This is a genomic window from Paenibacillus sp. T2-29, from assembly GCF_052921365.1.
The window spans coordinates 57,672-288,357 of record NZ_JBREVE010000002.1 but is presented as its reverse complement, the minus strand read 5'-3'; the positions used below and the strand labels follow the sequence as shown (position 1 = coordinate 288,357).

General features: G+C 45.3%; 215 protein-coding genes, 2 tRNA genes, 5 pseudogenes and 3 riboswitches (1 of these 225 running past the window's edge). Of the genes and pseudogenes, 168 read left to right on the top strand and 54 right to left on the bottom strand.

Annotated features, from left to right (window positions below; translation table 11 throughout):
* Window positions 1-5: 5 nt before the first annotated feature.
* Window positions 6-179: riboswitch (cyclic di-AMP (ydaO/yuaA leader) on the top strand.
* A gap of 113 nt (window positions 180-292) precedes the next feature.
* The 5 genes from ACU1JV_RS07035 (at window position 293) to kdpC (ending at window position 5,603) form a co-directional block, all read left to right on the top strand.
* On the top strand, window positions 293-688 hold the full coding sequence (locus ACU1JV_RS07035; protein WP_016820703.1) for a hypothetical protein: 396 nt from the start codon (window positions 293-295) through the stop codon (window positions 686-688).
* Between the two features lie 184 nt (window positions 689-872).
* On the top strand, window positions 873-950 hold the full coding sequence (gene kdpF / locus ACU1JV_RS07030) for a K(+)-transporting ATPase subunit F (protein ID WP_080561203.1): 78 nt from the start codon (window positions 873-875) through the stop codon (window positions 948-950).
* 145 nt (window positions 951-1,095) lie between these two features.
* Window positions 1,096-2,772, top strand: coding sequence for a potassium-transporting ATPase subunit KdpA (kdpA, locus tag ACU1JV_RS07025; protein WP_413985759.1), 1,677 nt, complete (start codon window positions 1,096-1,098; stop codon window positions 2,770-2,772).
* Window positions 2,773-2,824: 52 nt separating this feature from the next.
* Window positions 2,825-4,855 carry a potassium-transporting ATPase subunit KdpB gene (gene kdpB / locus ACU1JV_RS07020; RefSeq protein WP_031463114.1) on the top strand — a complete coding sequence of 677 codons (2,031 nt, stop codon included), beginning with the start codon at window positions 2,825-2,827 and terminating at the stop codon, window positions 4,853-4,855.
* Window positions 4,856-4,874: 19 nt separating this feature from the next.
* Window positions 4,875-5,603, top strand: a complete 729-nt coding sequence (gene kdpC / locus ACU1JV_RS07015; protein WP_277507445.1) for a potassium-transporting ATPase subunit KdpC — start codon at window positions 4,875-4,877, stop codon at window positions 5,601-5,603.
* A 134-nt stretch (window positions 5,604-5,737) separates the two neighbouring features.
* Here kdpC and ACU1JV_RS07010 read toward each other — a convergent pair.
* The 3 genes and pseudogenes from ACU1JV_RS07010 to ACU1JV_RS07000 form a co-directional block, all read right to left on the bottom strand.
* Window positions 5,738-6,851, bottom strand: a pseudogene (locus tag ACU1JV_RS07010) (MFS transporter); the annotation flags it as partial.
* Between the two features lie 103 nt (window positions 6,852-6,954).
* On the bottom strand, window positions 6,955-7,497 hold the full coding sequence (locus ACU1JV_RS07005; RefSeq protein ID WP_016820697.1) for a PadR family transcriptional regulator: 543 nt from the start codon (window positions 7,495-7,497) through the stop codon (window positions 6,955-6,957).
* A 283-nt stretch (window positions 7,498-7,780) separates the two neighbouring features.
* Window positions 7,781-9,100, bottom strand: a complete 1,320-nt coding sequence (locus tag ACU1JV_RS07000) for an Nramp family divalent metal transporter (RefSeq protein ID WP_413985760.1) — start codon at window positions 9,098-9,100, stop codon at window positions 7,781-7,783.
* A gap of 435 nt (window positions 9,101-9,535) precedes the next feature.
* On the opposite strand from ACU1JV_RS07000, the pseudogene ACU1JV_RS06995 reads away from it, so the two are divergent.
* The 3 genes and pseudogenes from ACU1JV_RS06995 (at window position 9,536) to ACU1JV_RS06985 (ending at window position 10,955) form a co-directional block, all read left to right on the top strand.
* Window positions 9,536-9,954, top strand: a pseudogene (locus ACU1JV_RS06995) (organic hydroperoxide resistance protein).
* 123 nt (window positions 9,955-10,077) lie between these two features.
* On the top strand, window positions 10,078-10,404 hold the full coding sequence (locus ACU1JV_RS06990) for a hypothetical protein (RefSeq protein WP_017426537.1): 327 nt from the start codon (window positions 10,078-10,080) through the stop codon (window positions 10,402-10,404).
* A gap of 125 nt (window positions 10,405-10,529) precedes the next feature.
* Window positions 10,530-10,955, top strand: a complete 426-nt coding sequence (locus ACU1JV_RS06985; protein ID WP_045244032.1) for a thiol-disulfide oxidoreductase DCC family protein — start codon at window positions 10,530-10,532, stop codon at window positions 10,953-10,955.
* On the opposite strand, the gene ACU1JV_RS06980 is transcribed toward ACU1JV_RS06985, so the two are convergent.
* Window positions 10,952-11,740 (bottom strand): DUF3153 domain-containing protein, encoded by a 789-nt coding sequence (locus ACU1JV_RS06980; RefSeq protein ID WP_413985762.1) that lies wholly within the window; start codon window positions 11,738-11,740, stop codon window positions 10,952-10,954. The two genes, ACU1JV_RS06985 and ACU1JV_RS06980, sit on opposite strands and share 4 nt — an antisense overlap.
* A gap of 236 nt (window positions 11,741-11,976) precedes the next feature.
* On the opposite strand from ACU1JV_RS06980, the gene ACU1JV_RS06975 reads away from it, so the two are divergent.
* The 15 genes from ACU1JV_RS06975 (at window position 11,977) to ACU1JV_RS06905 (ending at window position 29,268) form a co-directional block, all read left to right on the top strand.
* Window positions 11,977-12,948: a metal ABC transporter solute-binding protein, Zn/Mn family gene (locus ACU1JV_RS06975; protein ID WP_016820692.1), complete on the top strand. Its 972-nt coding sequence runs from the start codon at window positions 11,977-11,979 to the stop codon at window positions 12,946-12,948.
* Window positions 12,949-12,962: 14 nt separating this feature from the next.
* Window positions 12,963-13,727, top strand: a complete 765-nt coding sequence (locus tag ACU1JV_RS06970) for a metal ABC transporter ATP-binding protein (protein ID WP_413985763.1) — start codon at window positions 12,963-12,965, stop codon at window positions 13,725-13,727.
* A gap of 5 nt (window positions 13,728-13,732) precedes the next feature.
* The gene (locus ACU1JV_RS06965) at window positions 13,733-14,662 is read left to right on the top strand and encodes a metal ABC transporter permease (RefSeq protein WP_025677760.1); all 930 of its coding nucleotides are present in this window, start codon (window positions 13,733-13,735) and stop codon (window positions 14,660-14,662) included.
* Entirely contained in the window at window positions 14,659-15,546 is an 888-nt protein-coding gene (locus ACU1JV_RS06960; RefSeq protein ID WP_090736221.1) for a metal ABC transporter permease, read from the top strand. Before ACU1JV_RS06965 ends, ACU1JV_RS06960 begins: the two co-directional genes overlap by 4 nt.
* A gap of 219 nt (window positions 15,547-15,765) precedes the next feature.
* Window positions 15,766-18,093, top strand: coding sequence for a histidine kinase (locus ACU1JV_RS06955; protein WP_413985764.1), 2,328 nt, complete (start codon window positions 15,766-15,768; stop codon window positions 18,091-18,093).
* Between the two features lie 521 nt (window positions 18,094-18,614).
* Complete coding sequence (locus ACU1JV_RS06950; RefSeq protein ID WP_413985765.1) at window positions 18,615-19,787, top strand: ParA family protein; 1,173 nt, start codon at window positions 18,615-18,617, stop codon at window positions 19,785-19,787.
* A 13-nt stretch (window positions 19,788-19,800) separates the two neighbouring features.
* Window positions 19,801-21,048 carry a CpaF family protein gene (locus ACU1JV_RS06945; RefSeq protein WP_330720222.1) on the top strand — a complete coding sequence of 416 codons (1,248 nt, stop codon included), beginning with the start codon at window positions 19,801-19,803 and terminating at the stop codon, window positions 21,046-21,048.
* A complete protein-coding gene (locus ACU1JV_RS06940; RefSeq protein ID WP_016820684.1) occupies window positions 21,045-21,836 on the top strand; it encodes a type II secretion system F family protein in 792 nt (263 codons plus the stop codon). The genes ACU1JV_RS06945 and ACU1JV_RS06940 overlap by 4 nt, the downstream gene beginning before the upstream one ends.
* Before the next feature lie 6 nt (window positions 21,837-21,842).
* Window positions 21,843-22,727, top strand: a complete 885-nt coding sequence (locus ACU1JV_RS06935; RefSeq protein ID WP_016820683.1) for a type II secretion system F family protein — start codon at window positions 21,843-21,845, stop codon at window positions 22,725-22,727.
* Window positions 22,728-22,737: 10 nt separating this feature from the next.
* Window positions 22,738-22,932 carry a Flp1 family type IVb pilin gene (locus tag ACU1JV_RS06930; RefSeq protein WP_016820682.1) on the top strand — a complete coding sequence of 65 codons (195 nt, stop codon included), beginning with the start codon at window positions 22,738-22,740 and terminating at the stop codon, window positions 22,930-22,932.
* Window positions 22,932-23,600, top strand: a complete 669-nt coding sequence (locus ACU1JV_RS06925; RefSeq protein ID WP_330720220.1) for a TadE/TadG family type IV pilus assembly protein — start codon at window positions 22,932-22,934, stop codon at window positions 23,598-23,600. The genes ACU1JV_RS06930 and ACU1JV_RS06925 overlap by 1 nt, the downstream gene beginning before the upstream one ends.
* A gap of 40 nt (window positions 23,601-23,640) precedes the next feature.
* On the top strand, window positions 23,641-25,857 hold the full coding sequence (locus ACU1JV_RS06920; protein ID WP_413985766.1) for a hypothetical protein: 2,217 nt from the start codon (window positions 23,641-23,643) through the stop codon (window positions 25,855-25,857).
* A complete protein-coding gene (locus ACU1JV_RS06915) occupies window positions 25,826-26,821 on the top strand; it encodes a pilus assembly protein (RefSeq protein WP_058829181.1) in 996 nt (331 codons plus the stop codon). Before ACU1JV_RS06920 ends, ACU1JV_RS06915 begins: the two co-directional genes overlap by 32 nt.
* 88 nt (window positions 26,822-26,909) lie before the next feature.
* Window positions 26,910-27,422, top strand: a complete 513-nt coding sequence (locus tag ACU1JV_RS06910) for an A24 family peptidase (protein WP_013369967.1) — start codon at window positions 26,910-26,912, stop codon at window positions 27,420-27,422.
* 61 nt (window positions 27,423-27,483) lie between these two features.
* Entirely contained in the window at window positions 27,484-29,268 is a 1,785-nt protein-coding gene (locus tag ACU1JV_RS06905; protein ID WP_413985767.1) for a DUF6382 domain-containing protein, read from the top strand.
* Between the two features lie 212 nt (window positions 29,269-29,480).
* Here the strand turns inward: ACU1JV_RS06905 and ACU1JV_RS06900 are convergent, their stop codons facing one another.
* Window positions 29,481-30,389, bottom strand: coding sequence for a TIGR01777 family oxidoreductase (locus ACU1JV_RS06900; protein ID WP_413985768.1), 909 nt, complete (start codon window positions 30,387-30,389; stop codon window positions 29,481-29,483).
* A gap of 295 nt (window positions 30,390-30,684) precedes the next feature.
* On the opposite strand from ACU1JV_RS06900, the gene ACU1JV_RS06895 reads away from it, so the two are divergent.
* The 4 genes from ACU1JV_RS06895 (at window position 30,685) to ppnP (ending at window position 35,788) form a co-directional block, all read left to right on the top strand.
* Window positions 30,685-31,812 (top strand): deoxyribonuclease IV, encoded by a 1,128-nt coding sequence (locus ACU1JV_RS06895; protein ID WP_025677780.1) that lies wholly within the window; start codon window positions 30,685-30,687, stop codon window positions 31,810-31,812.
* Window positions 31,813-31,834: 22 nt separating this feature from the next.
* Entirely contained in the window at window positions 31,835-32,734 is a 900-nt protein-coding gene (gene purU, locus ACU1JV_RS06890) for a formyltetrahydrofolate deformylase (RefSeq protein WP_413985769.1), read from the top strand.
* 403 nt (window positions 32,735-33,137) lie between these two features.
* Window positions 33,138-35,183 carry a transketolase gene (gene tkt, locus ACU1JV_RS06885; protein WP_013369972.1) on the top strand — a complete coding sequence of 682 codons (2,046 nt, stop codon included), beginning with the start codon at window positions 33,138-33,140 and terminating at the stop codon, window positions 35,181-35,183.
* 290 nt (window positions 35,184-35,473) lie between these two features.
* On the top strand, window positions 35,474-35,788 hold the full coding sequence (gene ppnP, locus ACU1JV_RS06880; RefSeq protein WP_413985771.1) for a pyrimidine/purine nucleoside phosphorylase: 315 nt from the start codon (window positions 35,474-35,476) through the stop codon (window positions 35,786-35,788).
* Between the two features lie 108 nt (window positions 35,789-35,896).
* On the opposite strand, the gene ACU1JV_RS06875 is transcribed toward ppnP, so the two are convergent.
* The gene (locus tag ACU1JV_RS06875) at window positions 35,897-36,796 is read right to left on the bottom strand and encodes an NAD(P)-dependent oxidoreductase (protein ID WP_413985772.1); all 900 of its coding nucleotides are present in this window, start codon (window positions 36,794-36,796) and stop codon (window positions 35,897-35,899) included.
* 251 nt (window positions 36,797-37,047) lie between these two features.
* Between ACU1JV_RS06875 and ACU1JV_RS06870 the strand changes: the two genes are divergently transcribed.
* The 3 genes from ACU1JV_RS06870 (at window position 37,048) to ACU1JV_RS06860 (ending at window position 39,771) form a co-directional block, all read left to right on the top strand.
* Entirely contained in the window at window positions 37,048-38,403 is a 1,356-nt protein-coding gene (locus tag ACU1JV_RS06870) for a glucose-6-phosphate isomerase (RefSeq protein WP_013369975.1), read from the top strand.
* 148 nt (window positions 38,404-38,551) lie between these two features.
* On the top strand, window positions 38,552-39,184 hold the full coding sequence (locus ACU1JV_RS06865; protein ID WP_446724534.1) for a YigZ family protein: 633 nt from the start codon (window positions 38,552-38,554) through the stop codon (window positions 39,182-39,184).
* Between the two features lie 5 nt (window positions 39,185-39,189).
* The gene (locus tag ACU1JV_RS06860; RefSeq protein WP_413985773.1) at window positions 39,190-39,771 is read left to right on the top strand and encodes a TetR/AcrR family transcriptional regulator; all 582 of its coding nucleotides are present in this window, start codon (window positions 39,190-39,192) and stop codon (window positions 39,769-39,771) included.
* A gap of 173 nt (window positions 39,772-39,944) precedes the next feature.
* On the opposite strand, the gene ACU1JV_RS06855 is transcribed toward ACU1JV_RS06860, so the two are convergent.
* Complete coding sequence (locus ACU1JV_RS06855) at window positions 39,945-40,346, bottom strand: secondary thiamine-phosphate synthase enzyme YjbQ (RefSeq protein ID WP_013369978.1); 402 nt, start codon at window positions 40,344-40,346, stop codon at window positions 39,945-39,947.
* Between the two features lie 219 nt (window positions 40,347-40,565).
* Between ACU1JV_RS06855 and ACU1JV_RS06850 the strand changes: the two genes are divergently transcribed.
* Window positions 40,566-41,627 (top strand): sulfate/molybdate ABC transporter ATP-binding protein, encoded by a 1,062-nt coding sequence (locus ACU1JV_RS06850; RefSeq protein ID WP_013369979.1) that lies wholly within the window; start codon window positions 40,566-40,568, stop codon window positions 41,625-41,627.
* Between the two features lie 150 nt (window positions 41,628-41,777).
* Window positions 41,778-42,548 carry an MBL fold metallo-hydrolase gene (locus tag ACU1JV_RS06845; RefSeq protein WP_013369980.1) on the top strand — a complete coding sequence of 257 codons (771 nt, stop codon included), beginning with the start codon at window positions 41,778-41,780 and terminating at the stop codon, window positions 42,546-42,548.
* Window positions 42,549-42,552: 4 nt separating this feature from the next.
* On the opposite strand, the gene ACU1JV_RS06840 is transcribed toward ACU1JV_RS06845, so the two are convergent.
* Window positions 42,553-44,061, bottom strand: coding sequence for an aminotransferase-like domain-containing protein (locus ACU1JV_RS06840; RefSeq protein ID WP_413985774.1), 1,509 nt, complete (start codon window positions 44,059-44,061; stop codon window positions 42,553-42,555).
* A gap of 132 nt (window positions 44,062-44,193) precedes the next feature.
* Between ACU1JV_RS06840 and ACU1JV_RS06835 the strand changes: the two genes are divergently transcribed.
* Window positions 44,194-45,105, top strand: coding sequence for a DMT family transporter (locus tag ACU1JV_RS06835; protein WP_413985775.1), 912 nt, complete (start codon window positions 44,194-44,196; stop codon window positions 45,103-45,105).
* Between the two features lie 137 nt (window positions 45,106-45,242).
* Here the strand turns inward: ACU1JV_RS06835 and ACU1JV_RS06830 are convergent, their stop codons facing one another.
* Window positions 45,243-46,043, bottom strand: coding sequence for a Cof-type HAD-IIB family hydrolase (locus ACU1JV_RS06830; protein ID WP_064963974.1), 801 nt, complete (start codon window positions 46,041-46,043; stop codon window positions 45,243-45,245).
* Between the two features lie 162 nt (window positions 46,044-46,205).
* Entirely contained in the window at window positions 46,206-47,207 is a 1,002-nt protein-coding gene (locus ACU1JV_RS06825) for a lipoate--protein ligase (protein WP_413985776.1), read from the bottom strand.
* A 159-nt stretch (window positions 47,208-47,366) separates the two neighbouring features.
* Here ACU1JV_RS06825 and cobD point away from each other — a divergent pair, with 159 nt between their 5' ends.
* The 10 genes from cobD (at window position 47,367) to ACU1JV_RS06775 (ending at window position 57,792) form a co-directional block, all read left to right on the top strand.
* A complete protein-coding gene (gene cobD / locus ACU1JV_RS06820) occupies window positions 47,367-48,467 on the top strand; it encodes a threonine-phosphate decarboxylase CobD (protein ID WP_165081345.1) in 1,101 nt (366 codons plus the stop codon).
* Complete coding sequence (cbiB, locus tag ACU1JV_RS06815; protein ID WP_413985777.1) at window positions 48,457-49,428, top strand: adenosylcobinamide-phosphate synthase CbiB; 972 nt, start codon at window positions 48,457-48,459, stop codon at window positions 49,426-49,428. Before cobD ends, cbiB begins: the two co-directional genes overlap by 11 nt.
* A gap of 14 nt (window positions 49,429-49,442) precedes the next feature.
* Window positions 49,443-50,195: a histidine phosphatase family protein gene (locus ACU1JV_RS06810; RefSeq protein WP_413985778.1), complete on the top strand. Its 753-nt coding sequence runs from the start codon at window positions 49,443-49,445 to the stop codon at window positions 50,193-50,195.
* Window positions 50,196-50,291: 96 nt separating this feature from the next.
* Window positions 50,292-50,506: riboswitch (cobalamin riboswitch) on the top strand.
* Window positions 50,507-50,714: 208 nt separating this feature from the next.
* Window positions 50,715-51,722, top strand: a complete 1,008-nt coding sequence (locus ACU1JV_RS06805) for an ABC transporter substrate-binding protein (protein WP_040101844.1) — start codon at window positions 50,715-50,717, stop codon at window positions 51,720-51,722.
* The gene (locus tag ACU1JV_RS06800; RefSeq protein ID WP_025677807.1) at window positions 51,719-52,765 is read left to right on the top strand and encodes a FecCD family ABC transporter permease; all 1,047 of its coding nucleotides are present in this window, start codon (window positions 51,719-51,721) and stop codon (window positions 52,763-52,765) included. The genes ACU1JV_RS06805 and ACU1JV_RS06800 overlap by 4 nt, the downstream gene beginning before the upstream one ends.
* The gene (locus ACU1JV_RS06795) at window positions 52,762-53,598 is read left to right on the top strand and encodes an ABC transporter ATP-binding protein (protein WP_413985779.1); all 837 of its coding nucleotides are present in this window, start codon (window positions 52,762-52,764) and stop codon (window positions 53,596-53,598) included. Before ACU1JV_RS06800 ends, ACU1JV_RS06795 begins: the two co-directional genes overlap by 4 nt.
* A 42-nt stretch (window positions 53,599-53,640) precedes the next feature.
* The gene (gene cobT, locus ACU1JV_RS06790) at window positions 53,641-54,711 is read left to right on the top strand and encodes a nicotinate-nucleotide--dimethylbenzimidazole phosphoribosyltransferase (RefSeq protein WP_413985780.1); all 1,071 of its coding nucleotides are present in this window, start codon (window positions 53,641-53,643) and stop codon (window positions 54,709-54,711) included.
* The gene (gene cobU, locus ACU1JV_RS06785; protein WP_413985781.1) at window positions 54,708-55,268 is read left to right on the top strand and encodes a bifunctional adenosylcobinamide kinase/adenosylcobinamide-phosphate guanylyltransferase; all 561 of its coding nucleotides are present in this window, start codon (window positions 54,708-54,710) and stop codon (window positions 55,266-55,268) included. Before cobT ends, cobU begins: the two co-directional genes overlap by 4 nt.
* On the top strand, window positions 55,265-56,134 hold the full coding sequence (gene cobS / locus ACU1JV_RS06780; RefSeq protein WP_137078105.1) for an adenosylcobinamide-GDP ribazoletransferase: 870 nt from the start codon (window positions 55,265-55,267) through the stop codon (window positions 56,132-56,134). The genes cobU and cobS overlap by 4 nt, the downstream gene beginning before the upstream one ends.
* A gap of 38 nt (window positions 56,135-56,172) precedes the next feature.
* Window positions 56,173-57,792, top strand: a complete 1,620-nt coding sequence (locus tag ACU1JV_RS06775) for a cobyric acid synthase (protein WP_413985782.1) — start codon at window positions 56,173-56,175, stop codon at window positions 57,790-57,792.
* 100 nt (window positions 57,793-57,892) lie between these two features.
* Here ACU1JV_RS06775 and ACU1JV_RS06770 read toward each other — a convergent pair whose 3' ends face one another.
* The gene (locus ACU1JV_RS06770) at window positions 57,893-59,596 is read right to left on the bottom strand and encodes a methyl-accepting chemotaxis protein (RefSeq protein ID WP_413985783.1); all 1,704 of its coding nucleotides are present in this window, start codon (window positions 59,594-59,596) and stop codon (window positions 57,893-57,895) included.
* Between the two features lie 498 nt (window positions 59,597-60,094).
* Here ACU1JV_RS06770 and ACU1JV_RS06765 point away from each other — a divergent pair, with 498 nt between their 5' ends.
* From ACU1JV_RS06765 to ACU1JV_RS06745, 5 genes are all read left to right on the top strand, one after another.
* Entirely contained in the window at window positions 60,095-61,327 is a 1,233-nt protein-coding gene (locus ACU1JV_RS06765) for a PTS transporter subunit EIIC (RefSeq protein WP_413985784.1), read from the top strand.
* Window positions 61,328-61,538: 211 nt separating this feature from the next.
* On the top strand, window positions 61,539-62,372 hold the full coding sequence (gene licT / locus ACU1JV_RS06760; protein WP_013369998.1) for a BglG family transcription antiterminator LicT: 834 nt from the start codon (window positions 61,539-61,541) through the stop codon (window positions 62,370-62,372).
* Window positions 62,373-62,538: 166 nt separating this feature from the next.
* A complete protein-coding gene (locus tag ACU1JV_RS06755; RefSeq protein WP_413985785.1) occupies window positions 62,539-64,440 on the top strand; it encodes a beta-glucoside-specific PTS transporter subunit IIABC in 1,902 nt (633 codons plus the stop codon).
* A 244-nt stretch (window positions 64,441-64,684) separates the two neighbouring features.
* Window positions 64,685-66,082, top strand: coding sequence for an L-cystine transporter (locus tag ACU1JV_RS06750; protein ID WP_013370000.1), 1,398 nt, complete (start codon window positions 64,685-64,687; stop codon window positions 66,080-66,082).
* A gap of 247 nt (window positions 66,083-66,329) precedes the next feature.
* Window positions 66,330-67,028: a queuosine precursor transporter gene (locus tag ACU1JV_RS06745; RefSeq protein WP_016820648.1), complete on the top strand. Its 699-nt coding sequence runs from the start codon at window positions 66,330-66,332 to the stop codon at window positions 67,026-67,028.
* Window positions 67,029-67,054: 26 nt separating this feature from the next.
* Here the strand turns inward: ACU1JV_RS06745 and ACU1JV_RS06740 are convergent, their stop codons facing one another.
* Both ACU1JV_RS06740 and ACU1JV_RS06735 read right to left on the bottom strand, forming a co-directional pair.
* On the bottom strand, window positions 67,055-68,143 hold the full coding sequence (locus ACU1JV_RS06740; protein WP_413985786.1) for a M24 family metallopeptidase: 1,089 nt from the start codon (window positions 68,141-68,143) through the stop codon (window positions 67,055-67,057).
* Window positions 68,144-68,215: 72 nt separating this feature from the next.
* A complete protein-coding gene (locus ACU1JV_RS06735; RefSeq protein ID WP_413985787.1) occupies window positions 68,216-68,980 on the bottom strand; it encodes an MBL fold metallo-hydrolase in 765 nt (254 codons plus the stop codon).
* A 164-nt stretch (window positions 68,981-69,144) separates the two neighbouring features.
* Here ACU1JV_RS06735 and ACU1JV_RS06730 point away from each other — a divergent pair, with 164 nt between their 5' ends.
* Window positions 69,145-69,654, top strand: a complete 510-nt coding sequence (locus tag ACU1JV_RS06730) for an N-acetyltransferase family protein (RefSeq protein ID WP_446724533.1) — start codon at window positions 69,145-69,147, stop codon at window positions 69,652-69,654.
* Between the two features lie 100 nt (window positions 69,655-69,754).
* Here ACU1JV_RS06730 and ACU1JV_RS06725 read toward each other — a convergent pair whose 3' ends face one another.
* From ACU1JV_RS06725 to ACU1JV_RS06715, 3 genes are all read right to left on the bottom strand, one after another.
* Entirely contained in the window at window positions 69,755-70,189 is a 435-nt protein-coding gene (locus ACU1JV_RS06725; RefSeq protein ID WP_013370005.1) for a threonine/serine exporter family protein, read from the bottom strand.
* Window positions 70,190-70,209: 20 nt separating this feature from the next.
* Window positions 70,210-70,965: a threonine/serine exporter family protein gene (locus tag ACU1JV_RS06720; RefSeq protein ID WP_013370006.1), complete on the bottom strand. Its 756-nt coding sequence runs from the start codon at window positions 70,963-70,965 to the stop codon at window positions 70,210-70,212.
* 109 nt (window positions 70,966-71,074) lie between these two features.
* On the bottom strand, window positions 71,075-71,932 hold the full coding sequence (locus ACU1JV_RS06715) for a hypothetical protein (RefSeq protein WP_413985789.1): 858 nt from the start codon (window positions 71,930-71,932) through the stop codon (window positions 71,075-71,077).
* A gap of 359 nt (window positions 71,933-72,291) precedes the next feature.
* Between ACU1JV_RS06715 and ACU1JV_RS06710 the strand changes: the two genes are divergently transcribed.
* Together ACU1JV_RS06710 and ACU1JV_RS06705 are read left to right on the top strand one after the other, a co-directional pair.
* Complete coding sequence (locus ACU1JV_RS06710; RefSeq protein WP_413985790.1) at window positions 72,292-73,023, top strand: HAD family hydrolase; 732 nt, start codon at window positions 72,292-72,294, stop codon at window positions 73,021-73,023.
* A 136-nt stretch (window positions 73,024-73,159) separates the two neighbouring features.
* Complete coding sequence (locus tag ACU1JV_RS06705; protein WP_165081375.1) at window positions 73,160-73,840, top strand: serine/threonine protein kinase; 681 nt, start codon at window positions 73,160-73,162, stop codon at window positions 73,838-73,840.
* An 82-nt stretch (window positions 73,841-73,922) separates the two neighbouring features.
* On the opposite strand, the gene ACU1JV_RS06700 is transcribed toward ACU1JV_RS06705, so the two are convergent.
* Together ACU1JV_RS06700 and speD are read right to left on the bottom strand one after the other, a co-directional pair.
* Window positions 73,923-75,341: an NAD-dependent malic enzyme gene (locus ACU1JV_RS06700; RefSeq protein WP_413985791.1), complete on the bottom strand. Its 1,419-nt coding sequence runs from the start codon at window positions 75,339-75,341 to the stop codon at window positions 73,923-73,925.
* A 251-nt stretch (window positions 75,342-75,592) separates the two neighbouring features.
* The gene (speD, locus tag ACU1JV_RS06695; protein WP_058711818.1) at window positions 75,593-76,399 is read right to left on the bottom strand and encodes an adenosylmethionine decarboxylase; all 807 of its coding nucleotides are present in this window, start codon (window positions 76,397-76,399) and stop codon (window positions 75,593-75,595) included.
* A 567-nt stretch (window positions 76,400-76,966) separates the two neighbouring features.
* On the opposite strand from speD, the gene ACU1JV_RS06690 reads away from it, so the two are divergent.
* Complete coding sequence (locus tag ACU1JV_RS06690) at window positions 76,967-77,815, top strand: hypothetical protein (RefSeq protein WP_064963957.1); 849 nt, start codon at window positions 76,967-76,969, stop codon at window positions 77,813-77,815.
* An 84-nt stretch (window positions 77,816-77,899) separates the two neighbouring features.
* Here ACU1JV_RS06690 and ACU1JV_RS06685 read toward each other — a convergent pair whose 3' ends face one another.
* Window positions 77,900-78,913 carry an RluA family pseudouridine synthase gene (locus ACU1JV_RS06685; protein ID WP_064963956.1) on the bottom strand — a complete coding sequence of 338 codons (1,014 nt, stop codon included), beginning with the start codon at window positions 78,911-78,913 and terminating at the stop codon, window positions 77,900-77,902.
* A gap of 223 nt (window positions 78,914-79,136) precedes the next feature.
* Here ACU1JV_RS06685 and recQ point away from each other — a divergent pair, with 223 nt between their 5' ends.
* The 3 genes from recQ to ACU1JV_RS06670 all read left to right on the top strand — a co-directional run bounded on the left by recQ (window position 79,137) and on the right by ACU1JV_RS06670 (window position 84,439).
* Complete coding sequence (gene recQ / locus ACU1JV_RS06680; protein ID WP_413985792.1) at window positions 79,137-81,035, top strand: DNA helicase RecQ; 1,899 nt, start codon at window positions 79,137-79,139, stop codon at window positions 81,033-81,035.
* Between the two features lie 50 nt (window positions 81,036-81,085).
* Complete coding sequence (locus tag ACU1JV_RS06675; protein WP_413985793.1) at window positions 81,086-82,942, top strand: B12-binding domain-containing radical SAM protein; 1,857 nt, start codon at window positions 81,086-81,088, stop codon at window positions 82,940-82,942.
* 186 nt (window positions 82,943-83,128) lie between these two features.
* Entirely contained in the window at window positions 83,129-84,439 is a 1,311-nt protein-coding gene (locus tag ACU1JV_RS06670; RefSeq protein ID WP_413985794.1) for an alkaline phosphatase, read from the top strand.
* A 202-nt stretch (window positions 84,440-84,641) separates the two neighbouring features.
* On the opposite strand, the gene ACU1JV_RS06665 is transcribed toward ACU1JV_RS06670, so the two are convergent.
* The 3 genes from ACU1JV_RS06665 to ACU1JV_RS06655 all read right to left on the bottom strand — a co-directional run bounded on the left by ACU1JV_RS06665 (window position 84,642) and on the right by ACU1JV_RS06655 (window position 86,301).
* Window positions 84,642-84,731 carry a putative holin-like toxin gene (locus ACU1JV_RS06665; RefSeq protein WP_007429455.1) on the bottom strand — a complete coding sequence of 30 codons (90 nt, stop codon included), beginning with the start codon at window positions 84,729-84,731 and terminating at the stop codon, window positions 84,642-84,644.
* A 373-nt stretch (window positions 84,732-85,104) separates the two neighbouring features.
* On the bottom strand, window positions 85,105-85,710 hold the full coding sequence (locus ACU1JV_RS06660) for a DedA family protein (protein ID WP_013370019.1): 606 nt from the start codon (window positions 85,708-85,710) through the stop codon (window positions 85,105-85,107).
* A 15-nt stretch (window positions 85,711-85,725) separates the two neighbouring features.
* A complete protein-coding gene (locus tag ACU1JV_RS06655) occupies window positions 85,726-86,301 on the bottom strand; it encodes a class I SAM-dependent methyltransferase (protein WP_413985795.1) in 576 nt (191 codons plus the stop codon).
* A gap of 286 nt (window positions 86,302-86,587) precedes the next feature.
* Here ACU1JV_RS06655 and ACU1JV_RS06650 point away from each other — a divergent pair, with 286 nt between their 5' ends.
* From ACU1JV_RS06650 to ACU1JV_RS06570, 17 genes are all read left to right on the top strand, one after another.
* Window positions 86,588-87,355 carry a hypothetical protein gene (locus ACU1JV_RS06650; protein ID WP_413985796.1) on the top strand — a complete coding sequence of 256 codons (768 nt, stop codon included), beginning with the start codon at window positions 86,588-86,590 and terminating at the stop codon, window positions 87,353-87,355.
* A gap of 84 nt (window positions 87,356-87,439) precedes the next feature.
* Window positions 87,440-87,793, top strand: a complete 354-nt coding sequence (locus ACU1JV_RS06645) for a FlxA-like family protein (protein ID WP_025676323.1) — start codon at window positions 87,440-87,442, stop codon at window positions 87,791-87,793.
* A gap of 233 nt (window positions 87,794-88,026) precedes the next feature.
* Entirely contained in the window at window positions 88,027-88,455 is a 429-nt protein-coding gene (locus ACU1JV_RS06640) for a GNAT family N-acetyltransferase (RefSeq protein ID WP_413985797.1), read from the top strand.
* A gap of 11 nt (window positions 88,456-88,466) precedes the next feature.
* The gene (locus ACU1JV_RS06635; protein ID WP_058829215.1) at window positions 88,467-88,928 is read left to right on the top strand and encodes a hypothetical protein; all 462 of its coding nucleotides are present in this window, start codon (window positions 88,467-88,469) and stop codon (window positions 88,926-88,928) included.
* A 93-nt stretch (window positions 88,929-89,021) separates the two neighbouring features.
* Complete coding sequence (locus ACU1JV_RS06630) at window positions 89,022-89,513, top strand: 8-oxo-dGTP diphosphatase (protein ID WP_025676326.1); 492 nt, start codon at window positions 89,022-89,024, stop codon at window positions 89,511-89,513.
* A 54-nt stretch (window positions 89,514-89,567) separates the two neighbouring features.
* A complete protein-coding gene (locus ACU1JV_RS06625; protein WP_040101823.1) occupies window positions 89,568-90,089 on the top strand; it encodes a GNAT family N-acetyltransferase in 522 nt (173 codons plus the stop codon).
* 25 nt (window positions 90,090-90,114) lie between these two features.
* Window positions 90,115-90,564: a hypothetical protein gene (locus ACU1JV_RS06620; protein ID WP_040101822.1), complete on the top strand. Its 450-nt coding sequence runs from the start codon at window positions 90,115-90,117 to the stop codon at window positions 90,562-90,564.
* 257 nt (window positions 90,565-90,821) lie between these two features.
* Window positions 90,822-91,856, top strand: a complete 1,035-nt coding sequence (locus tag ACU1JV_RS06615) for an NAD(P)/FAD-dependent oxidoreductase (protein ID WP_129548918.1) — start codon at window positions 90,822-90,824, stop codon at window positions 91,854-91,856.
* Window positions 91,857-92,054: 198 nt separating this feature from the next.
* A complete protein-coding gene (locus tag ACU1JV_RS06610; protein ID WP_413985798.1) occupies window positions 92,055-92,825 on the top strand; it encodes a HEAT repeat domain-containing protein in 771 nt (256 codons plus the stop codon).
* Window positions 92,826-92,828: 3 nt separating this feature from the next.
* Complete coding sequence (locus ACU1JV_RS06605) at window positions 92,829-93,512, top strand: HD domain-containing protein (RefSeq protein ID WP_013370031.1); 684 nt, start codon at window positions 92,829-92,831, stop codon at window positions 93,510-93,512.
* Between the two features lie 167 nt (window positions 93,513-93,679).
* Window positions 93,680-94,660 (top strand): ABC transporter substrate-binding protein, encoded by a 981-nt coding sequence (locus tag ACU1JV_RS06600; RefSeq protein WP_413985799.1) that lies wholly within the window; start codon window positions 93,680-93,682, stop codon window positions 94,658-94,660.
* Between the two features lie 10 nt (window positions 94,661-94,670).
* Window positions 94,671-95,678, top strand: coding sequence for a FecCD family ABC transporter permease (locus ACU1JV_RS06595; protein WP_058829220.1), 1,008 nt, complete (start codon window positions 94,671-94,673; stop codon window positions 95,676-95,678).
* Window positions 95,671-96,693, top strand: a complete 1,023-nt coding sequence (locus ACU1JV_RS06590) for a FecCD family ABC transporter permease (RefSeq protein WP_013370034.1) — start codon at window positions 95,671-95,673, stop codon at window positions 96,691-96,693. Before ACU1JV_RS06595 ends, ACU1JV_RS06590 begins: the two co-directional genes overlap by 8 nt.
* Window positions 96,694-96,811: 118 nt before the next feature.
* Entirely contained in the window at window positions 96,812-97,582 is a 771-nt protein-coding gene (locus tag ACU1JV_RS06585; protein WP_264216771.1) for an alpha/beta hydrolase, read from the top strand.
* Window positions 97,583-97,832: 250 nt separating this feature from the next.
* Entirely contained in the window at window positions 97,833-98,894 is a 1,062-nt protein-coding gene (locus tag ACU1JV_RS06580) for an SPFH domain-containing protein (protein ID WP_025364371.1), read from the top strand.
* Window positions 98,891-99,892: a sugar kinase gene (locus ACU1JV_RS06575; RefSeq protein ID WP_413985800.1), complete on the top strand. Its 1,002-nt coding sequence runs from the start codon at window positions 98,891-98,893 to the stop codon at window positions 99,890-99,892. The genes ACU1JV_RS06580 and ACU1JV_RS06575 overlap by 4 nt, the downstream gene beginning before the upstream one ends.
* A gap of 76 nt (window positions 99,893-99,968) precedes the next feature.
* Entirely contained in the window at window positions 99,969-100,148 is a 180-nt protein-coding gene (locus tag ACU1JV_RS06570) for a hypothetical protein (protein ID WP_013370039.1), read from the top strand.
* Between the two features lie 77 nt (window positions 100,149-100,225).
* On the opposite strand, the pseudogene ACU1JV_RS06565 reads toward ACU1JV_RS06570, so the two are convergent.
* A pseudogene (locus ACU1JV_RS06565) lies at window positions 100,226-101,316 on the bottom strand (LuxR C-terminal-related transcriptional regulator).
* Window positions 101,317-101,489: 173 nt separating this feature from the next.
* Between ACU1JV_RS06565 and ACU1JV_RS06560 the strand changes: the two are divergent.
* From ACU1JV_RS06560 to ACU1JV_RS06505, 12 genes are all read left to right on the top strand, one after another.
* Window positions 101,490-102,305, top strand: a complete 816-nt coding sequence (locus ACU1JV_RS06560) for a class I SAM-dependent methyltransferase (RefSeq protein ID WP_413985801.1) — start codon at window positions 101,490-101,492, stop codon at window positions 102,303-102,305.
* Window positions 102,292-103,377 (top strand): saccharopine dehydrogenase family protein, encoded by a 1,086-nt coding sequence (locus ACU1JV_RS06555; protein WP_165081403.1) that lies wholly within the window; start codon window positions 102,292-102,294, stop codon window positions 103,375-103,377. The genes ACU1JV_RS06560 and ACU1JV_RS06555 overlap by 14 nt, the downstream gene beginning before the upstream one ends.
* 145 nt (window positions 103,378-103,522) lie before the next feature.
* Window positions 103,523-103,918 (top strand): hypothetical protein, encoded by a 396-nt coding sequence (locus ACU1JV_RS06550; RefSeq protein ID WP_045243994.1) that lies wholly within the window; start codon window positions 103,523-103,525, stop codon window positions 103,916-103,918.
* A gap of 59 nt (window positions 103,919-103,977) precedes the next feature.
* Window positions 103,978-104,535, top strand: coding sequence for an SMI1/KNR4 family protein (locus tag ACU1JV_RS06545; RefSeq protein WP_413985802.1), 558 nt, complete (start codon window positions 103,978-103,980; stop codon window positions 104,533-104,535).
* A 54-nt stretch (window positions 104,536-104,589) separates the two neighbouring features.
* On the top strand, window positions 104,590-104,760 hold the full coding sequence (locus tag ACU1JV_RS06540; protein WP_013370046.1) for a hypothetical protein: 171 nt from the start codon (window positions 104,590-104,592) through the stop codon (window positions 104,758-104,760).
* Window positions 104,761-104,794: 34 nt separating this feature from the next.
* Window positions 104,795-105,508 carry an HAD family hydrolase gene (locus tag ACU1JV_RS06535; protein ID WP_264216384.1) on the top strand — a complete coding sequence of 238 codons (714 nt, stop codon included), beginning with the start codon at window positions 104,795-104,797 and terminating at the stop codon, window positions 105,506-105,508.
* Complete coding sequence (locus ACU1JV_RS06530; protein WP_413985803.1) at window positions 105,505-106,092, top strand: GNAT family N-acetyltransferase; 588 nt, start codon at window positions 105,505-105,507, stop codon at window positions 106,090-106,092. Before ACU1JV_RS06535 ends, ACU1JV_RS06530 begins: the two co-directional genes overlap by 4 nt.
* Window positions 106,093-106,286: 194 nt before the next feature.
* Window positions 106,287-106,769, top strand: coding sequence for a ribosomal maturation YjgA family protein (locus ACU1JV_RS06525; RefSeq protein ID WP_058829229.1), 483 nt, complete (start codon window positions 106,287-106,289; stop codon window positions 106,767-106,769).
* Window positions 106,770-106,829: 60 nt separating this feature from the next.
* Complete coding sequence (locus ACU1JV_RS06520) at window positions 106,830-108,041, top strand: rhamnogalacturonan acetylesterase (protein ID WP_090739125.1); 1,212 nt, start codon at window positions 106,830-106,832, stop codon at window positions 108,039-108,041.
* A gap of 114 nt (window positions 108,042-108,155) precedes the next feature.
* Entirely contained in the window at window positions 108,156-109,100 is a 945-nt protein-coding gene (locus ACU1JV_RS06515; RefSeq protein WP_165081413.1) for a class I SAM-dependent methyltransferase, read from the top strand.
* Between the two features lie 278 nt (window positions 109,101-109,378).
* Entirely contained in the window at window positions 109,379-109,936 is a 558-nt protein-coding gene (locus ACU1JV_RS06510; protein WP_025676346.1) for a hypothetical protein, read from the top strand.
* A gap of 28 nt (window positions 109,937-109,964) precedes the next feature.
* Window positions 109,965-110,525 (top strand): GNAT family N-acetyltransferase, encoded by a 561-nt coding sequence (locus ACU1JV_RS06505; RefSeq protein WP_413985804.1) that lies wholly within the window; start codon window positions 109,965-109,967, stop codon window positions 110,523-110,525.
* Window positions 110,526-110,527: 2 nt separating this feature from the next.
* On the opposite strand, the gene ACU1JV_RS06500 is transcribed toward ACU1JV_RS06505, so the two are convergent.
* Both ACU1JV_RS06500 and ACU1JV_RS06495 read right to left on the bottom strand, forming a co-directional pair.
* Window positions 110,528-110,869, bottom strand: a complete 342-nt coding sequence (locus ACU1JV_RS06500) for a GIY-YIG nuclease family protein (RefSeq protein WP_413985805.1) — start codon at window positions 110,867-110,869, stop codon at window positions 110,528-110,530.
* A gap of 33 nt (window positions 110,870-110,902) precedes the next feature.
* Entirely contained in the window at window positions 110,903-111,661 is a 759-nt protein-coding gene (locus ACU1JV_RS06495) for a DUF2087 domain-containing protein (protein ID WP_413985806.1), read from the bottom strand.
* A 205-nt stretch (window positions 111,662-111,866) separates the two neighbouring features.
* Between ACU1JV_RS06495 and ACU1JV_RS06490 the strand changes: the two genes are divergently transcribed.
* From ACU1JV_RS06490 to ACU1JV_RS06480, 3 genes are all read left to right on the top strand, one after another.
* Window positions 111,867-112,355, top strand: a complete 489-nt coding sequence (locus ACU1JV_RS06490) for a HEAT repeat domain-containing protein (RefSeq protein ID WP_264216379.1) — start codon at window positions 111,867-111,869, stop codon at window positions 112,353-112,355.
* A gap of 49 nt (window positions 112,356-112,404) precedes the next feature.
* Window positions 112,405-113,211 (top strand): barstar family protein, encoded by an 807-nt coding sequence (locus tag ACU1JV_RS06485; protein WP_413985807.1) that lies wholly within the window; start codon window positions 112,405-112,407, stop codon window positions 113,209-113,211.
* Between the two features lie 528 nt (window positions 113,212-113,739).
* Window positions 113,740-113,813: transfer RNA gene (locus tag ACU1JV_RS06480), tRNA-Pro, on the top strand.
* A 246-nt stretch (window positions 113,814-114,059) separates the two neighbouring features.
* Here the strand turns inward: ACU1JV_RS06480 and ACU1JV_RS06475 are convergent.
* Window positions 114,060-115,331, bottom strand: a complete 1,272-nt coding sequence (locus ACU1JV_RS06475) for an MFS transporter (protein ID WP_413985809.1) — start codon at window positions 115,329-115,331, stop codon at window positions 114,060-114,062.
* Between the two features lie 589 nt (window positions 115,332-115,920).
* On the opposite strand from ACU1JV_RS06475, the gene ACU1JV_RS06470 reads away from it, so the two are divergent.
* From ACU1JV_RS06470 to ACU1JV_RS06460, 3 genes are all read left to right on the top strand, one after another.
* Window positions 115,921-118,818, top strand: coding sequence for a 2-oxoglutarate dehydrogenase E1 component (locus ACU1JV_RS06470; RefSeq protein WP_064963929.1), 2,898 nt, complete (start codon window positions 115,921-115,923; stop codon window positions 118,816-118,818).
* 5 nt (window positions 118,819-118,823) lie between these two features.
* A complete protein-coding gene (gene odhB, locus ACU1JV_RS06465; RefSeq protein ID WP_413985810.1) occupies window positions 118,824-120,119 on the top strand; it encodes a 2-oxoglutarate dehydrogenase complex dihydrolipoyllysine-residue succinyltransferase in 1,296 nt (431 codons plus the stop codon).
* 141 nt (window positions 120,120-120,260) lie between these two features.
* Complete coding sequence (locus ACU1JV_RS06460; protein ID WP_064963927.1) at window positions 120,261-120,791, top strand: YfiT family bacillithiol transferase; 531 nt, start codon at window positions 120,261-120,263, stop codon at window positions 120,789-120,791.
* A 101-nt stretch (window positions 120,792-120,892) separates the two neighbouring features.
* Here the strand turns inward: ACU1JV_RS06460 and ACU1JV_RS06455 are convergent, their stop codons facing one another.
* From ACU1JV_RS06455 to ACU1JV_RS06440, 4 genes are all read right to left on the bottom strand, one after another.
* Complete coding sequence (locus ACU1JV_RS06455) at window positions 120,893-121,897, bottom strand: alpha/beta fold hydrolase (protein WP_413985811.1); 1,005 nt, start codon at window positions 121,895-121,897, stop codon at window positions 120,893-120,895.
* Window positions 121,898-121,922: 25 nt separating this feature from the next.
* Window positions 121,923-122,897, bottom strand: coding sequence for a type I phosphomannose isomerase catalytic subunit (locus ACU1JV_RS06450; RefSeq protein WP_013370063.1), 975 nt, complete (start codon window positions 122,895-122,897; stop codon window positions 121,923-121,925).
* A gap of 180 nt (window positions 122,898-123,077) precedes the next feature.
* Window positions 123,078-123,659 (bottom strand): class I SAM-dependent methyltransferase, encoded by a 582-nt coding sequence (locus ACU1JV_RS06445; protein WP_013370064.1) that lies wholly within the window; start codon window positions 123,657-123,659, stop codon window positions 123,078-123,080.
* Window positions 123,660-124,613 carry a TIGR01212 family radical SAM protein gene (locus tag ACU1JV_RS06440; RefSeq protein ID WP_013370065.1) on the bottom strand — a complete coding sequence of 318 codons (954 nt, stop codon included), beginning with the start codon at window positions 124,611-124,613 and terminating at the stop codon, window positions 123,660-123,662.
* 307 nt (window positions 124,614-124,920) lie between these two features.
* Here ACU1JV_RS06440 and ACU1JV_RS06435 point away from each other — a divergent pair, with 307 nt between their 5' ends.
* Together ACU1JV_RS06435 and trmB are read left to right on the top strand one after the other, a co-directional pair.
* Window positions 124,921-125,118 carry a hypothetical protein gene (locus ACU1JV_RS06435; protein ID WP_013370066.1) on the top strand — a complete coding sequence of 66 codons (198 nt, stop codon included), beginning with the start codon at window positions 124,921-124,923 and terminating at the stop codon, window positions 125,116-125,118.
* Between the two features lie 104 nt (window positions 125,119-125,222).
* Window positions 125,223-125,936: a tRNA (guanosine(46)-N7)-methyltransferase TrmB gene (gene trmB, locus ACU1JV_RS06430; RefSeq protein ID WP_013370067.1), complete on the top strand. Its 714-nt coding sequence runs from the start codon at window positions 125,223-125,225 to the stop codon at window positions 125,934-125,936.
* A 44-nt stretch (window positions 125,937-125,980) separates the two neighbouring features.
* On the opposite strand, the gene ACU1JV_RS06425 is transcribed toward trmB, so the two are convergent.
* A complete protein-coding gene (locus ACU1JV_RS06425) occupies window positions 125,981-127,114 on the bottom strand; it encodes an MGDG synthase family glycosyltransferase (RefSeq protein WP_413985812.1) in 1,134 nt (377 codons plus the stop codon).
* A 51-nt stretch (window positions 127,115-127,165) separates the two neighbouring features.
* The gene (locus ACU1JV_RS06420) at window positions 127,166-127,693 is read right to left on the bottom strand and encodes a phosphatase PAP2 family protein (RefSeq protein WP_013370069.1); all 528 of its coding nucleotides are present in this window, start codon (window positions 127,691-127,693) and stop codon (window positions 127,166-127,168) included.
* A gap of 405 nt (window positions 127,694-128,098) precedes the next feature.
* Here ACU1JV_RS06420 and ACU1JV_RS06415 point away from each other — a divergent pair, with 405 nt between their 5' ends.
* From ACU1JV_RS06415 to ACU1JV_RS06370, 10 genes are all read left to right on the top strand, one after another.
* On the top strand, window positions 128,099-128,236 hold the full coding sequence (locus tag ACU1JV_RS06415) for a hypothetical protein (protein WP_013370070.1): 138 nt from the start codon (window positions 128,099-128,101) through the stop codon (window positions 128,234-128,236).
* Window positions 128,237-128,292: 56 nt separating this feature from the next.
* Window positions 128,293-129,531, top strand: a complete 1,239-nt coding sequence (locus ACU1JV_RS06410) for a glycosyltransferase family 2 protein (protein ID WP_025676359.1) — start codon at window positions 128,293-128,295, stop codon at window positions 129,529-129,531.
* Between the two features lie 321 nt (window positions 129,532-129,852).
* The gene (gene infC, locus ACU1JV_RS06405) at window positions 129,853-130,350 is read left to right on the top strand and encodes a translation initiation factor IF-3 (RefSeq protein ID WP_007429515.1); all 498 of its coding nucleotides are present in this window, start codon (window positions 129,853-129,855) and stop codon (window positions 130,348-130,350) included.
* 20 nt (window positions 130,351-130,370) lie between these two features.
* Entirely contained in the window at window positions 130,371-130,571 is a 201-nt protein-coding gene (rpmI, locus tag ACU1JV_RS06400; RefSeq protein WP_007429516.1) for a 50S ribosomal protein L35, read from the top strand.
* 53 nt (window positions 130,572-130,624) lie between these two features.
* Window positions 130,625-130,984, top strand: coding sequence for a 50S ribosomal protein L20 (gene rplT / locus ACU1JV_RS06395; RefSeq protein ID WP_007429517.1), 360 nt, complete (start codon window positions 130,625-130,627; stop codon window positions 130,982-130,984).
* Window positions 130,985-131,351: 367 nt separating this feature from the next.
* Window positions 131,352-132,389, top strand: coding sequence for a BMP family lipoprotein (locus tag ACU1JV_RS06390; RefSeq protein ID WP_016820568.1), 1,038 nt, complete (start codon window positions 131,352-131,354; stop codon window positions 132,387-132,389).
* A gap of 137 nt (window positions 132,390-132,526) precedes the next feature.
* Window positions 132,527-134,065: an ABC transporter ATP-binding protein gene (locus ACU1JV_RS06385; RefSeq protein WP_058712024.1), complete on the top strand. Its 1,539-nt coding sequence runs from the start codon at window positions 132,527-132,529 to the stop codon at window positions 134,063-134,065.
* Window positions 134,058-135,137 carry an ABC transporter permease gene (locus ACU1JV_RS06380; protein WP_058829242.1) on the top strand — a complete coding sequence of 360 codons (1,080 nt, stop codon included), beginning with the start codon at window positions 134,058-134,060 and terminating at the stop codon, window positions 135,135-135,137. Before ACU1JV_RS06385 ends, ACU1JV_RS06380 begins: the two co-directional genes overlap by 8 nt.
* Window position 135,138: 1 nt before the next feature.
* Window positions 135,139-136,098, top strand: coding sequence for an ABC transporter permease (locus tag ACU1JV_RS06375; protein WP_010349245.1), 960 nt, complete (start codon window positions 135,139-135,141; stop codon window positions 136,096-136,098).
* Between the two features lie 258 nt (window positions 136,099-136,356).
* The gene (locus ACU1JV_RS06370) at window positions 136,357-136,707 is read left to right on the top strand and encodes a hypothetical protein (protein WP_413985813.1); all 351 of its coding nucleotides are present in this window, start codon (window positions 136,357-136,359) and stop codon (window positions 136,705-136,707) included.
* A 34-nt stretch (window positions 136,708-136,741) separates the two neighbouring features.
* Here the strand turns inward: ACU1JV_RS06370 and ACU1JV_RS06365 are convergent, their stop codons facing one another.
* On the bottom strand, window positions 136,742-137,182 hold the full coding sequence (locus ACU1JV_RS06365; RefSeq protein ID WP_413985814.1) for a GNAT family N-acetyltransferase: 441 nt from the start codon (window positions 137,180-137,182) through the stop codon (window positions 136,742-136,744).
* Window positions 137,183-137,796: 614 nt separating this feature from the next.
* On the opposite strand from ACU1JV_RS06365, the gene ilvB reads away from it, so the two are divergent.
* From ilvB to ACU1JV_RS06290, 15 genes are all read left to right on the top strand, one after another.
* On the top strand, window positions 137,797-139,542 hold the full coding sequence (gene ilvB / locus ACU1JV_RS06360; protein WP_013370079.1) for a biosynthetic-type acetolactate synthase large subunit: 1,746 nt from the start codon (window positions 137,797-137,799) through the stop codon (window positions 139,540-139,542).
* A 1-nt stretch (window position 139,543) separates the two neighbouring features.
* Complete coding sequence (gene ilvN / locus ACU1JV_RS06355; RefSeq protein ID WP_013370080.1) at window positions 139,544-140,029, top strand: acetolactate synthase small subunit; 486 nt, start codon at window positions 139,544-139,546, stop codon at window positions 140,027-140,029.
* 163 nt (window positions 140,030-140,192) lie between these two features.
* Window positions 140,193-141,185 (top strand): ketol-acid reductoisomerase, encoded by a 993-nt coding sequence (gene ilvC / locus ACU1JV_RS06350; RefSeq protein ID WP_013309387.1) that lies wholly within the window; start codon window positions 140,193-140,195, stop codon window positions 141,183-141,185.
* A 124-nt stretch (window positions 141,186-141,309) separates the two neighbouring features.
* Window positions 141,310-142,851 carry a 2-isopropylmalate synthase gene (locus ACU1JV_RS06345; RefSeq protein WP_013370081.1) on the top strand — a complete coding sequence of 514 codons (1,542 nt, stop codon included), beginning with the start codon at window positions 141,310-141,312 and terminating at the stop codon, window positions 142,849-142,851.
* Window positions 142,852-143,051: 200 nt separating this feature from the next.
* Window positions 143,052-144,128, top strand: a complete 1,077-nt coding sequence (gene leuB / locus ACU1JV_RS06340) for a 3-isopropylmalate dehydrogenase (protein ID WP_413985815.1) — start codon at window positions 143,052-143,054, stop codon at window positions 144,126-144,128.
* A 322-nt stretch (window positions 144,129-144,450) separates the two neighbouring features.
* Window positions 144,451-144,990 (top strand): peroxiredoxin, encoded by a 540-nt coding sequence (locus ACU1JV_RS06335; protein WP_013370083.1) that lies wholly within the window; start codon window positions 144,451-144,453, stop codon window positions 144,988-144,990.
* Window positions 144,991-145,249: 259 nt separating this feature from the next.
* Window positions 145,250-145,666 carry a hypothetical protein gene (locus tag ACU1JV_RS06330; protein ID WP_064963921.1) on the top strand — a complete coding sequence of 139 codons (417 nt, stop codon included), beginning with the start codon at window positions 145,250-145,252 and terminating at the stop codon, window positions 145,664-145,666.
* A gap of 336 nt (window positions 145,667-146,002) precedes the next feature.
* Window positions 146,003-147,106 (top strand): ATP-binding protein, encoded by a 1,104-nt coding sequence (locus ACU1JV_RS06325; RefSeq protein ID WP_013370087.1) that lies wholly within the window; start codon window positions 146,003-146,005, stop codon window positions 147,104-147,106.
* Between the two features lie 341 nt (window positions 147,107-147,447).
* A complete protein-coding gene (locus tag ACU1JV_RS06320; RefSeq protein WP_413985816.1) occupies window positions 147,448-149,589 on the top strand; it encodes a putative bifunctional diguanylate cyclase/phosphodiesterase in 2,142 nt (713 codons plus the stop codon).
* A gap of 107 nt (window positions 149,590-149,696) precedes the next feature.
* Window positions 149,697-149,767 (top strand) — tRNA-Gly (locus ACU1JV_RS06315).
* A 265-nt stretch (window positions 149,768-150,032) separates the two neighbouring features.
* Complete coding sequence (locus ACU1JV_RS06310) at window positions 150,033-151,070, top strand: pectate lyase family protein (RefSeq protein ID WP_025676367.1); 1,038 nt, start codon at window positions 150,033-150,035, stop codon at window positions 151,068-151,070.
* A 363-nt stretch (window positions 151,071-151,433) separates the two neighbouring features.
* Window positions 151,434-153,284, top strand: coding sequence for a ribosomal protection-like ABC-F family protein (gene abc-f, locus ACU1JV_RS06305; protein ID WP_413985817.1), 1,851 nt, complete (start codon window positions 151,434-151,436; stop codon window positions 153,282-153,284).
* 448 nt (window positions 153,285-153,732) lie between these two features.
* A complete protein-coding gene (gene pheS / locus ACU1JV_RS06300) occupies window positions 153,733-154,764 on the top strand; it encodes a phenylalanine--tRNA ligase subunit alpha (RefSeq protein ID WP_013370093.1) in 1,032 nt (343 codons plus the stop codon).
* 28 nt (window positions 154,765-154,792) lie between these two features.
* Window positions 154,793-157,240 (top strand): phenylalanine--tRNA ligase subunit beta, encoded by a 2,448-nt coding sequence (pheT, locus tag ACU1JV_RS06295; RefSeq protein WP_413985818.1) that lies wholly within the window; start codon window positions 154,793-154,795, stop codon window positions 157,238-157,240.
* A 208-nt stretch (window positions 157,241-157,448) separates the two neighbouring features.
* Window positions 157,449-159,473 carry a DNA repair protein gene (locus tag ACU1JV_RS06290; protein ID WP_165081443.1) on the top strand — a complete coding sequence of 675 codons (2,025 nt, stop codon included), beginning with the start codon at window positions 157,449-157,451 and terminating at the stop codon, window positions 159,471-159,473.
* A gap of 148 nt (window positions 159,474-159,621) precedes the next feature.
* On the opposite strand, the gene ACU1JV_RS06285 is transcribed toward ACU1JV_RS06290, so the two are convergent.
* Window positions 159,622-159,981 (bottom strand): phage holin family protein, encoded by a 360-nt coding sequence (locus tag ACU1JV_RS06285; RefSeq protein WP_013370097.1) that lies wholly within the window; start codon window positions 159,979-159,981, stop codon window positions 159,622-159,624.
* Between the two features lie 153 nt (window positions 159,982-160,134).
* Here ACU1JV_RS06285 and ACU1JV_RS06280 point away from each other — a divergent pair, with 153 nt between their 5' ends.
* From ACU1JV_RS06280 to ACU1JV_RS06265, 4 genes are all read left to right on the top strand, one after another.
* Window positions 160,135-162,504, top strand: a complete 2,370-nt coding sequence (locus ACU1JV_RS06280) for an endonuclease MutS2 (RefSeq protein ID WP_165081445.1) — start codon at window positions 160,135-160,137, stop codon at window positions 162,502-162,504.
* A gap of 52 nt (window positions 162,505-162,556) precedes the next feature.
* A complete protein-coding gene (locus ACU1JV_RS06275) occupies window positions 162,557-162,970 on the top strand; it encodes a DUF350 domain-containing protein (RefSeq protein WP_165081558.1) in 414 nt (137 codons plus the stop codon).
* Window positions 162,971-163,024: 54 nt separating this feature from the next.
* Window positions 163,025-163,732 carry a hypothetical protein gene (locus ACU1JV_RS06270; RefSeq protein ID WP_137078144.1) on the top strand — a complete coding sequence of 236 codons (708 nt, stop codon included), beginning with the start codon at window positions 163,025-163,027 and terminating at the stop codon, window positions 163,730-163,732.
* 116 nt (window positions 163,733-163,848) lie between these two features.
* Window positions 163,849-165,102: an MFS transporter gene (locus ACU1JV_RS06265; RefSeq protein ID WP_165081447.1), complete on the top strand. Its 1,254-nt coding sequence runs from the start codon at window positions 163,849-163,851 to the stop codon at window positions 165,100-165,102.
* A 68-nt stretch (window positions 165,103-165,170) separates the two neighbouring features.
* Here the strand turns inward: ACU1JV_RS06265 and ACU1JV_RS06260 are convergent, their stop codons facing one another.
* Window positions 165,171-166,409: an NAD(P)/FAD-dependent oxidoreductase gene (locus ACU1JV_RS06260; RefSeq protein ID WP_165081449.1), complete on the bottom strand. Its 1,239-nt coding sequence runs from the start codon at window positions 166,407-166,409 to the stop codon at window positions 165,171-165,173.
* Between the two features lie 114 nt (window positions 166,410-166,523).
* On the opposite strand from ACU1JV_RS06260, the gene ACU1JV_RS06255 reads away from it, so the two are divergent.
* From ACU1JV_RS06255 to ACU1JV_RS06200, 12 genes are all read left to right on the top strand, one after another.
* On the top strand, window positions 166,524-166,760 hold the full coding sequence (locus tag ACU1JV_RS06255) for a hypothetical protein (RefSeq protein ID WP_013370103.1): 237 nt from the start codon (window positions 166,524-166,526) through the stop codon (window positions 166,758-166,760).
* A gap of 32 nt (window positions 166,761-166,792) precedes the next feature.
* Window positions 166,793-167,179, top strand: coding sequence for a spore coat protein (locus ACU1JV_RS06250; protein ID WP_025676375.1), 387 nt, complete (start codon window positions 166,793-166,795; stop codon window positions 167,177-167,179).
* Between the two features lie 143 nt (window positions 167,180-167,322).
* Window positions 167,323-167,823: an Lrp/AsnC family transcriptional regulator gene (locus tag ACU1JV_RS06245; RefSeq protein WP_013370105.1), complete on the top strand. Its 501-nt coding sequence runs from the start codon at window positions 167,323-167,325 to the stop codon at window positions 167,821-167,823.
* Between the two features lie 12 nt (window positions 167,824-167,835).
* Window positions 167,836-169,047: an aminotransferase class I/II-fold pyridoxal phosphate-dependent enzyme gene (locus tag ACU1JV_RS06240; protein ID WP_081317831.1), complete on the top strand. Its 1,212-nt coding sequence runs from the start codon at window positions 167,836-167,838 to the stop codon at window positions 169,045-169,047.
* Between the two features lie 115 nt (window positions 169,048-169,162).
* Entirely contained in the window at window positions 169,163-169,369 is a 207-nt protein-coding gene (locus tag ACU1JV_RS06235) for an aspartyl-phosphate phosphatase Spo0E family protein (RefSeq protein ID WP_013370107.1), read from the top strand.
* A 100-nt stretch (window positions 169,370-169,469) separates the two neighbouring features.
* Window positions 169,470-170,039 carry a hypothetical protein gene (locus ACU1JV_RS06230; RefSeq protein ID WP_058829253.1) on the top strand — a complete coding sequence of 190 codons (570 nt, stop codon included), beginning with the start codon at window positions 169,470-169,472 and terminating at the stop codon, window positions 170,037-170,039.
* A gap of 18 nt (window positions 170,040-170,057) precedes the next feature.
* A complete protein-coding gene (locus ACU1JV_RS06225; protein WP_013370109.1) occupies window positions 170,058-170,621 on the top strand; it encodes a cob(I)yrinic acid a,c-diamide adenosyltransferase in 564 nt (187 codons plus the stop codon).
* Between the two features lie 21 nt (window positions 170,622-170,642).
* Window positions 170,643-171,602 carry an RluA family pseudouridine synthase gene (locus ACU1JV_RS06220; RefSeq protein WP_165081560.1) on the top strand — a complete coding sequence of 320 codons (960 nt, stop codon included), beginning with the start codon at window positions 170,643-170,645 and terminating at the stop codon, window positions 171,600-171,602.
* A gap of 44 nt (window positions 171,603-171,646) precedes the next feature.
* Window positions 171,647-172,012 carry an arsenate reductase family protein gene (locus ACU1JV_RS06215; protein WP_013370111.1) on the top strand — a complete coding sequence of 122 codons (366 nt, stop codon included), beginning with the start codon at window positions 171,647-171,649 and terminating at the stop codon, window positions 172,010-172,012.
* A gap of 72 nt (window positions 172,013-172,084) precedes the next feature.
* On the top strand, window positions 172,085-172,981 hold the full coding sequence (locus ACU1JV_RS06210) for a 5'-3' exonuclease (protein ID WP_013370112.1): 897 nt from the start codon (window positions 172,085-172,087) through the stop codon (window positions 172,979-172,981).
* A 219-nt stretch (window positions 172,982-173,200) separates the two neighbouring features.
* Window positions 173,201-174,079 (top strand): ROK family protein, encoded by an 879-nt coding sequence (locus tag ACU1JV_RS06205; RefSeq protein WP_172800007.1) that lies wholly within the window; start codon window positions 173,201-173,203, stop codon window positions 174,077-174,079.
* Window positions 174,080-174,245: 166 nt separating this feature from the next.
* Entirely contained in the window at window positions 174,246-175,253 is a 1,008-nt protein-coding gene (locus tag ACU1JV_RS06200) for an HRDC domain-containing protein (RefSeq protein ID WP_165081451.1), read from the top strand.
* A gap of 158 nt (window positions 175,254-175,411) precedes the next feature.
* Here ACU1JV_RS06200 and corA read toward each other — a convergent pair whose 3' ends face one another.
* On the bottom strand, window positions 175,412-176,347 hold the full coding sequence (gene corA, locus ACU1JV_RS06195; protein ID WP_013370115.1) for a magnesium/cobalt transporter CorA: 936 nt from the start codon (window positions 176,345-176,347) through the stop codon (window positions 175,412-175,414).
* Between the two features lie 549 nt (window positions 176,348-176,896).
* Window positions 176,897-177,023: riboswitch (SAM riboswitch) on the top strand.
* Between the two features lie 117 nt (window positions 177,024-177,140).
* Here corA and metA point away from each other — a divergent pair.
* The 4 genes from metA (at window position 177,141) to mqnC (ending at window position 182,095) form a co-directional block, all read left to right on the top strand.
* The gene (metA, locus tag ACU1JV_RS06190) at window positions 177,141-178,058 is read left to right on the top strand and encodes a homoserine O-acetyltransferase MetA (protein ID WP_040101786.1); all 918 of its coding nucleotides are present in this window, start codon (window positions 177,141-177,143) and stop codon (window positions 178,056-178,058) included.
* Between the two features lie 124 nt (window positions 178,059-178,182).
* The gene (locus ACU1JV_RS06185; RefSeq protein WP_137078149.1) at window positions 178,183-179,367 is read left to right on the top strand and encodes a PLP-dependent transferase; all 1,185 of its coding nucleotides are present in this window, start codon (window positions 178,183-178,185) and stop codon (window positions 179,365-179,367) included.
* Window positions 179,364-180,542 carry an aminotransferase class I/II-fold pyridoxal phosphate-dependent enzyme gene (locus ACU1JV_RS06180; protein ID WP_165081453.1) on the top strand — a complete coding sequence of 393 codons (1,179 nt, stop codon included), beginning with the start codon at window positions 179,364-179,366 and terminating at the stop codon, window positions 180,540-180,542. The genes ACU1JV_RS06185 and ACU1JV_RS06180 overlap by 4 nt, the downstream gene beginning before the upstream one ends.
* A 419-nt stretch (window positions 180,543-180,961) precedes the next feature.
* Complete coding sequence (gene mqnC, locus ACU1JV_RS06175) at window positions 180,962-182,095, top strand: cyclic dehypoxanthinyl futalosine synthase (RefSeq protein ID WP_029516502.1); 1,134 nt, start codon at window positions 180,962-180,964, stop codon at window positions 182,093-182,095.
* A 96-nt stretch (window positions 182,096-182,191) separates the two neighbouring features.
* Here the strand turns inward: mqnC and ACU1JV_RS06170 are convergent, their stop codons facing one another.
* The 4 genes from ACU1JV_RS06170 to ACU1JV_RS06155 all read right to left on the bottom strand — a co-directional run bounded on the left by ACU1JV_RS06170 (window position 182,192) and on the right by ACU1JV_RS06155 (window position 185,455).
* Entirely contained in the window at window positions 182,192-183,052 is an 861-nt protein-coding gene (locus ACU1JV_RS06170; protein ID WP_137078151.1) for a YitT family protein, read from the bottom strand.
* Between the two features lie 84 nt (window positions 183,053-183,136).
* Entirely contained in the window at window positions 183,137-184,363 is a 1,227-nt protein-coding gene (locus tag ACU1JV_RS06165; RefSeq protein WP_064963906.1) for a cation:proton antiporter, read from the bottom strand.
* 4 nt (window positions 184,364-184,367) lie between these two features.
* Window positions 184,368-184,862, bottom strand: coding sequence for a cation:proton antiporter regulatory subunit (locus ACU1JV_RS06160; RefSeq protein WP_017426654.1), 495 nt, complete (start codon window positions 184,860-184,862; stop codon window positions 184,368-184,370).
* Between the two features lie 197 nt (window positions 184,863-185,059).
* Window positions 185,060-185,455, bottom strand: a complete 396-nt coding sequence (locus tag ACU1JV_RS06155) for a hypothetical protein (RefSeq protein WP_137078152.1) — start codon at window positions 185,453-185,455, stop codon at window positions 185,060-185,062.
* Between the two features lie 239 nt (window positions 185,456-185,694).
* On the opposite strand from ACU1JV_RS06155, the gene ACU1JV_RS06150 reads away from it, so the two are divergent.
* From ACU1JV_RS06150 to ACU1JV_RS06095, 12 genes are all read left to right on the top strand, one after another.
* A complete protein-coding gene (locus ACU1JV_RS06150; protein ID WP_040101779.1) occupies window positions 185,695-186,576 on the top strand; it encodes a putative sporulation protein YtxC in 882 nt (293 codons plus the stop codon).
* Between the two features lie 61 nt (window positions 186,577-186,637).
* Window positions 186,638-187,213 (top strand): 3D domain-containing protein, encoded by a 576-nt coding sequence (locus ACU1JV_RS06145; protein ID WP_013370126.1) that lies wholly within the window; start codon window positions 186,638-186,640, stop codon window positions 187,211-187,213.
* A gap of 84 nt (window positions 187,214-187,297) precedes the next feature.
* Complete coding sequence (locus ACU1JV_RS06140) at window positions 187,298-187,606, top strand: hypothetical protein (protein WP_013370127.1); 309 nt, start codon at window positions 187,298-187,300, stop codon at window positions 187,604-187,606.
* A gap of 196 nt (window positions 187,607-187,802) precedes the next feature.
* Window positions 187,803-189,386 carry a S1C family serine protease gene (locus tag ACU1JV_RS06135; RefSeq protein WP_413985819.1) on the top strand — a complete coding sequence of 528 codons (1,584 nt, stop codon included), beginning with the start codon at window positions 187,803-187,805 and terminating at the stop codon, window positions 189,384-189,386.
* A gap of 150 nt (window positions 189,387-189,536) precedes the next feature.
* Window positions 189,537-190,226: a response regulator transcription factor gene (locus tag ACU1JV_RS06130; RefSeq protein WP_013370129.1), complete on the top strand. Its 690-nt coding sequence runs from the start codon at window positions 189,537-189,539 to the stop codon at window positions 190,224-190,226.
* A 1-nt stretch (window position 190,227) separates the two neighbouring features.
* Window positions 190,228-191,706, top strand: coding sequence for a sensor histidine kinase (locus ACU1JV_RS06125; RefSeq protein ID WP_013370130.1), 1,479 nt, complete (start codon window positions 190,228-190,230; stop codon window positions 191,704-191,706).
* Window positions 191,707-191,817: 111 nt separating this feature from the next.
* Window positions 191,818-192,774 carry a 4-hydroxy-3-methylbut-2-enyl diphosphate reductase gene (locus tag ACU1JV_RS06120; RefSeq protein ID WP_129548951.1) on the top strand — a complete coding sequence of 319 codons (957 nt, stop codon included), beginning with the start codon at window positions 191,818-191,820 and terminating at the stop codon, window positions 192,772-192,774.
* A 265-nt stretch (window positions 192,775-193,039) separates the two neighbouring features.
* Entirely contained in the window at window positions 193,040-194,083 is a 1,044-nt protein-coding gene (aroF, locus tag ACU1JV_RS06115) for a 3-deoxy-7-phosphoheptulonate synthase (RefSeq protein ID WP_165081460.1), read from the top strand.
* 266 nt (window positions 194,084-194,349) lie between these two features.
* A complete protein-coding gene (glnA, locus tag ACU1JV_RS06110) occupies window positions 194,350-195,774 on the top strand; it encodes a type I glutamate--ammonia ligase (protein ID WP_013370134.1) in 1,425 nt (474 codons plus the stop codon).
* A 269-nt stretch (window positions 195,775-196,043) separates the two neighbouring features.
* Window positions 196,044-197,135 (top strand): 3-phosphoserine/phosphohydroxythreonine transaminase, encoded by a 1,092-nt coding sequence (gene serC / locus ACU1JV_RS06105; RefSeq protein WP_013370136.1) that lies wholly within the window; start codon window positions 196,044-196,046, stop codon window positions 197,133-197,135.
* Window positions 197,136-197,379: 244 nt separating this feature from the next.
* Window positions 197,380-197,844 (top strand): tRNA (uridine(34)/cytosine(34)/5-carboxymethylaminomethyluridine(34)-2'-O)-methyltransferase TrmL, encoded by a 465-nt coding sequence (gene trmL, locus ACU1JV_RS06100; protein WP_165081462.1) that lies wholly within the window; start codon window positions 197,380-197,382, stop codon window positions 197,842-197,844.
* A gap of 376 nt (window positions 197,845-198,220) precedes the next feature.
* Entirely contained in the window at window positions 198,221-198,469 is a 249-nt protein-coding gene (locus tag ACU1JV_RS06095; RefSeq protein WP_014599574.1) for an AbrB/MazE/SpoVT family DNA-binding domain-containing protein, read from the top strand.
* 99 nt (window positions 198,470-198,568) lie between these two features.
* Here the strand turns inward: ACU1JV_RS06095 and ACU1JV_RS06090 are convergent, their stop codons facing one another.
* Together ACU1JV_RS06090 and ACU1JV_RS06085 are read right to left on the bottom strand one after the other, a co-directional pair.
* Window positions 198,569-199,636: a phosphodiester glycosidase family protein gene (locus ACU1JV_RS06090; protein WP_165081464.1), complete on the bottom strand. Its 1,068-nt coding sequence runs from the start codon at window positions 199,634-199,636 to the stop codon at window positions 198,569-198,571.
* On the bottom strand, window positions 199,633-200,040 hold the full coding sequence (locus ACU1JV_RS06085) for a hypothetical protein (protein ID WP_013370140.1): 408 nt from the start codon (window positions 200,038-200,040) through the stop codon (window positions 199,633-199,635). The genes ACU1JV_RS06090 and ACU1JV_RS06085 overlap by 4 nt, the downstream gene beginning before the upstream one ends.
* A 271-nt stretch (window positions 200,041-200,311) precedes the next feature.
* Here ACU1JV_RS06085 and ACU1JV_RS06080 point away from each other — a divergent pair, with 271 nt between their 5' ends.
* Window positions 200,312-200,968 carry a response regulator transcription factor gene (locus tag ACU1JV_RS06080; protein ID WP_165081466.1) on the top strand — a complete coding sequence of 219 codons (657 nt, stop codon included), beginning with the start codon at window positions 200,312-200,314 and terminating at the stop codon, window positions 200,966-200,968.
* A gap of 48 nt (window positions 200,969-201,016) precedes the next feature.
* A complete protein-coding gene (locus ACU1JV_RS06075; protein ID WP_013370142.1) occupies window positions 201,017-202,270 on the top strand; it encodes an aminotransferase-like domain-containing protein in 1,254 nt (417 codons plus the stop codon).
* A gap of 20 nt (window positions 202,271-202,290) precedes the next feature.
* Here the strand turns inward: ACU1JV_RS06075 and ACU1JV_RS06070 are convergent, their stop codons facing one another.
* Window positions 202,291-203,124, bottom strand: a complete 834-nt coding sequence (locus ACU1JV_RS06070) for a DUF2161 domain-containing phosphodiesterase (RefSeq protein ID WP_165081468.1) — start codon at window positions 203,122-203,124, stop codon at window positions 202,291-202,293.
* Window positions 203,125-203,406: 282 nt separating this feature from the next.
* Here ACU1JV_RS06070 and ACU1JV_RS06065 point away from each other — a divergent pair, with 282 nt between their 5' ends.
* The 3 genes from ACU1JV_RS06065 to ACU1JV_RS06055 all read left to right on the top strand — a co-directional run bounded on the left by ACU1JV_RS06065 (window position 203,407) and on the right by ACU1JV_RS06055 (window position 206,744).
* Window positions 203,407-205,302 (top strand): PrkA family serine protein kinase, encoded by a 1,896-nt coding sequence (locus ACU1JV_RS06065; protein ID WP_013370145.1) that lies wholly within the window; start codon window positions 203,407-203,409, stop codon window positions 205,300-205,302.
* A 249-nt stretch (window positions 205,303-205,551) separates the two neighbouring features.
* Window positions 205,552-206,574, top strand: a complete 1,023-nt coding sequence (locus tag ACU1JV_RS06060) for a protoglobin domain-containing protein (protein WP_413985820.1) — start codon at window positions 205,552-205,554, stop codon at window positions 206,572-206,574.
* 8 nt (window positions 206,575-206,582) lie between these two features.
* Complete coding sequence (locus tag ACU1JV_RS06055; RefSeq protein ID WP_413985821.1) at window positions 206,583-206,744, top strand: hypothetical protein; 162 nt, start codon at window positions 206,583-206,585, stop codon at window positions 206,742-206,744.
* Between the two features lie 24 nt (window positions 206,745-206,768).
* Here ACU1JV_RS06055 and ACU1JV_RS06050 read toward each other — a convergent pair whose 3' ends face one another.
* From ACU1JV_RS06050 to ACU1JV_RS06020, 7 genes are all read right to left on the bottom strand, one after another.
* Window positions 206,769-207,635, bottom strand: a complete 867-nt coding sequence (locus ACU1JV_RS06050; protein ID WP_025676396.1) for an arylamine N-acetyltransferase family protein — start codon at window positions 207,633-207,635, stop codon at window positions 206,769-206,771.
* 243 nt (window positions 207,636-207,878) lie between these two features.
* Window positions 207,879-208,775: a phosphotransferase gene (locus ACU1JV_RS06045; protein ID WP_064963896.1), complete on the bottom strand. Its 897-nt coding sequence runs from the start codon at window positions 208,773-208,775 to the stop codon at window positions 207,879-207,881.
* An 18-nt stretch (window positions 208,776-208,793) separates the two neighbouring features.
* Window positions 208,794-209,804 carry an aminoglycoside phosphotransferase family protein gene (locus ACU1JV_RS06040; protein WP_013370149.1) on the bottom strand — a complete coding sequence of 337 codons (1,011 nt, stop codon included), beginning with the start codon at window positions 209,802-209,804 and terminating at the stop codon, window positions 208,794-208,796.
* 208 nt (window positions 209,805-210,012) lie between these two features.
* On the bottom strand, window positions 210,013-210,564 hold the full coding sequence (locus tag ACU1JV_RS06035; RefSeq protein WP_413985822.1) for a PepSY domain-containing protein: 552 nt from the start codon (window positions 210,562-210,564) through the stop codon (window positions 210,013-210,015).
* A gap of 115 nt (window positions 210,565-210,679) precedes the next feature.
* A complete protein-coding gene (locus ACU1JV_RS06030) occupies window positions 210,680-211,273 on the bottom strand; it encodes a PepSY domain-containing protein (RefSeq protein WP_413985823.1) in 594 nt (197 codons plus the stop codon).
* Window positions 211,274-211,295: 22 nt separating this feature from the next.
* A complete protein-coding gene (locus tag ACU1JV_RS06025) occupies window positions 211,296-212,657 on the bottom strand; it encodes a sensor histidine kinase (protein ID WP_413985824.1) in 1,362 nt (453 codons plus the stop codon).
* Window positions 212,654-213,355, bottom strand: a complete 702-nt coding sequence (locus ACU1JV_RS06020; protein ID WP_413985825.1) for a response regulator transcription factor — start codon at window positions 213,353-213,355, stop codon at window positions 212,654-212,656. Before ACU1JV_RS06020 ends, ACU1JV_RS06025 begins: the two co-directional genes overlap by 4 nt.
* Before the next feature lie 396 nt (window positions 213,356-213,751).
* Between ACU1JV_RS06020 and ACU1JV_RS06015 the strand changes: the two are divergent.
* The 4 genes and pseudogenes from ACU1JV_RS06015 to ACU1JV_RS06000 form a co-directional block, all read left to right on the top strand.
* Window positions 213,752-213,877: pseudogene (locus ACU1JV_RS06015) on the top strand (AroM family protein); the annotation flags it as partial.
* Between the two features lie 92 nt (window positions 213,878-213,969).
* Window positions 213,970-214,656: a response regulator transcription factor gene (locus ACU1JV_RS06010; RefSeq protein WP_264216341.1), complete on the top strand. Its 687-nt coding sequence runs from the start codon at window positions 213,970-213,972 to the stop codon at window positions 214,654-214,656.
* Window positions 214,653-216,236: a sensor histidine kinase gene (locus ACU1JV_RS06005; RefSeq protein ID WP_413985826.1), complete on the top strand. Its 1,584-nt coding sequence runs from the start codon at window positions 214,653-214,655 to the stop codon at window positions 216,234-216,236. The genes ACU1JV_RS06010 and ACU1JV_RS06005 overlap by 4 nt, the downstream gene beginning before the upstream one ends.
* A gap of 125 nt (window positions 216,237-216,361) precedes the next feature.
* Window positions 216,362-217,278: pseudogene (locus tag ACU1JV_RS06000) on the top strand (WD40 repeat domain-containing protein).
* Window positions 217,279-217,345: 67 nt separating this feature from the next.
* Here ACU1JV_RS06000 and ACU1JV_RS05995 read toward each other — a convergent pair.
* Both ACU1JV_RS05995 and yhbH read right to left on the bottom strand, forming a co-directional pair.
* Window positions 217,346-218,788 (bottom strand): SpoVR family protein, encoded by a 1,443-nt coding sequence (locus ACU1JV_RS05995; RefSeq protein WP_413985827.1) that lies wholly within the window; start codon window positions 218,786-218,788, stop codon window positions 217,346-217,348.
* Complete coding sequence (yhbH, locus tag ACU1JV_RS05990) at window positions 218,785-219,951, bottom strand: sporulation protein YhbH (protein ID WP_013370159.1); 1,167 nt, start codon at window positions 219,949-219,951, stop codon at window positions 218,785-218,787. Before yhbH ends, ACU1JV_RS05995 begins: the two co-directional genes overlap by 4 nt.
* A gap of 163 nt (window positions 219,952-220,114) precedes the next feature.
* On the opposite strand from yhbH, the gene ACU1JV_RS05985 reads away from it, so the two are divergent.
* From ACU1JV_RS05985 to ACU1JV_RS05940, 10 genes are all read left to right on the top strand, one after another.
* Window positions 220,115-220,834: a response regulator transcription factor gene (locus tag ACU1JV_RS05985; RefSeq protein ID WP_014599581.1), complete on the top strand. Its 720-nt coding sequence runs from the start codon at window positions 220,115-220,117 to the stop codon at window positions 220,832-220,834.
* Window positions 220,835-221,001: 167 nt separating this feature from the next.
* Entirely contained in the window at window positions 221,002-221,901 is a 900-nt protein-coding gene (locus ACU1JV_RS05980; RefSeq protein WP_228392891.1) for a sensor histidine kinase, read from the top strand.
* A 142-nt stretch (window positions 221,902-222,043) separates the two neighbouring features.
* Complete coding sequence (locus ACU1JV_RS05975) at window positions 222,044-222,967, top strand: ABC transporter ATP-binding protein (protein WP_413985828.1); 924 nt, start codon at window positions 222,044-222,046, stop codon at window positions 222,965-222,967.
* Window positions 222,964-223,671 (top strand): ABC transporter permease, encoded by a 708-nt coding sequence (locus ACU1JV_RS05970; protein WP_413985829.1) that lies wholly within the window; start codon window positions 222,964-222,966, stop codon window positions 223,669-223,671. The genes ACU1JV_RS05975 and ACU1JV_RS05970 overlap by 4 nt, the downstream gene beginning before the upstream one ends.
* Before the next feature lie 14 nt (window positions 223,672-223,685).
* Window positions 223,686-224,420 carry an ABC transporter permease gene (locus ACU1JV_RS05965; protein ID WP_413985830.1) on the top strand — a complete coding sequence of 245 codons (735 nt, stop codon included), beginning with the start codon at window positions 223,686-223,688 and terminating at the stop codon, window positions 224,418-224,420.
* A 242-nt stretch (window positions 224,421-224,662) separates the two neighbouring features.
* Window positions 224,663-225,355, top strand: a complete 693-nt coding sequence (locus ACU1JV_RS05960; protein ID WP_058829609.1) for an ABC transporter ATP-binding protein — start codon at window positions 224,663-224,665, stop codon at window positions 225,353-225,355.
* Between the two features lie 17 nt (window positions 225,356-225,372).
* A complete protein-coding gene (locus ACU1JV_RS05955; protein ID WP_413985831.1) occupies window positions 225,373-226,674 on the top strand; it encodes a radical SAM protein in 1,302 nt (433 codons plus the stop codon).
* 217 nt (window positions 226,675-226,891) lie between these two features.
* Window positions 226,892-227,671 carry a hypothetical protein gene (locus ACU1JV_RS05950; RefSeq protein WP_058829274.1) on the top strand — a complete coding sequence of 260 codons (780 nt, stop codon included), beginning with the start codon at window positions 226,892-226,894 and terminating at the stop codon, window positions 227,669-227,671.
* A gap of 50 nt (window positions 227,672-227,721) precedes the next feature.
* On the top strand, window positions 227,722-228,333 hold the full coding sequence (locus ACU1JV_RS05945) for a response regulator transcription factor (RefSeq protein ID WP_058829275.1): 612 nt from the start codon (window positions 227,722-227,724) through the stop codon (window positions 228,331-228,333).
* Window positions 228,334-228,357: 24 nt separating this feature from the next.
* The gene (locus ACU1JV_RS05940) at window positions 228,358-230,079 is read left to right on the top strand and encodes an ABC transporter ATP-binding protein (RefSeq protein WP_058829276.1); all 1,722 of its coding nucleotides are present in this window, start codon (window positions 228,358-228,360) and stop codon (window positions 230,077-230,079) included.
* A 42-nt stretch (window positions 230,080-230,121) separates the two neighbouring features.
* Here the strand turns inward: ACU1JV_RS05940 and ACU1JV_RS05935 are convergent, their stop codons facing one another.
* A complete protein-coding gene (locus tag ACU1JV_RS05935) occupies window positions 230,122-230,451 on the bottom strand; it encodes an AzlD domain-containing protein (protein ID WP_413985832.1) in 330 nt (109 codons plus the stop codon).
* Window positions 230,448-230,686, bottom strand: the 3' portion of a protein-coding gene (locus tag ACU1JV_RS05930) for an AzlC family ABC transporter permease (protein WP_337682232.1). Its footprint extends 487 nt past the window's final position; 239 of the gene's 726 nt are visible here — the last part of the coding sequence; its start codon lies off the right edge, out of view; it ends in the stop codon at window positions 230,448-230,450. Before ACU1JV_RS05930 ends, ACU1JV_RS05935 begins: the two co-directional genes overlap by 4 nt.

The window sequence follows — 230,686 nt, the reverse complement described above, 5'->3', positions numbered from 1 at the left end:
ACGAATTGTCTAAAGCGCTGAATTTTGCAGTTGCAAAAGCGGGGGAACCAACGAGTATGTACGGCTTTGCAAGCCGTGTGTGTCTCATGGGGTGAATTTTCCGGCCAAGTGCCGTAAATAGGGCGACTCTCACGTCCGAATCCGACAGCTAACCTCGTAAGCGTACAGGGAGAGGCAACAAACCGCCGTGTGCAACCATGGTTTATTTTATCATGGAATGTATGAAGCCGGAGGAAGCCTTTTTCCTTCGGCTTCTTTTTGTTGTCTTTTTATACCGGGAGAGGAGCTACTGATGGAAGGTCGGTTAATTATTGTCACTGCACCGAATGAAGCGGGCAGAAGTTTTGTGAAATTGCTTATGTTTAAAAAATTGGCGTTTGCAGTTCTCACAAATAGCACTCAGGAGGAACGACAGCTCAAAAAAATGGGTGTGGAGCACATTGTGCGCATCAATACGATGCAAGCGGGAAAATGGAATTTTCCTAAAAAAGAAATTGGTAGTGTGTATTTGTTCGAAAACAGCTTGAATCTGACTTGCCGTTTCCTGCAAATATGTCGGCCACTAACATCAGAATTGATCTATGTTATTACGCACGGCTGTAATCCACAAGGAATTTATCGGGGATTGGGAGCGGACCATGTGATCTACACATTGAACGGAGAGGTGGGTTTCCTGCTGAACGGATAAGCACTTATAACATAGCTGGTTTATGATTTTATGATGGAATCGGAAATGACGATCTGAAGAGCGATATGGAGGGTATGAACATGATGGATTTATACATGCTGCTCATAATGGCTGTGAGTTATGGAGTGATACTGCTGTTTGTACGCTGGTGTGATGCGCAGACCTCAAAAGGAGGCCGAAGAGGATGATTGTTGTGCTAGGACTCACGGCTATTGTGTTCGTGTATTTAATCTACGCACTCCTGAATCCTGAAAAGTTCTAGTCAACTATAGGATCGAGCAGGCGGGAACAGCAGATCAAGAATGAAGCATCAGAGGTGTAGATTTTCGCAAACGTGTGCACTCATTGGATGTTCTGAATCAGGTCTGTTGTTCCAAATGCAGGAGCATTATAAGGAGGAATAGAGGATGGAGCTACTGCAAATTGGAGTTGTGATCGTCATATTGCTGCTCTTGGTAAAGCCGGTGGGCACCTATATGTATCACGTATTCTCGAATGAACCGAATCGGACGGATCGGATTTTTGGTGAAACGGAAAAGCTGATTTATAAGGTTGTAGGCTTGAAGAAACAGGACAGCATGCGTTGGACCACGTATGCTATGAGTTTCATTGCAACCAATGTGGTGCTTGTGGGGATCAGCTACCTGCTATTGCGCTTGCAGGCTATACTCCCAGGCAATCCGGTTGGAAACAGTAATATGGAAGCATCATTGGCCTTTAATACGGTAATCAGCTTTATGACCAATACGAATCTCCAACATTATAGCGGAGAAAGCGGGCTTACGTATCTGACACAGATGGCGTTCGTCACGATGATGATGTTTACTTCGGCTGCTTCGGGGTTTTCGGTTGCTGCGGCTTTTATGAGGGGACTGACGCGGCGCGGTGAAGGACTGGGTAATTTTTTTCAAGATTTTATTAAAGCCAACATACGGATTTTTCTGCCGCTTGCCTTTGTACTTACGCTGGTGCTGGTGGGACTAAAAGTACCACAGACGCTACAGTCCACGGCGGATATTACGACTTTAAGCGGTACACAGCAGCAGATTGCTATGGGACCCATTGCCTCATTGGAATCCATCAAGCATTTGGGCACGAACGGGGGCGGTTTTGCGGGAGCTAATTCTGCTCATCCTTTTGAGAATCCAAGTCCTTGGACGAACGTACTGGAAATTTTAGCAATGTGGGTAATGCCGGCTTCGCTGCCGTATACTTTTGGATTGTTTGCCCGTAATCGCAAGCAGGGCTGGATTATTTTTAGCTCGATGATGGTCTTGTTCCTTATTTTTCTATCCATAACGTATGTGTCGGAGAAAACAGGTAATCCGTTAATCCAGGCACTGGGTATGGATGCATCTCAGGGAAGCATGGAAGGGAAAGAGGTTCGTTTCGGCATTGGACAATCGGCATTATTCACTGCGGTCACAACGGCGGCAACGACAGGTTCGGTCAATAATATGCATGATACATTGACCCCGCTAGGTGGTATGGCTGCTTTGGGAGAAATGATGCTAAACGTCATTTTTGGCGGCAAGGGCGTCGGGCTGATGAATATGCTGATGTATGCGATTCTGGGAGTGTTTATATGCGGACTGATGGTCGGAAGAACCCCGGAATTTATGGGTAGGAAAATTGAAGGCAAGGAAATGAAGCTGATTGCGATTGCCATTTTGGTACATCCGTTTCTTATTCTTGCTCCCACTGCGCTTGCGTTTATGAGTCATTGGGGATATGATGCGGTCTCTAACCCCGGATATCACGGGTTGACTCAGGTGCTCTATGAATATGCATCATCTGCGGCAAATAACGGCTCGGGATTTGAAGGTCTTTCGGATAACAACGTGTTTTGGAACGTTACAACAGGAGCGGTTATGTTCTTTGGACGATATGTATCCATGATTGCATTGCTGGCTGTGGCGGCTTCGTTGAATGCCAAAGCGCCAACCCCGGTGACGATGGGTACACTGCGCACGGACAACAAGCTGTTTGGAGCCATCCTAATCGGAGTGGTCCTGTTGATTGGTGCGTTAACCTTTTTGCCGGTGATCGTACTGGGTCCTGTAGCTGAATTTTTGACCATGTGATGAAGAATGAGCATAGAAGGAAAATGAGAATGGATGAACGGGGTGCTTGATCATGAAGGAACAACGCAAACGCATGCTGGATAGAAGCATCTTGAAGCAGGCGGTCAAGGATAGCTTTATCAAATTAAATCCGATGATCATGATGAAAAATCCTGTCATGTTCGTCGTGGAGATCGGTACATTGGTCGTACTGCTCATGCTACTGCTTCCCGGTTATTTTGGAACCGGCAAGGAAATGGGCTTTAACTTGGCTGTATTTATTATTTTGTTGTTCACGCTGCTTTTTGCTAACTTTGCTGAAGCGCTCGCGGAGGGACGGGGGAAAGCACAAGCTGCTTCCTTGAAAAAATCCAAGCAGGACTCACAAGCTAATAAGCTCGTCGGGAATGAGATTCAGGTGGTCAGCTCAACAGCATTGCGTAAAGGTGACGTGGTAATCGTCTCTCAGGGCGAAATGATTCCAAGCGATGGTGAGGTTATTGAAGGCCTGGCCTCAGTGGATGAATCTGCAATTACGGGAGAATCAGCTCCGGTCATTAAGGAATCGGGCGGTGATTTTTGCTCGGTAACCGGCGGGACGCGGGTAGTCAGTGACCGCATTAAGGTGCGGATTACGACTGAGCCGGGTGAAACGTTTATTGATAAAATGATTTCGCTCGTGGAAGGTGCACAGCGGCAAAAAACGCCAAATGAAATTGCGCTGAATACATTGCTGATTAGCTTAACGATTATTTTTCTCATTGTGGTGGTGACACTGGCCCCGATAGCCCGTCATTTTAAGATTGATTTGCCTGTCCCCGTGCTGATTTCGTTGCTGGTCTGTCTGATTCCGACCACGATTGGCGGGCTTTTGTCGGCCATTGGAATTGCTGGTATGGACCGAGTTACCCAGTTTAACGTGCTGGCCATGTCAGGCAAGGCGGTAGAAGCATCCGGGGACATCAATACGATGATTCTAGATAAAACGGGTACCATCACCTTCGGTAACCGGATGGCGAGTGAATTCGTGGTTGTAGATGGTATAGAAAAGGCAGAGCTAGCGAAATGGGCAGCGATGAGTTCACTAAAGGATGAGACGCCTGAGGGACGCTCGGTACTGGAATTGATGCGTAAGCAGGAATACACGCTGGATGAATCCTTGGCAGCAGGTGGAACCTTTATCGAGTTCAAGGCAGAAACCCGGATGAGTGGTCTGGATCTCGCTGATGGACGAAGAGTACGCAAAGGCGCCGTGGACTCTGTCCGGCAGTGGATTGTATCGCAAGAAGGCAGTGTTCCGGCCGATCTGGAGGAAAAAGCGAATCAGGTAGCCGCAGAAGGAGGTACACCGCTAGCAGTGGCGCTGGATGATCGGATATACGGCATTATTTATTTGAAGGATACGGTGAAGCCGGGCATGAAGGAGCGTTTTGATCAGCTCCGGGAAATGGGCATCCGCACGATTATGTGTACCGGTGATAATCCGCTGACCGCTGCTACCATTGCACGTGAAGCAGGGGTGGACGATTTTGTAGCTGAAAGCAAGCCGGAAGATAAAATTGCGGTTATCCGCCGGGAGCAGGAGCAGGGTAAGCTGGTGGCTATGACCGGGGACGGTACCAATGATGCGCCAGCGCTGGCGCAGGCAGATGTCGGTCTTGCCATGAATAGCGGCACAGTCGCGGCCAAGGAAGCTGCTAATATGGTGGACCTGGATTCTGATCCGTCCAAAATTATTGAGGTGGTCGCCATCGGTAAGCAGCTGCTTATGACACGTGGGGCATTGACAACGTTCAGTATTGCGAACGATGTGGCTAAATATTTTGCCATTATCCCGGCGATGTTCATGCTGGCTATTCCGCAAATGGGTGCATTGAACGTCATGAGGCTGGGCTCCCCGTTATCGGCTATTTTATCGGCGCTTATTTTTAATGCAGTCATTATTCCACTTCTGATTCCGCTGGCAATGAAGGGTGTAAAGTATAAGCCAATGAGCTCGGATCGGCTATTGGGACGGAATTTACTGATTTATGGTCTGGGCGGTATGGTGGTACCGTTTGTCGGGATTAAGGCCATTGATTTGCTGGTACATTTGTGGATTTAGTGCAGAAAGGGTGAGCGACATGAGTGGTTTTTATCGGATGTTGTCTGGACGCAGATTTGCTGCACATGAGAAAGCCGGATCTGGTGGACAAGGCCAGAATATGCATACAGGGACGGAGGCAGTATCGGAAAAACAACCAGAGAGACAAGAGATGCGAGGAAGCGCGGTTATTGGAGTGGCTGTGCGAACTTCTGTGCTAATGATCCTATTGTGCGGATTGGCATACCCGCTGGTCAGCACAGGAGTGGCGCAAGTCCTGTTTCCGCAGCAAGCAAACGGCAGTATGCTTCGTGACACGGAGGGGCGGGTAAGCGGCTCTGAGCTGATTGGGCAGGCCTTTACCAATCCAGCGTTTTTCCAAGGCCGGGTATCAAGTATCGATTATAATGGAGCTGGTTCAGGCTCAAGTAACTACGCACCCTCGAACCCGGCATTGGTGAAGCGGATCAAGGATTCTATTGCGGATTGGCAGAAGCATAACCCGGATGTACCCATCAGTCAGGTTCCAGTGGACCTGATTACGAACTCCGGCTCCGGTCTGGACCCGCACATCTCGCCACAGGCGGCACAGGCTCAAATTCCGCGTATTAGTGGCTTGACGGGGATGGGGCAGAACCAGCTGAAGGCGCTGGTGCAGGAGCAGACAGAAGGCCGCAGCGCCGGAGTGTTCGGCGAGCCGCGTGTGAACGTGCTCAAGCTGAATCTCGCGCTTGAAGCGCTAATGAAGGTTAAGCCAGTTAAGCCATAGATGAATGAAAAAGGTATCCCCCTAGCGATAAGTTTAGGGGGATACCTTTTTCTATGGATAGGATGCTCTGGGATGGATAGCTGCAAAGGAAGTATTTTATTTCTTATAGGTGATATGAATTTGTTGTTCACTTATTTACTTAGCTTTACATTGTTTGATGAATTTTTGGTTTTCCTTAAGGCTGAAGCGAGTACCAACATGTATATTAATACAATCATACCAATGACTAAGTAAGATAATTGAATATTCATTAAATCGGTGAGAGTACTGCTCAAAATAGGGCCGATCATTAGACCAATCGAGTATGCCGTGTTATAGAGAGCAAAAGTAATTCCATAAGAATGAATGCCACTTCGTTGAGAAATATCAGCAAGTTGAGGTAAGCAGGGAGCAAGAACCATACCCATGCTAACCCCTAAAACAGCTAGAATAACAGCTTGAAGCGATAATATTGCTGGAAGTGCTGTCAGAGGAAGAGCAATGGATATCATAAGTAGACCGAGGAGAATTCCATTTTTATAGCCGATCTTGATGGAGAACTGACCTATAAAGGGTGTTGCCAGGCCATAAGCAAGTGTGGGAATAGCAAATAACAATCCGATAACTCCTGGATTAGCGCTAAAATTGTGCTGCAGGTGTAACGGTAATGTTGGCTCAAGTACGCTTGGGACAGATGCCCCGATAATTACAACCCCGATAACCAAAAGCAAATCTTTATTTTTCATGAACGAAAAAGGAGATACGTACTTTTCATTTTTCTCTTCCGGAATATCGTGCAGGAGTACTAATCGAAGTATAGCATCAACGACAGCCAATGCGATGGCAAAGTAAAAAGGGAGGTGGTAACTTCCCCATTGATACAACCAGCCGCCAATTGTCGGTCCGAGAAGGGTTCCAGCGGCTTGCCCAGATAACGCCAAGCCCATGGCTTTGCCGCGTTCTTCAGGTGGGTATAGCTCAGCCAGCAGAGCGAGCCCTGCTGTCCAGGTCATTGCGGCTGCGACCCCTTGAAGAGCACGTGCCAGTACAAGCAGCCAGAAGGTGTGGGCTATGGCGAACATTAAAGTGGAAGCTATGAGTCCAATTAACCCATAACAGAGGAGTCTTTCTCCCAATTCGATCCGTTAACAGACCAAAAATAGGAGTAGCTATAAATAGTGCAATTGCATAACTACTGAACAAAAATCCGATTTCGGTTTGAGTGGCTCCGAGAGAATCTGCGTATCTTGGCAAAATGGGTACGACTAATCCATAGATTAACATGTCAATGAATACAGCTAATCCGACAACGATTAGAGCAGCCTTTTGCTTATTGTGTACCCCTTTACTCATTTTCATTACTACATCCTCCTTATGAATTTCTTCTGATTTCCTCTTTAATTTGCTTAACAAATTTTAATTGAAGCTCGCATTGATCATAAATATTTTTGAAAATTAGCATGACGTTTACAGGGATATCCATAAGTTCAGCTTTTTGCTCTTGCCCTAGTTTCATTTCTTTATAGATTTTTTCAATGGCTTGATGCTGAAAACTTAAAGCTTCTTCTATTTCATGGAGGCCAGCCTCATCCATAAAAGTCAAAGCTGTGTACAGGGCTGTTGGGAACACAACAGAAGTTTCTTTAAATGATTCGATTAAAAGCCGACTAAACTCGCTTTTCCCAGCCTCCGTAATAGCATATATAGCTTTAGACCGATTCCCTGTCTGTTCCAATGTTTCTAAACGCACAATACCTTCTGAGTCCAGTTTTTTTAAGGCGTGATATATGGAAGCTGGTTGCACATAAGCCCATTTATCCGTTTGTGCTGATTGCATTTTCTGTTGTATTTCATATCCAGACATTGCTCCGTATTGTAGCAAGAGCCCAAGAACCATTACACGTGTCGTACTCAAGATGATATCTCCTCCATAACTTTATTGCTAAATGTTTTATACTAAATATTTAGTAAAGGATTATAGTCGGATTATATCATTACAATCCAATGATGTATAGGTTTACAAAAACAGAGAGCCGTAAATATACGAAAGAAACAGTAGGTATTATGTTTTTTGTTGAACAGAATGCAGCGTTGATTCTAAGCATATTGGAAAAATAAATGAATAAAAAGAGGTATTCCATGGCTATTTTGGACTCCAGGAATACCTCTTTTTTTATTGGTTACTTGCAAACAGTCTGTCAACCTGTAATCGTCTGAATAATGAGGACTACATTCAAGATAATGATGACAGCAGTCACGATCCAGGTTATTATTTTTTGCCACATTTTATTTGCAAATTCACCCATAATCTTTTTGTCACTGGTAAAGAGCAGTAATGGAATGATGGCAAAAGGGAGCTGGATGGATAAAATAACCTGACTTAGCACAAGTAGCTCTTCTGCACCTTTTTCACCTGCAATCGCAGTGACGATGACTGCCGGAATAATTGCAATAAGGCGGGTCACCAAACGACGCAACCAAGGTGAGAGACGAAGGTTCAAGAAGCCCTCCATCACGATTTGTCCGGCTAAAGTACCTGTCACGGTCGAGTTTTGACCTGAGGCGAGTAATGCCACTCCAAACAGTATGCTCGCAAGTGTGGTTCCCAGTAATGGCGAAAGCAGATAATAGGCATCACTAATCTCTGCTACATCTGTTCTTCCTGCTGTATGGAACACGGCAGCTGCTACGATCAAGATGGCTGCATTAATGAATAGAGCGAACATGAGCGCTATACTGGAATCCCAAGTTGCAAATGTAATAGCTTCCCGTTTACCTGCTGATGTCTGCTCATATTTGCGAGTTTGTACAATAGAAGAATGCAGATACAGGTTATGTGGCATTACAGTAGCTCCCATAATACCGATGGCAATATACAGCATGCTTGGATTCGTCAATATTTGTGAGTCCGGTACAAAGCCACCCAATACGCCGCCCCATTCCGGTTGTGCCAAAATGAGATTAATGCCAAAACAGCCGGCAATCGTGGCCATTAATACAATGACGAGTGTTTCCAATGCCCGGAAACCTTTATTTTGCAGCAGCAAAATGAGCATAACATCAAATGCGGTAATGATGACTCCGTATAGCAACGGGAGACCGAATAGCAGCTTCAGTGCAATGGCTGAACCGATGACCTCGGCCAAATCCATGGCTGCAATGGCAATTTCGCATAAAAGCCATAAGCCGATCGCGACAGGACGACTGTAAGCATCACGGCACATTTGAGCCAAATCTTTACCTGTAGCAATACCGAGCTTGCCAGATAAGGCTTGCAGCAGAATGGCCATCAGGTTGGAGATTAGAATGACACTAAGCAGTGTGTAGCCGAATTTTGATCCCCCAGCGATGTCTGTAGCCCAGTTGCCAGGGTCCATATAGCCGACAGCGACCATATAGCCTGGTCCAGCAAAGGCAAGAAACTTCCGAAACCAGGTGCCATCCTTCGGGACGCTCAAAGAACGATTCACTTCCGATAGTGAAGCGATTTCCGCGAAGTTGCCCTTTGAATTTTTCATACGCTTCACCTTCTTTGTTCATATTGAAATATATTATTAGTGACATAGCGATTGTGTTATCCCTATTGTACACCCACAATAGTTTTTGTCTAGTGCAACTTTTATGTGGTTAAGCAAATTTATCGTATTTTTGAAGCAATTGGCCATCTTAATTAAAACTAAACAATGGAAAAAACCAAGCTATATTGCTCTCAAGGGGCAGCTTGGTCGTTTTGAATTTTCTAAGTGTAGGCGGCTCATCAAGTTAGGGGCTTATAACATATAGTGTAAACATAAAAGAAGTGGAACTAAACGGTAAATAAAAGGGTTATTATCCCTTTTGAAATGATTCATTTTGCGTGGCTCGTTTAAAGTACATACGAGAAGGAAATCATGTATTAACATGATGAGGATTCCTGCGGAATGCAAATAAGATGGAGAAGGAGAGATGAAATCATGGAAGCGTTATACACAGCCTCAGCAACGGTACATGGTGGAAGAGATGGTTCAGTGGCTTCTTCAGACGGGGTATTAAAGCATAAGCTAAGCACACCGAAGGAATTGGGTGGCGCAGGTGGAGACGCTACGAATCCGGAGCAATTGTTTGCGGCAGGCTATGGCGCATGCTATGAGAGTGCGTTGGCGAATGTGGCCCGCAAAGCCAAGATAAAGGTGGACAATGTAGAGGTCACCAGCCACGTATCGATTGGTAAGGACCCAAGCGACGGCGGCTTCCAGTTGGCGGTGCGTCTGGATGTAAAAATACCGGGGATTGAGCGTTCCCAGGCGGAAGATTTGGCAGCCAAGCACATGATTTTTGTCCGTACTCTAAAGCCACTCGTGGTAATATTGATGTTGAACTCAACGTCATTTGACCGCATTTTTTAAAGATTTCACACACGGCCGCCGATGGATCGGCGGCTTTTGCACCTAAATCTTGATCCGCTGATATGTGCAACCATTTGACATCACCGCCAAAATTCATTAAGATGTCATAGGTGATTCTGGTCATCAGGTACGAAACAAATTTGAAAAATACGGGTGATATGATGTCTTACAGACCGAATATTGTTAATTTCACGCTGGCTGGTAGCAACGAAAAGGAAGGGCTTTATGAGTTTAAAATGAGTTTGGCCGATGGAACGGAGTGCCGCGTTTTTTCTCAACGTAATCCGGAGTGGACTTTGACGAATATTAGTCGACTGCTAACGACACCTTGCCCGGTATGCCATAAGGATTTTATCTGCAAGTGTATGGATCAGTTCCATGAAGAGTTTTTAGAGCAAATTAATGCTAAACAGCTGTTTGAGAAAGCATTGAGCTAGTTTTTCGAACAGGTAAGGATTATACAGTTCTAGACAAGCGTCGGATATTTTCGACGTTTTTTTGTTTATAATTGAATCGTTGCGTTTTCATGCCGTTGATTTCTCTGTGGAGGTGAAGTACGTTGATGAACCAGTCTAGTCATATCCATATCGAACATTCCATTGTATTGGTGGATGGGGTATGCCACTTTTGTCAGGGAGCAACCCGCTTCATTATCAAACGTGATCCTAAGGGAATATTCCATTTTGGTTCCCTGCAATCCGAGGCAGGACAAGAACTTTTACGTGCAGGTGGACTGTCTACAGATCAACTGGATACATTCGTGCTGATTGAAGACGGTACGTATTATACAAGGTCAACCGCAGCTTTACGGATTGCCAAACGCCTTCGTTTTCCATATCCGCTGGCTTATGTATTCATCTTGATTCCCCGCTTTGTGCGCAACGCAGTCTATAACTGGGTAGCTCGTAACCGATATCGTTGGTTTGGCAAGGATGAAGAGGATCAATGTCAGATCCCCCCACCAGAAATTAGGAAACGATTTTTTTAGTTGCTTCTTTTGTGTTTATTTTTGCGGCGATCATTACGAATCAGTAATATTACAGCTACTGCGATCAGTAGAAGACCCGTAACCGATACATACACGATATGGCGTACATTGGGTACGTTGACCGACAATTTTAGCTCGTTAGACTCTAATGGAGCAATGTCCCAATAGAGTGTCTTTCCGTCATCCGACACACGGTCCGCATTACTGGAAGCAGGCTGGATGGGTAGGGATAGGCTGAAGTTAAGATCCAGTTGCCGCTCTAGTAATTTGCGTGCGAACACATTCATTTGTTCTAATTTATCACTCAGGCCACGAGCTTCTTCAGGAAGCATCCGAGGTAGATCGAGCTTAAGCGTAAGATCCATATTGGTTGTGAAAAAATGCTGGCTCACTGCGCGATTTATTTCTAATCCCTCAGGCAGATTTAAACCCTGATCGGGATTTTTTTGGTTTGTACTCCAATCCCCTTGATAATGCCCCTTTATTTGATAACCCTTTCTCCCCTGCTCCGATAGCGGCTGTACGTCTACATTGTTGCTTTGTATACGTTGAATTAATCGATCGAGCAGCCCCGGATTGTCCAACATCATCAGTGTCTGGTTGTTTACGCTGAACGTTGCATCCATATCTACACTTTGATCCAGATGAACATCTACATGAATGTCACCCCGAGCACAGGAAGTTAGGGTAAGCAGACAACATACCAGCATAAATCTGAGCATTATTTTTCGTAACTGTATTTGCCGACGTTTGTTCCGATAAGGGCTGTATCCTGTTGGGTCCATGACCTGCACCTTCTTTGTATGGTTTCTTTGGTATAGCGACTGGATATCTTCTATATATTACACATTCGGAGAGCCAAAATCGAACGATATAAAAGAATAGTTAAGATTTATATCTCAAAAATGTTTCCTTAGGTAAAAACTTTAGTGTATACTCTAAAATATAGCGTAGTTAAAAAATAATTGTCTCGAGGAAATAGTTTGTCCCAAAACAAATATTAAGAGGAGGATTTTAAAACATGAACAAGCAGTTTAAGAAGGCTTTGCCGCAATGGGTAGCGACGGTTGGAGTGTTGTCTCTGGTTCTAGTCCTAGCGACGGCATGTACAGATGCCAAGAAGACAGAGCAGGGAGCTGCGAAGGAGGCTGGGCAAAAAATAAAGGCTACAACTACCATCGGTATGATCTCTGACATTGTCGGGAAGGTCGGCGGTGCTCATGTGGAGGTCACGGGAATTATGAAGTCAGGTGTTGACCCACATTTGTACAAGGCGTCTCAGGGAGATATGCGCAAACTGGATGAAGCCGACATCATTTTTTATAACGGGTTGCATCTGGAAGGAAAAATGCAGGACATTCTGGAGAAAATCAGCAAGCAAAAGCCCGTCATTCCCGTGTCCAAAAACATTGCTCAAAATCTATTGCGTGCAGCTAGCCCAGAAATGGGGTCTGAGTATGATCCGCATATTTGGTTTGATGTACAAAACTGGGTGTCTGCGGTAGAAACGGTCAGAGATGAATTGTCGGAACTGGATGCTGCTCATGCGGAGGATTACAAGGCCAATGCCGAAGCTTATCTCGCTGAGCTACGAGAACTGGACGATTACACGAGAGAGCAGATTGCCAGTATACCGAAGGCTCAGCGCGTACTTGTCACAGCACATGATGCCTTTGGCTATTTCGGAGACGCTTACCAGATTCAAGTAAGAGGCCTTCAAGGTATGAGTACCGAGTCAGAGGCAGGCTCACAAGATGTGACCAAGCTGAGAGATTATCTGGTGGAGCATAAAATTAAAGCCATATTTGTAGAATCGAGTGTGCCGAGAAAGGCCATCGATGCCGTTATCCAGGGTGCAGCTCAGCAAGGTCATACCATAAAGGTTGGCGGCGAGCTGTATTCGGATGCTATGGGTGAAGAGGGTACAGAAGATGGAACATATATTGGAATGGTCAAGCATAACGTGAATACGATCGTTAGAGCTCTTAAATAAGGAGGCGTAGACACATGGGACATTCACCACTTGTTGTTCGTGATTTATCGGTAGCATATCAAAAAAAGCCCGTTTTGTTCGATGTTTCCTTTGAGGTGCCGGAAGGCAAGCTGATTGGTATTATTGGTCCCAACGGAGCTGGCAAATCTACACTGATCAAGGCCGTGCTTGGGCTAATTCCAAAGCTCGGGGGTGAGGTGCTGGTCTACGGCAAGCCCTATAAGCAACAGCTACTCAAGGTTGGATATGTACCGCAGCGGGAGTCGGTGGATTGGGATTTTCCGACGAATGCCCTGGATGTGGTTATGATGGGACGGTACGGCAGACTGGGCTGGTTTAAGCGTCCGGGAGCAGCAGATCGTCAGGCTGCGATGGAGAGTTTGGACAAGGTTGGAATGAGCAAATTTGCAGACCGGCAGATTAGTCAATTGTCAGGCGGGCAGCAGCAACGTGTTTTTTTGGCGAGAGCACTTACGCAGGACGCTCAGCTTTATTTTATGGATGAACCGTTTGTCGGTGTGGATGCTGCAACAGAAAAAGCTATTATTTCATTACTTAACGATCTAAAACAGCAGGGGAAAACCGTGCTTGTCGTCCATCATGATTTATCTACAGTTACGGATTATTTTGACCAGGTTATGCTGTTGAACGGGCATCTGATGGCATTTGGAGAGACCGCAGATATTTTTACCGAGGGAAATCTGCAACGTACGTATGGCGGGCGTCTGAGTATACTCAAAACAGGTTCGGAATCCGGCACGATACTCGGAGTGAGGTGAGCAGTATGACAAGCTTGGCAGCGCTTTTGGCAGACCCGAACATGCAATGGATTTTGCTTGGATGTATTTTACTCGGTTTAAGCAGCGGGGTGATTGGCAGTTTTATGTATTTGCGTAAGCAATCACTTATGGGAGATGCTTTGGCACATGCGGCTTTGCCGGGGGTATGTGTGGCTTTTATGATCACAGGTACAAAATCCATGTTTGGATTTATGATTGGAGCAGCCATTGCAGGGATTGTTGCTACCTTTGCCATCAGTGCGCTAACCCGGTATTCGCGAATTAAAAGTGATTCAGCGATTGCAGCGGTGCTGTCCGTGTTTTTTGGCTTCGGCATTATGTTGTTGACCGAAATTCAGCATAGTGGCGCAGGCAACCAAAGTGGGCTGGATAAATTTTTATTTGGCCAGGCTGCGGCAATGGTGTTGTCTGATGTCTATACGATGGCGGTAATTTCGGTGGTGCTCATTGGAATATGTTTATTATTTTTCAAGGAATTTAAGCTGCTCAGCTTTGATCCCGGCTTTGCCCGTGGACTTGGTTTTCCGGCAGGTCTACTGGATAAGTTATTAATGCTGTTGATTGTCATTGCGGTGGTGGCTGGTATTCAAGCTGTGGGCGTCATTATGATGGCTGCCCTGCTGATTACCCCGGCCGTGTCGGCAAGATACTGGACAGAGAAGCTGGGTGTTATGGTATGCCTTTCAGGCTTGTTTGGTGCTATAGCGGGTCTTGGTGGGACTGTTATTAGCTCTCTGGGACAAAATTTGCCTACAGGACCATTGTGCGTGTTGTGTGCGACTGTGGTATTTGGTGTAAGTCTGATCTTTGCGCCGCAGCGTGGAATGATTTCCAAGGCTATCGTTCAGTTAAACGCCAGAAAAAGTCTGGAGCAGGGAGTTGGAACACAGCCCAGGGAGGAGCGTGCCCTATGAGTTCATTTTATGTGATCCTGACGGGAATGTTAGTGGCAGGGGGATGTAGTATCGTCGGATGCTTTCTCGTGCTTCGGAAAATGGCTATGATCGGTGATGCCATCAGTCATGCGGTACTGCCTGGTATTGTCATTGCCTTTCTCATCAGCGGATCGAGGGATTCGGTGTGGATGATGTTTGGTGCTGCCGTGCTGGGGCTTCTAACGGTGTATCTGATTCAGCTATTCCAACAAAGCGGTCTGCAAAGTGATGCTGCCATTGGCGTTGTGTTTACAACATTGTTTGCTATCGGTGTTTTACTGATCAGTGTGTTTGCTTCCGATGCCCATCTGGATATGGACCACGTTTTGTATGGGGAAATTGCTTATGTTCCGTGGAATACGATAGAGATTGCTGGCTTCGATATAGGTCCGAGGGCTGTGTGGATTACGGGGGCAATGTTTTTGATCAATCTGCTCGTGGTAGGGGGCTTTTTCAAGCAATTTAAAGTCACTTCCTTTGATCCCGCATTGGCCGCTTCATTGGGCATTCCGGTTGTTTTTTTTCATTATCTGCTAATGAGTCTCGTATCACTAACGACAGTGGCGTCATTTGAGAGTGTGGGTGCAATTCTAGTGGTTGGCATGCTTGTTGTACCGCCTCTTACCGCTTATTTGCTGACGGAGAAGCTGTCCCGTATGATTGCATACAGCGTGGGAGTTGGAGCCATTAGCTCGATCGTAGGCTTTTATACAGCAACTGTATTGGATGCTTCTATTGCGGCATGTATGCTGTGTGTATCGGGTGTGTTGCTGCTTTTGGCTTTTCTATTTTCCCCGTCTCATGGTGTGGTATGGCGAAAGTTTTTTCAACAACGGGGAATCATTGGCGAAAATAGCAAGTGAGTCTCGTAGGAAGTGTTCCTATATGAATTACTCATAATAGCGTGCAGACGGGCATAAAGTGCCTGAATGCACGCTTTTTTAAGCTTATGCTAATCTGTGCGGCTTTTTTTGAGGCAAGCTTGTTGGGTCATCTTGAATTAACCGGGACACGGGAGTACATTCTTTACAATCACACAGAAGGATTCGGAACGAGCTGTTACGCTGCGGGGAGGAACGAAATTGGAGAGCTTCAAACGTAAATCACCAGAGGAGATACTGGATTCCATTAACAAATTGCATCGAGGCAGACTCAAAATATACATTGGTGCGGTCAGTGGCTCTGGCAAAACGTATCATATGCTGCAGGAGGGACAATCGCTGCAGCATGAAGGGATTGATGTTGTAATTTGTGCGGTATCGACTCTGCAACGGCGTGAGACCGTGGAACAGGTCGGCTCCCTAGAGCGAGTACCCAGTATTCATTGGATGAAGGATGGCGAGGAGCAAAAGGATCTGAATGTGGAAGCTTTAGTGGCGCGAAATCCTGAGGTGGTGCTGGTAGATCATTTGGCACATCATAACCGAAAAGACGCCTCGTTTCCAACAAGGCTGGAGGATATTCGGTATTTGCTGGAGATGGGAATTAGCGTCATTACGACGGTCAATGTTTATGAACTCGAAGGGATCACGGAGTGGGTATATCAGCTGACTGGCTTTGAAGCGGAATATACGGTTCCGGTTGATACATTGGAGCTGGCGGATGAAATTCGTCTAATTGATGCCACCCCGGAGATGATTCTGGAACGGCTGGCGAAAGGTTACATGCATACGCCCAATCCAGAGATGTTTCACCGGGGAAATCTGGGTAAATTGCGTGAGCTCGCTCTGCGATTGGTGGCAGAGGATGTGAATGATTCGCTGGAACGGCACCGGGAGGAGCTAGGCTTGCACGGGGCGTCAGGAGCAGCAGAGCGTATTTTGGTGCCTGTCCAATATCATTGGAATGGATCCATTTATGTACGTAGGGGAGAACAGGTGGCCAAGCGATTGGGTGGAGATATGCTGGTGGTCTCTTTTGTCAGCTCGAAGCGCAAGCTGTCCAAGGAATCAGCAGCCTTCAAACGTTCCATTGAGCAGTTGGCCGATAAGATCGGATCGACATTTGAAGAAATCCCGCTCTTTTCCCGCAGAAGGCTGCCACGTCAACTTATCCATTATGCGGTGACTCACAATGTTACCCGAATTGTTATGGGGCATTCTCGGCAGACTCCGTGGCAGGAGCTGGTTAAAGGATCACTGGTGAACGGAATTTTAAAACGAATGAAAAATATGGATTTGCTGTTGATTGCAGACCGAGCCGAGCAGGAGGGCGAACGGATTTTGCCAACGATGAGACAGGAGGAAGGAGATACTGACCCGTATCATCGTTTGAGCGTTGAGGAAGTGCAGGCTGAGGAAGCCAAAATTCTGCGGGGCAAGCTCAAAGTATATATTGGGGCTGCTCCGGGGGTCGGCAAAACATACACCATGCTGAGAGAGGGAAATGATCTGCTGGAAAGCGGGATTGATGTGGTTATCGGATTGCTGGAAACGCACGGAAGAGCAGAAACACTAGCCCAGGTAGGATCTCTGGAGATGATTCCCCGTCAGTCTATCGAGCGTCATGGTGCACATTTGGAAGAGATGGACACTGAAGCCATTCTCAGGCGTAATCCTGAGGTAGTGCTAGTTGATGAGCTGGCACATACCAACGTTCCGGGAAGTCTGAGATCTAAGCGTTATGAGGATGTACTGGCCATTTTGGAACAAGGTATTTCTGTTATATCCACAATGAATGTGCAGCATCTGGAGAGCTTGAATGACGCCGTAGAACAAATTACTGGCATTCGGGTGAGAGAAACAGTTCCTGACCATATGATGCGTCTGGCCGATGAAGTACAGCTTGTTGATGTGGCTCCCAAATCGTTACAGCAACGTATGCGTGAGGGCAAAATTTACGCTCCTGCGAAGGTGGAGCAGGCACTTAGCCACTTTTTTAAGCTGGGTAATCTAATTGCGCTGCGTGAACTTGCTTTGCGGGAATTGGCAGATGATGTAGATGAGCGGCTGGAATCCTGGGATCGGCACGAGTCACTTCGGGGACCGTGGCGCAGGGAGGAAGTGATTTTTGTAGGCGTGACGCTAAGTGAAAATGCTGAAAGGTTGATTCGCCGCGGTTTTCGTATCGCATTTCGTTTGAAGGCTGTGTGGATTGTGACTTATGTCCATATCGGTGAGCGTATACCGGAGAGATTGAACCCTCGTCTGGAACAAATAAAGCTGCTGACCCACCGACTGGGGGGAACCTTTGAAATTCGGCTTGTTTCCAGCAGACGCGAGATTGCCGACATTTTGATTGCTCCAGTAGAAGGATATTCAGGTACGCAGCTCATCGTGGGACAGTCTTCCCGAAGTAGCTGTTGGGGGAAGACTGCGGTTGTGCCGAGGATTCTCCGTCAAGCACGTCATATGGATGTTCTTATCGTGGCGGATTATGATCCGGATATTAAGCTGGAGACAGATTATTAAAATGCCCAATCCATTCATAAATAGTCATATGCTGGTTACCGGTTATTCACTGCTTCCATAGTATATTCTATCTCAAAGAAATGGAGGCGAGTTTGAATGTATAAACATCGTAAGCATGATTGTCATTTTCCAAAGCCAAAAAAACGTGTTTTTAAGAAAATCATTAAGGTGACTGTCATTAAGTTTAAACCAAAATTTAAACGTGATCACTGGAAACATGAAGACTTTGATAAGAAATGTCATTGCCGGAAACGTCGCCATCATCGCCATCATGACTGTCATCGTCGTCACCACAAATTCTACTAAGTTGAAGATCGTAGGAGGCGGGGCTAGACTTGCCCGCCTTCTCCTAGTACCAGGATTCTAGGAAAATACGTGCGCAAAAAATACTTGCTCTAACATAGGTGCTATGCTATTCTACCAGTAAATAGATTGCACGTGACGGAAGCACCGTTCACCAACCGTATGTACTTACGGATGGATGAACGGTGCTTTTTTGCGTTGTTGTGTTGGGAAAGGGGATGAGCGTATTGGTTCCGGTAAAAGTGGTATTGGCCGTAGAAGGTCGGGATTATATTGAGCCTCTGCTGAATTATGTTCACGGAAGCGAGTACGCCAGAAGGCTCAGAATAACGGCTTTTTCGCAGCCGGAGGCATTTCATCAATACATGATGGAAACCAGCGGAATGAAAAAACCAGATGTGGTAGTAGGTGAAATGTCTTTTCTGAGTCTATGGACAGCTCGGGAAGATGCAGATATTCCTTGTTTGGTATTACATGAGGGAGAACAAGTAAGCGAATATGGGCAGCCTGTATTAAAATATCAGCCTTTATCTGAGCTGGTCGGTTTTATTTTGGAAACGGCGAGACAGAGGTCGAATGGTCGGAAAAGCGTAAACAGTCGGGAAGGTGGAATGATTATCGGCATGGTGGCAGCTTCAGGCGGATTGGGCAAGACAACGGCCGCGCTCAATCTGTCCAAGCAACTGGGGAATGAGGGATATTCGGTATTTTATTTGAATCTGGAAACGGTGGATTCAAGCTCGTTGTTTACTGGTTCAGACAGTTCTAGCGGAGCACAAGGAGAAAGAGAAGGACTGTCCAGACTACTGTATGACCTCAAGTCGGAGGGAAATGAGGGTACTTCGTTATCTGTGGCTTCCTATTGTGTACGTCGTGCTGAAATTCAGGCTGATACGTTTCAACCTGTCTATAATCGCAAGGAATTGACGGATATGACTTGTGTTGAAGCGAAAGAGCTCATTCGAACGATTGGTGAAAGCGGGCAATATGATGTAGTGATCGTAGATAGCGATTCTGAACATGGTGAGCGGGCTCAAGCCGTGCTTGAAGCTAGTCATAAGCTAATCTGGTTGCTCGCTGACGATTTAATGAGTATGCACAAGTGCGGATTATGGCTGGATGTTTTAGAAACTACGCAGCCTGAGGGGCTTGAAGCCATGATATGCAAAACCAGCTTTGTGGTGAACCGCTACATGGGAACTATGATCAACTCGTTACCTCGTGACTTTATGGAGCTGAACGGTGCGTTACCCTATATACCTTCATGGAAACAGATGCAGCATCGTGAACTGCTGCTAAGTTCACCGATTTATCAGCGGGAAATCCGCCATTTGTGCCGTGAGCTGCTGGATATGGAGAGCGCTGCACAGTCGACGGCTGCTTGGTCTTAAGGGGATGATGAACATGAATGAGGAACAATTTAAGGCATTGCGCGCAGATATTCGTAACGGGCTGGACGTAACGTCCTCAGTAAAAGATACAGATCTAGTACGGCATATCGAAAAGCGAATTTTACACGACGTAGAGCTAGCGAGCTTAACTTCCCGAGAGAAGCATGCACTTGTCCGCAAAATTTTCAACTCTTTCCGTGGGTTGGATGTGCTCCAGCCATTGATTGATGACCCGACCGTTACGGAAATCATGATCAACAGTCATCGGGAAATCTTTGTAGAGCGGGCAGGTGAGGTGATTCAGGTGTCCGATCAATTCGAATCCCGCGAACGACTGGAGGATTTGATCCAGACAATTGTAGCCGGGGTGAACCGAATTGTGAATGAGGCTTCTCCCATTGTGGATGCCCGATTAAAGGACGGATCACGTGTAAATATTGTACTGCCGCCAGTTGCTCTCAAGGGACCGACAATGACTATACGGAAGTTTCCCGAGCGTCCCATGACGATGGATGATTTGATACGAATAGGTGCGCTCAATACAGAATCCGCGGCTATGCTCAAAGACTTGGTACGCAGCAAGTACAACATTTTTATAAGCGGCGGAACGGGTTCTGGTAAAACAACTTTTCTGAATGCATTATCCCAGTTCATCCCTTCGTCTGAACGGATTATTACGATTGAAGATTCGGCAGAGTTGCAAATTGTGACTGTCCCCAACCTGGTTTCCATGGAAACACGGAACGCGAACACCGAGGGGAAGGGAGAAATCACGATTCGTGATCTGATCCGTTCCTCCCTGCGTATGCGGCCCAATCGCATCGTGGTGGGTGAGGTCAGAGGGAGTGAGGCGTTGGATATGCTGCAAGCGATGAACACAGGACACGATGGAAGCTTATCAACTGGGCACGCGAATAATATCCGCGATATGGTCAGCCGGCTGGAAACGATGGTACTCGGAGGAGCAGAGCTTCCGCTTGGAGTAGTACGGCAACAGATCAGCTCGGCCATTGATATATTCGTTCATCTGTCACGACTACGTGACAAATCCAGAAGGGTGCTGGAAATTAGCGAAGTGATTGGCTTTGAGAATGGTGAGGTAAGATTGAATCCCCTTTATCGCTTCCAGGAACGCGGAGAAAGTAAAGGACAAATCGTAGGGGAACTGGAGCGTTGTGGTGTGGGGCTGCAACATACATTGAAGCTGCAAATGGCCGGAATCAAACCGGAAAGCTGGCACAGAGAAGGAGTATCGGTATGAGAACAGAAAAGGCGACTGGCAAGCAAGTGTCGCGTGAGGTCCCTTCTCTGCCGGATTATACGGTGTATACCTTATCGACTGTACAAAAAAGTATGTGCATTCTCTTTAGTGGAGTGTTGTTCGCGATGATCGGATATCTATTTTATCACCAATGGATATTATCGTTGCTGTGTGCTGCTGGTGCTGTGGTGATGCCTCGTTATTTTAGAAAGTTTTTGCTGCAACGACGTAGGTCTGCTTTAAGCATTCAATTCAAGCAGGCTTTATACTCGCTTTCTTCTTCTCTTTCAGCGGGAAGGTCGGTGGAGAATGGGTTTCGTGAGGCTGTAGAGGATTTGAGGTTGCTTAGTCCGGATGGAGATCACGATCTGATTTTTGAATTTAACATTATTACAGCCTGCCTTGAAATCGGACAGCCTGTAGAGGCTGCTTTGCAGGATTTGGCTCGTCGGGCCCAGATGGAGGATATTACGAATTTTGCGGACGTATTTGCGGCTTGCAAACGAACCGGAGGTGATCTGGTGGAAGTCGTACGACGGGCTTCAAGTGTCATTGGGGAGAAGCTGGAAATTCAGCAGGAGATCGGTGTAATGATTGCGCAGAAGCGCTTTGAATCGAGGGTTATGTTTGCAGCACCTTTTTTGTTTGTTTTGTTTATGACAGTGACAGCGGGAGACTACATGATGCCGTTATACAGCGGTACAGGTAGGATTTTATCAACCTTTTGTCTTCTGGTGCTTGGTGGTTGTCTCGTGTGGATCAACCACATTATGAAGATTGAGGTGTAAGGAGTGATGGGTGTATTGATGTTGGTTTGTCTGGTCATGCTGGTTCTGCAAGTGGGAGGTTGGGTGGTGCTGAACCAAATGTACGCTGCTAAGTATGCACATTTTCGCCATATGAAACTGGAAGGAATGCGGCTGCAAAAACTTTCGGTGCCTTTTGTACACATGCTTCATGTTTCACGTGCCACTCATAGGCTGCCTTTGCTGATGTTCAAGCTACAGCGTTCGATACAGAAGCTGTATGGTATGCGCCACAGCGGAGAAAAAACGATGCTTTTTCTGGCAGAAATGTTGGGTTACGGATATATGGTGGCTGCTGGTGGAGCCTTAATATCGCTTATGATGGGCGGGGAAGCGACTGGGCTGGTGCTTGGCTTGGGGCTCGGTATTCTGGTGCCAGTTGCGCTGGTCAAGGATTTACATGGGAAAGTACAGAAGCGGGATCAGCAAATCTTAATGGAATTGCCTGAATTATTGAGTAAAATGATGCTTCTAGTTGGTGCGGGAGAGACGGTACAACGGGCTTTGCTTCATTGCGTGGAACGTAAAGGGGCGGATACGGTACATCCATTGTATCGGGAATTGCGGCAGACAGTGGGGGAATGGGAAAGTGGCTATTCGTTTCAACAGGCATTTGAACATCTGAGCAAACGTTGTGGTATTCAAGAAGTGACGATATTTACAACGACAGTTTTATTGAATATGAGGCGTGGTGGGAGCGATTTTGTAATGGCTTTACGTGAGTTATCTCAGACGTTATGGAGCAAGCGGACTTCAATTAGCCGCACAAGAGGGGAACAGGCTTCTTCAAAGTTAGTCTTCCCGATGGCACTAATTTTGCTAACGGTCATTGTGCTGGTGGGTGCTCCGGCTTTAATGATGATGAATATGTAGGAGGAATAAAATGATGATGACAATTGTAGCAGGTAGTATTCGTAAATTGTACAAGAATGAGGATGGTTTGGGGACGTTAGAAATGATCTTGATCATTGCGATTCTGATTGCGGTGGCGATTATCTTTAAAGATCAGATTAAGAAAATTGTAGAAGGGCTGTTGAAAAAGGCAGATAAAAAAAGTAACGACTTTATGGATTCATAATGCTGCGCAAATTGGTACAAAAAGAGGACGGGAGCTTCTCCTTGGAGGCTTCCCTCGTCTTTCCCATTCTGCTGTTGGCCATTTTTATAATGTTATTTTTTTGCCTGTATATATATCAAAAATCTATATTGGTGCAGGTTGCTTCTACTGCTTCAGAAAGAGCCGCTTACAGTTGGGATAACAGCTTTAAGGACCCACGTACGGGAGCATTTGCGCAAGGGCAACGGGATTCTCTCTATTGGCGCTTGAAGGATGATGTTATGTTAGGCGCCCTGTTTGGCTGGGCCGGAGCCTATAATCAGGAAACTGTACAGGTACCGGGCGGCAATGAAGGAGGCTCGTTACCTGCTCAGAAGTTGTCCAATGCAGAAAATAGAATGCCTGCGGGCATGCATGGGCAGATGACATATGAGAACAGTATGATTCACCGTAAGGTGACCACAGAGCTAAATAAAATCGTAGAGGTACCTTTGTTGAATCAGTTTTTAGATCATACAGATTTACAAGGAAAAATGAGCTCGGGTGTGGTGGAACCTGTGGAATGGATTCGTACAGTGGAATTGGTCCGTTATTATGGTGCGAAGTTTATGGGGAGAGGCTCAGGTGAAAAGGTAGATCCGGCAATTGTAGGGAAAGTATTGATGCAATATGGGCAAAACGGTCAGTAAGGAGTAGGTAACGGGAATGTAACTGGAAAGGAGGAAGCGGGTGTTTGGTAAGGGACGTAATACAAAGGACAGGGAATCAGGGGCTGTCACGGTTTTCCTCATTCTGATTTTGGCGGTCATGTTTGGTTTTATTGCTGTATTTATTGATTATGCGAGAATTGCTGCGCTGCATGTACAGACTGAACGGCTGACCCATGCGGCGGTTCGGTCAGTGATGTCTGCTTATGACCCGGCATTACAGCAGGAATACGGTTTGTTTGCTTATGGTGAAGGTGGCGGAGAACAAATAATGGTCAAAGTGCTGAATGACAGTACACGGCGTACGGCGCGCGCGGAAACGCTGCCGCTAATGAATATGAAGCTGGATTCCAGTTCACTGCAAATGGAAAGGGAGCTTGGTAAATATGCCATATTTAACGAGCAAATCCGTGAAGAGATGAAGTATAAAGCACCTGTCGATTTTACGATGGAAGTGCTAGAAAAGCTAAAGCCGCTCTCTCAAAATATGAAGGAGGCTTCACACACGGTAGATTTGCTGAAACGGCTGCAAAAGCTGTATGACAGACGTGAGGCCAAACTGGATGACATGCTGGAGAAACAGCGTAAGGCAGGAGCTTATATGGAAGAGGTTCGCAAACGGATTATTAAACAGAGGGGGACATATATGCCCAATCAGTATATATGGGACCCACTTGAAGTTGTAGCCGACATTGCTGCTCAATATAAGCATTACGTACATGTATATGAGGACAACAAGAAGAGTGTGGATGACGTTAAAATCATGCAGATGGAGAAATATGCAAGAAGGGCAAGAAAAGCACTGGATCGCCTGCGACAGGTCATGGTTCAGACTGGAGAGGAGCATGATAAGCTGCTTCTGCAAGCCAAGGAACCATTAAATGAAGCTCGGCAGATTAATGAAGAAATGCGCAAAGTCATTGTTCAATATAAGCAGAGGGCGGCCAATGCAGGCTATGACGAGGTTTCTGCAGCCCCCACCCCAAGCGGAGCAGGCTCCAACGCTGATCCGTCTGTAGGAAGTGCCCGGCAAAGGGCAGAGGATTTGTTGGTTCCGAGCAATGAATTTGAGCAATGGGAAGCAGAAATCGAAAAGCAAAGGATCGTAATAAATACTGCTAACAATAGAATAACGAGCATGATGCGTACACTGTCTTTCTATACAGATCCATTTTTGAATGCAGACATGCTCAAGCAAGAAGTTGCTTCAACGCTCAAGGAGATAGATAAATACTTAAATGCATATGCTTGGGCAGGACCCGCCAATGTACTCGACGGTGAGGCCAGAACGATGGATACGCGACGCGGCCCGGACAAAGAACGCAAAAAAATGGAAAAAGAGGCGAAAAACAAGCTCAAGCAAGCCTATCGGATCATTGAGGTTCTTTCTAAAGGTAAACAAAGTGCTGAGCAATTCCGAGTGGTAGAGCAGTATTATAATGAAAGTATTTCTTTTAATCAGTCTTCATCCAGTCCATCTGTATCTGCTGATTTGTCCTATGACACCTACGATGCAGCGGGGGATTCCATGGATAGTATGGATGGTCTATACGAGGCGGCATCCAACTTACTGACTCAACTGGGAGACGAGTTTTACCAGAATGAATATGCACTTTCATACTTCCATCATGTGGATTTCAGCCGATTTGGCAATTTGGCCGGATCAGGTGGAAATGTGGGTAATGCTGCACAGATTTTAGGGGACCAGCTGGAGGTGAATAATCAAGAAGTTGAGTACATCTTGTATGGCTTTCATAATCCGACGGGTAATCTGGCAGCTGCCTATGGGGAGATTTTTGCTATGAGGCTTGCCATTCGAACGATGGAGGGACTGGTCAAAAACAGTTCAAAGGGCAACCCGTTGGTCGTTTTGGCGGCAGCTTTGTTATATGGAGTAGAGAAGGCGATTGAAGATATGATCATGCTGGCGCAAAAAGGGGATGTTCCTTTGTCTGATTTTCTGAAATTTCGAATGACTTACAAGGATCATTTGCGATTGTTCCTGATGCTCCATAGCAATAATGAACGAAAAATGTCCCGTATGCTTGCTCTGATCCGCCTGAATACAGATGTCAATCCAGCTGAGCGACGGACCTATGCGAAGGGTGAGGTCAAGAATGGGATGAGGCTGTGGTTTCTACCTGGAGTAATGAAAATGCTCGGAACCGCCTCCAAAGAAGGCGAGAGTATTAAGGGAAGTGTGTACTATGTCACGAAAACAGCGCATTTTTCCTATTAATCAGTATCTACGGCAGGCTTGTGGACTGAAGCAGCGTGAACAAGGAAGTATTGTTTTAGAAGCGTCACTGGTGTTGCCATTGTTTTTGTTTTTTATTATTTTTCTCATTTATATGGTCCAAATGACACTGGTCTCCACAGCCTTGCAGACTACCGCTTCAGAAACGGTTAAGCAGGTTTCGGCTAAAATCTACCCGGTGTCTCTAGCCGTGGAGACGGCGTCCGCTAAAATAGATGCAGTCCGCAAACCGCTAGATGAACTTCCTAAGTTATCTGTGAGTGAATATGCAAGCCAATTCGCTGCCCAACTGCCACCTCCAATCGGCGACTGGGTAGAAAACGCTGTTCAAGGCGGTCAAAAGCCGCTGGAGGAGCTGCGGGGACGCTTGACGGAGGCTGCACTTGATCCTGTTCTGAAGCCGATGCTAAAGCCTTTTATGGAGAAAAGTATTCTGGAGTATGACCGTATTCATATAACGAGCGTACATGTACCCTCTCTTACAGAAACTAAGGACCCTTATTTTAGAGTAGAGCTATCGTATGAACTACCGATGAAAGTCCCCTTTTTGTATCGCAACATTGTGCTCCAAGCGGCGGCTGAGGAACGTCTTTGGATTGGTGATACAGGAGAGGGAGCAGGTACAGGTGATGAAACAGGGGATAAGGATGCGCAGCATTCCATACAGTTGCTTGTCAAGCCTGAGCCTGCTGTGAAGGGTGTATACAATTTGATCAAGGCCAAGGTTGAACCTGGGACGAATGCTACCCTTTCTGTACTTTATAAGTCAGGTGAAAGCACAGCTCAGCACTTGGGCTGGACCTCAGCCAATGCAGATGGGATTGTTGAATGGAACTGGTTTGTAGGAACAAACACAACACCAGGTCAATGGAGCTTTGTAATTGAAACAGAGGATGGCCAACGTATTGAGGTTCCGTTTTCTGTGCAGAAGACAACTGATGGATAGGCTAGATATAGACTTATAGAGTTAACTACACTGAAAAATGATTTGGCAGGCCTGCTAATTTTCATTGTTATGAAGGGGGAAGACCGCATTGACATGGATGTATATTGTGTGTGGAGTTCTGCTGGCGATCGCGCTAGTGACAGATTTACGAAGCATGAAAATCCCTAATAAGCTTACATTGCCCGGCATAGCGGTGGGTTTGCTGTTCAATACTCTGTTCGGAGGCTGGCACGGTTTTTTATTTGCTATTGCTGGTCTTGGCACCGGCTTTGGATTCATGCTGATTTTGTACTGGATGGGAGCAATTGGTGCAGGAGATGTAAAGCTGTTTGGCTTAATTGGAGCATGGACAGGTGCAGCTTTTGCGTGGCAATCGGCTCTATATTCGATTTTTTTTGCAGGCATTATTGGTATAGGGATTTTGCTATGGAGGAGGGAAACCATCATGAGATTACGACGCGTGGCGTTTAATTTAGGAGGATTTTTCCTATTTCGCAGCGGCAAAGCGCTGACTAGTGGGAGAGAAGCGCACCTCAGGTTTCCCTTTATGACGGCAGTCATTCCAGGAGCGGTCAGTGCTTATCTTTACTTCTTGTCATGACGTGTCCGCTTGGGGAGATCATGCTACCTCAGGGAATAAGAATTGTTAAGGAGGTCATGAATTGTTTGGTTTAAGCAGGGATTTTGCTCGCAATGGCGGGACGTTTATGATTCTAAACAAGGAAGGCGGGCTCAAGACCGATGATTTAAATTCTGTACAGACCCGAATGATGACTGGTAATCGGATTCCCGGTCTGCTGGAACTTAGAATAAAAGAAGTCGATTTTCAGATCGAGTTACATTACGATATTTCGGGGCAACGTATGCTTTCCCAAGTATGGAAAGGTGGGAATGTGTCGACTTCTGATTTCTACCGGATTCTTTTTGAAGTAGTAGATGCTCTTCATCGTAGCCCACAATATATGTTAAATATCCGCCAGTTTATTTTGCACGAAGATTACATTTTTATAAGCGGTTCAGGCACAAGGAAGAACGTTAGTTTAACCTATGTTCCTTTGTGCAGTGTACAGTATACGCAACAAACAGGTAGCTATTTTAAGCAGATGGTTATTCGTTTGATGACTCGTGTGGCTCACCTTCAGGGAGAATCTATACAGCGCATACTTGATCTATGCGATAGAAATGAATTTGAGTTGAGCGCGTTGAAGGAACTACTATTACAAGGGATGGCGACTGGTGAACAGAGCATCAGCGGTCAGGCTGAAGGTAGATCATCTGTTCATTCCTCTCATACCATACAGGATAACGATACAGATCGTGGCGGAAGAACGTACGGCCAAGAACATCGGGAGACTCTGCAGGAAATTCAGGGGCTTAAGCGAGTCAATCGACTCAAGCAGTCCGCAAAATCAGAGGAGAATGTCGAGGTAGGAGCCGACAACGAAATGGAAAATGAAGAGGTGGAGCCTAAATTACAAAAATATAAAACATACATTTCTCTCGGATGTTTGCTCGCCTCGGCCATTGTTTGGCGTTATATTTATTTGGATCATCCAGAGACGGTTCCCTTGCTTATTTCGATTGTGCTGACTTTAGTGCTTGTCGCTGTTGCTTATATAAGCTGGACGGGGAAATTAGAGCGCAATCGAGCTTTATCTCCTTTTTATAGCGAGGCAGTACCTGTATTGGATTCGGAATGGTTAGGAGGTGCTTCTCCAGCACAGCGAAAAAATGACCGTTATCAGGTAGATAAGCTAACTGGGTTTGTAGCGGGACGCCATCATCATGACAAGCAATCATCCGATTCAAGTGATCAAGGACAGGAAAGCTGGCGTTGGACTTTTCCAGACTCAGAATCTAAAAGCATGGGAAGCCGAACGACGGAGGATGGAGGGAAAGTAAGTACAAATTATGACTTGCACGAGCCTTCGAGGAAAGGTGCCATGCGGGGAAATGAATTGGACGACAGCGATACTAGCGAGGCTTATTATAAGTCCTTGTCCGGGGTAACGGAGCTACTCAATACTATATCCAAGCAGGAAACCGTGCTGCTTCGTCCGGATCAAGAGATACCGAGTCCAACTGTTCAGCACTCGCCGATTGCTTGTTTGGATCGTAAGTTATCTGGGAGTGGAGAAACCGAGCGCATACGGTTGCAGCTAGACCAATTCGTTGGAGGTAGCTTTATCATCGGAAGAGATCCGCAATTGGTCCAGTTTGTAGAGCATACCGATGGAGTTTCCCGTTCTCATATTGAGCTTTGTATAGTTACAGGAGGACAAAGCCATATCATTAAAGATTTATCCTCGACGAACGGAACAGTGCTGAATGGAGAGCCTATGGTGCCTTATAAGGAGTATACTATGAAGGATGGAGATACTTTTAAAATCGCTGGAGTCTCTTATATTTATCGATTGGACTCTTTTAAATCCTCTAATGCATCTTGAGTAAACGTTAAATGGATATATGTTAAGAAGAGGCCTGTTATATTCTGGGCTTCTTTTTTATAACTAGAAGACCATTCATAGGCCTAAAACAAGACAACTCAAAGATCTCAAGTTTAATTGATAGATTATGTCTAAATCAAAAATGAACCCTAAGCTGGTAGAGATACAAAGATATTATCTATCATCCATAGAGTTCATTTTTTAATTCAACGCTACTTGTGAGAAGAATGGAGTTCCTCTAGCGCTTCCTTCAGTGAAGAATACTTAAACTTAAATCCGTGCTCCAGCGCTTTACGCGGTATTACCTTTTGACCGTCTAATACAAGCGTGCTCATCTCACCCAATAGCTTTTGGACTAGAAAGCCAGGAACGGGAAACCAGCGCGGACGACGATATACCTTAGCTACTGTTTTCCCAAATTGGTCGTTCGTCATGGGGTGTGGTGATGAAGCGTTCACTGCCCCGGAAATCTCTGGTGTATGAATGCAGTACGAGATCAGACGAACGATATCGGCAATATGAATCCAACTTATCCATTGATGGCCGCTACCTATTTTTCCACCGAATCCGAAGACGTAAGGCATCTTCATGAGTGGAAATGCTCCTTTTTTTCTATCCAGCACTAGGCTGATGCGTAAATTAATTAAACGGGCATCGGTAGGGTAGGCGTTGGCTGCTTCCTCCCACTGCTCAACTACCTGAGACAGATAATCCTCCGAACGACGCGGACTTTTTTCGTCAAATGTTTCGGTCAGGGAAGTACCATAGGCGGCAACAGCCGAAGCCTGAATGATAACTTCCGGTTTTTTTTGCAGAGCATTCAACGCTTGAGCCAACCGGGCAACGGACAGCAGTCGTGATTGAAGAATTCTTTGTTTGGACTTATCCGTCCAGCGCTGATTCAGCGTCTCACCTGCTAAATTAACGACCGCATCTGTACCTTCCATTAATTCAGGCTTTTGTTTTAATTCGTTCCAGCTCATATACTGCAAGCGAGGGCTCGCTTCATGTCCAACCAGCGGCTTGCGGGTAATGACTTTCACGGTATATCCGTCATCTAGCAGACTTTTGACCAGTGCACTCCCCACCAATCCAGTTCCTCCGCATACGATGATATTCATGGAGTTATTCTCCTTCCAATTCAAAAAATGTTTCTGTTATAAAATATAACCCTTTTTGATACAAAAGCTTCATATTGAATGTATTTGGTGTACGCTAAAGAAGGTCCATTCATGCTTTAATCTACCTACATTACAATAACACATATTCAGATGTGGACTATGTCTGTAGGTTCCCTTTAGGGAGTCACCTAAAAAAGTTGCCATAAACGCTATGTTGTTTGATTTCAATAATCACGTTAAAATGAATAAATTAAAATAAGACAAGCATAACAGGATAGGGGGATGAATCAAAATCATGCTGAAAATTGGTTCTCATGTGTCTTTCTCGGACAAGGGTCTGCTCAGCGCTACAAAAGAAGCGTCTTCTTACGGGTCCAGCTCGTTTATGATATACACGGGGGCACCGCAAAACACGCGCCGTAAGCCGATGGAGTCCATGTATTTAGAGGAAGGCAAGCAGCTAATGGCGGAAAAGGGAATGGAAGATATCGTGGTGCATGCTCCGTATATCATCAATCTCGGCTCCTACAAAGAAAATACCTATGAGCTTGCGGTCAGCTTTCTTCAGGAGGAAATTCGGCGCACACATGCGATTGGTGTGAAAAATATCGTGCTGCATCCGGGGGCTTTTACAGATAAAGATGCAGAGTACGGAATTAGGCGAATTGCCGATGGTTTGAACGAGGTACTGAACGGTGTGAAGGAGACAGATGTCAACATTGCACTTGAAACGATGGCTGGCAAAGGCACAGAAATGGGTCGTAGCTTTGAGGAAATTGCCTCCATTATAGATAAAGTAGAGCGCAACGAGCGTCTGACGGTTTGTATGGACACCTGTCACATTCATGATGCGGGTTATGACATTGTCAATGATTTGGACGGTGTACTGGAGCAGTTTGACCGTATTGTCGGCTTGAATCGCATCCAAGTTGTTCACATAAATGACAGCAAAAACCCGGTTGGCGCTCATAAAGACCGCCATACTCCGATTGGATCAGGCTGGATTGGTTATCAGACTATTCATAATGTGGTACATCATGAAGCACTTCAAGGACGTCCGTTTATTTTGGAGACACCGTGGATTGGAAAAGAAGCCAAAACTCAACGACCAATGTATGAAGTTGAGATTGCTTTGCTTCGTGGTAATGTAAAGGAACGCTTTGGAGATGAGTTTTTGGGTCAGGTGGAGCAGCTGCATTCGTTTTTCAAAAAACAGGATGTGGATGTCCGTAAATTTGTACTGGACACCTGGACTCTGCTGAAAAATGATGCCAAAGCAAGAAAAGCAGACCCACGTGAGCCGCTGGAGCGTCTGTATGACATGATAACGGAAGCAGGACTGTTTCCAGAGATGAGCGAAGAACACATTAATCAACGGTTGATTGCCTGGTTTGCCGGTAGTCATCTGCCAGTGACGGTATAAGATAAGGGGGACTAATAGCCACATGGAACTTCACGTAAAACATCAGTCAAACAGCACTGTATCTACACATGAAAACCGTGCGCGCATGCTTGTATCTTGTCCAGATGGTCCAGGTATTGTAGCGACTGTGTCCCGCTTTTTGTACGAGCATGGGGCCAATATCGTTCAATCTGACCAATATACAATGGACCCGTCCGGCGGTATGTTTTTTATGCGGATTGAATTTGATTTGCCGAATTTGAGTGCAGCTCAGTCGCAACTGGAGCAGGACTTTGTCGCTGTTGCCGAGCAATTCCGTATGGAGTGGACGATTTCTGCGGTCAGCCGCAAGAAAAAACTGGCTATTTTCGTTTCTAAAGAAGATCACTGTCTGGTAGAACTGCTGTGGCAATGGCAGGCAGGCGATCTGGAGGCGGATATTGCATTGGTGGTTAGTAATCATCCGGATATGAAGGAGTATGTGGAATCCTTTGGCATTCCATATCACCATATCCCGGTGACAGCCGATACGAAGCCAGAGGCAGAGCGCCGTCAGCTAGAGGTCATTGGCGAAGAGATTGATGTGATCATTTTGGCTAGGTATATGCAGATTATTTCGCCTAAGTTTATTGAGCATTATCGCAACCGGATTATCAATATCCATCATTCCTTTCTACCTGCATTCGTGGGTGGTAAGCCGTATGCCCAAGCTTATAATCGTGGTGTGAAAATTATTGGTGCTACTGCGCATTATGTAACCGAGGAATTGGACGGTGGTCCGATCATTGAGCAGGACGTACAGCGGGTAAGCCACGGAGATGATGTAAATGAGCTAAAACGGATCGGTCGTACTATTGAACGGGTCGTGTTGGCAAGAGCCGTGAAGTGGCATACTGAGGATCGTATACTGGTTCATGAGAACAAAACGGTCGTTTTTAATTGAACTTAAAAATTTCAAATTGATGAAAACTTGCGAGTATACCTTTCGGATTAAACAAAGCCCAGTGCATAATGGGCTTTGTTTTTTTGTGTGGGGTAATTGTATTATATCTGGGCCCTATATAAATTTTTTTGCGATTTCATTATTTTTTAAATGATGTTAATACATAACGGGTATATTGATATGAGGGCTGTACTATATTTCGACCATTTCGACAATCATCTTTACAAACGATCTGGCAAACTTCCACGGCAAATGGTACAATACTTATGAGTGTATAAGTCATATTGAAACATTCAAGCAGATTCACTCACTTCAATAGTCTCTGTTTCTATATGAGACGGTGATTTTGAAGAGTATGACCGAATGCAATTGACATACTTCATACAATATGAGGAGGCAAACCATGACTGACCAGAATCAAGCGATTCAAAAGGATGAAAACTCCACTATCGACAATTTGTCCATCACAACAATTCGTACGTTGGCAATTGATGCCATCGAGAAAGCAAATTCAGGACACCCTGGTATGCCGATGGGCTCCGCGCCAATGGGCTACCAACTTTTTGCTAAAACAATGAACCATAACCCAGATCGCCCAACATGGGTGAACCGTGACCGTTTTGTACTGTCTGCAGGACACGGTTCTATGTTGCTATACAGCCTTCTGCACCTGAGCGGATATGATCTGCCTATGGAAGAGCTGAAGCAATTCCGTCAATGGGGTAGCCTTACACCGGGTCACCCTGAGTTTGGACACACTGCTGGTGTAGATGCTACAACTGGACCTCTGGGACAAGGTTTAGCAATGTCCGTAGGTATGGCTATGGCAGAAGCACAACTGGGTGCAACATATAATAAAGACGAATTTAAAGTTGTGGATCACTTCACATATGCTATTTGTGGCGATGGCGATCTAATGGAAGGTATTTCCCACGAAGCTGCTTCGCTGGCTGGTCGCCTTCAACTGGGTAAGCTGATCGTATTGTTTGATTCCAATGATATTACACTGGATGGCAAGCTTAATCTGTCCTCTTCCGAGAGTGTTGCCAAACGCTTTGAAGCTTACAACTGGCAAGTGCTGCGCGTAGAAGATGGTAATGATCTTCCAGCGATCCAAAAAGCAATTGAAGAAGCACAAGCTGACTCGACTCGTCCTACGTTGATTGAAGTAAAAACAGTCATCGGTTACGGAAGCCCGAACAAACAAGGTAAAGGCGGACACGGCGGTACTCATGGTTCCCCGCTGGGAGCAGAAGAAGCTAAACTGACTAAAGAATTCTACAAATGGGTATACGAAGAGGATTTCCATGTACCACAAGAGGTTCGCGAGCACTTTGCTAAAGTAAAAGAGCGCGGTATCGCTGCTAATAAAGCATGGGATGAACAATTTGCGAAATACAAAGCGGCTCACCCTGATTTGGCAGCTCAGTTCGAAACAGCTGTAAACGGCGATCTTCCAGAAGGTTGGGATCGTGATCTTCCGAAATACTCCACAGAAGACAAAGCGGTTTCAACTCGTGTAGCTTCTGGTAATGCATTGAACGGATTGGCTCCAAACGTTCCTTTCCTGACAGGCGGATCGGCTGACCTGGAAAGCTCCACAATGACACACTTGAACAACCTGACGAACTTTACGCCAGAAGACTACGCTGGCCGTAATATTTACTTCGGTATTCGCGAGTTCGGTATGGCTGCTGCGATGAACGGTATGGCGTTGCACCAAGGTGTAAAAGTATTTGGCGGTACATTCTTCGTATTTACAGATTATCTGCGTCCGGCCGTTCGTCTGGCAGCTCTGATGGGATTGCCTGTAACCTACGTTCTGACTCACGACAGTATTGCTGTTGGTGAAGATGGTCCAACTCATGAGCCGATTGAACAATTGGCTTCTCTGCGTATTATTCCGAACCTGACGGTCATTCGTCCGGCTGACGGTAATGAAACTTCTGCTGCTTGGGCTTACACGCTGGAAAACAAGAAAAACCCGGTTGCACTGGTATTGACTCGTCAAAACCTGCCAATCCTGGCTGCTACTGCTGAGCATGCACGCGAAGGTATCAAACGCGGTGCTTATGTGGTTGCAGATGCAGCAGACGGCAAACCGGTTGCTCAAATTCTGGCTACAGGCTCCGAAGTACAATTGGCTGTTAAAGCACAGGAAGCACTGGCAGAACAAGGTATTCAAGTACGCGTTATCAGCTTCCCAAGCTGGGATCTGTTCGAAAAACAAGACAAAGCTTACAAAGATTCCGTTCTGCTGCCTGAAGTTAAAGCTCGCTTGGCTGTAGAAATGGCGTATCCACTGGGATGGGAAAAATATGTTGGCGACCAAGGCGACATTCTTGGTATCAGCACATTTGGCGCATCCGCACCTGGCGACCGTGTAATTAAGGAATACGGCTTTACAGTAGAGAACGTTGTAAGCCGTGTAAAAGCTTTGTTGAAATAAAACACTGGAGCATCAGCAATTAGGAAGAGTTGTCCATAAAGCAATGATCGTGTATTGCTGGCAAACGACCTACCTGATCGTGGCAATCCATGTATTACAAACAGTCGTAACCTGAGTAAGGCTTACGGCTGTTTGTTTCATACATTTGTATTTTCGAAAAAATGACTTTTGGATTATCAGTCTATAGAGTACGCAGATACAGTGTGTATTTTCATACTGAAACTGGAATCCAAATTATGTTATGATGCACCATATTCATTCACCATTGAGAGCAGATGAGGGGATAACGAATGACACAGTTCGATGGAGTAAGCGTAATTAAAAAAGCAAATGTTTATTATGATGGTCAGGTTACAAGTCGTACAGTTATCTTGGGTGACGGCAGTAAGGTAACACTGGGGATTATGTTGCCGGGAACGTACGAGTTCGGGACGGATTCCCGTGAGATCATGGAGATTTTGGCAGGGGACCTGAGAGTGTTGCTTCCAGCTACCGAGGAATGGCTGGAAATACAAGGTACATCAACCTTTCATGTGCCTGCAAAGTCTTCCTTCAAGCTGGAAGTACGAAGTGTAACGGATTATTGCTGTTCTTATCCGGAATAATTAACTGAAAAGGGTAAGAGCACTCAAGCTACAAGCCAAGTGTTCTTACCCTAAAGCTGTGTCATAAGTACAAATGCACAGCAGCATGGTTACAAAGAAAAGTCCAGCTTACTCAAGAGGCTGACCACCAATGGTGCGGCCAATCCATGCTTCGTATGTCTTTACGACGGCAGATAGATCCTCATCGCCGTAGCCTTGTGTTTGTCCGGCTTGAAACAAGCTTTTGGCAATGGACAACATAGGCGTAGGGATGGACATGCTGTCTGTTAGTGAGGCAGCGAGCTTCAAATCCTTGAGCATCAGAGCAAGTGAGAACTGGTTGCTAAAATCATGCTCGATGATTTTGCGCCCTTTCAGGTCAGCGGCCTTGCTACCTGCCGATCCGAGCTGTACCAATTCTAGGAAGCTGTCTGCTGGAATGCCGGATTTAGCCGCAATAGCAAAGCCTTCAGCCAGAGCGAGGTTATTTATACCGACCATCGTATTGTGAGCAAGCTTGGCTACGGCCCCGCTGCCGTTTGGTCCCATATGAAGCACTTTTTTGCCCAAGGTATCAAAAACATCTGATTGTGCCGCAATCGCTTCTGCGTGACCGCCGACCATGAACACGAGTGTTCCATCAACAGCGGCAGGCTTGCTGCCTGTTACAGGTGCATCAATGAAGGAACAGCCCAGCTTGTCCGCCTCAGCGGCCAGTTGTTTAACTAGCTCAGGTGAAATCGTGCTGTTGTCCATCACGGTCATGCCAGCCGTAAGACCAGCAAACACACCGTCCTGACCGTAATAGACGTCACGTATTGATTGATCATCGCTGACCATGGTAATGACCAGGTGCTGCCCTTCGGCCGCTTCGCGAGGGGTTGAAGCTGTACGTGCGCCTTGCTCTATCAAGGGTTCGCAGCGCGAAGCGGTACGATTATAAACTGTGACTCCGAATCCCTGCTTTAGCAGATTGGATGCCATCGGGGCGCCCATGGTGCCCAGTCCGATAAATCCGATGTTTTTCATTGCTAATCACCTTTCTTGTTGGAAGTTGCCGTCCGATGCAGATGCGAGTTCGGCTTGAATTGAATATTGAAACAGATTGATCTCAGTTCATTGTAGCATGGGCATGCTACCCTATCTACAGCAGGGTCTGTCAAGGCACAGGACATACAGGTAACACAAGCTTGTCAGGCTCAGCAAATTAAAGTATCCTATTCCTAAGTCCTTATGTTCGTATTCATGGTCTTAGTAATACCAAACAGGAGGTTCCAAACATGTCTAAAAAAGTTATTTTTGATTACACAAAAGCGCTCTCCTTTGTGGGTCAGCACGAAATTGATTATTTTGCAGAGCCCATCAAGTTGGCTCATGAGCAACTGCACAACCAAACAGGTGTAGGTTCCGATTTCTTGGGTTGGATTGACCTGCCTACCAATTATGATAAAGAAGAATTTGCACGCATCCAAAAGGCTGCTGCTAAAATTCAAAGCGATTCCGAGGTATTGATTGTAATCGGTATTGGTGGTTCTTACCTTGGAGCACGTGCTGCGATCGAAATGCTGTCGCATTCTTTCTACAATGCGCTGCCTAAAGATCAACGCAAGGGTCCAGCTATCTATTTTGCAGGCAACAACATCAGCTCTACATATGTGAATCATCTGTTGGAACTGATTGAAGGAAAAGACTTCTCTGTGAATGTCATCTCCAAATCAGGTACGACAACAGAGCCAGCTATCGCTTTCCGCGTATTCCGTGCGGCTCTGGAGAAAAAATACGGTAAAGAAGAAGCGCGCAAACGTATTTACGCGACAACGGACAAAGAACGTGGCGCTTTGAAAAAGCTCGCTAACGAGGAAGGTTATGAATCCTTCATTATTCCTGATGATGTGGGTGGCCGTTACTCCGTGCTGACAGCAGTAGGCTTGTTGCCGATTGCTACAGCAGGCATCAACATCGAAGAAATGATGCAAGGTGCGGCGGACGCTTCCAAAGAATACAGCAATCCGAATGTAGCTGAGAACGAGGCATACCAATATGCAGCCGTTCGTAACGCTTTGTACCGTAAAGGTAAAGCAATTGAAATTCTCGTAAACTATGAGCCGTCTTTGCATTTCGTATCTGAGTGGTGGAAACAGCTGTACGGAGAAAGCGAAGGTAAGGATTATAAAGGCATTTATCCTGCTTCTGTTGACTTCTCGACAGACCTGCACTCTATGGGACAATTCATTCAGGAAGGTAGCCGTAACATTTTCGAAACGGTAATCCAAGTAGAAAATGTACCTAGTCACATCACCATCGAAGCAGATGAGGATGATCTGGATGGACTGAATTTTCTGGCAGGCAAAACGGTGGATTTTGTAAACAAAAAAGCATTCCAAGGTACATTGCTGGCTCACACAGACGGACAAGTACCGAACCTGATTGTAAATATTCCTGACTTGAGCCCTTACTCTTTTGGCTACCTTGCTTATTTCTTCGAAAAGGCTTGCGGCATCAGCGGCTACCTGTTGGGCGTAAATCCGTTCGATCAACCCGGCGTCGAAGCTTACAAAAAGAACATGTTTGCGCTGCTTGGCAAACCGGGCTTCGAAAAAGAAAAAGCTGAGCTTGAAGCAAGATTGTCTGAATAAGGGAGCTATAATCTCTGATTCGAAACAGGGTTTTCGGTCAGAAGCGTTATAGTGTATAGCATCAATTAAGTACAGGAAAGCAGTTCACCAGCTGCCAGAAGCGGGGAACTGCTTTCTTGTAAAATGAAGTAAGGAAGGTTATACGTGTATGTTGGAACAATACCGAACCGTACGCGGTGCTGGCAACAAGGAAATTGTAATCCGAAAATCCCGTTTTATCGGCCATATTCAGCCTGTTCAAAATGAGGAAGAAGCAGTCGCTTTTATAGAACGCATCAAAAAAGAGCATTGGAACGCTACCCATAATTGTTCGGCTTATATGATTGGGGAAAGAGATGAAATCCAAAAGCAATCCGATGACGGAGAACCGAGTGGGACGGCTGGTAAGCCTATTTTGGAGGTAATCCGCAATCAGAAGCTGAAAAATGTCGCTATTGTGGTTACTCGATACTTTGGTGGAATTTTGCTGGGAGCAGGCGGACTGATTCGTGCATACTCAGATGGTGCTGTTGCAGCTATTGAAGCAGGGGATGCGATTACGCGTGTGTTGCATCGTGAAGTTTTTGTAGAATTGGATTATACCTGGTTGGGCAAAGTGGAAAATGAATTACGTAATCGCAGTATCCGTACTGGAGAAACGATGTTTACGGATAAAATTACCTTAACCTGTCTGCCGCTGGCTGGTGATGCGGAATCCTTCTGCAACTGGATAACCGACTTGACACAAGGACAATCGCTTGTGTCGGAGGGAGAGCAGCTTTACTTTATTGAAGGGGAATAAATAATATGGCTAGAAGAGCAGTAGAACAGGAGTTGTCAAGAGGGCGGATTCTGGAAGCGGCCAGGCACTTGTTTATCACCAAGGGCTACCGTGCGATTTCAATGCGCAGCATTGGCCAGCATCTGGGTTACAGTCATGGTTCGTTATACTATCATTTTAAAGAGAAGGCTGAACTGTTCTATGCCATTGTGATTGAAGATTTCAATACATTGCGTGGGATTCTACTGCAAGCAGCAACAGGCACGCCTGATGATGGCTTGAGCAGATTGGAGTACCTGATGTTGGAATATATCCGTTTTGGGTTGGAAAACCCATATCAGTACGAAATTATGTTCATGATGCATGATGAAGAACTATTTGCATACTGTCGTACAGAGCAAAACCGTTGTGTGGAGTTATTTGCGTCTATGATTCGCCAGGAATTAAGTGGTCAGGGACATTCGGAGGAAGAATGCTCAAGAGTACCGAAAAGTCTGTTTTTATCCATGCATGGCTTCGTGTCATTTTATATTCAGGACGGTTTAACATTTGAAGAGATCAGGCCCGCTGCTTTTGCACATGTAAAGCTGCTGTGCAGACAACTATGAGCGTACCTGCATTCACACGCTTCAGCCATGAACATGTAGGGCGCTTTTTTGGGTGTTTGCACTTCATGACGGTGACTTATCATTACGGTACTTTGCGAAAGCGACTAAGAATTTAACAGACGATGGTGTATCCAGCGGGGGAACATCATCGTCTGTTTTTTTGCATGCCTCCGTCAGCCCTTCATAATTTTTACATGGTATTGACGTCTGCGTGGGCCGTCGAATTCACAAAAATAAAGTCCCTGCCATCGTCCAAGCAACAGCTTTCCATCATGAATGATAACCGTTTGTGAGGGGCCTGTTGTAATGGATTTAAGGTGGGACGCCGTATTTCCCTCCATATGGCGATATTGGGGATGTTCCCAGGGATAAACCTCATCCAGCCTTAAAATGACATCATGTTTGACGTCTGGGTCGGCATTTTCATTAATGGCGATGCCAGCAGTCGTGTGTGGACAATAAATCAGAGCTGTTCCTTGCTGCACCCCGCTTTTTTCAATGAGTGCTGCAACTTCGCGTGTAATATCACGCATTTCATCTCGCCGTGTAGTAGATAATTCAAAAGTATGCAACATAAATCCATCTCCCTTCTATGTATTACTTTACCCTTTTCATTCTCAAGATAATATATAGAGTTGACGAAAATTGCTTTCCTTTGATAAAGTATCACATAAGAAAAACAAAGTAAGTTTATTGGAATAATTGAATGCTTTCGAATGAGATGCGTGCTTTGCGGTAAGCAAGGCTGCTGCTGTTCCTGAACTGGTCCATAAGCGGAAAGGAAGTGTACGGATATGCATGTGGAAGTAAGAGGGTTAAACAAGCATTTCGGTAATTTTCATGCGGTAAAGGACGTATCTTTTGATATTCAGACGGGCCATCTTATTGGTTTGCTCGGTCCAAGCGGCGGGGGGAAAACCTCCATTCTACGTATTTTGGCAGGGCTGGAGCAACCGGATGCAGGAGAGATCCACTTTCATGGAAAAAGGGTAAACGAGCTGGCACCACAGGAGCGTGGAATCGGATTTGTATTTCAAAACTATGCTTTGTTCAAGCATATGAGCGTGTACGACAATATTGCCTTTGGTTTGAAAGTGAAAAAAAGCTCCAAAGCCCGCATCAAGGAAAGGGTCACTGAGCTGGTTGAACTCACGGGGCTCAAAGGCTTTGAGCATCGTTATCCGCATCAATTGTCAGGTGGACAGCGACAAAGGGTTGCTTTCGCGCGTGCTTTGGCACCGGAGCCTCAACTACTGCTGCTGGATGAACCATTTGCGGCTATTGACGCCAAGATTCGTCAAGAGCTGCGTACCTGGTTGCGAGAGTTGATTGAGAGGGTGGGTATTACCTCCATTTTCGTCACCCATGATCAGGATGAGGCGATTGAAGTAGCCGATGAAATTATGGTGATTAATCAAGGTCGACTGGAGCAGAAGGGAACGCCTTGGGATATCTATAAAAAACCGGGGACCCCGTTCGTGGCTTCTTTTATTGGGGAATCCACGGTGATTGAACAGGCGGGTAGTCTCAGAGGCTTCGAGGAAGCTGCCGGAGTGGGAACACGTGCCTTGATTCGTCCGGAGTACATTGATGTCGGACCTAGTGAGGAATTTGCGTTGCTGTCGGCGACCGAGGAAGGCATTGTGAAGCATTTACATTTTCGCGGGAGTGAATGGATGGTTGAAGTACAGGTCGGGGACCAGCGTCTCATGACATACCGTTCATTGGAGAAGTCTACGCTGGAACCTGGTCAGCAGGTGCGAGTGTTGGTGCATCGGGCCTATCTATATAATGAAGAGTCCAGCTGGATGGTGGAAAATCGCCTGAAGGAAGACCCGATGCCTATCATCATTTGAAAATAAAACGTTCACATATAAGGGGGGTGTCTGGCCTGTTTTACGGCTTTGGACATGCCCTTTTGTCGTTGGTCGCTGGGGTGATTTACGCAGACTTGATATGTTCGTTATAATAGTAGTAAAAACACCCAGATAGATAGGAGTTAAATCATGAATCGTCTTATTTTTCTTGGCACGGGGGATGCAATGGGGGTTCCGCGTGTGTATTGTGATTGTCTCGTGTGCACAGAGGCACGCACGACAGGAACGAATGTAAGGTTGAGATCGTCTGTGCTGATCAAAAGCGAGACAGAGGATTTTATGATTGATTGTGGCCCCGACTGGCGTAGACAGTTAGAATTGCGCAGCCTGCGTTTTATCCCTACGATCCTCGTGACACATGCACATTTTGATCATATTGGAGGATTGCCAGAATGGGCGGATGCCTGTCGCTGGACGGGGAACAGAGGGCGTTTGTACGCTCCACAGGAAGTGATTGACACGATCCTGCGTCAATTTTCCTGGCTCCCTGGAAACCTGGATCTTATTCCAGTAGATCAGGGAGTCCAACTTGGCGGATGGAACATCCGGGGATGGCGCGTGAATCACGGAAAGAACGGATATGCTTACGCTTATCGGTTGGAAAAAGACGGCTTCTCATGGGCCTACTGTTCAGATTCAATTGGACTGAATGAGGCGGAAATTTTGCCTTTACATAATCTGAATTTACTCGTGCTGGGGACGAGTTTTTACCATGAGAAAGCGGAGTATGCCACCCGTTCGGTATATGACATGCTGGAGGCTCAAGAGCTTGTAGGAAGACTGAAGCCCGGAAGCACGGTGTTTACACATATGTCCCATGATGTGGATATCACATACAACTACGGGTTGCTGGAAGGGATCAGTTTGGCACACACAGGCATGAGTTTGCCGTTAGAATAACGATTTACATCATTCGGCTGATGCGTAGAAGTGTGGAGAGCCCTTCTTTGATTTGCAGTTCATTGGCGTATGAATAGGACAGCCGTATATGCGTTTTACCCTCTGCACCGATGGGATCAAATACATTGCCTGGGACAAAGGAAACGGACTCTTGTATACTTTTGGCAAGCAGCTCATTAGGTTTTATCGTAGAAGGTAGCTGGAGCCACAGGTTGAGTCCTCCCGCCGGGCTGGTCCATGTCCAGCCGGAATCGCGGAGACTGGCTTCCATCGTTTCCTTACGAATCTGGAGTGCGATACATAGCTTTTTAATATGCTGCTGCATACGTGGGGATTGAAAATATTGTAAAAACAGCTTTTGATTCAGCAGTGGTGATCCATTGTCCACTAGCGCTTTGACGCTCAGCAGACTGTCCATGAGCTGAGGCCGACAAGTCACGGCTGCGATTCGCAGGCCGGGTGCGACATACTTGCTATAGCTGCGAATATAGACGACACTTCCCGAGATATCATAGGAGAAAATCGGAGAAGGCGGTTTTTGCCCAAAGCTAATATCATAGGTGCTGTCATCCTCGACAATAAGACAGCCGTAGCGCTCGGCCAGTTCGGGCAGACGTTTGCGCTGCTCATCGGGGATGGTAAAGCCGGTCGGATTGTGAAATGTCGGATTTATATAGAAGAGACGCGGTTTTTCCGTTTTCAGGCACCATTCAATCTGATCCATATCATAACCTTCCGGCTGTATATCAGTTACAGTCAGGCGGGCGCCTTGTCTGCGGAATATTTCCATGGCCGGGCCATAGGCTGGACGTTCGATTAATACACGATCTCCAGTACGAATCAGAGAACGGGAAACCAAGTCAATGGCTTGCTGTGCGCCGGAGGTAATCAGTACTTCGTCCGTTGATACTGCGAAATGCTTATCTGTGCTAAAATGCTGCGCCATGGCATCACGAAGCTCAGCATCTCCTTGTACAGCAGAATAGGTAGCCGCGATTTTCGGATGCTTTTCAAACACCTGCATCATTAATTCTCTCCAGTATCGGTTGGGTAGGAGAGAGGGATCAATTAGGGCCTTGGAAAATTGGAAGTCCGCGTTCATGGCATGAACCTGGGTGAGTCCATCCATCCCCCTCCAGACAGAAACAGACGGATCGTCTGCCATGTAAGTGGATTCTGAATGGAAGAGCCGTTTTGTGGATGAACGCTCCGAATAGGTAGTAAATGGCCCCAATTCTGCTGCATGGGAAGCATGAGCGTAATATCCCGATTTATCCTTTACATAGATACGCCCTTGTTGCTTTAACTCCTGATATGCCCGGAATACGGTTAACCGGTGCACACCCAATTCCTGAGCCAGACTTCGCACAGACGGCAATTTAGCGTCTGCTGGCCAGTCCCCGCGCTCCATCCGCACATTTATGTAATGGACGACCTGCTCATACAGCTTTAAGCCCGGATCTGTCGAGATCTGTTCCGTTGAAAACAATAATTCGCTGTTATCCTTACCCATGCGGTCCACGCTCCTTTGTGTGTATTGTACTATACAGCACTTCAAAAACGTGTACAACTGTTCTGTGGTTGCCCATCTGTTCTGTCTGTCTCCTTGTATGCTTGTGAGTAACAGAAGGGAGAGGGAAGTGTCATGATTAGTATCGCCTTTACAGTTATGTGTCTTATTTTTGGCACCACATTTTTGGCTATCAAAGTGGGAGTGGAAGCCGGACTTCCGCCGTTCTTATCGGCAGGCGCACGTTTTCTGGCAGCAGGGGCAATCTTGTTTATTGCGATGAGGCTGTCAGGAAAGGTTCGGTGGTCGTTATTATGGCGAAAGGAAATGCTGCTAATTGGGACGGGAACGACCTTCGGCACATTCTCAACACTGTATTGGGCGGAGCAATATGTCAGTTCGGGAATCGGTGCTATTTTGTCGGCCACCGGACCGATGATGATTGTGCTGATGCAGTCTGCAATACTGCGGCAAAAAACGACGAGAATTACGCTCATGGGCTGCATGATCAGCTTTCTTGGGGTCGTACTGGTGGTATTGCCCGGTTTGGCCGTTCAAATCAGCGGTCTGTGGCTGGCTGGTTGTATGGCCATTTTGCTGGGTGAGCTGTGCTATTCGGGAGGAGCTCTGTATTCCAAGCGAGTCATGGACGAGTTTCGTGATACGAACCCGATTGCCTTGAATGCAGCACAAATGTTTCATGGTGGTTGGATGCTGCTAGTACTGTCGGCTTTTACAGAGCCTTGGAATTCTGGGGGATGGAATCTGCTGCCTGCCATAGGCTCTCTATTTTATTTGATCGTGTTTGGTTCCATGATTGCGCAGACACTATTTTACTGGCTTATGGCGCGTACGAATCCATTGTTTCCGACCACATGGCTCTACATTTCACCACCAATTGCTGTTGGCCTGGGAGCTTTTTTGTATGGCGAACATGTAAGCTGGTGGATGCTGGCAGGGGTGCTGCTCATTGTGACCGGGTTGATGTGTATGAACAACGGAATTATCCGTCTGGTGAACAGACGTAAAGTACGCTCTGCTGCCTGATACTTTGAAGCGGTCAGTTATGATATGATCTGACAAAAAGAGCCTCCAAACTGCCGTATGTTAATGAACATGCGACGCTTGGAGGCTTTGTTGTTGAAATACTTTATTTAAGTATTACGGAAATAGTCACTTTTTGTTTATTCAACATTGAGTACGAATTTGTCGATAGCGTGCTTAACACCGTCTTCATTATTGCTGCGAGTAATGTAATCAGCCAGCTTTTTCAAATCAGGAATCGCATTCTCCATCGCTATGCCGAGACCAGCACATTCCAGCATTTCATGGTCATTCCACGAGTCGCCGATCGCAATGGTCTCCGACAGATCACAGCCAAAATGGTTTGCAAGGAAGGCAAGGGCGTGGCCTTTAGTGCCTTCATGATGCATAATTTCCAGGAAATGAGGTTTGGATTTTGTAATATGCACTTCACTGCCAAGCAATTCGCGAAGTTCGGGAATTAATTCGTCCAATACTTCTGGCTCGTCGATAATTAGCAATTTAGGAGCCGGTTGCTCTATAACTTTACTGAACACAGGCTCTACAAAATATTCTGTGTTGTTCAGCTCGGTGTAATCTTTAATTTTCTGATTATCTTCACGTGTATACAATTTGTCATCTATATACGTTTGTAAATGCAGATTGCGTTCCACGCAGAATTCAAACAGACGACGTGCAGCCACGAGTGGAACATAACGCTCATACAGCACGTTTTCGTCGAGCAGGTTTTTAACCAAAGCTCCTTGGTACGTAATAATCGGTACATTCAACCCCGTCTGGCGTGCAATTTTGTGCGCGGAGGCATAAGCTCGTCCAGTAGCGAGAGTAACCACCACACCTTTAGCTACAGCAGCTTCCAATGCCTGTTGTGTCGCTGGAGTAACTTCTTTCTGGTCATTAATGAGAGTATCATCAATATCAATGGCAATTAATTTATACATATCGGTATTCTCTCCTTTATCTCTATCATGGGGCAATATTAAAATTGTATCTTATAATATTCAAAATGACAATATCGCATTGAAAAAGGGACGACGCCCATAAGAGCCTGTCCCCTTATAACCACTGAAGTATTGGCTTGAAACCATGGAAAAAAGTAACGCTTAGTCTTCCAAAAATACAAGTCCAACAAAGTCGTCCAGCTCAATATTACCAAAGTAATGCTTCAAATCGAGAGTGGATAAGGCTTGACGGATCTCACCTTCATCATAACGCTTGCCGCGCAAGATATTTTCAATATCAGCAACGTCACCTACACCGAAGAAATCCCCGTAGATTTTAATATCACGGATGTAGCCTTCCTTCAAATCCATGCGGATATCTATAATACCGACCGGGAACTTACGTGTGTGCTTGATATTGCTCTCAGGGGATAGACCGTAGTTCCAATCCCACGACTGATAGCGTTCTTTGGAAATTTCATGGATTTTAGCCCAATCCTCATCGGTGAGCTTATATTGAGGCACCTGATCCAGTTCTGAGCCAAAGATGGACCGCAGCAGTTCCTCGCGAAATTGTTCTATGGTCATTTCACGGTCCATCAGTTCGCTGATGTTAGCCACGCGACTACGGACAGATTTTGTGCTTTTGGATTTGAATTTCTCGGGATTGGCGTGCAGCGATGCAGCCACATTGTCCAGATTCAAATTGAACATCAATGTACCATGGCTGAACATACGTCCACGTGTGGCAAATTGAGCGTTTCCTGAAATTTTACGTTCTCCGACTTGCAGATCGTTGCGTCCAGTCATTTCGGCTTCTACTCCCATTTGGCGGAGGGCGTCAATCACAGGTTGCGTAAATTTGAGGAAATTATGAAAGGACTCCCCGTTATCCTTGGTAATGAAACTGAAGTTTAAATTACCGAGATCATGATATACAGCCCCGCCGCCGGACAGGCGACGAACGACTTGAATATTGTTGTCTCTCACAAACTCAGCGTTGATTTCTTCAACGGTGTTTTGATGCTTGCCTATAATAATAGAAGGCTGATTAATGTAAAACAGCAGATAGCTGTCGTCCAGCGGTAGATGCTTGAGCGCGTATTCCTCAATAGCAAGATTAATAGCTGGATCGTGTATGCCCTGGTTGTCGATGAACAGCATGTCCATTCCTCCGTATATAAACTGTGTAATTTATGTGTGCCTCCCTCTATTGTAACCCAAGTGAGCCATGTACAAAAGCTCATTTGCATTGACGGGACGCAAAAAGCAGCCTCATAATGGATCTAAATGATTGGAAACGGCCGGAAAGGATGAGAGGCAATGATAGAGGTTTACGGTCATGGGGGGGACAGGGAGACGGCTGCCGCGACATTTGGTGGAGCTGCTGCGGATTTTGTGGATTTTAGTGCAAATATTAATCCGCTCGGTCCGCCACCGGAGGTGCTTGAGGCACTGCAAAGCTCATTGGACACGGTGATTCGCTATCCAGACCCTGGACACCGCCATTTTAAAAATATGCTGGCACGGCGGCTGCAGGTTCCACCCGAGTCGCTAAGCATCGGTAACGGCGCGGCTGAAAGCATGGCGCTCTTGCTATTAGGGCTGGCTCCCAAGCGTGTGGGTACAGTGGAGCCGTGTTTTTCGGAATATGCCGAGCTGGCTGGCAAATTCGGAGCCGAGATCCATCGGGTATACGGGAAGGCTTCGCTTCAATGGAAGGCAGACGTGGAGGACATCCTTCAGCTCATGGAGCAGGTAGATGTATTGTTCCTTGGGCAGCCGAATAATCCAAACGGTGTACAATATGGTGAGCAGGAGCTATATGAACTAGCAGAGGCGGCTGGCAGAACGGGTACTGTGCTGGTGGTGGATGAAGCCTTTATTGATTTTATCCCACTGGAACGGCAAATCTCATTATTGCCTGTGCTGGATCGCTATCCTCATGTGATTTTGCTCCGATCGATGACCAAATTTTATGCCATTCCTGGCTTACGATTGGGCTATGCGATTGCTCATCCGGACTATATCCGGCAAATGACGGCCAAACAGGTGACCTGGAGCGTTAATGGACTGGCGTTGCTGGCTGGAGAGGCGTGTTTGAGAAGTGGGCAAGCTTATGAGCGCCGCACACAGGAACTGATTGCTACGGAGCGCAGTCGCTTACTGACTGCCTTGGCGGAATGGGGCTGTGGTGTCGTTCCCGGCGAAGCCAATTACGTGCTAGCAAGGGCGCCGGGAACGTGGAGTGCATCGGCTATTCAGCAGGCGCTTGGACAACGCGGGATTCTTATACGTAGCTGTGCCATGTATCCTGGACTGTCAGCGAGCCATTTTCGAATTGCGGTTAAGGACGCCGAAGCCAACAATATGCTGCTGTCTGCACTGAGTGAAGTGCTGGAGGAGGAGCGGCGTGATAGTTAGTTTGGTTATCATGGCAGCCTATCTGCTGGACAGGCTAATCGGTGATCCGAGATGGTTGCCGCATCCAGTCATCGGGATGGGACATGCCATTTCAGCATTGGAAAAAGCGATTCGCCGTAAGGTCCGCAGTGACCGAGGACTGAAACGTGCGGGCATACTGCTTCCGTTTATTGTGGCTGGGGGTTCCTTTGTGCTTGCCTGGGGGCTGTTGCGTGTGCTTGCCTGGATTCACCCGTGGTTGTCTGTCGTCGTAGAAATTGTTCTGATTGCAACTACGATTGCTTCCAAAGGTCTAAAGGACGCAGGGATGGCAGTATACCGAGCGTTGCAGGCGAATGACCTGACTGCGGCACGTCGGGAGCTAGGCATGATTGTCGGAAGGGATACGCAGCAGCTTGACGAGCCCGAAATTGTGCGCGGTACCGTCGAAACGGTCGCTGAAAATATCGTGGACGCCATTATTTCCCCGCTTTTTTATGCCCTGATCGGGGGAGCACCCTTGGCACTGGCATATCGTGCCGTAAACACCCTCGATTCAATGGTTGGCTACAAAAATGAAAAGTACCTGCATTTAGGCTGGGCCTCGGCACGGCTGGATGATGTAGCTAACTACATTCCGGCTCGCATGACAGCAGTTATGCTAGTGATAGCGTCGTGGTTGTATCGGCTGGATGCTGCAAGAAGCTGGCGGACAATCAAGCGGGATGCCCGTCTGCATCCAAGCCCAAATAGCGGATTTCCCGAATCAGCGGTGGCAGGTGCCCTAGGGATTCGTCTCGGTGGCTATAATGTGTATCACGGCATACGCTCCTTTCGGGCATATATGGGCGAAGGGATACGACCGCTGGAGTCGAAGGATATCCGGCATACGATCCGGCTGATGTTCGCCGTATCCACTATGTTTGTAGGATTGTGTTTGATGGGAGCTGCAGGGTGTTTTGCCTTGGGATGGATGCAGTGAGGAGTGACACGATTTTGAAACAAGATACAGAAGGAAAAAGAGTGCGAGAAAGTGCACCAAGTCCGAACTCACAACAGGTTAGTAAGCCGAATGATGCTAAAGAAGATCTGCAGTGGGACATGGAGCTCGTGCTAGTTCGTCATGGCACGACCTTATGGAATAAGGAACGTCGATATCTGGGACATGCCGACTTGGGTTTGCTGTCGGGAGCAGAGCAGGAGTTAAAGACTTTACAGAAAAAATTGCAAGGACATTCCTTTGCTCGAATCTATTGCAGCGACTTGTTGCGATGTCGCCAGACCTTGCAGATCATTTTGCCGGAGTCAGCATTGACGTCTGAATGTTCCCTCTCTGCTATGCCTCCTATCATGGAACGACGTCTGCGAGAACTTCACTTTGGTGAGTGGGATGGAAAAACGTATGACATGCTTAAGGATGTGGCGTTGTATCGCGCTTGGATTGATGAGCCGCAACAATTCACCCCACCTGGAGGAGAGCCTTGGATTCATTTTGTGAATCGTCTGCGTGAATTCCTAGACTCTCTGTTTGCGTGGCGCATTGCTTTGGAGGTTCAGCCAATGGAGTCGAATGCTGCGCCGCCCTCTGTTTTGATTGTCACGCATGGTGGTGTAATTCGTCAGTTGGCTTGTATGCTTATGCCTGGCCATGATTTTTGGAGTCTGAATCCGAAGCCGGGAGAAGCATTTAGGATTCAGTTAAGGTTGATAGGACCGCACAATTGTATAGCAAGATTGCTTTCTCATTAGGTTAAACAAGGCGAATAAAGCGACTGTTTGGGTTGTAAGCTAACTCTTTTTAACCTATAATCATCAAGTAAAAGAACGGCTTGACTACCACTACATCAAATATCCAGCAGACGAGGTCGGCGCCATGTGAGGAACTTGCTTTCCTTTATTGCGTTGTTAAAAGGGAAGTCGGTGTGAGTCCGACGCGGTCCCGCCACTGTAAATGGAAACATGCTCATTAGCCCTGTTTTATGTGCCGCCAAGCATATGAAAGAATATCAGGACATGCATTTTCCATAAGTCAGGATACCTGCCCGTCCGCCTGTCACCATAATCCTTCGAGGAAAGGATGACGTGTTCGCAGTGACTGTCCATGCGGAAAGAAGCTGCCCGCCTGCGCACGATCTGTGCTAACGTGACCCCTGTGTCCTGATATGAGGATGCGGGGGTTTTTGATAGGAAAAGAAGGCTGGAATGAGAAAATATCGGATGAAGTTCAAGTAACGCTCTTAACGATTTATGTATGAAGGGGTGCAAATCATGGCAGGAAAAAAAATAAAGGTATGGACTACAGGTCTATTGGCGCTGATATTGGCAGTTGGGCTGAGTGCATGTGGCGCAAATGGAAAAAATGCAGAAAATAAAGAGGGCCAAGCTTCTTCACAGCAGCCGGGACAGACCGTAACCGCACAAGTGCCTCCGGGCAAAACGGTTTACCCGCTAACGCTTAAGGATGCAACAGGACAGGAATTTACATTTAAAAAAGCACCGGATAAGATCGTTTCCGTCTCCCCGGCAGAAACCGAGGCGCTGTTCGCTATCGGACTGGATAAGGAAATTGTTGGTGTATCCGACTACTCTGATTACCCGGAGGCAGCTACGAAAAAGCCTAAAATGGGCGGTATTATGAAACCGAACGAAGAGGCGATCATTGCTGCGAACCCGGAAGTTGTTTTTGCAGGGATTTCACTTAGTGAACAGGCTACGACTAAGCTGCGTGACATGGGAATTATGATTTTTAAAACAGAACCGAAAACAGTTGAAGATGTCATAGCTAACATCGAATTGTATGGGAAAATCACCGATCATCAGAAAGAAGCGAGAGCGGTGACTGACAAGATGAGAGCAGATGTAGCAGAAGTGAAAGAAGGAGTTAAAAATATCGGCAAAGGGCAGAAGCTGCGGGTATACGTCGAGTTTTCACCAGGCTGGACAGTGGGTAAAGGCGAGTTTATGGACGAGCTGATTACATTAGCAGGTGGTGAAAATGTAGGTGCTACGCAGAAGGGGTGGTACCAAATCAGTGAGGAAAATATTATAGCTGCAAACCCTGACGTGATTTTGTACAGCAAAAGTGTGAAGGACGACAAAACAGGCCAGACCCTCGGCGATATCATTAAAGCTCGTAGTGGATGGGATCAAATATCGGCTGTTCGTAACCATCGTGTATTTGCCGTGGATGATAATTTGATCAGTCGTCCGGGGCCACGCGTAACGGAAGGGCTCAAGGAAGTGGCTAAGGGCGTGTACCCTGAAATTTTCAAATGAACCGTAGACTGATCGGTTTTGGGGTGACAGGTCTTGTCTTGCTGCTGCTGACGCTGCTACTCTGTCTTGGCATCGGCTCGGTCAGTCTTCCGGTCAGCCAAATCACAGGTATTTTGATCAACCACCTACCGTGGTTAGGTGATACGTTTACACCGGATTGGAATACATCCTCAGAGCAGATCATTTTGAAGGTCAGATTGCCACGGGTGTTACTGGGAATGTTGGTTGGAGCAGCGCTGGCGCTGGCGGGAGCCGGATTTCAGGGTGTGTTGCGTAATCCCTTGGCTGATCCGTATACCCTTGGGGTATCCTCGGGAGCTTCGGTCGGAGCAGCAGTACTGATTTATTGGGGGCTTCAATTTTCATTTGTGGGTATATGGACGCTTCCGCTAGTTGCATTTATAACCGGCATGCTGACGCTGTGGATGGTGTTGACGTTGGCGCGTGAAGGTGGGAAAATTCCGACCCAAAGCCTCATTTTATCAGGTGTGGTGATGCAATTTTTTGGGGGAGCCATTGTTTCTTTTCTGGCAGCCATGTCGAAGGAAACAGTCAATGAAATATTGTACTGGACGATGGGAAGTCTCAGTCTGCGAGGTTGGTCATATACGGGAATTCTTTTACCTTACGTGATCGTTGGGCTGGTGTTTCTATGGAACCGGGCACGGGTGCTGAATATTCTGGCTTTGGGAGAACGTCAAGCGGCTCATATGGGGGTTCATGTAGATGCGACGAAGCTATCTGTCCTGATCATATCTACCTTGCTGACAGCTGCCGCTGTCTCGGTATGTGGAGTCATTGGCTTTGTTGGACTTGTTGTGCCTCATATCATTCGTCTGATGGCAGGTCCCGATTACCGGATGATTGTTCCGTTATCTGCACTGGGTGGAGCTATTTTTATGGCTTGGGCAGATACGGCGGCTCGCACGTTGTTGGCCCCAATGGAAATTCCTCTGGGCGTTATGACGGCCTTTGTTGGGGCACCATTCTTCGCGTATCTCCTGTACCGGAACAAGAAGCTACGCAGGGGGGATCTGTTGTGACCAAACAAAGTGAATTACAGAAGGTGTATGATCGGGCGCTAGAGGTAGCAGGCCTGACCCGTGCTTATGGAAAGTTCCATGTGTTGAAGAATATTAGCTGGAACGTAGACGAAGGAGCTTGGTGGGGGATCATTGGTCCGAATGGGAGTGGAAAATCGACGTTGCTGCATCTGCTTTCTGGCGTAGATCAGCCCACTTCTGGAAGTGTTCATATCTATGGTAAAAAGGTCGGTAGCTACAGCAGAAAAGAGCTTTCCCAACTTGTAGCCGTACTCCAGCAGGAGGGAATTCCTCCAGTGAGATACACCGTCAGAGAAGTTATAGAAATGGGACGGTTTCCTCATCAGGACTGGCTAGGCAGGGAAAAGGGAGTTGATGTGGAGGCGATTACGGATCGGGTCCTAGCGCGATTGAGTCTAACTTCACTGGCCGACAGAACATTGGACCGCTTGAGTGGGGGACAGCGACAGCGTGTAGCATTAGCAAAGGTGATGGTACAGGAGCCACAGGTATTGCTGCTGGACGAACCTACGACCTATCTGGATTTGCGCTATCAGCTTGAATTTATGGAGTTGCTGGCAGAATGGCGCCAAGAAACGGGCGTGACAATCATTGCTGTCCTGCATGATCTTAATTTGGCGGCACAGTTTTGCGATAATTTGCTTGTACTTAAGGATGGAATGGTTGAAGGATTGGGTACTTCATCGGATTTGCTAACAGAGGACCGGATTCGTCGTGTATATGGTGTTGAGCCTGTGATGCTTCCGCATCCCGATAGCGGTGTGCCGCAGCTCTTGCTGCGCAGAAGCGCTGCGTCTACAGCAGACCAATAGGAGAATGGGAACATACTAAAAAAAGAGCAGGGAGTGGAAGATATGAACGACAAGCTGCGTCAGCTGATCGATAGCATTGCCCAGCCGGATGGAGTGGCGGCTTCGGCAGCTTCAGCACATTTGGACCAATTAACGAAGCCACCTGGAAGTCTTGGAAAGCTGGAGAGTTTGGCCATCCAGTTAGCAGGAATTACTGGTGTGGACAAGCCTGAATTTGATCGTAAAACGGTGATGGTCATGGCTGCGGATCATGGTGTGTGTGAAGAGGGAGTTAGCGCCTTTCCAGCTGAGGTTACGCAGCAAATGCTGTATAACATGCTGTCAGGCGGCGCAGCAATTAATGTGCTGGCACGTCATGCGGGCGCTGATGTCCAGGTAGTAGATGTTGGCGTGAATGCGGATGTTTCTCACCCGGATTTGGTGAATCGTAAGGTGCGCATGGGCACTTCGAATATGGCTAAAGGGCCAGCCATGCTGCGTACGGAAGCGGAACAAGCAGTTTTGGCCGGAGCTGAAGCTGTAGCAGAAGCGGTTAAAGGTGGTACACGGCTATTCGTTACTGGAGAGCTGGGCATTGGAAATACGACAGCCAGTGCTGCTGTTGTATGTGCGCTCACCGGGCTTGAGCCGGAAGTTATCGTAGGCCGGGGGACGGGTGTAGATTCGGTGGGTCTTACCCGTAAAATAGCCGTTGTCTGCCGCGCATTGGATGTGAATCAGCCGGATGCCAATGACGCGCTGGACGTGCTGACCAAGGTTGGCGGTCTGGAGATTGCCGCCCTGGCAGGCGTCATCCTCGGCGCAGCCGCACATCGCTGTCCAGTGGTGCTGGACGGCTTTATTTCCGGCGCGGCTGCCCTTGCTGCACGCGCGCTTGCGCCTGCAAGCGCGGCGTACGTGCTTGCTTCGCACGCCTCGGACGAGCGCGGACATTCAGCGGTGCTTCGCCAGCTCAAGCTGGAGCCCATGCTCCATCTGGACATGCGGCTCGGGGAGGGCACGGGCGGTGCGCTGAGCTTGCACCTGATTGATGCGGCGTGCCGCATTATGCGCGAAATGGCGACCTTTGCCGATGCAGGCGTATCGGACGGTCAGGGAGCCGCGCAGCGATGAAGGCGCTCGTGACCGGCGGGGCACGCAGCGGAAAAAGCGGCTTTGCCGAGCGATTATGCATGGCGCGCGCGCCGCGCGCCTGCTACATTGCAACGGCCCAAGCCTATGACGTGGAGATGAAGGAGCGCATCGCTCTTCATCGGCTCCAGCGCGATTCTGCCGGGTATGACTGGCAGACGCTGGAGGAAGCGCAGGCGCTGCCGGAGCTGCTGCGTCAACTTGGCAACGCTCAAGCGTCGCAGCCTGCGTCTATGGTGCTGGTCGACTGCCTGACCCTGTGGCTGTCGAACGTACTGCTGGCCGCAGGCGAGGACGGTGAAACTGTCGCCAGAGCCGCCATGGATGAACTGGCAACAGCTGTGGAACAGTATCCGGGATCGCTTGTCATCGTAACCAATGAGGTCGGTGACGGTATTGTACCAGAATATCCGCTTGGAAGGCTGTATCGGGATTTGAGCGGGATTATGAATCAGCGGATTGCCCGTCTTTGTGATGAAGTTTTTTTAGTAACGGCGGGTATCCCCGTAGAACTTAAACAGTTGGAATATAAGCTATGAGCAGTGAACGTCAGGCTGTTGCTGCGGCTTTTCAATTTTTATCCCGTCTACCGGTCAAGGCGGAGCTGGATTTTTCCCCGGAGTTGCTGAAACGCAGTACAAGCTATTATCCGCTGGTTGGTTTGGTTATTGCCATTATCGTTTGGAGCTTTGCGGCGCTTACGGCTATGGTGCTGCCACCAGTGCCATGTGCGATTCTTACCCTTGCTGTCTGGGTGTGGTTGACGGGCGGACTGCATCTGGACGGGTGGATGGATGCGGCTGATGCCTTGTTTAGCTACAGGTCCCGTGAACGGATGCTGGAAATTATGAAGGATAGCCGTGTAGGAGCAATGGGTGTTATTGCTTGTGTGCTGCTACTCATGCTCAAGGCTTCTTTGTTGTATACCGTGCTGGTTGAGCGAAATGCGTCCGGCTTGCTGATACTTCCGATGGTTTGGAGCCGTTGGTTTATGGTACATGCGATGAGGCGCTGGCCTAAAGCCCGTAACGATGATGGGCTGGCGGCGCGTTTTGCTGATATGAACGGTAAACGTGTCGGACTGGCCGTATTCTGGGCAGTATTAGTGACGCTATGCGCTGCTGCAGGGCAATATATCTTTACAGGTTTAGCTACAGTAACAGAGGAAGCAGGGGGCCTATCGTTAGCAGGGGCATACTTACAGATGCATCTTTCGTATTCTGGGTCTTTTCCAATCTGGCTAGGATTTGCATTGCTTCCGCTTTTGGCCTACGGAGCTGGAACCTTTGTTGCAAACCGTATTAACCGTCGCCTTGGGGGACTTACGGGGGATATATACGGAGCTTTGAACGAATTGCTGGAGACGGTTTTGTTGCTGTTTATTGTCATTTTGTACGGGTTGTGACCCAATTTGAAATGAATTCGTTAAAGGGGAAGAGGCAATTGTCAACTTTCGAACCGTCCTGCACGAACCCGGCAGCTATATTGATGCTTCAAGGAACAGCGTCGGATGTGGGCAAAAGCGTAGTAACGACTGCGCTGTGCCGGATCTTTCTGCAGGACGGCTATCGTCCCGCACCGTTTAAGTCACAAAATATGGCGTTAAACTCTTATGTTACTGAGGACGGCAAGGAAATTGGACGTGCTCAGGGTGTGCAGGCCGAAGCCTGTGGTATTGAGGCGACGACCGATATGAATCCAATTCTGATTAAGCCGGTCAAGGACATGCACTCACAAATTGTTGTACACGGTGTACCTTATGCCTATATGAGCGCCTCTGATTACCGAAAGGATTTTTTGCCACAAGCCAAGCATACCGTTATGGATGCGCTGAATCGGCTGCGTGATACCTATGATATTGTGCTTATGGAAGGGGCGGGCAGCCCGGCAGAGATTAATTTAAAGGACCGCGATATTGTAAATATGAACCTTGCAGGCTGGGCGGATGCTCCAGTATTGCTGGTTTCGGATATCGACCGGGGCGGTGTCTTTGCCTCTCTGGTAGGGACTATCGAATTGCTGGAACCCCATGAAGTACAGCGTATCCGTGGATTTATCATTAACAAATTCAGAGGCGATTTGTCCCTGCTTCAACCGGGATTAGACTGGCTGGAAGAACGGACAGGTATTCCTGTAATCGGTGTATTGCCCTTTTTACCGGACATTCGTATTGAAGCAGAGGATTCGGTCGTACTGGACAAGAAGCCTAAGCGGTCAGCAAAAGATAAAGAATTAGATATTGCGGTGATACGATATCCGCGTATTTCCAATTTTACGGACACGGATGCTCTGGCTGCAGAGCCTGACGTGAGCGTACGTTATGTCACAGAGGCCGGACAATTGGGCGTACCGGACGCTATTATCTTACCGGGAACCAAAGACACCATCGGAGACCTGCTGGAATTGCGTGAAAGAGGGCTGGAGGAAGACATTCGAGAGGCTATGAAGACGGGACGCACGCAACTGGTTGGTATTTGTGGGGGCTATCAGATGCTGGGCACAGCGCTATTTGACCCCGATGCCGTCGAATCTGGGTTGCCGCAGCAGGCAGATGGATTAGGATGGCTAGCTCTATCCACGACCTTCTTAAAGGAAAAGCAAACCGTGCGTGTTCAAGGAACCCTGTCTAATCATTGCCCGCTTTTGCTAAGCGCTGCACCTGATTCAGGTTCTGCCGCCAAGCCAATCATTGAAGGTTATGAAATACATATGGGTGTTACGGAGTATGTCACGGAACCACATGTATCTATAGACAGGACTCCAGACTCAACGAATATGAAAACATTATTCCAGATTCAGCGTGGGGAAGGGGCCGCCTTTGAGGAAGGTTGGGGCACGATTGACGGTAAGGTATGGGGAACCTACTTGCATGGTGTGTTTGATAATGACCGTTTTCGCCGGTCCTGGTTGGATGGATTGCGACAAGCCAAGGGCTTGGCAGCTTTAGATAGCACTTTTACTGTACGTGAAGCCAAGGAACAAGAGTTTGACCGTGTCGCAGAGGTGGTACGCGCTCATTTAGATATGAAGCAAGTTTATCGCATTCTGGGGATGGATTCATAAACTTCTTCATGGAAGATCCTTTAAATTCGCTTTTAAAAAATAAAGAGGTATCTCTACAGTCATTTTTGTGACTGAGAGATACCTTTTTTAGCAGCTCAGCTTACTTAATTTTAAATTTTTGGACCGCCTTTTGCAGCTCAGTTGCTTGTTGGCTTAATTGACGAACAACCTCACTGTGGCTTTCCATTTCATTCAGTTGCTCGTCGGCATTTAAACCGATCTCCTGAATCATATGCTGTGCATTGGCAGCAATGAGAGCTGTTTCTTCCACGGAAGCAGATACTTCCTCCGAGCTGGCGGATACTTGCTCTGTTGCTGCGGATACGGTTTGAATCGTAGCGTTGATCTTTTGCATGAGCTCACTTAGCTGGTTAAAAGCGAAACTCGCCTGCTGAACCATTTCTGTTCCCGAGTGAATCTCACGGCTAACCTGGGTCACAGAGTCCACAGATTGCTGCGATACTTCCTGAATGGTAACCAAGTAGTCCGAAATTTCCTGTGTTGCTTCTTTGGATTGCTCTGCGAGCTTGCGAACTTCCCCGGCAACTACAGCGAAGCCCCGTCCATGCTCGCCCGCACGGGCAGCCTCAATGGAGGCATTCAGGGACAACATTTGAATCTGCTTTGTAATATCGAAAATTGCAGAAACGATGCTACCAATAGCTTCTGAGCGTTCATTCATACTATGTATGTATCGAAGCGACTCATCAGCGGCATGTCCTACCTGTGACATTTGAGCTACAGCTTTTTGAGCAAGCGTATTACCGTTAACCGTTTCTTTCGTCGCTTCACTGATTTGATCAGATACATCATTGGCAGAGGAAGCGATATGCTGAACACCTTGAGCAATCTCCTCCATAGCCTGCGCATTTTCAGCAGCAGCAGAAGCGATGCTGTTGCTGCCCTTGGCTACTTCTTCAGCGGCAGCTGTAGAGTCCTGCACTTTTACACTCATAGCCTCAGTCCGACGAAGCAGCTCGTCCGACCCTTTAACAACTGCACCTGATGTAGTAAGCACATGGCCAATCATTTCTTTCAAGTTATGAGACATAGATTGGAAGCTGCGGGCAAGTTGAGCGATTTCATTAACTCCATGAACCTTCGTGTCTTGTGAAAGATCACCTTGGGCAATTTTTTCGCTATGACGAACCAATTCGGCAATGGGCTGTACAACTTTACGTATGACAAGGGTAGAAATAACTCCGCCCAGTATAAGTGTTGTCAGTGTAATACCTATGCAAATCCATAGAATTTGTTGGGATTTTTCCTGTACGAATCCAACATCTTCGTTCACGCCAAGAATCAGATTACTGCCTGATATGGCAAAGAAGGCGGTTTTGTGTACTCCGTGCGAGTCGCTGTAAATGCCACTGATATTCATCTCGCCTTGTTTTGCTTCTTTAATATCCTCGACAGGAACGAGAGTATCCTTGACCTTATATGCTGATTTTACGTTTCGTGCGACAACTTCGGCCTTACCATCATCCTTCAGCACCGCAATATATGCCGATTCTAATTTGAGGGTGTCGACCTTGTCCTGAAGATAAGCTTCCATCTGCATAGCAGAGCCCGAATCAGAACCACTTCCTTGCCCAGCCTGAACAGCTAAGGAGATATTGAGATCCTGGTACACATTTTTTGCTCCAGTTTCTAGCAATTGATCTACTTGAGGCATGACACTGCTATTAATAATACTCATGGCTACTGCATAGAAACTGATGCTGAACAAAAGGGACGCAAAGAGTTGAATCAGCAAAAACATAATCCGCAATTTTGCGCCTAGGGAACGATTAAAAAGCTTCATGAAAATTCTCCTCTCACATGATGGTAATAAAACAGACGGATTGCCCTGCTTGATGTAGGCCGCTTGTCCAATGAGATACTAGACAGCCATGATCTACTTGTTTCCTTTCTTTGCTTGAAGAAAAGACTGAAAATGTTCGGATTCTATGTATATTTCAGCTGTATTCAAGGGACAAGAATGAGAAAGGGAAGTAATCCATGATTTACTAAAAAGTAGGTTAGACCTATTTTACATAATTAACAGACGGTTGAATAGTCATATTTGCCCAAAAACAAACAAAAAATATATAACTATGGTCTTAGGTGTTTAGATGTAAGTTTGATGTAAATTATCAGGAGTAAGAAATTAAAAGGCTTTACCTGTGCTTTTATAACTATTGTAAAAAAGAAGGAATATAAGTAGTATAAGGAATGCCACTTTTTACAAGCTTCTTCTAAGCTAGCTTTAATACGTTCGAATGTGGTCTTCAATATACATATAAAAGGGGTAAAGGCAGTTATGGATCGTGAATTACTTTCTAAGGAAATAAACTCGGAGGTAGAAGGAGAAGATAAACAGGAACCGACTAGAGACAAAGATAAAGCGAATAGAGGAGGGAATCCGTTCAGCCGCCTGTTTGATTTTATCTCAGGTGTATTCACTCCGTGCTTGCCATTGCTAATTGGTGGAGGAATCATTCAGGTGATTGCGCCTGTTTTATTGTTCTTAGATTTTTTTTCTGATACTCAAGTTTCCACTGTTTTAGGGTACATTGGTGGGGTCGTTTATTATTTTTTGCCCGTTATGATAGCGGTAAATGCGGCAAGAAAGCTTGGTAGCAATTTATTTATTGCGGCGGCAATTGCGGCCTGCTCATTTCATCCTGGCATTATAGAACTGCTGCAATCCAGCCTAAAAATGAACTCAGACGATTTACCCGTGGTGGAGCCACAGTATGTTGCTTCTTTTATACTGATCCTTATTGTTGTCTGGCTTGCATCAAAGATTGAAAAGGGATTGAGTAGGTTCGACCGCTATTCTATTCAACTATTGGTCGTTCCGACATTGACGCTTATCATTATTGTGCCTTTATTACTGTTTGTTTTTGGTCCGCTGTGGACGACCCTGGCTCATAACTTGTCAGATGGTCTTGCTTCACTGTTTGACGATGCGGAAGTATTTGCGGGTCTGCTGTTTGGCGGGACGATACCTGTGCTCCATTTTACGGGCATGCAATATATGATGTCGATGAACATAATAGAATCCATAGCTACGAATGGCTATGATTCTATTACTCCTGTTGTTGGGGCAGCAGTTATGGCTCAGGCAGGCGCGGCCTTTGGTGTATGTGTTAAATCCAAAAATGCCAAAGTCAAAACACTAGCTGCTTCCACAGGCATATTGGCTATGTTTGGAATCATTGAACCGGCATTATACGGCGTTAATGTGCGCTTCAAAAAACCGCTTATCGCGGGACTGGTCGGCGGGGCTGTTGGCGGGGCGTGTATGTGTCTGTTTGAAGTGAAATTGACTGCTTTTACAGCCTTATCTGGCTTGCTTAGCTTACCACTGTTTTCCGACGCTACATTTGTTTACGCCATTTTGAGCATGCTGATTTCGTTCGTTACGGCTGGCGTAATTACGTATTTTATGGGCTTTGTGGACGAGAAAGAGGAGCGATCAAAAATTGCATCCGCATCCCGCATCAGTGCTTCCTCCGATTTAAATGTGGAAAAGAGCTCTAACAATTAAGATGCAGCGACAGCACATAATTACATCATGAAAGTGTTTACAAAAAAATCTTGTCAGCTCAGTTGTTTATATGATACTATGATGACAGTTATTCAAAACTGCACAATCATGGATTGTTACTGAGCATATCGGGCAAAACCATAAACAGGCACTTTGTGTCAGTTTTGGTGTTGCCTTTTTTTTACTACTCCAAGCGGCTTAAGGTGATGGAATGAAGATAGCAAAGGTGCTGAATAATAACGTCGTAACGGTCATTGATGAACAGCAGAAAGAATTAGTCATTATGGGAAGAGGAATTGCTTTTAAAAAAAACACAGGCGATGAGATTGAAGAGGGGAAAATCGAGAAAATTTTCAAGCTTGAAAGTACCGAGGTTTCCCGTAAATTGATGACCCTGATGTCTGATATCCCTATTGAGTATGTTGAAATTTCTGATGAAATCATCCAATATGCCAAAACGATACTTGGTGTAGAGTTGCATGACAGCATCTATATTTCGCTGACAGATCATATCCATTTTGCCATAGAGCGTTATCGTTTGGGTATGGACATCAAGAATGCACTTTACTGGGAAATCAAACGAATGTACCGCAAAGAATTCGCGATTGGAACCAAAGCATTACACATGATTCAGGACAAGCTGGGGGTTACACTTCCAGATGATGAAGGGGCGTTTATTGCCTTACATTTGGTGAATGCACAGCTTAACAGTGAAATGCGTGAAACGATAACCCTGACTAATATCGTCAAGGATATCATAAACATTGTAAGTCGCTTTTTTGTAATGGAGCTGGATGAAGAGTCATTAAGCTATTACCGCTTTATTACACATCTCAAATTTTTTGCCCAACGGGTTATGAATGGAACTCCTGTACAAAATACAGATAATTCCCTTCATGATATGGTTAAGGTACAATATAAGGACGCTTATGCTTGTGCGGAAAAAATAAGAGATTATACGACTAAGATCTATGGTCGAAGCTTGTCCCAGGATGAGATGCTGTATCTCACCATTCATATCGAACGCATCATTAAAAATCAATGATTTTATAGATGATCAGGGATTTAGGATTGCTACTTCTAAACCAGAAGGCAAAACCTGAATGCTGAAAGAAGATTGGCTTTTATAAAGCTGTCTGCTTTCTGTATTCAGGTTTTTTTTATTCCTAATTTTCACACTTTATACCTTAAAATGAAAAGAGGAACACCCCATGGATCGAAATCAATTATCCAAAGAGATACTTACATTGGTCGGTGGAGAAGAAAATGTAGAGCAGGTCATTCACTGTATGACGCGCTTGCGTTTCAATCTTCATGATGACAAGAAAGCTCAAAAAGAGCAGTTGCAAAAAACGGATGGTGTCATGGGAGTCATGGAGAGTGGCGGCCAGTTTCAGGTGATTATCGGTAATGATGTAGCTAATGTATATAAATCGTTGGTGAGCAACATGTCCAAGGCACCGCAAAGTGAAACAGGCGCAAGCACTGCATCCAAGAAAAAACAAAACCCGATCAGCCAACTGTTCGACTTTATTGCGGGTATGTTTACACCTATTTTGCCGGCGATCACCGGTGCAGGTATGATCAAAGGGATCATTGCCCTATTGGTAGCTATGCACTGGATGTCTGACAAGAGTCAAACCTATACGATTTTAGCGGCAATAGGTGATGGTGCGTTCTACTTCCTGCCTATTATTCTGGCTGTCAGTGCTGCTAGAAAACTCGGCAGTAATATGTTTATTGGTGCGGCGATTGGTGCTTCTATTTTACATCCAGACATTACAGCATTACTGGCTTCGAATGTGAAGGTTAGCTTTATTGGCCTTCCGGTGACAGCGGCCACGTATTCCTCGACCGTTATTCCAATTGTTATCGCGATCTGGCTGGCGTCCTATGTTGAAAAATTCATTGATAAGTATACTCATGCATCACTGAAGTTGCTTGTTGTCCCAACACTGACTTTATTGATTATTGTACCTTTGACTTTGGTTGCTGTAGGGCCGCTCGGCTCTATTATTGGTAACGGCCTGTCTGGTGGTATCTCTTGGTTGTTTGAAAATACAGGTGCACTTGCAGGTCTGCTGCTAGGCGGTACCTTCTCCCTGATCATTATGACTGGTATGCACTACGCGTTGGTTCCGATTATGATCGGATCGATTGCAACGCTGGGTTATGACTACATGATTCCAATTATGGGAGCAGCTAACTTGGCTCAGGCTGGTGCTACACTCGGCGTATTCTTGAAATCCAAAAATGCCAAAGTCAAAACAGTGGCCTTCTCCACGAGCTTGACAGCTATTATGGGTGTAACCGAGCCTGCAATGTATGGGGTTAATATGCGGTTTAAAAAACCGTTTACGGCAGCGTTGATCGGCGGAGCTGTCGGCGGGGGCTTCATGAGTTTGTTTGGCACAAAAGCGTACGTCGTTGGGGGACTCGTTGGTTTGCCTGGTCTGGCTATGTTTATTGGACCGACTTTCTTGTATGCAATTCTTGGTCTCATTATTGCATTTGTGGTTGCTACGATTGTTACCTATGTGATCGGTTTTACAGATGAAAAGAACGAAGAGGCACTACAAACAGCAGATGCTGCCGGAGACATTTCTACTGAGGAAGTAGCACAATCTGCGGTGAGCTCACTTCCGAAAGGCGAGACAATCCCGGTATTCAGCCCAATTATGGGTGAAGTTAAACCGCTCAGTAAAGTTAATGATCCTGCATTTTCTCAAGAAATTATGGGTAGAGGATGGGCTATTGAACCCTCCGAAGGTCGGGTTGTTTCCCCAGTTGACGGCACAGTGTTCTCTATTTCCAAAAGCGGACATGCTGTAGGCTTGGTGAGTGATTCAGGACTTGAAATGCTCATTCACGTAGGGATGGACACCGTTAAACTAAAAGGACTTCATTTTACGCCTCATCTTAAAGCAGGAGATCGCGTGAAGGTAGGCGATCTTATACTGGAGTTTGACCTGGTGGAAATCCGCAAGGCTGGTTACGAAACGATTACGCCTGTTATTGTTACGAATGTAGACCAGTTTAGCGAGTTGGAGCTCGCTGGAAATCAGCATAAAGTGGTTAAGGAACAAGAACTGCTATACACAGTGATCGTCTAACCGTTGAAAAAATCTATGCATAAGCTGAATACAAATCGTTGTGTTCAGAATAACAAACAGCAAGCCTTCATTTTAAGAAGGCTTGCTGTTTGGCGTTTACATAAAGTCTAAAGCTGAAGCATCTTTATTATTTTTATTTCAATAAAACCTACAAAAATAGTTGGCTTTGTGATATAGTAATCTTCGGATTGAAGGGTCGCTTTTTTATAAAACATCTTACGTTTAAGTTTGGAGGAAATGATATATGGATACCTTCTTTATTATTTTGAATGTCATCGTGCTGCTTGCACTGCTCGGCGTATTGGTCTGGATGCAGAAAAAGCGCATCTCTTTTACAAAAAGAGTATTTACCGGACTCGGCTTCGGACTGATCTACGGGGCTATTCTTCAGTACGCTTATGGGGCCGGCTCAGAGGTCATTACCAAATCGGTCGATTGGTTCAACCTTGCAGGTAATGGTTATGTCCGTTTGCTGCAAATGGTTGTTATTCCACTGATCATGGTGTCGATTATTTCGGCTATAATGAACTTGAAGGGAAGACAGAACCTTGGCAAAATAAGCGTGTCCATTATTGCAGTACTACTGATTACAACGGCGATTGCTGCTTCTGTAAGTATTGTAACCAGCCTGTCTTTTGATCTAAAAGCAATCGAGATTCAAAGTGGTGAAAAGGAGCAAGCGCAAGGCCTGAAGATGGAAGAACGACTGGGAACAGTCCAGGATATGACTATTCCGCAGCAGGTGTTGGAATTTATTCCTTCGAACCCTTTTGAAGATATGACAGGGGCACGCCGTACATCGACGTTGGCGGTGGTTATTTTCTCAGCCTTTATCGGGGTGGCAGTACTCGGATTGGATCGTAAAAAACCAGAGCAGGCGCAAACCTTCCGCAAAGTGATCGACGCAGTGTACGCTGTAGTGATGCGGATTGTAACGCTGGTGCTGAGATTGACGCCTTACGGTATTTTAGCACTGATCACGAAAGTTGTAGCTACGACAAATCCGGATGAAATCTTGAAGCTGATCAAGTTTGTACTCGCTTCTTATGTGGCTTTATTGGTCATGTTCGTTATTCATCTTATTTTGCTGGCCTTGTTCGGCTATAATCCAGTGACATATGTGAAAAAGGTATTGCCTACACTGGTTTTTGCTTTTACGTCTCGTTCCAGTGCAGCGACTATTCCATTAAATGTTGAAACACAAACGAAAAAGCTTGGTGTTTCCGACGGCATCGCGAATCTGTCCGCAACCCTGGGAGCAACCATTGGGCAAAACGGCTGTGCGGGTATTTATCCGGCCATGCTGGCGGTCATGATTGCTCCAACAGTGGGCATAGATCCTACAAGCTGGGATTTTATCCTCACGCTTATTCTGGTTGTTACGGTCAGCTCGTTCGGCGTGGCAGGTGTAGGCGGGGGTGCTACTTTCGCTTCCCTGATCGTGCTCTCTACCCTGAACCTTCCCGTGGCCTTGGCAGGATTGCTCATTTCGGTTGAACCGTTAATTGATATGGGCCGTACCGCGTTGAATGTTAATGATTCTATTACCGCAGGCCTTATCTCTGGCAAAGTACTCAAGGAGAACGATCAAGACGTGTTCAACAACCATGGCACGGATCTGGATGTAGCGGCACACTCTTAAGTAAAAGATAGACGAATGGTGTACACTGCAGTCTCATATCGCATTTATAGCATATGTATACGTGCAATGAGCACCCCAATATAAAGAGCCGACCTTAGGGTCGGCTCTTTATATTGGGCTTATGACCGTGTAAATTATAGCTGTTCACAAATCCTAATCTATGATACATTAAAATAATGTTTTTCCGGCTTGTTCGGATGAACCGCGGTTCGCAACCATCCCGCGCTATCAAAACTAGGAGGATTTCATGTTTAATCTGTTATGGGGGGCAGCATTTGTCCTCGTCAATTTTATGTTCTTTTTGTTATGTTATCGGTTGTTTGGTAAAAAGGGGCTGTACGCCTGGATTGGCGTTGCTACTGTATTAGCCAACATTCAGGTAACCAAAACCATTGATCTGCTCGGCATTACCACGACATTGGGAAATACAATGTATGTTTCTATGTATATGGCCAGCGACTTACTAAATGAAAAATATGGGCCTAAAGAGGCGCGAAAAGCTGTGTGGTTCGGCTTTTTCACTCTGATTATGACGACGATCACGATGCAGATGGTGCTGTTATTTGAGCCTACTGCAACGGATTTTGCCCAGACACCGATGCAACAGCTCTTCGGATTGTTGCCAAGGCTTGCGCTTGCCAGCTTGACAGCCTATGCGGTCAGTCAATTGCTGGACGTGCGTCTATATGCCTGGATTCGTAAGTTTTTCCCGGAGCGTCATCAGCTCTGGATTCGCGGCAATGGCAGCACGATGATCAGCTCGTTTATAGACACCCTCATTTTCTGTAGTATTGCCTTTTACGGCTATGCGTGGGGGATATGGATCGAATTGCTGTTCACCACTTACATCTTAAAATTTGTACTGACTGCGGCGGGCACACCGATTTTGTACATCGCACGCAATTTCCGTTTGATAGAAGAGGAGGGGCAAACCCTCAAGCCATGATTTGGCTTGGGGTTGCCCCTCTTTTTTTACCCCAGCACGGTCAGTTCCTTCGGAAATGAGGTCAGCACTTCAACACCCTCAGAGGTGACCAGAACGTCATCTTCAATCCGCACGCCCCCAAGACCTGGAACGTAGATGCCGGGTTCGATCGTGAACACAAACCCTTCATGAAGCAGATCGTTATTGCCTCCGTGTACAGATGGATATTCATGAACACTCATACCAAGACCATGTCCAACCCGATGGTTAAAAGCAGGGCCATATCCAGCGGCTTCAACAACGGCTCGAGCTGCCTGGTCTACGGATGCGCAGGAAACTCCCGGGCGAATGGCAGCAATTCCGGCTTCGTTTGAGCGGAGAACCGTATTATATATCGTTTCCAGCTCAGTCGACAGCTTGCCAAAGGCAAAAGTGCGTGTAATATCCGAAGCATAACCGTCGGAATATACGCCCATATCAAACATGAGTAGATCGCCGTGTTGCAGCTTGCGGGTCCCCGGAACACCATGAGGCAAGGCCGTTTTGAGTCCAGACAACACTGTCGTGTCAAAGGATGGACCATCTGCACCGAGTTTTTTCATCTGGTATTCAATTTCGGCTACCAGCTCGACTTCTGTCACCCCTTCGCGAACATGGGTTAGGCCGTGACGAAGAGCATCTTCCACCAAACGAGCTGCATGTTTCAAACGTTGTACTTCCTCAGGAGTTTTTCTCACGCGCATTTCTTGAAGAACCGGACCCAGGTCCACATATTGATCAGCGCCAATGGCAGTATGTAGTTGTTCGTAACGGAGGACGGAGACGTGTTCCTTTTCTAGTGCGAATGCTTTCACTCCGGTACCTGTGCGTTGGCGTAACAGATCATATGGATTGTCCGTATCGGTGTGGGTGGATATACGCGTCACCGAAGAAGCAGCTTGAGCGGCTTCTGCATCCAGGGCTGGTACAATCAGTTCAGGTTCTTGGTCACGAAGCAGCACGAGCCCTAGAAACCGCTCATTTGGATCACTGGCAAAGCCCGTCAGGTAGTAAATATGTTTGGGATCGGTCACAAGCAGGCCATCCCAAGCTTGTGACTTCAGTTCATCATACAATCTGGTAATTTTATCATTCATAGAGTCTCATTCCTTTCTGTCCATTTATTCATTATAGCTCTTATTACATCATAATTTATATCTTTATATAGCTTATTCTCTTGACTGACTTAATGCTTGCAGACGTGCCTGTACATTCTGATCATAGTAACCACCATGGTAGCAGAGTACCTTATCCACATCCAATACAGTCAGTTTATCGAGACTCTTCAGAGCCAACGGCATATCCGGCGTAGCTGACTCAGCGGGACCGACTAGCTCACCTTCGACTACACGCAGTTCATCTGCTGCCAACAGCAGCTTCTGTGCAGGCACATACAAGCTGATATGTCCGGGCGTGTGACCGGGTGTATGAATAATCTGTATGCCTCCACCATAAGGCAGATGTTCACCGTCCTCAAGAATATGAGCAAAGCGCAAATCTGGCAGGTGGCGAATCATATCCTCTGCTTGTTGCTTGAGTGCAGGCTCCATCAGATTGATGCGTTCCGGCGTCAGCTTTATAAATGGTCGTTCTCCTGTCATATATGGAATGTCATCCTTATGGGCCAGCAGGGCAGTGTTCGGTAGCAAGTCAAGCAGTGCTTGAACATTTCCGATATGGTCAATATCCTGATGCGTTATAATAATTCTTTTCAGACGGCTTATATCCTCACCCACATCTGAAATAGCCTTGCGCAGAGGCTCCAATTGGCCGAGCATGCCCGAGTCTATCAATGTAAGTCCATCCTCGTCCTTGAGCAGTACAGGATGAATGATCGAATTACCAAAATAAGGTCCCATAGACACTTCCAAAATCAAAATTTGAGTTCCAATATTCATATTAAGCTGTTTCGGATTCCTTTGTCTCCGAAGCATACCTCCCGTCTCATGTCGTTAAATCGGTTAATGTAGCGTTGGCTTATGTTCAAGCTCTATTATAAGACCCTTTGGGGTTAATCCGCAAAACAACTCGATATAGCTGTTCGGGCGCTTGTCCTGTACAATAAATAAATCACCACAATAGGGGGGCAGCTACGATAATGAATAACGACCAATCTTTTTCCATTGAAATTGCATGCAGGGAGGATCTTCCCGATATTGTGGATATATATAATTCTACGATTGCCGGACGAATGGTCACAGCAGATCTGGAGCCGGTGACAGTAGAGAGCCGTATTCCATGGTTTGAGGCTCATGAGGAAAACCACCGCCCTTTGTGGGTACTAAGACAAAAGGGGACAATTGCTGGATGGGCCAGTCTTCAGTCCTTTTATGGCCGTCCAGCTTATAATGGTACAGCAGAAATTAGCATTTATGTCCATGAGGATTCTCGTGGAACCGGCAGTGGAAGCCGTCTGGTACAGCACTTGCTAAATGATTGTCCTAGACTAGGAATTACAACATTGTTGGGGTTTGTGTTTGGTCATAATGAACCGAGTATTGCGCTGCTGCGAAAGTTTGGTTTTGAGCAGTGGGGGTACTATCCACGTGTTGCCGTGCTGGACAGCATAGAGCGAGATCTGGCTATATTGGGTAAGCGAGTAGATTAATATTGAGCTACAGAAAAAGGCTGCCTCCAACATCGTCTCATACACTGTCAGTGTAGCGATTTTAGAGGCAGCCTTTTTTTACTTTGTTATTTCTCCGTTTTTAACGCTGAGGTTTAAAACGTATGTTGTGAAAGATTTGGTTAAGCACCTCAGAGATTACCAAACCGACTGCTATTGCTCCTGCGATCATCAGTGTGCTCATGGCCAGCTCCAGTGCCTGAGGATAATGTTGTTGTACGAACTGGCGCATGGCATTATAAGCCATTCCTCCTGGCACCAGGGGAATCATGCCTGCCACGCTGAAAATAATCACAGGCATTTTGTACAGTCTAGCAAAACCTTGACTGACGATGCCGATGAGGATCGTGGCTAAAAGGCTGGCGCTCACAGGTCCCATGCTATCCGTGGTTGAATAATAGACAAGCCAGCCCAGCATACCGACAAAACCACATTGCAGCAGCGAGCGTCGGGGGGCGTGGAACAGTATGCCGAAAGCAGCGGTGGCAATAAAGCTTGTGAATAATTGTGCAAGCATAAGCTTGAATCTCCTCCAAATTACATATAAGAAATGATAACTGCAACACCAGCTCCAATGGCAAAAGACGTCAAGCAAGCATCTGCACCTTTGGAAAGCCCTGAGACAAGGTGCCCGGACATTAAATCCCGAAGGGCATTTGTAATTAGCAAGCCCGGCACCAATGGCATGACAGAGCCAATGATAATTTTATCCATCATCTGTCCCCCGCCAACGATCACTAACAGAGCCGCCAGCAAGCCGATTAGAAAAGATGCAGAAAATTCTGAGAAAAACTTAACCTTAACGAGCCTGTGAAAATATTGTAAGGCTGCAAATCCGATACCGCCGCACAACACAGCTCCGGGGAAATCTCGCCACACTCCACCAAACATGATCATAAAGCAACCGCTGGCCAACGCTGCAGCGATCAGCTGTACACGATTGGAATAGCGGAGGGGACCACGTTCAATTTCCGAAAGCTCTTTTACGGCTGCGCTGGGTGACAAAGTGCCTGCGCTGATTTTACGTGAAATGGAGTTCACCTCGGTCACCTTGTGCAAATCTGTAGTCCGCTCTACGATCCGGATAAGCTTGGCAGGTTCCGAATCATTAATAGCAAAAAAAATTCCAGTAGGTGTTACATAGCTATGGGACTGGGATATGCCATAGGCCGAAGCAATGCGGGACATCGTGTCTTCAACACGATAGGTCTCGGCTCCATTTTGCATCATCAGTTTGCCTGCTAGCAGACAAACCTCAATGATTTCAGGAGTAGGATAGGAATGATTATTCATGCTCGCTCTCTTTCATGCGCCCCAGGTCGTTCGACCCTGTTGTTTTCATTTATTGTAGCACAAAAAGCCGCCTTTTCAGAGGCGGTTAAATTGGGGGAATCTATGGAGTTTATCGAGATTCCATCGTATCCGGAATAACGGTATAGTAGGACTCTTCTAGGTATGTTGCGGCCTCAGACAAGCCCATCAACTTAAGCTGCCCTGTTACAAAAGCACGAAGGGCTGAATGGGTGAACAGATGCCGTGTCTGAGCATCTCGAATAAAGGCCAGTCTGGCTTCATGCGAACCGCTGCGGAACAACTCACGTACAGCTTCACCTTGTTGTTCCCAGAGGAACGGCTCCGTTACGTTCAAGAAGTCGCTCTCAATAGAAGAGCTACGCTTCATAGAAGAAGATGTCTGAATACCCAAGCCATTCAGTGTAGGAGCAACTTCATTTTGCTTACGCTCTGTTCGCAAGCTGTCGATGTAGGCGGCCATATCTTGAATCGGCAGAATGCCAAAGCGCTCCCGAAAGCATTCGCGTACAAATGCAGTACGTTCATCCACAGCTTGCGGAGGACGCTGACCGGCATGTCCAGAATAGTCAGCTCCACTGGCATAGTATCGTTTTAATGAACTGTTTTCTGTATAAACAACGCTTAGAAAATCCTGCAAATGGCGGGCAACCACCCATACCCCCGTCCAATCGACGGGAGAAACGCATACAATCGGAGCCTGTGAAAGGTCCTTTTCAAGGCCAAAATCGGTTAAAAAGCCATAATGTATCCCGTCCACTCCAGCGTGGGCAAAAGGAATAACATCAGGCGGTGTAGCCATATATCGCGGAGCGCGGCCCTGTTCCATAATCAAGCCCAAATCAAAACTCAGAGAATGCCGGTTCGCTTCAAGCTCCTGTTCAAACTCTATAAGTGCCTCAATCAAAGGTGTGACTGATCCGTAGGCTAGGTTAGAACCGGAATCCATTGTGTATACCTCCCTTATCCAAGTACATCTGTAAAGCGTTCATCCCTAAAAGGTACGTGATTTTACACGAAATGTAAACCTGTATGACGAATTTTTTCAAAAATGTGACCTTTTACCCGTGTGCTGTCAAAATAAAACGCTTTCGTTCAAACCAGGACAAGATACCTATGTTAGCGCAGTAGTGAAGTAAAGTGAGTTTGCGAAAATGCAGTCTTTTCAGTGTATGTTATCACCTGAGAAGGGTGAATGAGAGATACGGGCTGGGAAGGTAAGGGTGCAACGTAATAGGTCAACGGGTATAATATCAGGACAAGGTATAGAGAGTGTCATCCAAAGATTTAACAGAAAGAAGTGGGCATATGAACTTGCAAAAGAAGGCTGTTTTTTTTGATGTAGATGATACGATGTACGATCATTTGCACCCTACACGTGATGCATTGCGTACAGTGTTAGGATTAAGTGAGCGTTTTCCATATGAGGAAGTCTACCACCGTATTCGCTATTACAGCGATTTACTATCGGCTAAAGGAGGACTATTGGAGGGGAAAGCAGGGCAGGATGAACTGGATGATATGAGGGAAGGTCGTTTTATTCTGGCTCTACAAGAATTCGGGGTAGATATTACCCGTGAGCAGGCAATGCATGTCCAACAAGAATACTTGGATCGACAGTACCGAATTGAGTCTTTTGAGGGGGCTACCTCATTAATCGATGAATTGAGCTCGGCTGGCTATTTGGTCGGTTTGATTACGAACGGTCTTGAAGAACATCAGATGAGCAAAATTAAAGCTATGACACTGGAAAATCATGTTGCGGCAGAGGATATTTTTGTGTCTGGGACTGTTGGTTATGCCAAGCCTGATCCGCGCATTTTCGAAATAGTCAACGAACGGACAGGCACTTTAGCAGAGCATTGCTGCTACATTGGGGATTCCTGGCGTAATGATGTGGCGGGAGCTATAGCTGCAAATTGGCGGGTAATTTGGTTCAATCACAGGAATGCTATCCCGGAATCTGATGTGTCGGGAGCCTATGAAACTGCGGCAAGCTACGCAGGGCTAAGAAAGCTGCTCCTGCCCGACGCACGTTAGACGCGGTACATATCGTGTCATCTAAAAGAATCCAACCTATTTTGAAGCTATTTCAAAAGCTGGTCCGTAATACTATTTATCTGTTATAGATCTAACTTCATTTGAAATGGGTACAACAGAGAAGGAGGGATCGCGCATGGTAGAACAATGGAGGCAGGCAGACGACATCATAAGTCAAGTGACCGTATATAGTACGGAGGATAATGACCCAGTTACCATTAAAACAGCCACCCAAGGCGTCCGCTGTATCGGCATTGGGACAGATGCGGCCGTATTTACGCTCGATACGTTGCCAGGCTACGCGTTTAAGGTGTATTCAGACATGGCGATCGAAAAAAAAGATGCAGAGGCCGATGTATATGAGCGTTTGCAAGGTTCTGATTTTTTTCCTCATTATTACGGAAAGGGCGATAAGTATATTGTCATTAGTTACGAATCTGGTATTACGCTGCTGGATTGCCTGCTGCAAGGAATTCCGGTGCCGGAGCAGGTCATTGAGGACGTGGAAAAGGCGAGGGAATTTGTTCGGTCCAGGGGGCTGAATCCTCGTGATATTCATCTCAAGAATGTACTCATGCAAGATGGACGCGCCAAGGTATTAGATGTATCTGAATATGTAAAAGAAGGCGATGACAAGCGTTGGGAGCATCTGGTGTGGGCGTATCATACGTTCTATTCCGGTTTCTCCGAGGTTAAGGTTCCTTCATGGATTTTGGAGACGATCAAAAAATGGTATTACAAGCTGGACAACTCCAGCATCAACCTGGAGGAGTTTGCCCAGCGTGCCAGTCAATTGTTTTCTAAATGGAAATCATAACCACTGTGAAGGATACCGAAATACAGCCCTATCCTTCTATACAAAAGGATTGCACCCGCTTTACGGGAGCAATCCTTTTCTTTTATCTGAAATCTCTAGGCACTCTTCTGGCTGTACCGCTCGCAATCGCGGCTTGAATCACCTTTTTACGCACCTGTTGTACGGCGCCCTCGTTAAATACACCCGGGATAATATACAGTTTGTTTAATTCATCGGAACGGATTGTGCTTGCGATAGCTTCTGCGGCTGCCAGCTTCATCTCTTCGTTAATTTCACGTGCGCGACAGTCCAGTGCTGCTCGGAATATGCCGGGGAAGCAAAGTACATTGTTAATCTGGTTAGGATAGTCCGAGCGTCCGGTAGCGATGACCCCTGCAATGTCCTCGACATCCTCTGGGTTAATTTCAGGGACCGGGTTTGCCATGGTGAACAGGACAGGAGCTTCTTTCATGCGCTTCACGTCTTCTCGTTGCAATATTCCGCCTGCCGACAGACCGATAAACACGTCCGCGTCCTTCAGAACCTCAGATAGCGTGCCGGACAGCCGTTCGGGGTTGGTATGCTGCGCATACCAGTTCCACATCGGATGCTCATAGGTTTCATCAGCCGTAAGCGCACCGTTCCGGTCTACACCAATAATGTTCACTGCCCCTGCAGATAGCAAAATTTTGGTACAGGCCACACCGGCAGCCCCGATACCGCAGACGACAATTTTGACGTCAGACAGAGCTTTGCCGACCACCTTGAGCGCATTAATCAGCCCTGCGTACAACACGACAGCTGTGCCATGCTGATCATCATGAAAAACAGGTATGTCCAGCTCGTCACGTAACCGCTGTTCAATTTCAAAGCATCGTGGCGATGAAATATCCTCCAGATTAATACCGCCAAAGGCTGGGGCCAGTTGCTTAATGGCTTTAATGATTTCTTCCGTGTCCTGCGTATCCAGGCAGATCGGGAAGGCATCGACGGACCCAAGCTGCTTGAACAGCATGGCTTTGCCTTCCATTACCGGCATGGCTGCATATGGACCGATGTTGCCGAGTCCGAGGACAGCGCTTCCGTCAGAGACGACAGCAACAGTGTTGCGCTTGATCGTTAACCGGAAAGCTTTGTCCTGCTCCTCATGAATGGCCATACATACGCGCGCCACATCAGGAGTGTATACCCGGGATAAGTCGTCACGGTTTTGAATCGGAACCTTGGGCTGCATTTCAATCTTGCCCCCGAGATGTAAGAGGAAGGTGCGATCAGAGATGGACAGTACCTTTACACCTTGTGCTTTTTTAATCCGGGTGATCATTCGGTCAATTTCTGCTGGATCAGCAATGGTGACTGTAATATCTCTCACAGTGGCCTTCTCAGAGGTGCGGATGACGTCAATGGCAATGACATCTCCGCCATGTTCGTTTACCAACGTAATCAATTGACCAAACTGGATGTGCTCGGTGGAAATTTCCAGTCGTAAAATAATATTTTTACCGCCAATACCGCCTTGCATACAAATTCCTCCTTTGTCTTTCATAACAAAATGGTGAGATCAATTGATTGCGCTTACAATCGGGAGCAAGTCTAACATCTGGGCTGATAGTTTAAATTAGTGGTTTCTTTCCCTATCATAGTGAACATTCTTCCACTTGTACAGATCAAGCTGAGTAATATCCATGATTTTGTATCCAAAAAGGACGAAAGCCCGGCTGAATTCCAGTCCAAGCAATCGTCCTTTGTACAACGAAATGATCCATTTTTTGTTTACGTCATATTTTTGCCGTAGTAAATTTCATCCATTTCGATTTTGAGTCGTGTTGATATATTCTGTTGTTCTTTTTCACTCAAACTTTCCTTCGTGTAGCCGAACAGATAGTTGTCCAAATCAAATTGTTTTAGCTTGCATTTGGTATGGAAAATATTTTCCTGATACACATTCACGTCGATCATGTCATACTGATTGCGCACTTCGTCGGGAATATAGTTTTGAATCGAAGCAATGTCATGGTCGATAAAAAGCTTATGACCATTCGTATCACGTGTAAAGCCGCGTACCCGGTAATCAATCGTCATAATGTCAGTGTCAAAAGAATGAGTCAGATAGTGAAGTGCCTTGAGCGGAGAGATTTCCCCACAGGTAGAAACATCAATATCTGCACGAAACGTGCTAATCCCCTCGTCTGGATGATATTCAGGGTAGGTGTGAACCGTAATATGGCTTTTATCCAGTTGTATCACGACAGACTCAGGTAGGGGGCCTGGTGACTCTGCATATGATTCATTCGGTACCTCCACAATCGGCCCTTCTGATATAAGCACTGTCACGCTTGCTCCTTGAGGGACATAATCCTGCTGAGCAACATTGAGTACATGGGCGCCGATAATATCGGATACATTTTTTAAAATAGCTGTCAGTCGATCCGAGTTATATTGTTCATCAATATATTCAATATACGCCTCGCGTTCCTCTTTCGTTTTGGTGTAACAAATATCGTACATATTAAAGCTCAATGATTTGGTCAAATTGTTAAATCCGTGCAGGGTAATCCGCTGTTCCGGTGTTATGGTCATAGGCTATTTCCCCTTATAGTCGCAGTATTCATACGTAATATTCCCAACACGCCTCTTCATATACCGATTCATACAATCCGTTCTGTAACGGACAAAATAAAGACTTGAATATGTATGTCTTACCCGTTTGGCATATTTAAAAACAGGCAGGGTCACTTGAGATCCTCTCGATTTTACATGTATGGGAATTTAACGTTAATATACTTTATTTCTTACTCAGCAATTTTTAAGTAACAGGGCTTATAATGTGGACTATGTATACAGGAAAGGAACGAAATTGACAGTGGATTCGTAATGTAATAGAAAATTTTAGGTTCGTAATTCCTGAATTTAATGTATCTTATCTTCATAATGCCCAAATCTTAACCGAATATGATTATAGACCCTCAAAAATAGTGACTTTGTACATTGCGTAAAATGAGAAAAGCAACTTCAGCTACTGATATGCGTATAATGAAATAAACGTAACAAGCTAAGAATTATGATGTTAAATGAATTTTTGATAGCAAACTCATTTTATAAATCTATCTCATGTTACTGTAAGAAAACGGTGAAAGGAGTATCAAGATGCTGGCTTTGTCCGATCCGGTCTGGACTCTGCTCCAAGGCCCCTACGGTTCTTCTCAATACGTCCCAGAAATGTTAAAACAGCTCCAAGCCGGATATGATGGCGAAATAGCTGACACCTTGTATTGGGAGGAATTATATCACCAAAATACGTTGTATACTTGTACATTTGCGGCTGTACCTTACCTAGTAGACATTGCGCTAAAGAGTTCTGATATAGGAATTCGGGCAGATATATATAACATTTGCGGAATATTTGAAGCGAAGAATAATAATCCCTTACATACCAAAATCCCGTTGGAATTTGCAAGGGATCAAGTGGAAGTGGATTCTAACCTGGCAGAATATATCTACGCGCAATATCGAAGTGCCATCGTTCGCCTTACAGAATTGACGGAAGAAATGGTGCTCTATGCGAAAGAACATGAAGAAGATGTCGGCAAGCGCTATGTTCTTGCTGCGGCTGCCGCCTTTGAGGGGTATCATTGGGTAGCCTATATGCTGCAAACCTATGATACAGGTGACGAATATATGCTGGATTGTCCCCATTGCGGTACCCCGCTCTATATTTGGCCTGATGAACAGGGTGACACTCTGGTTGTCTATGATAAAGACCCTGTCAGTTCAGGCGATCTAATCCCCTATCCGATTCGTCCCCGTTCATTGGACCATAGAGGTGCAAATATACAGTGGCTACACGAATATGCTCAAAAAATAGATGAGAAATTACTTCTTGCCCAGCTACCCTACTTAAACGGTTGGGTAGAATGTCCAGTGTGTAATTCACCCATATATATATGGGATGAATTGATGAAAATGGCTGATGGTGTTCGGAGGTATACCGCTTAACCAACAAAAAAAGGGGGCTGTTTTTTACAACCCCCTAATTTCCTTTTGTATTATTACACTCTTCTTCGTGTGCTTTACTGCAGTCTACTCTCTAAACGGATTCAAAAAGGTTTTAGGAATGTCGGATTCAAAACGCAGCAACACTCCGGTGACGGGATGTATAAACGACAATACCTTTGCATGCAGACCAAGGCGGCCAATCGACTTGGACTTAGAGCCGTATTTTTTATCCCCAACAATCGGATGACCGATATCCTCCATATGCACGCGAATTTGATTTTTGCGTCCGGTCTCCAAACGTACTTCCAGCAAAGAAAAATGCCGATTGGCCTGAAGCCGCTTGTAATGAGTGACTGCGTGCTGTCCGTCATTCGGATAAGGACTGGAGTACATTTTTAGTGTCTTGCTCTCTTTCAGCCATGAGGTGATTGTGCCTGCTTCTTTTTTTACCTGTCCTTCTACGAGAGCAATGTATGTTCGTTCATACACAACTTCCTTCCACGCTTGTTGCATTTCCTGCTGTATGGCTTCGCTTTTCGCAAACATCATCACTCCTGATGTATCACGATCCAAACGATGCAGTACAAAAATACGGTTGTACGGATGCTCGCGTCGTACGTGGGCTGTAAGCTGGCGATATGCTGTGACTTCCTGCTCCTGCGCAGAAGCGACAGAAAGCAACCCGGCATCTTTATGGATAACGATAATAGCTTCGTCCTCATGCAAAATACGCAGCCCGGTTAGCGGCACCACAGGAATTATCTTTTCTTTGGAGAGCGCGACAGTCTGTCCTTGCTCTAGCGGAAAATTATGCACAGTACGAGGAATACCATTGACGGAAACTTGTCCACGCGCCAATGCTGATTTAATGGAATTACGGCCCATACCAGTCACATGCTCAACTAAAAAGCTCAATAGCTCGGCAGGCTCCTGAACGATGTATGTTTTGGCAGGTGCTTTATCCAAAGTATGGGTTTTCCGTTGAGCTTCCGGTCTATAGGAGCCAGATTTTCCGGCGGGTTTGTGGTTGCGTCTGGAATGGCTTGAGTTTGAAGTTGATTTTGTATGATTTTTCCTTTGAGGTTTCCGATTATTCATGGGTTCTTTCTCCTTCTTGGAGCCGTATCTCTTCATAGTTATGGACCATTTGCGGCACCGTGTCCACTATATCATGAGAAAACAGCGAATGCCATAAGAGACTAAAACCCGATTGACAGACTTCCAGCGGTTGAACATTACCCTTAACCCCGGTAAACTAAGGGTAACGAAAGAAAAGCCGATATGCGTCGAGGACGCTAGAAATATGAGGAGTTTTGAAACTATGAGTGTACAAGCACCAACATTGGAACGGGCGCAGGACTTGCTGCAAAAATTTTATGGCTATCCCGATTTCCGGGAGGGACAAAAGAAAATTGTGGCCAGTATGCTGGAAGGCAACGACACGTTGGGCATCATGCCAACAGGTGGCGGAAAATCGATATGCTACCAGATTCCCGCGTTGTTGCATGAGGGGCTGACCATTGTTGTGTCACCACTGATTTCGTTAATGAAAGACCAGGTGGATGCGCTGACCACGATGGGGATTGCAGCTGCCTACATTAATAGCACGTTGAGCGGTCGAGAAGTCAACGACCGTATCCGCGCCGCACGGAACGGAGATTTGAAGTTGCTGTATGTCGCCCCTGAACGACTGGAACTGGATTGGTTCCGTGATGAGATGGCTCAGTTACCGATTTCCTGCGTTGCGGTAGATGAGGCTCACTGTGTATCCCAGTGGGGTCATGATTTTCGTACCAGCTATCTGGCGGTGGCTCCATTCGTGGACGGGCTGTATGAACGTCCAATCGTAGCTGCGTTTACGGCAACGGCTACACCGCAGGTTATGGATGATATCGTACGCCTGCTTCGTCTGCGTTCACCGGAAACGTTCGTTACGGGTCTTGGAAGGCCGAATTTGGCATTCAGTGTGCTGCGTGGGGAGGACAAACGTAGCTTTTTGCTAAATTATGCCCGTGAACATGAGGGTGAATCGGGTATTATTTATGCGGCGACACGTAAGGACGTGGATGATTTATATCAACGCTTGCGCGACGCTGGCATGGCAGCAGGACGTTATCATGCAGGAATGACTGATCAGGAACGTGCAGATAGCCAGGAAGGGTTTCTGTACGACGATATCCGTGTTATTGTCGCAACCAATGCCTTCGGTATGGGGATAGATAAATCAAACGTACGTTATGTCATTCATTACAATATGCCTAAAAATATGGAGGCGTATGTACAAGAAGCAGGACGCGCAGGACGTGATGGCGACCCAAGTCAATGTATTTTGCTGTTCGGACCGCAAGATATAGTGACCCAGAAGTTCCTGATTGAGCAAAATCCACAGGATGAAGACCGCAAGCGCAACGACTACCGTAAGCTCCAACAGATGGTTGACTATTGTTACACGACTCGCTGCCTACGTTCAGCACAGCTGGAGTATTTCGGAGAAGCGCAGGAGCATGAAGCCTGTGGCATATGCAGTTCATGTACAGATGAGCGGGAACTGGTGGATATGACCATAGATGCGCAAAAGATTTTTTCGTGCATTCATCGTATGCGGGAACGGTATGGGGTTTCAATGGTAGCCTCGGTGTTGAAAGGATCGCGCAACAAAAAGGTGCTGCAGTATAGTTTTGACAGCCTGCCAACCTATGGTGTGATGGGCAACCGAACGGAAAAAGAAATTGCTGAAATTATCAATGTTCTTGTTTCGGAAGGCTATCTGATGCTATCCGAGGGGCAATATCCGGTCGTACGCTTGCAACAGCTTGCTGCTGAAGTACTGAGAGGTCAGCGCGAAGTCATGCAGCGTGTGGTGCGGCATGCCACTGCTTTTGCAGGTGGAGCGGGATCACGTGGACGAAAGGGACGCGATACCTATCCTGCCGCAGTCAACGAAACTGTGTTCGAGCAATTGCGCCTGATCCGCCGCGATCTGGCCGCTCAGGAGCATGTACCGTCTTATATCATCTTCAATGATGCCACGCTGCGAGAGATGAGCGTAGCGAGTCCGCAATCCGAGGCAGACATGTTGCGGATCAAGGGTGTTGGTGAAGTGAAGTTCCGCAAGTATGGCAAGCCGTTTCTTGATTTCTTTCAAAATCAGGGGAATACCGGCGGAATGGTGAGCGAGGATGAGATCTTTGCAGATGATGTGTACGAGGATTTTGAATAGCTATACTAAGGATGTAAGAGTCCATGCAAACTTATAGAAGGTTGTGACCTATGAAAGTCATTTTATCAACGTTAAACGCAAAATATATTCATACCTCGCTGGCCATCCGATGCCTCAAAGCCTACAGTGAAAAGGATTTTGATATCGAGCTGGCGGAGTATACGATTAAGGACCCGGTGATGAACATCGTATCCGATCTGTTTCAACGAGGGGCAGATGTCATCGGTTTTTCCTGTTATATTTGGAACATTGAAGAGACGATTAAAGTCATTGATGTGTTGAAAAAGATTATGCCCGAGGTCAAGATTGTTTTGGGTGGCCCGGAGGTATCTTACGATACAGAGCACTGGATGAAGCGCTTGACGAATGTGGATTTTATCGTTGTTGGTGAGGGAGAGGAAACTTTCCATCAACTGCTGCAGGAGCTGGAAGGGGATCGCAAGTTCCATTTTGTATATGGACTGGCTTACCGTAAGGGAGAAGAGGTCATTATCATGCCGGGTCGTCCAAAAGCGGACTTGAACGAGCTGCCGTCACCATATCGTTTTGCAGAGGATATCCCAGAACTCGGGAAACGGGTTGTCTATTTTGAAACGAGCCGGGGCTGTCCGTTCAGTTGCCAATTTTGTCTGTCCAGCATTGAGGTCGGGGTGCGTTATTACGATATCGAGCGCACCAAGTCGGATATTCTGTATCTGATTGACAATGGGGCTAAATTGATTAAATTTGTGGACCGAACCTTTAATATTAAACGCGATTATGCGCTGGAAATGTTCAAGTTTTTGATTGAAAATCACCGTGGCTGTGTCTTCCAGTTTGAGATTACGGCAGATATTATGCGTCCCGAGGTATTGGATTATTTGGCGGAGAACGCGCCACCGGGGGTATTTCGCTTTGAGATCGGTGTCCAGTCAACGAATGATCCCACCAATGAACTGGTTAAGCGCCGCCAGAACTTCACCAAGCTTTCCCGCACTGTTACAAAGGTCAAGCAAAGCGGGAAAATCGACCAGCATCTGGATCTGATCGCCGGATTGCCATTGGAGGACTACAACACATTCCGTAAAACGTTTAATGACGTTTTTGCGCTTGGACCGGAAGAGCTTCAACTGGGCTTCCTCAAAATGCTGCGTGGTACTGGTCTGCGCATTGATGCCGATAAGTATAACTATACGTATATGGATGTTGCGCCGTATGAAATGTTGAGCAATGACGTCCTTTCTTTTGCCGACATCGTACGACTCAAACGCTTGGAAGATGTATTGGAAAAATACTGGAACTCTCATCGTATGGACCATACGGTGAACTACCTGATTGAGCGTGAATTCTCGTCCGCCTTTGATTTCTTTCAGGAATTCGGAGACTACTGGGAAGGACAGGGCTGGCAAAAAATTGGACATCAACTCGAAGACTTGTTTACGCGCCTCCAGTCCTTTTTGGAATCGCGGGGAACCAAGCAAATGGATATGGTGCTTGGGCTGATGAAGCTTGATTATTTCCTCAACCATAAATATAAGCCGCGCAAAATCTGGTGGGAGCATACTTTGGAGAAGGACGATTGGTCCAGCTATATGAAAATGGCTCTTCAGCACCCGGATGCGCTGCTGTCCCCTGCGGCGGCAGATGTGAGCAAGGAGAATACGGGTGAGACGGATGTGGCTAGCCAACAGCCGCAGCCATACCGCGAGATGATCCCAGCCTTTGCTTCTTTGAAGCTGGGTGAAAAGGAACTACAAAAGCACGCTGTGCTGGATGTGCTGCCGTTCAGTCTGGATCATATCCTGAGTGGTGGTAGCCCATTAACAGCCGAAGGCCGCACATTGCTGCTTGTAGTCTATCAGCAAAACGGACAGCAAAAACCGCTGTACTACACCATGCCCATCGGCAAAAATATCGCCGCGATGTAGTATAAACAACAGAAGGCATCAACTCTTGGTATACCATGAGTCGATGTCTTCTTTTTTATTATAAAAACATAGCTGACCACTTCAATTTTTTACATTCGGGAAACCTAGTGCTTTACGATTTTTTACAAAACCAATATATGATGAAATTATCATATATGAATATTAAATTTATTGGAGTGTGACCTTGTGAAAAAGCCTTCCATGAAAAAGAGTATCCTTGCGTTAAGTGCTGTGACCGTTTTGACTGTACCCTTATTATCTGCTGATATCCCTACAGCTTTTGCAGCCGCGACTTCTCCGAAGTCCAATGTTGCAGAGTCCAAGGCACAGAAGGCTGTATCAGCTAAAGCGGATACTCCTAAAAACGTCATTCTTTTTATCGGTGATGGTATGGGGGAAGCCAGTCGCAACGCGATTCGCTTAGCAACGGTTGGAAAATCGGGATTGCTTGAAATGGACAAGATGCCTATAACGGGTCTGGTTAGTACGAGTTCAGGGGACAACCTAGTTACAGACTCTGCCGCTGCTGCGACTGCCATTGCAACAGGTGTGAAAACGTATAACGGCGCGATCGGAATGGATTTGAATAAAAAACCAGTGACAACCATTATGGAGCTGGCTAAAAAAGCAGGCATGTCTACAGGAGTGGTGACGACAAGCCAAGTGACAGATGCGACGGGCGCTGCTTTTGGTGCGCATGTTGAGAAGCGCTCCGCGCAAAGCGAGATTGCCAAGCAGTATCTTGAGAAAAGCAAGCTGGATGTGATTCTGGGCGGGGGTGAGGATTTCTGGTACCCTGCAGGAACACCAGGCAAACATCCAGATGCACCGGCAGAAGATCCTGAGGAAGCTAGTAAGGGAACTCAAGGAAATTTGGTGGAACAAGCGAAGAAGTTGGGCTATAGCTATGTGACAGATCAGGCTGAAATGAAAGCAGCCAAAGGCTCTAAACTGCTAGGTCTATTCGCTAATGAAGAAATGTTCCAAGCTCACAACAAACTAGGCAATTCTTACAACCCAACGGTTTCTTTACCGGATATGACAGCGAAAGCGATTGATGTTCTATCCAAAAACAAAAAAGGCTTTTTCCTGATGGTAGAGGAAGAAGGAACTGATGAGATGGCGCATGACAATGAAGGTGAATTAACCATTAAAGCTGGGCAGCAGCTGGATAAGGCTGTAAAAGTAGCTAAGGACTATGCCAAAGCGCATCCAGATACTTTGGTGTTAGTGACGGCAGACCATGAAACAGGCGGTTTGGCCATTGAAGGCGAAGATGCGGAAGATGAATCCGGTGAAGGTGTCTCCAAAGAGGACGGCCCTTTTACCGTAAAAGGTTCTGATGAGAAGTTTTATATCGACTGGACCACAGGAGGACATACATCCGTTGATGTAGCGCTAACTGCAATGGGTCCGGGTTCCTCCCAATTTAGTGGAAATTACCCGAATACGGCTATTCATGACAAGCTGGTTAAGCTGCTTCAATTAAAAAAATAGCTCAGGGTGAAAGCTGCCCATAAAAGGTTTTCCATATTGTCAATATGGTTTTTCTTGTGATAAACTATAGACAATAGGTATATACTTAAAAAAGAGTAAGGATGCTCTAACATCCTCACTCTTTTACAACAGCCGCTTATAAGGGCGGTGGCTGTAGGGTTGGATTAGTAAAATAGACCGCTAACCTTTTCCAGAGGGCGGTCTATTTCTTTTTGTTGAAGGAAATAATCAAGATCACCAACGTTGCAAATTGAATCATCAACATCAGCGTATCTTTAACCTCCACAGGCATCACCTCCTTTGCAGGAGACTAGCCGACCGCCCATCTAAGCCATTCTGTTGTTAGTTTATAGTATATCATATGGATACTATTGCTAAAAAGGACAAAAATGAAAACGCCTGTTCTAGGCGCTTTTTTGTTTTTTCATAAGATATATTTTAAAAGTTGAAAATCATTATGAGTTCTTAAACAGTATAGGTGTTACGTAACTCATTTAAAAATTGCACAGCATCTTTGAATCCCTATAAATATATTTGGTATGTTCGAGATGTATTTTGTCGATTTCAGAAATCCGGGGGCGGTGGCGATGGGAAGCACTATCCGTCTGCGTAGTGGCACGACAGGTAACTTTTAAATTTATGAACATGCCGAATAGACTCAACCTTTACTCCTCCGTTGTTTTCTTCCCCCACACAAATTTCATTATAAAAAATATAATTGTCAGCATGATGAGAAGCAATGCCACCTGCAAGCCATAACGATGAATCAATTCTCCTGCTGCTTGTACATGGTCACCAAAGAGACGTCCGAGCAGGAAGAAGATCAGCGTCCAAATCAAGCCCGTTGAATAAGAGAAGAGGGCATAGCGTTTGAAGCTCATTTTATTGATCCCCACAATATAAGGGACAATGTGGCGAACGATTGGCAGCAAGTAGCTGATGCATATCGTGAAGTTTCCATACTTATGTACTAAATTTTCTGAAAAAGTAATATACTTGTCCATTTTTTTCTTTCGGCGCAAACGATCCAAAATGGGTGTACCCAAGCTTCTGCCCAATACATAACCTAAGGATAGGCCTGATACAACCCCAAGATATACAATTAAAAAAGCAGGTAACGGATGAAGTATCCCCATGCTTGTTACGGCCCCGCCAGTCATCACTATAACTTCGTCTGGAATGGGCAGTCCCACAATTCCGAGCCATAGAGAGAAGAATAATGCTGCATAGCCATATTGTTCGATAATGGAAATTAAATATTCAACATCCATTCCCATACTCCTTTCTTAAGCTTTCTTTCGGCATACATAGACGAATGCGGGTGGAACATTCATAGGTACAAACTTGATTTCTTCAATATCAAACCATTCACCTAACTGCTGCTTCATCTGTTTAGAGTATTGAAAGGCAACAAACATTCCTCCATCCCTAAGTGATAGATGAATTTGTTCTACGATTTGATCTCGTATCGCTTGTGGAAAGTTGAAGAATGGCAGCCCGCTGATTATACAGTCGAGCTGTTCAATTTGGGCATTTTTCATAGCAAGCTGAAGCTCACGCGAGTCGGAATAGCACAGATAATTCGGGAATCTTCTTTTTAAACTCTGCTGCATGGTCGGGTCCTTCTCAAAGAGCAGAACTTTGGGATGAATTTTTGTCGTAGACGGAATGTATTGAGTAATTGCGCCTGTTCCAGCCCCGAGCTCAGCCACGGCATGAACTTCACTCCATGGAATGGATTCTATCATATTTTTAGCTAAAAATCTGGAACTGGGTGTTACGCTACCTACATATGCAGGTGAGTACAAAAATTTGAATAGGAACATAAGTCTCTCATGAACCAAATGACTAATACGGATCATACACCTTTCCCCTACCTTCAATTTTCAATATACGTTCATATATTCTCTGCTAAGAGTAACAAATTATCCCTTTACTTGCTCCTGTCTGGAGTAGGGTTCAGTTCCCCGTCCTGCGGAGGGGTCTTTCCTTGACTATGGTCCAGGAAAAAAGAAAAAGAGTACGTATGAGTCAGTCCGTATTCATTCAGTTATCATTCAGCATTCCCTCAGGCTGCCTTCAGTTTTGCTACCGATGAAAGAGAGGTGGGCAGCTAAAAACACTATGTACATTGAGAGGGGATCTACTTTGTCACTATCCATTAACAGGCATCTCATCAAGACTTCGACTTCCTACGATAATTCGAATACGCTGAAGTCAAATGAGAATGGACTAAATAACACGGGGCATACCACACACAAGAAATCTAACGATTCACTCGAATTAAGTGCGGAATTTATGGAATATGCCGGGGGTATGCAGGCTCCACTTCCTACGGAAAACTACAGTTATGACTACAAGTACGACCAGGATACTGTGGCGCTGACTACAGATGAACAGAAAGCGTTGTTGTCAGATTTACAAAATTACTTAACGTCTTCAAGTGCTTTATCTGAAACGAATGAAATCAACAACAGTACGAAAAATCCTTTGGCTGCAGTCAGCGACTTGTTATCCAGGGTGGATCTTTCGACAGCAACAGGTGAGGAAGTATCCAATTTATTCGATAAGATAGCAGAATCCATCCAAAATAATCGCCCTGCGCCGCCTGGAGATGACTCATTCCGACCTGAAGTTGATGGCAGTGGTCTGCCTCCAATGATGCAGGCGATGGGTGGAATTATGCCCCCATTTGCATGGAATATTCAGGCGACCACAAATCAAGAGGATAACACCACTACATCTGAAAAAGAGCTTACGGTAGATGAAAAAAGATCCTTACTGAGTGATTTGCAAAACGTCCTGAGTTCCGAGCTTCTATCCGGCTCCGTATCTGCAGAAACAGATGAGGAAATATCGGCTTTATTCGATAAAATCGCCAAGATTTTCGAACAATCTCTATCATCTTCGTCATAATCTTTAGGGTGCAATAGCGTACCTTAGAACCGGTTAGCCCACATCTGTAACTCAAACTTAACTTTTAAAAAGGGGAATTTTTCTATGAATATTTCAGCGACTTCCAGCAATTCTATATCTATTGCAAGTACTTCATCTTCATCCAGTGCCAACAATACAGCCAGTCTGGAAAAGCAAAAAGCTCAGCTTGAAGCAGAGTACAACAAGGTACAACAAAGCAAAGATAATAAAGATACAAAAGAAACAAAAATGAAGCAGCTTCAGCAGCAAATTAAACAAATTGAAGCCCAGATTGCACAGCAAAGTTCTCAATCCGGCAGCACGTCAACACCAAAAATGGAAAAGTCCGCTCCAAGCAATATGGAAATGACACGCGCCAGCAGCTCGAATGGCAGTGATATTACTGGGGTTGGAAAATCACTGGATATTTCTATCTGATCATCCCATCTCTTCTTCTGTAAGCCTGACGATGATACAAAAGACAGCAGGCTCTCTGTTTCATAGGGAGCCTGCTTTTTTGCGTTTACGTCGGGTTAAAATGAATCATGTGACTAAACTTAGAAAAGTATATACAATAAATAACAGTGGGAAGATGAAAGGTTTCTAACTTTAGTATTTTATAGATTGAATCAGTAGTGTTAGTATACATTCTAAATTGGAGGATTTAAGCCATGACGCTGGAACCTCAAATGAGTCGAAGTAGTAAGGATGAAGCTCGTTTCGTCAGAAACAAGTTGATTGAGTTTAATGCAAAACACGTCCCAGCAGATATTCAAACCCAATATGAAGAGATTAATCTTACGCTCAAAAATGGAGAAGGTCAGGTCATCGGCGGTCTTCTAAGTGTACTATGTTGGAACTGGGTGGAGGTTGATATTTTGTGGGTAGATCAGGTCCATAGAGGAAAGGGCTACGGTTCGCAATTGCTTGGTGAAATCGAACAAATGGCTAGAGATAAAGGATGTAATTTTATACAACTAAATACCTTTTCTTTTCAAGCGCCTGAATTCTATGAGAAACATGGGTATGAAGTAGTCGGTGTCATTGAGGAGGCTCCTAGAGGCTTTAAACACTATTATTATAAGAAAAATATCTACTGAGGACTCCGAATATGCGCGTACAGATCAAGGAAGTAAATAAAGATGAAAAGGTCATCATTCGTAGTATTGGCGAGGAAAAGGTATACGGCTACTGGACATCTTTTTGGTGTGAACTGACCTCGGGATATGCGTATGTTGTTCCGTATAAACAAAGCTTGGACAAGTTAATTCCTGGCTGTGTCATTTCGGTTGAGATTTCTCAATCCAGTATAGAAGGGTTCAGAAGACTGAGGCCTACTGAAAAGACAGGCGTTGTTCGCCCTCAACCAAAGCTAGGCGACTATTGGATTCAAGGAATGATACAACAAGTGATGCAAGGTGAAGCAGGCGGGATAGAATGTCTGGAGATTGTTGTAGGAGATGCTACGTTTGTTTTAGATTCGGAAGAAATGAATGGTGATACCAACGTTAAAGCAGGCGACGGCGTCTCCTTTGAAATTATAGGTATGCAGTTGTTTGAAGAGGGACTGTGATTGTTCTGATTGGAATACTATATTTAACCAATTACAATATGTCGGTGAGAAAGTTAAAAGCTAGATCATAGAGAATCGTGAATAAAGAAAGGTATGATTGGATTGGCTACAGAAGTGACACACAAAATATATACCATGTGCATGATTCAAGACGGAACCAAGGTATTGCTTATGAATAGACCCAATCGAAAGGGGTTTCCAGGTTATATTGCTCCAGGAGGAAAAGTAGAGTTCCCAGAGAGCATTGTGAACGGAGCCATTCGCGAAGTAAAGGAGGAAACGGGCTTAACGGTTACGGAAATTGTATTTAAAGGAATCGACGAATATTGTGATCCAAGGCAAGGGCTGAGATATATGGTCTTTAACTATTTGGCGACGGCAACGGAAGGTGAACTATTAAAGAATCCCCCTGAGGGAGATCTGCTGTGGGTGGATATGAAGGAAGCACTAAATTTGCCGATGCAGGATTGGTTTAAGCGGAGATTTCCCTTGTTTTTCGAGCCGGGGACGTTTGAGGTTAGTTCCGTGTGGCTTGCGGAGACGGATGAAACCCTGGAAGCAACGACTAAGAACTATGGGGTGTAGAGATGACGACCATTAGAGATATATGGAGCGCTTAAAGAGGAGGTCGTGAGCGGGATGCAGACTGTAAGATTGGTTGAGCCGGATCGGCGCTGGAAGGATGCTTATCTTTCATTTTATGAGGAATGGAAAAAAAGCCAGGAGCAAATGGTGCCTTGGGTAATTTCTATAGAACCGTATGATTTTGAAGGTATGCTGACGTTTTTAAATCAACAGAAAAATGGAATTGGCTTGTCTGAAGGCTGGGTTAGAAGTTCGACATACTGGCTGATGGATGCAGATGACCAGGTCGTCGGAGCAGTGAATATCCGTCATGATCTTAACGAGCATCTGTTAAATGCTGGGGGACATATTGGTTATGGTATCCGTCCTTCTGCACGAGGGATCAGGTACGCTGTGACTATGCTGAGTCTGGCATTGGGCAAAGCAAAAGAGTTGGGTGTTTCCAGAGCCCTCGTCGTATGCGACTCCGATAATATCAGTTCCAAAAGAACGATTCTGCGAAACGGCGGAACACCAGACAAGGATTACATAGAGGAAGATGGAAACCGTGTAAACCGGTTTTGGATCGAGCTGTAAGTGAGGGAGGGGAACACAGAAGCTCATGAAAATATGGCCTGAATATGCACAAAATATTATTGTCGGTGTCATTTTTCAGGGACAATGGAATTGGTATGTGACGGAAAGAGAGTATTGGTTTTTGAATACCGAGATGGAGGAACGGTTTGGTATCGCTATTTTGAATGAGACTACCGCGGGAGCATTTTTGGAACACATCTGTGAATATAAGGTGGCTGCGGGAGAACTCACTACAATGCTCCAGATGCTAGATGATGCAATCCAGCATAAGGATGAAGTGTTGGAATTCTGTCCTGCTTTATATGTTGATTTTGACCAGAAAATTCTCTACTCACTATTTCCAGAGCCAGCTTCTTTCGAACATTATGTCCCGGTGGGGTGGAAAGGGGAATATCAGAACTTTTTGGAAGAGGTCCCTCCTGCTGAACGATATTGGATAATCCACGGAAGTGACTTTTTCAAAAAATACAGCTGAAAAGATGAAGGAGGAAATGAACATATGAATTCTTCCATGCATGAATTTACGATCATATCCAAGCACAGAATGTACGATCAATACTTGGTTAAGCTGCGGATTAACAAAAGCAATAGCCAGATAACTGTATAAAATGTAGTTCCAAAATCACAAAAACCTCTGTCACAGATATGTTTTTATTTCTTAATTGATATTGATAATTATTATCACTTATAATAGAAGCAGACATATTAAGTTATGATAGGGGGAGTTGCAGAGTGACAGAGTCCTTGGAATTATATGATGTAACGATCATCGGCGGCGGTCCTGCCGGTATGTATACCGCGTTTTACAGTGGAATGAGAGATATGAAAACCAAGCTGATCGAAGCCAAGCATGAGCTAGGCGGGCGGATGCGCATATACCCTGAGAAGATGATATGGGATGTTGGAGGCGTTACCCCGATTTTATGTGAAAAGCTGATCGACCAGCTGGAGCAGCAGGCACGGACGTTCGAGCCTACCATTGTATTGGGGCAACAGATTACGGGTTTGGATCGGCAAGAAGATGGTACGTTCCTGCTGACTTCTGCCACAGGGGAACAGCATTGGACGCGTACGATCGTTCTGGCCGTAGGCTATGGTATTCTCAAAATGGCTAAACTGGAGATTGAAGGCGCTGACCGTTACGAGGTTACAAATCTGCATTATACCGTACAAGAGCTGGAGCCGTTCCGGGACAAGCACGTCCTGATTTCCGGTGGAGGCAACTCGGCGGTAGATTGGGCGAATGAGCTGGAATCTATTGCGGCGAGTGTAACAGTTGTACATCGTCGGGATCATTTTGGCGGACATGAGAAAAATGTAGCCCGTATGAAATCCTCTTCGGTTCGTGTTCTCACACCTTACGCGGTAGGTCAGTTACATAGCAACAACGGAGAGACGATTGAGCAGGTGACGATCAATCATGTAGATACGGGCGAAACAGAGATACTGAATGTTGATGCAGTTATCGTAAATCATGGTCTAAAATCCGATTTCGGTCCTCTGCGAGATTGGGGACTGGATATGGGAGAGTGGCATGCCCGCGTGAGCGACAAGCTGGAAACGAATCTACCGGGGATTTTTGCTGCAGGCGATTTTGTCGAGTACGGAAGCAAGCTGTATCTGATTGCAGGTACGTTCACAGACGCCGCCCTTGCCCTCAACAGCGCCAAGCTGTACATTGATCCGACAGCTGACAAAGCGGCATATGTATCTTCTCATAACAGCCGATTCAAGGAAAAAAACCGCGAGCTTGGTGTCTTGGAGTAAGATAAGGGAATCAGTGTTTAATAAAGAACTTCCGTTAACTACAGCTGATGTGGTTGAGGAGGTTCTTTTTTTGCATAGTTAAGGACTTCTCGACCTAATGTTGGATGCCACACACATATAGAATAAAATGAAGAAAGCCTGTCTTTTTCGGGACTTAAATAGTAGATTTGGAGTAGAAAAGATTAGGAGTGTGAAAAAATGAGCTTACGAGAGGTGTTTGAGCGTCTAGCGATTTATCTGCCTGACGATACGCTGGAAGCTTTACTGATCCATAGTAAGAAGCAGAAAGGGCACAAGGTTCAGCTACGATTACTGAGTGAACAGGAGCTTGCTGAGAGTACTGAGTGGATGGCGCAGATCGAGGTGTTCAAACATATCGTCCCTCTATGGACGGATGATCATTCTAATTATGTAGGCCTATATGTAGAAGGACCGTTGGCATATAAATTATGTTATATAAATCACGAGGAAACAGATTTGTCACCGATATACCGAAGTGCGGCTTCGTTGATTGCAGAGTTGGAGCAAAAACCGGAGCTCGATTGGGAAGAGCTGCATAAGGATTACCCGTCTAACGAGAACATAAGCACCGAACAACTAGCAGAAGATATTCGCTGTATGCATGAATTAAAGGCTATACTGGAAAAGGATTCATCTATGGAGGATGACGTGAGGTGTCAGCTTCTTTACAGCTTAATGGCGATTACTCCTGTCAGTGAGGTGGATTCATTGCTTTCCTATGTGGATGATGAAGATATGTATGTACAGGAACGTGCATGTATTCTTTTGGGATATCATGGGTATGAACCAGCGACCGAAATATTAAAAGAAGTAGTGAAGCATGGAAGCCCAAATGGGAAGCTGGCAGCCCGTAAGGCGCTCTCGATGATTCGCACTAAGCAAATGGACAAGCATATAAAAAATAAACCAACCTCTCACATAGTAAATATAGACGGGATTGAAAGGTGACTTATGAACAGACGAACAGAGCAACAGGAAGCGATAAGGGTAAATATCATTCAAAAGGCAGAGCCGTATGTACAGCAACAGTTGGAGCATGACCACAGTGGTCACGATTGGTGGCATATTGACCGGGTGAGGAAGCTGTCCATTGAACTCGCTGCAAAAGAAGGTGCAGATCCGTTCGTGTGTGAACTGGCAGCACTGTTGCATGATGTAGCGGATGAAAAATTGAATGATTCCAAACAAGCGGGGCTGGATAAAGTTGAGCAGTGGCTGCATCTGCATGTAAACGATCCGGACGTGATCACACACGTAATGACCATTATTGCTACAATGTCCTACAATGGTGGACAAAACCCGCCTATGGAAACGCTGGAAGGTCAGGTTGTACAGGATGCAGATCGGTTGGATGCCCTGGGAGCGATTGGAATTGCAAGAACCTTTATGTATGCAGGCTCAAAGGGCAGTATCATGCATGAACCAGGTCAGGACTATTCACAGTATGAATATCGCGCCGCAGGTAAAAGTGCTATTTACCATTTTTACGAAAAGCTGCTCAAGCTCAAGGATTTAATGAACACCACTTATGCCCGAGAGCTAGCGGAGGTCCGGCATCAATGGATGGAGATGTATTTGGAGCAGTTCTATAGAGAATGGAATGTGAATGATATCCAACAGAACAGGGGAGGCTGATGCTTCCTAATTGCAATGATTCCAGGAGAAGTCAGCTCTCTTTTTAATAAATATTAGAAAAAATATTGCAATACACCGATTTCTCTCCTACTATTGATAATAGTTATCAATGATAATGATAATTATTATCTGTAAATTCAAGTAGGTAGAGGGGAGTCTTTTAGATCATGAAGAACTTTGCAGTATGGATGTGTACCTTGTTATCGGCAAGTTTGCTGTTGACGGCATGTGGTGAAAAGGTACAGGAGGTGGATAGCTCAGCCCAAAAGAATACCAATGCATCGACACAAACGTCTGTTTCTGACGGAGAAAGTGCCAAGACGATTACATATCTAGATAAGACTTATAAGCTGGCCAAAACGGATCATATTATTATAGCTAGTCTGGAAGCGATGGAAGATGCGGCTGTCCTGGGAGTGAAACCAACTGGGGCGGTTACCTCGGGCGGGAAATTCCCTGAGTTCATGGAGAAAGCAATGGAAGGAGCTACAGACGTTGGTGACCGAATGCAGCCTAGCGCTGAAACGATCCTCAAATTGAAAGCGGATGTAATTCTGGGAAGTTCTAAATTTCGGCCTGCGGTGGCAGATCAGCTAGGTAAGGTCGCTCCAATGATTCCAGTATCCCATATTTCAACGAACTGGGAAGCGAATCTTTTAATGTTGGGAGAGCTTACGGGCAAAGAGGCGAAAGCGAAAGAGATCCTGAACAAGTACAAGCAAGATGCGGAAGCGGCCCAACAGAAGCTCAAGCCAATATGGGAAAATAAAAAGGTACTCATGGTAAGGATTCGTACAGGCAATTTGTATGTATATCCTGCAGATGTATATTTCAATCCTTCGCTGTATGCTGATCTAGGAGCTAAAGTACCGGAAGAGTTAAATACGGTTAAAGCACAAGAGGCGGTTTCTCTGGAGAAATTGGCTGATATGAACCCGGATTATCTGTTCGTGCAATTCTCTGAAGGAGAGAACAAGGATCAACCGCAGGCGTTGGCAGATTTGGAGAAGAATCCGATTTGGAGCAGCATCAATGCCGTTAAGAATGGGAAAACCTTCGTCAATATTGTAGATCCCAATGCTCAAGGTGGTACTTCATGGAGCAAACTTGCCTTTTTGGAAGCGGTTATGAACCGACTTTCGCAGTAAAGGTAGGAACATGGGAAAAAAGTTGATCTCTCCTTATGTTGTAATCTTCGTCTCTCCCTTATTTATCGTATTAACGCTACTGCTGTCTGTGATGTATGGAGCCAAAACGATAGAATGGGAGACGGTAACTGCTAGCTTTTTTCATTTTGATGCTGGGAATGTGGATCATCAGGTCGTTTTAAACTCGCGTCTGCCCAGAGCGGTCGGCTCTATATTAATCGGTGCTTTTCTTGCGATTTCAGGAGCCATTATGCAAGGAATGACGCGGAACTTCTTGGCTTCACCCTCAATTATGGGCGTGTCGGATGGGGCGGCATTTGTGATCACCTTAATGATGATTCTTGCGCCAAACTCCACTTCGATGGGCCTGATCGGAAGTTCTTTTGTGGGGTCTGCTTTGGGAGTGGCTATTGTGTTCGGTTTAGCCTGGATGATTCCCGGCGGTCTTGCTCCGGTTCGTATGGCCATTTTGGGAACGATCATCGGCACGTTTTTAAGCAGCCTGTCGGCCGTTCTTTCCATTTATTTTAATGTATCGCAAAATGTAAGCTTCTGGTTTAACGCTCGTCTGCATCAGATGGATCCCGATATGATTCAATTGGCAATTCCCTTTGCTCTTGTGGCAATTGTGGGAGCGATGCTGCTGGCCAAGCCAATAACACTATTGTCTCTGGGCGACGACGTGGCCACAGGGCTGGGACAGCGGGCATTACCGGTCAAGCTGGGGGCCATGCTCTGTGTAGCATTGCTGACAGGTGTTTCTGTTGCGCTGGCAGGAAAAATTGCCTTCGTTGGCTTGTTGATTCCGCACATTACCCGATATTTAATCGGTGTAGATTACCGTTGGGTCATTCCATGCTCTGGATTGATCGGTGGTGTTTTTTTGGGCATGTCTGATGTGTTGAGCCGTTTTCTTAATTATCCGTTTGAAACGCCTATTGGTGTGGTTACCTCGGTCATTGGCATCCCTTTCTTTCTGTACTTAATACGTAGAAAAGGAGGGGGAGAGCATGCGTAAAATCAGTGCGAAACGTCTGTGGTTCGTACTTTCAGGCGGGGCTGCGCTCATTTTAGCAGCTTCCTATGTCAGTCTGACCCATGGAGAGTTCGACATGACCCTACAGGAAGTAATTCAGACCTTGTTCCGTATTCACCCTACTCCGCAGTTGGATTTGGTGATTTTTGATTTTCGGCTACCGCGTATTGTGATTGCGGCCTTGGTCGGCTTAGGTCTGGGGATTGCTGGAGCGGCAGTACAGGGAGTTACACGGAATGGTTTGGCCGATCCCGGCATTTTAGGCATTAACGCAGGGGCGGGGGCAGCCATCGTCATATTTATGTTCTTTTACCAGGGACAAATGGAAACGACCGGCTGGACTGCAGCGCTGGCTATGCCCTTTTTCGGCTTGATTGGAGGTTTGATGGCTGCGCTGCTGATCTATTTATTTGCTTGGAAAGCAGGTCGTCTGGATCCGCAGCGGTTGCTTCTCGTAGGTATCGCGATTGGCTCTGGCTTCGGTTCCTTAAGCTTATATCTGTCGCTGAAAATGAAAGCCTCGGATTTCGAGATGGCGACAGTATGGATGTCGGGCAGTATTTGGAGTGCTGATTGGAAGCTGGTTGCTGCCGTAATTCCGTGGCTTGTCATTTTAATTCCTGTTATTTGGCTGAAGTCATATGTTCTGGATCTATTTCAATTGCATGAACATACAGCTAAAAGTCTCGGGGTTGCGACCGAAAAGGAAAAGTCTATTCTTCTGTTGTCCAGCATTGGACTGGTGAGTGCCTGTGTGTCTGTTTCGGGAGGAATAGGCTTTGTAGGATTATTGTCTCCTCATATCGCCAGAAGGCTGGTTGGCCTTCATCATCGTTTTGTGATTCCTGTATGCGGTATGGTCGGTATGGTACTGGTGCTATTATCTGATTTTATTGCCAAAACGGTGGTTGCGCCTGCGGAAATTCCCGTTGGGCTGATTATTGCGGTGATCGGGGTCCCTTATTTTGTAGTCTTGCTTATGAAAAAAACGGCCTGATTTCATTAGAATTCAGGTTCTACAGGAGGTTATTTTCATTAAAAACGTATTTACGCAAGCTAATCATTCCAGCGATGCTCACGGAGCCGTATGCGTTCCTCGTAGTCAGCATCGAGTGATGCACTCGCAGGCTGAAAACCGTGAGTATCATATTTATATTGCCATCCCTGCCGAGGAACCTCCTGTATCTGGTCATCCTATTATTTATGTGCTGGATGCCAATTCTGTTTTTGGAACCATGGTGGAAGCAGTGCGCGTTCAGGGTAGACGGCCCGACAAAACAGGGGTTGTTCCAGCTATCGTTGTAGGAATAGGCTATCCATCAGAGGCTCCATTTCATCCTTCACGATATTACGATCTTACACTGCCGGGGACGGCTGTGGAGCTTCCAATAAAGCCAAACGAAGATGCAGCTATAGAAAGCGGGGGCGCCGAGCATTTCTTATCATTTATTGAAGATGAGCTTAAGCCTATGATTGAGCGTGATTTTCCTATCGACCGCAGCCGACAGACGATCTTCGGGCATTCGCTTGGAGGACTGTTCGTATTACATACCCTGTTTACAAGACCAGACTCTTTTCAGGTGTATGTGGCGGGAAGTCCGTCTATACACTGGGGTGGACAAGCTATTAAGGATGAAGAGAAACAGTTTGTAGCTTCTATAGCTCAGAAGCATTGGACTAAAAAGCTGTTGATTGCTGTAGGGGAGTTAGAGGCTGGGCATTTTAGTGGCATGCAGGAAAAAGCCAGGGACTTAGCTGCTCGTCTAACGACTAGGGACAATCTAGGACTACACGTAGAGTACCGGGAATTTGCAGACGAAGGTCATATATCCGTGCTGCCGGTCTTGGTTAGCAGAGCGGTTCGTTTTGCTAGTGATTCTATCTAAATATGCAGATAGGTATACATTTTTGAAAGTGTTTTTATTAAAAAAATGCAAGAAATCTGAGGCTGTTTCCCCAACCGAGCATATCGGAGGGGAGCAGCCTTTATTTTTTTGTAAATGTCATATTGATATTATTATTTAGATGTGTTATTTTGTTGTTAATAACAAATTGATAATAACAATTAATAATTAACAATTAATAATTAACAATTAACAAGATGATGGATACTATAAAGAAAGCGAGGAAGCGACGATGTTTGGATTTAATTTTGTTAAATTTCAACCCAGTGAATATGTCATGAAGGTGAAGAACGGGAAGGTGGTTCGAGAGGGTGTGGGGTTATCTTTTTATTACTATGCTCCGACAACCTCGGTTGTCGTCGTGCCGGTCTCTTCCATTGATGTACCGTTCATGTTTGAAGATATGACGAATGATTTCCAGGCAGTGACAGTGCAGGGACAACTGACTTATCGGATTGTGGATTACCGCAGAACGACGCAGATTTTAAACTACACGTATGATTTGAAGGAACGACGCTACATTTCGGACGATCCAAGCAAGCTGGCCCAACGGGTGATTAATATTGCCAAGGTGCTTACCAAAAAGTATTTGGAACGTGTCCCACTCAAAGAAGCAGTTCAGTCCAGTGAACGTCTGGCCCAAAACATGACGAAGGATATTGCTCAGCATACAGAAATGGAGAAACTGGGCATTGAGGTCATGGGGCTGTCCATTTTGGCGATTTTACCCAATAAGGAGACGATGAGAGCACTGGAAGCGCAGGCGAGAGAGGAAATTCTTCGTAGTGCGGATCATGCTTTGTATGAGCGTCGTAACGCATCCATTGAGCAGGAGCGCCGTGTAAAGGAAAATGAGCTGAATACGGAAATTGCAGTGGAGACGAAAAAAAGGCAGATCCGCGAAACCCAACTGGATGCCGAGCGTTCCGTAAAGCAAAAGCAAAGTGAGATGAAGGAGGAGCAGCTGCGGTTCGACACGGCCTTGGAAGAGAAAAAACGCGAACTGATTGAGCTGACCGTAACGAATAAAAAGGCGGAAGCCGATGCCAAGGCCTATGAGCTGACAGCGGTGATGAAATCGTTGCAGGATGTCGAGCCCAACGTACTTCAAGCTATGGCCAACATGGATATGAGCCCGGATAAGCTGATCGCGATCGCATTTCAGGAGCTCGCAGAAAATGCAGGGAAAATCGGTCAGTTGAATATTACACCGGATCTGCTACAAGGTCTCATGTCAGATACGGGAACAAACGGATCAGCAGGATCGAGAGGATCTGGAGGAAGAGCACGATGAACAACCGAATGACAGAGCAGAAGATTATTTTGGTGAAGCGTAAAACGCGACTGGAGGAACTGATTGTCCGATACAATACGGTGCAGCAGGCTCGCTTCTTTATGGAACGATTGGGTGCGGATTTCAGTGATTATGTGCTGGAGGATGAAAATTACCGCAGGGCGGTGGCAACGGCAACGTCCGAGTTATCGGCCTTGGGGCGTGTGCAGATTGTGGAGCGGGAGCATGTACCGAACTTTATTTTTGGTGAACAGGATACGGTGGTGGTACTGGGTCAGGATGGGCTGGTAGCCAACACGTTAAAATATTTGACCGAGCAGCCGCTAATCGGCGTGAATCCAGATCCATTGCGCTGGGACGGGGTATTGCTTCCATTTACTGTATCTGATCTGCGCTGGGTGGTGCCGGATGTGTTCGTGAACAGACGGCCGATTAAAGAGGTTACGTTGGCTAAGGCCCAACTAAATGATGGTCAATCCTTATATGCCGTGAACGATTTGTTCATCGGGCGCAAAACTCATGTTTCTGCGAGATATGAGTTGAGATTGGAGGATCAGGTAGAGCAGCAATCGTCCAGCGGTATTATCGTTTCCACGGGACTGGGGGCGACGGGCTGGCTGACCAGTGTGCTGGCTGGAGCGGCCGGTATTGTCGGCAGTGCTACACGGCATCCGGTCTCGCTGACTCCAGATCACCTGGTGTCAGGTGCTGCTTTTAGTCAGGAGGGGACAGTAGAAGGAACGGGACAGGATCATCGTGCAACCTGGAGCTCGCCATCGCTTTATTTTACGGTGAGAGAACCGTTTCCCAGTCGGACGACTGCTGCGGAGCTGGTGTTTGGACAGGTGGCAGTTGAAAGACCGCTGCGCATTGCTTCGCAGATGCCGGAGAATGGAGTTATTTTTAGTGATGGAGTGGAAAGCGACTTTCTGGAGTTTAATGCTGGCATTGAGGCGACCATTGGACCGGCGGAGAAAAAAGGGCATCTGGTCGTGTAGAGGTTTGTACAGGACAGCAATGGGTAATTATGAGTAAGGTACAACCATCAGATGAAATTAAAAAGGAGGAATCAACATGAGCGACCACACTCAAGACGAAGCGAAAATCCGCAACAAGAAGAACGAGGACGGAGATTCCTTGATGGAGAAAACGAAGCTGGACAACGGCGTGGATATCGAGCCTGAGGCTGATGAATGGATTGCGAAGCCCTCACCAGTATCATACGATGATACGAAATCCTCTTCGCAGAAATAAGACTCTTGCGTCTCAATAGAGCAGTGATGCAAAGACAGATGATCCTTAACCGGGTCATCTGTCTTTTTTTACATACATTAATTAAATCTGGAATATACCTTCCATACTAGCTCACGACGGCTGCTTACCTCTGTTTTCAAGAAAATCGCTTTCAGATGATCCTGCACCGTGTAGGCCGTAATATGAAGTGCACTTGCCAGTTCCTTAGTAGAAAAGCCTTGGACAATGAGCCGTACAAGCTGTCGCTCTCGTTCAGTCCATGAGTAGATTTCAGCCATAAGCGGCAACATGTCAGTTGCTTTAGCAGGCTCAAACCATACGGCCAACTGCTTCTCGCCCATATGCTCGCGTCCGCCTTGCAGGAGAGTGGCTCTGATCGTGACCCAAGGGGTTTCAGCATCAGCGGAAGGGATACATAGTCTGGCTGGTGCAGTAGAAGTGGATAGCGCTCGCAAGCTTACCGCCCGGACAGAGGCTGGCAGCTCGCCATCATGGATTCCCTCTTGCTGCCGAAGCAGCTTTAGCCACTGCTCTGCTAGTATATTGGACGAGAGGGGGGTTAGTTGAGTGGAAAGCGTCAGAACCCCTGGCTCCAGTTCATGTTCCATAATCATTGCGGGGACTGGAGATACACCGATACTAGTTTGACGCAGATGGTAGGCTATGGACGGCGCTAATGCTTCAAGCAGTTGTTGCTCTTCCGTGCTGAATACAGGCTTTCCATGGTGGCGGAACAACGTAAGAAATCCCCAGCAGCTTCCTTTGTACATAAATGGAACACGCAGCCATCTCCGAATCCGGCGGGTTGCAAAACATTTCTAAAACGTGTGCTGCGATCCGGCTGGCCTTGTGTAGACCCATGAAGCGTCGCGATGGACTGCCCCTCTCGCACCAATTGATCGTATTTCATGATATCGTCGTGCAGATATTCGTATTCTAGTAGTTTGCTGTGAATGCCCTCTACACCCGACTCCGTAAATGCCCCCGTGGAAAGCAGCGTTCGCGGATCTACTGAGGTACAGCACGCCGCATCAAAAGAAATCTGAGTACGCAAGCGGTCGATTAGCGTGTGCTTGTAGGTGGGGGATGAGGGTGACTTACTTCCCATTTCCATGATTGGTTGTCGATTCTTCTTAAGCTGTGCAAATGGTGTATTATGTGCGTTCATCCTTTACTCCTATCGTGAAAGCTGGAGATTCTCAAAGCGCGATTATTAAATCCCACATTTGTGGGATGGTGGTTATTCGTATTGTCTATATAATTGAGAATGATTCTTAATTAAATCTACAATAAACGAATGGTCGTTGAAGATCAAGGCTAAATGTTTGGAGGAGAGCACATATGAAGCAACCCCATATTGGAAATACCGACTCAAATCAACCTATGAGCTGGAATCATCCGAATGTGCATAAATACGCGGATACGATTGCTTTAAAAATACCTGGATATACCCATCTGTATGAGATGACAGATTGTTTGATAACCGCACAGCTTGAAGTGCAGGCTCATAACAAAAATATTGATCCGAATGTGCTGATTGTCGGAGCTGGGGGCGGTCAGGAACTGATTACGCTCGGAGGGCGGCATGAGGCATGGTCCTTTAGGGCAGTTGATCCCTCTGAGCACATGCTGGATTTGGCACGTCAACGTGTGACACAAGCGGGCATCGGTTCAAAAATATCATTTGTTACAGGTACGTTGGAAGAGTTGTCTGGAAAATCACCTAAAGAACAGTACGAAAAGCGCAGCGAAGAGTCATGCAGAGAACCGGTCTATGACGCTGCTACCTGCCTGCTGGTGCTTCATTTTCTTCAGAGCTTGGAAAATAAACAGGCATTGCTGCGCCAGATATCCGGTCGACTCAAGACGGGTGCACCTTTTTGCCTAGCTTCTATTAATGGGAATCCGCAGGATCCTTCTTTTTCCATCCAAATGCAGGCGTGGAAAGGCCATATGCTGAGTCAGGGCATTTCACTGGAGGATTGGGAGCGATTCGCTACTTCTATCGGTCGTGAGTCAAACCCGGTGTCCAATGCGGCAATTCAGGAACTGTTGATAGGTGCAGGCTTTACTCGCATTACCCGGTATTATGGTGCTTTTTTAGTAAATGCATGGTTTACGGTTAAGGAGGAAGAGATGGCTTATGACAAAGGATAATATTATCATCATTGGCGGGTATGGCCATGTTGGGAAAATTGTATGCACAGAGTTAAGTGAAATGTTCCCTGGCAAGGTATTTGCCGCAGGCCGTAGTCTTGAACGTGCCACTGCATTCAGCCAACAATCGAATGGCAAGATACGACCTTTGCAGCTTAATATTCATGAACCGATGAACCCGTCGATATTAGAGCAAGCTAAAATGATTATTATGTGTCTGGATCAGGACAATACAACCTTGGTACGCACCTGTCTTCAGCATGGCGTGCATTACATGGATATTACTGCGAATGCGGCTTTTTTGAGTCAGGTGGAGCAGTGTCATCAGGAGGCCCGAGCTTATCAAGTCACTGCATTGTTAAGTGTAGGATTAGCTCCAGGGCTAACCAATCTATTGGCTCTGCAAGCGACACAGCTCATGGATCAGACGGATGAATTGAACATATCTTTGATGCTGGGCTTGGGTGATCGACACGGTCAGGCCGCGATTGAGTGGACTGTAGATCAGATTCATACCGACTTGGAGGTGATAGAACAGGGACGTCCAGTGACTCGAAGAAGCTTTACCGACGGCATAGTAGCAGACTTTGGTGTAGGAGTGGGTCGTCATCGGGCGTATCGGTTTCCCTTTTCGGATCAGCAGACACTTCCACGTACGCTCAATATTCCTACAGTCAGCACACGCCTGTGCTTCGATTCGCGCTTGACCACCCGTCTTCTGGCAGGGCTCCGGACGATAGGAATATCAGGTCTGCTCCTACAGCCAACTGTTCGTGATGCAGTAGTTCGCAGCTTTGGCAAAGTGCATCTAGGAGGAAATGCTGTAGCGGTCAAGGTAGACGCCCAAGGATCTCGCAATGGCAAGGAGACGAGGGTTGAATGCAGGCTAAGGGGACATCATCAGTCTAATTTGACTGCTAAAGCCGCCGTTTTTGCGGCGCTTGCCCTGTATCGTTCAGAACTTCCATATGGTGTTTTTCACATGGAGCAGGTTTTTTCGTGGAATCGCATGCGGGCTTGGCTGGGACAGCAGGTAGACGTAGATATTCAGGTGAACGGACAGCAAGTATAAAAGTCATATATCTGAAAAAAAGACTCTCATATCATCCAAGCTTATTCGGCAATGCCTTGCGGATAGGTCTTGGATTTCTTTTCCTATTGGATTACACTAGAAGGAAGTACATATTTCTGGGAAAGACCAGAGGGGATGATATGAAATGTGGAATCCCTATGAACATAGTAGGCAGCATCCGCACGATTTTATAGTAAAATATCGATTTTACACACCGGAAGAAGGAGGCAGGAAACAACTGCCTATTCAGGGTTATCGCTGCGATTTTTCCTATGAGGGCGACGATATTACAACAACGGGAATTTATGCAATACATCCTGAGTTTGAAGATGAAGAGGGTCAATTGATCATGGATACCAGGCACCCGGTTCACCGGGAAGGTCAGGCAAGAATGTGGATTTTGTTTGGAGAAATGAGGGAAAAGGTACACCGACACCGGATACATGTAGGAACCAGGGGATATTTTATGGAAGGCCCACGCCGAGTCGGTGAAGTTGAAGTTACAAGTCTGGTAGGCCTCTTGACCAATCCGCTCGACTAAGCTGCTCGAATTCAATCAGAAGGTGCAATCAGACAGCGAATAGAGGTGTTCAATCGAAGATGGATGTCGCTTATATTATCGATCTATTACGTAAAGACGATGTAACCTTAACCCCAGGCTTATCCACCCGGGAGATTACTGAGGTCGAAGACAGGTATGATATTCACTTTCCGCCCGACTTAAGAGAGTTGCTGATGAACGTTCTTCCAGTCGGTAAAAGCTTTATTCCTTGGAGAGATACGTCACCACAGCGGATGGGTGTCATTTGGGAAAGGCTGAATTGGCCGCTCGAAGGTATGATTTTTGATGTGGAGCAGAATATATTCTGGCCTTCCGAATGGGGAGAAAGACCAACAGATTTGCAGGAAGCCGTGGACATATGTAAACGTGAGTTTTTGCGCGTGCCCAAGCTGATCCCCATCTATGGTCACCGATATATCCCAGAGCAGCCTTGTGAAGAAGGAAATCCGGTATTTTCAGTGTATCAAACGGATATTATCGTGTATGGAGAAAGTTTGCAGGAATATTTCAAGCAGGAATTTGGAGAGAAGACTTACGAACAGATTGATTATGAGGCCGTAAAAACAGTTCGCTTTTGGAGTGATTTATGTAGTTGAAGCGTCGAATCGCTAGGAAGTTAATAAGTCGAGGCAAAGGAAGGAGAACATAAGGTGACGATGGAGCAGGATTTGGAAGAAATCAAGGAAAGGCTAACCCAAATCGAGACAAAACTCGAACAAAAGTCGACTTCTAGCAAAATCCTGAAGTATATGGTCATCATTTTCTTGTCTATTTTTTTCTTGCTTCTTGTGATCGGAGTTCTTCAATTCGTCTCAAGCTGATCGTTATAAATTTACGGACAGAAAGGAGCTCGTTATGTCTATAGAAGCCATTATTTTTGATCTGGATAATACACTGATTCATCGCAAACAGGCATTTGCTGCATATACTGAGCGTTTTATAGAACGATTTATTGTGGCAGAAGAACCAGCCAGCCACGCGGCTGTCGTTGAGCGAATACGTCTGGCGGATCAAGACGGGTATCGAGATAAGAGGGAGCTGTATACCGAGCTGCATGCAGACCTGAAACTGAAAAATCCCGATACGACAGTACAGGAGATGCTGGGCTTTTGGTACGGTGAATTTCATAAGTTTACGGTCCTGATGGACGGAGCCAAGGAAGTGTTGTCTGAGCTGCGGTCTCGGGGCCTGAAGCTTGGCATTATTACCAACGGCTCACTCCGCGCACAACAGGCGAAAATCGACCGAGTGATGCTGAGAGATTACGTGGATTCCATTATCGTATCGGGTGACGTCAACATCGAAAAACCTAATCCTCGTATTTTCGAGTTGGCACTGAAAGAGCTGGACATTGCCGAACCTGGTCATGCCTGTTACGTAGGCGATCATCCGACGAATGATATTCGTGGTGCGCAAAGTGCAGGATTGCATACCATCTGGCTGGAAGGCTTTATGACGTGGAATGAAATGGACATTGTACCGGATCATCAGATTGGGAGTCTACGTGAAATCACTGGCTGGCTGGATCGTCTCAGCTATCCATCGAATATGGAGGCGGGAGCATCATGAGTAGGGAGCAGCAACCGAATCCCATTCTGTTATCGTTCCCGGAACAATTCCAGACGGAGCGATTGACCATACGCGCTCCACAGTGGGGCGATGGAGTGGCAGTTAATGAAGCGATACGAGAAAGTGTAAATGAGCTGCGACCTTGGCTTCCTTTTGCGAGAAATCTCCCTACGGAGGAGGAATCTGAAATCCGTTCACGCCAAGCCAGACTTAAATTTCTGGATCGGTCTGACATGGTGCTGTATATATTTGATACGGCTTCGGGACAATTTGTAGCCAGTAGCGGTCTGCGCCGAATGAATTGGGATGCACGAAGATTCGAAATTGGATATTGGCTCAGAACCTCATGGATCGGAAAGGGGATTGTAACAGAGGCCGTACACGGTATTACGGATTTTGCCATACAGCATTTACATGCTAATCGGTTGGAGATTCTTTGTGATTCCAGAAATACGCGCAGCGCCAAGGTAGCGGAACGGGCAGGTTTTACATTAGAGGGGATTTTAAGGAATGTCGAGTGTGATGAAGAGGGGAATATGGTACACCATATGGTTTTTGCGAAAGTACGTGGTATTGAATTTTAGCAAGCGATTGTACGATATTGCGGGAGCTTATATGATTCATAATATGACGAAAAATACAGACAAGTTGGTGTGCATACAATGTGACATCAGCTTAAGGTTCAGCAATCTTGCAAGCGCAATCCCAAGAGGATGCTTTACGAAGTTTTATTAGAAGCTTGGCAGGTATTTTCCGGTGTTAGGAAAGGTAATTTAGTATGAGAAAATTTAGTAAGAGCAGCAGTAGGGGAATTAATCAGGAAATAAAGGAAAAGTTCCACTGGAAGGCTCGCGCTGCGTATCTGGTTGCCGTGCTGGTCATGATCTTGTTGGGCTTGGGAAGCAGGGCTTTCTCCACCCAGTTACCTGCATTCGTTGCCAATCACTTTGGGGATGCCTTGTGGGCATGCATGATTTATTTTGGGCTGAGAATGTTGTGGGTGAACCGTCAGTTGTCTGTAGCCCTTTGGGGCAGTGTGCTGTTTTGCTTCGCTATTGAATTCAGTCAGATGTACCAGGCTCCTTGGATTAACCACATTCGGGCGACCACCCTGGGCGGCCTAGTGCTTGGCAAAGGGTTTCTGACCGTGGATCTGATCAGGTACACGGTTGGTATTGTGGTATCCTGGGTACTGGACCAAGGCTGCCAAAGGCTGGTGGGGATCAATAGACGTATGGACGATGACAAACCACTCAAATAATCTGAGAAGCGAGGGTTGCGCTTGAAACAAAAGAGAAAGCATCACAGGTCGTTCGGTAAGATGATTGGGTTATGCGTAGGGTTCAGCTTGTTGTTTGCAACCATACTTATTCCAGGGCAGGCATTAGCGGAAAAGCAGCTTGCGGCGCCTCTTCGTTTTGATTTTGGTCCTGGGGATGTAGCTGACGGCTACACTCAGGTCACTGCTAAGGATGCTTACACGCCTGAGCGTGGCTATGGATTTACCGATCTTTCCAAGGTAAATGAAGAGAACCGTGGTGGAAGTGATGCTATCCGCTCAGATTTTGTTCGTGTTCAAGGCTCATCATTTGTCGTCAATTTACCACCTGCGGATTACACGCTTTCTCTGATTGCCGGAGATATTGCCGGAAACACGGACATTACGGTTAAAGCCGAATCCATTGTTAAAGTAGAGCCTACTGCCAAAACAGCAGGACAATTTGTCGAGGCTGCGTTTGAGCTTGCACTCATCGACGGTCAGCTCGAATTGTATTTCTCAGGAAATGAAGCGAAGATCAACGCTTTGGTTATCACTCCCAAGGGAGCTCGAACGGCTGGAGAACATCCTTCCGTATACCTTGCGGGAGATTCTACGGTTCAAACCTATAAATCCTCGATGAAGCCTCAGGCAGGCTGGGGGCAAATGATTGCGCCGTTTTTTACAGATGAGACTATTTTTGTGAACCGTTCTATTGGTGGACGTAGCACGAAGACTTTTTTGGTTCAAGGGCGGTTAGATGATATTTTACGGAATATCCGTCCAGGAGATTATCTGTTCATACAGTTTGGGCATAATGATGCCGCGATCAATAATCAGGAGCGTTATGTTTCACCTGCCGACTATAAAGTTTACTTGAAAACGTACATCCAAGGAGCCACTCAACGCGGTGCGGTACCTGTGCTAATTACTCCTGTAGGCCGCCGCGATTATGATGCAGCAAGTGCTTCGTTTCGGATTAGTTTCCCGGAATATGTGCAGGCCATGAAGGAAACAGCATCAGAGACGGGTGTTGCACTGGTCGATCTTAGTCAATTGAGTGTAGCCTACTATGATACATTAGGACTGGAAGGAACACTTCCACTATTTTTACATTTGGAGCCAGGTGTGTATTCTGCATTTCCTGATGGCGTGAAGGATGATACACATTTTCAGGAGTATGGTGCGGAGCAAATAGCCCGCTTGGTAGCCCAAGGGGTTCGTGATTTGAATATTCCTCTATCCTCTTATGTAAAGGCAGAGAATCTGCAATAGCACCGAGTTTCCATAACCATGATATACTCAGAAAATAAGCTGGCCCTACCCAAACCCAGCATGATTTAGGCTTGGGTGGGGCTTTAATGTTCTGGACTTTAAGGAGGAAGTAGTATGACAGTCGCTCAACTTCATAATCTTATTAACGGTCAACTCCTGCATAATCAGCATCGGAGTTTATTTTATATGCGCGAGGGTTCTGTTCTGTTAGGACCATCAACGGAAATGAAGTACTGGCTGACGCAGCGAAGCTCGGAACTGATCCTCATGCTTCAAAGCTTGAAGCGCCAGCATACGTATCATGTTTTTGTAAAGGATGTAGCGGCCAAAATACTGTCCCAGTTTGTAAATACCAATCAGTATCTACATTTTCACACAGATCATGCGAGGGAGCTTACGGAGCTGTATGATCGATTCTTCACCCGGATTGAAAAGCTGTTCCAAAAGAAATCTATAGCAGGGGCAACTCTGGACTTACTGCTCCAGCAGCATTATGGGCATTTGAGAGATTTTTTAACTCGTACCAATGGACGTGAAGTGTTCGCTAAGTATGCAGAGAATGAATATACTTTTTGGGTACCTTGTGAGGAATATACACCGGAGTTGCAAGCGAATCTGCTAGGATTGGACATTGCTCGTTTGCAAGAGCCTGTTCTAGATGTTGGTTGCGGATCAGAGGCACGGTTGGTTACTTATTTACGTGCCTACGGAATTGAGGCATACGGAACAGATCGGCTGGCTGAAACAGACGGTTGTATCACCCAAGGAGATTGGTTAGCGACTACTTATGAAGAAAGTAGATGGGGAACGATCGTTTCACATATGGCATTCTCCAATCATTTTATGCATCATCATCTGAAGGCAGATGGTAATATCCATGAGTACGCTCGTAAATATATGGAATTGCTTAAAGCCATTCGGCCAGGAGGGAGCTTTATCTACAGCCCGTGCCTCCCGTTTATGGAAGAGCTTTTGGATGCCCAAATGGGTTATCAAGTAGAGTATATCCAGTCATATGAAGGTTATAGAGCTACGAAGATAACGCGTATACATTCATAAGTGCTAGTATCAGCCATTTGTCAGATTCACTCTTTGAATGGTAGTATAAGGATAGATATTACTCTATTTGGGATTCTGTTAATGATCAGGATTCTCATGTCGTTGATTTGATAGCATAGTTGCCCTGAATAATAAATTATTGTATAGATAACGGAATTTTTCAGGGAAGATTAAACCATATTTTCCTAAAAGCCGATATATGGAAATGAGGCGAAAACACACTGTTATTATGCCCGCCGCAAAATGGATGTAATAATTGGGTTAGGAGAGTAGAAGAAGTGTCCGATCTGTATACAAAAAAAGAAGTAGAAGATTATGTAACGAACGTGGCTTTCGAACGACCTTTAGGTGTAAGCATTTCAGCTATTTTACTGATTTTTAATGGAGCACTCCTGTTGGTGACACAGCTATTGACGCTTAATGCATTAAATGAGGCTTCTACGTTGTTAGGCATGTGCAGGGGCATGTTTCAAGGATTTATCGCGTTGCTCGGTCTGGCAGGAACGGCTGCCGGTATTGGTATGTTGTTCGGTAAGAAGTGGGCTTGGTGGCTGGCATTATTTTATTTTACATATGAGACCATGCGTTATGCGTGTGCAATTCTGTCTATTCCCGATATCTCTCCAGCGTTAGGCGGTGTGCAGCTAAGTCCTGCTTTTTACTACATTAAATATGGTATGCGTATTATTTGGAATTTATTTTTTACGTTGTTTATGTGTCGTAGTACCGTGACCAGCTTTTTTCAAACAAGTGAAATCAACAAATGGAGAGCATGCACGGCATTATTCTTCATCAATGGAGTAGTGGTGGGGATCGGCTGGTGGTTGACAAGATAGGTTCTTCGATGTGAAGGAGAGATGAATAATGACAATGGAAACGTTTCCGACTTTGGTAACCGATCGGCTTTATTTAAGGCAGCTTACATTAGCAGACGCGGAGGACATATTCAACTATTTCTCCAGAGATGAGGTTACTAAATTTTATGATTTGGAAAGCTTTACGAAGGTAGAGCAAGCTGAGAAATTTATTCGTTCCATGCTAACCAGATATGAGAAGCAAGAGGGCTTTCGCTGGGGGATTACGTTAAAAGAAGCTCCTGAGCGGATCGTGGGCACAATTGGATTTCATAACTGGCAGAAGGAACACTCCCGTATCGAAATCGGCTATGAGCTGGCACCGGAATACTGGCGGCAAGGCCTGATGACAGAAGCGATGAAGGTGGTGGTGGATTACGGCTTTCAATTGCCGCAGGTTCACCGTATAGAAGCCTTCATTGATCCAGATAACGAAGGCTCCAGACGGCTATTGCTCAAAAGTGGCTTTACTAAAGAGGGGCACTTGAGAGATTACTTTTATGAAAAAGGTCAGTTTGTTGACGCTGTTGTTTTTGGCTATCTTCGCAAGGAGTTTTCTGCGGAGCAGTAAGTTTACAAATATCCTTTGTCCCCGTAAGGCTGGAGTCGATCAAGCCAGGTCTGCTCCAGCTTTGCCAGCGCGTCTTTGACATCAAAGAACTCTGAGTCCTTTTTCTTCAAAATATCCAGCACCTCAAATTCAAACGAATCTTCGCCATACTCATTCCATTCTTGTTGCAGTGGTTTATTTTTAAACATACCCATTTGCAACTCAAAACGGCGTCCATTCAGTGACTTTAAATTCGGCGTGGAAGAGACGAAAATTCTCCCATTGCGTGTATTGCGAATACAATAGATTCCCGCCTCTGTCTTCATCTCCATGTATTGCTGAACTAGTTCTTTTCTTCGATCCATTGTCGAATCCTCCTATTTTATAAGCGCCTAGCTTCAAGATTCCTTCAACCAATATTCACTGCCATCCGGTTTGCGATCCAATAGACCATATTCAATCATATATCTTCGCACCGTAACATAATCATCATATACTTCCTGTAAAATCGCATTGATATCTTTCTCATGATATATTTGTCCCTTCACAAAACGACCCACAATTTCACGCAGCACAATCAGCTTGTGCTTTTCTTGCATTTTAAAGGTCTTTAGGCGCCCGTCCGTACCATTCGGAAAATACTTCGTGAGTACCTTGAGCCTTTCGTCTTCCGTAATGTTGTAGCGTTCATCCACCATCCGTGCTTGTACGGGTACTTCTACCATGGCGGGAGCGTGGCGATCTTTCTCCTTTAACAGTTCCATTAATGTGAGAAATACCTTGGCCTGCCGCTCTTTTTCCTTGAGACCAAAGCGATGATTGCGTATGGTGGATGCACTGCCGATTCCGGTTTCCTTTTGAATATCCGCATCGCCCATCCCTTGATAAAATAACTGAAGCAACCGATTTTGATGATCCGTCAGTCCAGTCAGCTTTTTATCCAGACCAATCAAATAGTCAAAGACCGATCCGTACGTCCGCTCAATATGAAGACGCATATACCGCTCCGCGTCATAAAATACCCCTTGATCCTGATATATGATGCCTTGCTCGTATCGTTGTCCGTCCAAGAGGCAAACTACCTGCTCTCCTTGGCGAATATATCCACGCTTCAGTTCTTCAATATCAGCATTCCAGAATAGTTCGGAATGATCCATTTAGCAAACACCTCAATTAAATGATGATTATTTTATAGACAATATAACACTTTGTTTATTTTAAATCAATGAATGGATATTTTTTAGATCTCGACAATGTTCGCTATATACAAAAGAGAAATAGGATTGTTATTATATGTAAACTATTGAATTGTATTAAGACTGGATAGTTTCTATATATTGTAATAAGATGGGTTGGTAAACAATGGACAAATTCCGATTAGAAGAAGTCATAGAGAGTGGAGATTTAAAGGAAGCGATAAGGATTATAGAGGATGTGGGTGAAAAGCTGGATCATACATTCACTCCAATATTATTGAGTTATTTGGCAACAACGGATAGTGCATTGCTCAGAAATGTAATCGCCATTACGTTAGCTTATCTAGGAGACAGTGAAGCGGTGCTGCCACTTATTGACTTGTTAAGAAGTCCTAAGACGAAAGGGAATAGAGGAACACTGTTATATGCTCTAGAATTTTTTGACGTATCTACTCATGTTGTGGTGCTGGTAGATTTACTGGATGATACCTTTGAAGCGAGTAGACAATCCTATCAACTGATAAGTACCGTGCAAGATAAAATCTCAGAGGCTCAAAAGGAGCTATGTAGACAAATGATAAGAAGAAAGCTGGGCGATCATAAAAATAAATATAAGCGTAACTTTTTGCTAGAATCTTTAGAGCTTTTTACATAAGACCTTTAACCTTATTCCTTAAAATTATTGTTGGGAGGTATGATATAAATTGAGACAGAGATTTGCTGTTATGGACGATGAAAGTGGGCTCACAGTTGGTTATTGTCGAGATGTGGTTGGGTTAACGGGTGATATTATGGTTGGAACGAATGAAAAGGTCATTTTTGAGCAATTTGAATTTAACGAAGAATTCATAGAAAACATAGCAAAGACAAAACAATCTGTATCCAACTTGTACATTGCTATTTTAGATGATGAAGAAAAAGTGATTGGAAGCTATTATTATCACCTACCTGAATCCTATATAATCCATAAACTAAATTATAGTAAAGGAAACTTCAATCTGGAGTTAACAGGCATACTTGAAACGAAGCCCTCCCCTGTGGAATTAAGATTATGGGAGTTATTAAAGTGCGCTCAATCGCTTGAAAATAATATATGGCAAGGCTTTTCTAAAGAAGAACGGTCTGGATGGCTAAACGTGACTAGAATACATTCTGCATCTAATTGTTTTAAATCTTCCAGACTGGATAAACGAGGAGAAGTCTACACCTTAGACGGGAAACACATATTTGATTTTACAACATTTTTTATAGCACTTGGGGAAGCGATTAATGGGCCTGGAGGGTACTTTGGATTTAGCTTGGACAGTATATCGGACTGTCTCTGTGGAGGTTTTGGGGCAGTAGGACCGTTCACAATCCATTGGCAAAACGCACATTATTTCTTGGAAAGATTCGAGGAAGAATGGGATCAAGAAGAGAGATACTATAGATTTTCACCACAGCAATATTTTATGGATCTTTTAACGATCTTAGTATCAGGTGGTGTTACCGTGAATTTTTCTTCGAATTAAGCTAGCAAAGCAAAAAGGGAATTTTGAAATGGAATATAAATTAATGCATCCATCTTATACAGGGAGGAATATATTTAAAGTTTGCGTATGACTATTTTAGCGAATCTATCAGTTGTTGACTAATAAATATGAGCGGATTTCGAATTAATATAGTGAATTCCACCACAACAGCACCAGCAGGAGAACTAAAACCCCAATCAGCTCCCAATAATATGTTTTGCTTCTGCTTAGATGTAGGTGGCTGAGGTTCTTCCAAGCCATATTGCTCTGCTAGTCTCTCTTTCGTTTTTTGATCTATGACAAGGTCATTCTGTGCAAAGGTGAAGCACATAGGAATGCTTAGCTGTACTAAAAAAAAGTAATACTACTGCTCCGATAATTATTTTTTTGCTCTGCATGGATAGCTCCTGTGATCTCCAATTTTGGCCTATACTTTTTGCGTCACTCAGACTAAATAATTCCTTTACAGGTTTTTGTGACCAGATTATAATGGTAAATAACAGCAACGATTGACATACACTGGTTTATCGGGGTATAGCGCAGCTAGGTAGCGCGCGCCCTTGGGGTGGGCGAGGTCGTGGGTTCGAATCCCGCTACTCCGATTATAATCCAAATGTCCTGCTGGTGCAGATAATGCGCCTGCCGGGCATTTTTTTGTATATTACATATATCCTATCGCTCTTTGTCGCTACTGGGTTTTGACGAGCTAGCCGTATGTAACGAATGTATGTAATTATGAAGCATTGAGGGGAGATAGGATGAAGCCACTTCTGCACGGGATTGGGAGGCAGAAGTGGCAAATCAACAATCGCTGGCGGAATGGTCGGATGTACGCTTTTTTTATTTGCCTATAAAGATTCCTGAAGGGCCTTAGTAGAAGTGCTGTAATCAGCATAACGGGGAAGCACAATAGTGTAGTATATGCCTACCATAACGGTACAGACCCCAACTAATAAAAACAAGAGCTCAATTGAAATAAATGAAGGAAAGCTTACAGCAATGAAACCTAATGTAAGAGACTGGGACAGCATCATTAACGGATTAATCAAACCTTGCACACGTCCCATCATTTGAGGATCTACAATACGAGGCAGCCATCCTCCTATACCAATGTTAATGAACGGAAGGATCAGTGCAATGACAAAATTGATAATCATAAAAGCATAGAGGTGGTTAACAAAACCAAGTATGCACATGCCTATTCCAGCTACCAGAACTCCGGCTGCAATCATTTGGTGTAGCTTTAGCTTGGCGGAGATGAGCGAAGCGATTAGTGTACCAAGCAACACACCAGCTCCAAAAATAATACCTGTCCAAACCATATACTGCTCATAGTTGCCTGGAGCTAGCTTATATTTAAGGATAAACATCGGTAAAACGCTAAAACCACCATTTAAAATACCGAACATAAAAAAGCCTGAAACCAACCAAAGCAATAGTCTGTTGCGTAATATGTAAAGAAACCCTTGTTTAAAATCAATCATGACAAGTTTGAATTTTAATTGTTTGAATTGATGTGCACCGTTCGGAAGGCGTACTTCCCTGGGAATTTTGCAGGAACGAATGAGCAGTGCAGACACAATAAAAGAAATAGCATCAATGAGGATGGCTCCAGTAATTCCAAAGTGCCAGTAAACGACGGCCCCCAGAGTTCCTCCAAATAACATGAAAAGACTCCCCATCATTTGATTGAGGCCTGCGGCAATGGTGTAATCATCTTCGCTTAATATCCCCTGTATAATGGCACTTTCGGCTGGAAAGAAAAACTTGGAGGCAGCACTACGGATGAAGAGGAGGGCAAATACCAAAGGAATCGAATCGATCCAAATAAAAACAAGCAAGCATAAGGATAAAAAGGCGCTAATCCAGTCACAATTAACAGCAATTTTTTGTCTGTCCATCCGATCTGCCAGCACTCCAACCACGAGAAATACTACCAGCATCGGGAGCGAATACATTAACTCGGCAAGTGTTGCATAGTAAGGCTGATTTGTAAACCGTTTCAACAAATAAAACATGAATGCAGTAACTCCGATAATTCCTCCCATTTGTGAGGCGAAGGTTGCCAGAAAAAATCTGACATAATTCTTGTTTCTGAGTATTTGTTTTAGTCCAGTCACAGTTCCATCCCTTTCGCTTTCAAAGCGGTTTTTAGATGCCTAAGTAAAATAATAGTGAAAAGTAGGAAAATTGTACAGAAAAGTGACTTTAATGTCACTTTAAGTTTGAATTTGCATCGTATCGGCAACTTAAATAACCAGCCATCGGTTGATATCCGACAGCTGGTTATTTAAGTTGCCATGTGCTTGATTTATGAATCACAAAAAGGTGTCAATCTCCAATCTTAATTAAGCTAAATCCTCGCCATTTATAGCGATTACTTTTATATACCAGTCACAGATTTAAGTTCGTGATTAGGATATCCGTTTATATCACATCCTAAACTTTAAATGATAAAGACTACAGAATTACAGAATAGCCCGATTCATCTCATTTACGCATGGATATGTTGAGAAAAAGGAAATGCTCATAGCTAGAAAACTTTATACAATGAAAGAGAAATAAGCACTGTGAAATTCGACTTTTGATCATGGATTTCATATAATGTGAACATAATGTGAATTGCTTAAATTAGAGATTTAACAAAACGACAAAATGAAAATGATTTCCGTCCAGCTATGAATTTCAAAATTTGACGGAGGGAACGAGATGACAATGGAAGAGAGCAGCAGACAGGTACCTTGGCAGACGTATTACGGACCTAATCTAGGTTATGTGCAGGACCAGTATGAAAAGTATGTAGCGGATCCCGGAACGGTTGATCCGGCTTACCGCGAGCTGTTTGATCAATGGGGCGAGCCGCCACAATCCGAATATTCGGCTGCTTCCATGATAGACAACAAATTACAAGGCCCCCCCGTAAATGCTTTGGGGCACCTTGATTCGAACACATTACAGAAAGCGGTTACAGCGGGCAAAATGGTGTGGAATATCCGTGAATACGGACATTTGGCCGCCCAAATCGATCCACTGGGACTGGATGCAGAGCAGGATACACGTCTGCTTGATCCAGCATCTTACGGTTTAACTGAACAAGACCTAAAGGCTTTTCCAGCCTCTTTAATATGGGATAACGCTCCAGCGGGAACACTGAACGGGTGGGAAGCCATTCAACGGCTACGTGTAGCATACACAGGACCGATTGCCTATGAATTTAGTCATATTCATAACGAGGAGGAACGCCGCTGGCTGAACAGCTATGCAGAATCCGGCTGGTCCTCCAAGCCACTTACAACACAGGAACGCAAGTCGTTGCTGGGCAGATTGGTAGAAGTAGAACAGTTCGAAGAGTTCTTGCATAAAACATTCGTCGGGCAGAAGCGTTTTTCCATTGAGGGTAATGATGTGCTTGTCCCTGTACTCGACGAGGTTATTCGTCTAACCACAAATGCAGGAGCAAGTCATGTCCTGATGGGGATGGCGCATCGTGGTCGTCTGAATGTATTGGCACATGTGCTGGGCAAGCCTTATAGCAAAATTTTCTCTGAATTTCATCATTCCCCGAATAAGGATCTGATTCCGTCGGAAGGTTCCACTGGAATTAACTACGGCTGGACTGGGGATGTAAAATATCATCTGGGTGCGGATCGTTTTGTAAAAGATGGGGAAGCCGTCCAGGCCCGTCTGACATTGGCGAACAACCCAAGTCACCTGGAATATGTGAATCCGGTGGTGCAGGGATTTTCGCGTGCGGCACAGGAAGATCGCAGTGAGGCTGGTTATCCGAAGCTGGACGTTAGCAAGGCAGCTACCATTATTATGCACGGTGATGCGGCGTTCCCGGGTGAAGGTATCGTAGCCGAATCACTCAATTTCACCAATTTGCGCGGCTTCCGTAATGGTGGCACAGTGCACATCATTGTGAACAATCGTCTGGGCTTTACGACAGAGAGTGTTGATTCACGTTCGACCCGTTATGCCAGCGATCTGGCCAAGGGCTACGAAATTCCAATTGTACACGTGAATGCGGATAATCCTGAGGCTTGTATTGCAGCGGCTCGTATGGCTGGTGAGTACCGTAATCGCTTCAAGAAGGATTTTCTGATTGATCTGATTGGTTACCGTCGTTATGGTCACAATGAATCCGATGATCCGGAAACAACTCAACCGCTGGTGTATCGCAAGGTAAAGAATCATCCAACGGTGAGCAAATTATATGCTCAAAAGCTGATGAAGCAGGGCATAGTGGATGAAGCATTTAGTGCTGGCCTCATTGAGAAGGTCCAAAACCGACTGAAGGAAGCACATGAGCATGTGAAGAATCAACCGGAGGAGGAGCCTGAATTTACTGCTGTGAAGGCGAAAAAGAATCAGAGCACACCGGTCCGTACTGCGGTTGAAATGAAAAAACTGCGTCAAATTAATGAAAATTTACTCAAATGGCCACAGGCTTTTCATGTATATCCGAAGCTGGAACGAATTTTACAGCGTAGAAAAACCGCTCTGAACGAGGGTGAAAAGGTAGATTGGAGCTTGGCGGAAACACTCGCTTTAGCTACCATTCTAGCAGACGGCAAGCCTATTCGTATGACAGGTCAGGATGCGGAGCGAGCTACTTTTGCTCACCGTAACCTTGTGCTGCATGAGCCTGAAACCGGGCGTACCCATTGCCCGCTGCATACATTGCCGGAAGCACGTGCTTCGTTCAGTATTCATAACAGTCCATTGTCTGAGGCATCAGTCCTCGGCTTCGAGTATGGCTATAACGTGTTTTCTCCTGAGACGTTGGTCATTTGGGAAGCGCAATTCGGTGATTTTGCCAACTGTGCTCAGGTTATTTTCGACCAATTCATTTCCGCTGGCCGTGCCAAATGGAGACAGAAGTCCAGTCTGGTGATGCTGTTACCGCATGGTAGTGAAGGACAAGGACCTGAGCATACGAGTGCACGTCTGGAGCGTTTCCTCCAGTTGTCTGCACAAAATAACTGGACTGTCGCCAATTTGAGCAGCGCCTCACAGTATTTCCATCTGCTGCGCCGTCAGGCTGCATTAAGCGAAAGTGAGGAAGCTCGCCCGCTTGTGATGATGTCGCCGAAGAGCCTGATTCGCAACAATCGTGTCGCTTCGCCTGCTTCTGAATTCAGTGAGGGAACATTCCGTCCTGTGTTGGAGCAATCTGGTCTGGGATCACGTCCGGATCGGGTAGAGCGCATTGTACTGTGCAGTGGCAAGATTGCCATTGATCTGGAGGAAGCGTTGGAGAAGGATAAAAACGGGAATGAAGCAGAGGAGCGTTTGCACATTATTCGTGTGGAGCAGCTATATCCTTTCCCGGCAGAGGAAATTCGGAATATTTTTAGTCGCTTCCCACATGTTAAGGAGTTCGTATGGGCTCAGGAAGAACCTAAAAATATGGGGGCCTGGAGTTATATGGAGCCTCGTTTGCGGGAGGTTGTGCCACAGGGAGCAGAAATTCGCTACGCAGGCAGACCGGATCGTTCCAGCCCGGCGAGCGGTTATCAGCAAGTCCACAGCCTAGAACAACAGCGAATTATTCAATCGGCGTTGAAGCAGGATTCCAAAAACAATATTACACTGGGGAGGTAGCGGCTGTGAGTGATATTATAGTGCCAGCAATGGGAGAATCCATCACGGAAGGAACAATCTCCAAATGGCTTGTAAAGGAAGGAGATTCCGTAGGACAGGGAGATGTTCTACTGGAGCTGGAAACGGATAAGGTCAATCTGGAAATTAGCGCCGAAGAAGCAGGTGTAGTCCAGAAAATCCTTCGTCAAGAGGGAGATACTGTAGTTATCGGTGAAGCTGTTGGCTTGATCGGAAGCGGCAGTGGTGTGGAAGCAACAGGTGCTGGAGAAGCCGCAGCGACTCAAGCGCCTGAAGCGCCGTCCGTAGCAACTTCACCGACTTCCGTAGAAAGCGGCGGTAAAGCAGTAGAAAAGTCTGCGCCGCCCATCCCCTCCAATAGTGACGGGAATGGTCAGACGGCATCACCATCCGCCCGGAAGCTGGCGCGTGAGCGCGGGATTGATCTTGAGCAGGTACAAGGAAAGGACCCGCTTGGACGTGTGTTTCAGGAGGACGTAAAAACGCATAACAGCGCTGAAGTATCACGTACAGCATCTGTACCTGCGTCTCCCGCTGCTGGCAAGTCTGTGTCATCGCCTCCAGCTCAAACAGAGTACAGCAAGCCTGTGGAACGGCAGCGGATGTCCCGTCGGAGAGCGACGATTGCCAAGCGTCTTGTTGAAGCACAGCAAACAGCCGCCATGCTTACCACTTTTAATGAAGTGGATATGACCGCTATTCTTGATGTGCGCAAACGCCGTAAAGATAAGTTTAAGGAGAAACACGATGTAGGGCTGGGTTTTATGTCCTTCTTTACAAAGGCAGTGGTTGGCGCGCTCAAGCGCTTCCCTACTGTGAATGCAGAAATCAATGGCGATGATATCGTACTGAAAAAATACTATGATATCGGGATTGCTGTATCTGCCAAGGAAGGTTTGGTCGTTCCCGTTGTCCGGGATGCTGATCGGCTTGGTTTTGCTGAAATTGAAAAGAGCATTGCCGATTTGGCTAGCAAAGCTCGTTCCAATTCACTTTCTCTGGCGGACTTGCAAGGAGGAACCTTTACCATAACTAATGGAGGTATTTTCGGTTCCCTGCTGTCTACGCCAATTCTGAATACGCCGCAAGTGGGTATTTTGGGAATGCATAAAATCCAACTTCGCCCGATTGCCATCGACGAGGAACGTATGGAAAATCGTCCAATGATGTATATCGCGTTGTCCTATGACCACCGTATTATTGATGGTAGCGAGGCGGTCCGTTTCCTGGTAACGGTCAAAGAATTGCTGGAAGATCCCGAATCATTGTTGCTGGAAGGATAAAATATATCATTCGAGTGCATCTCCCTTGTACGTGCATGACAAAAGCAGACTCTTGCGGGTCTGCTTTTTTTCCTGCATAGTTATAACATAAGGCTATAGATAATTGCAGACATTCAGATACAGAGAAGGGCGGGAACTGTTTTGGACAAAGACTTGCGTTACCCGATTGGACCGTTCGTGGTTCCAGATACCATTACAGAAGAACAGTTGACCACATGGATCGACGACATTGCTGAATTGCCTGGACAATTGCGTCAGGCGGTCGAAGGACTGAATGAGCAGCAGTTAAATACGCCTTATCGTGAAGGAGGATGGACGATAAGGCAGGTTGTTCATCATTTGGCAGACAGCCATATGAACAGTTATATCCGTTTTAAGCTAGCGCTGACAGAAGATACACCGACAATCAAACCCTATGATGAGGGGCGTTGGGCTGAAATACCAGACGCTAGAGAGCTTCCACTGGAACCTTCGTTGCAATTGCTGGAAGGACTTCATGAACGGTGGGTGACCATGTTGCGTTCATTGGGGGAAGATCAGCTACACCGAACATTTATTCATCCTGAATCGGGCCAGACGCTCCGTCTGGAACGAAACATTGGCATCTATGCCTGGCATGGCAAGCATCACACAGCTCATATTACTTCGCTGAAAGAACGAAATGCATGGTAATTAACTCAAAAATGATGCCCTGATGAAAAATAAAGGAATGCAAAAGAAGCCTTTAAAGCCACTTCTATCGTGCTTTAAAGGCTTCTTTTGCTAATTCCTCACTAGGATGATGACTTGGGCGAAGCTGATAAAGCGGATGCTTCGGAGGCTCCAGACCCAACGGAAACAGAGGTTGCCCCTGTGTTAATATGACGGTCGAGCCAGTCCACGATGTCACTCATTACCTCGTCGCGATTTGTTTCATGCAACATCTCATGGCGACCGTCAGGATAAAGGCGATACTCCAAGTCTTGAAGCCCCAGGCTTCGATACATTTCCACTAGCGACAACACACCTTTTCCGAACAAGCCCACCGGATCACGATCCCCAGCAAAAATATAAACGGGCAGTTTGAGATTAATGTTTTTCAACGAGGAAGGCCAGTGAATTTCTTGCAAAAGCCTAAAGAAATCGAGGAAAAAGCCTGTCGTGCAAATAGCTCCACATAGTGGGTCGTGCACGAACTGATCTACTTCCTCAGGATCACGGGACAGCCAGTCGAACGCTGTGCGCGCAGGACGAAAAGCACGGTTAAAGCCGCCAAAGACCATAGCGTTGAGCAGCATGCTACGATGATTCATTCCTTGCAGTTTGGCTTGCAGCAGAGCAACCTGTTCTCCGAGTTTCAGCAGACTACGTCGTCCGTTGGTTCCCGATAAAATAAACCCGTGATACGCCTGTTGATCATCATACATAATTTTCTGGGTTAAAAAGGACCCCATGCTGTGACCCAGCAAAAAACGGGACTGATCAGGGAATTCCTTGGCCGCAATTTGGCCTAGCTCCAGCATGCCTTTTGCCATTCGGTTGAATGCATTGGCTCCCGGCATACCGAGCTTATCAGGATCACCAGCTGTGCGCCCGTGGCCGATATGATCGTTGGCATACACGCCGTAGCCAGAAGCGGTAAGCTTTTCGGCCAGCCGAATGTAGCGGTAGGACGTCTCACACATGCCATGCGAAACTTGAACGATTCCCTTGATGGGAATGTTCGGCTCGGGCAGCCATCGATAAGCAAATAGCTCTGTTCCGTCATCTTCAGCGATGGTGAAGGTGTATTCCCGCATGATTAGACATCACATCCTTTAAGCTTTAAGGAAGATAAGATCTAAGTACGGTCATTCCGTCATTTAGCGTGTAACCGCCCAAATTAGCAGGGAGCAGGAAGCAATCTCCAGCTTTACAGGAAAGAGACTCCGTATTATTGTCCCATGTTATGGTCCCACTGCCTTCGCAAATTACAAGAATAGTGAAGCTGTCTTCCGTTGTAGAAAGTGCCCAACTTCCATCTACGATACCCTTTTCCACAACAAAATACTCACAGGATGCCAGTTGGAGCCATTCTCCAGGCTGCAGGCCGTCCGTTTTCATCGTTGTTGCGCCTGCACCTTCGTAGGAAGTTACATTAAGGGAGTCCTCGATGTGCAACTCACGAGGTTTGCCGTCCAGACCGGGGCGATTATAGTCATATAAACGATAGGTTGTATCCGAATTTTGCTGAATTTCAGCAACCACTACACCCGCACACAGTGCATGCACGGTTCCAGCGGGGATGAAGAATGTATCGCCAGCTTCAACTGGAACTTGGCGCAAACTGCCCATGATATCTCCGCTTTCAAGAGCTGTACGCAGACTTTCACGAGTTACACCTTCGGTCAGACCATAAATGATTTTGGCATCAGGCTTGGCATCAAGCACGTACCACATTTCGGTTTTTCCTAATTCTCCAGCTGGAAGTCCGGCGTAATCATCCGTCGGATGCACCTGAACAGATAAATCATCATTGCAATCCAGCAGCTTGATCAAAAGTGGAAAACGTCCGCCTTTTTTCGATACGCCCTTTGCCCCAAGCCAATCCTGTCCGTAAGTCTGGCGGATTTCATCCAGCCCTTTTCCAGCCAGCTCGCCATTGATGACCGTTGTTGTTCCGTTCGGATGATCGGCAATCATCCATCCTTCACCAATATGTCCTTCTGGTGGGGTTAGACCAAATTGTTCTAAGGCCCGTCCTCCCCAAACTCTCTCTTTGAACTCAGGTTGGAATTGCAGCGGGTATGGCTTTAGCATGATTTCTCTCCTCCATAATGAGTAATGAGTACGATCTAACAGAATCAGGCAATTAAAACGTGCCGCTGGGCAATAAACCGGAAGAATAGACCCATATGGCGCTATAAAATATATGTAAGGCGGCTAAAAAGCCGCTCATTACCTAAATATGCGAGAATATGCGAGTTTAACAACTCGACATTATTTCTTTTCAACCGCCACTACGTAAGGTGAAGCGTCTCGTTGTAGTTGACGGTAAATAATGCTTTGACCGCTGGAGACTGGGAGGGTAGAAGCCCAATGAAGAACAGCTTCCGCTTCTTCCCTGCCTCCAGCATGCCCTGGATATAATACGGCAGTCAAAATACCACGCGGTCGCAGCAATTGCAAGGCAGCTTCAAGTGCGACGAGCGTGCTGTCTGTATGCGTGATGACCGTAGGATCGGCGCCTTCGGACGGTAAGTAGCCAAGGTTAAACATGACCGCAGCCACTTTACCATGCAGCAGGTCTGGGACGACCTCCCGCATGTGCTCATGGCCTTGCAGCAATAGTGATACTTCCGCTAATGAAGGGGAGGTGTCTTCTTCCAGCCGACGACGAGCGTAATCCAAAGCTGCTTGCTGGATATCGAAGCCATAGACGCGGCCCCGTTTGCCAGCAGCTTTAGCCAGAAACAACGTATCTGCTCCTGTGCCGACGGTGGCGTCTACGGCAGTATCGCCTGGCTGCACCCGCGCAGCTACCAATTGATGAGCATAGCTCAGAACAGACAGGAATCCCATTTAAGACTTCCTCCAGTATTTTCCCTGCCACGTTTCACGTGATTTCAGTTCATTATCAATGCCGTTGAGCACTTCCCATTTTTTAAGCGACCACATGGGGCCCATCAGTAAATCGCGTGGTGCATCTCCGGTCAACCGATGAACGATCATTTCAGGGGGTAAAAACTCCAACGTATCTACAATAAGCTTAATGTACTCGTCCTTTTCCAGAAAGCGTAGCAATCCTGCTTCGTACTGCTTGACCATTGGCGTTTTACGCATGAGATGCAGCAGATGGATTTTGATGCCCTGCACATCCATAGCGGCTACTGCACGTCCTGTATCGAGCATCATTTCATGCGTCTCCTGCGGTAGGCCATAAATGATGTGGGCGCACACACGGATATTCCGCTTGCGCAGTTTTTCCACTGCATCCAGATAGCACTGAGTATCATGAGCACGATTAATCAGCTCGGAGGTCGATTCATGAACGGTTTGCAGACCCATTTCGACCCACAGATACGTGCGTTCGTTCAGCTCGGCTAGATAATCGACTACATCATCAGGCAGGCAATCGGGACGTGTAGCGATGGACAAACCGACAACACCGGGCTGCTCCAAAATAACCTCGAAATATTCTCGCAGTTCCTCAACCGGGGCATACGTATTGGTGTAGGCTTGAAAATAGCCAATATATTTAGCGTTGGGCCATTTTAAATGCTGACGATCCCGAATCGTATTGAACTGGGTGACCAAATCATCACGGCGACGTCCGGCAAAATCACCTGATCCGCGTGCACTACAAAAGGTACAGCCCCCTTTGGCAATGGAACCATCGCGGTTTGGGCAAGTAAAACCCGCATCCAGCATGACTTTAAACACTTTATTTTGAAATTGCTCGCGCATTTCGTAATTCCATGTATGGAACCGTTTATCTCCCCAGAGGAGAGGAGCAGGCAACAAATCTGTTTTCATGGGAGGACTCCTTTTTTTACGATCACCCTATTGTAACAAAATTCAATCTTAAATGGGAATCACTTGCCCGAGAAAGTCATTAAAAAGTGCTGATTTTATAGCTTTGCGGATTGAAAAAGGTTACACAATATGTTATATTGTAAGCGGTACCAGGCATATGATAAAAGGACTGTTTTTGATCCTGAAGATAAAAAGTTATCAGTTGCTAATGACTATTCTTCAGGGAGGCAGCTATGCTGTTTCTATCGCCTGCTTTAGGGGAAGTGCACGTCGGTTCCATCACAAATAACCCGTGAGGTGATCTTTTATGAATACGCAGGATAAGACGCGTATGGATAAAGTTACTGTTGAGTTAACCTTTGATGAGGCGTTAGCATTGACTGGTGTCCGTTTTGGGCAGGATCGTCAGATTGGAACGGCCGCACGTCAAAAAATCAGAGCCGCTTGCCAAAAGACAATTGATTTTTCACCTGCTGATGGGGTAGACTATGAACAATTAAATTAGTTGGACCCCAATCCAAATATATTGAAAAAGGAATTTCATTTCCGTATCTTCAAGCGGGGGTGAAATTCCTTTTTCCTTGATAACAGAGTATATGGAGGAGTAACATGCGTTTACGCGGAAGAAAAGGAATACGTGAAAGTCTGGAAGAACAGCAAGATCTGGTCATTTTGGAACCATCACAGTATAAGGGGAAATGGCAGCAGTTATTTGGTAATGATCGTCCCATTCATGTGGAATTTGGTATGGGTAAAGGGCAATTTATAAGCCAAATGAGCTACCGTAATCCAGAGGTTAACTATATCGGCTTTGATATGTATGACGAGCTGGTTCGCCGTGCTACAGAAAAGTCTCGTCTGGCCTGGAGTGAATCAGAAGTTGTTACACCACCCAACATCAAATTGGCACTGGCAAACATCGAACAGATCGAGAATGTTTTCGAACCAGGAGAAGTAGAGCGCATTTATCTGAATTTTAGCGATCCTTGGCCTAAAGCCAAGCATGCACGCCGTCGTTTGACGCATCCGCGTTTTTTGGACAAGTATCGTCAGCTTCTGAACAGCAAAGGACAAATTCATTTTAAGACGGACTCGGAGACATTGTTTGAGTTTTCTCTGAATTCATTCGCTGATAGTGGTCTACAAATGACGAATATTTCGTTAAACCTTCATCGTGATGGAATCAATGAGGAGCATGTCATGACAGAGTATGAACAAAAGTTCATGGGTAAAGGTATGAATATTCATCGTGTCGAGGTGCTGATTGGCAAAGACGCTTTGGAAGAGTACGAAAAAATACGACTCGAAAAATATGGAAAGTAAAAGCGGGCAAAATAAATAAAGTAAACAAGACAGGGTGCTTCCTTTTAGGAAAGCACCCTGTTTGGTTCCAGTATATCCAAAATACTCTGTGCGCTCTGAAGAGGATAATATCGCGCTACATTATGGATGTGCTCCTGTCGCTTGCGAACGATTTCTGGAAAATCGTATAGCAGTCGGTTCATCCATTTAACGACAACATCCAGCGAAGTAATCGGTTCTCCGAAGCCTTGAGCCGTAAAGTACTGACAATTTTCCTCTTCCTGTCCAGGGAGAGGCTTGTGAAACAGCATCGGAATCCCTTTGGCCAGCCCCTCGGTGCATGTCATTCCACCGGGTTTGGTAATGAGCAGATTCGACACTTCCATTAATTTGTCGATTTCCCGTGTAAATCCGAAAATATGAATATTTGGATGATTAAACCGAGGATCCAGCTCCATTTTACGACGAATTTTATCATTATGCCCCAAACAAAAAATAAATTGAATCTTTTCTCTCCAATCGGTAAGCGAACGATGTATGACTTCGTCGTTCATCAGGCCCCAGCCGCCGCCCATAACAAGTACTGTCGGGATGGGTTTAAGTCCAAATTGTTCTCTAATTTCATCGTGCCCTGGATGTTCCCAAAAATTAGGATGAACCGGAATGCCGGTCACTTGGATTTTTGATACAGGTACTCCGCGCGCGCGCAGCTTACGCATGACTTCAGGCGTAGATACAAAGTACCGGTCAACCTCAGGACTAATCCATGTTCCATGTGCATCGTAGTCTGTTATGACGGTACACAGCGGGACATGTAAGCCTAAGCGCTTCAAACGTGAAATGACCGCGCTTGGGATGGGGTGAGTACATACCACCAAATCGGGACGAAGTTGCCGAAGAATATTCCGGGTCTGTGTGTAGAACAGACGGTGCAAAGCGAGCGTTGTAAGACGGTTTAATGATTTTTTGTATTGATGACGGTAAACCAATCCGACTAGGCGCGGCTGCGATACAACAGTCTTTTTGTATGCTGTAATAATAAGCGGGGCCATTCTCGGATTCAAAAAGCTCCCCAGCTCCAGCACTCTTGTCTGCACATCCGGAGAAAGCTTCCGCAAGCTGCTTGAGAGCGCGTAGGCAGCTTGAGTATGTCCGGCACCGAAACCTTCCGATAATAATAACACTCGTTTTTTAGCCACTCTCATTTCACCTGTTCCTGCTGGGATGTTCTCAATCATACCATATCGGCTTTAAGGCCAGAATGCAACCGTTCCTATTGCTGCAGACGTTCCGATGACTGCTCCTGCAAGTACATCCGTGGGATAGTGAAGCCCCAGGTAAATTCGAGAAAAACCTACAATTATCGCTACAGGCAACAGCAACAGTGCTAGCATGGGTGACTGCAGCATAAAAGGAACGGTAGCCGAAAAAATAGCGGTTGTATGCCCTGAGGGAAAAGAATGATCCGACAAGGGATTGCGGAATGTATTCGTACCTGGTAGCGCCAAGTACGGGCGTATCCGCGGATACAGCTTTTTGACGATAGCCACGGGAATGTGACTGACCGCAAGAGCGATAGCTCCCTTCATGCCGGAATCTTTCCATGGATACGGAGCGAGCCACCAAATCAGAAGCGTAGAGGCTATTGTAAAGGTAGCCCCGCCTAAATGTGTGAGATAATACAGCCAAAAGTTCAAAAAACGGTTGTGTAAGCGCCCGTTGATCCATTTGAACAATCGCTGCTCCAGATTTACAAGTTTTACGACTAGACGTTGCATTTGGTTTCCTCCGGTTGCCGGTTCAGGTCTGTCGGCAAATATTTTGAATCCATTTGACAGAATTAGATCTAAGTAATTATTCTCTTGCTCTCATCATATTTTTAAACGCTGTTCATTTCAAGAATCACCACTTATCTGGTTCAATTCTACACAAAAATGTTAATGGAATATAAGCCGTTTTGTATAACTTTCTTTGCGTTCATCCGTCTAATAAGATAGAGTGATTAGAAGTGGTTGCTAATTGGCCCACAAAAAGGAGGGACCAAAGAAATAAAAAGTTAGCAAATGGATGAAAATAAGACCTAAGCGTCATGAATGAGAGGTCCAGCGCCGCATTCTCGGTTCAAACGGGAATTTGTCGTGTTTTTTTGCTGCTGAGACCCGTTTAGGAGCTTTGACAAAAGATTGAAAACCAACGAAAATCGTAATGGCATTCCTGTGTCAGCCAAAAGGGGGCTGCGCAGAGCCAAAGAAGAAAGCAAGGGTCGGGTCAAAACTACAGAAAAGGCGCACAAAGCGCCGCAACTTGCGCTACACAGATAGAAAACAGACAAACGCAAGATTTTTAAAGGGGTATAAAAAGGGGGTAACAAGAGATCATGTTAGACGCTATTTTCGTGACGCTCCAGATCATACTGGCGTTGATCGCAGTCTATCAGTTTGCATTCTCCTTGTTCGGATTGGTTCGTAAGAAAAGGAAAGAGCAGGCGGCTCCAGAAAAATCATTTGCTATTTTAGTCGCTGCCCACAATGAAGAACAAGTTGTCGGAGCACTGATGGAAAATTTAAAGCAGCTTGACTATCCAAAGGAACTGTACGATGTATTCGTAATCTGTGATAACTGCACAGATAAGACAGCGGACATCGTTCGCGCTCACGGCATGAATGCTTGTGAACGTACGAATCCGAATTTGCGTGGTAAAGGCTATGCTATTGAGTGGATGCTCAAAGAGCTATGGGCTATGCCGCGTCAATATGATGCCATTGTCATGTTTGATGCCGACAATTTGGCGCATACCAATTTCCTGAGCGAAATGAATAATGATTTGTGCTCAGGTGCTCGTGTTATCCAGGGATACATTGATACTAAGAACCCTGAGGACTCTTGGATCACAGCAGCATACGGGGTATCTTATTGGTACATCAACCGTCTGTGGCAGTTGTCACGTCACAACCTGAATATGGCTAATTTCCTCGGTGGTACAGGCATGTGCTTTGAAACAAATCTGCTCAAGGAAATGGGCTGGGGTGCAACAAGTCTGGTAGAGGATTTGGAATTCACTATGCGTTGTACACAACGCAACGTATATCCAAGATTTAATTACGATGCCAAGGTGTATGATGAGAAGCCGTTGACGTTCAAAGCTTCTTCAAGACAGCGTCTGCGCTGGATGCAAGGTCACTTCACGGTTGCTCGTCGTTATTTCTTCCCGTTGCTGTGGCAGAGTATCAAGCATAGAAGCCTGATTAAATTCGATATGGCTCTTTATGGTCTGAACGTGTACATCGTACTGTTTACCTTTTTGATGACAGTAGCGATGTGGGTAGATATTGTAATATTTGGTGGTCCCAATATTGAAAATATCTACGTACAATTCCCTGCATGGACCGGTTTTGTGGCTGTGAGTCTGAATATTATCACCTTTTTAATCGCGATGATCTTGGAAAAGGTCACGTTCAAAAAAGTATATCTGTACTTACTGCTGTTCCCAGTCTATCTGATTTCGTGGTATCCGATTACGTTCTATGCGTTCTTTACACAGAACAACAAGCAATGGAGCCATACCCAGCATACGCGTGTCGTTCGTCTGGAAGAGGTTCAGAGCAAGCAAGGCTAATTAACAATGAAGTAAGACTATGCAACCTACAGCAGATGTGTACACCTAATTTTTTATAAAAGTGTTGACGCCTCTGTAGTAGCATGATATGATATTTGAGTATTTTAATTGAAAAGTATGGATTAACAAGCAGAAGGTCCGACTTCTCACCTGTCCGGTATTGCCGGCTGGTCATGATCCAATGATTTGTGAATTGAACTTTCATGATGAATTGAGTATCAGACAGGGATGTCGGCTGCATAGTCGTCATCCCTTTTTTGTGCTTAAACACAATACAACAATAACAGGTTCTGGAGGTGGAGGGTTATTAGTAAGGAACATATGATCAATGATGAGATTCGAGTGAGAGAAGTACGTCTAGTTGGTGCAAACGGAGAACAAATCGGTATTAAACCGACTCGTGAAGCTCTGCAAATGGCTATTGATGCAAACTTGGATCTCGTGAACGTGGCGCCTCAAGCGAAGCCGCCCGTGTGTCGGATTATGGATTACGGTAAATTCCGCTATGAGCAACAGAAGAAAGAAAAGGAAGCCCGTAAAAACCAGAAGATCGTTGACATCAAAGAGGTATGGTTCCGTTCCAACATCGAGGAACATGACTACCAGACCAAGTTTCGCAATGTGGTGAAGTTCCTGAATGAAGGGGACAAGGTGAAATGCTCTGTTCGTTTCCGTGGTCGCGAAATTACCCATGCTAATGTGGGACAAAAAATTCTCGAACGTGTAAAAACGGAAGTTGCTGATCTTTGTACCGTGGAGCGCCAACCCAAGCTCGAAGGACGCAGCATGATTATGATATTGGCTCCAAAGAGTCAATGACAAATTAAGGAGGAAGTTCAATGCCAAAAATGAAAACACATAGCAGCCTTAAAGGCCGCTTCAAAATTACCGGTACTGGTAAAGTAACGCGTTACAAAGCTTACAGAAACCACTTGCTTTCCCACAAATCCAAACGTGCAAAACGCGTTCTGGGTACTAACCCTGAGATGGCACCTGGGGACGTTAGACGTCTGAAACAAGGTCTTGCTAACCTGAAATAGCATTAAGCACGGAAATAAATAAAGTATAAACATTATTTGGGAGGTCTTTTGATATGGCAAGAGTAAAGGGCGGATTCGTCGTTCGTCGTCGTCATAAAAAAGTATTGAAGCTTGCTAAAGGTTATTTTGGTTCCAAACACCGCATTTTTAAAACAGCTAACGAGCAGGTAATGAAATCGCTTGTTTACGCATACCGTGACCGTCGTCAGACGAAACGTAACTTCCGCAGACTGTGGATCGTGCGTATCAATGCAGCAGCTCGTTTGAATGGTTTGTCTTACAGCAAATTGATGCACGGTCTGAAATTGGCTGGTGTAGACATTAACCGTAAAATCTTGGCTGATCTTGCAGTCAATGATATTAATGCGTTCAACTCTTTGGCAACTGTTGCTAAAGGTAAAATCAACGCTTAATTAAGGCGTGAAAACCGCGAAAGTGGTAACAAAGGTGTCCCGAGCAGTACGCTGTGTAGGGACGCCTTTTTTTGTACATACTTAACACTAAAAAGGACTTCGTTTTCTTCAAAATACGAATAAATATGACGTGTGATGATAGAATGTATGGATTTTTCGATTTTGTAACGCTTACATTTTTGGGATTTTAAAAAAAATTGACCCAAGGTTATTAATTGTCTAGATTTTAGCCGATCATAATTGTATAATCTCTAAAGTAAGTCTTCTGTACGATCTGTCTCGTCAGTAAATGACATGAAAATGATGTGCATTTTCTAAAGAAAAGAGACAGTCCAGGGATCTAACACTAAGGGGGAACAGTATCAGCATGAAGAAATTGTTTAGTATGTCTTTGGTTATGCTGCTGGCGATCTCGGTCATTCTCGCAGGCTGCGGTAACAAAAATCAAGGTGCGTCCAACGCAAATGGTGGAGAAGCAGGCGGTTCTGCCAAAACATCAAATGTCCAACTTGGCATGGTTACAGATGTGGGTGGAGTAAACGACAAATCGTTTAACCAATCTGCTTGGGAGGCACTTCAAGCTATTGAGAAAGAATCAGGCGTTAAAGTTAAATACCTGCAAAGTAAATCCGACCAAGATTATATTCCTAACCTGAACCAATTCGTTAAGGGTGATTTCAACCTGACCTGGGGAATCGGTTTTAATCTGGCTAATGCGATTGGACAAGTAGCAAAAGACAATCCGAACAAAAATTTGGCGATCATTGATAGTGTTGTGGATGCGCCTAACGTTAAATCGGTTGTATTTGCTGAAAATGAAGGTTCCTTCCTGGTGGGGGTTGTGGCTGGTAAACTTACTAAAACAAACAAAATTGGTTTTGTGGGTGGACAAGACAGCCCGCTGATCAAACGTTTTGAAAAAGGATTCGAAGCAGGGATTAAGGCTGTAAATCCAAAAGCGCAACTGATTGTGAACTATACGGGTGCGTTTGATAAGCCGGATCTCGGCAAGGCTGCTGCTGCAACGATCTACAACGACGGCGCTGATATTATTTTCCATGCAGCTGGTGGGTCAGGAACAGGCGTATTTAACGAAGCACTTGCACGTAAGCAGCAAGGTCAGCAAGTATGGGTTATCGGCGTAGATAAAGACCAATCACTTGAGTTTGGTGACGAAGTAACACTAACGTCGATGGTAAAACGTGTAGATGAAGCGGTAAAACGCGTATCCCAAGAAGTAATTGATGGTAAGTTTAAGGGCGGTGTCGAAACACTGGCTCTGAAGGATAACGGAATTGGTTTGGCAGATACATCTACGAAAAACGTTCCTAAAGATGTGCTTGATCTTGTAGAACAATACAAGCAAAAAATCATTAAAGGCGAAATTACAGTTCCTTCGAAATAAGTTAGGTGAAGAATATAAAGGTGGCGACAAGGCTGGTTCATAAGACTAGCCTTGTTCTTACGTCTGGAGTTATAAGATTATAACGGTCAATATCAGCTCATTGGAGCACATACTATAAAGTGTATAAGGGTGATCTCATGGATGCAGCGACCCCCGTCGTTGAGTTAAAGCAAATTACAAAACGATTCCCCGGCATCGTTGCCAACGACTCCATCAGCATCAAGCTGCATAAGGGAGAAATTCATGCCCTTTTGGGTGAGAATGGCGCGGGTAAATCTACGCTTATGAATATTCTTTTCGGACTATATCAGCCGGATGAAGGGACCATTGAAATGGGAGGGAACCCCGTACAGATTGATAGTCCAAATAGGGCGATTGATCTGGGGATCGGCATGGTGCATCAGCATTTTAAGCTCGTACAGCCGTTTACCGTAACCGAAAATATTGTCCTTGGGTCGGAGCCACGTAAAGGTCTGAAAATCAATTATAAAAAGGCTGCCGCAGAAGTACAGCGGTTGTCTGAACAATACGGACTTCAGGTAAATCCGAATGCCAAAATTGAGGATATATCTGTTGGTATGCAGCAGCGTGTGGAAATTATCAAAACGCTCTATCGCGGTGCAGATATTCTGATTTTCGATGAGCCAACCGCGGTGCTGACACCGCAGGAAATCTCTGAGTTACTGGAAATTATGAAGCGCTTAGTAGCTGAAGGCAAATCAATCATTCTTATCACTCATAAACTCAAAGAAATTATGCAAATTGCAGATACGGTTACGATCATTCGCCGAGGTAAAGTTATTGACACGGTCAAAACATCTGAAACAACACCAAATGAGCTGGCGGAGAAAATGGTGGGCCGTCGTGTGTCCTTTAAAGTGGATAAGAAGCTTGCTCAACCAGGACAAACTGTACTGGAAATGAACAAAGTAATTTCTAAAAACAAGGATGGCATTCATGTTCTGAATGAATTGAACCTGCAGGTTAAGGCCGGCGAGATTTTGGGGATTGCTGGAGTAGACGGCAATGGACAGAGTGAGCTGATAGAAGCTTTGACAGGATTACGCAAGGTGGATAGCGGAAGTATCCGTTTGCTCGGAAAAGAACTGGCAAATCAGCCACCGCGCAAAATTTCAGAGGCAGGCGTTTCACATATACCGGAGGACCGCCATAAGCATGGATTGGTGCTCGATTTTTCCATGAGTGAAAATATGGTGCTGGAGACGTATTATCAGGCGCCTTACAGTAAAAATGGCTTCTTGAACAAGGACGCTATAGAAAAGCAGGCAAAAAGTCTTATCGAGAAGTTTGATGTTAGAACACCAGATATTCATACCAAGGCAAGATCGCTATCTGGTGGGAATCAGCAAAAGGCAATCATAGCGCGTGAAATTGATAAAAACCCAGACCTTCTCATTGCGGCGCAGCCTACACGCGGGCTGGATGTCGGGGCTATTGAATTTGTCCAGAAACAATTGATTGCCCAGCGGGATCAAGGTAAAGCAGTACTGCTCATTTCTTTTGAGCTGGACGAGATTATGAATGTATCCGATCGAATTGCTGTTATCTATGAAGGCAAGATTGTCGGGGAAGTGCTGCCTGAAGAAACGAATGACCAGGAACTGGGACTGATGATGGCAGGAAGTGCAGTGAAGAAAGGAGCAGAGAATGGCTAACTTATTAAAAATATTCACAAAAGACTCCTTTGTTCTGGCTCTAGTCTCTATTATTTTTGGCCTCATTCTGGGTGCTATCGTGATGATGATTGGCGGGTATGACCCTATTGTGGCTTATTCCGCTTTATTTAGCCGTGTGTATGGAGATTCCTACAACTTTGGCGAAGCGATCCGTGAGATGACTCCTTTGATTCTAACAGGATTGGCATTTGCTTTTGCGGCTCGTGCCGGGTTGTTTAATATCGGTGGCGAAGGGCAGTTTTTGGTCGGTATGACAGCTGCTTCGATTGTGGGCATCAAACTTCATGGGCTGCCTGCTATCATTCATGCACCGCTGGCTGTGATCGCAGGAGCAGTTTTCGGAGGCTTGTGGGCAGCGATTGCTGGCTATTTGAAGGCCAAGCGAGGCGTGAACGAAGTTATTACCTGTATTATGATGAACTGGATCGGCCTGTATTTGGCTAATTTGGTGATTAATCAGTTTGCACTTATGGAAGGCGAAAATCGCTCTGTGGATATCCAACCTTCCGCTTCCATTTCCATTGATTGGCTGTCCCAGATGATGGGGAATGCTCGGGTTCATTGGGGCACAGTTATTGCTGTGCTGGCGGCAGTGTTTTTCTATATTTTTATGTGGAAAACAAAGCAGGGCTATGAGCTTCGGGCTGTCGGATTTAATCAGGATGCATCCCGTTATGCAGGCATGAATGTAAATCGCAATATTATAAAAGCGATGTTTATTAGTGGTGTTTTTGCCGGATTGGCTGGTGCTTTTGAGGTGCTGGGGGTTTTCCATTATCAATCTGTCATGGCAGGGTCACCGGGAACGGGCTTTGACGGTATCGCTGTGTCTTTGATCGGGATGAATAATCCGTTCGGTGTACTGCTCGGTTCTGTTTTGTTCGGAACACTTACGTATGGTTCTGCGGGGATGAGCTTTAGCGCGGATGTACCGCCAGAAATTATCCGAGTAGTCATTGGCTCGATTATTTTCTTCATTGCGGCCCAAGGTATTGTGCGTTGGGTTGTAAAGCCGCTCTACTCCAAGCGGAAGAAAGAGAAGGTGTTGTAAAATGAGTTGGTTAACACTTGGTGAATTAATCCATACAACGCTCGTTTTTGCGACGGCGATTATTTTTGCGTCTCTTGGCGGAGTTTTTTCGGAAAAATCCGGTGTAACGAATCTGGGATTGGAAGGACTTATGGTATTTGGGGCGTTTGCGGCAGGTGTTGGCGGATTTTATGCCGAGCAAGCGGGACTAGGAGGCACCTCTGCGGCTTGGGTAGGTGTGCTGTCAGCTGCGGTGTTCGGTATTCTGGTTTCGCTCATTCATGCTGTTGCCTCTATTACGTTTAAAGCCGATCAGGTAATCAGCGGGATTGTCATTAACTTCTTGGCTGCAGGCAGTACACTGTACATGGTTAAGCTGTTATTCGAGGGTGATGGTGACACCGGTCGAATTCAAGGCTTTAACGAGATATCCATCCCTTATCTTGTGGATATTCCGATTGCAGGAAAAGCATTTTTCCAAGCCTACCCAACGACATATCTAGCTATTCTATTAGTTATTATTGGCTACTTTACTTTGTATAAAACTCCGTTTGGCTTGCGTTTGCGTTCAGTAGGGGAGCATCCGGGTGCAGCCGATACCGTGGGGATCAAGGTCAATCGCCTTCGTTATATCGGTGTTATGATTAGTGGTGCGTTGGCTGGGATTGGTGGAGCAACAATCACTTTGACTACAACCAATATGTTCTCACATAATACCGTTTCGGGGCAGGGCTATATTGCTATTGCGGCTATGATTTTCGGTAAATGGAATCCGCTCGGTGCTTTTGGCGCGGCAGTGTTTTTCGGTTTTTCACAAGCCATTCGCAACTATGTGCAGTTGTTTGCATGGTCGCAAAGTATTCCCCAGGAAATTATTTTTATGTTGCCGTATCTCCTGACGATTATTGTGCTGGTGGCGGCAGTTGGACGTTCACGCGCTCCGGCTGCTTTGGGTCAACTGTATGATCCGAGCAAGCGTTAATAACTCATAGACAGCTGAATGTTTTTAAATATACGCGTTAGTGTATATGAAAATCTGGTATCTGCATGTGCAGGTACCAGATTTTTTTACATTGTGCAGGCATTTAAACATACGCTTCTGGCTTGAATGGAATAGACTGTGCTATGCAGATTGGACGGACGCTCGGCCCCTGTCAGCTCCAGTCTATTTTGTGGTGGTGGTAAGCTATCAAGGAGCCGTTCAATCTGTCCATCCGTTGAGAAAGAAGGAGGAAATACGATGAAACAGGCAGTAACCAGAAAGCAGGTGGAGAAGCTTGTCGGCAAAGTCATCTTCGCTACACGTAAGGATGGCTCCCGGGTCAGTGGCAAGCTGATTCGCATTTCAGGTAACCGACTGATTCTCCAACCAAACCGTAAGAAAAAAGTAAACACGAAGGCGATTATTCCTCTGGTGCTTTTTGATTTGCTTGCCATTGGCACAGCTCCATATGTTGGTGCCTACGGTGGCTACGGTCCAGGTTATGGAGGACCAGGCTATGGAGGGACAGGATATGGTCCACAGTATGGACCGTACACAGACGGGGGCTACCCAGGGGTAGGCTATCCTTTTTACCCTAACTTTTTTTAGTTTTACAAAATCACGACTCTGAAAACCATACTTTTCACAGTGACTTTTCGAGTTCGTGACATCGGCTTAGAGCCACATATCGTAGCATGTGGTATTGATGGCGTAGATAAAAATGGATCCCTCGCACATTGTCTTCGTCCACCATCACTTTAGCCCGCTTGCAACGTCGCAATCGGCCGTATTGCTCGGCATACTCCAGCAACTTTTTTCCGTATCTTTTACCTTGATGAGCCGAAGAGATTGCGATCAAATCAATGTATAATAGTTCTCCATGCAGCATAACATGAATGAAGCCAACAACCTGTGCATTATCCGGTCTGCAAGCTACAAAAGTGATGCCCCGGTTTAAGCGCCGGGGTAATTCTTTACGTATTTGATCCATTTCTTGGGTACTTAAATGCGATAGAGGGACAAGTTCTTGCTCGATTAGACGAAAGATCATGTTGTCATCTTGGGCGCATCGTTTGCGAATCATAAACGTGCCTCCTTTTTTACCCTTTTAACAAGATATGACTTGGTCTTTGGAGGAGTACAAAATTTCACTGTGCGGTTTTTTTTATAATATGCGGGTACCTCTTACAAGCGTGCGACTCAGAGGGGCTTAAGCAGAGAAACATAAATTTTTATGAAATCTGGGTATTGACTATCCCAGATGGGGGACATATAATGTGTCTAAACATTTGAAAGAATGACATGAACACAACGGCAATGAAGAGGACGAAGTGATTAGGGCTCTTTTGTTCAGAGAGTGAGGCATTAGCTGCAAGCTTCACCAAAATCCCTTTTTAACGAGCTCACCTTGGAGCTGTTTTCCTGAAAAGTATTTAGGCCCCATGATATTAACGGTGCGCTGAATCGCCTATTAGGGAAAATCGTACGGTCTACGTTACAGACGCCAGATATGGAGATCCTTTGTGATTTCTGTACCTGCCAAGGTTCGGTATTGCGAAATATCGGGCAAACACGGGTGGTACCACGGAAGCTACAGCCTTTCGTCCCTCAGTAACAGCAAGTCTGTTCTAGGGATGAAAGGTTTTTTTGTTTTTACAAATGTCAGCTGTATGTAAATTTTGTAAAGGAGGATGACCAATGAGTGCACAAATTCCTGAAGTTAGGTCAACCGATGAATTACGTCAAAAGTGGATGAAGCCTGAGGTGATTACAGGTTCGGAAATTTTACTCCGTAGCCTTTTGCTGGAGGGAGTAGAGTGTGTCTTTGGATATCCAGGTGGTGCAGTGCTTTATATCTATGATGCCATGTACGGCTTCAAGGATTTCAAGCATGTCCTCACTCGTCATGAGCAGGGAGCTATTCATGCGGCAGATGGTTATGCACGGGCAAGCGGTAAAGTTGGTGTCTGTATCGCGACTTCCGGACCTGGAGCGACAAACCTGGTAACTGGCATAGCGACAGCTTATATGGATTCGGTGCCGTTGGTGGTCATCACGGGTAATGTTGTATCTTCCCTGATCGGTACAGATGCTTTCCAGGAAGCTGATATCACGGGAATTACAATGCCGATTACGAAACACAGCTATCTGGTGAGAGATGTAGAGGATCTGCCGCGAATCATCCATGAGGCATTTCATATTGCCAATACAGGTAGAAAAGGACCAGTACTGATTGATATTCCGAAGGATGTCTCCGCAGCCCAGACGTTGTTTGTTCCACAGACGGAACCTGTGACCATGCGGGGTTACAACCCGAATGTGTTGCCCAACAAAATTCAACTAGACAAGCTGACTCAAGCTATCGCCGAAGCAGAACGTCCATTCATTCTGGCAGGTGGAGGAGTTGTATACTCCGGTGGACATGAAGCACTTTACGAGTTTGTTCGTAAAACGGAAATTCCGATTGCAACAACATTGCTTGGTTTGGGAGGATTCCCAAGTGGACATGAACTCTGGACAGGGATGCCGGGAATGCACGGAACATACACTTCCAATCAGGCGATTCAACAGTCGGATTTGCTGATCTGTATCGGTGCCCGCTTTGATGATCGGGTGACAGGCAAGTTGGATGGATTTGCTCCTCAAGCCAAAATCGTACACATTGATATCGATCCTGCTGAAATCGGAAAAAATGTTGCCGCGGATATTCCAATCGTAGGCGACGTGAAGGCAGTATTGGAATTGCTGAATCAGGATGTGAAACGCGCGGATCTGGCAGATGCGTGGAGAGCGCAAATTCAGCAATGGAAAGCTGCGAAACCTTTTTCTTATAAGGATTCTGAAACAGTGCTTAAACCACAATGGGTTATTGAATTGTTGGATAAAACGACCAAGGGCGGAGCAATCGTTACGACGGACGTAGGACAGCATCAAATGTGGGCAGCACAGTATTACAAATTCAATCAGCCACGTTCATGGGTCACCTCCGGTGGACTGGGTACGATGGGATTCGGTTTCCCTTCTGCCATCGGCGCTCAGATGGCCAATCCCGACAGATTGGTAATATCGATTAACGGAGACGGCGGCATGCAGATGTGTTCGCAGGAATTAGCCATCTGTGCAATCAATAACATTCCGGTCAAAATCGTAATCATCAACAACCAGGTACTTGGAATGGTTCGCCAATGGCAGGAATTGATCTATAACAATCGGTACAGTCACATTGACCTGGCTGGAAGCCCGGATTTTGTGAAACTGGCCGAAGCATACGGTGTCAAAGGACTGCGTGCTACGAATAAGGAAGAAGCACGTCGGGCTTGGCAGGAGGCGCTTGATACACCCGGACCGGTCGTTGTCGAGTTTGTAGTCAGCAAGGAAGAGAATGTATATCCGATGGTGACGCAAGGTTCGACAATTGATCAAATGCTGATGGGGGACGAGTAAAATGACGACAAAAAATACCATTGCTGTACTGGTAAATGATCATCCCGGCGTTTTGCAACGTGTGTCCGGACTGTTTGGTCGCCGTGGCTTCAACATTGAGAGCATAACTGTGGGTCAATCGGAAGAAGTTGGATTATCCCGTATGGTCATTGTGACTGTAGGAGATGAGAACAACCTGGAGCAGATTGAAAAGCAGCTTTACAAGCTGGTTGATGTGATCAAGGTCATCGATCTCAGTTCCAAGCCGATGGTTGCTCGGGAATTGGCAATGATTAAGGTAAAGGCTGAACCGCCTCAGCGACCAGAAATTATGGGCGTGGTAGAAACGTTCAGAGCAGCTGTAATTGATGTTGGAACGACAAGCTTGATTGTTCAGGTCATTGGCGATACTGAAAAAATCGATGCGATGATCGAGTTGTTGAAGCCTTACGGTATTCGCGAGTTGACCCGAACCGGGGTTACAGCTATGATACGTGGAAATGCATAATATAAAGCTTTAACGATTTACCGCTTATAGCGCATTACATCATTAAAGAACCGCCCGCATAAGAGCGGGTGCTCGAAGAGATTTTTAGATACCAATCATGAGGCGAAGTCTCTTGGAGTACCCGCTCATTATGAAGGGTCCAATTAAAAGGAGGAAATTAACCATGGCAGTTACAACGTACTACGAAAAAGATGCAGAACTCAGCGTATTGAAAGGAAAAACAGTGGCCGTAATTGGTTACGGTAGCCAAGGACATGCTCAAGCACAAAACTTGCGTGACAGTGGTGTAAATGTTGTTATTGGTTTGCGTGAAGGCAAATCAGCTGATGTCGCAAGAAATGACGGTTTTGAAGTTCTGAACGTAGCTGATGCAACAAGCCGTGCAGATGTGGTTCAAATTTTGTTGCCTGATGAAACTCAAGCTTCTGTCTACAAAAACGAAATCGAACCTAACCTGAAAAAAGGCGCAGCACTTTTGTTCTCCCATGGTTTCAATGTTCATTTTGGACAAATCGTAGCTCCTAAAGATAGCGATGTATTGCTGGTTGCTCCAAAATCCCCAGGACATATGGTACGTCGTACCTATGTGGAAGGGTTTGGTGTACCGGGATTGATCGCAATTGAACAGGACGCAACAGGCCAAGCCAAAGAAATCGGTCTTGCTTACGCAAAAGGCATTGGCTGTACACGTGCAGGCGTAATTGAAACCTCCTTCCGTGAAGAAACGGAGACGGACCTGTTCGGTGAGCAGGCGGTATTGTGTGGCGGTGTGAGCGCACTCGTAAAAGCGGGCTTTGAAACATTGACTGAAGCCGGATATGCTCCTGAGATGGCATACTTCGAATGTTTGCATGAGCTTAAGCTGATCGTTGACCTGATGTATGAAGGTGGATTGGCAACAATGCGTGATTCCATCAGTAATACAGCAGAATATGGCGATTATGTAACTGGACCACGTGTGGTAACAGAAGATACGAAGAAAGCCATGAAGGATGTATTGACTGACATTCAACAAGGTAAATTTGCTCGTGACTTCATCCTTGAAAATCAATCTGGACGTGCATTCCTGACGGCTACTCGTCGTAATGAAGCTAACCATCCGATTGAAGTGGTGGGCGGACAATTGCGTGAAATGATGCATTGGATCAAAAAGTAACAACCTTTTGTACTATAAGCTCGACAACATGAATTATTTATAAATATTAATTACAATGCGGCCCTGCTTATTGCGTGAGCCGCATTGTAATTTAAGGGTCCAAATCCTGAGGAGGTGCGTTAGGTTGCGCAAAATATATATATTTGACACAACGTTGAGAGACGGAGAACAGTCACCTGGCGTGAACTTGAATACTCGTGAGAAAGTAGAGATCGCTCATCAGTTGGAAAAGCTGGGAATCGATCGTATGGAGGCTGGGTTCCCGGCTGCTTCTCCGGGTGATCTGGCGGCTGTTAATGCAGTAGCAAAAGCTGTTAAAAATTCAACCGTTATTGGCCTTTCGCGTGCAAGGGAACAGGATATTGATGCGGTTCGCGAGGCGCTTAAGGGAGCACAGGACCCGTGTATCCATATCTTTTTGGCAACCTCTCCAATTCATCGTCAGCATAAGCTGCGGATGGAGAAGGCACAGGTATTGGAAACTGCCCGTGCAGCCATTCGTTATGGATTGAAGTATTTGCCAAAAGTGGAGTTTTCATTGGAGGATGCAGGACGTACGGAGCTTGATTTTGTGGTTGAAATGGTCACCATGGCTGTACAGGAAGGGGCTTCTGTCGTCAATATTCCAGACACGGTAGGTTACTTAACACCCTACGAATACGGAAATATATTCAAACATATCAAGCAAAATGTGGTCGATGTGGAGAAGATTCAGTTGAGTGCACATTGCCACAATGACTTGGGAATGGCTACTGCTAATACGCTTGCTGCGATCCTGAACGGTGCAGATCAGATCGAGGGGACTATTAACGGTATCGGTGAACGTGCTGGAAACACGGCCATTGAGGAAATCGCCATGGCACTGGAGACGAGACAGGAATTTTTCCAAGCCAAAACGTCTCTGCAATTGTCTGAAATTGCACGCACGAGCCGATTGGTTAGCCGTTTGACGGGGATGGTAGTGCCGGGCAACAAGGCGATCGTGGGTGCTAACGCTTTTGCGCACGAATCAGGTATTCACCAAGACGGCATGCTGAAGGAAAAGACGACCTATGAAATTATGACACCGGAAAGTATCGGTCTGAAAGAAAGCAAGCTGGTGCTGGGCAAGCATTCAGGGCGTCATGCTTTCCGGGAGCGTTTGGTTGAGTTGGGCTACGAATTGAACGAAGAAGATCTGAATCGCGCTTTTGGGCAGTTTAAGGATTTGGCTGATAAGAAGAAGGAAGTATCGGACGATGATATCCTGGCATTGCTGGAAGAAAAATTGGCCGATGCACCTGAAGTCTTCAAGCTGGAAACCATTTTCGTAACTTATGGGAACAAGGCTACGCCTTCCGCACAAGTGCGACTGGTTAACGATGAAGGTCAGGTGATTGAGACAGAAGCTGAAGGGAATGGTTCAGTCGATGCGATCTATAACGCGATTGATCAAGCCAGCAGCGAGAGTGTTGTACTTTCTGATTACTCCATTAAATCTGTTACCCATGGCAAGGACGCTCTAGGGGAAGTACATGTGGTGCTGACTCAGAACGGAATATCTGTACAGGGACGTGGGGTAAGCACCGATATTTTGGAAGCAAGTGCACGGGCTTATGTGGATGCACTGAACGGTTTGATTGACAAGCGTAAAAATTACAGCAATCGCGTAGACTATAAATCCTAATTTTATACAGGCCCAAGGAATGAGTATAGACAGGATCGGTATCGGTCCTGTTTTCTTATTCTCTGATGAAAAAATCAGCTTATAGGCTGAGCCTATTGAATTGATAGATTCTATATCTTGGTCAAAGCCCTCCCAAATATGTTACAAAGAAGGTATGAGAAATACGGCTGTATAGCTGTATAACAAGAGGAGTGTACGTGATGGCAGACGTTAAAAAGATTGCAGTAATAGCGGGAGACGGAATCGGACCTGAAGTGGTCGCAGAGGCAGAGAAAATTTTGAAACGTACGGAAGAAGTGTTTGGCCTCTCATTTGAAACAGAGCATGCGCTGTTCGGCGGGATTGCCATTGATAAGAAGGGGACTCCATTGCCGCAAGAAACACTGGCCGTATGTCAATCTGCAGATGCCGTGCTGTTGGGAGCGGTAGGTGGACCACAATGGGACAACAATCCTAAGGAGCTTCGTCCTGAAACCGGATTGCTCGGTATTCGCAAAGAGCTCGGTCTATTTTCAAATCTTCGTCCTGCTGTCGTTTTCGATTGTCTCAAGGACGCGTCTACATTGAAACCAGAGGTATTGGAAGGAACGGACTTGATCGTGGTGCGCGAACTAACGGGCGGTATTTATTTCGGTGAGAAGTACAGACGAGAGAGTGCTCAGGGGGAAGAAGCGGTCGATACTTGTGCATATAATGTAACAGAAGTAGAGCGTATTGTTCGCCAATCTTTCGAAATTGCACAAAAGCGTCGCAAAAAGCTCGCATCGGTGGATAAGGCTAATGTACTGGAAACTTCCCGTTTATGGCGTGAAGTCGTTAACCGGGTCGCTGTAGATTACCCAGATGTCGAGCTTGAGCATGTATTGGTCGATAACTGTGCCATGCAATTGCTGCGTCGTCCATCCAGTTTTGACGTCATTGTAACCGAAAATATGTTTGGTGACATTCTTAGTGATGAAGCAGCTATGCTGACTGGCTCCATCGGTATGCTCTCCTCTGCATCACTGGGAGAAGGCAGCTTCGGTCTGTACGAGCCGGTGCACGGCTCAGCACCTGATATTGCTGGTCAGGGACTGGCGAACCCCATTGCAACGATTTTGTCCGTTGCTTTGATGTTCCGCCTCACCTTCGGGTACGAGAAAGCAGCTGACGCTATTGAGAAGGCGGTATCTGAGGTACTGGATGCAGGACACCGTACGGCAGATATCGCGGTGGATAAATCACAAGCGATCTCGACAACTCAAATGGGCGATTTGATCGCAGCAGCTATTCGCTAAAGTCCCCGGAAACGTACTTGTTCTGAAAAAAAGCTTCCTATTATATAGTGAGGTTATACAGTATAATTTTATAGCAAATGTTTGACACAGTAGCTCCTGAGTAATCAGGAGCTACTTGCATATCAGAAAGCTCTTGAAATGTGAATAAATTGTGAATTTTTAAGCTAGTTTAAAATAATTATAAAAAAGTAATGGTTACAATATTGACTTTGATTTCAGCGAATGATAACATTTATCAAGTAGGTGGTTTATTACAATACAGATGATTGAGGAAAACACAATTGGTGTTTTTCTTACATATTTTAAAGGAGGATTTCACATTATGGCAGAAAGATTGGTAGGAAGACCCGCACCTGATTTTGCATTGGAAACAGTATCTGGAGACGGTCAAGAATTTGGCTCGGTGAAACTTTCCGATTACCGTGGCAAGTGGCTCGTATTTTTCTTCTATCCACTGGATTTCACTTTTGTATGCCCAACAGAAATTACAGCATTGAGCGATGCAGCTGACCAATTCAAAGAGCTGGATACTGAAATTTTGGGTATCAGTGTAGACTCCGTGCACAGCCACAAAGCATGGATCAACACAGCTAAAGAAAACAACGGTCTGGGCAAACTGAACTTCCCGTTGGCTTCTGACATCACGAAAAAAACAGCAAGCGACTATGGTGTTCTGATCGAAGAAGAAGGCGTTGCATTGCGCGGCTTGTTCATCATTGATCCAGAAGGCGAACTGAAATATCAAGTGGTTAACCACAACGATGTAGGCCGCAGTGTAGAAGAAACATTGCGTGTACTGCAAGCTTTGCAATCCGGTGGCTTGTGCCCAATGAACTGGAAACCAGGCGATAAAAATCTGTAACATTAGCTTTACAAGTTGAATTTAAACAAGCAAGCCCCCAACAAGTGGTTACTTTACCGTTGTTGGGGGCTTGCTTGCCTGCGCTATACAGCGGAGATATAGGAATAGCCTGTCTTAATCATGTAATACAGAGTGAAGTAACAAATAATTATGGAAATGTTGTTGTGTTCTGGAGGAATTTTGCCTGATGAAAGCGAATAAGGTATTGTAGAAGATAAACAAGGCAGAACAGGTTTTGTTCAGAGGAGGCTGAGCCCGGATGAGTTATTGCTGTGGAGCAAGCATGGTAGGAACCAAGGGAACGCTGAAGCATTACCGCACCCAAGTCCATAATGTTCCTTTGCTGTTTTGCCCGGTATGTCGTCGCATTGAAGTTCATTATAAAGTTGAAAATGAGTATGAAATTTTGGCTGAGTATGCACATGGTGATGGGGCATCCGAGATTGATTTTCAGGATTATGTCATGGAAGACGATGATACGATATTTGAAAACTGTGTAAATCGTGAGAGTGAAGATGCATTTGAAATTGTGAAGCGCCAAATTGACATGTCGCTGGATTTATTGACGGTAGCGAAACAGATGAATGATGAGAAATGGCAGGGAGAGCTTAAGAGAAGACTGGCTGTTATGAGTCAAAGACGATCCCGGCTTCAACATAATAAGAGCGGCAGTTGACATCCTACACACCAAAGAAGCTCTCAAATCTGGAGAGCTTCTTTGGTGTGTAGGGCGCTTATTTTTAACTTATTTTTTTATTTTGTAATGTTGCGCAGATATTATGACGAAAGAAAATAGGATAAAAATGTGGATTCGACACTTTTTCCGATTGACTGTGATCCTTAATCTTGTCTATCATAAAATAAGACTCGAATCGAAAAAAATGGTCGGAGTTGATTGAAACTGTTTTTTACACCATTTGAAGGGTGATCGATAGATGCCTTTCTCTTCTTCAAGAATATTACACGTCCGATACGGCCAGTTTATCATTCCGATACAAGGGGGAAGCCTGGCATGATCAGTGAATTCCAAGAAGCCTTGCTTGATACCGTGGGAGCTTGCCCTTCCACACAGATCGCCAATAATAAGTATGAAAATGTACTGGAGAACCTGGATAGTGGTATCATGCTGTTTGACAGTGACGGGGTACTGACCTTTATTAACGTGCAAATGGCGAGATTACTGGAGCTACCACGTAGTTCGCTCGCGGGTCGCAACCTGATGCAAATTTTGCATCATCCTGAGTTAAGTCGGTTTAAGAAGAAGAAAATCATGCGGATTTATAAAGAAACTATCTTTCATAGAAAGCGCTATCATGAGTTGATTGATGAGTATGGTCGGCATTGGTTGATAACAGTGACCTACGGTGATCAGATGGATGGCGATTTTTTGTTTAGTGTAAAGGATGTGTCGGATTATAAGCAGATTGAGCAGACGGCGTATCAAAACGACAAGCTGGCGATGCTGGGACGTATTTCGGCCTCTATCGCCCATGAAATCCGTAACCCGCTTACTGCAATCCGGGGTTTTATTCAATTGCTTCGGCCGCACTTGGTGGAGTTGGGCAGGGATGAGTATGCCCGCATTATTTTAACCGAAATTGATCGTGCGAACGACATTATTTACGAGTTTTTAAATTCGTCCAAGCCTTCGGCTCCGCAAAAAACGGCAGTATCTGTGATGGGACTGTTGAAAGAAGTAGTGATGCTGACAGAAAGCGAGGCGTTGATGAAGGGCTGCCAGATCGCACTGGATGAAAATGATGAACTCATGAAGGTTTCCATTGACGTGAAGCAGATTAAGCAGGTTATCCTCAATATGATTAAAAATGCGATGGATGCCATTGAAAGCATCGGCGGGGAACGAGAGGGATGCATTGATATCCATACCGTGCTTGAGGGCTCTTATGTCCACATTTGTATTGAAGATAACGGATTAGGGATGGATCACAATACATTGGCGCGTTTATTTGATCCTTTTTTTACAACAAAAGAAAGTGGAACCGGCTTGGGATTGGCTGTGAGCTATCGTATTATCAAAAATCATGGAGGCTTCATTCATGTAGACAGTAAGCATGGAAGCGGTACACAATTTAAAATCACACTTCCTGTAGTCTAATATGATGAGATTTTCGCAGAGGGGTCCTGTACATACTATTTCTGTTGTGGTGTGCAGCGTTGGGGTATAGGTATCACCTAATTGAAAAATGTCGTCTGAAGCGCATGATCTGAAAAGATGATGCGCTTTTTTGGTACTGTAAGCTCGTGCATTTGCGCAAATGCGAAAATAAATTCATGAATATAGAACAAAAAAATGATTCACCTTTCACAGATTAAATGCTATTATATACCAGAATACAACATTTTTTTTGATTCTATAGACTTAAACAACGGCTTCCAAAGCTGTCAAACGTCTTAGATGATCGGAATCTCCGATATGCAGGGGGCTGAAGAGGCTGAATGAATATACGGCTGGAAGTAAAAAAAACGATAGGCATTGGTATTGCCGCCATAGTTTTGTTTGTCTTAGTTCAGTTATTTCACGTAACTTTGAATAAAATATACTCCTATAATGTATTTTTCTTGTTATATCCGATTATAGGGTTTGCCTGCGCTGCGATTTGTTTTTCTATTTTTTATCAATCCTGGTCCGTTTTGCTGGAACAGTTGACCTGGCAGAGACTTCTTATTGCCCCAACATTTCTGGTGGCTGGTCTGCTTTACCTTGTTCATATTGTTTCGTTTAGTTTCGTAAGCCTGACGGACTTTGCTTTGTCTCCGGGCATTTCGTTGTGGCTACTATTTGTAAATCGTGCCTTTACCTCTGTTATGCTCCTATTCGTTTGTTCTCTCCCATTTAGAAGGACGAAGTCTGAATACAAAACAGTGGCTTTGTGGGCAGGGATAGGTTGTACGTTGCTGATTCTAGGAGTTATTAAGGCATATGATGCAGGCTTACCAGATCTACGTATACGGTACGAATTAGGTAACCTGGGCTGGACGTTGAATCTGGTTGTCATGTTACTGCTGGTGCTTACATTTATTTTTGGAGTACGAAAATACCGAAAAGTCCGCCCTGCGGAGTTGGGCATGTTGCTTATCGTTCGTGGGATTGGGCTGTGTGTTGTGAGCCAGTTATTCTATTTATTTGCTAAGCAAATGAGTGATATCAATCATCTTATAGGACTTTTGACGAACGTGATTGCATTTTATAATCTGTTGAGCGGTCTAGTCCGGCTTATGGTTCTGGTTCCTTATCGGGAAAAACAGGCGGCAGAATCTGAGTTTAATCATATTGCTTATAACGATGATATAACAGGCCTTCCCAATCGCCGTCGTCTTTCCCAGCGCCTGGATAAAATATTGCGCAATTCACTGAAATCTGATGAGACAGTAGCACTTTTAGTGCTAAATATTGATCGTTTTAAAGCGATTAATGATTCGCTTGGGCATACGGCAGGCAATTATTTGCTGTATGCGGTAGGCGAACGCTTGGGGCATTTTTGCCGTGAGGGGGAAGCTGTCTTTAGCATGGGTGGAGATGAATTTGCCTTTCTTCTAATGGGCTACGAAGATTCAGATGCCATGAGAAATCGTATTGATGATATGGTGAAGCTGTTCGATCAGCCTTTTGATATTAATGGGGAGTCTTATCATGTGATGGTGAGCGTTGGCATAGCTTTGTACCCGTCGGATGCGAATCAGAGCGAACAACTTATTCAGCAGGCGGATACAGCCGTTCATAGTGCCAAGGAGCAAGGAGTGAATTTTCAGCGGTATGCTAGTGCGATGCAGATGCGAGCGCATGAAAGGCTCCAGCTGGAGAATGATTTGCGGCGAGCGCTTGAAAATGAAGAATTTTCATTGGTGTATCAGCCACGCGTCCATCTGCAAAGTGGCGAGCTAACGAGTTTGGAAGCGCTGGTGCGTTGGAATCATCCTCATCGCGGGATGGTGATGCCGGGTGATTTTATTCCAGTAGCTGAAGAAAGTGGCCTGATCGTGCCCTTGGGGGAATGGGTGTTGCGTGAGGCGTGTCTCCAAAATAAGCAGTGGCAGGAGCTAGGGTATCCATCGATCCCGATTTCGGTCAATTTATCCATGCGCCAATTCCAGCAAAAAAAACTGGTGGATGTAATTCGGGGCATTTTGGCCTATACGGGACTGGAGCCACGCTATTTAGAACTGGAGATTACTGAGAGTATGACTTTTGATAAGGACCGGGCTTTTGAACAGTTGAAAAAAATAAAGGCTATTGGTGTTGCAATCAGTATTGATGATTTTGGAACGGGTTATAGCTCATTGCATTATTTGAAGAATCTTCCGATTGATCGTCTTAAAATTGACCGTTCCTTTGTAAATGAGGTGCTGGTTGACAGCAAAAATGCGGCCATTGTATCTACCATTGCCTCTATGGCTCACCATTTGAAGCTGAAGGTTACGGCTGAAGGGGTGGAAAATGAGGAGCAGCTTCAATTTTTGCAGGCGCAGGATTGCCATGAAGGGCAGGGGTATTATTTTAGCCGCCCCATTCCGGCAGAAGTTTTTGAAAAATTGTTTTTACGTAAACCTGTCAATTGGCTGGTTCAGGATGGTATGTAGTATGCTTGCATTTTGTGGAAAGATAAGTTATACTGAATAACATCCTGATTCAGTTAGTTGACGAGAGCTTAAGTGTGTCATACATATGGATCAAGATGTTATATAATGCGGGTGTAGTTCAATGGTAGAACTTCAGCCTTCCAAGCTGATAGCGTGGGTTCGATTCCCATCACCCGCTTACGACTTTAAAAATTCCGAAACCCTTGTAAATTCAAGGGTTTTTATTTTGTTTTTAATAAGAATATATTTTAGCCGGGCTACCAATGGGGAATCCCGGCTTTTTTGCGTTCCTACGAACTATTTTCACGCTGTTAAATAATATAATTTAAATATTTCTCTTATATGCTATAAATAAACAGATAAAAAGAACTATTTACCATTTTGCAAAAAAAGTATAGTCTCGTAATTGGAATTTAATATAAAAAAAGGATGGTGTAGCTGCGATGAGAAAAATCTCTTTTCTTTTAGCTTTGGCCTTTGTGCTTTTTACCTTTTCAGCAAGTGCTACGTTCGCTGCGACTGATTTCCCAAATACGTCGACGAATGGCATGATTGGTTTTGCTGGACAGGCTAAAAGCGAAACAGGAGCTTCAAAGCCAGCTACAACAGGGGGCAAAAATGGTCAGGTCATTTATATCAATAATCTAAACGAATTGAAAAATCAGCTAGGGGATTCAACTCCCAAAATTCTGGTCATCGAAAAGAATATTTCTGCTTCTTCTAAAACCGTGGTCAATATCGGTTCTAACAAATCTCTAATCGGCTCTTATGCGCAAAATAAGCTAGTCAATATTCATTTGAAAACAACAGCTAACTCGGGAAATGTGATCTTTCAAAATTTAACTTTTGAGCACAGTGCCAGTATTAATGGTAACGATGATATCCAGCTATATCTTACTGCAGGTACAAATTATTGGATTGATCATGTTACTTTTGCAGGTCATAATTATAATGCAAATGGCTCGGATTTGGACAAACTTTTGTACATAGGACAATCGGCTGATTATGTAACCATTAGCAACTCCAAATTTGCCAATCATAAATATGGCCTTATTCTGGGTTATCCAGATGACAGCAATAAAAATTATGACGGCATGCCCCATATTACGATTGCCAATAATTATTTTGAAAACTTACTTGTACGCGGTCCAGGTCTGATGAGATATGGATATTTCCATGTAAAAAATAATTATATTAATAATTTTCAGTTGGCTTACACAATAGCAACCAATGCACGAATTTATTCCGAGAATAATTATTTTGGAAAAGGTAGTGAAAAGGGCGGCATTCTGGATGATAAAGCCAATGGTGAATTTAAAGATGTAGGTAGTTTTCCAGCCATCACTAACCAAAAATCGCCTGTGACCCGATGGAATCCGAGCAAGAACTACAGCTATCAAGTTCAAACTCCTGAATATACTAAAGAGTTCGTAACTAAGTATGCAGGTTCGTCCAATACAACTTTGGTCTTTGGAAAATAAAGCGGGTATTGGAAAATATGCTGTGATCTGCTATACTGACTGCAAGTAAGTATCCCATGAAAAGGAAGGTAACCATACGTCCGATGAAGTAAGCACACTGATTTTCCCACTCAACTGCACGTTACTGGCAGGCGGCTGCAAGCTGCAACGGGAGAAGTGTGTCTGAAATGAAAGTAGGGACGTATGCGTTGAAGATCCGTAACGAGATTTTCTTTTTCGTTCGCGGTGTTATTTTTCATAGGTGTATGTTCTGAAACCATTCATAACAGTCATTCTATATTCCTGTATGCAAGCCGCAGCCTTCTGCGGCTTTTTTTTATTGCTTCCGGTATAAAAACCGGACTGGGAAAGGATGATCGTGGTATGAAAACCATTTTGCGAGTTCGCAATGTAGTTAAGGAATGGAACGGGACATCTTTATTTGAGAATGTGTCGTTGGATGTGATGGAAGGAGAAAGGCTCGCGCTGTTCGGAAGAAATGGAGCCGGCAAAACAACGCTATTACGAATATTGCTGGGAGATGAAGCGCCAACCTCCGGTCAAGTAGAGTATGATTTGCCGCTGGAAGAGCACGGCTGGCTGAAGCAACAGGATACGGTGGATGGGTCTCGAACCGCACTGGAGACCGCACAGCAGGCCAGCCCTAAGCACTGGGATCTCAAGCAAGAGTTGGGACAGCTGGAAGCTGATCTAGCCGCTGCTGGAAAGGATATGGAGCATCATCTGGAGCGTTACGGCGAGCTGATGGATGAATATGAGCGTCTGCAAGGCTTTGCCTGGGAGTCTGAGGTGGAAAAGGCGCTCACCCGAATGGGGATGCCTGCACAGACGTGGTCCATTGCTTATAGTGATCTAAGTGGTGGACAGAAGACAAGAGTACGACTGGCTGGACTGATGGTCAGGCAGCCGAAGTTGCTGGTGCTGGATGAGCCAACCAACCATTTGGATGCCGAAAGCTTGCTCTGGCTGGAGCAGTGGCTATCCACGTATCCTGGAACACTGTTGTTTGTATCGCATGACAGAGCCTTTTTGGATCAGGTGGCCACGAGTATAGTCGAGCTTACATCCACAGGTATTGGGCGCTATAAAGGCGGTTATAAGGAATATAAAGCACAAAAGGAGCGGGAACAACGAGAGCAGGAGGCGAGCTATCGGAAGCAGGAACTGGCGAAACAGGCGCTGGAGGAAACGATTCGAAATTACAGGGAATGGTTTCACCAGGCACATCGTAGCGCATCCAAAGTCGAAGTGGCTATTACACAGAGCTTCTATAAGGCCAAGGCTAAAAAAAATATCTCCCGTTATCATGCGAAAGAGAAGGAACTGGAGCGACTGGAGGCTAACAGGGTAGAACAACCACGTGAAGCTCCGTCTTTGCACATGAAATTAAGAGATAGCGGTTTTCAGGCTAAATATTTGCTGCGTACTGAACAGGTTGACTTTAGCTACGACGACCATGTCATTGTGAAAAATCTAAATCTGAACGTTGCACGTGGGGAACGTTTGGCTGTTCGGGGACCCAATGGAATTGGCAAAACCACGCTGCTTCGGTTATTAACAGGTCAGCTCGAACCGCAGATGGGGACAATTACAGCCAACCCACAGTTGAACATCGGATATTTTTCACAGGAGCTGGAGCAGTTTCCAGAGGATCAGACGTTGCTCGACAGTCTGCTTGCGCTCCCTACAATGACCCAAACAGAAGCGAGAACGGTGCTGGGCTGTTTTCTATTTGCCAAAGAGGACGTATTCAAAAGGATCGGAACGCTCAGTATGGGAGAAAAATGCAGGGTAGCTTTTCTGCGTCTGTACTTTAGTGGAGCCAATCTGCTGGTGCTGGATGAACCGACGAATTACTTTGACATTGAAACCCGTGAAATTGTAGAGGATTCTTTACGCCGATATGATGGGGCGTTGGTACTCGTCTCGCATGACCGGGAGCTGGTGCGTTGTACGGCAACTCGGTTACTCGATATGAAGCCGGGCGGCGGATATGAAATCTATGAAGGGACGGTCGACGAAAAACAAGAAGATGAACGGAGCCGTATCCGGGAGCCTAAGGATCAGGAGGAGCGGGAGGAACGTCTTCGATTACAGTTGCGTCTTACCGAACTGATGGGAATGACGGGGACGAGTGAAGAAAATGAGGAGCTCTTGAGCGACATCAGGCGCATTCGTGCCAAGCTAGATCAGTTGAATGATCCCGATATCTGAAGGAATGAAATATAGGCGCTGCTTGCCAAAGTGCAGTAGTTTGCATATAATAATGAGCAATAGTTCGTATTTTGAAAATGTCTTGATGGAGAAGAGTAGGCAGTGTCCGATTGAACAGGGAGGAAGCGCCGTAGGATTGAGAGCGTTTCTACAAATATTGGGCTGTTGAAGTTCGCTCCGGAGCAGTTCCTTGAACCTCAAGCGTCATGTAAATGGCGGTTGTGCAAGTAGGGGATACCGGTTCACGACCGTTACAACGTGTAGAGCGAGATGATGATGCATAGCATGAATGAACACCCGTACTGATTGCCATAAGGCAACGCATCGGGTTGCTAAACTTCATTGTCTAACGAGGGTGGTACCACGGTCTTTTCGTCCCTTTTCGGGAGAAAAGACCTTTTTTTGTTGTCTGAAAAGCTGGATATGAAGAAAGGGGACTGAACAGGCGATGAGCGAAACCATCCAAATGAAGGAACATTTGCTGGCCTTGAAGGAAGAAGCACTGGAAGTATTGGAGAAGGTGGCAACACCTAAGGAGCTGGCTGATCTACGAGTTAAATATTCGGGTAAAAAGGGTGCGTTGACCGAAATTTTGCGCGGTATGGGCAAGCTGAGCGCGGAAGAGCGTCCAGTTGTTGGGCAGGTAGCCAATGAGGTGCGTGAGGCGATTGAAGAGGTCGTTAACCGTAAGCAGGACGAGTTCACGAAAGCAGAAACGAATGAGCGTTTGCAAGCAGAAAAAATCGACGTTACGTTGCCTGGACGCGCAATGCCGCAAGGCGGGCTCCACCCACTTAACAAAGTGATCGAGCAAATCGAGGATATTTTTACAGGTATGGGATATCGAGTGGCTGAGGGTCCGCAGGCAGAGACCGATTATTATAACTTCGAAGCATTGAATCTGCCTAAAAATCACCCGGCACGCGATATGCAGGATTCATTTTACCTGACCGAGGATCTGTTGATGCGTACTCATACGTCACCAGTTCAGATTCGCGCGATGGAGGCGATGAAGGGTGAAACGCCTATTAAGGTGATTTGTCCGGGTACGGTATTCCGACGTGATGATGACGATGCAACGCATTCCTTCCAATTCCACCAAATTGAAGGTCTTGTGATTGGAAAAGACATTCGTATGAGTGATTTGAAAGGAACTTTGCTGCAATTTGCACGCGAAATGTTCGGGGAATCGACCGAAATCCGCTTGCGTCCAAGCTTCTTTCCGTTCACCGAGCCAAGTGCTGAAGTAGACGTGACTTTTGTGAAGAAAAACGGCGAGCGCGTGTGGATTGAAATTTTAGGCTGTGGTATGGTGCATCCGAAAGTGCTGGAAATGGGTGGTTTTGATCCCGAGGTATACAGTGGCTTTGCATTCGGTATGGGTGTAGAACGGATTGCCATTTTGAAATACGGCATTGATGATATTCGCCATTTTTATAACAGCGATCTGTCGTTCTTGAAGCAGTTTGCGCGTCAATAAACAACTATATCAAGGGAAGTGAACCCATATGAAAGTATCATTCGATTGGCTGTCCGAGTATGTATCACTGGATCAAGTGAGTGCGGAGGAGCTAGCAGAAAAAATCACCCGTTCGGGCATTGAAATTGATGAAGTCGAACATCGTAACCAAGGAATTACTGGCGTCGTTGTAGGCTATGTCAAAAGCAAAGAAAAGCACCCAGATGCGGATAAGCTGAATGTGTGTATTGTCGATGCGGGTCAGGGAGAAGACTTGCAAATTGTGTGTGGTGCCAAGAACGTGGATGCAGGTCAAAAGGTTCCTGTTGCAGTTGTAGGTGCCAAGCTGCCAGGAGATTTTCATATTAAAAAGGCCAAGCTGCGTGGTGTTGTGTCCATGGGCATGATCTGCTCGGCCAGAGAACTGGGCATGAATGATAAGCTATTGCCAAAAGAATTGCAGGAAGGCATTTTGGTGCTGCCAGAGGATGCTGAAATTGGCACATCGATTACGAAGCTGCTTGCCCTGGATGATCAGGTGTTGGATTTTGATTTGACACCCAACCGCTCGGATTGCCTGAGCATGCATGGAGCCGCTTATGAAGTGAGTGCCATTCTAGGACGTGACATTTCGCTGGCTGACCCCGCTAAGGACCTAGTAGAAGTTAGCGATGCAGCGGCAGATCATCTGTCCGTAAAGGTAGATACTCCTGAACTGTGTACGCACTATGCAGCGCGTTATATCACAGGTGTAAAGGTGGGGCCTTCCCCGTTATGGATTCAAAATCGTCTGATGGCGGCAGGTGTTCGTCCGATTAACAATATCGTAGATATTACGAACTACGTTATGCTGGAATACGGCCAGCCGTTGCATGCTTTTGATGCGGATAAGCTGGAAAATGGAAATATTGAGGTTCGGCTTGCTCTTACAGGCGAAACTTTGATTACACTTGACGATCAGGAACGTAAGCTGGAACCGCATATGCTGCTGATTACGGACGGCGTGAAGCCGATTGCATTAGCAGGCGTAATGGGCGGAGCCAACTCTGAGGTTACGGATGCAACGGTTAGCATTGCGTTGGAATCTGCGAAGTTTGACGGGGGAACAGTTCGCAAAACATCCCGTCAACTTGGACTGCGTTCGGAAGCAAGTCTTCGTTTTGAAAAAGAGGTTGATCCAGGTGCTGTTATACCTGCTGTGAATCGTGCAGCTGCGCTGATCCAGCGTTATGCAGGGGGCACTGTACACCAGGGTATTGTAGAGTCTGCTTCCGCAAAAGCTGAAAATCATATTATCAAGCTGTCGCTAGATAAAATAAATCGATATTTGGGAACCGAACTGTCACTGCTTGAGGTGAAGACGATTTTTGGTAGACTTCATTTCGGATGCGGCGACACAGAGCCAGGGGTGCTGGAAGTTGAAGTACCTACACGCCGTGGAGATATTACCATTGATGTGGACTTAATCGAAGAAGTAGCACGTCTGTATGGTTACGATAATATCCCAACCACGCCGATTGAAGGTCCAACAACTCCAGGAGCTTTGACGGCATCGCAATCTCTGCGTCGCTCCTTGCGCAGATTGCTGGCTCATGGTGGCTGGCAGGAGACGATCAGTTACTCTTTTGTACATCCGCAAAGCACGGCTTTGTTTAACGCTCTAACAGAAGGCAGCCATCCGGTACGTTTGGCTATGCCTATGAGTGAAGATCGTAGTGTGTTGCGTACAAGTATCATTCCGCAGATGCTGGATACAGCGGTGTACAACATGAATCGCAAGCAAGATAACCTAGCGATTTTTGAGATGGGAACTGTATTCTATACAGAAGAGCAAACGTTAACCCGCCAGCCGCAAGAAATTCAAGTGATGAGTCTGCTGTTGACTGGAGTACGCCGTGAGAAACAATGGAACATCGGAGCTGAAAAGGTCGATTTCTTTGATATTAAAGGTGCGCTTGAAACGGTGTTTGACTATTTCGGACTAAGTGCCAGCATTCGTTATGTGGCTGACCAGCCGCAAAGCTACCATCCAGGACGTTCCGCTTCAGTATGGCTGGATGTGAACGGAAGCTCCCAACGGATCGGTACGGTTGGACAGATCCATCCTGAACTGCAACAGTCCTATGGACTGAACGATACGTATGTAGCTGAAATTGCGTTGCAACAGCTTGTTGAGCATGCAAACTCCCATATTCAGTTCAGAGAGCTGGCTCGCTTCCCATCCGTGGAACGTGACATTGCCCTCGTGGTAAATAAAGACGTTGAGGCAGGTGAACTGCTTCGTGTTATTCACGCTGCAGGCGGAGAACTGTTGCAGGATGCACGGGTGTTTGATGTATTTACAGGCAGCAAGCTTGGTGAAGACAAGAAAAGCGTGGCTATTTCCCTGACCTATCGTCATTGGGAGCATACGTTGACGGATGAAGAGATCAATGCGGCGCATTCTCCTGTCGTTACGTCTCTGGAACAAACTTTTGGAGCGGAATTGAGAAAGTAGCAGGAAATGCGGGAAGCCGTATCGAATCTTAGTGACAGAGGTTCGATACGGCTTTTTGGCCTATCATCATAGAAGCTCTCTACTCTGATATTCACCCGCTGCGGGGAAGCCGGACTAATAAGGTTGAACGCTTCACGGAAGGCGGGTTACCCTAGTACCGGACACACCTTAGAATCAACATACAGTAGTATTGAAGGAGGGCATAATTGTGACTACACCAGATCGTACTCGCGTCACTGTAGAGATCTACGGTACTTCTTATAAACTTGTCGGCAGTAATAGTGATTATATGAAGCAGGTTGCCAATTACGTAGATGAACGTATGCACAGCATTTCTCAAGCTCATTCGCGTCTGGATATGCCCCGAATTGCCGTGCTGGCTGCGGTTCATATGGCTGAAGAAGCTGTACAAATTCAGGAGATCCAGAGCCATATGAACCGCTTGGCAGCGGAACGGGCGGAGCTCCGGGGAGATCTGGCCCAACTCCAGACGGCTCTAGGGGAACAACAGCAGAAAAATACAGATATGCATCAAGCCCTTGTTCAATTGAGGGAAGAAAAAGAAACGACGCAGAAAAAGCTGGTGGAGACTGAATCTGTGTCAGCCAAGGAAATTGCCGAACTAAGGGCAAAGCTTGAACAGCAGGAGAAAAAAGCGGCTGAACTTGAAAATGCACAAAAACAAGCTAAGCGTGAATTGGAAGAATCTCGCCAAGAAGCTTCTCGTAAGCTGAAAGAGCAGCAAGAGGCTGCGAATGCGCGTGTCCGGCAGACAGAAGAGCAGTTGAAGAAGGAAATAGTCGAAGCGGCTAAACAAGCTGAAGCTAAGCTTTCCGCTGCGGAAAAGGCTCATCAGGAGCGAAATCGCACTGAGCTAGACAAGCTGCGATCTGCTTTGCAGCAAGAGCATAGCCAGAAGATAAGCGAATGGCAGATCAAGTGCTCCGGGCTGAATGAACAGCTGGAGCAGGAACGTAAACAGGCTGAATTGGCTCTAAATGAGCAAAAGCTCCAGCATGAGGAGGCACAGAAACGTGCCGAGGAAGCTGCACTGGAGCAGGAGATTCGTATGGAGGAGCTTCAGGAGCAATTAGAACAAGTACAGGCAGGTAGTGCAGAGCTTTCTTCTCGTTTGAAGGAGGCTCAAGAGCAAGCTGCAGCATTGGAGCAACAACAGTCCGAACTGGAAGCTGAGCTGCAAGCACAACAACAGGCGGCAACAGAGCGGGAGCAGGCAGATACGCTTGCGCGTGAAGAACTGCAAAACAGATATGATCAATTGCTGGATGAAGCCAAGGCTACGCAGCAGCAGGCGGCTAAGCTGGAGGAAGAGCAGCGCCGGATGCAGAAGCTGCTGGAGCAAGCTCATGTATCTTCTCGCAAGCTGCAAAGCGAGCTGGCTACGCTCGCTGAAAGTGAGAAGTCATGGAAGAAGCTTGCAGAAGAACGTCAATTGGCAGCCGACGAGTTGGAGCTTTCCCTGCTGGAAGCGCGTGAACAGAAGGAAGCAATAGAGCAACAACTACAGCGGACTGTGACTGAGGTTGAAGCTGCTAATGATAAATATGCTTCACAGCAGCAACGTCTAATTCAACTTGAAGCGAAGATCAAGGAGCTATCGCCTGAGCTGATTCGCGTTCAGGACGAGCTTGAGAAAGCCAAAGTCCGAGAGCAAGAGGGCGTAAAGGCATATCAATCGCTTCTGGAGCAATATGGAAGCATGAAGAGCCGAGCTGGACAGCTGGAGCAACATATTAAGCAACTCCAGCAGGAAAATCATGATCGGCAAAGTGAACTGGAACATGCTGAGAAGGCATCTGTGGAATGGCAGCTTAAATACGATCAGTTGAAGGCTGAAGCGGAACGTCTGGAAGCTGAAGATGCTGCCCGTAAGGAAGAATTTGCTTCTTGGGAACGGGAGATAGCGGTAACGATTGAACAAAAGGAACAACTTCAGGAAGAGATTCGTTCTGCAGTTGAAGCTGCCAACACCGCAAAGGCAGAACAGCAGTCCATAGAGCAGGAACGGATGGCCTTGCAGTCTGAATTAGACGAAGTGGGTCAAAAATATGAAATGGCAGCTCATCAGCTTCGTTTATTACAAGTACAACAGGATGTAGACCGAGAAAATGCAGAGAAGATCTCGACTGAATTACGTCAATTAAAGGAAGAATACACCAAGCTTCAAACCGAGTATAATGAATGGATTGAACTTATCGAACAGGATCAGTAGATACGGATTATAATTGTAAGGCAATCCCCGGCTGCTCATGGCCGGGGATTGTTTGTTTATGGATCGCTAAGAAGTGTAAGTGACAAAAAGCTGTCCTTTGGCAGACGAATCTGCTTCGGGACAGCTATGCTGGAAGTGTCCGCTGAAATTATTTCCCTTCCTTACGCCCGGCTTCAAATGGTGTCGATACCGGAATGAACAAATCGATAATCCCGATAACCAATGCAGCGAGCAATGCGCCCAAAATAGAAACACTAACATTGGCCACGACATATTGAGCGACCCAGATAACCAGAGCGCTCACTAGAAAACCGACAATACCGCGTCCAAATGGAGAAACGCGTCGACCAAACACTGCCTCAACGATGTAGCCAATCAAGGCAATGACAATGGCAAGGATCAGCGCGCTCCAAAAGCCGCCTACACTAAATCCGGGAACGATCCAGCTTACGACCATCAAAACCAGAGCGGCAACGATGAAACGTACAATGTGCCCAAGAATGCTCACGGAATAACCTCCTTTGTTTTTTTGAATTAACAGGGTTAGACAAAGGTTAGTGTGTGGCATGAAGAGCTTTCTTATGTGTAAAGCATAGTTGGCAAATAGCGTAAGTTTGCTGCTTTCGGTATAATATAGATATAAGTGAAAGGAGCAGTGAAGTTGGACTCTAAAATTTTCAAAACCCTTGAATATCAAAAAATTCTAAATAAACTAAGTCACTATGCCCAAACGGCAACGGGACAACAGACAGCCCTTCGATTACAGCCCAGCGATGATTTGGAGCATATCAAGAAATTGCTGAAAGGTACGGACGAGGCCTATGCTGCTGATCGACTAAAAGGAGTGCCTTCATTTAACGGAGTAGTGGATATCACTCCGGCGGTGAAGCGTGCCCGTATTGGAGGAACGTTAAGTCCGCAGGAGTTGCTTGGTATTCGGACAACGGTTCAAGCTGCACGCCGTATACAGGTATATGTCACAAGTTTGCATGAGGAAAATCCTGTTGAAACTTTGCTGTATTGGAGTGAGCAGCTTTCGGAACAAAGAAGTTTGGAAAACTCCATTAAAGGCTGTATTGACGAAAATGCAGAAGTGCTGGATTCGGCCAGTACAGAGCTTTCACAAATTCGTCGGGAGCTGCGCTCCGGTGAAGTGCGTATTCGTGAGAAGCTGGATTCCATGATTCGCTCCTCAACTGTGTCCAAAATGCTTCAGGATCAGTTGATTACGATTCGTGGAGATCGGTTTGTCATCCCGGTCAAGGCCGAATACCGTTCTTATTTTGGCGGAATTGTGCATGATCAATCCGGGTCTGGCGCAACATTGTTTATCGAGCCTGAATCCATCGTGGCCATGAACAACAAGCTGAGGGAAACCAGGCTGAGAGAAGAGCGTGAAATTGAAGTCATTTTACAAAAGCTGACCGCACTTGTCGCAGAACAAGCGGATATGTTGCTGTATGATGTGGATATTTTGGGCAATCTTGATTTTATTTTTGCGAAAGCGCGTCTCGCTCGTGAAATGAAGGCAACGCTGCCCTTAATGAATGATCGTGGGTACTTGAAGCTGAAAAAGGGTAGACATCCTCTAATTCCGTTGGAACAGGTCGTTCCCATAGATGTGGAACTGGGTAATTCGTACACCTCCATTATCGTTACCGGACCGAACACAGGGGGGAAAACTGTTACCCTGAAAACGATAGGTCTGCTAAGTTTGATGGCGATGTCTGGACTGTTTGTGCCTGTTGAGGATGAAAGCCAGCTATGCGTATTTGATGCAATCTATGCCGATATTGGTGACGAGCAGAGCATTGAACAGAACTTGAGTACATTTTCCAGTCACATGACCAATATTATTAGCATCTTGAAAAATATGACACCCAAAAGTCTTGTATTGCTTGACGAGGTGGGGGCAGGAACGGATCCGGCAGAAGGTTCGGCTCTGGCTGTGTCTATTTTGGAGCATATACATGCTCTGGGTTGCCGTATGGTGGCGACGACTCACTATAGTGAATTGAAGGCGTATGCCTATGAACGCAAAGGAATTATTAATGCAAGTATGGAGTTTGATGTCGCTACATTAAGCCCGACTTACCGTCTTCTGGTTGGTGTACCTGGGCGAAGTAACGCTTTTGCCATTGCCGAGCGATTGGGATTACCAGGGCGGATATTAGATTATGCCCGTGGCGAGGTAACGGAAGAAGATCAGCGCGTCGAGCACATGATTGCATCACTGGAGCAGAACCGTTTGACCGCTGAGCAAGAACGGGAAAAAGCAGAGCAGCTGCGTAAGGAAATGGAAGCATTGCGTACCCGTCATCAGACCGAGCTGGATAAGCTGGAGTCACAACGGGACCGTATGTTGGAAAAGGCCGAAGACGAAGCAAGAGTTCTCGTGGATAAGGCTCGTAGTGAAGCAGAAAAAATTATTACTGATTTGCGCAGATTGGCTCAGGAAGAGGGAGCCTCGGTTAAGGAGCACAAGCTGATTGCAGCTCGTAAAGAACTGGATGAAGCTGAACCGAAGCAACGCAAGAAAAGTACAGCCAAACGTTCAATCACTACGCGTACTCGTTCCATCATGGCTGGCGATGAAGTATCCGTTCACAGTCTGAATAAAAAAGGCCATGTGGTTGAACTGACTGGCAGCAAGGAAGCTATCGTTCAACTGGGCATCATGAAAATGAAGGTCAGTCTCGATGATCTGGAGCTGCTGCAACCTGCCCAAACGACGGCTTCAAGGGTCCAAAAGCCAGTGACTGGCGTTAAGCGAACACGGGATGATAATGTGCGAAGTGAACTTGACCTTCGTGGGGCAAACGTGGAGGAAGCGCTGATGGAAGTGGACCGCTTCATGGATGAAGCGTTTTTGGCCAATCTGGGTCAGGTATACATTATTCACGGCAAAGGTACGGGGGTCTTGAGAACCGGTATTCAGGAGTACCTGCGCAAGCATAAGCATGTGAAAAGCTACCGTATCGGTAACTACAATGAAGGCGGCACGGGTGTAACGGTTGCTGAATTGGAATAGATATGGATTGCTGACCGAGAACGCTTGGTAGAACGGGAGGGACGAGGTGAAGATGGCGATTGATGAATTGCTATCACATCCGTTGGGGATGATGCTGGGTTATTTCTCCGTGGCGGTGCTGGAGTTAATTGTATTTTTGTCCTGCTTTGAGCTGGTAACCCGTTATAAATGCTGGGAAGAGATCAAGCGAGGCAATGTTTCGGTAGCCATGGCAACGGGTGGGAAAATGTTCGGTATTTGCAACGTGCTCCGCTTTGCGATGGAGGTAAAATCCAGCGTGTATGATACGATGATCTGGTCATTCGTTGGTTTTTTACTGCTACTTGCGGCATACTTCCTTTTTGAATTTCTGACACCGGTATTTTCTATCGATCAAGAGATTAAAGAGGATAACCGTGCGGTCGGTTTGTTCTCTATGATTATTTCAATATCGTTATCTTATGTGATTGGTGCGAGTGTAACTTGACACATCCTGTATACTAGAGCTTGGTATACGCTTTGGAACGGAAGGATGATAAGCTTGGAAATGACTATTTGTCCATGGTGTAACATGGAAATTATTTGGGATGAAGAATTAGGGCCTGAAGAAGAGTGTCCTTATTGCCATAATGATCTGAAAGGATATTCAGACATAACAGATGATGAAGAGGAGTCTGAGTCTGTTTCTCCATCTGTTCACAGACATACGGATGGGCATGAAGATGCGACACATGATCATGCGGTTTCTGTAACCCCGGCGCTCCATGCTCATGAAAAAGAAGACCTAAAGGGTTATCGTACATTGAGTATTCAGCTTGGCGATGATGACGAGCAGGATATTTTATACGAGGCAGAGGATGAAGTCGTATCTGAAAAGCCAGCTGATGCACCGTTATTGCAGGATAATGAGCTTCATAAGCTGCCTGTGCTGCATACTTTACAAAAATTCGAAGAAAGCGGTGCGGATCTTATGGCTTATGAACAAGGGGCTGAACAATTACTCGACAGGCAAGATGAGGTTCTTGAATGTTCCCAATGCGGAGAGTACATGCTGCATGCGGGTTCGCAAACCGTAACCAGAGAAGGCTTCGAACCATCGATATCTCCAGTGCTCGGCAAGCCTGTTCTGGATTTGCCGTTCGTCTTGAATGTTTATGTGTGTCCTAGCTGCTTCCATGTTCAGCAGACTTTGTCAGAGAATGACCGACTGCGAATGCTGGAGAAGCTCAGCGGTATTTCCAATAATTAAATAGCGATTCCCCGGATAGGTCCAAGCTCAATACGGGCATCTTAAATCAAAGAAATCTTTGAACAAGCTGACTCGTAATAAGCTGATTGGTGATTTTTCCGTTAGGGGGAACTGCATTGAAATCAAACCTGAACGGACAATCCATTCTGCTATTAAGCTTGAATGGATTGTTTGTGTTTGCAGCAGCATTGTCCGGCACATTTCTTAATGTGTATTTGTGGAAAAGCAGGCAGGATTACGCGATGATCGGATGGTTTAATGTCAGTCAACAAATTGCGTTGGGAATTATGGTCTGGGTAGCTGGAAAGTGGGTCAAGGAACATAACAAAATGAATGCCCTGCGCGTGGGAACCGCATTGTCCGGTCTATTCTATCTAATCGTGTTGTATACGGGACCGCAGGCTGTAAACTACATATGGCCGCTCGGAATGTTGTTGGGTGCAGCGTTAGGTTTATTTTGGCTGGCGTTTAATGTCATTTTTTTCGAAGTCACGGATCAGGCAAGTCGCGATCATTTTAACGGATGGGTGGGCCTGCTGGGCTCATTTTCCGGTATAGTGGGTCCTTGGCTCTCTGGTTGGATTATTGCGCGTATGGAGGATGACGCGGGTTATCGCGTGATATTCAGTATTTCCTTGGCCTTTTATGTCGTAGGAGTGGTGCTAAGTTTCTTTCTTCGCAAGCGTAAACCGACAGGAAATTACAATTGGAAAGAGCCTAAGCAGCGATTGTCACAAAAAGGAAGTATGTGGCGTCCGTTGTCGTTATCGCTTGTTACGCAGGGCATTCGCGAAGGGGTGTTTGCTTTCCTGATTACGCTGCTTGTGTATGTAGTTACTCAACAGGAATGGAAGCTAGCACAGTTTTCACTTATTACATCGGGGGTTTCATTTTTCAGCTTTTGGGCTGTCGGAAAATGGCTCAAGCCACACTATCGCTCGGCTGGTATGTTGTTGGGTGCCGTGTTGTTGGTGATCGCGCTTTTACCGCTATTGTGGCGTATGGAGTATAGCACGCTGCTGATTATGGGGATTGGCACCGCTTTATTCATGCCCTTGTATTTAATTCCTATGATCTCTGCGAGCTTTGATCTAATGGGTACGAGTGAAGGAGACGCTAATCAGAGAGTGGAACTGGTGGTGTTGCGCGAACTATGCTTAATGATAGGTCGGTTGACGGGAACATTGATTTTCTTGGGTGTCCTAAGTATAAGCAAGGCCCCTGAGGCGATGATCTGGTTGTTGATTGGACTTGCATTGATGCCAGTGATTGGATGGATTTTCATGCGAAGTGTACTCAAAATGGAACAAAAAACGAAGCAAAGCAAGTCCGATTCCCATGCACGACGCTTGCACAAGCAAACCGAATAATTGAAAATTCCATACAAATGACCTCCAAATCCATTTATATAGGAAAAGGAGGTTTTGTTATATCCCAATTAAATCATCGGTTCCGTTGTTTCGGGCGAGGGTTTGGTAGAACGAGTCAGAGAATAAAGCTCCATTTCAGGTCGGTGTATGCCCGTCAGTTCATCAGCCAATAGCTGTGCTGCCATCATACTCGTGACTGCTCCATTCCCTCCGTAACCCTCCAAAAAGTAGCAATTTGGAAAACGCGGATGTGGACCAATATACGGCAAGCCGTCATGAGAGGAACCAAATACAGCTGCCCAAGCATAGTCGATTTGAAATGGGACACCGGGAAAAAATTCCTTTAGCGATTGTAGCAGCTTTTGCTGTTGATGTAAGAGCCTGATTTCACGCTGGCTGGCATCCAATATAGGTTCATCCAAACCACCAATAATGATCCGTCCCTCCGGTGTGGAGCGCATATATAGATAAGGACGAGCAGTTTCCCAGATCAGACACTGCTCATGCCATAAGGGAGCATCTTCGATTGGATTGGTGACGATAGCATAAGAGCTCTCTAGAACGGCCCCGCGATCGGCTTTAATCTCTTGTGTTTCATAACCTGTTGCAAAAACAACTTTTTTTGCTCGGATCATTCCACCGCTGGTATGACAAACGACCTCATTATCGTTGAAATCAAAATGCTTGGCTTCCGTATGCTCATATAAGCGAACACCAAGACGGTTGGCAGATTGCAGCAGCCCCTGGGCAAAACAAAATGGGTTCACTTCAGCATCTTCATGTGTGTACAACGCCGCTGGTTTTCGAAAAGGAAATCGGGCAGCAACTTGTTGCTCATCCCAGAACTCCACTGGAAATCCAAATCGGGTTAGCTGTTCGTACTCTTCCTGAAGCATCAGTACATCCTCCCACGTACTTGCATAGTACAGGCTGCTGCGCCGAATAAAGGTAGGGTCTGTATCCAGTGTGGTGGACAGCTTTTCTAACTGATCCAGAGCATCTTTGCACATGCGGTAAAACAGTACGCCGTTCGTTTCACCAAACGTGTGGATGCAAGAGGTTAAGGTCTTGTCATTGCTATATTGCAGCAGTCCTGTATTGGCCAAAGAGCTTCCGTGTACCAGCTTGCGCTTGTCAATAACCACGGTGTCTATCTGTTGTTCTCCCAATAACCTGGAGCAAATGGATCCGCTCATCCCTCCCCCGATAATCAATACATCACAATTTAAATCCTCTGCCAAAGGCGGAAAATCAAGCGTCTGCTCCAAGGTATTAGGCCAATATGTTTTCCCGATTATCAACTCCATATAAAATAGCACTCCTCATAGGTAATATGTAGTATCTCTTATGCGTACATAGTATTTCGCCAAAGGGACAAGATAACCAGCGTGCAACAAAACATTTAAGGAGGCACAGAGATTATGCAATCTACGAACATGCAACCCTTGTCAGGCAAAGAGCTGGAGTACATCGTGGACTCCATTTCCAATGAAGAACTACTACTCAAACAATGTGCGGCCACAGCGGCGTCTATTCAGCATCCAGCCATCCAACAAGCCTGTTTGCAACTGGCAAGAACTCATGAGCACCACTTGAATCTGCTTTCTAATGCTCTTCAACAGCATCAGCAGCTTGCTCCAATGCAGCCGCAGCAGTAATTTGGACTAACTAATAAAGGAGGTTTGACAGAATGTATTCACAAAACAATATGTCATTTATGCCCGAAGAGGATTTGCTCTATACCATTCTTGCTGATATGAAACGTACAGTGCGCGAGTACACAACAGCGACGACAGAATCCAATTGCCCGTCTGTGCGTCAGATGTTCACCGACCTTACGAATGATACATTGCGTCTGCAAGGTGATTTGTATCATCTAATGAGCCAGAATAATATGTACACCGCTCCGACTAAAGCGCTGCGCATCGATTTGGATAAACAGATTCAAGAAGCTCGCAAGACCCAACAGGAATGCCAACAGTTCATTCAGCAGAAGTCGTCATCCGCGGGAGTATATGGTCAACCTATGCATCAGCAAGGCCAATCTACTCATCAAAGCAACCCTTATTATATGTAAACGGGATTTTCCGTTTTTGAAGCAATTTCCCATAACAGCCGTCCGTCTGCCGGGTTTACCGGGGCGGACGGTTTTTCTTTGCAGGTTTAAAGTGCGTATTGTATGATGTATAGTAATCTCTTTCGATGGAGGCCTTATGTAGAATGACAGAGCTGAATGAATTAAAACTAAAAGTGCTGGAATTGTTAAAAGAAGATGCAAGAAGAACACCGACTCTATTGGCTACTATGCTGGGGGTAGACGAGCAAGACGTACGCACCTCAATTAAAGAGCTTGAAGACCAACATGTGATCGTCAAATACGCCGCTGTAGTCAATTGGGACAAAGTCGACGACGAAAAGGTTACCGCTTTGATCGAAGTGCAGATTACACCTGAGCGTGGAAGAGGATTTGAAGGGATTGCAGAACGGATTTATTTGTATCCGCAAGTTAAATCTGTTTATCTCATGTCCGGAGCATATGACTTGCTGGTAGAGGTGGAAGGCCGAAATCTCCGTGAGGTCGCTAATTTTGTGTCGGAGAAGCTATCCCCTATTGATTCGGTTTTGTCTACCAAGACTAATTTTACGCTTAAAAAATACAAGCAGGACGGAATTATCTTTGAGGACCATCAGGAAGATAATCGTCTGATGATTTCGCCGTAAAGGAAGATCATGATGAATTTCAAAACAGAAGCATTCACCGACAGTAACAAGGCCATGAGTTCTTATTTATCCCCATTGGTACGCGAGATTCCATCATCGGGTATCCGTAAGTTTTTTGACCTGGTGGGTGGTAACAAGGACATTATTACCCTGGGGGTAGGCGAACCGGATTTTACAACCCCTTGGCATATGCGGGAAGCCTGTGTCTATTCATTGGAGCGAGGCTTCACCAGCTATACGTCTAATGCGGGAACGCCAGAACTGCGTGAAGCGATTAGTGAGTATCTGAATGAGCAATTTGACGTCCGCTATGATCCTAAAAATGAGATTATCGTAACAGTTGGAGGTAGCGAGGCAATTGATCTTGCGTTGCGCGCCTTAATTGTACCTGGTGATGAAATTCTGGTGCCTGAGCCGTGCTACATTTCCTATTCTCCAATCACTTCGATTGGAGGCGGGATTCCGGTCGGTATTGAAACGTTTGCCAAGGATGAGTTTAAGCTGACGGCTGAGGCGCTGGAGGCAAAAATTACACCAAAATCCAAGGTGTTGATTTTATGCTATCCGAGCAACCCGACCGGGGCTACGATGACTTATGAAGATTGGCTTCCGATTGCGGAAATCGTGGAAAAGCATGATTTGATCGTCATCTCTGATGAAATCTATGCCGAATTGAATTATGGCGACAAGCATGTCAGCTTTGCTTCGGTACCGGGTATGATGGATCGTACGATTCTCGTTAGTGGTTTTTCCAAAGCCTTCGCCATGACTGGCTGGCGTATTGGATATACTTGCGGGCATCCTGATTTGATTGCTGCTATGCTCAAAATCCATCAGTACACTGTTATGTGTGCGCCTTCTATGGGCCAAGTTGCAGCACTGGAAGGCTTGCGAAATGGTATGGGTGAGAAAGATCGAATGGTAGAAGCCTATAATCAGCGTCGTCGTCTGATGGTTGAGGGATTCCGCGACATTGGTCTGGAATGCCACGAGCCAAGAGGGGCTTTTTACGTTTTCCCGAGTATTCAAAGCACAGGACTCAGCTCGGATGAATTTGCGCAGCGCCTATTGGCAGAGGCCAAAGTTGCAGCTGTACCGGGCAATGTGTTTGGTTTGGGAGGCGAAGGCTATCTTCGGTGCTCATATGCGACTTCTGTCACTCAGCTGACGGAAGCTCTGGATCGGATTGGTCATTTTGTTGAAAAAGTTAAAAAAGAAGGTTAAAATTATTTTTTTTATGGGTAATTCATAGAAAATAGTCTTTTATTTCTAAATTTCTATGCTATAATTTGAAATCGGAAGCAGGAAGTTCAATTTTTCAATTACAGGAGGAGTGCTCATGTCATATGTTGGATATAAGTCGCCGAGTTCAATAGGATACGACATTTCCCTGGAAGATGAAATTTTGTTCCTGCGCAATGAGATGATGCGGACGTTTCAGGAAGAGCAGTCCTTCACCTCTGATCTTGTCATCGAGATCAGCTGCAAGCTTGATTTGAAAATCAATGAATACATGAAGCTGTACGGTATGGAATGCAGAGTGTAACTGTGTGAAGTCACCGTAGCTACGAAGAAGGCCGCAAGGCCTTCTTTTTTTGCATTCACAACTTATGATATATTAGTGGCATGGAAGAGGGGGCGTACATATGAGAGCAGGGCTAAAAAGGATATCGCCATGGATTATCGGGATCATAGCACTTATACTATTGGCTGGATGTGGGGGACGGGACAAGGACAGCTTTTCCATATTTATTATGGATAAAGGGGATGCTTCAGTTATTCGTGACGAACTGGCACAAAAGCTTAAGGATAAGCTGGGCGAACAGGCTCCGACGATCGAGATATCAGTCAGCCCACTGTACAACCAGCAGAAACTGGTCGTAGAATATGCGGCCGGAGAGCATGATTTGTTTCTTTTGCCGGAAGAGGATATGAAGTTGTATGGACAGAATGGTTCGAATCTACCGTTAGATGATGCCTTTGACAAAAAGACGTATGCGCGGGGTGTATTCGAGGGCGGCGTATTTAAGAAAAAGGAGCAAGAGGAAGAAGGAACGGATGTAATCAAGGAAACCCATTTATTCGGAATTCCGGTGGAGCAGATGAAGATGTTTAAGGACCTAAAATATAACTCAAACACATTATTTGCTACTGTACCGCCACGCACTAGCAATAAGGAAGAAGCCATCAAGGTACTGAAAGCACTCACAGAATGATAAAGGGGATGGAATGATATGGGTATTTATACCAGAACAGGCGATGAAGGACAAACTTCTGTGATCGGCGGCCGAGTGTCCAAAGATGACGACCGTGTGGAGGCGTACGGTACCATTGACGAGCTGAACAGCTTTGTAGGACAAGCAATCAGCTTTGCCGAAGGGGAGAAGTTTGCGGACATTCGAACTCAATTGGAAGAAATACAGCAGGAGCTGTTCGATTGTGGTTCGGATTTGGCGTTTGTTAAAATTAATGAAAGTAAATATAAGGTAAAAGACGAGCTGGCAGAGCGGCTGGAAGGCTGGATTGATGCATGCCAGGAGGAAAATCCAAAGGTGGAGCGCTTTATTATCCCGGGAGGAAGCACATTATCTTCGACGCTTCATGTTTGCCGCACGGTTTGCCGACGCGCGGAACGCCGTGCGGTTACACTAGGTAAGCACACAGATATCAATCCCGCGGTACGTCGGTATTTGAACCGCCTGTCCGATTACTTCTTTGTTGTGGCTCGCACAGCGAATGTGCGTCAGGGTGTGCCCGATGTCGAATATGTGCGCAGCAAAAAGGTGTTCCGCAAATAAGGAGGCAATCGGGAATTTGTGATGAGCTTGTACTATGAACCTATCGTATATATGATCCCTCCTGAGGAGGAGGGCATGTTGTTGAAGACCATTCTCCAAAAACGTATGAACATTTCTCGTAAGCTCATATCCAAACTCAAGCTGACCGAACAGGGGATCATGCTGAACGGGATACGTGTGTATATCAGCGTAAAGGTAAAGTCCGGGGATCGAGTAGAGATTCGCATGGAACGCGAGCGTTCCGACGATATTTTACCCGAACCCATTCCTTTTGAGATTTTGTTTGAGGATGAACATCTGTTAGTAGTGAACAAGGCGGCGGGCATGATTGTCCACCCGACTCATGGTCACTACACAGGGACGCTGGCTAACGGGGTTGTGCATTATTGGCAGACCAAGGGGGAGCTGTTTCGGTTTCGTCCTGTTCATCGTCTTGATCAGGAGACGACGGGCGTGCTAGTTGTAGCTAAAAATCCGTATGTCCATCAGCATATTTCCGAACAGATGATTGCGGGAACGGTGGACAAACGCTATACAGCCTTGGTGCATGGGCGCCCTGAGCAGCAGGAAGGCAGGGTGGACGGACCGATTGACCGCAACCCGGATAATCCGCATTTGCGCATGGTGACCCCGGATGGTTATCCTGCTCTTACGCTATATAAGCTAGAGGAAGTGTGGAGCGGAGGAAGCCGCATCGGTCTAAAGTTGGAATCCGGACGTACGCACCAAATTCGGGTGCACATGACATATATCGGTTGCCCGTTGATCGGAGATAAAATGTACCGGATTACACCTAATGACGCTGTGCAGCGTGAGCGATATGATCAGCTTGATGCGAGGATGCCTCGACAAGCCCTGCATGCTTCGGAATTGTCCTTGGTACATCCTGTGACCGGGGAGCGGATGACGTTTTACGCTCCTCTGCCGGACGATATGATCGGAATGCAAGAGCTGTTAAGAGCTCAATATCATCCAGAATAAAATATTCAATAATAGATTGAAACTAAATGGAGGTTAATCTAGCGATGAGCCAACTGAAAGTATATCAATATTCTAAATGCAGCACCTGTCGTAATGCAGTGAAATGGCTGCAAAACAAGGGGCATGAGACGGAACTGATTCCTATATTTGAACAACCGCCCGGCCCGGAGGAACTGGAAGACTTGATTAATAAAAGCGGGCTGGAGTTGAAAAAGTTTTTCAATACAAGTGGTGAAGTATACAAAGAGTTAAAGCTGAAAGATAAGCTTGGAAGCATGAGCCGTGAAGAGCAAATTTCACTTTTGTCCTCGAATGGAAGATTAATCAAACGTCCAATTGTAACTGACGGGAGTAAAGTAACGGTAGGATTCAAAGAGGAAACATTTGAGGGGACATGGGGAGCTCAGTAACGCCCAATTTACCACCATGATATGTTATACTGTGTGGGTTAAATAATATGATGAATGGGAGCAATACAATCTGTGACACAACGCAATGAACAATCCGTAATGCTGGTTGACGGCATGGCCCTGCTTTTTCGTGCTTATTATGCAACCGCTGCAAACGGTTATATCCGTCGTACAAAAGCTGGAGTACCAACGAACGCCATATATGGTTTTATTCGATATTTTTGGGATGCAGTCCAAACCTTTAATCCTACACACGTCATTTGCTGCTGGGATATGGGCGGAACGACATTCCGTGGGGAACATTTTGCTGCGTATAAGGGAAACCGAGCCGACGCGCCAGATGATTTGATTCCTCAATTTACTTTGATCCGTGAAGTGACGGACAGCCTCGGCATTCCCAACATTGGGGCGGAAGGCTTTGAAGCGGATGATTGCATCGGTACGCTCGCACGCCATTATTCGCAAAATGAGGACATGGATGTCATGATTCTATCGGGAGATCATGATTTACTTCAATTGGTAGATGAGCGGACACAAGTCATTATTATGAAAAAAGGACATGGCAATTACATGGTATATACCCCGGAGACGCTGTTGTCTGAAAAAGGGCTTAAGCCGCGCCAAGTGGTGGACCTCAAAGGTCTGATGGGTGATGCAAGTGACAATTACCCGGGAGTACGCGGAATTGGTGAAAAAACGGCCCTCAAGCTGGTGCAGGAATACGACTCCATTGAAGGCATTCTGGAAAATCTAGATCAATTGACACCGTCGGTCCGTAAAAAGATCGAGAGTGATTTGGATATGCTGCATCTTTCACGCAAACTTGCTAAAATTCACTGTGATGTGCCTGTTGCATGTGCTTTAGACAGCTGTCTGTTGACACTGGATCACGTGCAAATTGTCGACAAATTTGAGCAACTTGAAATGAAAAGCTTGTGTACGTTGATGGGTGTCGCAACCGGATCATAATGAAGAGCTGTTAGGCTGGGGATGTACATTTCAGATAGACTAAGTTATATAGGGATGCTGACGCTTGGTGCGTGAGTGTCCTTATTTATATGCCATTATGCCAGCGAAGATATATAGCCATGTGAAGGATTTTATACAATTGTGATAAGGGGATTGACCTTAGGCTCGTTTCAGGTGAATATAGTGAAGAGAGATCATGGAGAGGGGATTACAACAGCTATGACAGTATTGGGAGCAATTGAGGCAGGCGGCACCAAATTCGTATGTGGAATCGGAAATGAACGTGGGGAGGTCTTGGAAAGAGCAAGCTTTCCAACAACAACTCCAGCAGAAACCATGGAGAATGTCATCGCATTTTTTGAAGGCAAAGGGATTGAAGCGCTGGGTGTAGGCTCATTCGGACCAATTGATCCTATCGAAGGCAGTGATACATATGGTTATATTACAACAACGCCAAAGCCGCATTGGGGAAATTATAATCTGATTGGCAAACTGAAGGAGCATTTCGATGTACCTATGGGGTTTGACACGGATGTAAATGGAGCAGCACTGGGTGAATCCATTTGGGGTGCGGCTAAAGGATTGGACAACTGTCTGTATATTACAATAGGTACAGGCATCGGAGCGGGTGCTTTGGTTGGCGGAAAGCTGGTACATGGATTGTCCCACCCGGAAATGGGACACATTCTGGTACGTCGTCATCCAGAGGATAACTATGAGGGCACATGTCCATATCATGGAGATTGTCTGGAAGGACTGGCAGCCGGTCCGGCGCTCGAAAAAAGATGGAAGGTTAAAGGACACGAGCTTTCTGTGGATCACCCTGCCTGGGAAATGGAGGCGCATTATCTGGCACAGGCTCTAATGAGCTATATTTTAATCCTCTCACCGCAAAAAATTATTATGGGCGGCGGAGTAATGAAGCAGGATCAGCTGTTCCCGCTCATTCGTACCAAGCTTCAACAACTTTTAAACGGGTATGTACAGCATTCAAGTCTGACTACAGAAATTGAGCAATATATCGTATCTCCAGGATTGGGTGACAATGCTGGATTGTGCGGAGCTCTGGCTTTGGCCAAGGAAAAGCTGAATTCTTAGAATTTATGGTTGACGGTACTCCAAGGTCCGGTTATCATATAGGCAACAGCATAGTACGGATCAAAAAGGGAAGCACCTTTCTTGCGAATACGCGGGATAGGTGCTTTTTTTTTGCATTTTTGTATTGTGCGGGTCAGTAATCTAATTATATGAGGGAGGAAGAATCATGGAGATTGTATTTTTAAATCGCTTGTCCAAACGGAATGAACAGGGCTGTGAGGACTTTGCGCAGGTATGGATTGGACAACATGAAGGGGGATGGAGTGCAGGCTGGAGCACACACCATGTCCCAGATGAAAGTATAGACGATCTTTGGTATGAGGGGAGTTTGTGGCAGGAATTACTGCATGTATACCGTCATGAGCTGGCGCTCAAGATGGCTGAGGGCTACAGGCCTCTAATTCATGGCGTTTTTCATGAACAAGAAGGATCATCGGGACGTGGACAAACGCTACAAAAGCTGTATTGCTATAGTGATTTGTTTCCGCGTGATGAGGTGTATGAACAATTGACAATGTGGAGACGGCAAAAGGCAGCAGCTGAGCGAAAAGCACCTTATTTTATCGCTACGAATCGACTACTTCGACTCATCAGTGTCTTTCTTCCTCATACCGAAGAAGAATTGTTAGAACTGCCTGGTATGGGCCTGGGTAAGGTGTCGCAATATGGGACGGAGCTATTGGCTATTACGAAGCAAAATGATCGGACTACGCCATTTCCGCTGAACTGGGTAACAGAGGAACTTGAAGAAGAAGTTTTTTTGTCATGGCTGTACAAGCAAAAAGAAAACCAGTACAGACAGGAACTAAACAAGTTTAGCCTGACTAGAGCGATTATCGAAGGTATTTCGGACGGTCTTTCACTGGAGCATATCGGAATGAAGACAGGCTTGCACCGTCGAGAAATGATTGAAGCTGTGGAACATTTGGATAGGGATGGAATGGATATGGAGAAGCTGATCTGCACGGAATTGGCACATGTATCTGAGGAGGAGCAAGCAGCCATCTGGTCTGCTTATGCAGAGTTGGGAGATACGCTGCTCAAGCCCATTATGCTAAAAGTGTATGGAGAAGAAAAAGCGACGGAAACAGGAATGGATCAAATTTATGAGCGATTGCGATTGATTCGTATACGGTTCCGCCATCAGGAGGTACCTGACCAACATGTTGGATAATATAGAGACGATTGGAAGTGCCCTAAAGTACAAATAAGGTGCAATATAAAAAAAGCAGCAGCGAGTTCCTCATAGGAATCAGCTGCTGCTTTTGATGACCAAGCTTGAAAAATCGGAATAAACACCCAGCTTGGTAGTTTTGGTTTACTCTCTTCTTTTCAAACCCAGTCCTTCTTGCGGAAAATACAGAACATACTGACACCTAGTGCCACCATAATCCCAATGACGACAAAATAACCATAACGTGTATGAAGCTCAGGCATATTATCAAAGTTCATCCCATATATTCCGGTAATGACCGTCAACGGCATAAATACGGTTGTAATGGCGGTAAACACACGCATGATTTCATTAGCACGGTTGGCGATACTTGACTGATAAGCTTCTCTAAGGTTCCCCATTAAGTCGCGATAAGTTTCGAAAGTCTCCGAAATTTTCACAGCATTTTCATAAATGTCGCTAAAATATTTTTGTAGTTGATCGTCGATAAGTCGCAAATCCCGTTTGTTCAGGGTATTGATGACTTCCTTTTGCGGACCGAGCACTTTTTTTAGCCATAGAATCTCACTGCGCAAGCCGATGATTTCGTTCAAGTGCGACTTTTTCGTATGCATTAGAATGTCTTCTTCCAGCTTTTCAATACGAACCTCAATCCGGTCACCAACCAGAAAATAGTTGTCAACGATCAAGTCGACCAACAGATACATAAAACGGTCAGGCTGGCTGACTTCCTGCTCCCACAGCATAGGCTTGAGAGTACGAAGCTCATTGATTTTCTGCTTGGTCACCGTAATGATAAAATGGCGGCCGAGAAAAATGTTCAAAGCACGCAAAAATATTTCTTCATCATCAAAACGAATACTATTTACAACGATAAAATAATGGCTTTCATAAATTTCAATCTTTGGACGCTGTTCTTCTTCACTTAAACAGTCCTCTACTGCAAGATCATGCATAGAAAATAAGGGCTGGAGCACTGTCAAATCCTCGACATCGGCATCAATCCAATAAAAGCCTTCTGCCGGTGCAGTGAGCGCCATTTCAATTTCTTCGACAGGGGTAAAAACCCCGTTGTTAACCAAACGGATTTTCATATATGTCACTCCTTATGCTCCGTCGTAACGGAAATACGTTTACCTTAAGCATAAGGAATGGACTCAGTTAGCCAGTTAGCCGGTTCGGGTAAGCGTGCATACCATCAAAAGCAGAAGGCTTTTGGAGCGTGCAGAGCCTGGCGTCCCGTCTTTCGGCAAGCTGAAGTCATTCCTATGCTGTTGTTCAGGGATCGCCGCCTATTCGGACTCGGGTCGCCTTCCATTCCGGATTCACCTCACAAATGTTCTTTTTTAGATTGCCACAGTATCGCAGAAAACACTCTAATCTACACTGCTGCACCATATTTTTGCCTATTAGCACTTGTATAGTATAACGCTCGGCCTACGGCCTTTCAAGCGCAAAATCATGGGCAAAATCAACAGCAGTCATATGAGCTTCTACGACAGCGAGGATATGATTTAACCTATGGAAAAGGTAGACAAAATGTGAATGCAGGGCACAAATTTATAAGTCCATCTTGACGAAGCCCAGCCGATGCATTAAAGTGAACAACAAGAACTTTGTGAACCCAAAATGAATATAGCGAAATCTTATCAAGAGCAGGTGGAGGGACTAGCCCGATGATACCCGGCAACCGGCGATTTTTATCGCACGGTGCTAATTCTTGCAGGACTCGCGCTTTGTACAAAAAAGCGTAGCCCTGACAGATGAGAGAGGCGCATATGGATACAAATATGACCTTTCTCTAACTGAGAAAGGTCTTTTTATTATATGCCCGGCATCTCTACCAGACGATTTTCGCACAACTTACCGATCAAGGAGTGAGTTTACATGCCGATTAAAATCCCAGACACGCTGCCTGCCAAGGAAGTGCTGGAGGGCGAAAATATTTTCGTAATGGATGAAAGCTTGGCTTATCATCAGGATATTCGTCCGTTGCGTATCGCCATTTTGAATTTAATGCCTACCAAGGAAACGACGGAAACCCAACTGTTGCGCTTAGTCGGTAATACGCCGCTACAAGTAGATGTCACGTTGGTGCATATGAAGTCTCATATATCCAAAAATACATCGCAAGAATATTTGAACATGTTCTATAAAACGTTTGATGAGATCAAGAACAGTCGTTTTGACGGCATGGTCATTACAGGAGCTCCGGTTGAACAGCTTGAGTTTGAGGATGTGAACTACTGGGAAGAGATCCGGCAGATCTTTGAATGGACGAAAACGAATGTAACTTCGACCATGCATATCTGTTGGGCCTCACAGGCAGGCTTATACCATCATTTCGATGTCCCTAAATACGGGCTCGACACCAAATGCTTTGGCGTATTTCCACACACCGTAATTAAACCTAAAGTAAAATTGCTACGCGGCTTTGATGAACTGTTTTATGCTCCTCACTCCAGACATACAGAAGTTCGGCGGGAAGATATTGATCATATTGCCGAATTAGAAGTCTTATCCGAATCCGAGGAAGCTGGAGTATACCTAGTAGCCACACTTGACGGTAAACAAATTTTTGTAACAGGGCATTCTGAATATGACCCGCTTTCACTGAAATGGGAATACGACCGCGATGTGGCCAAAGGACTGGATATTGACGTCCCCAAAAATTATTTTCCTAACGATGATCCTGAACGCATACCACCCTCTATCTGGCGAGCTCATGCCAATTTATTATTTTCAAATTGGCTTAACTATTATGTATACCAAGAAACACCTTATGATATCGGACCTCAGATTTAAAAAGGGGCTTGTCGTTTACCCTTATACAGTAACGCCTTGCAGTAGCGCAGCAGTATAGTCTAGGACATCCATTTTTGCAGCATATGTTATAGCACCTACTATGGAAGTGAACAGGAGGATTCATATGAGTGAGAAACAATGGAAAATCGAAAGCAGATTGGCACAAATTGGTTCAATTGAGGAGCCAGTAACTGGGGCTGTTAATTACCCGATTTACCAATCTACGGCGTTCCGCCATCCCCGTCTGGGCCAAAGCACTGGGTTTGATTACATTCGGACGATTAATCCCACGCGAAAGGTACTGGAAGAGGCTGCTGCTGCACTTGAATCTGGTGATGCAGGCTTTGCTTGCAGCTCAGGTATGGCAGCGCTGCAAACTGTATTTGCATTGTTTGGACAGGGAGACCACCTCATTGTATCGCTGGATCTTTATGGCGGGACCTATCGTTTGCTAGAGCGTATTTTATCCAAATTTGGTGTGACCGCAAGCTATGTGGATACAAACGATCTTGTAGCACTCCAACAGTCATGTCGACCGAATACCAAAGCTGTATTCATAGAAACGCCTACAAACCCGTTAATGATGATAACTGATATTCAAGCGGTGGCTTCATGGGCATCACAACATGAGTTGCTTACTATTGTAGATAATACGCTGCTAACACCATATTTCCAGCGGCCATTGGAACTGGGTGCGGATATTGTGGTACATAGCGCAACCAAATATTTGGGCGGGCACAACGATGTGCTGGCAGGGTTGATTGTAACCAAAGGAAAAGAGCTGTCAGCTGAAATTTCCTTCCTGCACAATTCCATAGGAGCCGTGCTTTCCCCGAGCGACTGTTATCAGTTGATGAAGGGGATGAAGACGTTAGCGCTGCGCATGGATCGACATGAGCATAATGCAACGGTGTTGTCTAATTATTTACTGACGCATCCGGCAGTGGCGGAAGTATTTTACCCGGCGCTTGAAGGTCATCCGGGTCGTGAGATACAAAATAAACAATCCAGCGGAAACACAGGGATTTTCTCCTTTAAAGTAAAGGATGCTCGTTATGTGGAGCCTTTGCTTCGTCATATTAAGCTTATTGCGTTTGCCGAAAGTCTGGGCGGTGTGGAATCGCTAATGACTTATCCTGCTGTGCAGACACATGCGGACATACCGGCAGAAATTCGGGATGCAGTCGGGGTAGATGACAGGTTGCTTCGTTTCTCCGTAGGTATCGAGCATACAGATGACCTGATTGAAGATTTGCGTTCGGCACTGGAAGCGGCACGTCAAGAAGTAGAAGGAGGGGAGCAGCAATGATAGAGGATGCGAGGAAGATCGGAGAGGATCAGGGCAAAGGGCGGAAATTCGCAACCAAGCTGCTGCATTTTGGCTCTGAAATTGACAGTGTTACAGGGGCATCGAGTGTCCCGATCTATCAAGCTTCGACCTTTCACCATCATGATATTTTTAATCCTCCGCAGCATGATTATAGCCGCTCAGGTAATCCGACACGACAAGCTTTAGAAGATTATATCGCATTATTAGAAGGCGGAGCTTGCGGTTTTGCCTTTGCCTCTGGTATGGCTGCTATCTCCACTACATTTATGCTCTTATCGGCTGGTGATCATGTCATTGTTTCGGAGGACGTATATGGAGGGACATATCGACTGCTGACCTCCATCTTGAAACGGATGAATATCGAAACGACCTTCGTCGATATGACGGATCTCAACCTTGTGAAAGAGGCGTTGCAGGAAAATACAAGGGCTGTGTATATGGAAACCCCCTCTAATCCGACACTTAAAATTACCGATGTGGCAGGAATAACCTCTTGGGCAAGGGATAATGGGCTGTTGACGTTATTGGATAATACTTTTATGACACCTTATTATCAACGTCCGATTGAGCAGGGAGTCGATATTGTATTGCACAGTGCGACCAAGTTTTTAGGTGGACACAGTGATGTACTGGCAGGACTTGCGGTAGCTCGTACTGAATCATTGGGGAGACAAATCAAGCAGCTGCAGAATGGATTGGGTACCGTGCTGGCTCCGCAAGAGTCTTGGTTGCTTATGCGTGGGATGAAGACACTAGAGGCGCGTATGGCTCACAGCGAAAAAAGTGCAGCTAAGCTTGCAAACTGGCTAAACGAGCGCAATGACATTGAAGCGGTATACTATCCGGGTTTGGAGAACCATCCAGGGCGTGCAGTTCATGAGAGTCAATCGAGCGGTTATGGTGCAGTGATATCGTTTGATGTGGGTTCTGGTGAGCGTGCAAAAGAGGTCCTCAGTCGTGTACGTATTCCCATTGTGGCGGTGAGTCTGGGAGCTGTGGAAAGTATCTTGTCGTACCCAGCAATGATGTCACATGCGGCTATGCCGCAAAGTGTCCGGTTGGAGCGCGGGATTACGGACGGTCTACTCCGTTTTTCCGTAGGTCTGGAGGACATTGATGACCTGATCAGTGATCTGGATGAGGCGCTGTGCTAGAGCGATAGTACATCGCAGCATCTTCGTCGGAGTAAATATGTACAGTACTAAACAGCAAGTTTCCAGTATTTCAGGAGGCTTGCTGTTTTCTATAAAATAACATGAACGACAGTGTGAAAAAAGACACTTTTCAGTTCTGTTTTCTTATTTTTTGGCTATATGCAACGTTGAGATAAGCTTGGCAGTTGCCTGTTTTCCTAGGTGAAAAGCAGAAAGAAGCGGGAATAAGTATGGTTCCTTACCTAAAGATATGTTAGTATTATCATTAGGTTTTACTATGCTAAATAGCACAGACAACATACAAGGCTAGTCATGAACATACATTACGGCAGGGTTCGAACGCAGGTTTGTGAAAGCATTCTCGTTCATAAGTCCTGTCGTTCATTTCGTCGCCCTGTGACAGCGAAGGAGGATACACCATGAGTGTAATCGACCATATTTTAGATAAAGCCCTACGCGGCGAACGCCTGAATTTAGAGGATACCGTTGCTTTGTTCGAATCAGACGAGGTAGAAAAAATCGGTCATGCGGCGAATAAAGTTATGAATCGCATGCATCCCGATCCCGTTAAAACCTTCGTTATCGGACGAAATATTAACTATACAAATGTGTGTGACGTATACTGTCGCTTCTGCGCTTTTTATCGTAGACCAGGTTCTGATGAAGGTTATGTTTTGCCGGATGAGGTGATCTTTCAGAAGATCAAGGAAACGCAGGAAGTAGGTGGCACCGAAATTCTAATGCAAGGCGGTGTGAACCCGAATCTGCCGTTCAGTTATTATACCGATTTGCTGAAAGGTATCAAGGAGCGTTTTCCCGATATTACGATGCACTCCTTCTCGCCAGCTGAAATTCACAAAATGAAGGAGAAATCTGGTCTTTCTATGGAAGAAACAATCCGCGCCATTCATGAAGCTGGATTGGATTCGCTTCCGGGCGGGGGTGGAGAAATTTTGGATGACCGCACACGCCGCAAAATTAGCCGTCTCAAAGGCTCTTGGCGTGATTGGATGGATGTCATGCAAACGGCTCACAAGGTTGGGATGAACACGACTGCTACGATGGTTATTGGCTTTGGCGAGTTGATGGAGGAGCGTGCGCTGCATTTGTTGCGTGTTCGTGATGCTCAGGACGAATGCATTGAAAACAAATATAATTCTGAAGGATTTTTGGCCTTTATTCCTTGGACCTTCCAGCCAGACAATACCAACCTGAAGAAGGAACGTCAGACGCCGGAGGAATATCTGAAGACCGTTGCGATTAGTCGTCTTGTATTGGATAACATCAAGCATATTCAATCCTCATGGGTAACTATGGGACCTGAAATCGGTAAAAAATCGTTGTACTACGGTTGCGATGATTTTGGTAGCACCATGATTGAGGAAAACGTAGTTTCCGCTGCAGGCGCAACGTATAAGGTTAACATTGAATCCATTTTACAGTTGATCCGTGAGACGGGTCACATTCCGGCACAGCGTAATACCCGTTATGATATTATTCGTACTTTTGACAGTGCCAGCAGTATTGAACATGATTTTATCATGCAAAATTAATATCCGTTAATATAGTGTTCATTACAAAACGCTTATCTGTACTAATCGTTATACATAGATTAGTGCAGATAAGCGTTTTTTTGATGTGTTACTTTGCTATGCTTTCCATCGTTTCATATACATGATCTCAGCCTGTGGGTCTGCCATTTGGATGACTGCCTTAAAGCGCTGCAAATCTAGAAGATGAACGCTGTAAACGATGACCATTTGTTCTTTTTTATCTGATTCACTTTTCATCTTCCCCTTTATCTGGGCAGAGCCTTCAATAGGTGTGCCGTGTAAACGCAACCTGCGATATATGGCATCTTCGACAGTTTGCTGTTTTTTGCTGACAACACAGACCATGCGTCTCAGACCAGTAAACATCAGCCGGGTCGTTTCATATGCAGCGAGACAGGATAAGGCGGAATAGAGGGCTGGCTCCCATCCTAACACAAAGCCAGCCGTAATGAGCAGCAGGCCATTACACAACATTACAATCTGTATTAACGGAATTTTCCGATGGGTTAGTACCAAAGTGGATGGACGGCCATCGTCAGATTCGCTAAGTCCTAGTGAATCAAGCAGCCCCCCGTGACGAGCTGTCAGTGCTGCGCCAAGCCCAATACAGATTCCGCCTCCCAAAGCGCATACGACCGGATGGCCGCTCACTGCCGGAAAAGGCGAGAGAATGATGGCTGAGCCTGAAAAGGCAAACAAGCCGGGGAGTGCGCGAAGCAGCATGGGCTTGTGAGTAAACAAAGAATACAGCAGCATTAGTGGCAAGTTTAATACGAATAGCAGCAATCCAAAATGCTCCTGTGTGTAAAGCGACATGAGTCTGGAGATTCCTGTAACGCCTCCAGCGATCATATCGTGCGGATGTAAAAACAATTCCAGACCGACGGATGCCGTAATTCCGCCAATCACCGTATAAAAGACAGGGAACCTGCTCGCATCTCCTGAAGCGGGCTTCACAAGCCGCCTCATAGAGTTTCGGCATGTTTTACAGCGTGCGGCATAGCCTTCCCTCCTATGGATTGTCGTATCCAGCTTTTACAGTTACGCCGATTTGCTTTCTTCCTTTCGTAAACGAGGGTCCTTAAATTTGAATATTTTGTTTAGCATATTAAAGATAGGCTTTGACTGCTTTGTCAGAAGTGGTCCAAGAATTGCCAGTATGAGTACATAGATGGCTGCAAAAGGTTGAACAATATCAAGCAAACCGCCTTCTTTACTCAAGTTGGCCATGATGATCGAAAATTCGCCTCGCGCCACAATAGTTAAACCGATATTTGCGGATGCTTTGGGAGATAAGGACGCCGTACGCCCAGCCAGCATACCCGCCCAAATATTACCAAATAGTGTGAGAAGGACTGCTGCCAGCGCAAGCCATATGGCGTTACCTCCTAAGGACAGCGGATCAATGGAGAGTCCGAAGCTGAAGAAGAACAGGGCACCGAAGAAATCACGGAAAGGAACAATTAAATGTTCAATCCGTTTGGCGTGTTCCGTTTCGGCCAGTACTAGACCAACCAGCAGGGCTCCAATAGCTTCCGCTACATGAATCGTTTCCGAAAAGCCAGCCACCAGAAACAGTGAGCCAAAAACAACAAGTCCGAATACCTCATTGGAGCGGATACGGAGAATCCGATTTAGCAGAGGGACGGCCTTTCGACCGATAATAATAACTGCAAGCATAAAGCCAAGCGCGATGAGTGCCGATAGCAGTACACCCCCGAGCGAGGAAGAATCGCTAAGAACCAATCCGGAGAGGATGGAGATGTAGACGGCGAGGAAAACATCCTCAAACATAATAATACCTAAAATCATTTCTGTTTCAGCATTAGCGGTACGCTTGAGATCGACCAGCACCTTGGCTGCAATAGCACTGGATGATATTGTCGTAATTCCGGCAATAACCAGTGTCTCTGCTACAGGAAAGCCGCTCAGAAAGCCCAGAGCCAGCCCCAGTGTAAAATTGATGCCAATATAAATGGTACCGCCTACAGCAATGGAACGACCTGATTTAATCAACCGACCTACTGAGAACTCCAGCCCTAAGTAGAAGAGAAGAAACAGCACTCCGATTCTCCCCATAAAATCAATAAACGGGGCGCTTTCGATAAACCGAAAATCAAAATGCCATAGCTCCATCGCATGCGGTCCAACTGCCATTCCGATCAGAATATAAAAAGGGATGACCGAGAAGCGCAGTTTGGAGGATATCAGCCCAGCTGCAGCGATTAGAGCAATAGCCAATCCAACCTCAAATACCAGATGATCCATCCAATCACCCGCTTCCGTTCATAAGGATTTGTTTAAAGCGTTTCTGCTGGTCACGTTCTCCAACAACAACTACAGTGGCATCATCGCTAATAATCACTTCAGGGCCAGGATTTACATATTTTTTTCCCTTTTTCTCCACAATGGCAATAACCGTGGCGCCCGAATTTTGCCTTACATCCAGCTCCCCGATGGATTTGCCAACACTTGCATAGTGGGATTCCACTCTATACCATTCGATAATAAAATCGTCAAAAGTCATTTCTACACTTTCAAGCTGCTTGGGCTTATAAGTCATACCACCGATGATAGAGGCTACCAATCGTGCTTCCTGATCATTCAGGGTTGTCATAGAAATGCTTTGTTCCAGATCCTCGTAATCAAAGTGATATAGTTCACGTCTGCCATCATCATGAATAATAATGACAATTCGGTCACCACTCTCCGCATCTATTCGATACTTAATTCCGATTCCTGGCAAAATAGACTCTCGAATATCCATTTATAAAGCCTCCTGTATAATACGTTTATTTAAGTGAATGATATGGGAAATAAATCACATACTTTGGGAATGACATGATAAAATTAGAATTCATCAAATTTTAAATAAAAAATATAAAATTAATTTTACGCATTAGATGAATAGGAAAAGTTAGCAAAGAGACATGCAATTGTGGTGATATGCATGCTAAAAGGAGGTTAAGCCACATAACTAGAGGTGAATTTGATGGGGAATAAGAATAATTGCTTCTTTAGCTTACAGATGACAGGAATAAAAGGCAGACGTAGCTTAGGAATGCTCATGAGCAGCACAAGCGCTATCAAAATGACAAAGGGAAGTGATTTAGCCGCAGCAATCACCAGATGAAGTAACGGGGAGGATTTGCGTACCGCTGGTTTGGAATGATGTTCCAGACCGTGAGAATCGGTTTCTAACGAAGTAACCTCAGCCTGAGGCATAAGTGAAGAACCTAAAGTAAATTGAAGGGATTGAGTGGTATCTTCCGCGTGAAACGTCACAGGGAGGGACAAAATCTGAACGAGGCTCAATATGACGATCATGAATGTACGCAGCATGTTCAGCATCGTTGACATCTTATCTCCTCCCTCTTGTGAAAAATTCATATCACTATAACCTTAACATACCCCGCCCTAAATATTCAAACGGCTTTCGTTTTTTACCTAATCACGGTAATTGTTTATAACACGATTCACGTCTCTTTGAAACCTGATCAGCCTCTTTTGCATATGTCTTTCTGTTTCCAGTCGTTCACTTCGTATAACCCTTCGGAGGCCGCCATATACTGAAAGCAGTGATCGAAAGGAGTGAGCCAATGGAACTGTTTACAGTGTGGACCAATACAGACGGAGATCAAGAAACCGACCGTTTTTACGAAGTGGTCAAAAGTAGAACCAAGGGACTACATATGTCACGGCGCGGATTTCGATTCACTTTCAGACAGCTGGACAACAAAGTGGCATGGACCTGCAAGGGCACTGAAAGCAATTCGGCGTTTGAAAGCTTTCTTCCCTGTGTATACAGCATCATGTCTTCGGCAATAGCGGATTATATTATCGAAGTCAGGGAGTGGAGGATACTCAATCATATTCTCAACAAAGCCTGCTCGTTGCTGGAGAAAGAGGACGTTGAACAAATTCGTAGTATGATTCGCTCACTGTTAAATGATGATGGTCCCCGAGGACGTTTAAAGCGTCATGGTAAGCTGACCACTCTCCTGGAAAAGGATTTCAAGGAGCTTCGTGTGATCAATTTGGAAGGGCTTATTCAATTCAGACTGCATGCGTATAAAAAAGAGCTTGAAGAAATCGTTGACTATGCCATGGAAGAATTCTGGGCAGATCGGCAATACGAAGAATTTATGGGGCTGCTTAAATATTTTGTGTTTTTTCAGGAAAGCAAAGTTCCACTCGTGCATGTACTTCACCAAGGGGGGCATGATTTTACCATTCTCGATAGTGCCATGGTGCCCATACCGACTCCTGATGCAGATGATATTATTGTGGAAATGCCCGGTATTGAACTGGAGATGGAGGTTGAAGATCGAATCGTCAGTACCCTTATTTCGATATCTCCTGCTTCCATTATATTGCACACAGACGATGAGCACACCCCTATTGTGCGGACGCTCCTGCATATTTTTGAAGATAAAGTGAAGCTAAGCAGACTTTATCCGGGGCAGGATGTTCAAAAATAATCAATAGTTCGTATAAACCCATGGATTTCTGGAAAGCCTTTGCCTCAAGGGGAGGTTTTTTATGAGATCCATGTTGGTATGGAAACGGGTTTTGGGAGCCATGTTAATCGCAATTTGTCTGGTATTGCCCGGCAATGAGGTTTACGGTCACAAAGAACCGGTCCAGCATAAGAAATGGCAGTCTGCACCTGTTTTGGCTCCACGCGAAGAGCAGGTTATTACGACCATGACGGTCACGGCAACAGGATATACAGCAGGCTATGAATCCACTGGCAAACGGCCGAATCATCCCGGTTACGGTATTACGTATTCCGGTGTAAAAGTGCGTCGTGACAAAAATACACTGTCCACGATTGCGGCTGATCCGAAGATGTTTCCTTTGGGCAGCATATTGTACATTCCAGGTTACGGCTACGGGATTGTAGCAGATACAGGTTCAGCGATTAAGGGCAATAAAATTGACTTGTATTTTAAAACAATCCGGCAGGTGTATTCTGAATGGGGCAAGAAAGATGTGGATGTTCAAATCATAAAAAAAGGAAACGGAAAATGTACAGAAAAAATGATAAAATCGCTGCAAAAGGCGATAGAAACGCATAAGACCATTCCGCCCGAGACACTGGATGCTTCCATATAATCCTTGAATATTGTTTTTCCTGACTTCACATACTATGTTTCGGGATGAGCTTATCCCGCAAACCATACTGGGAGGTTGAGGAATATGCCAAATCAAGGCGGAAGTTCTTTCACGAACAAAGGCTTCAAGGCAAACACAGGAAATCAGTTCAAAGCGGAATTTGCACAAGATGATACGGTAGGCGTTGTTTCTCAAAAGGTAAAGCAGTCTGAACAAAATAAAATTCAAGACAACTTCCAAACACCAAATGAGAAGTATGACGAAGAATTTGCGACAGATCAAGGCGGTACAAGTGCAGTAGCGCAAAAAGTTCAAAACTCCAGTCGCAGCAAAATTCAAAGCAATGCACAAACACCGAACGAAAAGTTCGACGAGAACTTTAACACAAAATAAAAAAGCATACTCAACGCGAAATGCTCCGGATTGAATTCCGGAGCATTTCGCGTTGAGTAAAAGTGGCTAGATACAATAGGTCTGAGGTTTTATCTCCTTTTTAATTTTTTTTAAGGTGGAATTAAGGTTTAAAGTGCAAAATAAAGTCAGTTAAACAACACCACCTTGAAGCATAGGGTTTGGGAGGAGATATACAATGGACGAATTTAAAAATAATAATTCCGGGCGCCGGAACGACAATGATCAGGTTGATAACGATAAAGCAACTCGGCAAAACGATTCAAACGGTTCCTCATATTATTATTCCTATGGCCCTTTTTCCTCAGTGCAGTCGAACGGACAACGCAGGGAAGGGCAGTCGGCGGAGGACGTTGAGATTACGCCACCGCAGGCAGTGAGACCGCTTCCTTCCTCTTATCAACGTGCTATGCCTGAGCAACAGGATGGTTCTGGTCGGAATAGTGGAAACTGGCAATTTAAACCCAATAAACCCAAGTCGCAGGTAAAAACGATCTTATTATCTTTTTTAGCCGGAATGCTGGTCATTACGGTATTGATGTATACAGCTGACCGAACCAATATGTTCACACCGGAGACAGCGTTGACTTCGGCGGCAGCTGAAAGCGGAGAAACGACGAATTCGGGAACCACTAACTCGTCTCCAAGCGCAGTTCCAGCTGTGATGCCTTCAGGTACGGCTGATGTTCAATCTGTTGTGGCCAAGGCTGGCCCGGCAGTCGTCAAAATTGAAACGCTTGCCAAGCAATCGAGTGCTGGCAGCGGCAGACAAAGCAGCCCTTATTACAATGACCCGCTGTATCAATACTTTTTCGGTAATCAGTATGGCGATAGTGGCAGCAGCGGCAATAGTAACGAAAATGAAGGTAGCAACAGTGGACAGCTGACTCCGCTGGGTATTGGTTCCGGTTTTATTTTTGATAAATCGGGTTACGTCCTGACCAACAACCATGTTGTGGAAGGCGCGAGTGTGGTTCAGGTTACAGTAGAGGGAACCAACAAGCCTTACGAAGCCAAGGTCTTGGGCAAAAATGCAGATCTAGATTTGGCAGTTCTTAAAATTGAAGGAAAAAATAACTTCCCTACCGTAACCTTGGGAGACTCCGATAACGCTAAAGTCGGTGAGTGGATGGTTGCAATCGGTAACCCAGAAGGCTTTGAACATTCAGTAACAGCCGGTGTGCTAAGTGCGAAAGAGCGTACTATCACCATTAACAGTGAATCAACTGGAAAACCGACGCAATACAAGCATCTCATTCAGACGGATGCCTCCATTAATCCTGGTAACTCTGGCGGACCGTTGTTAAATCTTCAAGGGCAGGTTATCGGTATGAACGTAGCTGTTAGTGCAGATGCACAAGGGATCGGGTTTGCGATTCCGTCCAATACGATTTTGGAAGTCGTCGATAAGCTGAAAAATAACCAACCTATTCCGAAAGAACCTGTACCTTTCATTGGTGCAAGTCTGCTAAACTTGAGCCCTGAAGTAGCCAAGGAATTGGGTACATCTCTGACCGAAGGCTCGGTTGTTCGGGATATTATATACAAATCACCAGCTTATCAGGCCGATCTGCGTCCTTACGATGTAATTATCGGAGCTAATGGCACGCCTTATAGCACATCACAGGAGTTAATTCAATTTATCCAAAAACAAAAAGTGGGTACAGCACTTACGCTTAACATCGAACGAGCCGGGCAGAAAAAAGATATTCAGCTGAAAATAGGCAACAAAAATGATTTTAGCTCGACTCTTCAGCAGTAAGAGAATAACTCTAAAATTGAACATGAACGTAAGAAACGGAAGGAAGACGCCCCTTCCGTTTCTTGCTGTATGCGGTGGCAAGATGCTACACGCGTCTACTCCTGCTACAATAGAGGGAAAAGAAGAAGAGATAAAGGAGTTTGATCGTGTATGCGTTCTACTATTCTGATCATTGATGACGATGAAAAAATCGTATCCATGCTGCGCAGAGGGCTGGCTTTTGAAGGATATGAAGTGCTGACAGCCACCAATGGAGCAGAGGGATTAAATAAAATGCTAACAGCTGAGCCTGATTTGGTCGTACTGGATGTAATGATGCCGCAGGTCGATGGTTTTGAGGTTTGCCGGCGTATGCGAGAGGGAGGAAGCACGGTACCTGTCCTAATGCTTACAGCCAAGGATGAGGTGGAGAACCGGGTGAAGGGTCTGGATCTGGGGGCTGATGATTATCTCGTAAAGCCGTTTGCTCTGGAGGAGTTGCTGGCACGAGTGCGAGCGCTTTTGCGGCGTAAAACTGAACAGCAGGACAATAATGGGAATCGGCTTACCTTCGAGGATTTACAACTGGATAATGAATCGCGTGAAGTGGTTCGTGGTGGCAAACGCTTGGAACTGACGGCCAAAGAATTTGAACTGCTCCATTTGTTCATGCAAAACCCGAAACGCGTTCTGTCGCGTGATCTGATTATGGATAAAATTTGGGGCTATGACTATAGCGGGGAATCGAATGTGCTGGAAGTATATATTGCCATGTTGCGACAAAAAACGGAGCAGGATGGTGGCAAACGGCTTATTCGTACCATTCGGGGAGCTGGCTATATTTTAAGAGGTGATGTGTAATATGTCTATTCGGTGGCGGCTGACAGCTTGGTATTCGAGCATCTTGGCTATAGTGCTTGTCATTTTTGGTCTGGCTATTTACGGACTAGTATATTACTACACATATAATGAAGTGAAAAGTCAGCTTATGACTCAGGCGCCACAGATTAACAAGCAATTACGCCTTATTATAAAAGGGGGATTGTTTGAGGTCCCTAACCTGGATCTTGGATTGGAGCAGGGGCGTGGAATAGATGACTCACAGCTATATGTTCAAATTTATAATTATACGTCCGGTGTAACTAAAACGACCCAAAATATGAAAGACCTTAGTATCACCTTCCCTGTTCCGTCTACAGCGGCAGGAGCAGTTCAAAACGAGGGAGTTCGGCGTGTGAACGTAAATGGTGATTCCTTTATGATTTATCAACAGTCGATTAAATCCGAGGAATTGGGCTTGGTGGTCGGGCTGCTACAGGTAGGGCAATTCACGGGCTCTCAGGACCGACTCATGAACAGGTTACAAAATGTGCTTGTGTACGGTTCGTTATTTGCCTTACTGGCTGCTGCGACCTCTGGTCTCTTCCTGGCTCGTAAATCTATGAAGCCGCTGGTTAAGGTCATTGAGGGGGCCAATCAGATTCAATCGAGCAATGATTTGAGTGTTCGGATTGAATATGACGGTCCGCCAGATGAAATAGGACAATTGATCGGGACAGTTAATAACATGCTGGGGCGTACAGAAGTGTTCTACAAGGAACTTGAAGATGCATATGGTGCGCAGCGCCGCTTTGTGGCCGATGCTTCCCATGAACTGCGCACACCCTTGACGACGATTCGTGGCAACGTTGATTTTCTGCTCAAAATGTGGACTACTGAACCGGGCGAGCGACCGAATATGGATGAAGCCATGATTCGCGAGCTTTCCATGGAGGCGCTGAATGACATGGCGGATGAAGGCAAACGAATGAGCCGCTTGGTGAGCGATATGTTGTCACTCGCAAGAGCGGACACAGGGAAAACGTTCGATAAGATGCCTGTTGCGCTGGAGCCGCTCGTAAACGAGGTTGCTCGTCGTGCTCAGTTTTTGGAGCGAACGGCCGAATGGAATGTAGGCGACTTTTCGTTGTTGAATGGTATTTATATGGACGGAAGCAAAGATTATTTGCAGCAAATGCTATTCATTTTCATTGATAATGCTTTTAAGTATACACCTGAAGGCACAGTCCGATTTGATGCAATTGTATATCAGGGACAGGTGGGGCTACGGATCAGTGATACAGGCATTGGTATGGACAAAAGTGAGGTTCCCTTTATTTTTGACCGGTTTTACCGGGCAGATGAGTCACGCGGCGTGACAGAGGGAATTGGCTTGGGATTATCGATTGCCAAGTGGATTATTGATGAACATCAGGGGTCTGTGGAAGTGGTTACGCGCCAAGGAGAAGGAACGACCTTTGTCATTTGGCTTCCAGTCAGCTTTTCCGCGCCTTTGGAATAGGCTATAATAGGAGGGGAACTACATCATAGAATTGGCCGGTAGAGGCATAAAAGCCCACAGCTGTCCAGTTATTGGAGCTGTATACTGTGTCGAAGAAAGTGGGGGCTATTTTTGGAGGTACTCAGAATTTCGCCCCGGGGTTACTGCTACGGCGTAGTCGATGCCATGGTATTGGCTCGTCAGGCAGCCAGAAATTTGGATTTACCCCGGCCTATTTATATACTAGGCATGATTGTTCATAACAGTCATGTTACCAATTCCTTTGAAGACGAAGGGATTATTACATTGGACGGACCGAACCGCATGGAGATTTTAAGCCAGGTAGAGAGTGGTACTGTCATCTTCACTGCTCATGGCGTGTCACCAGAGGTTCGCAAGCTGGCACGGGATAAGGGATTGACTACGGTTGACGCAACCTGTCCTGACGTGACGAAGACACATGATCTGATTCGGGAGAAGTCAGCCGAAGGCTATCAGATTGTTTATATTGGCAAAAAGAATCATCCAGAGCCAGAGGGAGCTATCGGTATTGCTCCTGACCATGTTCATCTGATTGAAAGGGAAGAAGAGATTGACGGTCTTACACTGTCAGCAGACAAAATCCTGATTACGAACCAGACAACCATGAGTCAATGGGACATCAAGCACATTATGAAGAAGCTGCTGGAGAAGTACCCAGGTGCCGAGATACACAATGAAATCTGTTTGGCAACGCAGGTACGTCAGGAAGCGGTAGCTGAACAGGCAGGACAGGCGGATCTGGTAATCGTGGTCGGTGACCCGCGAAGCAACAATTCCAATCGATTGGCTCAGGTGTCGGAAGAAATAGCTGGTACCACGGCTTATCGTATTTCTGATATAACCGAGCTGAAGAGGGAGTGGCTTGAGGGCGTAGCCAAAGTAGCTGTGACCTCCGGGGCTTCAACACCTACGCTGATTACCAAAGAGGTCATTACGTATTTGGAACAGTATGATGCGGATAACCCGGAAACATGGGAGATTCGGCGAACCATTGATATGAAAAAACTGTTGCCTCCTGTACGAGAAAAGTCAAAAACGACGAAATAGTATGTGATTGATTACAGCCGTTATTCGGATACAAAGTCCGGGTAGCGGCTTTTTTTAAACTGTTTAAGTGCCGATATTATCCAATTAGACCAGCTACACTAATTCAAAAAAATAGAACAATTCGGGATAATTAAGCCTTGACGAGTCAAGTTAAAACAGGTATAGTTGCTTTAACGAATAAAAGCTTAAAAGCGAACAAGCGTCTAAGTGTCACAATATCATCCTATGTGATTGTAAAATATGGTTTATAGAGAGGGAGAAAAAAATGATCGTTATCGCTGGTGTTCAAACACCTGAAGAACATATTCAAGCTATTGTTGAAGTTATTGAAAAAGAAGGATTGCAGGCTCATGTATCGCGAGGATCGGATCGTACGATTATCGGGCTGATTGGAAGCGTAGAGCCGAAGCTGGCAGAACATCTACGCCAAATGAAGGGTGTAGAAAATGTGGTTAAAATTTCGAAGTCCTACAAATTGGCCAGCCGTGATTTTCATCCGGAAAATACGGTGATCTCCATCAAAGGTGTAAATATCGGCGGGGACGAGCTTGTCGTTATGGGGGGACCATGTGCTGTTGAGTCTGCTGCACAGATCGATGAAATTGCCGGATTGGTCAAAGCTGCAGGAGCGCAAGTCCTTCGTGGAGGTGCTTTTAAGCCGCGTACAGGGCCATACAGCTTCCAAGGAACGGGTGTAGAAGGTTTAATCATGATGGCTGAGGCGGGTCAGAAGCACGATCTCTTGACCATCACAGAGGTCATGACACCTGAATACGTAGACATCTGCGCGGAATACGCCGATATTCTGCAAGTAGGTACACGTAATATGCAAAACTTTGATCTGCTGCGCAAGCTGGGTACTTGCGGCAAGCCAGTATTGCTCAAGCGCGGTTTCAGCTCGACTTATGACGAGTTCTTGAATGCTGCTGAGTACATCTTGGCAGGCGGCAATCCGAATGTTATGTTGTGTGAGCGCGGTATCCGTACATTCGAAACTTACACGAGAAATACGCTCGACTTGTCCGCGATCCCTGTTTTGCAACAGTTGAGCCATTTGCCGGTCATTTCCGATCCTAGCCATGGCACAGGTAGACGTGAACTGGTTGTTCCTATGACGAAGGCTTCGGTAGCTGCCGGAGCGGATGGTTTAATTATTGAAATGCATACAGACCCTGACAACTCGATGACGGGGGATGGTGTACAGTCCCTATTCCCGGATCAATTTGCAGATTTACTAAAAGATTTGGAACTGTTAGCCCCTGCAATTGGAAAAACATTCCACACACCTAGTGCCGTATCTAAAAACTAATTATTAACATTAATGCATAAAAGTTTTGCCGCAATGCAGTAAATGAGAGTAAAATCACCTAAAAGCCCGATGTTTCGGGCTTTTTGTATTGTTCAAATGTTATCAAGGGCGTAAGCATATCTAACATTAGTTTAAAAAATACCTTACATAGCTATTGACCCGTGTCATGTTTGAGATTTATAATGACGACAGAAAAAAACATTCGATCATGAACATTTCAGGGTTGTATAAGACTTAATGTTCGGAAAAATTGGGAGGAAGAAGACATGTCCGTTGAAAACGTATTGAAAACAATTCAAGAAAATAATATTGAGTGGGTAGATTTTCGTTTTGTAGATTTGTCTGGTCGTGCTCACCATATTTCGTTGCCAGCTTCCGAAGTAGATGAAGAAACATTTGTTAACGGTGTTGCTTTCGACGGTTCTTCCATTCCCGGCTATCGTGGCATTGAGGAATCCGACATGGTTATGCTGCCCGATCCAGAAGCGGTTTTTATCGACCCTTTCACTCAGCATCCTACACTGAATATCCTGTGTGACATTGCTACGCCAGACGGGGAAAAATATGACCGTGATCCTCGTGGCATTGCCAAAAAAGCTGAGGAATTTCTGCAATCCGCAGGAGTGGGCACAGCGGCATTCTTTGCACCTGAATCTGAATTTTTCATCTTTGATGATGTTCGCTACGAAAGCGGCATGAATAGCTCCTCCTTCTTCGTAGATTCCGAGGAAGCAGCTTGGAACACGAACCGCAAGGAAGAAGGCGGCAACCTGGGCTTTAAAGTGGGAGTGAAGGGCGGCTATGTACCTGTAGCACCAGTAGACACCCAACAAGACATTCGTAGTGAAATGTGCCGTTTGCTTGAAGAAGCAGGCCTGAGAATTGAGCGCCATCACCATGAGGTGGCTACAGCAGGCCAAGCGGAAATCAACTTCCGTTTTGATACACTCAAGAAAACAGCAGATAACCTGCTCGTTTATAAATACATTGTACACAACACAGCTCGTCAATATGGTAAAGTGGCAACATTCATGCCGAAACCAATTTTCGGGGACAACGGAAGTGGTATGCACGTTCACCAATCTATTTTTGACGGCGATACTCCTTTGTTCTACGAAAAAGGTGGTTATGCTAATCTGAGCGAAATGGCTCTTCATTACATTGGTGGTATTCTGTACCACGCACCTGCGTTGATCGCTTTGACCAACCCAAGTACCAACTCGTTCAAACGTCTCGTTCCTGGTTACGAAGCGCCGGTTAACCTGGTATTCTCCAAAGGTAACCGTTCTGCGGCTGTACGTATTCCAGTAGCGGCTGTTACTCCTAAAGGCTGTCGGATCGAGTTCCGTACACCGGACTCCACAGCTAACCCTTACCTTGCCTTCTCAGCAATGCTGATGGCGGGTCTGGATGGCATCAAGCGCAAACTGAACCCAATCGAATTGGGCTATGGTCCACTCGACACTAACATCTATGAGCTATCTGATGCTGAAAAAGGCAAAATCCGCAGTGTACCTGGTACACTGGATGAAGCTCTGGACGCTCTGGAAGCCGATTACGAATTCCTGACTGAGGGCGGCGTATTTACGAAGGACTTTATTGATAACTATGTAGAGTTCAAACGTTCTGAAGCTAAATCGGTGAATATCCGTGTTCATCCACATGAATACAGCTTGTATTTTGACTGCTAATAATACATCGATAGCATAGCTGCTTTTGAATAACGCTCATTAGCCTGCGGGGAATAGATGTTGTTCAAAATAGGTCTCCGGTCTCACGCCGGAGACCTTTTACCATTAAGAAGAATATTACAAAATGAAGATGTTAAATATATTAACATTCACAGCTTTGTCACATCGTAAAGGAATTCGGAAACATTTTTATACAAGTCTTGAACGCATTTATGAATACTGCTATCATAGCGATAATATCCACACCAGAGTAGAGAAGGGATGGGAAATTGTTGAGTAAGAGAGCCTACAATTTTAATGCAGGACCGGCGGCATTGCCGCTTAAAGTATTGGAACGTGTACAAGCTGAATTCGTAGATTTCCAGGGAACAGGGATGTCCATCATGGAAATGTCTCACCGTGGAGCCGTGTATGAATCTGTTCATAATGAGGCGCAGGAACGTTTGTTATCTCTGCTGGGCAACCCACAAGGCTACAAGGTGTTGTTCCTCCAAGGGGGCGCAAGTACGCAGTTTGCCATGCTGCCTTTAAATTTCTTGAGTGAAGAGCAGATCGGAAGCTATGTAATGACAGGTAGCTGGTCGGACAAGGCGTATAAAGAAGCTAAGCTATTGGGCAAGGCTCACATTGCCGCCTCCTCCGCTGATGAGAAATACATGCGTCTTCCAAATGTGGATTCCTTGGACTTGCCTGAGAATACTGCATATGTGCATATGACATCCAATGAGACGATTGAAGGTACACAATTTAAGCAATTCCCGGATACGGGTTCCGTACCGCTGATTGTGGACATGTCCAGTGATATTTTTTGCAAACCTTTTGATGTTACTCAATTTGGATTGATTTATGCTGGTGCGCAAAAAAATCTGGGACCTTCTGGTGTAACGGTCGTGGTTGCCCGTGAAGAGCTACTGGCTTCCTCACCAGGTAATATTCCTACAATGCTGCGTTACAGTACTTATCAAAAGAATAACTCTCTCTACAATACTCCCCCATCCTTTGCCATATACATGGTGAATGAAGTGCTCAAATGGATCCAGGAGGAAGGCGGTTTAGAAGGCATCGAGCGTGTGAATCAGCAGAAAGCTGCTCTGCTATACGACCGTATTGACAGAAGCGAAGGCTTCTATCGTGGCTGTGTGGACAGCGCTGATCGTTCTATTATGAACGTAACCTTCCGCCTTGCAAATGAGGATCTGGAAAAACAATTTATTAAAGAATCCGAACAAGCCGGGTTCATCGGATTGAAGGGGCATCGCAGTGTAGGAGGGCTTCGCGCCTCGATCTACAATGCGGTTCCACTGGAGAACTGTCAAGCATTAGCCGAGTTTATGGATGGATTTAAGCAACGTAACAGTTGATTACACAGACATATATTTCGATACACGATATTTGAAATCGAAAAGTAAAAATAAAGCCTTCCCTGAATGTGTATAGGGGAAGGCTTTTAGTGGTGTAGGGAAAATGATATTTTTTTGTCGTTTGATGTCTATATCCCTCTGATTTTGTTAAAATGAAGAGAGTGCATGCTTTCAGCGTACACATTTTGGTTAGACTTTAGGTTATTTGTCTGATGAATTTAATGATGAAAGGAATGAAAAACTGATGCCATTACATATTGTGCTTGTCGAGCCGGAAATTCCAGCTAACACAGGGAATATTGCCAGAACATGTGCTGCAACCGGAACTCATCTGCATCTGGTTAAGCCACTGGGTTTTCGTACCGATGATGCTACGTTAAAACGGGCTGGGCTTGATTATTGGTATGCTGTCCACATTGAGTATCACGAGTCTTTTGCTGAAGTACAAGAGAAATATCAAGCAGGTCGCTTTTTTTATGCGACGACAAAGGCAAAACAGCAGTATAGTGATATTGAATTTCAGGATGGAGACTTTTTGATATTTGGTAAAGAAACGAAAGGTTTGCCTCCTGAGCTGTTAGCTGCTAATCCTGATACATGTATCAAGATGCCAATGTCAGATAAAGTAAGATCTCTAAACTTGTCGAATTCCGCTGCGATTATTGTATATGAAGCGCTGAGGCAATTGGATTTTCCAGGTTTATCGTAATAAACATCAATCGATCAAGTATAAATGCGAATAAAGAACCAGGACCTTAGTTGCTGATAAAAGTTGCACTATTATTGCTCGAAAGTACATGACAGTAGAGCTTGAATAAAGGATATATGGTCATAAATTTGCGGAAATTCTCTGTGAAAGCTAATGATAATTAGCTTTCCGGTCGATAAAAATATTATAGACATTCTGTACCATACTTTGATATGGTTCATGATTTTATGAAAAAATGTAATAAAATTTCCTGCGATCAGCAGGATTCGACAAAAAGACAGCGAATACTACATAAAGAATAGTGTCTTTGTACCTAGTTTTTCGCCTGGAAAGAAAATTGAAAGCTAATACTCAATAGGAGAGGTGTACGATCACGATGAAACCTGCCGGTGTGGTACGTAAAGTTGATCAGTTGGGGAGAATAGTTCTGCCTAAGTCACTACGTAAAAGATATCAAATGAATGAGGGAGATCCTGTCGAAATTTTGGTTCAGGGCGACCATATTATTTTGGAGCGTTATCGTCCAAAATGTGTATTCTGCGGCTCAATAGAACAAGTGAACGATTTCAAAGAACGTTATATTTGTGCTCAATGCCTGACAGAAATGACACAGTACTCCTCCTAAATGAGGCAAAAGCATCACGACATTCGTTCGTGATGCTTTTTTTCGGATAGAGCTATGCCTGAACAGCATATATTTAATTGGATAGTAAACTACACCTAACTATTTATAGAACAAAAAATGAGTAGGGACTGGACGCAAATTACCATCTGACGGTTTGTTTACGATTCGGCCGTTTAGTATAAGGGACGAGGAACCGCCGCCGTCCAAATTATAAGCATCTTGAACACCCAGATTGAACATCTTCCCTTGGAGTTCTTCGAGCGTTGCACCTGAACCCCCACTTTCATTGTAGCCGTCTACGACAATAATGAGCAACTGATCATCTTTATAGTTGCCAATGACTGTACGTGGAGCCCGCTTGGGAGAGACTTTCCATTTATCAGGAATAGGCACTTTTTGTCCCCTTTGTAACAGAACGGGAACGAAGGTAGCTCCAAAGGCAGGTTTTAAGCTGTCAAGAGCACCTTGATTGTAAAATTTGCCCCCAATAAGCTTGCCGTCGTTACTCAATCCAACGAATGACAAGTCCTTGAAACTCGACTGAAAGCCAGTAAGGTAGCGGCCGTTCAAGACAGTAGTGCTTAATGGATAGCGTTTGCCATCTCCATCGGCAAAGCCGCCTGCGTTGATGCCAGCAATAGCTCCGTGTCTCAAGACTGCACGCATGGTCGTTTCTGAGCCACCCAACTTGTCATTTCCCAAAGACATTTTCATTGCCTTAGGATCTTTAAGTTTGACTTTCATAGCGTATCCGTGATAAATTCCCGGGTTTACTTTAAACAATTCAATGGTAATCCGGTTGCTATCTACCTGGTAATAGGGAACACCCAGTTTGGCAGTGATGCGCCGATTATAGATAACCGCGGGTCGCTTGGACTGCGCAGAGGCAGTCACGACAAGCTGATTCATCGTTTGGGTCGTTTGTTTGTAAATCTCAGACGTTCGGCGAATCGTAGATAAGGTATACGTTGCTGTTTGCTTGGCTTCATCAAGCTGCTTGCCTACTGATTGCGCTTGTAGAGTGATTTCGGCTTTTTGCAGACTCGGAGATGTAGATTCAGGAAAGCTCAAAGGGGGATGCACTAACAAAATACACCCTAACAAACCGATAAAAGGAGCAAGGGCCAACATAAAGAACCGGTTTACTAGCTTTGCATCTACATTCATTTTAGCAAGTCCATTTTTTTCTGAAGTGTATTGAGTTGCTGCTTGACTTCATTTAATTGAGTATACAGTTTATTGCTATTATCGGTCTTGTTATTGGCATTATCCTTTGTAAAGGTCAGTAGTTCGTTGAAGGACTGAACTTTGCCCTGCAATCCGCTAACTTCCTTGGAAAGTGCAGTCAGTTGCTTTTCATAGTCGGATTTGAGTGCCTGAATCTGTTGGTCTGTATGGGTTTGCATTTCGTTTAGCATTTGCTGCTTCAAGTGATTGCTATACAGATAGGTTGCGAGAGCACCTAGTATAATAAGAATGAACCAAAATAGCAGAAAAGTCTTTACGGGCAACCCCTTTCTTGAATTGCTCCGCCGGGCTTCGGCAGGAGGACGTTCAGGTGAAGCTTGCATGCGATTTTCAACTCCCGTGTAAATTCAAATTTCCAGTCTTTATTTGCAGTACCAATTCTATCATGGGCCTATTTATTTCGCAAAAGCGAAATAGTCATATAAAAATATTGGAAAAAGAGATTGCATCGGAAGGAAGTCCTAGGATACAATTTCCTTAAATCGTTTTCGCTTCCTATACGTTCACATTTACGCAATTTCTACATAAGCATTCTTTAGTTTTATGATTATTTTCGTTAAATATGTATTTTTTTGTAAATCAGGAGGTTTAGATATGAGAAAAATATGGCAGGTGGTCATCATAGATATTCATCCTACAAGTATGCTGGGAACAAAGCTTATTTTGGAAGACCAGCAGGATTTGCTTGTTAGAGGGATGTCTTCCTCCGGCACAGAAGGCCTGGAGCTGGTTTGCTCCATTCGCCCGGAAATTATTTTAATGGACTATAGGTTGCCTGAGGGAACGGCGGAACCGTTTTTGACACAAATGCGGGTCTTGTCTCCGGACAGCCATATTGTTATTATGACGGATGAGGACAATATTACGTTGTTCCAGCAGTTAATCTCGCTTGGTGCAAATGGAATGCTATCCAAGCAGGCATCACCGAGCCAGTTAATTCACCTGATCAACGGTTTGCGCGAAGGATTTGCTTCATTACCGATGGATTGGATTCGTTGTGGAAACTGGCCATTTATGCCGTTAATGGCTTCGGAGCCTTTTGACGAATTGACGCAAACCGAAGTTTTTATTATGGAACGTATTGTACAGGGAATTACATATGACAAAATTGCTGTCGAGATCGAAGTTAGTCGGCGCTCCATTGATAATTATTTACGTAAAATTTATGCGAAATTAGGTGTGTCCAGCCGGGCGCAGGCGATTGAACGTTATGCCTTATATGCGCGTCAGATGAAGCAGTTATATGCTTGACGCGTCAGCCCGGAGATCATGACTATTTTCAGGAGAAGGAGGATGTTCATGCAATATTCCTTTGCTTCACGAACGGCTGCGATGTTGGCTTCTCCAGTGCGTCATATCCGGGAAAATGCGAGAAAACATTCCTTTATATCTTTGGCTGAAGAATTGCCCGCACAAGAGCTGTTTCCGGTGAAACTATTGGAAGAAGCGGCTCATGATGTGTTTGGCTCCGGCCCTGACGCCCTCCAGTATGGTGAACCGGAGGGTTATTTTCCGTTGCGGGCATGGCTTGCGGGAGAGTGGGAACAGCGTAAAGGAGTAAGAGTACCACCAGGTCAAATCCTTCTCACCACAGGTAGCCAGCAGGCCATTGACTTGATCGTAAGGCTGATGGTGGATGAGCGTGATCCGGTATTGGTCGAGAACCCGACATCCCCTGGATGTTTGCAGGTGCTATCTATGCAAGGGGCGCAGGTCGTTCCTGTAGAATCAGATGGGGAGGGCGTTATTCCCGATAAGCTTGAAGCTTTAATGATCCGTTATCGCCCCAAGCTTTTTTTTGCTACGCCAACGTTTACGAATCCGACAGGCTCCTTATGGAGCGCGGCTAGACGGCAGGAAATTTTGGATCTGTGTAGACGTCATGAGGTGTTAGTCGTTGAAGACGATTCTTACGGTGAATTGCATTTTAAGACAAAGCACGAAACTCATGATAAGAGTCCGCATGCGCAGAGCCGAAAGTTTGCAGAGGCTTACCCCTCACTATTCGCGCTGGATCATGCGGGTCAGGGTGGTCAAGTGCTATATATCGGTTCATTTAATAAAACAGTTGCCCCTGCACTGCGAACTGGCTGGGCGGCTGGTCCTGCGCCGCTGATTGAAGGGATGTACGCCTTGAAGCAGCTGGCTGACGTGCAATCCAGTACGATGAACCAACGGCTGCTGTTCCAATTGCTGACCAACTCGCGTTTTCAATGGCACGAGCACTTAGCAATGTTGAACAAGGAATATTCAACTCGGCTCCAATTACTCTTAGAGCTGCTGAAGCGTCCGTTTTGGAAAGATGTGACGTATCATATTCCATCTGGTGGGATGTATGTGTGGGTGAAATTGCCCGCTGGGCTGGACAGCGCCTTGCTGCTCAAAGCGGCGCTACCCAAGGGTGTAGCCTTTATGCCAGGTGCGTTGTGTGCGGTTGGCGATGAAGGTGCGTCCCATATTCGCCTTAACTTTAGCCACCCAGGCCGAGAACAGCTGCTTATGGGCATGAATCTAATCGGTGAGACGATCGGAGAATTTACTGCGCGAAGCTAGTCAAAATAAATATCCGAGGGTCAGTCATCCTCTGCTTCCGCTACAATGGTGGAGTAACCGACGGATGCGTCCGCAATCTGCAATTGCTCGCTACTCTCGTTAAACTCTGCCGCCATTCCACCCGCCACTTCAATGCCCTGCTGCTGCAGCACTTCCGCATACTCGCTCAGGGCGGCTTCACCGAACGGAGTCAGCCGATAGCGACCGCGGGCTACACGTTCAAACCAGCCGTAGTAGTTACGCTGGAGTACGGCAGCAGCATCGCTGACGGCTGCTGTACGGGCAAGCTGCGCCGGGGCGGCTTCTCCCAAGCCCTGCAAAGCAGCGGCTACGCGCAGCGCTTTTTCCCGGTAGGCAGTGACCAGCTTGCGCCGGGTGCTACCGCCGACATTGTGGTCACCGCTGCGTGCGTGGAATTCCCGCAGCAGCTTTTCCTTGCGCGAGCCACGACGAATGGCAGTCGTTTTGTAAACATCATCGCTAGATGCCACGGGCTTACACAGCACCTCAACGAGCGGAGGCTTTGTTTTAAAATACGTGACGGTGAGCAAGCCAAGCCCCAACTGGCGGCACAGTCCGATCAGCTCATTCCAGCGTTGATTCACCGCCCCTTTTTTGGCACGGTTCCGTTCTACGGCTACATATACATTGCTGCTTAGCTTCAAGCGCTGCATACCTTGCAGCACTAACGCCAGGTTAAACGTCTTTTTTATCTCCACAATCAGTGGCGTTTGCTGTCCTGGCTTGATTCCCACCAAATCGCAGTTGCGCACTTCTCCTTTGACTTCATATCCCAAATTTTCAAAAAAGGCTTTGACTGGAGCGTACAGCTCCGTCTCATGCCGAACCGCCATGGATTCTCCCGCTCCTTTATCCCATTATTCCGAGCTTATATTGTACCATAATGCGTCAGGTCCGCGTCGTTGTTGTTTATTTTAGCATAGTGAATCCCTTTGTTTTTGGAAAAAGCCTAGAGACCTGTCACAAAAAATAGGTCAATTCTGAAATCAATCTGCATAGGTATGTATTACACTTTTTTTAAGAGGATCGCATCATATCCTGAAAGGCGTGACGAGTGTAGCCATAATCATCAAGAGTGGAGGATAGTCATTACGCAGTCATGGGAGGAACCGAGCATGAATATTTTTGACCGCCTTGCGGAGTACCGAGCGGAGAACAACCGCTTGGCCTGGAACGGCACTTTTAGAGAGTATATCGAGATACTCAAGAAAGACCCGACACCGGCGATGACCGCTCATGCACGGGTTTACAAAATGATTGAATCTTTTGGTGTAGAAGAGGTTGGGGGACATAAGCGATATAAATTTTTTGAGCAGGAGATTTTTGGGCTGGATCGTGCACTGGAGAAGCTGGTGGAGGAGTACTTCCATTCCTCAGCCAGGCGGCTCGATGTCCGCAAGCGTATCCTTCTTTTGATGGGACCTGTTAGCGGAGGGAAATCGACACTGGTCACCTTGCTAAAGCGTGGGCTGGAGAAGTTTTCAAGAACAGATCAGGGAGCTGTGTATGCCATAGAGGGCTGCCCTATGCATGAAGATCCCCTTCATCTTATTCCTCATGAGTTGCGTCCCGAATTCGAAAAGGAACTGGGTGTACGCATTGAAGGTAATCTGTGCCCATCCTGCCAGATGAGATTGCGTACGGAATTTGATGGCGACATCGAAAAGGTGCGTGTGGAGCGGGTCTTTATATCGGAAGAAAACCGGATCGGCATAGGTACGTTCAGTCCTTCTGATCCAAAGTCACAAGATATTGCCGATTTGACAGGCAGCATCGACTTCTCCACCATTACGGAGTATGGTTCGGAATCTGATCCGCGCGCCTATCGATTTGACGGAGAACTGAATAAAGCGAATCGCGGACTGATGGAATTTCAGGAAATGCTGAAATGCGATGAGAAATTTTTGTGGAATTTATTGTCTCTGACCCAGGAGGGAAATTTCAAGGCCGGACGGTTTGCGCTCATCAGTGCAGATGAATTGATCGTAGCTCACACGAATGAATCGGAGTATAAAAGCTTTATTGCGAATAAAAAGAACGAGGCGTTGCAATCGCGGATGATTGTAATGCCCATTCCCTATAATCTGAAAGTGTCCGAGGAAGAAAAGATTTATGCCAAACTCATTGAGCAAAGTGACATGCGTCATATTCACATCGCTCCTCATGCGCTGCGAACGGCTGCCATTTTCTCTGTGCTCACCCGGTTGAAAGAAACCAAGAAGCAGGGTATGGATTTGGTTAAAAAGATGCGCATGTATGACGGTGAGGAGGTCGAAGGCTATAAGGAGGCCGATCTGAAGGAGATGCAACATGAGTTTCTGGAAGAAGGCATGTCCGGCGTAGACCCAAGGTACGTCATTAATCGTATTTCCAGTGCGCTGATTAAGCAAAATGTGGAGTCCATCAATGCTCTGGATATTTTACGAGCCATTAAGGATGGTTTAGACCAACACGCTTCCATCACCAAGGAAGAGCGGGAGCGTTATCTGAATTTCATTTCCGTGGCTCGTAAGGAATATGATGAATTAGCGAAAAAAGAAGTACAAAAGGCCTTTGTGTACTCTTTCGAAGAATCAGCCAAGACGCTGTTTGATAACTATTTAGATAACATCGAAGCTTTTTGCAATTGGGCGAAAATCCGCGATCCGCTCACAGATGAGGAACTCGACCCGGATGAGCGGCTTATGCGCTCCATCGAGGAGCAAATCGGGGTGTCGGAAAATGCGAAAAAGGCATTCCGTGAGGAAATATTAATCCGTATTTCCGCCTATTCCCGCAAGGGGCGAAAGTTTGAGTATCATCATCATGATCGGCTGCGAGAAGCCATTGAAAAGAAGCTGTTCGCCGATTTGAAGGATATTGTGAAGATCACAACTTCGACCAAAACGCCTGATGCTAATCAGCTCAAACGGATGAATGAGGTGATTAAGCGACTGATTGAGGAGCATGGCTACACTGGAGCCAGCGCCAACGATTTATTGAGGTATGTAGGTAGCCTCCTGAATCGGTAAGGGGAAATAAACAATTGGGTAATGAAGCTATGGATTAAAATGGATGGTGAAGAGAATCCGGCAGGCACAGAGCGTTTGAGGTGCTGGCGGGTTCTTTTTTTGTATTATTAGGGAGTTGTGTTTATAAAATTCACTGAAATTAATATGAAAAAAATCACAATCAATCCTCTGCTTTTTTAACATTTTCTAAAAAGTTGCCGATAAATATGGTAATGTAAAATCTATGTAAACTATTATTTGGAGGAACTTATGATTCATGTCGCTGAGAGTAGATTAAAACAGATACAATATATTGGTATTACTGATGGTGATTTGGCTTTATTGCACCACTATCAGGGGCTATTCCAATCTATTGTAAATGAGGTAGTGGATCGTTTTTATGAGCATGTAGAAAAGGTTCCGCATCTCATGTCGATTATCTCTAAATGGTCGAATATTGAGCGACTAAAGCAAACACAACGTGAATACTGGCTTTCTCTTGCAGATGGGAAAATAGATGATCAGTTTATCGAACACCGCCTTTTTGTGGGGCAGGTACATTCCCGAATCGGATTGTCTTCCGATTATTATTTGGGTACGTACATTGCTTATCTGGATATTGCAGTAGAGATTTTAAAGCGTTCGGGGATAGAGGACTGGTATTCTATTGTGCACGCTCTTTCCAAAATGTTCAATCTGGATTCCCAACTTGTGCTGGAAGCTTATCAGGAAAAGGAAAAGGAGCAAGTTAACGAGCTCGCCGATGAACAAAAGCAGATGCTGACTGTGGTGTCCCGAATTGCACAAAATTTGACGGGGATGATTGCCGAACTTAGGGAAAATACCGATAGTATCGCGGAGAGTGCCTGCAATACTGCTTCTTCGCAGGAACATACAGAGGAACTGGTATTGCAATTGAGTGACGAGATTAAGCATATTGAACAGATGAGTAGTACCATTCGAGAATTGTCCGATCAGACTCATCTGCTGGGACTGAATGCGGCGATTGAGGCAGCCCATGCGCAAGAAGCAGGGCGTGGATTTCAAGTGGTGGCGCAGGAAGTGCGAAAGCTGGCATCTAATTCAAAGCAAGCACAGGAGCAAATTCAGCGCAAGGTGCTGGATATTGCCCGTATGCTTGACAGTGTGCAGTCCGAAACCGCTACCACAACAGCCAGTGCCCGGCAACAGGCCTCCAGCTCGGAAGAATTGGCTTCATTCACAAAGCTGATTGAAAACATGGTGAAGGAATTGGAAATGTTGCAGCACTCCCCGGAAATGCTGGAGGTGTGAGATGTAGTTTGAGCGGTATATCGTGGGAACTGGAAGTTTTGGGCGTTAGCTGGCTGGATACTGGCAAAGCGACGCTCTTCCTGTGTGGCAGTCCAATCAACGCAACAGAGGCAACAGAGGAAGTGCATATTCCTCTGAAAGAATACCGAATCTTTGAAACAAGGAATTAGAGGAAGCTTCTCTATTGTAACGCTTCAGTCAAAGATTTTTTTCCATTCCATATGAGCCGCAAGTACTCTTTTCCATAACTCGTCCCGTTCCTGGTGACTGTAGTTAACGAGCGGCTCACCAAATACATCTGCTAATACTTCCAGCCACTGCGACTTCTTATCCAGCTCTATTTTTTCCAAACCGTTTAGCCCACGTTTTTTCCAAATACATCCTCTGAGTTCATTCGCTTCTAATGCTTGCCTTTGCCGAATTAGAAACAGGTTAAACCATGGAGATTCCACGGAGCGGCTATAGAAATGATGTTTCGGCCTGAATTCTTCCAAATCCTGAACAACCGTAGGGGCAAAATCAACGCCAACAAATGAAGCAAGCGGGTCATGTTCTAAACGCCAACCATTAGTAACAACTTCAGATTCCATAACTTTATAACGAAGTGGGGTTTGTTCATAAGTCCCCATCAGGAGTGGAAGAGGCTCATATGGCATATCGCCTAGTCCGACATCTACAATCCATACTTCATCTTCTTGCTGCTCATTTAGCAAGTTCACTGTTAATCCAAGATGAAATGAATTAATGCGTGGCTCAGCTCCTAAAGGTTGTACCCCAGCATGATGCAGAGAAACTTTGTACCCTAGGGAATGTAGTAGCGCACTAAAGGCACCATTCAGATGAAAACAATAACCACTTCTCCCATGTAGAATGAGTTGAACAGATTCTTGAAAACCAATGGCAGCCGGCTTTCTTGCAAAAATGTCCAACGTTTGCCATGAAAGATGTTTTACATGTGCCTTATGCAACTCCACTAAATATGATAGGGTAGGAGGCTGAACTTCGGGAATTCCGATTCTGTTCAAATAAGCTTTTATTTCTTCTTTTGTCATGGTGTACATGTGCAGTCACCTCTATTGTTAGTTTGCCAAATTCTCTTCTCGAAACAAATGAGCATTGAGTCTTAGCATCATTGTAAAAGGGAGGCGTGCTGTGTACAATGCTATAAATTTTTGGTTGTACCGGTACAATCAGAAAATCGATTCGTTTAGTAACATGCCGATTTTCCTTAGCTAGTTGTCAGAACACAAAAAAACAGACCCTATCACCGGGTCTGTTTTTTTGCTTAGTTCCATGCCAACTGATTATAGCAGTGATCTAAGTTCACGTCGGTATTTGTTCAGATGCACAAACGATGGAATGACTCGCTTCGCAGAACGGAAGCCGCCTATTCTAAGGTTGCGGACCACATGATAGGGAGAGATCAATAGCATATGAAGCAGATGCAAATCCTGAGTGCTCAACGGTCGATATCGTTGATAAAATTCTATCGCGCGCAGCATCTTTGTCGCGTTCCATAGACAATTCCGATGAAGAAGATGGGAGAGATCCTTCATCCTTACATGTAGGGAACAATTTTCGAAGTCGATCAAATGGATTTTGAGCTGCCTGTCTTTGACCAGATTGGGATAGTTATAGTCACCGTGTATTAATGCAGCTGCTTTTTGCTCCTGCTGGATTGCTGCTCGAACTTTGGGTTGCTGTAGACGATATAACACTTCTTCACAAAGAGCTAGGAGATGTGCTGTGCCTTTGTAAGGACTGAGGCGCTTTTTATATTCAGCTATTTCATCGCTCAAGCCTTCATAACGGATTCTGGAAGGGGGCGCTTCCGTGACAGGAAAGCCTACGGCACTGGTGTGGAATTTGGCTAAAGTAGAAATTCCCTTTTTGAAGTCTATTCTTTTTGTGAATTCCGGCCTGGGTCCATGAACCCAATTGGTTAATGTATACGAAACGCCTTCATAGGTCATGTAGGCTGTTTGCTGTACGGTTGGATAGACCTTTTGGCTACGTGTAAACCCGCGTTCATCCAGGTAGGACAAGACACGTGTAATAAAACGAATCTCTTCTTCCGGGAATTTATAGGGTTTTAAGCAGTAAGTTGTATTGGCAGTTTCAATCTTGTGAATGTCCTTCATTTGACGGCTACGCTGAATTTTGATTCCGTACATTTGCTCAACATTCGATAAAATCGACATTTTGCTCCTCACTTTCTTTTATACACGGGCCCACTCCTGCAAAATATGGATGATTTGTAATCGAAGAGGCCACGACTGATCCCAGTTGTCTAGGATTTCGCGGTCTCTTGAACGATTTGGATGTCGGGAAGCATGCCAAGCTTCTCGTGGCAGTTTATATAAAGCTGTTACAATCTTCCGCTCAGTTCGGCTGAGTGGTTTGCGTTTTTGGTATCCCCTCAACAAGGATTGCACAAATTCAGGATTAAATTGAGTTGTATTCATAAGAGCCTTTGCCAAATCAGCATAGACTGAGCCAATCTTAGCCCGATCCCAATCAATGATTTTAAGATGACCGTCATCTGAAATAATGACATTCGGGGTGGTGATATCACTGTGTATCAAGGAGGGGTGCCGACGTTCCGTCCGAAGCAGTCTTATAATGGATGCGTCCTGCAAATCCTTCCATGCACGTCTGGATAAACGTTTACAGTCCTTGCCATGAGTGTTGTACCAGTTGCGGTACTCTTTATTCTGGCGGCTGATTTTTATCATTTTTTTTTGGAAAAGACGATCTTGGTTTTTCCATATCCGCAATTGTTGAATGGTCGGAGGGGACTTTCCTTTCTCCATCCGATGCAAGCCGGTGGATGTAGCGTGAAGTGTGGCAAGAGCCAACCCCAGTTTTTCGAAATCTTCAGCGGTCTCCAGTCCCCGTCCTTTGATCCACTGACTTACATAAAATGGCGTCTCTTGATACAAAGTCCATAGCTTACCGGAATGAGTGGGGAGCCATGTGGGCATGTAGGTATATTTTCTCTTTTTCAAAAGCCTTATATAGCTCGCAGCTCGTTCCATCTGTTGAATCGTATTTGAACGAGCCATCTTTGAACGACTAAAGGGCTTTAATGCATAAGTTCCCTTTTTCGTTTTTACTTGGATCACAGCATTTTTTCGGTACAGCGATGAGACTAAGCTTGATTTTAAGGGAATCAGGCCGAAACGACGGGTGATTTCGCGAATCTGTGCTTTTGTATAGGATTTCGCCATAAGAACCTCACTTGATTTTTAATTGAAGAAAAAGGTAATCCTCTGTTAGTTATCAGTCTATTCATGAGGAAATAATAGGTGCAGTTTTATGGGCTATTCTCGTTCTTTTCCTGTTCACGTTAGTCAAAAAAAAACGGAGCAGCGAAAGTTCGCTGCTCCGTTTTAATTAGCACTGTATTATGCAAGTCTGGTCATGAATGGTGGGTGATTAGTTATCGTTGTTGTCATCATCTTCGTCTGTATCCACGATCGCTCCAGATGATGCATGGATTTCAAGCTCAACAGTTTCTTCGTTGGTGAGTACCTTGACCTCATAGATGAACTGTCCATCTTCCTTATCTAATTTAGAAGACAGAAGGGTACTCCCAGGCACATGCTTAAGTGCAATTTGTCCAGCCTGCTTTTCAGTTAGAGTGACGTGGTTGGGTTTGTAAAGGGAAGACTCGTCATTCGAGTCATGATCAAGCTCGGAATGGGAACGGATGGTTTTCCCAGTATAAGCATCAACCTCTATATCCCAATCTTTATCTCCTTGCTGAAGATCCACTTCATAGTAGACTTTTCCGTTCTTGCGCTCCAGTTCGACATCCTCAACTTGCGCATGATTTCCCACAGCTTTTTTGGCAATATTGGCAGCAGTAGTCGCTCCAATTAGTCCTGTAGGCTTAGCAGCCCATACGGCATTTGCCGAGACACCTGTAGCCGTAACTCCAAGCAGAACCGTGGCTGCTATTATTCCTAATGTATAGTTTTTTTTCATTACATAATTCCTCCTTGAGCTGTATGCTTGAATACAGCTTAACCCTTGAACATGAGAGGAACATAATAGAATCATGAGAAAACAATGAGAAGACATAAGCAAGATCATCAGGGCGTCATGATTCGTCGTGATCCTGTTTTTCTTTTTCCCAAGTGATAGAGTCGATTGAGCCTGATACTGCATTGATCTGCACCACTGCCTCACGCCCATCTTGTACCTCAACCTCAACAAGATAATAGAGGCCTTTGTCATTGCGGTGCAGTTCAATGTCATCGGATGTTCCATTCACTGCTTTTGCAGCAAGCTTGGCTGCTTCATTCTCTGTAATGACAAGAGAAACCGGGTCAGTTTTATGGACTGGATTTGATTGGTCACTGGGCTCTGAGGAACCGGGTATGTGATCTTGGGGTTCCTGCTTTGCATCTGTATACATCTGTGTCCGCTTTATGGATTGGATGACACCATCATAGGCGTTGACTTTTATTTCGTACTTCCCTTTGGCGCGTTCTAGCTTGATCACATAAAAATTATCCAAACGTTGGGATTCGAGCACCTCGCCGGGATACTGATGCAATACAGATTGGACCACGGCTTTTTCTTCCAAGGGCGAAGCTGCTAACGATCGTGCCCAGGGCCACTGTAAAAGGCAAATGGTGATCAATACAGCCACTACCGTACCTCCAATCATCCAGGCATAGATCGTTTTCATCGGTTTTCCCTCCTTTGGCTTATTATTTTGGAACAGCAGGGAGGATGATCGTTGCAGTTGTTCCGCTTCCCTCTATGCTTTCTAGCCCAATTTGTGCTTGAATAGCTTGAGCAATTCCTGTAGCTAATGATAAGCCTAGCCCGGCCCCACCTTCCTCGCGGCTTCTGGCTTCGTCCACACGATAAAAGCGGTCGAAAACTTTAGATAACTTTTCTTCAGGAATTCCAATTCCTTGATCTGTGATTCTTATGCAAGGTTGAGTCGTACCGCCCATAATATCAATCATCAGGTGTATCGGCTCGTCACTGTATTTGCGTGCATTATCCAAAAATATAAATAGAAGTTGTTTTAGTTTATTCTCGTCCGTATAGGCAGTGCAGTCTGTCTGTACATCCAGTTGAATTTGTCGGCCGAAAGCATTTTCAAATGTAGCTTTCAGTTCTGTCCCTACTTTGGTCAAGCGTACAGGTTCTAACACGACATTCCATTGTTCTTCGTTTCTGGCCAACAGAAGAAGCTGTTCTGCCATATCCTTCATTCGGATCGCCTCAGAATGGATTGCTTCAACGGATTCGGCAAAAATATTGGGATTCTGCAATCCCCGTCGTTTAAGCAAACTAGCATAACTTTCAATAATGGTTAGAGGGGTTTTCAATTCATGGGACGCATTCGAAACGAATTGTTCTTGGCGAACGAAATTCCGCTCCAGCAATTCAATCATGTCATTAAACGTTTCTCCCATTTCGACTAGCTCGTCGCGTGATGACGAATTGAGCGGAAGACGTTTGAATTTTCCGCTACGTTGAATCTCTTTCATCGTGCTAATCATGGATGTAATTGGATGTGTAATCAGTCTGCCCAGCAGTCTGCCCGATATGACGACAGGAATAAGAGCAATTCCTGTGACTGCAATAAGTACGATTCTAAGTACCTGGAGCGTCTGCATCGTCGGTTGCAGACTTTCGGTCACCTGAAGATTGACAACCTCTCCATTCGACCAAATCATGGGGACCGAAACGAGAATATAACGGTTGCTTTCATGGGTAATGATGCGAACCTGCCGTGTTTCATTAAAAACGCCCTTCATCAAGCTGAGAGACTGTTCTGATGAAGAGGTGATAGGGGCAAGAAAATCGCCTTCCGGTCTCATCAGCCGAAGCATGCCGTCCAGAGGCACATAGGCTCGTAGCAGATCCTCAGCGGCTACGGATACTGGAGCGCGTTGAATGCCATGAATCATGTTCTCTGCTGCGGCCTCTACCTGGTTTTTTCGACTGTCTATTGAAAGTTGGCTGAATAGAAAATAAACTGAGAAATTAATGGCCACAAGTAAAACCCCGAATAATAACGAGGTGTACGTATGGATTTTGTTCTGCAGCTTCATAACGATTCCTTCAGAACATAACCAATTCCGCGTACAGTATGAATCAGCTCAGGGAGTTGGCGCGAGGGGTCGATTTTATTCCGCACATAGCGAATATACACATCGACCACATTGGTATCACCAATATAATCAATGCCCCATACATTTTCCAGTAATTGTTCACGACTAAGGACCTGCCGCTGATGTCGGAGTAAATGAACGAGCAAGTCAAACTCTCGCGGCGTAAGCTCAATGTTGTGCTCTCCCCGAAGCACTTCACGTGTACCCTCATGAAGACGTAAATCTCCGGCACTAAGCCATTGATCTGCCACTTGTAAAGCCATGTCTTTCGTTGCACCTACCCTGAGCGCGGCCCTTACACGTGCAAGCAGCTCTTCGATCACAAAAGGTTTGGTAACATAGTCATTGGCTCCCAAATCGAGTCCCTCGACCTTATCCGCAATGGAACTTTTAGCCGTCAGTAAAATGACAGGAACGTTCGCATCATGTTTACGAATCCTCCGAAGGAGTTCGATGCCATTGATACCAGGAATCATAATATCCAGCAAAACTAGATCCCAACTACCTTTACAATAGGTTTCCAGCCCATCAATTCCGTTCTTTTCTTTACTTACTTGATAGCCTTCAAATTCAAGTTCGATCTCTAGAAGTCGGGCAATCTTCTCTTCGTCTTCTACGATCAAAATGGATTGGTTCATAATCATGCCCTCCTGTAGGCGAATAACCGATACGGAAGTATTTTAGCATATACGGACAGGTAAGACACTTCAAAACACAGGGCTGGGAGAGAAAGAGATTAGTATGGTGTGTTATATTTATCGACATTAAAAAATGATAATAGCGCTATAAGTTTGTTTTTTTATCCTGTGAGCACAAGAAAAAGATCCATGTTTTGGCCGAAATGAACATTGTTATACTAGAAAAGTTGCATTAACATAAACTAAAACTCATCAATTGGTGAAAACTGCGATTTCTTCAGCTACTTTCGGAACGGCCAATAGCCTGCTCATTCCAATTTAAGCTCCTATCTTATGGAAACACCTGATAAGGGCAGGCGGCAGGCTTGCCCTTTGTCATCAGGAGCGTAAAATAAAATGAAGCGAAAGCAGGGATTCAAGATGTATAAGCTTGGAATGATTACGATTGGACAATCCCTTCGGTCAGATGTAGCCCCTATCGTAGAAAGGGCATTGGAAGAACCGGCCGAGCTGGTGAAGGCACTTGGGGCAGCGGCTGAAGCTCGCCTGGCAACTATGCCTGGCATAACCGATGATATGTGCATGAACGTTTTTTGAGGCAGGGAGGGAAGTACATGGATAAAAGAGTACTGATAGCGGACGATGAGGCGAGTATCCGGAATGCACTGGCCTATGCGTTAAAGCGGGAAGGTTTTTTGGTGGAAACTGCCGTGGATGGGGAGGATGCATTGGAAAAAGTACATTTGTTCCACCCGGATGTGCTTATATTGGATGTGATGATGCCCAAACTGGGCGGATATGAGGTGTGTCGCCGTTTGGAAAGCCGGAAGGGCGTTGGTATTCTACTGCTAACCGCCAAAAATGATATCGTCGATAAGGTGCTTGGACTGGAGCTGGGAGCAGACGATTTTATGAGCAAGCCGTTTGACCTGAGAGAACTGCTCGCACGTATTAAGGCATTAGTACGGAGACTGGAACGAGAAGGAGCACCTGCGCCGGAAGGAACGGAGGTAATACTGGGTCCATTACGAGTGCGTCCATCTAGCCGAACGGCCGAACTCGGAGTAAAAGCATTGGATCTGACCCCCAAGGAGTTTGATGTACTGGCTCTGCTGGTGTCCCATACTGGGAGGGTGTATACACGGGACGATCTGTTGGAACAAGTATGGGGCATTGATTATGTGGGAGGAACGCGGACGGTGGATATTCATATTCAGCGCTTGCGCAAAAAATTGGAACCGCACCAGTCGATGCTGCAGACCGTATATGGAATCGGCTATAAGGCGGAGAAAATGACGTGAACGAGCATCATTCACTCCATTCACAAGAAAGCCTGCAGTCTACTGACCCACCGAAGGATAAACATAAGCGTACAGGCTTGAGCCTGCGCTGGAAATTTCCGCTGGTCCTGGCGGCTTTACTGCTGTTTACTGTCGGTGTGCTGAGCTGGCTCGTGCTTACTGGTATTCGTGCCAATCAGACAGATCAAATGGAACGCGGCTTAAAGCGTCAGGCGGAAATCGTGGAAATGCGCGTCAAACAGTCTTACCTGTTGGGAGCAGGCCAATCACCCGAAGAATTCATGAAAAAGCAAGCGCCGCAGCTTGCCGTGGAGCTCGGCGTATCTAGTAATATGCGCGTTATTTTATATGATGGCCGGGGACATGAGGTCGGAAATTCTCTGCCACTGGCTTATAGAACAGATGTCGGCCAGGCGCTTTCTTATGCGCTCCAAGGGAAAATTGCGTATATTACAGAAGGTAGCTCAGTGACCTATCTAGCTCCGCTTCAAGGTCCAGACGGCTTGCTGGGAGTGGTACAGCTTCATAGCTCAATAGAAGCACAGCAGCAGTTTTACCAGGACATTGCCCGCTTGTTTTTATGGACAGGAGGTGCGGTGCTGGTCTTAAGTTTTATTCTTGGCTTAGGCTATGTCAGCCGCCAGACGAGGGACATCGGACGACTGACTCACGCTTCTGAGCAGATCTCGGCAGGGCACTATCCAGAAGCCAGATTGCTGCGACGGCAGGACGAGCTGGGAAGGCTGGATGAAGGGATGCTCCAGATGAGTTATGTGATCCGGGCAAGTATTATCGCGCTCGAAAATGAAAAGCTTCGGCTGGAAGAAGCGGTTCGGCGTTTGAGAGAGCTAGAGCAGCAGCAAAAGACCTTTATTGGCAATATCAGCCATGAACTGAAGACTCCGTTGACCTCTATTCAGGCTTACGCTGATTTGCTGGATATGTATGGGGATGATCCCGAATTGGTGCGTGAAGCCAGAGAAAGTATCGGTAAGGAAACCAAACGGTTGTATGAGCTTGTCGAGGATTCACTGAGACTATCTGTGCTGGACAAATATGATTTTGAATTACATACGGAGGAAGTGGAGCTGCATTTGCTGCTCGAAGATGCAGGTAGCCGAATCCGGGGGAAAGCTGCGGCGCGTGGACTGAATTTTTCGATGGATACCATTCCAGCCAAGGTGTGTGGAGACCCTAAGCATCTGATGCATATTGTGCTGAATTTGCTGGATAATGCAGTAAAATACAATCAGGACGAAGGCTGGATTACGTTATCTAATCGAGTGGAAAAGGACACCGTGATAGTGTATATACGCAATTCCGGTCCATGGATTCCTCGGGAAAAATGGGACATGATTTTTGAGCCGTTTGCTACCTTAAGTCGTGATCGTTCTCGTCAAGACAGTGGCACGGGACTTGGCCTGCCTCTGGCACGCAGACTGGCGGAGCGCATGGGTGGAGAGTTGCAGCTCACAGCTTCAGACGAAACCGGGTTGGAAAATGGCACTGGTCATTCAGGTGCAAGTGGCAATGAATTTTCGCTCAGGCTACCCCTGTTGGTTCACGATGGCTTCCAGTAGTTGGACCGCTCGATAGCTATAGAACTGGAAATGTTGTCTTATTTACAATTTGGAAACAATTCGATGTATTCACGAGATGTTCAGGCATTAAGCTGGGGGTAACGTTAACAAGGGGGCCGTTGTACATGATGAAGAAAAACCTAGACAGCCATGGGCAAAAGAACGGCTTTCCTCGTCTCAAACATCCTTATGCACGCTTTTTCAGACACAAAGTCACAGGATTGCTCATGACTGGCTTGATCGCTGGAGGATTGCTAGGCGGCTGCGGCATAAAAAGCGCAGGAGAGACAATTCCAACATCCGGGAGGGCAGCACCAGCAGCAAGTATGATATTCAGGGCTATATCTTAGAGCTAAGCAGCGGCAAGGTTACATCGGTTGGCCAGCTGGACATGACTAACGAAGTGAGCTGGGGCGATAAGGATCATCTCATTACAGGTACACCAGACGGTAAGATACATCTGATTGGACTGGACGGCAAAGCTGAAGAATTGAGTTTTCAAGATCCAAATCACTCAGAATTAATTGCTCATGTCGAAAAAGTGGGTAACGCCATATTTTATACAGGCAATGATAAACAAGGGTATCCGGTGCTGAATCGGTTCACTCTCAATCATCCTCAACCTGTGACCATTGCAGAGGGGGCCATGTCTTTTGCCGTGTCGCTTGATGGTAAATCTATTGCCATTGAAAAGCGGAAATGGAATACATCCGAACCTGCTCGTATGATCATTTTGGATGAACAAGGCAAAGAGAAAGGGATCGTGGGTCAAGGGACTTTAATGAGTCGTGGAAGCTGGTCCAACGACGGGTCCAAGCTTGCTTTTTCCATTTATGATGAGGATCAGCAAGGCATGAGAGGGTTGTATGTGTTTGACCAATCCACGGGTAAAACCACTCCCGTTACGACCGATATCCAGTCCTATGACAGTCCAACAGTGTGGAGCCCTTCCGCCCGGTTTTTATCCATGTACCAGAACATTTCGGAAGGTGGAAAACAACTGAATCAGAGCTACATCGTCGAATTTAAGAAAAAGCAGTAAAAAAAGGCGCATTTCCTTCTTAGGAATGCACCTTTTTTAATTAGGCTGGTTATTCGATTGTGTATCACTATACAAATTTGCGATGATGTTTCTTACCGTCATATGAAAATAAGGCGAGCTTACCTTCAATCATTGTTTCCAAATGAACGGTGCGCCCCCATAGCTGATATACATACGGAAGCGTACGCTCCATATATTTTAAATCCAGTTCAATGCCTTCATACTGGTGCTTGAGCTTTAACTCGCCTGTATGCAGATAATCTCCGTCTTCAACAACGATATAAGGGGAGCCTCCATTTACACGTGAGAACACAAGCTGATCCCGTATGTTTTCCCAGGATTTATCGGTAATTTTCCAATCCGGTCCCCGTTTTTCAAACACGTACAGATCCAAATCCTCCGTTAGTTGCTTGGTCATGTAATTGCGTATAAAGGAGGTATCCGAATCAAACTCTCGCACCTCGAACATTTTAGCTCGACCTTCGCCCGGTTTGCGTCCTTGGCGCTCTTGCTCCTCGCGGGTCGGGTTATCCCATCGCTTTTCAATATCTTCAAATATTTTCAATCCCAAATAATATGGATTCAAGCTTTGCTTGGAAGGCTGCACAACGGAGGCGTTCAGCATGGCAAATTCAACGGTTTCATCCCCAGTCAAATCCAGTTCTCTGACAATCCGTTGATGCCAATAGGAGGCCCAGCCTTCATTCATGATTTTGGTCTCCATTTGGGGCCAGAAATACAGCATTTCGTCCCGCAGCATCGTCATGATGTCCCGCTGCCAGTCCTCCAATACCTCGGAAAATTCCTGAATAAACCAGACAATATCTTTTTCAGGTTCCGGTGGGAACTGGCGTACCTTAATACCCTCGGCCTCGGCTGAATCATGCTGCTTTACTGTGTCCAGTGACCACAGATCATCGTAAGGTCCGATGGGACGCTGGTGTTTTTTAGGTTCTTTTTGCTCCTTGATTTTGAGTTCCATGTAGCGTTGTTTATCCAGATGCCTTGGTTTGATGAGCTGTGGGTCTACATGTTCCTGAATCGCCAGTACAGAGTCAATGAAGGATTCCACGGCCTTTGAGCCGTACTCCATTTCATAGCTGCTGATCCGTTCTGCGGTGGCAGACATGCTCTCTACCATATTGCGGTTGGAGGCCGAGAAGCGGGCGTTGTGTTTAAAAAAATCGCAGTGTGCCAGTACATGGGCGACAATCAGTTTATTTTGCACCAAAGAATTTCCATCTAGCAGGAAAGCGTAGCAGGGATTGGAGTTAATGACCAGCTCATAGATTTTACTCAATCCAAAATCGTACTGCATTTTCATCTTGTGAAATGTTTTTCCGAAACTCCAGTGGCTGAAGCGCGTGGGCATACCATACGCCCCGAATGTGTATACAATATCCGCCGGACAAATCTCATACCGCATCGGGTAGTAGTCGAGCCCGAATCCATCTGCAATCTCCATAATTTCTGATATCGTGTACTCAAGCTCTTTCTGATCGGTGCTCATCCTACCGTCCCCCCTTCCCGTTTGCGAAAAAAGGTACGTAAGGCTTGGTATACCTCACCTTTTTCCTTGATGACATAGTACATAAACTGATCCGTTTTAATATTCTTGTAGGCTGACATCAGCGTACTGCTGCGATTATATTGGTTCACTTCTCCATAGCCGAACATATTGCTGCGCTTCATAAGCTCCTCGATTAGTTTCACACACCGTTCATTGTCTGAGCTTAGGTTATCGCCATCGGAGAAATGGAAGGGATAAATATTATAAGTCGAAGGAGGATAGCGCTTGTCGATAATCTCCAATGCTTTCAAATAGGCAGAAGAGCAGATTGTGCCGCCACTTTCACCGCGAGTAAAAAATTCTTCCTCCGTAACCTCCTTGGCTTCGGTATGATGCGCAAGAAAAACAATTTCCACCTTTTCATATTGGCGACGCAAAAAGCGGGTCATCCAGAAAAAGAAGCTGCGGGCGCAATATTTTTCAAAAGATCCCATACTGCCTGAGGTGTCCATCATAGCGATAATTACCGCATTGGATTGGGGAATGGTCTTCTCTTCCCATGTTTTGTAGCGAAGATCGTCCGGACTAATATGATGAATGCCCGGATTCCCCTCACGCGCGTTGCGGCGCAGATTTTCGAGAATCGTTCGTTTCTTGTCAATGTTCGCTTGCATGCCTTTTTTGCGTATATCATTGAATACGATAGATTCAACCTCAATTTGATCCTTATCTTTTTGCTGCAAATGCGGCAATTCCATTTCCTCAAACAGCATATCTTCGAGTTCTTCTATGCTGACTTCTGTTTCCATAATATCGTGTCCCGGTTGGTCGCCTGCTTTCTCACCTTTACCTGGCTTTTGGGAAGCAGGATCACGTCCGATGACATCTCCCACCTGACTGTCGCCATCCCCTTGGCCTACATGCTTTTGCTTTTGGTAGTTATAAATGAAGCGATATTCATCCAGACTGCGAATGGGCACTTTGATAATCTGTTGACCGTCCGACATTATAATATTTTCTTCCGTAATCAGATCGGGTAGATTTTGTTTAATGACATCTTTGACCTTCTGCTGATGGCGTTGCTGGTCCTGGTACCCTTTGCGATGCAGCGACCAATCTTCGCGGGATACGACGAATGAATATGGCTGGCGTGGTTCCGTCATTGTTAGGCACCCCCCAAGTGGATACACGGCACAGTTTGGCCTTGTTGGTTATTAAGTATATTCACGGGGATGTACGATATGTGATGGAACTCGATTTAAATTCTGCCCGTTTGCTTTTATAATGAAAGTAAAAAATGTAAAAAAAGAATGGAGAACCTTGGTTATGGAAGAAATTGCAGTGCTTATCGTAGACGATGAACAGGGACTGCGAGATATGCTGACAAAAGTATTAAAAAAGGAAGGATTTCTTCATGTTAAGCATGCAGCCACGGGCCAAGAAGCGCTGCAAATCGTGATGGAATCTCGTATTGATGTGATTGTGCTTGATGTTATGCTCCCTGATAACGATGGATTTGAGGTATGTCGTCAGATGCGTCTATACACGGAAGTTCCTATTCTTTTTTTGACGGCAAGAGATACAGATCTGGACAAATTAATGGGATTTGGTATTGGGGGGGACGATTATATCACCAAACCGTTTAACCCGTTGGAAGTCGTTGCACGTATGAAAGCTCGAATGAAGTATCGAAATGTGACAACAGCGGATATGAAGCCTGCTTTACAAACCTTAGATTTTGGATATTTTTGTCTGGAGCTGGAATCAGGTGCATTGTATGTGCAAGACCAAGAGGTCGATTGTCCTGCACGTGAATGGCTACTGCTGGTATTTTTGTGTAAGCATCCTAACCGTATATTCAGTGTGCGTCAGCTATACGAAGCAATATGGAGCGAGACCTTCCTTGGTGATGAAAAGACAGTAGTCATTCATATCTCTCGTTTGCGAAAAAAAATAGAACCTGATCCCAAGCACCCGCAATTTTTAGTTAATGTAAGAGGGCTAGGTTATAAAATGATATCAGTCAAGAGGGGGGAGCAAGAATGAACTCTCTGGTCAAGATATCCTTTCGTTTTATAAAAGTAACATTATGTTTTGCACTAGCCTATGTTCTTTGTTTTCTTATCTGCACTGTTATATATATTTTTATAAAAAGTACATTTGGTACATCTCATAATATGAATATTGATCTCTTCTGGATAGGACTTGGAATCGTGCAGAGCATTGTGTTCATAGCTGTCTATGGATGGTATATAGGCAAACCCTTGGTGTATGTAATTAAATGGATTGGAAATATAGCAACAGGGGAATTCCAAGCGCCGCTAAGTGAGCTAGAACTGCCAGAGCGCAAAAAAAATCAGAGCAATAATTATAAGCCTCCGTATCAATTGTATAAAGAAGTTTTTGAACAAATGAACATCTTATCTGCTCAATTGCGCAGCAATGAGGAAGAGAGAATGGAAATAGAAAAGCGAAAACAGCAGTGGGTAGCAGGTGTAAGCCATGATCTCAAAACACCTTTATCTTATATTGAAGGATATGCAGCCATGCTGACTGCTCAAGAGTATGATTGGTCCGAGGAAGAAAAAAGAAGCTTTAGTATGGCTATCAGTGAGAAAGTGACGGAAATGAAGCAGTTGATTCAGGATTTGAATGCTTCTATGCAGCTCAAGGAGGGTGCCTTGCCGATCCAGTTAAAGAAGGAGGACATTGTGGAGTTTCTCCGCAATACGGTCATAGATATCGCTAACCATCCTTCGGCCGAGCAGTACGAATTTTCTTTTATGTCATTGGAGGCAGTATGTGTCGTGCCCTTCGATAGTAAATTATTAGGTAGAGCGTTGAAAAATTTTTTGATGAATGCAATCATTCATAATCCTCCAGGTACACATGTTTCAATGGAAGTAAACAAAGAGAGCGATAAGCTTCATATTTCTATCGAAGATGATGGAATAGGAATGAATCCAACTGAATTTATACAGATGACACCTTCCAAAGAGCATGGGATACCTATTGCCAAAAGCTTTATTGAAGCCCATAACGGAACGCTTCATATTCTTCCGGGAAGTCAAGAGGGTACCAGAATAGAAATTACGTTGCCACTGAATATGTAACTCTTTAACATCTCTCCCTCACATTTTGGAGTTCGCTCGTTTTTTTGCCTGTTGTTTAGGAACTGTTTACTTGATGTTAACTTTCTTTCAGTAAACTGTATGTAACTAACTTCAGCATTAAAAGTCGAGAGGAGAGCAGGAAATGTCTGAATATGTAATACGTACACGTCAGCTAACCAGGCGTTTTGGAAAAAGGGAATTTGTCAAACAAATAAATCTCCAGGTACCTGGGAAGCAAATTTACGGATTTTTGGGACCAAACGGGGCGGGGAAAACAACCACGATTCGTATGCTACTCGGGCTGATTAAATCCACATCCGGGGATATTGAGATTTTTGGGAAAAAGCTCAAGGATCATCGCATGGAAATATTAAAAGATGTGGGTTCTTTGGTTGAATCACCTGCCTATTATGCCCATTTGTCCGCATATCGAAATTTAGAAATCGTTACAACGATGCGTGGGTTGCCGACTCGAAAAATTCATAAAGTGCTGGATTTGGTGAGATTAAGCAAGGATGCGTATCGTCCGGTAAAAGGATACTCCTTGGGGATGAGACAAAGGCTAGGAATTGCCATGGCGTTGATTGCTAATCCCAAATTGTTGATTCTTGATGAACCGACGAATGGTTTGGACCCGTCCGGTATTCAGGAAATTCGGGAGTTAATTATGAGCCTGCCTGATGCTTACGGAATGACGGTATTAGTTTCGAGCCATCTATTAAGTGAAATCGAACAGATCGCAACCTATGTAGGGATTATTAATCAAGGGGAAATGATTTTCCAGGGAACGATGAAAGAACTTACAGACAAAAGCAAGCCTCAATTATTCATTGAAACCCAAAATCCTGTTCAGGCTGCTGGAGCCCTGATGCAGCATGGATGGATTGCCGGAGCTGAATCCATGGAGCAAAAAGAGGTCATAACTCCTATAGTAGACCGTGAGCAGTCATCGGAGATGATCAAAGTGTTGGTGGAGCACAATCACCCCGTCTACCGGGTAAGGGAGAAGAAAAAAACATTGGAGGAAATATTCCTGGAGCTGACTGGTAAGGAGCGAAGCTTATGATACTCCAAGTTATCAAGGCGGAAGGATATAAGCTGAAAAAAATATGCTGGTGGCTTCCTCTAATACAGGGCTGTGTTCTTACAGGAATGACTGCCATGGAATGGTATCTCTACTTTCGCCAGGGGCCAGGCGGGGTCTATGCTGGTTTTGCCGTTATGTTTATGTTCATCTCATTTGTGATGTTGCTTGGTTGTACACTTTTGGCAAGCATAATGGCAGGTACAGAGCACGATACTCAAACATGGAAGCAGTTGATGGCCATGCCTGTTCCTAGAAGCTATATTTATGTATCCAAAATAGTGTGGATCGTGATTTTGCAGCTTGGCACCGCCTTGATCACGATAGCAGGGATGAGTCTCATCTGGGTGTTGTATACAAACGAGCCCATTCCTTGGCGAGTTATGCTGCTGCAGCCGATTAATGCCAGCTTGGCTACCCTGCCTGTACTTGCAATTCAACTTTGGTGGTCTACCCTTTTTACTAATCAGGCATTTCCGTTAGCGTTTGGCATATTTGGTTCTATTGCCAGTTTGTTTTTGGCACGAACAAGTATTTTTTGGATTAAATTATTACCTTGGTCGTATCCGGCACTATCAAGTCCTCTGATTAAGGAATACGTAATGTGGGTGGTCATTGCTTTAGGTGCAGGGATCATCTTCACAGGACTCGGTACTCTACAGTTTACAAAGCATGAATTCAAATAGAGAGGGGAATCTGCATGGGATCCATTTTACGCGTGGAAGCGATGAAGCTTCAATGGGTCATGGTATGGATTCTCATTATATTGGATGCGGTTATCAATTCTTTAATGGGAGTCCTGGAACTGAACGATTTGAAGCAGTTTTATGAGCCTAGCTGGTTAATGTTATACACCTATGCGGCGCATTTTCACTCGATGTTTTTTTATCCGTTTTATTGTGGAATTATTGCTTCTCTTTTGTGTGCATACGAACATCGAGATGGGGGATGGAAGATTTTATTGAGCAGCCCGTATCCCCGTCAGCGAATCTATTATGCAAAATATATATTGCTCATTCTCATACTGTTTCTTGATCAGCTTACATTCATAGTAGGATATTTTGCAGGTGGGTATATAGCAGGTGCTCCAGGAGAAATCCCTTGGACTCTCGTCCTTTCTACCGGATGGGGAGGGTGGTTCGGAATTCTTCCATTGGCAGCCCTCCAGCTTATGCTTTCGGTAAAAATCCGCAATTTCGGAGCTTCACTAGGAATGGCTATTTGCTGTGTAGTGCCTAATATTGTTATGACAGGCTTTCACTCTTCTATAGGAGCATGGTTTCCCTTTACGATTCCTTATTATATTATGTTGCCGCAAACAGCGAGCTATGCTCCCAGAGTGGAGCCTTATGGTCTTGGTTTGATTGTACTTTTTACGTTTTTAGCCTATCTATATGGTGGAAGAAAAATGTTTGTGAATAGGGACTGGTTGTAGCTAGGATATCATGAGGCTGTAATTCATAAGTATCCGTTTTAAGTGATCCTTTCAGTCGACAAGTTAATTGAAATAAACAATGATTACAAAAATAACGACAAAATCTTGCGGAAAAATTGCGTTGTTTACTTTCAAATCAGATAGTAATATATAGAAGAAAGAGCACTCCTTTTGGAAAAAATGTGAAAATAAAAAAGTTTTAAATAATATTATAGGATACTCTATAAGGGGTTGGTATATTGGTGGATTATATATTGAATTGTAATAATGTTACAAAGAAGTATGGTAGTAAAAAAGCTCTTGACTCGTTAACTCTTTCAATAAAGCCTGGAACTATCTTAGGACTTCTTGGCCCTAATGGAGCAGGGAAAACGACATTAATGAAACTCATCGTATCTCTGCTGAGGGATTATAGAGGTGAAATTCGTATTAAAGGTTTGAAACCTAGTGTTGAAACGAAGAAGATCGTTTCTTATTTGCCTGACAGAGAATTTCTTTACCAGTGGATGACCATCGAGCAAGCTATTGCTTTTTTTGAACATTCTTTTGTCGATTTTAACCGAGGTTTAGCATACAAAATGGTGAAATCATTGGGTTTGGATATAAACGACAAAATTAAATCTTTATCTAAAGGAATGCAGGAAAGATTAAGTATTTCCTTGGCTTTTGCAAGGAAAGCAGCGCTGTATATTTTGGATGAACCTTTGGCGGCTGTGGATCCTTCTACACGGGATAAGATTATACAAATTATACTTGATAACTTTGATCCTACTAGTGCGGTTATTATAAGTACTCACTTAATTAATGATGTTGAAAAATTATTTACTGATGTAGCATTTGTGAATGACGGAAAGATACTGCTACAAGGAAATGTAAGAGATATAAGAGACGAATATAAACAGTCTATAGAGGAAATATTCAAGTCTATGATCTAAGATGAGGAGGAGTAATCTTGCAAATTTCATCTTACAACGAATATTTGCTATTAAATGATTCGGATGAGGAAAGTTATTTAATTTATAACAGCTTATCGAATGGATTCGGTGAATTACATAAGGATTTGTATAATGCCTTTATTCAAAAAGATATGGACTATCTTGAACATTGTACAGAGAAAGAACAATTACTGCAAGGTCAGTTCCTATATGTTCAGCCCATAAAAGAACTAGACCAGATGGAGGAACAGTTTAAGATATTTAGAAACCAAGATCAGACCTTGAACTTAACTATTTTGCCTACATTTAGCTGTAATTTTAGATGTTCTTATTGTTTTGAAAATTTGACGTCTAAATCAGGGAAGAGAGCTTTTTCTCAAAAAATACAGAATGAAATTCTGACTTATATAGAAAAGTCAATTGAAGAATTACATTTTAAACGCATCATAGTGAATTGGACAGGTGGTGAACCATTACTTGAATTTAAAAATATAACCAGTCTTATGGAGCGTATAAACTTTATCGCTAATAAAAATAAAATATCCATTGATCATTTTATGGTAAGTAATGGATACTTGCTTACACCTGACCGGGCTAAGAAATTGAAAGAATTAGGTGTTAAAAGAATTCAAATTACAATAGATGGGTCAAAAAAAAGCCACGATCAAAGAAGGATATTAGCTAATAAAGAAGGCACTTTTGATAAGATAATAGAAAATATTAATAAATCATGTGAATTTATCCACATTACGATTAGAACAAATGTGGATTTGGATAATATTCATTTTATGAATGAGTATATGGAATATATGGGGAGGCAACTTTTCAAAGAGAAAGTAAGCATTTATTTTTCAGCAACTACTGAGTATAGTGCAGGGGGGTGCGTCAGCAACAGCAGTTGTTATGCGAATAAAGATTTTTCAAAGGTAATAATAAAGTTATACGAAAGCGCATTAGAAAAAGGATTGAATATATCTTACTATCCTCAGTATGAACCGGTTGCTTGCGCAGCAATCGCAGCTAACTCTATGGTCATTCAGCCAGATGGAGGTATTCAGAAGTGTTGGAATACTGTTGGAAATAAGAACTATTTAATTGGACATATTAGCGAAAATTTTAGTATTGAACAACTTAATTCTAACAAATGGATGGATTATTCTCCTTACAAATTCGAAAAATGTAGAGATTGTAATGTTTTACCTTTATGTGGTGGAGGATGCGCTCAGCAAGCATTTGAAAGTGAAGAGAAGCAGCCTGTTTGTAGAGAATTTAAATATAATTTAGAGGAAATGCTTACGTTTAACTTTCGCCATCAATAAATCTGGAAAATTTAATTATAGCTATTAATATATTTGAAAGGAGGTGAGTTGAATGCGGTGGATTGTAAAACCTCAAAAAGTAATGAACTCTGTAACTCCTGCATTTTGTCTTGTAGATAACAAAAATTCTTGTGTCTTGTATGTTTAAACAAAATCTTCTGTATTACCGCCTGTTTTTTACTAAACAGGCGGCTATTTCATTGAAAAGGGGCTTAATATGTTATTTTCTCATATATTTAAAGTGGAAATCAAAAGACATTTTATGGTGTTTGCAATTCTTACGATCTTAAGCGGTATATTTAGTCTTCATTTTTTAATTAATAATCATCAACAATTAGCATTCTCTTATCTACTAATCAATATGGTTATAGGGATATTGATACCCATTTACATATTTATGGACTTTTACAATGAGTTTTTTTTAGGAAAAATGACACTTAATCATATGCTACCACTCAAAACATCAAGTCTATTCTTTATTAAATCAATAGTATTTTTAATTGGAATTATGGTTGTATGGGGGGCAACTCTCATAGAGATTTTTCTTAATCCGCAAGGGTTATACTTAACGCGCATTGTGCAGTCAACTAGTCCTTCCGAAGGTATTTTATATTTATTTTGCTCAAAGTTTTTTGGAATGTTAAGTGGGCTTTCATTGATGGGGTTTGCAATCTCTTTAGCAAAATGGGTGAGTAAAAAGGTAGCAACAGGTCACCTATTGATTGCCTTTATTTTTATTGCAGTAATCGGCTTTCAATTTGCTTTAATTATAAAAGGGTCTTGGCATTGGAGCATTGGAACATCATCACTAGAATCGTTTAAACAGTACGCCAATATGCTTACAATAAGTACCTTTTCCAATCGTCCAACCTTTCCCGACATTAAAGAAACAATTCATTGGGATTCAGTCGTAATGAATGTAATTGTTACAATAATTTCAGGAAGTTTTGCAGCTTTATTATTTAATTCAAAAAGGTATGAAATTTATGGTAAATAAATTGGCTTACATTCAGTGAGCCTTTATTTTTAGCTCTAGGAGGCAAGGGGATGATCGATATAAATACCATTGTAATCATAGAAAATCAATTGGCTTGGCAAAACAAACTCAAAGTATGGATTGAGCCGGAAAAGGACATGTATGCATTTTTTTTTAGATCGTATACTGATTTTATTGAAAAAGGTATATTTGAGGATTATCAACTATTAGTTTGTGATATAGAATTAATTAGTTTGGATGAGCTGGAGCCCATATACAGAAGAGATAGACCAATAATAATAAGCATTTCAAACCATAAGTCTCCCAAAATAAAGCAGTTATTGAAACTTGGTATCTCCGGCATTGTGTATAAGACAGCTACATCGGCACAATTGATGCGGACCATTCGTAATGCTTTAGATGGATTGGCTACGTTACCAATGGAATTATTTCGAAGCTTACATACCATTCCAGAATATGATGATATATTAATCAGCCCTAAGGAACGCTCAATTCTAGAAGGGTTAGCATTAGGAAAAAGCAACAAAGAGCTAGCAGCCCTTTTATATGTTAGCCAGAGGACAGTCGAATATCATTTGACACATATATTTAGTAAATTCAACGTTCATACAAGAACTGAGGCAGTAATGGCAGCTAAGTCTAAAGGAGTAATTCATGTGTGAATACTTTTTTCTGGAGGCAGGAAAATGACTTTATTTCTATTTAAATATAAATATAGGTTTTTTGTAGTCATTTTTATGATCAGTCTCGCTAGTTTGCTCGATATTTATCTAGCCTTTATATTCAAAAGTTTAATAGACACCGCCACATCGCAGGGGGAAAAGCAGTTTATTGAAACTTCCTTAATTGCAATAGGCTTTATTATAATTAACTCTCTCGTAAAAATGTTTTCCAATTTATCGCAATCTTCTTATCTCTGTAAGACAGTGTTGTTTTTAAAAGAGATTGTTTTCCAACATATTCTATATAAAGACCATTCTCAGTTTACTTCAAACCATAGTGCAAAGTACATTTCGATCATGAATAATGATATTAAAATGATTGAGGATGATTACTTGAAAAATATATTTTCTTTGACCAGCACAGGAGTTTCGTTTTTGGCGGCTCTTTTTGCTATGTTTGTTTTGAGTCCTAGTATTGTTGTTATATTACTTTTACTTACACTAATATCCATTTTAATTCCACGTATTTTTGAAAAAAAAATCCGAGCCAGAAAACGAAATATTGCAGATGCTTTAGAAAAATTTACGATAAAAATAAATGATATTTTTTCTGGATTTGCTGTTATTAAAAGCTATGGAGTAGAGCAACATGTGGAGCAGCAATTTCGTTTGAATAATACGCTCGTTGAAAATAATAAGTATTTATTTTTTAAATTAAATGCTTATGTAAGCTCATTGAGCGATGTATTTGGAGGAGTAATGTTTATCTCTGTATTTCTTGTTGGCAGTTTTTTATCTATTCGAGGAGCTATCACACTAGGTACTATGATCGCTTGTGTACAGTTGACTAATAAAGTTGTCAATCCAGTATATATGAGTATTCAATACATAACTCAAATTAGGGCATTGCGTGATATTTCGGCTAAAATATTAGAAATTTTACACGAAGATCAGGATGGTAACCAATATATAAAAAAAACATCAATAGAACACTCTGTTCGTTTTACAAATGTGAGCTTTGGTTATGCCCGAAATCACCCAAATTTACATGATATTAACATGGTTTTGAATAAAGGGGGAAAATATGCCCTTGTAGGGCCTAGCGGGTCTGGGAAGTCTACTTTGCTTAAGCTCCTAATGAAACAATATGATGATTATGATGGAATTATTTATGTAGATGATTTGGATTTAAAGTTCATATCTGCTGAGGATTGGTGTCGGTTAGAATCGGTTGTGCATCAAGACGTTTTTTTATTCGATAGAAGTATTAAAGAAAATATTACAATGTATCAATCGTTCCAAGATGAGATTCTATCCAATGTGATAAGTGCCTCTGGGCTTAATAAACTAATCGATAAATTGCCTTATGGTTTGGACACACAGATTGGTGAAAAAGGAGGGAGGCTATCAGGGGGAGAAAAACAAAGAATTGCGATTGCCAGAACCTTAATTAGGCAAACACCGTTATTACTCCTTGATGAAGCAACTTCATCTTTGGATAGTGAAACGGCGAATGCCATTGAAGAGGTGATATTAGGTCTCGAAACTATTACATGTTTGGTAGTAACGCATCGTTTGTCTGAAGCTGCATTGCAGCAATATGATAAGATATTTGTTATGTCAGATGGAAGAGTAGTAGAAGAAGGTTCCTTTGATTATTTAATAGAGAATAAAGGTTATTTTTATCATTTATATAAATTTGTAAATGATTCTTCAATAAATCAGACACAACCTATATATACTTGATTTCACTATTTAACTATAGTTAGTTCTACACCCTTTTTTGATCTACCCCATCCACAAAAGTCGAACTACAGCCATACTCACAATACCGACAACCACAGTAGCCAGCAAATTTTTACTCCACAAAGCGGTCACCAGCGTAGGAAGGACCGCTATAAGCACTTGCCCATTAAGAGTGACCGAGGTTTCGGTTCGTACGAGCAGATTTTCCATGACCAGTGCCGTGAAAATGCAAATGGGGATGTAGGACAGCCACTGCAACACGGGCTTGGGTAGCGTCAGTTTTTGCAGCACGACAAAAGGAATGATCCTTGGGATGGCTGTGACAATCATCGCACCGATAATGATATATAGCACATTGGGATTAATATTCATTTGTCGGTTAACACTCCAATCGTTGCGGTGATCATGGTCGCTACAATGACGGTGATATGTGATGGCACCCACCAGGATAAAAGGTACATTAGAACGGCCATACATAGCACAAGCAGCAGGCGATGCTTGAGTTTGGAGGTCTGGACACTTTGGAGCTGGGAAATGAGTAGGGCCAGAAACATTGCAGGTAAGGCAAAGTCCAGACCAAAAGCTTCCGGCTGGGAAATCCAATTCC

Bases quoted from the DNA above. Each gene is read 5' to 3' on its own strand.
- ilvB (WP_013370079.1), top strand. From the start codon at position 137,797: ATGAGTGCACAAATTCCTGAAGTTAGGTCAACCGATGAATTACGTCAA.
- ACU1JV_RS06090 (WP_165081464.1), bottom strand. From the start codon at position 199,636: ATGAATGTAGATGCAAAGCTAGTAAACCGGTTCTTTATGTTGGCCCTT.
- ACU1JV_RS06550 (WP_045243994.1), top strand. From the start codon at position 103,523: ATGTGGAATCCCTATGAACATAGTAGGCAGCATCCGCACGATTTTATA.
- ACU1JV_RS06805 (WP_040101844.1), top strand. From the start codon at position 50,715: ATGGCAGGAAAAAAAATAAAGGTATGGACTACAGGTCTATTGGCGCTG.
- leuB (WP_413985815.1), top strand. From the start codon at position 143,052: ATGGCAGACGTTAAAAAGATTGCAGTAATAGCGGGAGACGGAATCGGA.
- ACU1JV_RS05935 (WP_413985832.1), bottom strand. From the start codon at position 230,451: ATGAATATTAATCCCAATGTGCTATATATCATTATCGGTGCGATGATT.
- ACU1JV_RS06770 (WP_413985783.1), bottom strand. From the start codon at position 59,596: ATGAAGCTTTTTAATCGTTCCCTAGGCGCAAAATTGCGGATTATGTTT.
- ACU1JV_RS06635 (WP_058829215.1), top strand. From the start codon at position 88,467: ATGCGCGTACAGATCAAGGAAGTAAATAAAGATGAAAAGGTCATCATT.
- ACU1JV_RS06135 (WP_413985819.1), top strand. From the start codon at position 187,803: ATGGACGAATTTAAAAATAATAATTCCGGGCGCCGGAACGACAATGAT.
- ACU1JV_RS06875 (WP_413985772.1), bottom strand. From the start codon at position 36,796: ATGAAAAACATCGGATTTATCGGACTGGGCACCATGGGCGCCCCGATG.
- ACU1JV_RS06010 (WP_264216341.1), top strand. From the start codon at position 213,970: ATGGATAAAAGAGTACTGATAGCGGACGATGAGGCGAGTATCCGGAAT.
- ACU1JV_RS05970 (WP_413985829.1), top strand. From the start codon at position 222,964: ATGATACTCCAAGTTATCAAGGCGGAAGGATATAAGCTGAAAAAAATA.
- ACU1JV_RS06450 (WP_013370063.1), bottom strand. From the start codon at position 122,897: ATGCTAAAGCCATACCCGCTGCAATTCCAACCTGAGTTCAAAGAGAGA.
- ACU1JV_RS06470 (WP_064963929.1), top strand. From the start codon at position 115,921: ATGACAATGGAAGAGAGCAGCAGACAGGTACCTTGGCAGACGTATTAC.
- ACU1JV_RS06595 (WP_058829220.1), top strand. From the start codon at position 94,671: ATGGGAAAAAAGTTGATCTCTCCTTATGTTGTAATCTTCGTCTCTCCC.
- pheT (WP_413985818.1), top strand. From the start codon at position 154,793: ATGAAAGTATCATTCGATTGGCTGTCCGAGTATGTATCACTGGATCAA.
- ACU1JV_RS06755 (WP_413985785.1), top strand. From the start codon at position 62,539: ATGGATCGAAATCAATTATCCAAAGAGATACTTACATTGGTCGGTGGA.
- abc-f (WP_413985817.1), top strand. From the start codon at position 151,434: ATGAAAACCATTTTGCGAGTTCGCAATGTAGTTAAGGAATGGAACGGG.
- ACU1JV_RS06725 (WP_013370005.1), bottom strand. From the start codon at position 70,189: ATGCTTGCACAATTATTCACAAGCTTTATTGCCACCGCTGCTTTCGGC.
- ACU1JV_RS06335 (WP_013370083.1), top strand. From the start codon at position 144,451: ATGGCAGAAAGATTGGTAGGAAGACCCGCACCTGATTTTGCATTGGAA.
- ACU1JV_RS06735 (WP_413985787.1), bottom strand. From the start codon at position 68,980: ATGCTTCGGAGACAAAGGAATCCGAAACAGCTTAATATGAATATTGGA.
- ACU1JV_RS06075 (WP_013370142.1), top strand. From the start codon at position 201,017: ATGCAATATTCCTTTGCTTCACGAACGGCTGCGATGTTGGCTTCTCCA.
- pheS (WP_013370093.1), top strand. From the start codon at position 153,733: ATGAGCGAAACCATCCAAATGAAGGAACATTTGCTGGCCTTGAAGGAA.
- ACU1JV_RS06440 (WP_013370065.1), bottom strand. From the start codon at position 124,613: ATGAAAACAGATTTGTTGCCTGCTCCTCTCCTCTGGGGAGATAAACGG.
- ACU1JV_RS06950 (WP_413985765.1), top strand. From the start codon at position 18,615: ATGAGCGTATTGGTTCCGGTAAAAGTGGTATTGGCCGTAGAAGGTCGG.
- ACU1JV_RS06410 (WP_025676359.1), top strand. From the start codon at position 128,293: ATGTTAGACGCTATTTTCGTGACGCTCCAGATCATACTGGCGTTGATC.
- ACU1JV_RS06600 (WP_413985799.1), top strand. From the start codon at position 93,680: ATGAAGAACTTTGCAGTATGGATGTGTACCTTGTTATCGGCAAGTTTG.
- kdpC (WP_277507445.1), top strand. From the start codon at position 4,875: ATGAGTGGTTTTTATCGGATGTTGTCTGGACGCAGATTTGCTGCACAT.
- ACU1JV_RS06495 (WP_413985806.1), bottom strand. From the start codon at position 111,661: ATGGATCATTCCGAACTATTCTGGAATGCTGATATTGAAGAACTGAAG.
- licT (WP_013369998.1), top strand. From the start codon at position 61,539: ATGAAGATAGCAAAGGTGCTGAATAATAACGTCGTAACGGTCATTGAT.
- ACU1JV_RS06860 (WP_413985773.1), top strand. From the start codon at position 39,190: ATGGCTAGAAGAGCAGTAGAACAGGAGTTGTCAAGAGGGCGGATTCTG.
- yhbH (WP_013370159.1), bottom strand. From the start codon at position 219,951: ATGACGGAACCACGCCAGCCATATTCATTCGTCGTATCCCGCGAAGAT.
- ACU1JV_RS06620 (WP_040101822.1), top strand. From the start codon at position 90,115: ATGAAAATATGGCCTGAATATGCACAAAATATTATTGTCGGTGTCATT.
- ACU1JV_RS06750 (WP_013370000.1), top strand. From the start codon at position 64,685: ATGGATACCTTCTTTATTATTTTGAATGTCATCGTGCTGCTTGCACTG.
- rpmI (WP_007429516.1), top strand. From the start codon at position 130,371: ATGCCAAAAATGAAAACACATAGCAGCCTTAAAGGCCGCTTCAAAATT.
- ACU1JV_RS06200 (WP_165081451.1), top strand. From the start codon at position 174,246: ATGGAGATTGTATTTTTAAATCGCTTGTCCAAACGGAATGAACAGGGC.
- ACU1JV_RS06915 (WP_058829181.1), top strand. From the start codon at position 25,826: ATGTCACGAAAACAGCGCATTTTTCCTATTAATCAGTATCTACGGCAG.
- cobD (WP_165081345.1), top strand. From the start codon at position 47,367: ATGATAGAGGTTTACGGTCATGGGGGGGACAGGGAGACGGCTGCCGCG.
- ACU1JV_RS06215 (WP_013370111.1), top strand. From the start codon at position 171,647: ATGAGCCAACTGAAAGTATATCAATATTCTAAATGCAGCACCTGTCGT.
- ACU1JV_RS06705 (WP_165081375.1), top strand. From the start codon at position 73,160: ATGGTAGAACAATGGAGGCAGGCAGACGACATCATAAGTCAAGTGACC.
- ACU1JV_RS06445 (WP_013370064.1), bottom strand. From the start codon at position 123,659: ATGGGATTCCTGTCTGTTCTGAGCTATGCTCATCAATTGGTAGCTGCG.
- ACU1JV_RS06490 (WP_264216379.1), top strand. From the start codon at position 111,867: ATGGACAAATTCCGATTAGAAGAAGTCATAGAGAGTGGAGATTTAAAG.
- ACU1JV_RS06555 (WP_165081403.1), top strand. From the start codon at position 102,292: ATGACAAAGGATAATATTATCATCATTGGCGGGTATGGCCATGTTGGG.
- ACU1JV_RS06870 (WP_013369975.1), top strand. From the start codon at position 37,048: ATGTCTAAAAAAGTTATTTTTGATTACACAAAAGCGCTCTCCTTTGTG.
- ACU1JV_RS06865 (WP_446724534.1), top strand. From the start codon at position 38,552: ATGTTGGAACAATACCGAACCGTACGCGGTGCTGGCAACAAGGAAATT.
- ACU1JV_RS05995 (WP_413985827.1), bottom strand. From the start codon at position 218,788: ATGAGCACCGATCAGAAAGAGCTTGAGTACACGATATCAGAAATTATG.
- ACU1JV_RS06675 (WP_413985793.1), top strand. From the start codon at position 81,086: ATGAAAGTCATTTTATCAACGTTAAACGCAAAATATATTCATACCTCG.
- ACU1JV_RS06275 (WP_165081558.1), top strand. From the start codon at position 162,557: ATGGCGATTGATGAATTGCTATCACATCCGTTGGGGATGATGCTGGGT.
- ACU1JV_RS06520 (WP_090739125.1), top strand. From the start codon at position 106,830: ATGATTGGGTTATGCGTAGGGTTCAGCTTGTTGTTTGCAACCATACTT.
- mqnC (WP_029516502.1), top strand. From the start codon at position 180,962: ATGAGTGTAATCGACCATATTTTAGATAAAGCCCTACGCGGCGAACGC.
- ACU1JV_RS06040 (WP_013370149.1), bottom strand. From the start codon at position 209,804: ATGGCGAAATCCTATACAAAAGCACAGATTCGCGAAATCACCCGTCGT.
- ACU1JV_RS06800 (WP_025677807.1), top strand. From the start codon at position 51,719: ATGAACCGTAGACTGATCGGTTTTGGGGTGACAGGTCTTGTCTTGCTG.
- ACU1JV_RS06185 (WP_137078149.1), top strand. From the start codon at position 178,183: ATGAGTGAGAAACAATGGAAAATCGAAAGCAGATTGGCACAAATTGGT.
- ACU1JV_RS07000 (WP_413985760.1), bottom strand. From the start codon at position 9,100: ATGAAAAATTCAAAGGGCAACTTCGCGGAAATCGCTTCACTATCGGAA.
- ACU1JV_RS06575 (WP_413985800.1), top strand. From the start codon at position 98,891: ATGAACAACCGAATGACAGAGCAGAAGATTATTTTGGTGAAGCGTAAA.
- ACU1JV_RS05975 (WP_413985828.1), top strand. From the start codon at position 222,044: ATGTCTGAATATGTAATACGTACACGTCAGCTAACCAGGCGTTTTGGA.
- ACU1JV_RS05985 (WP_014599581.1), top strand. From the start codon at position 220,115: ATGGAAGAAATTGCAGTGCTTATCGTAGACGATGAACAGGGACTGCGA.
- cobU (WP_413985781.1), top strand. From the start codon at position 54,708: ATGAAGGCGCTCGTGACCGGCGGGGCACGCAGCGGAAAAAGCGGCTTT.
- ACU1JV_RS06970 (WP_413985763.1), top strand. From the start codon at position 12,963: ATGGGACATTCACCACTTGTTGTTCGTGATTTATCGGTAGCATATCAA.
- ACU1JV_RS06895 (WP_025677780.1), top strand. From the start codon at position 30,685: ATGCTGAAAATTGGTTCTCATGTGTCTTTCTCGGACAAGGGTCTGCTC.
- ACU1JV_RS06745 (WP_016820648.1), top strand. From the start codon at position 66,330: ATGTTTAATCTGTTATGGGGGGCAGCATTTGTCCTCGTCAATTTTATG.
- ACU1JV_RS06045 (WP_064963896.1), bottom strand. From the start codon at position 208,775: ATGTCGATTTTATCGAATGTTGAGCAAATGTACGGAATCAAAATTCAG.
- infC (WP_007429515.1), top strand. From the start codon at position 129,853: ATGATCAATGATGAGATTCGAGTGAGAGAAGTACGTCTAGTTGGTGCA.
- ACU1JV_RS06930 (WP_016820682.1), top strand. From the start codon at position 22,738: ATGATGATGACAATTGTAGCAGGTAGTATTCGTAAATTGTACAAGAAT.
- ACU1JV_RS06050 (WP_025676396.1), bottom strand. From the start codon at position 207,635: ATGTACACCATGACAAAAGAAGAAATAAAAGCTTATTTGAACAGAATC.
- ACU1JV_RS06945 (WP_330720222.1), top strand. From the start codon at position 19,801: ATGAATGAGGAACAATTTAAGGCATTGCGCGCAGATATTCGTAACGGG.
- ACU1JV_RS06825 (WP_413985776.1), bottom strand. From the start codon at position 47,207: ATGCTGTTCATCGACAACCAGGGCATACACGATCCAGCTATTAATCTT.
- ilvC (WP_013309387.1), top strand. From the start codon at position 140,193: ATGGCAGTTACAACGTACTACGAAAAAGATGCAGAACTCAGCGTATTG.
- ACU1JV_RS06610 (WP_413985798.1), top strand. From the start codon at position 92,055: ATGAGCTTACGAGAGGTGTTTGAGCGTCTAGCGATTTATCTGCCTGAC.
- ACU1JV_RS06420 (WP_013370069.1), bottom strand. From the start codon at position 127,693: ATGCAACGTCTAGTCGTAAAACTTGTAAATCTGGAGCAGCGATTGTTC.
- ACU1JV_RS06500 (WP_413985805.1), bottom strand. From the start codon at position 110,869: ATGGATCGAAGAAAAGAACTAGTTCAGCAATACATGGAGATGAAGACA.
- ACU1JV_RS06165 (WP_064963906.1), bottom strand. From the start codon at position 184,363: ATGGATCATCTGGTATTTGAGGTTGGATTGGCTATTGCTCTAATCGCT.
- kdpA (WP_413985759.1), top strand. From the start codon at position 1,096: ATGGAGCTACTGCAAATTGGAGTTGTGATCGTCATATTGCTGCTCTTG.
- ACU1JV_RS06740 (WP_413985786.1), bottom strand. From the start codon at position 68,143: ATGAATGATAAAATTACCAGATTGTATGATGAACTGAAGTCACAAGCT.
- ACU1JV_RS06390 (WP_016820568.1), top strand. From the start codon at position 131,352: ATGAAGAAATTGTTTAGTATGTCTTTGGTTATGCTGCTGGCGATCTCG.
- ACU1JV_RS06840 (WP_413985774.1), bottom strand. From the start codon at position 44,061: ATGGGTAAGGATAACAGCGAATTATTGTTTTCAACGGAACAGATCTCG.
- ACU1JV_RS06765 (WP_413985784.1), top strand. From the start codon at position 60,095: ATGGATCGTGAATTACTTTCTAAGGAAATAAACTCGGAGGTAGAAGGA.
- ACU1JV_RS06240 (WP_081317831.1), top strand. From the start codon at position 167,836: ATGAATTTCAAAACAGAAGCATTCACCGACAGTAACAAGGCCATGAGT.
- ACU1JV_RS06715 (WP_413985789.1), bottom strand. From the start codon at position 71,932: ATGGATTCCGGTTCTAACCTAGCCTACGGATCAGTCACACCTTTGATT.
- ACU1JV_RS06125 (WP_013370130.1), top strand. From the start codon at position 190,228: ATGTCTATTCGGTGGCGGCTGACAGCTTGGTATTCGAGCATCTTGGCT.
- ACU1JV_RS06545 (WP_413985802.1), top strand. From the start codon at position 103,978: ATGGATGTCGCTTATATTATCGATCTATTACGTAAAGACGATGTAACC.
- ACU1JV_RS06845 (WP_013369980.1), top strand. From the start codon at position 41,778: ATGAATCGTCTTATTTTTCTTGGCACGGGGGATGCAATGGGGGTTCCG.
- ACU1JV_RS06710 (WP_413985790.1), top strand. From the start codon at position 72,292: ATGAACTTGCAAAAGAAGGCTGTTTTTTTTGATGTAGATGATACGATG.
- ACU1JV_RS06145 (WP_013370126.1), top strand. From the start codon at position 186,638: ATGAGATCCATGTTGGTATGGAAACGGGTTTTGGGAGCCATGTTAATC.
- ACU1JV_RS06220 (WP_165081560.1), top strand. From the start codon at position 170,643: ATGAGCTTGTACTATGAACCTATCGTATATATGATCCCTCCTGAGGAG.
- ACU1JV_RS06260 (WP_165081449.1), bottom strand. From the start codon at position 166,409: ATGGAGTTGATAATCGGGAAAACATATTGGCCTAATACCTTGGAGCAG.
- ACU1JV_RS06630 (WP_025676326.1), top strand. From the start codon at position 89,022: ATGATTGGATTGGCTACAGAAGTGACACACAAAATATATACCATGTGC.
- trmB (WP_013370067.1), top strand. From the start codon at position 125,223: ATGCGTTTACGCGGAAGAAAAGGAATACGTGAAAGTCTGGAAGAACAG.
- ACU1JV_RS06855 (WP_013369978.1), bottom strand. From the start codon at position 40,346: ATGTTGCATACTTTTGAATTATCTACTACACGGCGAGATGAAATGCGT.
- ACU1JV_RS06060 (WP_413985820.1), top strand. From the start codon at position 205,552: ATGATTCATGTCGCTGAGAGTAGATTAAAACAGATACAATATATTGGT.
- metA (WP_040101786.1), top strand. From the start codon at position 177,141: ATGCCGATTAAAATCCCAGACACGCTGCCTGCCAAGGAAGTGCTGGAG.
- ACU1JV_RS06900 (WP_413985768.1), bottom strand. From the start codon at position 30,389: ATGAATATCATCGTATGCGGAGGAACTGGATTGGTGGGGAGTGCACTG.
- ACU1JV_RS06250 (WP_025676375.1), top strand. From the start codon at position 166,793: ATGTATTCACAAAACAATATGTCATTTATGCCCGAAGAGGATTTGCTC.
- ACU1JV_RS06585 (WP_264216771.1), top strand. From the start codon at position 96,812: ATGCACTCGCAGGCTGAAAACCGTGAGTATCATATTTATATTGCCATC.
- cobT (WP_413985780.1), top strand. From the start codon at position 53,641: ATGAACGACAAGCTGCGTCAGCTGATCGATAGCATTGCCCAGCCGGAT.
- ACU1JV_RS06065 (WP_013370145.1), top strand. From the start codon at position 203,407: ATGAATATTTTTGACCGCCTTGCGGAGTACCGAGCGGAGAACAACCGC.
- ACU1JV_RS06455 (WP_413985811.1), bottom strand. From the start codon at position 121,897: ATGCGGGAATACACCTTCACCATCGCTGAAGATGACGGAACAGAGCTA.
- ACU1JV_RS06690 (WP_064963957.1), top strand. From the start codon at position 76,967: ATGCTGGCTTTGTCCGATCCGGTCTGGACTCTGCTCCAAGGCCCCTAC.
- ACU1JV_RS06330 (WP_064963921.1), top strand. From the start codon at position 145,250: ATGAGTTATTGCTGTGGAGCAAGCATGGTAGGAACCAAGGGAACGCTG.
- ACU1JV_RS06530 (WP_413985803.1), top strand. From the start codon at position 105,505: ATGAGTAGGGAGCAGCAACCGAATCCCATTCTGTTATCGTTCCCGGAA.
- ACU1JV_RS06730 (WP_446724533.1), top strand. From the start codon at position 69,145: ATGAATAACGACCAATCTTTTTCCATTGAAATTGCATGCAGGGAGGAT.
- ACU1JV_RS06535 (WP_264216384.1), top strand. From the start codon at position 104,795: ATGTCTATAGAAGCCATTATTTTTGATCTGGATAATACACTGATTCAT.
- purU (WP_413985769.1), top strand. From the start codon at position 31,835: ATGGAACTTCACGTAAAACATCAGTCAAACAGCACTGTATCTACACAT.
- ACU1JV_RS06515 (WP_165081413.1), top strand. From the start codon at position 108,156: ATGACAGTCGCTCAACTTCATAATCTTATTAACGGTCAACTCCTGCAT.
- corA (WP_013370115.1), bottom strand. From the start codon at position 176,347: ATGAAAATCCGTTTGGTTAACAACGGGGTTTTTACCCCTGTCGAAGAA.
- ACU1JV_RS05940 (WP_058829276.1), top strand. From the start codon at position 228,358: ATGACTTTATTTCTATTTAAATATAAATATAGGTTTTTTGTAGTCATT.
- ACU1JV_RS06035 (WP_413985822.1), bottom strand. From the start codon at position 210,564: ATGAAAAAAAACTATACATTAGGAATAATAGCAGCCACGGTTCTGCTT.
- glnA (WP_013370134.1), top strand. From the start codon at position 194,350: ATGTCCGTTGAAAACGTATTGAAAACAATTCAAGAAAATAATATTGAG.
- ACU1JV_RS06230 (WP_058829253.1), top strand. From the start codon at position 169,470: ATGAGAGCAGGGCTAAAAAGGATATCGCCATGGATTATCGGGATCATA.
- ACU1JV_RS06325 (WP_013370087.1), top strand. From the start codon at position 146,003: ATGATCAGTGAATTCCAAGAAGCCTTGCTTGATACCGTGGGAGCTTGC.
- ACU1JV_RS05945 (WP_058829275.1), top strand. From the start codon at position 227,722: ATGATCGATATAAATACCATTGTAATCATAGAAAATCAATTGGCTTGG.
- ppnP (WP_413985771.1), top strand. From the start codon at position 35,474: ATGACACAGTTCGATGGAGTAAGCGTAATTAAAAAAGCAAATGTTTAT.
- ACU1JV_RS06570 (WP_013370039.1), top strand. From the start codon at position 99,969: ATGAGCGACCACACTCAAGACGAAGCGAAAATCCGCAACAAGAAGAAC.
- ACU1JV_RS06965 (WP_025677760.1), top strand. From the start codon at position 13,733: ATGACAAGCTTGGCAGCGCTTTTGGCAGACCCGAACATGCAATGGATT.
- ACU1JV_RS06225 (WP_013370109.1), top strand. From the start codon at position 170,058: ATGGGTATTTATACCAGAACAGGCGATGAAGGACAAACTTCTGTGATC.
- ACU1JV_RS06835 (WP_413985775.1), top strand. From the start codon at position 44,194: ATGATTAGTATCGCCTTTACAGTTATGTGTCTTATTTTTGGCACCACA.
- ACU1JV_RS06700 (WP_413985791.1), bottom strand. From the start codon at position 75,341: ATGCAAGGCGGTATTGGCGGTAAAAATATTATTTTACGACTGGAAATT.
- tkt (WP_013369972.1), top strand. From the start codon at position 33,138: ATGACTGACCAGAATCAAGCGATTCAAAAGGATGAAAACTCCACTATC.
- ACU1JV_RS06030 (WP_413985823.1), bottom strand. From the start codon at position 211,273: ATGAAAACGATCTATGCCTGGATGATTGGAGGTACGGTAGTGGCTGTA.
- aroF (WP_165081460.1), top strand. From the start codon at position 193,040: ATGATCGTTATCGCTGGTGTTCAAACACCTGAAGAACATATTCAAGCT.
- ACU1JV_RS06850 (WP_013369979.1), top strand. From the start codon at position 40,566: ATGCATGTGGAAGTAAGAGGGTTAAACAAGCATTTCGGTAATTTTCAT.
- ACU1JV_RS06255 (WP_013370103.1), top strand. From the start codon at position 166,524: ATGCAATCTACGAACATGCAACCCTTGTCAGGCAAAGAGCTGGAGTAC.
- ACU1JV_RS06985 (WP_045244032.1), top strand. From the start codon at position 10,530: ATGAACCAGTCTAGTCATATCCATATCGAACATTCCATTGTATTGGTG.
- ACU1JV_RS06685 (WP_064963956.1), bottom strand. From the start codon at position 78,913: ATGAATAATCGGAAACCTCAAAGGAAAAATCATACAAAATCAACTTCA.
- ACU1JV_RS06365 (WP_413985814.1), bottom strand. From the start codon at position 137,182: ATGATTCGCAAACGATGCGCCCAAGATGACAACATGATCTTTCGTCTA.
- ACU1JV_RS06385 (WP_058712024.1), top strand. From the start codon at position 132,527: ATGGATGCAGCGACCCCCGTCGTTGAGTTAAAGCAAATTACAAAACGA.
- ACU1JV_RS06525 (WP_058829229.1), top strand. From the start codon at position 106,287: ATGAGAAAATTTAGTAAGAGCAGCAGTAGGGGAATTAATCAGGAAATA.
- ACU1JV_RS06205 (WP_172800007.1), top strand. From the start codon at position 173,201: ATGACAGTATTGGGAGCAATTGAGGCAGGCGGCACCAAATTCGTATGT.
- ACU1JV_RS06020 (WP_413985825.1), bottom strand. From the start codon at position 213,355: ATGAACCAATCCATTTTGATCGTAGAAGACGAAGAGAAGATTGCCCGA.
- ACU1JV_RS06640 (WP_413985797.1), top strand. From the start codon at position 88,027: ATGACGCTGGAACCTCAAATGAGTCGAAGTAGTAAGGATGAAGCTCGT.
- speD (WP_058711818.1), bottom strand. From the start codon at position 76,399: ATGACCATAACACCGGAACAGCGGATTACCCTGCACGGATTTAACAAT.
- ACU1JV_RS06320 (WP_413985816.1), top strand. From the start codon at position 147,448: ATGAATATACGGCTGGAAGTAAAAAAAACGATAGGCATTGGTATTGCC.
- ACU1JV_RS06925 (WP_330720220.1), top strand. From the start codon at position 22,932: ATGCTGCGCAAATTGGTACAAAAAGAGGACGGGAGCTTCTCCTTGGAG.
- ACU1JV_RS05950 (WP_058829274.1), top strand. From the start codon at position 226,892: ATGTTATTTTCTCATATATTTAAAGTGGAAATCAAAAGACATTTTATG.
- recQ (WP_413985792.1), top strand. From the start codon at position 79,137: ATGAGTGTACAAGCACCAACATTGGAACGGGCGCAGGACTTGCTGCAA.
- ACU1JV_RS06180 (WP_165081453.1), top strand. From the start codon at position 179,364: ATGATAGAGGATGCGAGGAAGATCGGAGAGGATCAGGGCAAAGGGCGG.
- ACU1JV_RS06235 (WP_013370107.1), top strand. From the start codon at position 169,163: ATGTCATATGTTGGATATAAGTCGCCGAGTTCAATAGGATACGACATT.
- ACU1JV_RS06150 (WP_040101779.1), top strand. From the start codon at position 185,695: ATGGAACTGTTTACAGTGTGGACCAATACAGACGGAGATCAAGAAACC.
- ACU1JV_RS06025 (WP_413985824.1), bottom strand. From the start codon at position 212,657: ATGAAGCTGCAGAACAAAATCCATACGTACACCTCGTTATTATTCGGG.
- ACU1JV_RS05965 (WP_413985830.1), top strand. From the start codon at position 223,686: ATGGGATCCATTTTACGCGTGGAAGCGATGAAGCTTCAATGGGTCATG.
- ilvN (WP_013370080.1), top strand. From the start codon at position 139,544: ATGACGACAAAAAATACCATTGCTGTACTGGTAAATGATCATCCCGGC.
- ACU1JV_RS06665 (WP_007429455.1), bottom strand. From the start codon at position 84,731: ATGCCTGTGGAGGTTAAAGATACGCTGATGTTGATGATTCAATTTGCA.
- rplT (WP_007429517.1), top strand. From the start codon at position 130,625: ATGGCAAGAGTAAAGGGCGGATTCGTCGTTCGTCGTCGTCATAAAAAA.
- ACU1JV_RS06375 (WP_010349245.1), top strand. From the start codon at position 135,139: ATGAGTTGGTTAACACTTGGTGAATTAATCCATACAACGCTCGTTTTT.
- ACU1JV_RS06975 (WP_016820692.1), top strand. From the start codon at position 11,977: ATGAACAAGCAGTTTAAGAAGGCTTTGCCGCAATGGGTAGCGACGGTT.
- ACU1JV_RS06605 (WP_013370031.1), top strand. From the start codon at position 92,829: ATGAACAGACGAACAGAGCAACAGGAAGCGATAAGGGTAAATATCATT.
- ACU1JV_RS06645 (WP_025676323.1), top strand. From the start codon at position 87,440: ATGAATATTTCAGCGACTTCCAGCAATTCTATATCTATTGCAAGTACT.
- ACU1JV_RS06080 (WP_165081466.1), top strand. From the start codon at position 200,312: ATGAGAAAAATATGGCAGGTGGTCATCATAGATATTCATCCTACAAGT.
- ACU1JV_RS06660 (WP_013370019.1), bottom strand. From the start codon at position 85,710: ATGGATGTTGAATATTTAATTTCCATTATCGAACAATATGGCTATGCA.
- ACU1JV_RS06935 (WP_016820683.1), top strand. From the start codon at position 21,843: ATGGGTGTATTGATGTTGGTTTGTCTGGTCATGCTGGTTCTGCAAGTG.
- ACU1JV_RS06085 (WP_013370140.1), bottom strand. From the start codon at position 200,040: ATGCAAGCTTCACCTGAACGTCCTCCTGCCGAAGCCCGGCGGAGCAAT.
- ACU1JV_RS06245 (WP_013370105.1), top strand. From the start codon at position 167,323: ATGACAGAGCTGAATGAATTAAAACTAAAAGTGCTGGAATTGTTAAAA.
- ACU1JV_RS06960 (WP_090736221.1), top strand. From the start codon at position 14,659: ATGAGTTCATTTTATGTGATCCTGACGGGAATGTTAGTGGCAGGGGGA.
- ACU1JV_RS06505 (WP_413985804.1), top strand. From the start codon at position 109,965: ATGACAATGGAAACGTTTCCGACTTTGGTAACCGATCGGCTTTATTTA.
- ACU1JV_RS06095 (WP_014599574.1), top strand. From the start codon at position 198,221: ATGAAACCTGCCGGTGTGGTACGTAAAGTTGATCAGTTGGGGAGAATA.
- ACU1JV_RS06590 (WP_013370034.1), top strand. From the start codon at position 95,671: ATGCGTAAAATCAGTGCGAAACGTCTGTGGTTCGTACTTTCAGGCGGG.
- trmL (WP_165081462.1), top strand. From the start codon at position 197,380: ATGCCATTACATATTGTGCTTGTCGAGCCGGAAATTCCAGCTAACACA.
- ACU1JV_RS06655 (WP_413985795.1), bottom strand. From the start codon at position 86,301: ATGATCCGTATTAGTCATTTGGTTCATGAGAGACTTATGTTCCTATTC.
- ACU1JV_RS06310 (WP_025676367.1), top strand. From the start codon at position 150,033: ATGAGAAAAATCTCTTTTCTTTTAGCTTTGGCCTTTGTGCTTTTTACC.
- ACU1JV_RS06830 (WP_064963974.1), bottom strand. From the start codon at position 46,043: ATGTATAAATTAATTGCCATTGATATTGATGATACTCTCATTAATGAC.
- ACU1JV_RS06070 (WP_165081468.1), bottom strand. From the start codon at position 203,124: ATGGCGGTTCGGCATGAGACGGAGCTGTACGCTCCAGTCAAAGCCTTT.
- ACU1JV_RS06720 (WP_013370006.1), bottom strand. From the start codon at position 70,965: ATGAATAATCATTCCTATCCTACTCCTGAAATCATTGAGGTTTGTCTG.
- ACU1JV_RS06560 (WP_413985801.1), top strand. From the start codon at position 101,490: ATGAAGCAACCCCATATTGGAAATACCGACTCAAATCAACCTATGAGC.
- ACU1JV_RS06160 (WP_017426654.1), bottom strand. From the start codon at position 184,862: ATGGATATTCGAGAGTCTATTTTGCCAGGAATCGGAATTAAGTATCGA.
- kdpF (WP_080561203.1), top strand. From the start codon at position 873: ATGATTGTTGTGCTAGGACTCACGGCTATTGTGTTCGTGTATTTAATC.
- ACU1JV_RS06140 (WP_013370127.1), top strand. From the start codon at position 187,298: ATGCCAAATCAAGGCGGAAGTTCTTTCACGAACAAAGGCTTCAAGGCA.
- ACU1JV_RS06625 (WP_040101823.1), top strand. From the start codon at position 89,568: ATGCAGACTGTAAGATTGGTTGAGCCGGATCGGCGCTGGAAGGATGCT.
- ACU1JV_RS06980 (WP_413985762.1), bottom strand. From the start codon at position 11,740: ATGGACCCAACAGGATACAGCCCTTATCGGAACAAACGTCGGCAAATA.
- ACU1JV_RS06580 (WP_025364371.1), top strand. From the start codon at position 97,833: ATGTTTGGATTTAATTTTGTTAAATTTCAACCCAGTGAATATGTCATG.
- kdpB (WP_031463114.1), top strand. From the start codon at position 2,825: ATGAAGGAACAACGCAAACGCATGCTGGATAGAAGCATCTTGAAGCAG.
- ACU1JV_RS06380 (WP_058829242.1), top strand. From the start codon at position 134,058: ATGGCTAACTTATTAAAAATATTCACAAAAGACTCCTTTGTTCTGGCT.
- ACU1JV_RS06155 (WP_137078152.1), bottom strand. From the start codon at position 185,455: ATGTCAACGATGCTGAACATGCTGCGTACATTCATGATCGTCATATTG.
- ACU1JV_RS06130 (WP_013370129.1), top strand. From the start codon at position 189,537: ATGCGTTCTACTATTCTGATCATTGATGACGATGAAAAAATCGTATCC.
- ACU1JV_RS06370 (WP_413985813.1), top strand. From the start codon at position 136,357: ATGAAACAGGCAGTAACCAGAAAGCAGGTGGAGAAGCTTGTCGGCAAA.
- cobS (WP_137078105.1), top strand. From the start codon at position 55,265: ATGAGCAGTGAACGTCAGGCTGTTGCTGCGGCTTTTCAATTTTTATCC.
- ACU1JV_RS06435 (WP_013370066.1), top strand. From the start codon at position 124,921: ATGAATACGCAGGATAAGACGCGTATGGATAAAGTTACTGTTGAGTTA.
- ACU1JV_RS06940 (WP_016820684.1), top strand. From the start codon at position 21,045: ATGAGAACAGAAAAGGCGACTGGCAAGCAAGTGTCGCGTGAGGTCCCT.
- ACU1JV_RS07035 (WP_016820703.1), top strand. From the start codon at position 293: ATGGAAGGTCGGTTAATTATTGTCACTGCACCGAATGAAGCGGGCAGA.